Annotated in this window: 227 protein-coding genes, 4 tRNA genes and 1 other RNA gene (1 of these 232 only partly in view); 115 read left to right on the top strand and 117 right to left on the bottom strand. The window is 34.6% G+C overall.

Annotation, left to right across the window (positions count from 1 at the left end; all coding sequences use genetic code 11):
- Together ACZ1JT_RS02865 and aroQ are read right to left on the bottom strand one after the other, a co-directional pair.
- Positions 1-306 carry the 5' end (the start) of a DUF5686 and carboxypeptidase regulatory-like domain-containing protein gene (locus ACZ1JT_RS02865; protein ID WP_465094661.1) on the bottom strand. 2,178 nt of this gene lie to the left of the window's left edge, so only the first 306 of its 2,484 coding nucleotides appear in the window; it begins with the start codon at positions 304-306; its stop codon lies off the left edge, out of view.
- Between the two features lie 49 nt (positions 307-355).
- On the bottom strand, positions 356-769 hold the full coding sequence (gene aroQ, locus ACZ1JT_RS02860; protein WP_465094660.1) for a type II 3-dehydroquinate dehydratase: 414 nt from the start codon (positions 767-769) through the stop codon (positions 356-358).
- A gap of 340 nt (positions 770-1,109) precedes the next feature.
- On the opposite strand from aroQ, the gene ACZ1JT_RS02855 reads away from it, so the two are divergent.
- A complete protein-coding gene (locus tag ACZ1JT_RS02855) occupies positions 1,110-1,706 on the top strand; it encodes an outer membrane beta-barrel protein (RefSeq protein WP_465094659.1) in 597 nt (198 codons plus the stop codon).
- Between the two features lie 144 nt (positions 1,707-1,850).
- Entirely contained in the window at positions 1,851-2,447 is a 597-nt protein-coding gene (locus tag ACZ1JT_RS02850; RefSeq protein ID WP_465094659.1) for an outer membrane beta-barrel protein, read from the top strand.
- Between the two features lie 46 nt (positions 2,448-2,493).
- Here ACZ1JT_RS02850 and ACZ1JT_RS02845 read toward each other — a convergent pair whose 3' ends face one another.
- On the bottom strand, positions 2,494-3,090 hold the full coding sequence (locus ACZ1JT_RS02845; RefSeq protein ID WP_465094658.1) for a porin family protein: 597 nt from the start codon (positions 3,088-3,090) through the stop codon (positions 2,494-2,496).
- 87 nt (positions 3,091-3,177) lie between these two features.
- Between ACZ1JT_RS02845 and xerD the strand changes: the two genes are divergently transcribed.
- Positions 3,178-4,077, top strand: coding sequence for a site-specific tyrosine recombinase XerD (gene xerD / locus ACZ1JT_RS02840; protein WP_465094657.1), 900 nt, complete (start codon positions 3,178-3,180; stop codon positions 4,075-4,077).
- A gap of 105 nt (positions 4,078-4,182) precedes the next feature.
- Here xerD and rny read toward each other — a convergent pair whose 3' ends face one another.
- The 4 genes from rny to ACZ1JT_RS02820 all read right to left on the bottom strand — a co-directional run bounded on the left by rny (position 4,183) and on the right by ACZ1JT_RS02820 (position 6,546).
- Positions 4,183-5,745 carry a ribonuclease Y gene (gene rny / locus ACZ1JT_RS02835; protein WP_465094656.1) on the bottom strand — a complete coding sequence of 521 codons (1,563 nt, stop codon included), beginning with the start codon at positions 5,743-5,745 and terminating at the stop codon, positions 4,183-4,185.
- A 50-nt stretch (positions 5,746-5,795) separates the two neighbouring features.
- Positions 5,796-5,901, bottom strand: a non-coding RNA gene (ssrS, locus tag ACZ1JT_RS02830) — 6S RNA.
- Between the two features lie 53 nt (positions 5,902-5,954).
- Positions 5,955-6,248, bottom strand: a complete 294-nt coding sequence (locus tag ACZ1JT_RS02825; RefSeq protein ID WP_465094655.1) for a cell division protein ZapA — start codon at positions 6,246-6,248, stop codon at positions 5,955-5,957.
- A gap of 7 nt (positions 6,249-6,255) precedes the next feature.
- Positions 6,256-6,546: a hypothetical protein gene (locus tag ACZ1JT_RS02820; RefSeq protein WP_465094654.1), complete on the bottom strand. Its 291-nt coding sequence runs from the start codon at positions 6,544-6,546 to the stop codon at positions 6,256-6,258.
- 188 nt (positions 6,547-6,734) lie between these two features.
- On the opposite strand from ACZ1JT_RS02820, the gene ACZ1JT_RS02815 reads away from it, so the two are divergent.
- The 3 genes from ACZ1JT_RS02815 to ACZ1JT_RS02805 are packed head-to-tail and all read left to right on the top strand — an operon-like array spanning position 6,735 to position 11,666.
- Positions 6,735-8,426, top strand: a complete 1,692-nt coding sequence (locus tag ACZ1JT_RS02815) for a M23 family metallopeptidase (protein WP_465094653.1) — start codon at positions 6,735-6,737, stop codon at positions 8,424-8,426.
- 6 nt (positions 8,427-8,432) lie between these two features.
- Complete coding sequence (locus tag ACZ1JT_RS02810) at positions 8,433-10,901, top strand: TonB-dependent receptor (RefSeq protein WP_465094652.1); 2,469 nt, start codon at positions 8,433-8,435, stop codon at positions 10,899-10,901.
- 42 nt (positions 10,902-10,943) lie between these two features.
- Positions 10,944-11,666, top strand: a complete 723-nt coding sequence (locus tag ACZ1JT_RS02805; RefSeq protein WP_465094651.1) for a hypothetical protein — start codon at positions 10,944-10,946, stop codon at positions 11,664-11,666.
- Positions 11,667-11,672: 6 nt separating this feature from the next.
- Here the strand turns inward: ACZ1JT_RS02805 and ACZ1JT_RS02800 are convergent, their stop codons facing one another.
- The 5 genes from ACZ1JT_RS02800 to ACZ1JT_RS02780 are packed head-to-tail and all read right to left on the bottom strand — an operon-like array spanning position 11,673 to position 17,438.
- Positions 11,673-12,374, bottom strand: coding sequence for a hypothetical protein (locus ACZ1JT_RS02800; RefSeq protein ID WP_465094650.1), 702 nt, complete (start codon positions 12,372-12,374; stop codon positions 11,673-11,675).
- Entirely contained in the window at positions 12,375-14,204 is a 1,830-nt protein-coding gene (locus ACZ1JT_RS02795; RefSeq protein ID WP_465094649.1) for an ABC transporter ATP-binding protein, read from the bottom strand.
- Positions 14,204-15,931 carry a phospho-sugar mutase gene (locus tag ACZ1JT_RS02790; RefSeq protein WP_465094648.1) on the bottom strand — a complete coding sequence of 576 codons (1,728 nt, stop codon included), beginning with the start codon at positions 15,929-15,931 and terminating at the stop codon, positions 14,204-14,206. The genes ACZ1JT_RS02795 and ACZ1JT_RS02790 overlap by 1 nt, the downstream gene beginning before the upstream one ends.
- Before the next feature lie 12 nt (positions 15,932-15,943).
- Positions 15,944-16,900, bottom strand: a complete 957-nt coding sequence (locus ACZ1JT_RS02785) for a glycosyltransferase family 2 protein (RefSeq protein ID WP_465094647.1) — start codon at positions 16,898-16,900, stop codon at positions 15,944-15,946.
- 4 nt (positions 16,901-16,904) lie between these two features.
- Positions 16,905-17,438 carry a DUF4199 domain-containing protein gene (locus tag ACZ1JT_RS02780; protein ID WP_465094646.1) on the bottom strand — a complete coding sequence of 178 codons (534 nt, stop codon included), beginning with the start codon at positions 17,436-17,438 and terminating at the stop codon, positions 16,905-16,907.
- Between the two features lie 230 nt (positions 17,439-17,668).
- Here ACZ1JT_RS02780 and ACZ1JT_RS02775 point away from each other — a divergent pair, with 230 nt between their 5' ends.
- The 3 genes from ACZ1JT_RS02775 (at position 17,669) to mtaB (ending at position 20,676) form a co-directional block, all read left to right on the top strand.
- On the top strand, positions 17,669-17,920 hold the full coding sequence (locus ACZ1JT_RS02775; protein WP_237789255.1) for a type B 50S ribosomal protein L31: 252 nt from the start codon (positions 17,669-17,671) through the stop codon (positions 17,918-17,920).
- A 116-nt stretch (positions 17,921-18,036) separates the two neighbouring features.
- Positions 18,037-19,212 carry a GlmU family protein gene (locus ACZ1JT_RS02770; RefSeq protein ID WP_465094645.1) on the top strand — a complete coding sequence of 392 codons (1,176 nt, stop codon included), beginning with the start codon at positions 18,037-18,039 and terminating at the stop codon, positions 19,210-19,212.
- 135 nt (positions 19,213-19,347) lie between these two features.
- Complete coding sequence (mtaB, locus tag ACZ1JT_RS02765) at positions 19,348-20,676, top strand: tRNA (N(6)-L-threonylcarbamoyladenosine(37)-C(2))-methylthiotransferase MtaB (protein WP_465094644.1); 1,329 nt, start codon at positions 19,348-19,350, stop codon at positions 20,674-20,676.
- A 19-nt stretch (positions 20,677-20,695) separates the two neighbouring features.
- Here mtaB and ACZ1JT_RS02760 read toward each other — a convergent pair whose 3' ends face one another.
- Entirely contained in the window at positions 20,696-21,037 is a 342-nt protein-coding gene (locus ACZ1JT_RS02760; RefSeq protein ID WP_465094643.1) for a hypothetical protein, read from the bottom strand.
- A 66-nt stretch (positions 21,038-21,103) separates the two neighbouring features.
- Entirely contained in the window at positions 21,104-21,385 is a 282-nt protein-coding gene (locus ACZ1JT_RS02755) for an N-acetyltransferase (protein ID WP_465094642.1), read from the bottom strand.
- A gap of 139 nt (positions 21,386-21,524) precedes the next feature.
- Here ACZ1JT_RS02755 and ACZ1JT_RS02750 point away from each other — a divergent pair, with 139 nt between their 5' ends.
- Genes ACZ1JT_RS02750 through ACZ1JT_RS02740 form a run of 3 tightly spaced genes read left to right on the top strand, consistent with a single transcriptional unit; the run spans position 21,525 to position 23,456 of the window.
- Positions 21,525-22,181, top strand: a complete 657-nt coding sequence (locus tag ACZ1JT_RS02750; RefSeq protein WP_465094641.1) for an alpha/beta hydrolase — start codon at positions 21,525-21,527, stop codon at positions 22,179-22,181.
- A gap of 1 nt (position 22,182) precedes the next feature.
- Positions 22,183-23,082, top strand: a complete 900-nt coding sequence (locus ACZ1JT_RS02745; protein ID WP_465094640.1) for a lytic transglycosylase domain-containing protein — start codon at positions 22,183-22,185, stop codon at positions 23,080-23,082.
- 8 nt (positions 23,083-23,090) lie between these two features.
- Positions 23,091-23,456 (top strand): sulfite exporter TauE/SafE family protein, encoded by a 366-nt coding sequence (locus ACZ1JT_RS02740; RefSeq protein WP_465094639.1) that lies wholly within the window; start codon positions 23,091-23,093, stop codon positions 23,454-23,456.
- Between the two features lie 35 nt (positions 23,457-23,491).
- Here ACZ1JT_RS02740 and ACZ1JT_RS02735 read toward each other — a convergent pair whose 3' ends face one another.
- On the bottom strand, positions 23,492-24,007 hold the full coding sequence (locus ACZ1JT_RS02735) for a DUF2892 domain-containing protein (protein WP_465095267.1): 516 nt from the start codon (positions 24,005-24,007) through the stop codon (positions 23,492-23,494).
- A gap of 248 nt (positions 24,008-24,255) precedes the next feature.
- Here ACZ1JT_RS02735 and rpmH point away from each other — a divergent pair, with 248 nt between their 5' ends.
- From rpmH to ACZ1JT_RS02720, 3 genes are all read left to right on the top strand, one after another.
- Positions 24,256-24,417: a 50S ribosomal protein L34 gene (gene rpmH / locus ACZ1JT_RS02730; protein ID WP_008464848.1), complete on the top strand. Its 162-nt coding sequence runs from the start codon at positions 24,256-24,258 to the stop codon at positions 24,415-24,417.
- 100 nt (positions 24,418-24,517) lie between these two features.
- Positions 24,518-27,373, top strand: coding sequence for a carbamoyl-phosphate synthase large subunit (carB, locus tag ACZ1JT_RS02725; protein ID WP_465094638.1), 2,856 nt, complete (start codon positions 24,518-24,520; stop codon positions 27,371-27,373).
- Between the two features lie 81 nt (positions 27,374-27,454).
- Positions 27,455-28,411 (top strand): ion channel, encoded by a 957-nt coding sequence (locus ACZ1JT_RS02720; RefSeq protein WP_465094637.1) that lies wholly within the window; start codon positions 27,455-27,457, stop codon positions 28,409-28,411.
- 48 nt (positions 28,412-28,459) lie between these two features.
- On the opposite strand, the gene ACZ1JT_RS02715 is transcribed toward ACZ1JT_RS02720, so the two are convergent.
- Together ACZ1JT_RS02715 and ACZ1JT_RS02710 are read right to left on the bottom strand one after the other, a co-directional pair.
- Positions 28,460-29,002: a YceI family protein gene (locus tag ACZ1JT_RS02715; RefSeq protein ID WP_465094636.1), complete on the bottom strand. Its 543-nt coding sequence runs from the start codon at positions 29,000-29,002 to the stop codon at positions 28,460-28,462.
- 14 nt (positions 29,003-29,016) lie between these two features.
- The gene (locus tag ACZ1JT_RS02710; protein ID WP_465094635.1) at positions 29,017-29,376 is read right to left on the bottom strand and encodes a hypothetical protein; all 360 of its coding nucleotides are present in this window, start codon (positions 29,374-29,376) and stop codon (positions 29,017-29,019) included.
- Positions 29,377-29,495: 119 nt separating this feature from the next.
- Between ACZ1JT_RS02710 and ACZ1JT_RS02705 the strand changes: the two genes are divergently transcribed.
- Genes ACZ1JT_RS02705 through ACZ1JT_RS02690 form a run of 4 tightly spaced genes read left to right on the top strand, consistent with a single transcriptional unit; the run spans position 29,496 to position 32,059 of the window.
- Positions 29,496-29,891 (top strand): OB-fold protein, encoded by a 396-nt coding sequence (locus tag ACZ1JT_RS02705; protein ID WP_465094634.1) that lies wholly within the window; start codon positions 29,496-29,498, stop codon positions 29,889-29,891.
- A gap of 2 nt (positions 29,892-29,893) precedes the next feature.
- Positions 29,894-30,415, top strand: coding sequence for an ankyrin repeat domain-containing protein (locus tag ACZ1JT_RS02700; protein ID WP_465094633.1), 522 nt, complete (start codon positions 29,894-29,896; stop codon positions 30,413-30,415).
- 3 nt (positions 30,416-30,418) lie between these two features.
- Complete coding sequence (locus ACZ1JT_RS02695; protein WP_465094632.1) at positions 30,419-31,174, top strand: T9SS type A sorting domain-containing protein; 756 nt, start codon at positions 30,419-30,421, stop codon at positions 31,172-31,174.
- Between the two features lie 6 nt (positions 31,175-31,180).
- Positions 31,181-32,059: a DUF5777 family beta-barrel protein gene (locus ACZ1JT_RS02690; RefSeq protein ID WP_465094631.1), complete on the top strand. Its 879-nt coding sequence runs from the start codon at positions 31,181-31,183 to the stop codon at positions 32,057-32,059.
- A 39-nt stretch (positions 32,060-32,098) separates the two neighbouring features.
- Here the strand turns inward: ACZ1JT_RS02690 and htpG are convergent, their stop codons facing one another.
- Positions 32,099-33,985 (bottom strand): molecular chaperone HtpG, encoded by a 1,887-nt coding sequence (gene htpG, locus ACZ1JT_RS02685; RefSeq protein WP_465094630.1) that lies wholly within the window; start codon positions 33,983-33,985, stop codon positions 32,099-32,101.
- A gap of 161 nt (positions 33,986-34,146) precedes the next feature.
- On the opposite strand from htpG, the gene ACZ1JT_RS02680 reads away from it, so the two are divergent.
- The gene (locus tag ACZ1JT_RS02680) at positions 34,147-34,617 is read left to right on the top strand and encodes a lipocalin family protein (RefSeq protein WP_465094629.1); all 471 of its coding nucleotides are present in this window, start codon (positions 34,147-34,149) and stop codon (positions 34,615-34,617) included.
- An 11-nt stretch (positions 34,618-34,628) separates the two neighbouring features.
- The gene (locus ACZ1JT_RS02675; RefSeq protein WP_465094628.1) at positions 34,629-35,324 is read left to right on the top strand and encodes a YiaD family glycine zipper/OmpA-like lipoprotein; all 696 of its coding nucleotides are present in this window, start codon (positions 34,629-34,631) and stop codon (positions 35,322-35,324) included.
- A 74-nt stretch (positions 35,325-35,398) separates the two neighbouring features.
- Here ACZ1JT_RS02675 and ACZ1JT_RS02670 read toward each other — a convergent pair whose 3' ends face one another.
- Entirely contained in the window at positions 35,399-36,028 is a 630-nt protein-coding gene (locus ACZ1JT_RS02670; RefSeq protein WP_465094627.1) for a hypothetical protein, read from the bottom strand.
- Positions 36,029-36,162: 134 nt separating this feature from the next.
- On the opposite strand from ACZ1JT_RS02670, the gene ACZ1JT_RS02665 reads away from it, so the two are divergent.
- Both ACZ1JT_RS02665 and ACZ1JT_RS02660 read left to right on the top strand, forming a co-directional pair.
- A complete protein-coding gene (locus tag ACZ1JT_RS02665) occupies positions 36,163-37,110 on the top strand; it encodes an ABC transporter ATP-binding protein (protein ID WP_465094626.1) in 948 nt (315 codons plus the stop codon).
- Between the two features lie 90 nt (positions 37,111-37,200).
- Positions 37,201-38,208 (top strand): 3-oxoacyl-ACP synthase III family protein, encoded by a 1,008-nt coding sequence (locus ACZ1JT_RS02660; RefSeq protein WP_465094625.1) that lies wholly within the window; start codon positions 37,201-37,203, stop codon positions 38,206-38,208.
- A 228-nt stretch (positions 38,209-38,436) separates the two neighbouring features.
- Here the strand turns inward: ACZ1JT_RS02660 and ACZ1JT_RS02655 are convergent, their stop codons facing one another.
- Entirely contained in the window at positions 38,437-40,989 is a 2,553-nt protein-coding gene (locus ACZ1JT_RS02655) for a TonB-dependent receptor (RefSeq protein WP_465094624.1), read from the bottom strand.
- Between the two features lie 195 nt (positions 40,990-41,184).
- Between ACZ1JT_RS02655 and argS the strand changes: the two genes are divergently transcribed.
- The 13 genes from argS to ACZ1JT_RS02590 all read left to right on the top strand — a co-directional run bounded on the left by argS (position 41,185) and on the right by ACZ1JT_RS02590 (position 54,195).
- Positions 41,185-42,960: an arginine--tRNA ligase gene (gene argS / locus ACZ1JT_RS02650; protein ID WP_465094623.1), complete on the top strand. Its 1,776-nt coding sequence runs from the start codon at positions 41,185-41,187 to the stop codon at positions 42,958-42,960.
- Between the two features lie 104 nt (positions 42,961-43,064).
- On the top strand, positions 43,065-44,516 hold the full coding sequence (locus ACZ1JT_RS02645) for an SGNH/GDSL hydrolase family protein (RefSeq protein ID WP_465094622.1): 1,452 nt from the start codon (positions 43,065-43,067) through the stop codon (positions 44,514-44,516).
- Positions 44,506-45,924: a GDSL-type esterase/lipase family protein gene (locus ACZ1JT_RS02640; protein ID WP_465094621.1), complete on the top strand. Its 1,419-nt coding sequence runs from the start codon at positions 44,506-44,508 to the stop codon at positions 45,922-45,924. The genes ACZ1JT_RS02645 and ACZ1JT_RS02640 overlap by 11 nt, the downstream gene beginning before the upstream one ends.
- Before the next feature lies 1 nt (position 45,925).
- The gene (locus ACZ1JT_RS02635) at positions 45,926-47,605 is read left to right on the top strand and encodes an MBOAT family O-acyltransferase (RefSeq protein WP_465095266.1); all 1,680 of its coding nucleotides are present in this window, start codon (positions 45,926-45,928) and stop codon (positions 47,603-47,605) included.
- Positions 47,606-47,669: 64 nt separating this feature from the next.
- Positions 47,670-48,011: a hypothetical protein gene (locus ACZ1JT_RS02630; RefSeq protein ID WP_465094620.1), complete on the top strand. Its 342-nt coding sequence runs from the start codon at positions 47,670-47,672 to the stop codon at positions 48,009-48,011.
- Positions 48,012-48,075: 64 nt separating this feature from the next.
- Positions 48,076-48,264: a hypothetical protein gene (locus ACZ1JT_RS02625; protein ID WP_465094619.1), complete on the top strand. Its 189-nt coding sequence runs from the start codon at positions 48,076-48,078 to the stop codon at positions 48,262-48,264.
- A 99-nt stretch (positions 48,265-48,363) separates the two neighbouring features.
- Positions 48,364-48,831, top strand: coding sequence for a hypothetical protein (locus ACZ1JT_RS02620; protein ID WP_465094618.1), 468 nt, complete (start codon positions 48,364-48,366; stop codon positions 48,829-48,831).
- A 137-nt stretch (positions 48,832-48,968) separates the two neighbouring features.
- On the top strand, positions 48,969-50,309 hold the full coding sequence (ffh, locus tag ACZ1JT_RS02615; protein WP_465094617.1) for a signal recognition particle protein: 1,341 nt from the start codon (positions 48,969-48,971) through the stop codon (positions 50,307-50,309).
- A 67-nt stretch (positions 50,310-50,376) separates the two neighbouring features.
- On the top strand, positions 50,377-51,258 hold the full coding sequence (locus ACZ1JT_RS02610) for a bifunctional 5,10-methylenetetrahydrofolate dehydrogenase/5,10-methenyltetrahydrofolate cyclohydrolase (RefSeq protein WP_465094616.1): 882 nt from the start codon (positions 50,377-50,379) through the stop codon (positions 51,256-51,258).
- Positions 51,259-51,750, top strand: coding sequence for an N-acetyltransferase family protein (locus ACZ1JT_RS02605; RefSeq protein WP_465094615.1), 492 nt, complete (start codon positions 51,259-51,261; stop codon positions 51,748-51,750).
- Positions 51,751-51,844: 94 nt separating this feature from the next.
- Positions 51,845-52,459: a hypothetical protein gene (locus ACZ1JT_RS02600; RefSeq protein ID WP_465094614.1), complete on the top strand. Its 615-nt coding sequence runs from the start codon at positions 51,845-51,847 to the stop codon at positions 52,457-52,459.
- A gap of 4 nt (positions 52,460-52,463) precedes the next feature.
- Complete coding sequence (locus ACZ1JT_RS02595) at positions 52,464-52,760, top strand: winged helix-turn-helix domain-containing protein (RefSeq protein ID WP_465094613.1); 297 nt, start codon at positions 52,464-52,466, stop codon at positions 52,758-52,760.
- A 52-nt stretch (positions 52,761-52,812) separates the two neighbouring features.
- Positions 52,813-54,195: a DUF4153 domain-containing protein gene (locus ACZ1JT_RS02590; protein ID WP_465094612.1), complete on the top strand. Its 1,383-nt coding sequence runs from the start codon at positions 52,813-52,815 to the stop codon at positions 54,193-54,195.
- Positions 54,196-54,242: 47 nt separating this feature from the next.
- Here the strand turns inward: ACZ1JT_RS02590 and rluF are convergent, their stop codons facing one another.
- Positions 54,243-55,076 (bottom strand): 23S rRNA pseudouridine(2604) synthase RluF, encoded by an 834-nt coding sequence (gene rluF, locus ACZ1JT_RS02585; protein WP_465094611.1) that lies wholly within the window; start codon positions 55,074-55,076, stop codon positions 54,243-54,245.
- Positions 55,077-55,168: 92 nt separating this feature from the next.
- Here rluF and ACZ1JT_RS02580 point away from each other — a divergent pair, with 92 nt between their 5' ends.
- Positions 55,169-56,833 carry a S8/S53 family peptidase gene (locus tag ACZ1JT_RS02580; RefSeq protein WP_465094610.1) on the top strand — a complete coding sequence of 555 codons (1,665 nt, stop codon included), beginning with the start codon at positions 55,169-55,171 and terminating at the stop codon, positions 56,831-56,833.
- A 1-nt stretch (position 56,834) separates the two neighbouring features.
- Here ACZ1JT_RS02580 and ACZ1JT_RS02575 read toward each other — a convergent pair whose 3' ends face one another.
- The 3 genes from ACZ1JT_RS02575 to ACZ1JT_RS02565 are packed head-to-tail and all read right to left on the bottom strand — an operon-like array spanning position 56,835 to position 59,601.
- Complete coding sequence (locus ACZ1JT_RS02575) at positions 56,835-57,689, bottom strand: alpha/beta fold hydrolase (RefSeq protein WP_465094609.1); 855 nt, start codon at positions 57,687-57,689, stop codon at positions 56,835-56,837.
- A gap of 35 nt (positions 57,690-57,724) precedes the next feature.
- Positions 57,725-58,504, bottom strand: a complete 780-nt coding sequence (locus ACZ1JT_RS02570; protein WP_465094608.1) for a zinc ribbon domain-containing protein — start codon at positions 58,502-58,504, stop codon at positions 57,725-57,727.
- Between the two features lie 2 nt (positions 58,505-58,506).
- The gene (locus ACZ1JT_RS02565; protein ID WP_465094607.1) at positions 58,507-59,601 is read right to left on the bottom strand and encodes a Nif3-like dinuclear metal center hexameric protein; all 1,095 of its coding nucleotides are present in this window, start codon (positions 59,599-59,601) and stop codon (positions 58,507-58,509) included.
- A gap of 66 nt (positions 59,602-59,667) precedes the next feature.
- On the opposite strand from ACZ1JT_RS02565, the gene lpxK reads away from it, so the two are divergent.
- A complete protein-coding gene (lpxK, locus tag ACZ1JT_RS02560) occupies positions 59,668-60,693 on the top strand; it encodes a tetraacyldisaccharide 4'-kinase (protein ID WP_465094606.1) in 1,026 nt (341 codons plus the stop codon).
- On the top strand, positions 60,665-61,477 hold the full coding sequence (locus tag ACZ1JT_RS02555; protein WP_465094605.1) for a purine-nucleoside phosphorylase: 813 nt from the start codon (positions 60,665-60,667) through the stop codon (positions 61,475-61,477). The genes lpxK and ACZ1JT_RS02555 overlap by 29 nt, the downstream gene beginning before the upstream one ends.
- Here ACZ1JT_RS02555 and ACZ1JT_RS02550 read toward each other — a convergent pair.
- The 3 genes from ACZ1JT_RS02550 to lipA are packed head-to-tail and all read right to left on the bottom strand — an operon-like array spanning position 61,464 to position 65,589.
- Positions 61,464-63,653 carry a tetratricopeptide repeat-containing hybrid sensor histidine kinase/response regulator gene (locus ACZ1JT_RS02550; RefSeq protein WP_465094604.1) on the bottom strand — a complete coding sequence of 730 codons (2,190 nt, stop codon included), beginning with the start codon at positions 63,651-63,653 and terminating at the stop codon, positions 61,464-61,466. The genes ACZ1JT_RS02555 and ACZ1JT_RS02550 overlap by 14 nt on opposite strands.
- A 32-nt stretch (positions 63,654-63,685) precedes the next feature.
- The gene (gap, locus tag ACZ1JT_RS02545; RefSeq protein WP_465094603.1) at positions 63,686-64,687 is read right to left on the bottom strand and encodes a type I glyceraldehyde-3-phosphate dehydrogenase; all 1,002 of its coding nucleotides are present in this window, start codon (positions 64,685-64,687) and stop codon (positions 63,686-63,688) included.
- A 29-nt stretch (positions 64,688-64,716) separates the two neighbouring features.
- Positions 64,717-65,589, bottom strand: coding sequence for a lipoyl synthase (lipA, locus tag ACZ1JT_RS02540; RefSeq protein ID WP_465094602.1), 873 nt, complete (start codon positions 65,587-65,589; stop codon positions 64,717-64,719).
- Between the two features lie 157 nt (positions 65,590-65,746).
- Between lipA and nhaA the strand changes: the two genes are divergently transcribed.
- On the top strand, positions 65,747-66,895 hold the full coding sequence (gene nhaA, locus ACZ1JT_RS02535; RefSeq protein WP_465094601.1) for a Na+/H+ antiporter NhaA: 1,149 nt from the start codon (positions 65,747-65,749) through the stop codon (positions 66,893-66,895).
- 35 nt (positions 66,896-66,930) lie between these two features.
- On the opposite strand, the gene ACZ1JT_RS02530 is transcribed toward nhaA, so the two are convergent.
- The 7 genes from ACZ1JT_RS02530 to recF all read right to left on the bottom strand — a co-directional run bounded on the left by ACZ1JT_RS02530 (position 66,931) and on the right by recF (position 73,179).
- A complete protein-coding gene (locus tag ACZ1JT_RS02530) occupies positions 66,931-67,764 on the bottom strand; it encodes an energy transducer TonB (protein WP_465094600.1) in 834 nt (277 codons plus the stop codon).
- A gap of 147 nt (positions 67,765-67,911) precedes the next feature.
- The gene (locus ACZ1JT_RS02525) at positions 67,912-68,478 is read right to left on the bottom strand and encodes an RNA polymerase sigma factor (protein WP_465094599.1); all 567 of its coding nucleotides are present in this window, start codon (positions 68,476-68,478) and stop codon (positions 67,912-67,914) included.
- A complete protein-coding gene (locus ACZ1JT_RS02520) occupies positions 68,469-69,575 on the bottom strand; it encodes a glycosyltransferase (protein WP_465094598.1) in 1,107 nt (368 codons plus the stop codon). The genes ACZ1JT_RS02525 and ACZ1JT_RS02520 overlap by 10 nt, the downstream gene beginning before the upstream one ends.
- An 86-nt stretch (positions 69,576-69,661) precedes the next feature.
- Positions 69,662-70,276: an FMN-binding negative transcriptional regulator gene (locus ACZ1JT_RS02515; protein WP_465094597.1), complete on the bottom strand. Its 615-nt coding sequence runs from the start codon at positions 70,274-70,276 to the stop codon at positions 69,662-69,664.
- Positions 70,277-70,345: 69 nt separating this feature from the next.
- Positions 70,346-71,359, bottom strand: a complete 1,014-nt coding sequence (gene murB / locus ACZ1JT_RS02510; protein WP_465094596.1) for a UDP-N-acetylmuramate dehydrogenase — start codon at positions 71,357-71,359, stop codon at positions 70,346-70,348.
- A gap of 20 nt (positions 71,360-71,379) precedes the next feature.
- Positions 71,380-72,075, bottom strand: coding sequence for a thioredoxin domain-containing protein (locus tag ACZ1JT_RS02505; protein WP_465094595.1), 696 nt, complete (start codon positions 72,073-72,075; stop codon positions 71,380-71,382).
- 24 nt (positions 72,076-72,099) lie between these two features.
- Entirely contained in the window at positions 72,100-73,179 is a 1,080-nt protein-coding gene (gene recF, locus ACZ1JT_RS02500) for a DNA replication/repair protein RecF (protein WP_465094594.1), read from the bottom strand.
- A 114-nt stretch (positions 73,180-73,293) separates the two neighbouring features.
- On the opposite strand from recF, the gene ACZ1JT_RS02495 reads away from it, so the two are divergent.
- The 6 genes from ACZ1JT_RS02495 (at position 73,294) to ACZ1JT_RS02470 (ending at position 79,357) form a co-directional block, all read left to right on the top strand.
- Positions 73,294-74,085 carry a tetratricopeptide repeat protein gene (locus ACZ1JT_RS02495; protein ID WP_465094593.1) on the top strand — a complete coding sequence of 264 codons (792 nt, stop codon included), beginning with the start codon at positions 73,294-73,296 and terminating at the stop codon, positions 74,083-74,085.
- A 1-nt stretch (position 74,086) separates the two neighbouring features.
- On the top strand, positions 74,087-74,581 hold the full coding sequence (gene ribH, locus ACZ1JT_RS02490) for a 6,7-dimethyl-8-ribityllumazine synthase (RefSeq protein ID WP_465094592.1): 495 nt from the start codon (positions 74,087-74,089) through the stop codon (positions 74,579-74,581).
- 149 nt (positions 74,582-74,730) lie between these two features.
- The gene (gene mutL, locus ACZ1JT_RS02485) at positions 74,731-76,611 is read left to right on the top strand and encodes a DNA mismatch repair endonuclease MutL (protein WP_465094591.1); all 1,881 of its coding nucleotides are present in this window, start codon (positions 74,731-74,733) and stop codon (positions 76,609-76,611) included.
- Positions 76,608-77,420 (top strand): rhomboid family intramembrane serine protease, encoded by an 813-nt coding sequence (locus tag ACZ1JT_RS02480; protein ID WP_465094590.1) that lies wholly within the window; start codon positions 76,608-76,610, stop codon positions 77,418-77,420. Before mutL ends, ACZ1JT_RS02480 begins: the two co-directional genes overlap by 4 nt.
- Before the next feature lie 3 nt (positions 77,421-77,423).
- Positions 77,424-78,287, top strand: coding sequence for a rhomboid family intramembrane serine protease (locus tag ACZ1JT_RS02475; protein ID WP_465094589.1), 864 nt, complete (start codon positions 77,424-77,426; stop codon positions 78,285-78,287).
- A 29-nt stretch (positions 78,288-78,316) separates the two neighbouring features.
- Positions 78,317-79,357, top strand: a complete 1,041-nt coding sequence (locus ACZ1JT_RS02470; protein WP_465094588.1) for an endonuclease/exonuclease/phosphatase family protein — start codon at positions 78,317-78,319, stop codon at positions 79,355-79,357.
- Between the two features lie 2 nt (positions 79,358-79,359).
- Here the strand turns inward: ACZ1JT_RS02470 and ACZ1JT_RS02465 are convergent, their stop codons facing one another.
- The 13 genes from ACZ1JT_RS02465 to ACZ1JT_RS02405 all read right to left on the bottom strand — a co-directional run bounded on the left by ACZ1JT_RS02465 (position 79,360) and on the right by ACZ1JT_RS02405 (position 91,738).
- Entirely contained in the window at positions 79,360-79,971 is a 612-nt protein-coding gene (locus ACZ1JT_RS02465) for a WbqC family protein (RefSeq protein WP_465094587.1), read from the bottom strand.
- A gap of 4 nt (positions 79,972-79,975) precedes the next feature.
- Entirely contained in the window at positions 79,976-80,380 is a 405-nt protein-coding gene (locus ACZ1JT_RS02460) for a four helix bundle protein (protein WP_465094586.1), read from the bottom strand.
- 36 nt (positions 80,381-80,416) lie between these two features.
- Entirely contained in the window at positions 80,417-82,096 is a 1,680-nt protein-coding gene (lepB, locus tag ACZ1JT_RS02455; protein ID WP_465094585.1) for a signal peptidase I, read from the bottom strand.
- Between the two features lie 176 nt (positions 82,097-82,272).
- The gene (gene dapB, locus ACZ1JT_RS02450; protein WP_465094584.1) at positions 82,273-82,977 is read right to left on the bottom strand and encodes a 4-hydroxy-tetrahydrodipicolinate reductase; all 705 of its coding nucleotides are present in this window, start codon (positions 82,975-82,977) and stop codon (positions 82,273-82,275) included.
- A gap of 12 nt (positions 82,978-82,989) precedes the next feature.
- Entirely contained in the window at positions 82,990-83,556 is a 567-nt protein-coding gene (locus ACZ1JT_RS02445; RefSeq protein ID WP_465094583.1) for a DUF5683 domain-containing protein, read from the bottom strand.
- Positions 83,556-84,455, bottom strand: a complete 900-nt coding sequence (locus ACZ1JT_RS02440; RefSeq protein WP_465094582.1) for a ParB/RepB/Spo0J family partition protein — start codon at positions 84,453-84,455, stop codon at positions 83,556-83,558. Before ACZ1JT_RS02440 ends, ACZ1JT_RS02445 begins: the two co-directional genes overlap by 1 nt.
- Positions 84,456-84,462: 7 nt before the next feature.
- Complete coding sequence (locus ACZ1JT_RS02435; protein ID WP_465094581.1) at positions 84,463-85,230, bottom strand: ParA family protein; 768 nt, start codon at positions 85,228-85,230, stop codon at positions 84,463-84,465.
- A 336-nt stretch (positions 85,231-85,566) separates the two neighbouring features.
- A complete protein-coding gene (locus tag ACZ1JT_RS02430) occupies positions 85,567-86,448 on the bottom strand; it encodes an SDR family oxidoreductase (protein ID WP_465094580.1) in 882 nt (293 codons plus the stop codon).
- Between the two features lie 60 nt (positions 86,449-86,508).
- A complete protein-coding gene (locus tag ACZ1JT_RS02425; protein WP_465094579.1) occupies positions 86,509-87,018 on the bottom strand; it encodes an SRPBCC family protein in 510 nt (169 codons plus the stop codon).
- A 64-nt stretch (positions 87,019-87,082) separates the two neighbouring features.
- The gene (locus ACZ1JT_RS02420) at positions 87,083-88,210 is read right to left on the bottom strand and encodes a methionine aminotransferase (protein ID WP_465094578.1); all 1,128 of its coding nucleotides are present in this window, start codon (positions 88,208-88,210) and stop codon (positions 87,083-87,085) included.
- An 82-nt stretch (positions 88,211-88,292) separates the two neighbouring features.
- Positions 88,293-89,354 carry a T9SS type A sorting domain-containing protein gene (locus ACZ1JT_RS02415; protein WP_465094577.1) on the bottom strand — a complete coding sequence of 354 codons (1,062 nt, stop codon included), beginning with the start codon at positions 89,352-89,354 and terminating at the stop codon, positions 88,293-88,295.
- Between the two features lie 194 nt (positions 89,355-89,548).
- Positions 89,549-90,196: a LytR/AlgR family response regulator transcription factor gene (locus ACZ1JT_RS02410; protein ID WP_465094576.1), complete on the bottom strand. Its 648-nt coding sequence runs from the start codon at positions 90,194-90,196 to the stop codon at positions 89,549-89,551.
- Positions 90,197-90,199: 3 nt separating this feature from the next.
- Entirely contained in the window at positions 90,200-91,738 is a 1,539-nt protein-coding gene (locus ACZ1JT_RS02405; protein ID WP_465094575.1) for a histidine kinase dimerization/phosphoacceptor domain -containing protein, read from the bottom strand.
- A gap of 376 nt (positions 91,739-92,114) precedes the next feature.
- Here ACZ1JT_RS02405 and ACZ1JT_RS02400 point away from each other — a divergent pair, with 376 nt between their 5' ends.
- On the top strand, positions 92,115-92,630 hold the full coding sequence (locus tag ACZ1JT_RS02400) for a hypothetical protein (protein ID WP_465094574.1): 516 nt from the start codon (positions 92,115-92,117) through the stop codon (positions 92,628-92,630).
- Between the two features lie 33 nt (positions 92,631-92,663).
- Here the strand turns inward: ACZ1JT_RS02400 and scpA are convergent, their stop codons facing one another.
- The 5 genes from scpA to ACZ1JT_RS02375 all read right to left on the bottom strand — a co-directional run bounded on the left by scpA (position 92,664) and on the right by ACZ1JT_RS02375 (position 97,501).
- Positions 92,664-94,787 carry a methylmalonyl-CoA mutase gene (scpA, locus tag ACZ1JT_RS02395; protein ID WP_465094573.1) on the bottom strand — a complete coding sequence of 708 codons (2,124 nt, stop codon included), beginning with the start codon at positions 94,785-94,787 and terminating at the stop codon, positions 92,664-92,666.
- A 15-nt stretch (positions 94,788-94,802) separates the two neighbouring features.
- Positions 94,803-96,167, bottom strand: a complete 1,365-nt coding sequence (locus tag ACZ1JT_RS02390; RefSeq protein ID WP_465094572.1) for a methylmalonyl-CoA mutase subunit beta — start codon at positions 96,165-96,167, stop codon at positions 94,803-94,805.
- Positions 96,168-96,182: 15 nt separating this feature from the next.
- Entirely contained in the window at positions 96,183-96,524 is a 342-nt protein-coding gene (locus ACZ1JT_RS02385) for an FtsB family cell division protein (protein WP_465094571.1), read from the bottom strand.
- A 45-nt stretch (positions 96,525-96,569) separates the two neighbouring features.
- Complete coding sequence (gene udk, locus ACZ1JT_RS02380) at positions 96,570-97,178, bottom strand: uridine kinase (protein ID WP_465094570.1); 609 nt, start codon at positions 97,176-97,178, stop codon at positions 96,570-96,572.
- A gap of 248 nt (positions 97,179-97,426) precedes the next feature.
- Positions 97,427-97,501 (bottom strand) — tRNA-Pro (locus ACZ1JT_RS02375).
- A 162-nt stretch (positions 97,502-97,663) separates the two neighbouring features.
- Between ACZ1JT_RS02375 and trxB the strand changes: the two genes are divergently transcribed.
- A complete protein-coding gene (trxB, locus tag ACZ1JT_RS02370) occupies positions 97,664-98,614 on the top strand; it encodes a thioredoxin-disulfide reductase (protein ID WP_465094569.1) in 951 nt (316 codons plus the stop codon).
- A 47-nt stretch (positions 98,615-98,661) separates the two neighbouring features.
- Here trxB and ACZ1JT_RS02365 read toward each other — a convergent pair whose 3' ends face one another.
- From ACZ1JT_RS02365 to ACZ1JT_RS02340, 6 genes are all read right to left on the bottom strand, one after another.
- Positions 98,662-99,495: a GIN domain-containing protein gene (locus ACZ1JT_RS02365; RefSeq protein ID WP_465094568.1), complete on the bottom strand. Its 834-nt coding sequence runs from the start codon at positions 99,493-99,495 to the stop codon at positions 98,662-98,664.
- 80 nt (positions 99,496-99,575) lie between these two features.
- On the bottom strand, positions 99,576-100,316 hold the full coding sequence (locus tag ACZ1JT_RS02360; RefSeq protein ID WP_465094567.1) for a head GIN domain-containing protein: 741 nt from the start codon (positions 100,314-100,316) through the stop codon (positions 99,576-99,578).
- A gap of 21 nt (positions 100,317-100,337) precedes the next feature.
- Positions 100,338-101,411 carry a M23 family metallopeptidase gene (locus ACZ1JT_RS02355; protein ID WP_465094566.1) on the bottom strand — a complete coding sequence of 358 codons (1,074 nt, stop codon included), beginning with the start codon at positions 101,409-101,411 and terminating at the stop codon, positions 100,338-100,340.
- 5 nt (positions 101,412-101,416) lie between these two features.
- On the bottom strand, positions 101,417-103,138 hold the full coding sequence (locus tag ACZ1JT_RS02350) for a PspC domain-containing protein (RefSeq protein WP_465094565.1): 1,722 nt from the start codon (positions 103,136-103,138) through the stop codon (positions 101,417-101,419).
- A 5-nt stretch (positions 103,139-103,143) separates the two neighbouring features.
- Positions 103,144-103,473, bottom strand: coding sequence for a PadR family transcriptional regulator (locus tag ACZ1JT_RS02345; protein WP_465094564.1), 330 nt, complete (start codon positions 103,471-103,473; stop codon positions 103,144-103,146).
- Between the two features lie 130 nt (positions 103,474-103,603).
- Positions 103,604-104,056 (bottom strand): DUF4870 domain-containing protein, encoded by a 453-nt coding sequence (locus ACZ1JT_RS02340; RefSeq protein WP_465094563.1) that lies wholly within the window; start codon positions 104,054-104,056, stop codon positions 103,604-103,606.
- Between the two features lie 234 nt (positions 104,057-104,290).
- On the opposite strand from ACZ1JT_RS02340, the gene ACZ1JT_RS02335 reads away from it, so the two are divergent.
- Together ACZ1JT_RS02335 and ACZ1JT_RS02330 are read left to right on the top strand one after the other, a co-directional pair.
- Positions 104,291-104,743 (top strand): DUF4442 domain-containing protein, encoded by a 453-nt coding sequence (locus ACZ1JT_RS02335; protein WP_465094562.1) that lies wholly within the window; start codon positions 104,291-104,293, stop codon positions 104,741-104,743.
- An 81-nt stretch (positions 104,744-104,824) separates the two neighbouring features.
- Complete coding sequence (locus ACZ1JT_RS02330) at positions 104,825-105,730, top strand: TIGR01777 family oxidoreductase (protein ID WP_465094561.1); 906 nt, start codon at positions 104,825-104,827, stop codon at positions 105,728-105,730.
- 52 nt (positions 105,731-105,782) lie between these two features.
- Here the strand turns inward: ACZ1JT_RS02330 and ACZ1JT_RS02325 are convergent, their stop codons facing one another.
- Positions 105,783-106,442 carry a YceI family protein gene (locus ACZ1JT_RS02325; protein WP_465094560.1) on the bottom strand — a complete coding sequence of 220 codons (660 nt, stop codon included), beginning with the start codon at positions 106,440-106,442 and terminating at the stop codon, positions 105,783-105,785.
- A 189-nt stretch (positions 106,443-106,631) separates the two neighbouring features.
- Between ACZ1JT_RS02325 and ACZ1JT_RS02320 the strand changes: the two genes are divergently transcribed.
- From ACZ1JT_RS02320 to ACZ1JT_RS02280, 9 genes are all read left to right on the top strand, one after another.
- Positions 106,632-107,192, top strand: a complete 561-nt coding sequence (locus ACZ1JT_RS02320) for a nucleotide exchange factor GrpE (RefSeq protein WP_465094559.1) — start codon at positions 106,632-106,634, stop codon at positions 107,190-107,192.
- 21 nt (positions 107,193-107,213) lie between these two features.
- Positions 107,214-108,338, top strand: coding sequence for a molecular chaperone DnaJ (dnaJ, locus tag ACZ1JT_RS02315; RefSeq protein ID WP_465094558.1), 1,125 nt, complete (start codon positions 107,214-107,216; stop codon positions 108,336-108,338).
- Positions 108,339-108,444: 106 nt separating this feature from the next.
- Entirely contained in the window at positions 108,445-109,371 is a 927-nt protein-coding gene (locus tag ACZ1JT_RS02310; protein ID WP_465094557.1) for an ABC transporter ATP-binding protein, read from the top strand.
- A 79-nt stretch (positions 109,372-109,450) separates the two neighbouring features.
- Positions 109,451-110,749 carry an ABC transporter permease gene (locus ACZ1JT_RS02305; RefSeq protein ID WP_465094556.1) on the top strand — a complete coding sequence of 433 codons (1,299 nt, stop codon included), beginning with the start codon at positions 109,451-109,453 and terminating at the stop codon, positions 110,747-110,749.
- 11 nt (positions 110,750-110,760) lie between these two features.
- Complete coding sequence (locus ACZ1JT_RS02300; protein WP_465094555.1) at positions 110,761-111,585, top strand: mechanosensitive ion channel family protein; 825 nt, start codon at positions 110,761-110,763, stop codon at positions 111,583-111,585.
- Between the two features lie 21 nt (positions 111,586-111,606).
- On the top strand, positions 111,607-112,770 hold the full coding sequence (locus tag ACZ1JT_RS02295) for a sigma-54-dependent transcriptional regulator (protein WP_465094554.1): 1,164 nt from the start codon (positions 111,607-111,609) through the stop codon (positions 112,768-112,770).
- 90 nt (positions 112,771-112,860) lie between these two features.
- Positions 112,861-113,478 (top strand): DEAD/DEAH box helicase, encoded by a 618-nt coding sequence (locus ACZ1JT_RS02290; RefSeq protein ID WP_465094553.1) that lies wholly within the window; start codon positions 112,861-112,863, stop codon positions 113,476-113,478.
- A gap of 65 nt (positions 113,479-113,543) precedes the next feature.
- Entirely contained in the window at positions 113,544-113,996 is a 453-nt protein-coding gene (locus tag ACZ1JT_RS02285) for a hypothetical protein (protein ID WP_465094552.1), read from the top strand.
- A gap of 159 nt (positions 113,997-114,155) precedes the next feature.
- Positions 114,156-115,790: an ABC-F family ATP-binding cassette domain-containing protein gene (locus ACZ1JT_RS02280; RefSeq protein WP_465094551.1), complete on the top strand. Its 1,635-nt coding sequence runs from the start codon at positions 114,156-114,158 to the stop codon at positions 115,788-115,790.
- 52 nt (positions 115,791-115,842) lie between these two features.
- On the opposite strand, the gene ACZ1JT_RS02275 is transcribed toward ACZ1JT_RS02280, so the two are convergent.
- Positions 115,843-117,387, bottom strand: coding sequence for a vWA domain-containing protein (locus ACZ1JT_RS02275; RefSeq protein WP_465094550.1), 1,545 nt, complete (start codon positions 117,385-117,387; stop codon positions 115,843-115,845).
- A 37-nt stretch (positions 117,388-117,424) separates the two neighbouring features.
- On the bottom strand, positions 117,425-118,258 hold the full coding sequence (locus ACZ1JT_RS02270) for a DUF6929 family protein (protein WP_465094549.1): 834 nt from the start codon (positions 118,256-118,258) through the stop codon (positions 117,425-117,427).
- 137 nt (positions 118,259-118,395) lie between these two features.
- Here ACZ1JT_RS02270 and ACZ1JT_RS02265 point away from each other — a divergent pair, with 137 nt between their 5' ends.
- Together ACZ1JT_RS02265 and ACZ1JT_RS02260 are read left to right on the top strand one after the other, a co-directional pair.
- A complete protein-coding gene (locus tag ACZ1JT_RS02265; RefSeq protein ID WP_465094548.1) occupies positions 118,396-119,271 on the top strand; it encodes a PPK2 family polyphosphate kinase in 876 nt (291 codons plus the stop codon).
- A gap of 161 nt (positions 119,272-119,432) precedes the next feature.
- Complete coding sequence (locus ACZ1JT_RS02260) at positions 119,433-119,684, top strand: FUSC family protein (RefSeq protein WP_465094547.1); 252 nt, start codon at positions 119,433-119,435, stop codon at positions 119,682-119,684.
- A gap of 72 nt (positions 119,685-119,756) precedes the next feature.
- On the opposite strand, the gene ACZ1JT_RS02255 is transcribed toward ACZ1JT_RS02260, so the two are convergent.
- Entirely contained in the window at positions 119,757-120,257 is a 501-nt protein-coding gene (locus tag ACZ1JT_RS02255) for a hypothetical protein (RefSeq protein WP_465094546.1), read from the bottom strand.
- 214 nt (positions 120,258-120,471) lie between these two features.
- Between ACZ1JT_RS02255 and ACZ1JT_RS02250 the strand changes: the two genes are divergently transcribed.
- Both ACZ1JT_RS02250 and ACZ1JT_RS02245 read left to right on the top strand, forming a co-directional pair.
- Complete coding sequence (locus ACZ1JT_RS02250; protein ID WP_465094545.1) at positions 120,472-121,854, top strand: MATE family efflux transporter; 1,383 nt, start codon at positions 120,472-120,474, stop codon at positions 121,852-121,854.
- Positions 121,855-121,949: 95 nt separating this feature from the next.
- Positions 121,950-122,177 (top strand): hypothetical protein, encoded by a 228-nt coding sequence (locus ACZ1JT_RS02245; RefSeq protein ID WP_465094544.1) that lies wholly within the window; start codon positions 121,950-121,952, stop codon positions 122,175-122,177.
- Positions 122,178-122,277: 100 nt separating this feature from the next.
- Here ACZ1JT_RS02245 and meaB read toward each other — a convergent pair whose 3' ends face one another.
- Complete coding sequence (gene meaB, locus ACZ1JT_RS02240; protein ID WP_465094543.1) at positions 122,278-123,363, bottom strand: methylmalonyl Co-A mutase-associated GTPase MeaB; 1,086 nt, start codon at positions 123,361-123,363, stop codon at positions 122,278-122,280.
- 69 nt (positions 123,364-123,432) lie between these two features.
- Between meaB and ACZ1JT_RS02235 the strand changes: the two genes are divergently transcribed.
- Entirely contained in the window at positions 123,433-124,347 is a 915-nt protein-coding gene (locus tag ACZ1JT_RS02235) for an AEC family transporter (protein WP_465094542.1), read from the top strand.
- 18 nt (positions 124,348-124,365) lie between these two features.
- Here ACZ1JT_RS02235 and ACZ1JT_RS02230 read toward each other — a convergent pair whose 3' ends face one another.
- The 3 genes from ACZ1JT_RS02230 to ACZ1JT_RS02220 form a co-directional block, all read right to left on the bottom strand.
- Complete coding sequence (locus ACZ1JT_RS02230; protein WP_465094541.1) at positions 124,366-125,730, bottom strand: RCC1 domain-containing protein; 1,365 nt, start codon at positions 125,728-125,730, stop codon at positions 124,366-124,368.
- A 202-nt stretch (positions 125,731-125,932) separates the two neighbouring features.
- On the bottom strand, positions 125,933-126,745 hold the full coding sequence (locus tag ACZ1JT_RS02225; RefSeq protein ID WP_465094540.1) for a hypothetical protein: 813 nt from the start codon (positions 126,743-126,745) through the stop codon (positions 125,933-125,935).
- Positions 126,746-126,759: 14 nt separating this feature from the next.
- Positions 126,760-126,848, bottom strand: a tRNA-OTHER gene (locus ACZ1JT_RS02220).
- A 478-nt stretch (positions 126,849-127,326) separates the two neighbouring features.
- Between ACZ1JT_RS02220 and ACZ1JT_RS02215 the strand changes: the two genes are divergently transcribed.
- Positions 127,327-128,730 (top strand): FAD-binding oxidoreductase, encoded by a 1,404-nt coding sequence (locus ACZ1JT_RS02215; RefSeq protein ID WP_465094539.1) that lies wholly within the window; start codon positions 127,327-127,329, stop codon positions 128,728-128,730.
- A 49-nt stretch (positions 128,731-128,779) separates the two neighbouring features.
- On the opposite strand, the gene ACZ1JT_RS02210 is transcribed toward ACZ1JT_RS02215, so the two are convergent.
- The gene (locus ACZ1JT_RS02210) at positions 128,780-129,181 is read right to left on the bottom strand and encodes a hypothetical protein (protein WP_465094538.1); all 402 of its coding nucleotides are present in this window, start codon (positions 129,179-129,181) and stop codon (positions 128,780-128,782) included.
- Between the two features lie 134 nt (positions 129,182-129,315).
- Between ACZ1JT_RS02210 and ACZ1JT_RS02205 the strand changes: the two genes are divergently transcribed.
- The 3 genes from ACZ1JT_RS02205 to ACZ1JT_RS02195 all read left to right on the top strand — a co-directional run bounded on the left by ACZ1JT_RS02205 (position 129,316) and on the right by ACZ1JT_RS02195 (position 131,600).
- On the top strand, positions 129,316-129,690 hold the full coding sequence (locus tag ACZ1JT_RS02205) for a hypothetical protein (protein WP_465094537.1): 375 nt from the start codon (positions 129,316-129,318) through the stop codon (positions 129,688-129,690).
- Positions 129,691-129,788: 98 nt separating this feature from the next.
- Complete coding sequence (locus tag ACZ1JT_RS02200; protein ID WP_465094536.1) at positions 129,789-130,589, top strand: MbnP family protein; 801 nt, start codon at positions 129,789-129,791, stop codon at positions 130,587-130,589.
- Positions 130,590-130,643: 54 nt separating this feature from the next.
- Complete coding sequence (locus ACZ1JT_RS02195; RefSeq protein ID WP_465094535.1) at positions 130,644-131,600, top strand: transporter family protein; 957 nt, start codon at positions 130,644-130,646, stop codon at positions 131,598-131,600.
- 34 nt (positions 131,601-131,634) lie between these two features.
- Here ACZ1JT_RS02195 and ACZ1JT_RS02190 read toward each other — a convergent pair whose 3' ends face one another.
- The 7 genes from ACZ1JT_RS02190 to ACZ1JT_RS02160 form a co-directional block, all read right to left on the bottom strand.
- Entirely contained in the window at positions 131,635-132,210 is a 576-nt protein-coding gene (locus ACZ1JT_RS02190; RefSeq protein WP_465094534.1) for a hypothetical protein, read from the bottom strand.
- A 79-nt stretch (positions 132,211-132,289) separates the two neighbouring features.
- Positions 132,290-135,655, bottom strand: coding sequence for a preprotein translocase subunit SecA (gene secA / locus ACZ1JT_RS02185; RefSeq protein WP_465094533.1), 3,366 nt, complete (start codon positions 135,653-135,655; stop codon positions 132,290-132,292).
- A gap of 89 nt (positions 135,656-135,744) precedes the next feature.
- Entirely contained in the window at positions 135,745-135,966 is a 222-nt protein-coding gene (locus tag ACZ1JT_RS02180; protein ID WP_002986941.1) for a DUF2795 domain-containing protein, read from the bottom strand.
- A gap of 159 nt (positions 135,967-136,125) precedes the next feature.
- Complete coding sequence (locus ACZ1JT_RS02175; RefSeq protein ID WP_465094532.1) at positions 136,126-136,698, bottom strand: cob(I)yrinic acid a,c-diamide adenosyltransferase; 573 nt, start codon at positions 136,696-136,698, stop codon at positions 136,126-136,128.
- 153 nt (positions 136,699-136,851) lie between these two features.
- Complete coding sequence (locus ACZ1JT_RS02170; RefSeq protein ID WP_465094531.1) at positions 136,852-137,541, bottom strand: ABC transporter ATP-binding protein; 690 nt, start codon at positions 137,539-137,541, stop codon at positions 136,852-136,854.
- A gap of 228 nt (positions 137,542-137,769) precedes the next feature.
- Positions 137,770-138,399 (bottom strand): carbonic anhydrase, encoded by a 630-nt coding sequence (locus ACZ1JT_RS02165; RefSeq protein WP_465094530.1) that lies wholly within the window; start codon positions 138,397-138,399, stop codon positions 137,770-137,772.
- Between the two features lie 35 nt (positions 138,400-138,434).
- On the bottom strand, positions 138,435-139,214 hold the full coding sequence (locus ACZ1JT_RS02160) for an O-methyltransferase (RefSeq protein WP_465094529.1): 780 nt from the start codon (positions 139,212-139,214) through the stop codon (positions 138,435-138,437).
- Between the two features lie 147 nt (positions 139,215-139,361).
- Between ACZ1JT_RS02160 and ACZ1JT_RS02155 the strand changes: the two genes are divergently transcribed.
- A complete protein-coding gene (locus ACZ1JT_RS02155) occupies positions 139,362-140,912 on the top strand; it encodes an SDR family oxidoreductase (protein WP_465095265.1) in 1,551 nt (516 codons plus the stop codon).
- A gap of 70 nt (positions 140,913-140,982) precedes the next feature.
- On the opposite strand, the gene ACZ1JT_RS02150 is transcribed toward ACZ1JT_RS02155, so the two are convergent.
- Positions 140,983-142,842 carry an ABC-F family ATP-binding cassette domain-containing protein gene (locus ACZ1JT_RS02150; RefSeq protein WP_465094528.1) on the bottom strand — a complete coding sequence of 620 codons (1,860 nt, stop codon included), beginning with the start codon at positions 142,840-142,842 and terminating at the stop codon, positions 140,983-140,985.
- 91 nt (positions 142,843-142,933) lie between these two features.
- On the opposite strand from ACZ1JT_RS02150, the gene ACZ1JT_RS02145 reads away from it, so the two are divergent.
- From ACZ1JT_RS02145 to ftsY, 11 genes are all read left to right on the top strand, one after another.
- Positions 142,934-144,094 carry a glycosyltransferase family 2 protein gene (locus ACZ1JT_RS02145; protein ID WP_465094527.1) on the top strand — a complete coding sequence of 387 codons (1,161 nt, stop codon included), beginning with the start codon at positions 142,934-142,936 and terminating at the stop codon, positions 144,092-144,094.
- Between the two features lie 84 nt (positions 144,095-144,178).
- Positions 144,179-145,483, top strand: a complete 1,305-nt coding sequence (locus tag ACZ1JT_RS02140; RefSeq protein ID WP_465094526.1) for a dihydrolipoamide acetyltransferase family protein — start codon at positions 144,179-144,181, stop codon at positions 145,481-145,483.
- Positions 145,484-145,581: 98 nt separating this feature from the next.
- On the top strand, positions 145,582-146,352 hold the full coding sequence (locus ACZ1JT_RS02135; protein WP_465094525.1) for an exonuclease domain-containing protein: 771 nt from the start codon (positions 145,582-145,584) through the stop codon (positions 146,350-146,352).
- A 73-nt stretch (positions 146,353-146,425) separates the two neighbouring features.
- Positions 146,426-147,037, top strand: coding sequence for a fumarylacetoacetate hydrolase family protein (locus ACZ1JT_RS02130; RefSeq protein WP_465094524.1), 612 nt, complete (start codon positions 146,426-146,428; stop codon positions 147,035-147,037).
- Entirely contained in the window at positions 147,038-147,382 is a 345-nt protein-coding gene (locus ACZ1JT_RS02125; protein WP_465094523.1) for an Hpt domain-containing protein, read from the top strand.
- Between the two features lie 12 nt (positions 147,383-147,394).
- Positions 147,395-147,736: a hypothetical protein gene (locus tag ACZ1JT_RS02120; RefSeq protein WP_465094522.1), complete on the top strand. Its 342-nt coding sequence runs from the start codon at positions 147,395-147,397 to the stop codon at positions 147,734-147,736.
- A gap of 84 nt (positions 147,737-147,820) precedes the next feature.
- Positions 147,821-149,068, top strand: a complete 1,248-nt coding sequence (locus ACZ1JT_RS02115; protein WP_465094521.1) for a competence/damage-inducible protein A — start codon at positions 147,821-147,823, stop codon at positions 149,066-149,068.
- Between the two features lie 79 nt (positions 149,069-149,147).
- Positions 149,148-149,384 carry a 50S ribosomal protein L28 gene (gene rpmB, locus ACZ1JT_RS02110; RefSeq protein ID WP_237789827.1) on the top strand — a complete coding sequence of 79 codons (237 nt, stop codon included), beginning with the start codon at positions 149,148-149,150 and terminating at the stop codon, positions 149,382-149,384.
- 26 nt (positions 149,385-149,410) lie between these two features.
- On the top strand, positions 149,411-149,593 hold the full coding sequence (gene rpmG / locus ACZ1JT_RS02105; RefSeq protein ID WP_026981158.1) for a 50S ribosomal protein L33: 183 nt from the start codon (positions 149,411-149,413) through the stop codon (positions 149,591-149,593).
- 72 nt (positions 149,594-149,665) lie between these two features.
- Positions 149,666-149,818 carry a DUF4295 domain-containing protein gene (locus ACZ1JT_RS02100; RefSeq protein ID WP_465094520.1) on the top strand — a complete coding sequence of 51 codons (153 nt, stop codon included), beginning with the start codon at positions 149,666-149,668 and terminating at the stop codon, positions 149,816-149,818.
- Positions 149,819-150,134: 316 nt separating this feature from the next.
- Positions 150,135-151,088, top strand: a complete 954-nt coding sequence (ftsY, locus tag ACZ1JT_RS02095; protein ID WP_465094519.1) for a signal recognition particle-docking protein FtsY — start codon at positions 150,135-150,137, stop codon at positions 151,086-151,088.
- 10 nt (positions 151,089-151,098) lie between these two features.
- Here ftsY and ACZ1JT_RS02090 read toward each other — a convergent pair whose 3' ends face one another.
- Positions 151,099-152,175, bottom strand: a complete 1,077-nt coding sequence (locus ACZ1JT_RS02090) for a serine hydrolase domain-containing protein (RefSeq protein ID WP_465094518.1) — start codon at positions 152,173-152,175, stop codon at positions 151,099-151,101.
- Positions 152,176-152,281: 106 nt separating this feature from the next.
- On the opposite strand from ACZ1JT_RS02090, the gene ACZ1JT_RS02085 reads away from it, so the two are divergent.
- The 4 genes from ACZ1JT_RS02085 (at position 152,282) to ACZ1JT_RS02070 (ending at position 156,049) form a co-directional block, all read left to right on the top strand.
- Positions 152,282-152,701, top strand: a complete 420-nt coding sequence (locus ACZ1JT_RS02085; RefSeq protein ID WP_465094517.1) for a hypothetical protein — start codon at positions 152,282-152,284, stop codon at positions 152,699-152,701.
- Positions 152,701-152,997, top strand: a complete 297-nt coding sequence (locus ACZ1JT_RS02080; RefSeq protein ID WP_465094516.1) for a DciA family protein — start codon at positions 152,701-152,703, stop codon at positions 152,995-152,997. The genes ACZ1JT_RS02085 and ACZ1JT_RS02080 overlap by 1 nt, the downstream gene beginning before the upstream one ends.
- A gap of 103 nt (positions 152,998-153,100) precedes the next feature.
- Complete coding sequence (locus ACZ1JT_RS02075; protein WP_465094515.1) at positions 153,101-155,491, top strand: TonB-dependent siderophore receptor; 2,391 nt, start codon at positions 153,101-153,103, stop codon at positions 155,489-155,491.
- A gap of 3 nt (positions 155,492-155,494) precedes the next feature.
- A complete protein-coding gene (locus tag ACZ1JT_RS02070) occupies positions 155,495-156,049 on the top strand; it encodes a PepSY-associated TM helix domain-containing protein (RefSeq protein WP_465094514.1) in 555 nt (184 codons plus the stop codon).
- A gap of 67 nt (positions 156,050-156,116) precedes the next feature.
- On the opposite strand, the gene ACZ1JT_RS02065 is transcribed toward ACZ1JT_RS02070, so the two are convergent.
- From ACZ1JT_RS02065 to bshC, 3 genes are all read right to left on the bottom strand, one after another.
- On the bottom strand, positions 156,117-156,536 hold the full coding sequence (locus ACZ1JT_RS02065; RefSeq protein ID WP_465094513.1) for a nucleoside-diphosphate kinase: 420 nt from the start codon (positions 156,534-156,536) through the stop codon (positions 156,117-156,119).
- A gap of 68 nt (positions 156,537-156,604) precedes the next feature.
- A complete protein-coding gene (locus tag ACZ1JT_RS02060; RefSeq protein WP_465094512.1) occupies positions 156,605-157,438 on the bottom strand; it encodes a formylglycine-generating enzyme family protein in 834 nt (277 codons plus the stop codon).
- A gap of 137 nt (positions 157,439-157,575) precedes the next feature.
- Positions 157,576-159,168: a bacillithiol biosynthesis cysteine-adding enzyme BshC gene (gene bshC / locus ACZ1JT_RS02055; protein WP_465094511.1), complete on the bottom strand. Its 1,593-nt coding sequence runs from the start codon at positions 159,166-159,168 to the stop codon at positions 157,576-157,578.
- Between the two features lie 109 nt (positions 159,169-159,277).
- Between bshC and ACZ1JT_RS02050 the strand changes: the two genes are divergently transcribed.
- Positions 159,278-161,467, top strand: coding sequence for a B12-binding domain-containing radical SAM protein (locus ACZ1JT_RS02050; protein WP_465094510.1), 2,190 nt, complete (start codon positions 159,278-159,280; stop codon positions 161,465-161,467).
- A gap of 99 nt (positions 161,468-161,566) precedes the next feature.
- On the top strand, positions 161,567-163,678 hold the full coding sequence (locus ACZ1JT_RS02045) for a response regulator (RefSeq protein ID WP_465094509.1): 2,112 nt from the start codon (positions 161,567-161,569) through the stop codon (positions 163,676-163,678).
- Positions 163,679-163,736: 58 nt separating this feature from the next.
- Here ACZ1JT_RS02045 and ACZ1JT_RS02040 read toward each other — a convergent pair whose 3' ends face one another.
- Positions 163,737-164,276, bottom strand: a complete 540-nt coding sequence (locus ACZ1JT_RS02040; RefSeq protein ID WP_465094508.1) for a YfbU family protein — start codon at positions 164,274-164,276, stop codon at positions 163,737-163,739.
- A gap of 132 nt (positions 164,277-164,408) precedes the next feature.
- Between ACZ1JT_RS02040 and ACZ1JT_RS02035 the strand changes: the two genes are divergently transcribed.
- The 3 genes from ACZ1JT_RS02035 to ACZ1JT_RS02025 all read left to right on the top strand — a co-directional run bounded on the left by ACZ1JT_RS02035 (position 164,409) and on the right by ACZ1JT_RS02025 (position 167,974).
- Positions 164,409-164,894 carry an acyl-CoA carboxylase biotin carboxyl carrier protein subunit gene (locus ACZ1JT_RS02035; protein WP_465094507.1) on the top strand — a complete coding sequence of 162 codons (486 nt, stop codon included), beginning with the start codon at positions 164,409-164,411 and terminating at the stop codon, positions 164,892-164,894.
- A 5-nt stretch (positions 164,895-164,899) separates the two neighbouring features.
- Positions 164,900-166,345, top strand: a complete 1,446-nt coding sequence (gene accC, locus ACZ1JT_RS02030) for an acetyl-CoA carboxylase biotin carboxylase subunit (protein WP_465094506.1) — start codon at positions 164,900-164,902, stop codon at positions 166,343-166,345.
- Between the two features lie 84 nt (positions 166,346-166,429).
- Entirely contained in the window at positions 166,430-167,974 is a 1,545-nt protein-coding gene (locus tag ACZ1JT_RS02025) for an acyl-CoA carboxylase subunit beta (protein WP_465094505.1), read from the top strand.
- Between the two features lie 35 nt (positions 167,975-168,009).
- Here the strand turns inward: ACZ1JT_RS02025 and ACZ1JT_RS02020 are convergent, their stop codons facing one another.
- The 4 genes from ACZ1JT_RS02020 to ACZ1JT_RS02005 form a co-directional block, all read right to left on the bottom strand.
- Positions 168,010-168,486: a hypothetical protein gene (locus ACZ1JT_RS02020; protein ID WP_465094504.1), complete on the bottom strand. Its 477-nt coding sequence runs from the start codon at positions 168,484-168,486 to the stop codon at positions 168,010-168,012.
- Between the two features lie 35 nt (positions 168,487-168,521).
- A complete protein-coding gene (gene rimO / locus ACZ1JT_RS02015; protein ID WP_465094503.1) occupies positions 168,522-169,826 on the bottom strand; it encodes a 30S ribosomal protein S12 methylthiotransferase RimO in 1,305 nt (434 codons plus the stop codon).
- Between the two features lie 244 nt (positions 169,827-170,070).
- Positions 170,071-171,630 (bottom strand): OmpP1/FadL family transporter, encoded by a 1,560-nt coding sequence (locus ACZ1JT_RS02010; protein ID WP_465094502.1) that lies wholly within the window; start codon positions 171,628-171,630, stop codon positions 170,071-170,073.
- Positions 171,631-171,686: 56 nt separating this feature from the next.
- Positions 171,687-172,790 carry a hypothetical protein gene (locus ACZ1JT_RS02005; RefSeq protein WP_465094501.1) on the bottom strand — a complete coding sequence of 368 codons (1,104 nt, stop codon included), beginning with the start codon at positions 172,788-172,790 and terminating at the stop codon, positions 171,687-171,689.
- 101 nt (positions 172,791-172,891) lie between these two features.
- Here ACZ1JT_RS02005 and proS point away from each other — a divergent pair, with 101 nt between their 5' ends.
- The 5 genes from proS to typA all read left to right on the top strand — a co-directional run bounded on the left by proS (position 172,892) and on the right by typA (position 176,975).
- Positions 172,892-174,370: a proline--tRNA ligase gene (gene proS, locus ACZ1JT_RS02000; RefSeq protein ID WP_465094500.1), complete on the top strand. Its 1,479-nt coding sequence runs from the start codon at positions 172,892-172,894 to the stop codon at positions 174,368-174,370.
- Positions 174,371-174,450: 80 nt separating this feature from the next.
- Positions 174,451-174,522: transfer RNA gene (locus tag ACZ1JT_RS01995), tRNA-Glu, on the top strand.
- A 26-nt stretch (positions 174,523-174,548) separates the two neighbouring features.
- Positions 174,549-174,620 (top strand) — tRNA-Glu (locus tag ACZ1JT_RS01990).
- 157 nt (positions 174,621-174,777) lie between these two features.
- The gene (rpsT, locus tag ACZ1JT_RS01985; protein WP_465094499.1) at positions 174,778-175,029 is read left to right on the top strand and encodes a 30S ribosomal protein S20; all 252 of its coding nucleotides are present in this window, start codon (positions 174,778-174,780) and stop codon (positions 175,027-175,029) included.
- A gap of 146 nt (positions 175,030-175,175) precedes the next feature.
- On the top strand, positions 175,176-176,975 hold the full coding sequence (typA, locus tag ACZ1JT_RS01980; protein ID WP_465094498.1) for a translational GTPase TypA: 1,800 nt from the start codon (positions 175,176-175,178) through the stop codon (positions 176,973-176,975).
- Positions 176,976-177,025: 50 nt separating this feature from the next.
- Here typA and ACZ1JT_RS01975 read toward each other — a convergent pair whose 3' ends face one another.
- The 16 genes from ACZ1JT_RS01975 to ACZ1JT_RS01900 all read right to left on the bottom strand — a co-directional run bounded on the left by ACZ1JT_RS01975 (position 177,026) and on the right by ACZ1JT_RS01900 (position 192,557).
- Positions 177,026-177,274, bottom strand: coding sequence for a GlsB/YeaQ/YmgE family stress response membrane protein (locus ACZ1JT_RS01975; protein ID WP_465094497.1), 249 nt, complete (start codon positions 177,272-177,274; stop codon positions 177,026-177,028).
- 78 nt (positions 177,275-177,352) lie between these two features.
- Entirely contained in the window at positions 177,353-179,752 is a 2,400-nt protein-coding gene (locus tag ACZ1JT_RS01970) for a T9SS type B sorting domain-containing protein (protein WP_465094496.1), read from the bottom strand.
- A 36-nt stretch (positions 179,753-179,788) separates the two neighbouring features.
- A complete protein-coding gene (locus ACZ1JT_RS01965) occupies positions 179,789-182,107 on the bottom strand; it encodes a choice-of-anchor L domain-containing protein (protein WP_465094495.1) in 2,319 nt (772 codons plus the stop codon).
- Positions 182,108-182,123: 16 nt separating this feature from the next.
- Positions 182,124-182,960 carry an ABC transporter permease gene (locus tag ACZ1JT_RS01960; RefSeq protein WP_465094494.1) on the bottom strand — a complete coding sequence of 279 codons (837 nt, stop codon included), beginning with the start codon at positions 182,958-182,960 and terminating at the stop codon, positions 182,124-182,126.
- An 18-nt stretch (positions 182,961-182,978) separates the two neighbouring features.
- On the bottom strand, positions 182,979-183,875 hold the full coding sequence (locus tag ACZ1JT_RS01955; protein WP_465094493.1) for an ABC transporter ATP-binding protein: 897 nt from the start codon (positions 183,873-183,875) through the stop codon (positions 182,979-182,981).
- Positions 183,876-183,937: 62 nt separating this feature from the next.
- Positions 183,938-184,174 carry a hypothetical protein gene (locus ACZ1JT_RS01950; protein ID WP_465094492.1) on the bottom strand — a complete coding sequence of 79 codons (237 nt, stop codon included), beginning with the start codon at positions 184,172-184,174 and terminating at the stop codon, positions 183,938-183,940.
- Between the two features lie 188 nt (positions 184,175-184,362).
- Positions 184,363-185,757 (bottom strand): BamA/TamA family outer membrane protein, encoded by a 1,395-nt coding sequence (locus tag ACZ1JT_RS01945; RefSeq protein ID WP_465094491.1) that lies wholly within the window; start codon positions 185,755-185,757, stop codon positions 184,363-184,365.
- Between the two features lie 40 nt (positions 185,758-185,797).
- Positions 185,798-186,994: a cation:proton antiporter gene (locus ACZ1JT_RS01940; RefSeq protein ID WP_465094490.1), complete on the bottom strand. Its 1,197-nt coding sequence runs from the start codon at positions 186,992-186,994 to the stop codon at positions 185,798-185,800.
- A gap of 134 nt (positions 186,995-187,128) precedes the next feature.
- The gene (locus ACZ1JT_RS01935) at positions 187,129-188,187 is read right to left on the bottom strand and encodes a nucleoid-associated protein (RefSeq protein WP_465094489.1); all 1,059 of its coding nucleotides are present in this window, start codon (positions 188,185-188,187) and stop codon (positions 187,129-187,131) included.
- A gap of 46 nt (positions 188,188-188,233) precedes the next feature.
- A complete protein-coding gene (locus ACZ1JT_RS01930; RefSeq protein WP_465094488.1) occupies positions 188,234-188,593 on the bottom strand; it encodes a four helix bundle protein in 360 nt (119 codons plus the stop codon).
- A gap of 93 nt (positions 188,594-188,686) precedes the next feature.
- Positions 188,687-189,238: an IS1096 element passenger TnpR family protein gene (locus ACZ1JT_RS01925; protein WP_465094487.1), complete on the bottom strand. Its 552-nt coding sequence runs from the start codon at positions 189,236-189,238 to the stop codon at positions 188,687-188,689.
- 83 nt (positions 189,239-189,321) lie between these two features.
- Positions 189,322-189,711: an SMU1112c/YaeR family gloxylase I-like metalloprotein gene (gloA2, locus tag ACZ1JT_RS01920; RefSeq protein WP_465094486.1), complete on the bottom strand. Its 390-nt coding sequence runs from the start codon at positions 189,709-189,711 to the stop codon at positions 189,322-189,324.
- Positions 189,695-190,312 carry an HPP family protein gene (locus ACZ1JT_RS01915; protein WP_465094485.1) on the bottom strand — a complete coding sequence of 206 codons (618 nt, stop codon included), beginning with the start codon at positions 190,310-190,312 and terminating at the stop codon, positions 189,695-189,697. Before ACZ1JT_RS01915 ends, gloA2 begins: the two co-directional genes overlap by 17 nt.
- Before the next feature lie 5 nt (positions 190,313-190,317).
- Positions 190,318-191,598 carry a chloride channel protein gene (locus ACZ1JT_RS01910; protein ID WP_465094484.1) on the bottom strand — a complete coding sequence of 427 codons (1,281 nt, stop codon included), beginning with the start codon at positions 191,596-191,598 and terminating at the stop codon, positions 190,318-190,320.
- Between the two features lie 162 nt (positions 191,599-191,760).
- Entirely contained in the window at positions 191,761-192,105 is a 345-nt protein-coding gene (locus ACZ1JT_RS01905; protein WP_465094483.1) for an MmcQ/YjbR family DNA-binding protein, read from the bottom strand.
- Between the two features lie 2 nt (positions 192,106-192,107).
- Positions 192,108-192,557: a YciI family protein gene (locus ACZ1JT_RS01900; RefSeq protein WP_465094482.1), complete on the bottom strand. Its 450-nt coding sequence runs from the start codon at positions 192,555-192,557 to the stop codon at positions 192,108-192,110.
- Between the two features lie 138 nt (positions 192,558-192,695).
- Between ACZ1JT_RS01900 and ACZ1JT_RS01895 the strand changes: the two genes are divergently transcribed.
- The 8 genes from ACZ1JT_RS01895 (at position 192,696) to ACZ1JT_RS01860 (ending at position 200,075) form a co-directional block, all read left to right on the top strand.
- Positions 192,696-194,849: a TonB-dependent receptor gene (locus tag ACZ1JT_RS01895; RefSeq protein WP_465094481.1), complete on the top strand. Its 2,154-nt coding sequence runs from the start codon at positions 192,696-192,698 to the stop codon at positions 194,847-194,849.
- Between the two features lie 165 nt (positions 194,850-195,014).
- Positions 195,015-195,644: a tetratricopeptide repeat protein gene (locus ACZ1JT_RS01890; protein ID WP_465094480.1), complete on the top strand. Its 630-nt coding sequence runs from the start codon at positions 195,015-195,017 to the stop codon at positions 195,642-195,644.
- A gap of 20 nt (positions 195,645-195,664) precedes the next feature.
- A complete protein-coding gene (locus ACZ1JT_RS01885) occupies positions 195,665-195,820 on the top strand; it encodes a hypothetical protein (protein WP_465094479.1) in 156 nt (51 codons plus the stop codon).
- 10 nt (positions 195,821-195,830) lie between these two features.
- Complete coding sequence (locus ACZ1JT_RS01880) at positions 195,831-197,165, top strand: histidine kinase (RefSeq protein ID WP_465094478.1); 1,335 nt, start codon at positions 195,831-195,833, stop codon at positions 197,163-197,165.
- Between the two features lies 1 nt (position 197,166).
- Complete coding sequence (locus tag ACZ1JT_RS01875) at positions 197,167-197,472, top strand: 2TM domain-containing protein (RefSeq protein WP_465094477.1); 306 nt, start codon at positions 197,167-197,169, stop codon at positions 197,470-197,472.
- Positions 197,444-197,797, top strand: coding sequence for a 2TM domain-containing protein (locus tag ACZ1JT_RS01870; RefSeq protein ID WP_465094476.1), 354 nt, complete (start codon positions 197,444-197,446; stop codon positions 197,795-197,797). Before ACZ1JT_RS01875 ends, ACZ1JT_RS01870 begins: the two co-directional genes overlap by 29 nt.
- Before the next feature lie 20 nt (positions 197,798-197,817).
- On the top strand, positions 197,818-199,308 hold the full coding sequence (locus tag ACZ1JT_RS01865) for an ArnT family glycosyltransferase (protein WP_465094475.1): 1,491 nt from the start codon (positions 197,818-197,820) through the stop codon (positions 199,306-199,308).
- Positions 199,309-199,322: 14 nt separating this feature from the next.
- Positions 199,323-200,075 (top strand): LytR/AlgR family response regulator transcription factor, encoded by a 753-nt coding sequence (locus ACZ1JT_RS01860; protein WP_465094474.1) that lies wholly within the window; start codon positions 199,323-199,325, stop codon positions 200,073-200,075.
- Here ACZ1JT_RS01860 and ACZ1JT_RS01855 read toward each other — a convergent pair whose 3' ends face one another.
- From ACZ1JT_RS01855 to ACZ1JT_RS01845, 3 genes are all read right to left on the bottom strand, one after another.
- Entirely contained in the window at positions 200,076-201,080 is a 1,005-nt protein-coding gene (locus ACZ1JT_RS01855) for a COX15/CtaA family protein (RefSeq protein WP_465094473.1), read from the bottom strand.
- Between the two features lie 81 nt (positions 201,081-201,161).
- Positions 201,162-202,580 (bottom strand): CCA tRNA nucleotidyltransferase, encoded by a 1,419-nt coding sequence (locus ACZ1JT_RS01850; RefSeq protein WP_465094472.1) that lies wholly within the window; start codon positions 202,578-202,580, stop codon positions 201,162-201,164.
- Between the two features lie 101 nt (positions 202,581-202,681).
- On the bottom strand, positions 202,682-203,242 hold the full coding sequence (locus tag ACZ1JT_RS01845) for an L-threonylcarbamoyladenylate synthase (protein ID WP_465094471.1): 561 nt from the start codon (positions 203,240-203,242) through the stop codon (positions 202,682-202,684).
- A gap of 92 nt (positions 203,243-203,334) precedes the next feature.
- Between ACZ1JT_RS01845 and ACZ1JT_RS01840 the strand changes: the two genes are divergently transcribed.
- A complete protein-coding gene (locus ACZ1JT_RS01840; protein WP_465094470.1) occupies positions 203,335-204,483 on the top strand; it encodes a glycosyltransferase in 1,149 nt (382 codons plus the stop codon).
- The gene (locus ACZ1JT_RS01835) at positions 204,484-205,416 is read left to right on the top strand and encodes a hypothetical protein (RefSeq protein ID WP_465094469.1); all 933 of its coding nucleotides are present in this window, start codon (positions 204,484-204,486) and stop codon (positions 205,414-205,416) included. It begins immediately after the preceding gene.
- Here ACZ1JT_RS01835 and ACZ1JT_RS01830 read toward each other — a convergent pair.
- The 3 genes from ACZ1JT_RS01830 to ACZ1JT_RS01820 are packed head-to-tail and all read right to left on the bottom strand — an operon-like array spanning position 205,406 to position 207,954.
- A complete protein-coding gene (locus tag ACZ1JT_RS01830) occupies positions 205,406-206,347 on the bottom strand; it encodes a glycosyltransferase family 2 protein (RefSeq protein WP_465094468.1) in 942 nt (313 codons plus the stop codon). The genes ACZ1JT_RS01835 and ACZ1JT_RS01830 overlap by 11 nt on opposite strands.
- Positions 206,344-207,141: a glycosyltransferase family 2 protein gene (locus ACZ1JT_RS01825; protein WP_465094467.1), complete on the bottom strand. Its 798-nt coding sequence runs from the start codon at positions 207,139-207,141 to the stop codon at positions 206,344-206,346. Before ACZ1JT_RS01825 ends, ACZ1JT_RS01830 begins: the two co-directional genes overlap by 4 nt.
- Before the next feature lie 60 nt (positions 207,142-207,201).
- Positions 207,202-207,954, bottom strand: coding sequence for a glycosyltransferase family 2 protein (locus tag ACZ1JT_RS01820; RefSeq protein ID WP_465094466.1), 753 nt, complete (start codon positions 207,952-207,954; stop codon positions 207,202-207,204).
- Positions 207,955-208,033: 79 nt separating this feature from the next.
- Between ACZ1JT_RS01820 and ACZ1JT_RS01815 the strand changes: the two genes are divergently transcribed.
- The gene (locus ACZ1JT_RS01815) at positions 208,034-208,735 is read left to right on the top strand and encodes a polysaccharide deacetylase family protein (RefSeq protein WP_465094465.1); all 702 of its coding nucleotides are present in this window, start codon (positions 208,034-208,036) and stop codon (positions 208,733-208,735) included.
- Here ACZ1JT_RS01815 and ACZ1JT_RS01810 read toward each other — a convergent pair.
- A complete protein-coding gene (locus ACZ1JT_RS01810; protein ID WP_465094464.1) occupies positions 208,727-209,464 on the bottom strand; it encodes a glycosyltransferase family 2 protein in 738 nt (245 codons plus the stop codon). The genes ACZ1JT_RS01815 and ACZ1JT_RS01810 overlap by 9 nt on opposite strands.
- Before the next feature lie 54 nt (positions 209,465-209,518).
- On the opposite strand from ACZ1JT_RS01810, the gene ACZ1JT_RS01805 reads away from it, so the two are divergent.
- On the top strand, positions 209,519-210,334 hold the full coding sequence (locus tag ACZ1JT_RS01805; RefSeq protein WP_465094463.1) for a glycosyltransferase family 2 protein: 816 nt from the start codon (positions 209,519-209,521) through the stop codon (positions 210,332-210,334).
- Between the two features lie 48 nt (positions 210,335-210,382).
- Here the strand turns inward: ACZ1JT_RS01805 and ACZ1JT_RS01800 are convergent, their stop codons facing one another.
- A complete protein-coding gene (locus tag ACZ1JT_RS01800) occupies positions 210,383-211,444 on the bottom strand; it encodes a glycosyltransferase family 9 protein (RefSeq protein ID WP_465094462.1) in 1,062 nt (353 codons plus the stop codon).
- 64 nt (positions 211,445-211,508) lie between these two features.
- Here ACZ1JT_RS01800 and ACZ1JT_RS01795 point away from each other — a divergent pair, with 64 nt between their 5' ends.
- Positions 211,509-212,267: a lipopolysaccharide kinase InaA family protein gene (locus ACZ1JT_RS01795; RefSeq protein WP_465094461.1), complete on the top strand. Its 759-nt coding sequence runs from the start codon at positions 211,509-211,511 to the stop codon at positions 212,265-212,267.
- 65 nt (positions 212,268-212,332) lie between these two features.
- Here ACZ1JT_RS01795 and ACZ1JT_RS01790 read toward each other — a convergent pair whose 3' ends face one another.
- Complete coding sequence (locus ACZ1JT_RS01790; protein ID WP_465094460.1) at positions 212,333-213,148, bottom strand: 2,3,4,5-tetrahydropyridine-2,6-dicarboxylate N-succinyltransferase; 816 nt, start codon at positions 213,146-213,148, stop codon at positions 212,333-212,335.
- 54 nt (positions 213,149-213,202) lie between these two features.
- Complete coding sequence (locus tag ACZ1JT_RS01785; protein ID WP_465094459.1) at positions 213,203-214,090, bottom strand: glycosyltransferase family protein; 888 nt, start codon at positions 214,088-214,090, stop codon at positions 213,203-213,205.
- 74 nt (positions 214,091-214,164) lie between these two features.
- Here ACZ1JT_RS01785 and ruvX point away from each other — a divergent pair, with 74 nt between their 5' ends.
- From ruvX to ACZ1JT_RS01750, 7 genes are all read left to right on the top strand, one after another.
- Entirely contained in the window at positions 214,165-214,581 is a 417-nt protein-coding gene (gene ruvX / locus ACZ1JT_RS01780) for a Holliday junction resolvase RuvX (protein WP_465094458.1), read from the top strand.
- A gap of 105 nt (positions 214,582-214,686) precedes the next feature.
- Positions 214,687-216,198: a malate:quinone oxidoreductase gene (locus ACZ1JT_RS01775; protein WP_465094457.1), complete on the top strand. Its 1,512-nt coding sequence runs from the start codon at positions 214,687-214,689 to the stop codon at positions 216,196-216,198.
- A 67-nt stretch (positions 216,199-216,265) separates the two neighbouring features.
- Positions 216,266-216,853, top strand: a complete 588-nt coding sequence (def, locus tag ACZ1JT_RS01770) for a peptide deformylase (protein ID WP_465094456.1) — start codon at positions 216,266-216,268, stop codon at positions 216,851-216,853.
- 54 nt (positions 216,854-216,907) lie between these two features.
- Entirely contained in the window at positions 216,908-217,330 is a 423-nt protein-coding gene (locus ACZ1JT_RS01765) for a DUF5606 family protein (RefSeq protein WP_465094455.1), read from the top strand.
- Between the two features lie 74 nt (positions 217,331-217,404).
- Positions 217,405-218,178 carry a nucleoside triphosphate pyrophosphohydrolase gene (gene mazG, locus ACZ1JT_RS01760; RefSeq protein WP_465094454.1) on the top strand — a complete coding sequence of 258 codons (774 nt, stop codon included), beginning with the start codon at positions 217,405-217,407 and terminating at the stop codon, positions 218,176-218,178.
- 11 nt (positions 218,179-218,189) lie between these two features.
- The gene (locus ACZ1JT_RS01755) at positions 218,190-218,507 is read left to right on the top strand and encodes an antibiotic biosynthesis monooxygenase family protein (RefSeq protein WP_465094453.1); all 318 of its coding nucleotides are present in this window, start codon (positions 218,190-218,192) and stop codon (positions 218,505-218,507) included.
- Positions 218,507-219,655: a hypothetical protein gene (locus ACZ1JT_RS01750; RefSeq protein WP_465094452.1), complete on the top strand. Its 1,149-nt coding sequence runs from the start codon at positions 218,507-218,509 to the stop codon at positions 219,653-219,655. The genes ACZ1JT_RS01755 and ACZ1JT_RS01750 overlap by 1 nt, the downstream gene beginning before the upstream one ends.
- A gap of 34 nt (positions 219,656-219,689) precedes the next feature.
- On the opposite strand, the gene ACZ1JT_RS01745 is transcribed toward ACZ1JT_RS01750, so the two are convergent.
- Positions 219,690-221,576 (bottom strand): DUF349 domain-containing protein, encoded by a 1,887-nt coding sequence (locus ACZ1JT_RS01745; RefSeq protein WP_465094451.1) that lies wholly within the window; start codon positions 221,574-221,576, stop codon positions 219,690-219,692.
- A gap of 230 nt (positions 221,577-221,806) precedes the next feature.
- Between ACZ1JT_RS01745 and ACZ1JT_RS01740 the strand changes: the two genes are divergently transcribed.
- Positions 221,807-223,345, top strand: coding sequence for a SulP family inorganic anion transporter (locus ACZ1JT_RS01740; protein ID WP_465094450.1), 1,539 nt, complete (start codon positions 221,807-221,809; stop codon positions 223,343-223,345).
- A gap of 4 nt (positions 223,346-223,349) precedes the next feature.
- Here ACZ1JT_RS01740 and ACZ1JT_RS01735 read toward each other — a convergent pair whose 3' ends face one another.
- The 6 genes from ACZ1JT_RS01735 to ACZ1JT_RS01710 form a co-directional block, all read right to left on the bottom strand.
- Positions 223,350-224,096, bottom strand: coding sequence for a shikimate dehydrogenase family protein (locus ACZ1JT_RS01735; protein WP_465094449.1), 747 nt, complete (start codon positions 224,094-224,096; stop codon positions 223,350-223,352).
- Between the two features lie 67 nt (positions 224,097-224,163).
- The gene (locus ACZ1JT_RS01730; protein WP_465094448.1) at positions 224,164-225,567 is read right to left on the bottom strand and encodes a tetratricopeptide repeat protein; all 1,404 of its coding nucleotides are present in this window, start codon (positions 225,565-225,567) and stop codon (positions 224,164-224,166) included.
- Between the two features lie 89 nt (positions 225,568-225,656).
- Positions 225,657-226,862, bottom strand: a complete 1,206-nt coding sequence (locus ACZ1JT_RS01725; RefSeq protein ID WP_465094447.1) for an aspartate aminotransferase family protein — start codon at positions 226,860-226,862, stop codon at positions 225,657-225,659.
- 54 nt (positions 226,863-226,916) lie between these two features.
- On the bottom strand, positions 226,917-228,572 hold the full coding sequence (locus tag ACZ1JT_RS01720; protein WP_465094446.1) for an OstA-like protein: 1,656 nt from the start codon (positions 228,570-228,572) through the stop codon (positions 226,917-226,919).
- 166 nt (positions 228,573-228,738) lie between these two features.
- Entirely contained in the window at positions 228,739-229,335 is a 597-nt protein-coding gene (locus tag ACZ1JT_RS01715) for a hypothetical protein (protein WP_465094445.1), read from the bottom strand.
- Positions 229,336-229,407: 72 nt separating this feature from the next.
- On the bottom strand, positions 229,408-230,679 hold the full coding sequence (locus tag ACZ1JT_RS01710; RefSeq protein ID WP_465094444.1) for an adenylosuccinate synthase: 1,272 nt from the start codon (positions 230,677-230,679) through the stop codon (positions 229,408-229,410).
- Between the last annotated feature and the right edge of the window lie 7 nt (positions 230,680-230,686).

Genomic DNA, 230,686 nt, shown 5'->3' with positions numbered 1-230,686 from the left:
TTCCGCTAAAGTATAACTCTCATCTTCCAGAACTACATTTATGGTGTGTGGGAATTCATTAATAGCCGCTGTTATTTTTTTGGTTTTATAGCCTAACGATTGAAATACTACGGTGTAATTTCCTTTTTCTTTACAGTTTAATTCGTACTGCCCTTGGTCGTTTGCTGAAGTTCCGTTATAGGTGTTTTCAATTATTACGGTAGTGTAGGGAACAGGCTGTCCGGTCTTGTCGGTAATAGTTCCTTTTATTTGTGAAAAGGAAAATATTGTGGTGAATAAGGCAAAGAGTAAAAATGTTTTTTTCATGGATTGTTTTTCTATGATGACGATTTTAATTTAACAAAGGTTGTATGGGTTATAAAAAAGATTTGATAGCCAATTCATAGCTTTTTAATCCGAAGCCAATAATAACTCCGGCTGCATTAGGTGAAATGTAAGATTGATGGCGGAAGCTTTCTCTAGAAAATGTGTTCGAGATGTGAACTTCCACTACAGGTGTTTCAATCGCTTTTACTGCATCACCAATACCAATGGATGTGTGTGTGTAGGCTCCTGCATTTAGAATAATTCCGTTATAAGTAAATCCAGTCTCTTGAATTTTGGTGATTATTTCACCTTCTATATTACTTTGAAAATAGTGTAACTCTAAAGAGGTGTATTTTTGTTTTAACAACGTAAAGTAGTCTTCGAAACTTTCGTAGCCATAAATCTCAGGTTCTCTTTTACCAAGAAGATTAAGATTCGGGCCGTTTATTATGATAATTTTCATGATTGAATTATTTGTGTAAATGTAGTAAAAACCTCTAAAATCAACGTCTTTTTTGAGTGTTTTTTGAGTATGCTTTTATGAGTATTTCAGGTGGTGTAGTTCAAAATAAGAAGAAAATATCTTAAAATGTAAGTAAAAACTTTAGTTTTTAAATTGAATTATTTGAAAAAGGCAAAAATTTTATATTTTTTTAACATTATTTAATTTATTGTAAATCAGTTATTTGTGTTTTTTTTACTCGTGTTTTAAGTATTTTGTTGATAGTTTTTTTACGCTAAAATTTTTTTCGATGGGTTTTTTTATAGATTTGCCAAGTAAATTTTTAAAATTTAAACTAAACATGAAAAAAATTATTTTATCTGTAGCAGCAGTATTCGCTTTCGGATTTGCTAATGCTCAAGAAGAAGTTAAAGAAGCTGGAAACGGTGGTTTTGGTAAAGGAAGTATTTTTGCTTCAGGAGCTTTATCAATTGGTTCAGAAAAAACTGGAGATGTTAAATCTACAGGATTTGAAATCGAGCCAAGAGTAGGTTTCTTCGTTACTGAAAATATCGCTATCGGTGGTAAATTAGGATACGCTTCTTACAAAGCTGAGAACGGATTTGGAGATACTGCAGATCAAGCTACATTATCAGTTGGAGCATTCGGAAGATATTATATGACTCCTGCTAACCAATTTTCTTTATTTGGTCAATTAGGTGTTGATTATATGTCAACTGACTACAAATTAGCTGATTACAAAACTAACGGTTTTGGAATTGGTTTAGGATTAGGTATGAACTATTTCGTATCTCCTAACTTTGCTTTAGAAGCTACTTGGGCTGGTTTAGGATACAATACTTCAAAACCTGACTATGATGGTGCTGAATCAACTGATAACTTCGGATTAAACTTCGATATGAGATCAATTGGATTTGGTTTACTATACAAATTCTAATCTGAATTAAAGATTATAAAAAAAGGCCTCGCTTAGCGAGGCCTTTTTTGTTAATTAAAATGTTGATATCTTAAAGGTTTAATGGTGCTATTGTCAGTTACTTAAGTATAAATTTAATGTAATTAATTTATAAAACAATCGCTTATGAAAAAAATCATTTTATCTGTAGCAGCAGTATTCGCTTTCGGATTTGCTAATGCTCAAGAAGAAGTTAAAGAAGCTGGAAACGGTGGTTTTGGTAAAGGAAGTATTTTTGCTTCAGGAGCTTTATCAATTGGTTCAGAAAAAACTGGAGATGTTAAATCTACAGGATTTGAAATCGAGCCAAGAGTAGGTTTCTTCGTTACTGAAAATATCGCTATCGGTGGTAAATTAGGATACGCTTCTTACAAAGCTGAAAATGGATTTGGAGATACTGCAGATCAAGCTACATTATCAGTTGGAGCATTCGGAAGATATTATATGACTCCTGCTAACCAATTTTCTTTATTTGGTCAATTAGGTGTTGATTATATGTCAACTGACTACAAATTAGCTGATTACAAAACTAATGGTTTTGGAATTGGTTTAGGATTAGGTATGAACTATTTCGTATCTCCTAACTTTGCTTTAGAAGCTACTTGGGCTGGTTTAGGGTACAATACTTCAAAACCTGACTATGATGGTGCTGAATCAACTGATAACTTCGGATTAAACTTCGATATGAGATCAATAGGATTTGGTTTACTATACAAATTCTAATTTGTAATTGCTAAATTATAAAACCCCGCATTTGCGGGGTTTTTTATTAAAATTTAAATCCGAGTCCAGCTTGGAATACCTGATTTTTTGAACCGCTATCTTTTATTACTTCATTAAGACTTTGGGTGTATCGCCCAGTTATAAATAAACCACCCTTAAAGTTTATGGAGGCTCCTAGAGCTAATGCCGTATCAAAATCATTTACATCATTGGTCTCGGTTGAGCTATTTTCGTTTTCATATTTCTCGCCAATTTTCAATCCAAATTGAGGCCCGGCTTCAATGCTAAACGCTTTTCCTAAATATAATTTAGCAAGTACAGGAACATTAATGTAATCTAGTTTGTACTCGGTTTTGTAATTTATTCCCAAAATGGTTTGATTAACTTCAAAACCTTGTCTGGAATACAAAACTTCTGGTTGAATAGCGAATACTTCGTTAATTACAGGTATTTCGCCCACAAAACCTATATGGAAGCTTGTTCTTGGATCTGGACCTTCACTGAAATCGCCTTTTGTAATAGTGGAGTAGTTTAGTCCTCCTTTAATACCAAAGGACGAATTCGATGCTTTTTTCTCTTGTGCCTGAGAAATGGTTGTGCTTAATAAAACTAAACTTGCGAATAAAAAATGTGTAGTCTTCATATAAATAGATTTTAGTTTCTATATTTAAACCACAAATTGTACCACTTAGTATGCTGTTTTGGTAATTTTAGAATTTATTTAACGTAAATGCAATCATGGAATTCATACATAAAGGAATATAAAAACTACCTGAAATTGGAGCGTGGCTTGTCTCAAAATACCATAGATAGCTATGTTTTTGATATTGAAAAATTAACATCTTATTTGGAAGCAATAGCCTTAGATGAAAGTCCTATTATTATTTCTGAAGAGACTGTTCAGCAATTTATTTATGATATCTCCACAAAAGTTAATGCGCGTTCACAAGCGCGAATTATTTCGGGTTTAAAAAGTTTTTTTAATTATCTTATTTTTGAAGATTACCGTAAGTCGTCGCCACTTGAGCTTATTGAAGTGCCTAAAATGGGGAGAAAACTTCCGGATACGTTGTCCGTGCAAGAGATTGATTTGCTAATTGGCGCTATAGATTTATCTACTTCAGAAGGTGAACGAAATCGAGCAATGTTGGAGGTGTTGTACAGCTGCGGACTTAGGGTTTCGGAATTGGTGACTTTAAAAATATCCGATTTGTATTTTGATGAAGGTTTTATTAAAATCACAGGTAAAGGAAATAAACAGCGTTTTGTTCCTATTAGTCCGCTCACACAAAAGTATATTGTGTTGTATAAAGATCAAATTCGGAGTCATCTCGACATTCAGAAAGGCTTTGAAGATACTTTGTTTTTGAATCGTAGAGGCAAACAATTGACTCGTGCAATGGTTTTTACAATTATAAAAACTTTAGCTGTTAAAATCAATTTAAGAAAGACAATTAGTCCGCATACGTTCAGGCATTCATTTGCAACTCATTTGCTTGAAAATGGAGCCGATTTACGTTCTATACAAATGATGCTTGGTCACGAGTCGATTACCACTACAGAAGTATATATGCATTTAGACAGAAAATTTCTTTCAGAAGTGTTGAATAATTTTCATCCACGTAAATAGTCAACTGGTTCAGTTTTCAGTTCCAGAAGAATAATGTAAAAAAAAAGATGTTTCTATATAGAAACATCTTTTTTTTATGGGTCAACTGCAACCGTAAACTAAAGGCTACTTCGCAATATTAACTGCTCTGGTTTCTCTAATTACCGTGATTTTCACTTGACCTGGGTAAGTCATTTCTGTTTGAATTTTTTGTGAGATATCAAACGATAAGTTTCCAGCCATTTCATCACTTACTTTTTCGCTTTCAACAATTACACGTAATTCGCGTCCTGCTTGAATAGCATAAGCGTTTTTAACGCCGTTGAAACCGTATGCAATTTGCTCTAAATCTTTTAAACGTTGAATGTATGAATCCAATACCTGGCGTCTAGCCCCTGGACGTGCACCAGAAATTGCATCACAAACCTGAATGATAGGCGATATTAATGATTTCATTTCAATTTCATCGTGGTGCGCTCCAATAGCGTTGCAAACTTCTTCTTTTTCACCATATTTTTCAGCCCATTGCATACCTAAAATAGCATGTGGTAATTCACTTTCGGTTTCAGGAACTTTACCAATATCGTGAAGTAATCCAGCTCTTTTAGCAAGTTTTACATTCAGACCTAATTCTGCAGCCATAATACCGCAAAGTTTGGCAACTTCACGTGAGTGTTGAAGTAAGTTCTGACCGTAAGAAGAACGGTATTTCATACGTCCTACGATTTTGATTAATTCTGGGTGTAACCCGTGAATACCCAAATCGATAACAGTACGTTTACCAACTTCGATTATTTCTTCTTCAATTTGTTTTTGTGTTTTTGCAACAACTTCTTCAATACGTGCAGGGTGAATACGCCCGTCGGTTACTAATTTGTGTAAAGCCAAACGTGCAATTTCACGACGAACCGGGTCGAAGCATGAAAGAATAATTGCTTCCGGAGTATCGTCAACAATAATTTCAACTCCTGTTGCAGCTTCTAAAGCACGAATGTTTCGGCCTTCACGACCAATAATTCTACCTTTTACATCGTCAGATTCGATATTGAAAACAGAAACACAGTTTTCAACAGCTTCTTCTGTACCAACACGTTGAATAGTGTTGATGATTATTTTTTTAGCTTCTTGTTGTGCTGTAAGCTTAGCTTCCTCAATGGATTCTTGGATGTGAGCCATTGCATTGGTTTTAGCTTCAGCTTTTAAACTTTCTACCAATTGGTTTTTGGCATCTTCGGCAGATAAACCTGAAATTGCTTCCAACTGTTCAACCTGACTTTTGTGTAGACGATCAACTTCTTGTTGTTTCTTTTCTACGTGATCAATACGATTGTTGTAGTCGGTTAATTTATGTTCTATTTCGTCGTTTAGCTTTTTGTTTTTCGCTAATTCGTTTGAAATTTGTGATTCTTTATCGCGAGTTCTTTTTTCGGCTTCAGCTATTTTTTTGTCTTTTGCTAAAATTTCTTTTTCGTGTTCCGATTTTAATTCCAAAAACTTTTCTTTTGCTTGAAGGAGTTTATCTTTTTTGATTGACTCTGCTTCAACTTTAGCATCTTTTAAAATAGAAGAAGCTTCTTTTTTTGCATTCTTGATTAGATTGGAAACGTTGCTCTTTTCAAGAAATTTAGCGATACCAAATCCGCCTCCAATTCCTAGAACTAATCCAATTATTATACTTACTATATCCATATATGTGTTAAAAAAAATTATAAAAAAAGCCTACATTAGGGGTATTGCATAAACTCGTAAAGACAAGTTTTGAGTTAACTCGCTGTTCAAGGACCTGCTCAAGGCAGTTTGCTTTAGAAGCGACGATTCACTCATTTTAATTTGTTAGTGTTGAGTTTATCAAATAGGTACTAATGTAGGCAGTATCTTGATTTATGTAAAGAACGTATTTATTTAGAAAGAATTGTGCTCAATTTTTCATCCATTTGCTTCAGTCGATCGAAAGCATTTTCTAAATCGGTCGATTTGTCAATTTGTTTTTGCTCTAGTTTTGATGCAAATTGCAACGCACACATGGCTAAAACATCTTGTTTGTCCCGTACAGCGTAGTTTTCTTCAAATTGTTTAATCATTGCATCAATTTTTTTAGAAGCACTTCGTAAGCCTTCTTCTTGAGCCATATCTACAGTTAAGGGATATACTCGGTCTGCAATTGATATTTTAATTTTCAGTTTTTCACTCATTTTCGACTTAATCCGAAAGTTGCGCTATACAGTAATCGATTTCTCGTATTAATGAATTTATCTTGAGTTTTGTTTCTCTTTTATTTTCGTCACTGCCTAATAATGAATTGGCCGTTTTCAGAGTTTGATATTGCTCATGCAACACTTTTAATTCTGTATTTTGTTTATCAGCTAAAGCTTTTGATTTTAAGAGTTCATCGCGCAAATCTTGATTTGTTTTCTCTAAACTTTCCAGCTTCTGGTTTAGTTTTGAGAATTTAACTTCAAGAGCATCAATGATTTCATTAAGTCTGTTCATTAGCGAATAATCCAATTCATGATTTTACAAAGTTAGCATTCCATTTGTGAAATAACAATTTTTTCTTTTTAATTTTAAAAAAATAATGCATAATTTAAGTAATAAATTGAGGTATAATGGGTTATATTCGTAGGATAAGAATTCATTTTTTATAGGTTTTTTTTTATACATTAGCATAAATTTATCGTATGAGATTTTTAGTTTACTTAGTATTTGCCATTCCGTGTTTTAGTCAGAGCCCTTATTCAAAAGACTATTTTAGATCTCCTATGGATATTCCGCTGTACGCATCGGGATCGTTTGGGGAATTACGTGGAAATCATTTTCATTCGGGTTTGGATTTGAAAACCCAGCAAAAGGAAGGTTTATCGGTATACAGTGCCGCAGATGGATTCGTCTCTCGAATCAAAATTACAGAAGGGGGGTATGGCCGCGCTTTATACATTACGCATCCAAATGGCTACACTACAGTTTATGGCCATTTAAAGCAGTTTGAGGGTAAAATTGGAGAATATGTAAAGAAGCGTCAATATGCTTTGAAATCGTACGAGATTGAAGTTTTTCCACTAGCTTCCGAATTGCCTGTAACTAAAGGTGAAATTGTTGCATTATCTGGAAATTCTGGAAGTTCCGGCGGTCCTCATCTTCATTTTGAAATTCGAAATACTAAAACAGAACAAGTAATCAATCCATTTTTGTTTGGTTTTGATATTTTAATGCCCGATACCAAAGCACCGGTTATTAATGATTTAATTGCTTATGCTATTGGCGATAGTGCCGTAGTAAATGCTTCGCAACGCGCTATTCCAATTAATTTGTCCTTGCAAAAAGACGGAAGTTATCTAGCTAATAAAATTATGGCTAAAGGCACTATTGGTTTTGCTATAAACGCTTACGATCAATCGGATAACAATTGGAATTGGAACGGAATATACAAAGCCGAAACTTTTTTGAATGGTAGCAAGATTTTTGGTTATAATTTTGATATGTTTTCGTTCGATGAAACACGTTATATCAATAATTTTATTGATTATTACCGCTATAAAACCATAAAGCAAACGGTTCAAAAAATGTTTTATACAAAGAAATATCCTTTTTCGTTAATAAGCGGGAATTCTAAAAACGGTCAAGTTAATGTATTGCCCAATTCTACCTTCAATTACCGAATTGAAGTTTCAGATTTCCATGGGAATAAAAAAATGATTAATGTTCCAATTCAATACAGTGATGTGTCTGCATCGATACCAAAAGTGGAAGAAAAAACGCCATACTTTGTGAAGGTGAAAAACGATAATAATTACACCAAAGACAATGTTTCGGTTTTTATACCGGAAAATACGTTTTATGATGATTTTTATCTCAAATTTGATGTAAAGGATAATGTACTGTATCTACATGATGAAACAGTTCCGGTTCATAACAATATTACCATTACGTTCGACGTTTCTGAAATTCCGAATCTCAATCGCGATAAAACGTTTATTTCCAGAATGGACGGAACAAAAAAAGAATTTTTCACAACAGCTAAAAAAGGAAATTTATTTTCAGCAAGAACTAAAGACTTGGGTAAGTTTTTTTTAGAAGTTGATACGATTTCGCCAAAAATCTATCGTCTTAATTTTAAAGAAGGGCAGGATTTGGATAAATATGATTCTTTAAGTGTTCATATTAGCGACGATTTATCCGGGATAAAAGAATATAATGCTTTTCTAAACGGAAAATGGATTTTAATGCAATATGATTATAAAACAAAAACGTTGGTTCATTATTTTAGCGACGGGATATATGAAGACGGTAAAAATGAATTAAAAATTGTTGTTGCGGATAAAATGGGAAATTCTACTACCTTTGAAACTCATTTCTTTAAAACTAAAAAGTAATATCTTTTGAAACATATTATTAAATTAATTTCGGTTTTTATTTTTTGCATCGGTTTGACTGCTTTTTCTCAAACAGCTCGTGTAAAAGGTATTTTGCTGGATGAAAACAATAAGCCGATAGAAAATGCCACAATTAAGGTAGAAGAAGTAACCGAAAAATCTAATGCCAATGGTTTTTTCATCATAACAATTCCGGCAAATAAAAAAGTTACCATTGAAATTTCGCATGTTTCATATAAGAAATCGATAGTTAGCATTGAGTTAAAACCCAATGAAGACTATGAGTTGAATGTGGTTTTAAATCAAAAAGCAGAACAGTTAGGTGTTGTGGTGATTTCAACGGCAGGAAGAAAACGTGTTGAAGGTGTAACGACTATCGAACCTCAAATTATTCGTTTGATTCCCGGGGCAAATGCAGGTGTAGAAAATATTTTAAAAACTTTGCCTGGCGTATATTCAAACAACGAATTGAGTACACAATATGCGGTGCGTGGTGGTAATTACGATGAGAATTTAGTTTATGTTAATGAAATTGAGGTGTATCGCCCTTTTTTAATTCGTTCGGGACAACAAGAAGGATTGAGTTTTACAAATACCGAAATGGTTTCTAATGTGGATTTTTCTGCCGGAGGATTTCAGGCGAAGTACGGAGATAAATTATCATCGGTTTTAGATATTACGTACAGACATCCAACTAAGTTTCAAGCAGCATTGGACGCTAGTCTTTTGGGTGGAAGTGCTACTGTAGATTTAGTCTCTAAAAATCAGAAATGGTCTAACATTACCGGGATTCGATACCGAAATAACAGTCTTTTAGTTAACAGTCAACAAACACAGTCTAATTACAAGCCTACTTTTGCCGATATTCAAACGCAAATTAATTTTGATGCATCGGCTAAATGGCAGTGGAGTTTTTTAGGAAACATTTCTCAAAATAAATACCATTATCAGCCCTTATCACGTCAAACGAATTTTGGAACAATAGACGATCCAATTGCACTTTTGGTTTTGTATGATGGTCAGGAAAAGGACGAATATTTAACTTATTTCGGAGCAATAAAATCGACATATCAAGTAAACGATGATTTTAAACTGAAATTCATTGGTTCGGCTTATCATACCCAAGAGCAAGAGTATTTTGATATTTTAGCGCAATATCGTTTGGGTGAGATTGATACCAATATTGGGTCGGATACTTTTGGAGATGTAGTCTATTCTAGAGGTGTAGGTTCGCAACTTACTCATGCCAGAAACAATCTGGATGCTTTAATTTTTAACGCTGAAGTAAAAGGATTCCATGATATTAAAACAAAAAATTCGCAAGTAGAATGGGGTTTTAAATACACTCGAGAAGATATTCGTGATCGTATTGTGGAGTGGGAAGTTGTTGACTCTGCCGGTTTTTCGCTTCCAAACCCAATACTTGATATCCCTAATGAGCAACCGTATAATCCATACTACGGACCTTTAGCACCATATCATAATATACGAGCTACAAATTTTGTAAAAATTAACCGTCTTTCGGGTTATGCACAATGGAATTATAGAGGGACTTTAGGAACAAATCAAATTTGGATTAATGCCGGTGCAAGAGCGCATCAATGGCAAGTAACTGGTGATAATTTTGAAGGCAAAAGCCAGATAGTATTTAGTCCGCGTGCTCAATTTGCTATCAAACCCAGCTGGAATAAAGATATGGTTTTTCGTTTATCGGGAGGAATGTACTATCAACCACCGTTTTATCGAGAGCTGAGAGATAATAGTGGAACCGTGCATCCTGATGTGAAAGCACAGCAATCCATACATGTAGTTTTAAGTAACGATTACAGTTTTAAAATTTGGGATAGACCCTTTAAGTTAGTTTCTGAGGCGTATTACAAGAATTTATCGGATGTGAATACCTACACTATAGATAATGTTCGTATTCGTTATCGAGCTAACAATGATGCGGTGGCTTATGTATATGGAGCTGATTTCCGTTTGAATGGAGAATTTGTTCCGGGAACCGAATCTTGGTTTAGCTTTGGTTATCTTAAAACCGAAGAAAATCAAAATGATAGAGGGTATATTGCCAGACCAACCGATCAACGTTTGAAATTCGGCTTATTGTTCCAGGATTATATGCCGAACATTCCTAATGTAAAAATGTATTTGAATTTGGTCTATAATACCGGACTTCCGGGAGGTTCGCCTTCCTATGCAGATCCATACGCTTATCAATTGCGTTTGAATGATTACCGTCGAGCTGATGCTGGATTTTCGTATGTTTTTAAAGATGCAACTATTAAATCAAACCGTAATTGGTTAAAGCATTTTAAAGAAATGGCAATCGGACTTGAAATTTATAATATGTTCAACAATCAGAATGCAATTACCAATACTTGGGTGCGAGACGTATATACGAAAAGCCAATACGGTATTCCGAATTACATGACAACACGAACTTTCAATGTCAAGTTAAATATTCGATTATAGTTGTTTTAAAAGTTTTATATTTGATAGACCAATTTGTTTGCTATGAAAAACTTCTCAAAATATATTTTAATTGCTGCACTAGGGCTTATGGCGAGCTGTAAGAAAGAAGTAGAAAAGCCTAAGGTAATTTACGCTACGCCAAAGAATGCGGAAAGTAATAGTGCTGTAAAAAGAGATTCATCGCAAATAAAAATTGCCGATTTGCCTATCCATATGGAAGGAACTAAATATCTTATTCATGCAATTGGTGATGTTCGAGTTTCGGCAGAACGTGGAAGCTATGGCTCGAGTAAAACTAATGCGGTGAGCTACGCATTGTCGAATTATAACCGCTTTGAATTAACCGGTTATTTTGAGAATTTGAAGTTTCAGCACATCGATTCAACAGCCCTACATCCACTTACCGATAAAGTAGTTCAAATTCAAACGGCAACATATTTAAATACGATTGCCGAAAAAACTAAAAAGCAGTTTTTAGTATATATGCTGGTAGATTCGGATACAAATCTTGATAATAAAATAGATTCTAACGATATCAAGTCGTTATACATCAGTAATTTTAATGGTACGAATTTCACTAAATTATCTACCGATTTACAGGAACTTATCGATTGGAGTGTGATTGAAGCGCAAAACAGACTGTATTTTAGAACTATTGAGGATAACAACAAAAACGGAGCTTTTGATAAGAGCGATAAGGTTCATTATTATTATGTAGATCTTTTGGCTAAAGAATGGAAAGCTGAAGAATATAAGCCTATTTAAGCGTTTTTATATAAGAATATCGCTTTCCAAATCTGATTTTTCAATAGTGAAATTGAATCCCAATTTACTTACCACTTCAATCACTAATTTTTTATACCAGTTTTCACTTTTAGGGTGAATGTAAATCTTTTCAATTAACTGGTTAATGTCGACGTTAATTTTTAATCCATCATTAATGGATAAACGTTGCGAGGTTACATCCGAAATTATTCGTATTTCATTTTCGTATTGAAAACTTTTTCGTTTGAATAAAAATGGAAAAAAGGCATCATCAAAAGGAATTAATTCTTTTTTGTAATCAATGTAATTAACCTCTCCGATATATTGTTCAAAATTACGCTCTAATGCCAAGGCTTCTTTTAGTTTTCCAATGGTAGATTGTATGGCGAGTCCTTCATGGTTCTTGGTGAAAACTTGCCACATTGCGAAACTTTCATATTCATTGGTATGCCAACTGCTAATGACTACATTTTCACGATGCGATTTGTAATAATCCAAGAATTTCGGATTGTTGACAGAGATCTTCTTTATTTCTTCAAAAGTAGGTTCGCTAAATGTGCCTTCATATTGATCTTCGAATTTATCAGATCGAGACATAAACATTTTTCCCGAAATTAAAAGGTCTAAGAATTTAGACAAATCCATGTATTTCCAAATAATAGTATCCGGATTATCAGGAATTTTAATATTAGGGTTGTTTATATACATTTATTCAAACGATTGCATCATCACAAGTTTGGAATACATTCCGTTTTTAGCCAGTAGTTCATCATGGGTTCCTTCTTCGGCAATTTCTCCTTTCTGCATTACAACAATTTTATCTGCTTTTTGAATGGTGGATAGGCGGTGTGCAATTACAATAGATGTTCTGTTTTCCATCATTTTTTCCAAAGCTTGTTGTACTAAACGTTCGCTTTCGGTATCAAGTGCTGAAGTAGCTTCGTCCAATATCATAATAGGAGGATTTTTAAGTACAGCTCTTGCGATAGACAAACGTTGTTTTTGTCCGCCGGATAATTTATTTCCAGCATCCCCAATATTGGTATTTATACCGTTTGGAAGGTCTTTTACAAATTCGTAAGCGTTAGCTATTTTTAATGCGTCAATAATTTCCTCATCGGAAGCATTTTCTTTTCCTAGAAGAATATTGTTTTTAATAGTGTCGTTGAAAAGTATGCTGTCTTGTGTAACTAAGCCCATCAAATGTCTTAAGGAATGCATAGACATATCGCGTATGTCTGTTTGGTCAATAGTGATGCTTCCTTCTTGAACATCATAAAATCGGGTTAATAAATTAGCAATTGTACTTTTTCCACTACCGGATTGCCCAACCAAAGCAACGGTTTTGCCTTTAGGGATTTCAAGCGAAAAGTTCTTCAAGACATTTTCGTCTTCATATTTGAAGTTGATGTTTTGAAGTGAAATGTTAGTTTCAAAATTTTTCTTCTCTACAGCATTCGGTTTGTCTGTAATGGTGTTTTCAACTTCTAAAATTTCAAAAACACGTTCTGCTGCTGCAAGACCATTCTTTACTTGATAAGAAGCTTTCGAAATGGTTTTTGCAGGAGTTAGAATGTTGTAAGCAAGTCCCATATAGGTTAGGAAAACCGCGCCATTAAGTGTTTTTTCAATTAGTACTAAGTTTCCACCGTACCATAAAAGAATGGCGATGGTTATAATGCCAAGGAATTCACTTAAAGGTGAAGCTAAATTATTCTTGTTTCCGATGCTATTGTTTAATTTAAGTAAGCGAAGATCGGATGCATCAAATAAACTTCTGAATTTTTTTTCGGCATTGTACCCTTTAACAACTTTTAATCCGCCAAGACTTTCTTCAACAATTGAAATTAAATATCCTTTTTCTTTTTGAACTCGGGTTGATTTAGATTTTAAACTTTTTCCTATTTGTGAAATAATGAATCCAGAAATTGGAATAAAAATGAATACAAAAATGGTCAGTTTTGCACTGATATTGAACATTGCAATAATTGTAAAAACAATAGTAAGTGGTTCTTTAATAATTAATTCTAAAATCGAAAAAAACGAATTTTGCACTTCGTTTACGTCTCCCAAAATACGAGCCATTACATCCCCTTTTCTTTTTTCGGAGTAGTAGGAGATAGGAAGGTTTACAATCTTCTCATACATGTTTTTTCTTAAATCACTTAATACACCATTTTTAATGTGTAGTAAATGATAGGATGCTAGGTAATTGAAGAGGTTTTTTAGTAAAAAAGTTATGATTATTAATGCTACAACCAGTAGAAGAGCATATTGAGCTCCTCTGTTTTCGGTTAATTGAGTAATTTGGTAGTACAAATAATCTTTACCGAATTTAGTAATGTTCCAAATGCCATTATAGATTGGTTTTTCGGTTACTTTTTCAGCATCATCAAATAAAACCTGCATCATTGGGATAAGGGCAATAAATGAGAGTGTGCTAAATAAAGCAAACAAAATGTTGTAAATAACGTTCCAAACGATATGAAATTTATATCGCATGGCATACGGAATGATTTTTATTAAATTTTTATCCATTAGTTTAATTGCATCTCAGCAATAATGTTTTTAATTTTTGTGTCCAGAAAAACTTCTGCTTCCGGAATATCTGCAATCGAATCTACAGTACAATTCACGCTAAAATAGAATTTTATTTTAGGCTCAGTTCCGCTTGGGCGTGCACAAATTTTGCTTCCGTCTTCTAGATAATAGATTAGAACATTCGATTTTGGAATTGCTATCGAAAATTCTTCATTGTTCATAAAGTCTTTTCCTTTAGACGTTTGGTAGTCTTCAATGCAAACTATGCGTTCACCATTAATTTCTTTTAGTGGGTTTTCACGTAAATCAATCATCATTTGTTTGATTTCGTTGGCGCCATCCATTCCTTTTTTGGTAATCGATATTAAATGTTCTTTGTAAAATCCGAAGTCAACATACATTTGTAATAACTCTTGATACAACGAACTTCCTTTTTCTTTGGCTTGAGCAGCAATTTCGCATACCAATAAAATGGCAGCGATAGCATCTTTGTCGCGAACGGCATCTCCAACCATAAATCCGAAACTTTCTTCACCACCTCCAATAAATTTTTGGTTTGGAAAATCTTTTATGAATTTAGCAATCCATTTGAATCCAGTTAAACCAACTTTGCATTCTACATCAAATCCGGAAGCCAATTCCAACATCATAGGAGTGGAAACGATTGTTGAGCCAACAAATTCTGTTCCAGTTAGTTTTCCTTGGTTTTTCCATTGTTGAAGCAGAAAATGTGTCATGACAACCATGGTTTGATTTCCATTTAATAAAATCATTTTACCATTAGTGTCACGCACTGCAACTCCCAAACGATCCGAATCTGGGTCGGTTCCTAGTACAATGTCCGCATTAATTTTATCTGCCAGTTCCATAGCCATGTTTAAAGCTTCTGGCTCTTCAGGGTTTGGCGAAACAACAGTTGGGAAGTTTCCGTTTGGTTCGGCCTGTTCTTTTACAATATTTACATCGGTATATCCTGCTTTTTCCAAAACACCGGGTAAAGCTTTAATTGAGGTTCCATGTAAAGAAGTATAAACAATTTTTAGATTTTCTTTAGCCGACTTTGACGTGTTGAAACTTGCATTCGCAATAGTAGAGTCGCGAAAAGCTTCATCTATAGCAATGTCAATATATTCGATTAGATTTTCGTTAGCAGTGAAATTAACATCGGAATATTCTAAACTTTCAATCTCTTTGATAATTTCTCCGTCTTGAGGAGGTACAATTTGACCACCATCTTGCCAATATACTTTATAACCGTTGTATTCAGGTGGGTTGTGCGAAGCAGTTAATACAATACCGGCATGACATTTTAAATGACGTACCGTGAACGATAACTCTGGAGTTGGACGCATATCTGAAAAAAGATACACTTTTATTCCGTTTGCTGAAAAAACATCAGCAACAAGTTTAGCTAGCGTATTACTATTATGACGACAATCGTAAGCAATTGCAACTTTGATTTCCTCGTTTGGAAAACATGTTTTCAGGTAATTAGAAAGTCCTTGTGTGTTTTTACCTAAAGTGTATTTGTTGATACGATTGGTTCCAACGCCCATGATGCCGCGCATACCACCGGTTCCGAATTCTAAGTCCTTATAGAAGCTGTCTTCTAGTTCTTTAGGAGCAGAGGTCATCATTTCACGGATGCTATTATGTGTGGCTGAGTCGAATGTTGGAGAAAGCCAAATATTTACTTTGTCTAAAATTGTAGTATCGATATGCATTGTAATTCTGTTTTACAGATTTAACTCTTTTGAAATTTTATAACGTTCTTCGTTGTTTTTGGTTCTCAATATTATTTCGCCTAAAAAGCCGGCTAGAAAAAGTTGTGTTCCAATAATCATTGTGGTTAGGGCAATGTAAAACCAGGGGTTGTTGGTTACTAAAATTGCAGCTTCATGACTGTAAATTTTGTAAAGTTTCATAATACCAATATATCCGGCTGATAAAAAACCGATTAGAAACATTACAACACCCAAAGCGCCAAATAAGTGCATTGGTCGTTTTCCAAATTTAGACAAAAACCAAATAGTAATCAAGTCTAGGAAGCCATTAATAAATCGGCTCATTCCAAATTTAGAACTACCGTATTTACGAGCTTGATGGATAACAACCTTTTCGCCAATATTGCCAAAGCCGGCATTTTTCGCCAAAACAGGAATATATCGGTGCATTTCACCTGAAACCTCTACGTTTTTTACTACGATATTTTTGTAGGCTTTTAGTCCGCAGTTAAAATCGTTTAATGTTACGCCAGAAGTTTTTCTCGCTGCCCAATTGAATAATTTCGACGGTAAATTTTTAGCAACAACCGAATCGTAGCGTTTCTTCTTCCAGCCCGATACCAAATCGTAATTGTCTTTGGTGATCATGGTGTAAAGTTCAGGGATTTCATCGGGACTATCTTGTAAATCGGCATCCATAGTGATGATAACATCGCCTTGAGCTTTGGCAAAACCAGCGTGTAAAGCTTGTGATTTACCGTAATTGCGTAAAAAACGAATTCCTTTTACATTCGAATCGATTTCCGAAAGCGTTTCTATTGTTTTCCATGAATCATCGGTACTGCCATCGTCGATGAAAATAACTTCGTATGAGAAATCATGGGCAACCATGACTCTGGCAATCCAAGAATGGAGTTCAGGCAACGATTCCTGTTCGTTGAGTAAAGGAATTATAATGGATAAATTCATTAATTTATTCTAAGGTGTTCGATGATTTATTTCTGAAAATTAAAGCTAAAATTGCTCCAAATACAGCTGAAAAGATAAAGTTGAAAATCAAACCTTTTGACAAATTTGCAATGGAGTAATTGTCTGTTTCCTGTAATATTTTTGCTTGTTTGGTTATTTCTTCAGCAGGGGCTCCAAATTTTTGCATCATTTTTACAGTTGTTTCGACTGCAAGTTGGTTTAATTCGGCTTTAGCATCAGTGTCGAAAAAATTAAAAAGTAACATATTGAAAATCACAGACATCGTAGCTCCAATTACTGCAGCAATAAAATATACAGTGAAAGCCTCCTTAAAAGTAATAAAACCATTAAGTTGTTTTTTGGTTTTAGAAACAAGCATAACTCCAATGATGATGAAAATTGCAATAATAGAAAGGCCTAGCCACATGTTTACAAATAGATTTAAATTTGTGGCGTAAATCCCTGCAGTAATTAAAATGGAGATAGTTCCAATAGCAATTCCGTAATTAATTCCGTTTTGTTTGATAATTGGATTCATAAAAGTTTCTGTTTTTGGTTTAATTAATTTACAAATATAACAATTAAGTAGTATCTGTAGTTAGTAGGTTGTGTTTAAAAAAAGTTACAGAACATATTTGATATTTAAAATATAGTTGTAAATTTGCAGCCTGAAATAAAAAGTTTATAAACAAAAAGTTACAGTTCGTTTATACCTTTTAGAGAATAAAAGCATCAGAATCACTGTAGCCATTAATAAAAAGATTTACCATGAAAAAAGGAATTCACCCGGAAAATTACAGATTAGTAGCATTCAAAGATATGTCGAATGAAGATGTATTTATTACTAAATCTACAGTAGAAACTAAAGAAACTATCACTGTTGACGGTGTAGAGTATCCAGTATACAAAATGGAGATTTCAAGAACATCTCACCCTTTCTATACAGGTAAATCGAAACTTATCGATACTGCAGGACGTATTGATAAATTCAAAAACAAATACGCTAAATTCAGTAAATAATCACTGTTTTACGATAATAAAGAGCCTCTCAATTTTTGAGAGGCTTTTTTTATTTATCTGAAAGAAAACTTTGTAACTTTGGTTTTCGGTTAACCAAATCAACAAACAAACAGAAAATGAACTATATACTTTTTGATGGAACGGTTCGCAATGCATTGCTTCCATTTACATTCACTCGCCCAGTTGCCGATATTCGTGTTGGAATTTTAACGATTCGTGAGAAATGGGAAAAATACCTAGGATACACCACAACTACGTTAACCGAGGAATATTTAATGGAGAAGTTTCCAATGGTGGAAATGGAAGAAAATGTAATGATTAACGCTTCTTTTTTGCCAAACGAAGTTTTAGTGGAAATGGTTTTAAATCTGGAAAAAAACCAAGCTATTATTGCAGGTGAAGAAATTATTGCATTTTATACCAATGATACTCAAGAAGGTGTTGATTTTGACGAATATGAATTAATTGATTACGACGAAGAATTTATCCGAATAGAAAATACTTGGGATATTTTTTCTAAAAATGATGTTGCTATTCGTGAAGATTTCGAACTAATCACTAGCGGAAGATCATCACAACCCATTCCTAAAAGTGTAAATGTAATTGCTTCAGAAAATATTTTTATTGAAGAAGGGGCTAAGTTGGAGTTTGTAACCTTAAATGCATCAACTGGACCTATTTACATTGGTAGAAATTCTGAAATTATGGAGGGTTCTGTTATTCGCGGACCATTTGCTTTGTGTGAAGAATCGCAGGTAAAGTTGGCTACTAAAGTTTATGGGGCTACAACTGTAGGGCCGCATTCCAGAATTGGTGGAGAAGTAAACAACTCGGTGTTGTTTGGGTATTCAAACAAAGGACACGATGGGTTTTTAGGGAATTCAGTTCTTGGGGAATGGTGTAATATTGGAGCAGATAGTAATAATTCTAATTTGAAAAATAATTACGAAGAAGTTAAACTTTGGAGCTATGAAACCGAAGGATTTGCAAAAACCGGACTCCAATTTTGTGGTTTGATGATGGGCGATCATAGTAAATGCGGTATAAACACCATGTTCAATACCGGAACTGTGGTTGGTGTAAGTGCTAATATTTTTGGCAGTGGGTTTCCGCGTAATTTTGTGCCAAGTTTTTCTTGGGGCGGCGCTTCAGGTTTTACTACATATTTGACCAAAAAAGCCTTTGAAACGGCTAAAATAGTAATGTCACGCAGGCATATGGAATTTACAGAGCAAGATGCTAATATATTAGAACACGTGTTTGAAGAAACAAAAAAATTCAGAAAAGAATAATTGTCTATAATTTGATAGTGAGTTAATTGAATTTGATATTTAATTAACTCATTTTCAAATTGCTTTAAATTTCAAAATACATTACCTTTGCACTCCTCAATTTTTTGACAACGATTTCATTAATTGAGAGTTACTATGGAAAATAAGAAAAAAGTAGCCTTTTATACTTTAGGCTGTAAATTGAACTTCTCTGAAACTTCTACAATTGCCCGTAATTTTCAAGATGAAGGATTCGAACGGGTAGATTTCGAAGAAGTAGCCGATATGTATGTGATTAACACATGTTCGGTTACCGAAAACGCCGATAAACAATTCAAACAAATCGTAAAAAAAGCCTTAAAGCTTAATGAAAAAGCTTTTGTTGCTGCCGTAGGGTGTTATGCCCAATTGAAACCGGAAGAACTGGCTGCGGTAGATGGTGTGGATTTGGTTTTGGGAGCTACTGAAAAATTTAAAATCACCGATTATATAAACGACTTGTCTAAAAACGACATGGGTGAAGTGCATTCTTGCGAAATTGAAGAAGCCGATTTTTATGTTGGAAGTTATTCATTTGGCGATAGAACCCGTGCGTTTTTAAAAGTTCAAGACGGTTGCGATTATAAATGTACGTATTGTACCATTCCATTAGCGCGTGGAATTTCTCGAAGTGATACCATGGAAGGTGTTTTGAAAAACGCTAAAGAAATTTCGGCTAAAGGAATTAAAGAAATCGTTTTAACAGGTGTAAATATTGGTGATTACGGAAAAGGAGAGTTCGGGAATAAAAAACACGAGCACACTTTTTTAGATTTAGTGACCGAACTGGATAAGGTTGAAGGGATTGAACGTCTAAGAATTTCGTCTATCGAACCTAATTTGCTGAAAAACGAAACTATCGATTTGGTCTCTAAATCAAGAGCTTTTGTACCGCATTTTCATATTCCGTTGCAATCGGGATCTAATGATATTCTGAAGAAAATGAAGCGTCGTTATTTGCGTGAATTATATGCTGATAGAGTAGCTAAAATTCGCGAAGTAATGCCGCATGCTTGTATTGGTGTCGATGTAATTGTAGGCTTTCCTGGTGAAACTGATGAGCATTTTTTGGAAACCTATAACTTTTTAAACGAGTTAGAGATATCGTATTTGCATGTGTTTACGTATTCAGAACGCGACAATACAGAAGCTGCTGTAATGGAAGGTGTAGTACCTATGAATGTTCGAAGTAAACGTAGCAAAATGTTACGCGGTTTATCGGTTAAAAAACGACGTGCCTTTTACGAAAGTCAAATTGGAACAACTAGAACCGTGCTATTTGAAGGGGAAAATAAAGAAGGATATATTTACGGATTTACAGAAAATTACGTAAAAGTTAAAACGCCATGGAACCCGGAGTTGGTCAACACGTTGCATGAAGTTAATTTGACTAAAATAGACGAAGAAGGTTCAGTTCGAATGGAGTTTGTGAATGTTACAGTGTAATTTACTGGAATTTTAGTTGTTAATATTTATAGTGGAATCGTAATTTGGTTACACGATAAACATTTTCGCCAAGTTGTTCAATAAATTCGAATTTATTTCGTCCCGGTTGGGTGAACGAAATGATGGAACCAGCAGCAATTTCATAATACATTCCAATGCCTTCCATCATAAAGCGGTCACCGTTTTTTCGATATGCCGAACGAATCAATTCAAATTCGAAAAGATTCCATGTAGATAAATCGGCGTCAAAACTCATTTGTGAAGTACAAATACCTTCGGTTATATCGGCTTTACTACCGTAGTACTTATCGATATTCTCAAAAAAATGAATGATGTCGGTGTAAAATTCTTCGGGACTCATGAATTAAAAGTAAACTATTTTTGTTGAAAATAAAAAAGTCATTCAGGTTTTGAATGACTTTTTAGTTTAAATTTTAATTCCTGGAGGGAGAAGTTCTTTGTAAAGCGGATTTTTTTTGAAAAAACTAATGATTTTCGCATGTGTCGGAACAACCTTGCATTTTTTCTCAACAGCTATTTCCATAATATTCTTCAAAAACTCATCAACCGTATCGGGGTCTAATGTCTCATCGTGATTTAACTTGGTTAAAAAAAGTTTTCGTTCCTGAAGTGAATATTCCAAAGCTAATAAACCTTTATCGGTCTGATTTTCAAACTGTCGAAGTAATTCGTTGTTTTTAATTTCCATAATTGATGTTCCTTTCTTGAAATTTAATACTAAATTAAGAGGAGGTTACGTTGTGAATTCCTTTATAATGAATTATTTTTATGCAAATTTCGGTAAAATCTATCAGATTTCCTGATAATGAAGCGTTAAAACCTTTTCCATGCAAAAAATCCATGTTTATTTTATGCCGGGTTTGGCAGCGAGTCCAAAGATATTTGAGCGAATACTGTTGCCTTCAGAACAATTCGAAATGCATTATTTGGAATGGTTTTTGCCTAATAAAAATGAAACGCTATCGGAATATGCCTTGCGTATGACTAAAAACATCAAACATGAAAATCCGGTTTTAATTGGAGTTTCCTTTGGTGGTATTTTGGTTCAGGAGATGGCTGAAATTATAAAGGTGCATAAAACGATAATTATTTCGAGTGTTAAGTCGAAAGACGAGTTTCCACTCCGATTAAAATTAGCGAAAAACACCAAAATGTATAAACTGATTCCAACGAGTTTGTTTTCGCATGTAGAAGTGTTGATGAAGTTTGGAACAACCGAAAAAGTAAAAGAGCGTTTGGAGTTGTATAAAACGTATCTTTCGGTTAACGATAAAAAATACCTGGATTGGGCCATTGAGCATGTGTTAATCTGGGATAGAAAAAAAATAAACGAAAAAGTAATTCATATCCATGGTGATAACGATGATGTTTTTCCTATAAAGAATATTTCAAATTGTATTCCAGTTAAAGGGGGAACACACGCTATGATTTTGTTTAAATACAAATGGATGAATGAAAACTTGCCTAAAATAATATTAGAATAAAATGATGGATGTATTAAAGAGAATTGCAGCAGCAGGTTTAGTGGTAGTGCTTAGTGGAGTGTTGATTTATGCTACTTCAAATAAAAGTGCTTTGAAAAGAGATTATGAGTTTACGGCTGTACCTACAACTATTGATTTTGCGGGTGAAAAAGCTCCATTAACCGTAACCGATGTTCGTGAACGTTTTGATCGCGAATTAACAGTAAATGCTAATTTGCACGCTACTACAGAATTAGTAATTAAGCGTGCTAACAGGGTTTTTCCGGTTATTGAGCCTATTTTAAAACAGTATGGGATTCCAGATGATTTTAAATATTTGGCCGTAATTGAAAGTGGGTTAATTAATGTAACATCACCGTCAGGCGCAAAAGGTGTTTGGCAGTTTATGCCGTTAACTGCAAAAGAAATGGGTATGGAGGTTAATGATGTCGTTGATGAACGCTACCATTTGGTTAAATCTACCGAAACAGCATGTAAGTATCTGTTGAAAGCTAAAGAAAAAGCAGGTTCTTGGACGTTGGCAGCGGCTTCATATAATGGTGGAACCAATGGGGTTTTGCGTCAAATGGAAGCTCAAAAAATGAACGATTACTACGATTTGTTGCTTAATGATGAAACATCTCGTTATGTTTTCAGAATTTTAGCTTTGAAAGAAATTATGCAATGTCCGTCTAAATATGGTTTTGATTTGCCGAAAGATATTTTATATCAGCCAATACCAACACGTAAAGTTGAAGTTTCAGCTACCATAGATGATTTGGCTCAGTTTGCCATAGATCAAGGAATCAATTATAAAATATTGAAAATTCACAATCCGTGGTTACGCGACACCAAATTGGTGGTTCAATCCAATAAAGTTTATCAAATCGAAATTCCTTTAGAAGGGTATTCTAAATCCTAATGAAAAAAATGACTTTATCTTTAGTTATTGCTTTAATGGTCGTAGGACTGTTGGCAGGTATTTTAAGCGGCTTGATTGGTGTTGGAGGCGGAATCATTATTGTGCCTCTATTGGTTGTGCTAGGGTTTTCTCAACATCAGGCTCAAGGCACAAGTTTGGCTGCATTATTGCCGCCGGTAACATTGTTGGCGGTTCTGAATTATTATAAAGAAGGCTATATCGACTGGAAATACGCAATCATTATCTCGGCAGTGTTTATTGTAGGAGGCTTCCTAGGAAGTAAATTAGCAATAAGTATTGATGAGAAGGTATTGAAAAAGATTTTTGGAGTGATTTTGCTGCTTATTGCAGGTAAGATGATTTTGAGTAAATAGTTGAAATAAAAAAGCGCCTTTATGGGCGCTTTTTGTTATATCTTCTTCAATTGATCTTTCATCATTTTTACTTGGTCTTTTAGCATGTTTTGTTTGTCTAGCTTTTTAACCTCGTTTAATAAATTGGTTGCTTCCACTTTTCTTCGTTTAGTCATTGCAATTCCTGCTAATTGTAGTTTGGCTAGAGCTAAATCCTGATCCATGTTTAATCCTAATTCAATTGCTTTTTTGAAATATTTTTCAGCAGCCGATAAATTAGTTTGCGAATTCATGATTCCGTGCAAGTAATTGAAATAACCTTGTTGTTTTCTAACCAAAGAAGCTTCAGGATTTTTAATGTAATTCAACCATTTTTTTGCGCCATCAAAGTCTTGTTTGCGTAAATGAAAGAACGCTAGTAGTATGAATTCATTTTTAAAATACAATAGTATAAAAATAGAAGAAAGCAGTAATAAGAAAATTCCATTACCAATATTACTTTCAGTAAATTGCCATATTCCCAAAGCAATGATTAAGCCGGCTAGTATTAATTTGATATTTTTGTGAAACATAAGATTGTTTAGTTTAAGGATTGCAAATGTAGTAAATTGAAACGAGTCGTCAAATTTGTTTTTTGAAACTGCTAATGCCTTTTTTATAGCGGCAGACAAAGTAATTGGGATAGATAAATTCAAAAAATGAAATATTTTTATAAAAGAACTTGTCAGAAATAAAAGTCTTTGTATATTTGCACTCGGTTTTGAAGCGAGGTATTTTCAAAGCTGAACCAATTTAAAATCACGATTTAAAGATAAAAGCAATGAGTAAGAGAACGTTTCAACCATCGAAAAGAAAAAGAAGAAACAAACACGGTTTCATGGATAGAATGGCTTCTGCTAACGGAAGAAAAGTATTAGCACGCAGAAGAGCTAAAGGAAGACATAAGTTAACGGTTTCATCTGAGCCAAGACACAAAAAATAATGGTTTTTTAAATCATAAATAGAGCGTTACTTTCAATCGGTAACGCTTTTTTTGTACCTTTTTCATAAATTTTTTACGCAACATACAACAACACAACACAATGCCTAAAGACACTTCAATAAAATCGGTTTTAATTATTGGTTCCGGTCCAATTGTTATCGGACAAGCCTGTGAGTTTGATTATTCAGGATCTCAATCTGCACGTTCTTTACGTGAAGAAGGAATTGAAGTTATTCTGATTAACTCTAATCCTGCAACCATCATGACCGACCCTTCCATGGCCGATCATGTGTATTTAAAGCCACTTACTACAAAATCTATAATCGAAATTCTTAAAGCACACCCGCAAATCGATGCGGTATTGCCAACAATGGGTGGTCAAACGGCTTTAAATTTATGTTTGGAAGCTGATGAAAAAGGAATTTGGCAAGATTTCGGAGTGCGATTAATCGGAGTAGATGTAAATGCTATTAATGTTACTGAAGATCGTGAGCAGTTCAAACAATTATTGGCTAAAATCGAAATTCCAGTTGCACCTGCAAAAACAGCCAACTCTTTCTTAAAAGGTAAAGAAATTGCTCAAGAATTCGGATTCCCATTGGTAATTCGCCCTTCGTTTACTTTAGGGGGAACTGGAGCGGCTTTCGTACACAAGAAAGAAGATTTCGACGATTTATTAACTCGTGGTTTAGAGGCTTCTCCAATCCATGAAGTACTTATTGACAAAGCACTTTTAGGCTGGAAAGAATACGAATTAGAATTATTACGCGATAAAAACGACAACGTTGTCATCATCTGTACTATCGAGAATATGGATCCTATGGGAATCCATACTGGTGATAGTATCACAGTGGCGCCAGCCATGACGCTTTCCGATAGAACGTTCCAAAGAATGCGTGACATGGCGATTTTAATGATGCGTAGTATTGGTAATTTTGCAGGCGGATGTAACGTACAGTTTGCGGTTTCTCCAGATGAAAAAGAAGATATTGTTGCCATTGAAATCAATCCGCGTGTATCGCGTTCTTCTGCATTAGCATCAAAAGCAACAGGATATCCAATTGCTAAGATTGCTACTAAATTGGCGTTAGGGTATTCGCTAGATGAGTTGCAAAATCAAATTACAAAATCAACTTCAGCATTATTCGAACCAACTTTGGATTACGTGATTGTAAAAATCCCACGTTGGAACTTCGATAAATTTGAAGGTGCCGACAGAACTTTAGGATTGCAAATGAAATCGGTAGGTGAAGTTATGGGAATTGGCCGTTCATTTCAAGAGGCCTTACACAAAGCGACACAATCTTTGGAAATCAAACGTAATGGTTTGGGTGCTGATGGAAAAGGATATAAGAACTACGATCAGATTATCGAAAAACTTACCTATGCAAGTTGGGACCGCGTTTTCGTAATTTACGATGCAATTGCGATGGGGATTCCGTTGTCAAGAATTCACGAAATCACGAAAATTGATATGTGGTTCTTGAAGCAATACGAAGAATTATACGCTTTAGAAAAAGAAATTTCTAGCTTTAAAATAGATACATTACCTAAAGAATTGCTTTTAGAAGCTAAACAAAAAGGATATGGTGATCGTCAGATTGCTCATATGTTAGGATGTTTGGAAAGTCAGGTGCATAAACTACGTGATGAAATGGGTGTGAAACGTGTGTATAAATTGGTAGATACTTGTGCGGCTGAATTTAAAGCGCAAACACCTTACTACTATTCAACGTTCGAAGCCGAAATTGAAAGACCAGACGGAACACGTTATGTAGACAATGAAAGTGTGGTAACCGATAAGAAAAAAGTTGTGGTTTTAGGTTCTGGACCCAACCGAATCGGGCAAGGAATTGAGTTTGATTACTCATGTGTTCACGGTGTTTTAGCAGCTGCGGAATGTGGTTATGAAACCATTATGATTAACTGTAATCCAGAAACAGTTTCAACCGATTTTGATACAGCACATAAGTTGTATTTTGAACCAGTGTTTTGGGAACATATTTACGATATCATACAACATGAAAAACCGGAAGGTGTAATTGTACAGTTGGGTGGTCAGACAGCGCTTAAATTGGCAGAAAAATTGAACAAATACGGAATTAAAATTCTTGGTACTAGCTTCGATGCTTTGGATTTAGCCGAAGACAGAGGGCGTTTTTCAGAATTGTTAACCGAATTGAATATTCCGTTCCCGAAATTCGGAGTGGCGGAAAGCGCCGAAGAAGCTTCTAAATTAGCCGATACGTTAGATTTTCCATTGTTGGTGCGTCCTTCGTATGTATTAGGAGGTCAGGGTATGAAAATCGTAATCAACAAACAAGAGTTAGAAGAGCATGTAATTGATTTGTTGAAATCGATTCCGGGTAATAAATTGTTGTTGGATCATTATTTAGATGGTGCTATCGAAGCAGAAGCAGATGCTATTTGCGATGCTGATGGTAATGTGTATATTATCGGAATTATGGAGCATATTGAGCCTTGTGGTGTGCATTCTGGCGATAGTAATGCAACATTGCCACCTTTTAACTTGGGTGAGTTTGTAATGCAACAGATTAAAGAGCATACAAATAAAATTGCGAGAGCTTTAAAAACAGTTGGATTAATCAATATTCAATTTGCGATTAAAGATGATACGGTTTATATCATTGAGGCAAATCCAAGGGCTTCGCGTACCGTGCCGTTTATTGCTAAAGCGTATGGGGAACCGTATGTAAATTATGCAACTAAAGTAATGTTAGGACATAATAAAGTAACCGACTTTACTTTTAATCCGCAATTAAAAGGATACGCTATCAAACAGCCAGTATTTTCATTCAGTAAGTTTAAAAATGTAAATAAAGCTTTAGGACCTGAGATGAAATCAACGGGAGAAAGTATTTTGTTCATTGACGACTTGAAAGACGATCAGTTCTACGAATTGTATTCAAGACGTAAAATGTACTTGAGTAAATAAAATAAAAAAAGCTTCTCTAAAGAAGCTTTTTTTATTTTGATCAAATTAATAGCTTTACTTCTTATTTTATAGAATTAAATTATGGTATTACTCAGACGAATCAATTCGAGGGCTAAAACCGAATCCAATACTGGTTTTGGAACAAATGCTTCTAGCTATGGCGGTCGTTTTATTGATAAAGACGGAAATGCTAATGTAAAAAAAGAAGGAATCGGCTTCATGGAAAGTATCAGTTGGTATCATGCTATGCTTGTGGTGCCACGTTGGAAGTTCCTGTTTGTAATTTTCTTTTTTTACTTATTGGTGAACCTTTTTTTTGCGACTTTATATTGTGTTATTGGGGTTGAAAATTTACATGGAATAACAGCATCTACACCCATGGAAAAGTTTGGTCAAGCCTTCTTTTTTAGCGTGCAAACTTATACAACAGTAGGGTATGGGCATATTAGTCCGTCGGGTTTTTGGGCTAGTTTTTTGGCTTCTATAGAGGCGTTGTTTGGGTTGTTGAGTTTTGCAATAGCAACAGGTTTATTTTATGGACGTTTTAGCAAACCAAAAGCCTATATACGATTTTCGGAAAATGCTATTATCGCTCCTTATGAAGAAATTACAGCACTTATGCTTCGAATGACACCCTATAAAAACACCAATCTTACAGATGCTGAAGCGCGATTGACTTTAGGAATGAGTGTGGAAGAAGATGGGAAGTTGGTGAATAAATTTTATTCGTTGGATTTGGAAATGGAGCGTATCAATGCTTTAACATTGAGCTGGACGTTGGTGCATCCAATTACTGAAGAAAGTCCGTTATTTAATTTGGGAAAAGATGACTTTGATAAAATTAGAGGTGAACTTGTAGTGTTTATTAAAGTTTTTGATGATATGTTTAGTACTTCAGTGGTAAAACGAACCTCATATACTTTTGATGAAATTGTTTTTGGAGCGAAGTTCTTACCTATGTTTTCAAGAAGTAATTCTAGTGATAAAACTATTCTTTTTATCGATAAGTTAAACCATCATGAACGAATTGAATTATAAAAAAAAGACTTTCAAATTAATGAAAGTCTTTATGAACTATAACTAACTTTATTTAAGGACACAGTTTAAACTGATGTTTACTTTTTTTGCGACTTTATTGCTTACGACTTTCGGGATTTGAATGTTGTAGTCGTCGGTCATAACACTGAAATTTGTTTTTAATTCTATTCCGTTGCTAGTTTTCTTGATTTTCGCAGGAATGGTAATTTGTTTTGATTCTCCATGAAGTTCTAGAGTTCCTTTTATGTTGAAATCTTTAAAATCATCTGTGAGTTTAGAGGCATCAAAGTCCGAAACTTTTCCTTTAAAAGTGGCTTTAGGATATCGATTGCTTTCCATGTAATTTTCGTTGAAATGTTCTTCCATTAAAGCAATTTTAAATCGAAAACTTTTAATTAAAACCAAAGCGGCAATTTCACCACTTTCACTATTAAGTATAACCGTTGTGGTATTGCTATTTGCGGCGACTTCTTCAAATGACGGAACCGAAGCTTCAAAATGAATTTCACCGGTTTTGGTAATTTTTTTTGACTGTGCGAATAAAACACCGCTACATAAAATACAACTTAAAAAAAATAGAATTCGTTTCATAAAACTGGAATTAATTATTCTGGGAAACCTGCATTTTTCCATGCGATAATCTGGTCAATTTGCGGTTGAGGTAAACGCGTACCACCAAACGGCATTAAGAAATCGGGATCAAAACTGGAAATTCTGTTAATTAAACCACGGTTAATAACGGCATCTTTTACCAAATCGTATGATAATAAGGCCATTGGAGCGCCATTTTGCGTGGGTTGTGTGTGACAAATGATGCAGTTGCTATCGACAATTGATTTTACAGTGGTGTTGTATGTTACTGCATCGGTTGGTTTGTAATTGTACAAATCTGATTCTGAATCGTTTGAACAACTCGTTATTATCAAGGGAAACACCGCTAAGCAAATAATCTTTTTGTTAATCATGGTTTAATTAATTGCATATTATCGATTAATTTATAGAATATGTCTTAAAGTTACTATTAAAAATGTAAAAATAAAATAATATTTCGTTAAATTTGTGAGAAATAATTTATTTCTATTGTATGAAGAAAATTGGATATCTATTAATTGGAGGTATTGTAGGACTTCTTGCACTTTCGGTGTATTTCTATTTGTATAAATCACATAGAGATATTTCTTCGGAAAAAGAAAGTTATAAAATTACGGCCGATTCAATTCATAAAGAATTTATGACCAATGAAGAAATGGCAAATGCTAAGTTCTTAGACAAAACAATAGAAGTATATGGAAAGGTTTCGGCATTAGACACAAAAGAAAACACTTTGGTTTTAGATGATAAAATGTTTGTTTCCTTTCAAGGTAAAATTCCCGACGATGTTAGAGTGTCTTCGGTAATTCATGTTAAAGGACGTTTTTTAGGGTATGATAATTTACTGGAAGAGATGAAAATGGATCAAAGTAGCACTGTAAACGATTAGTTATGAAAAAATTTATTACGCTAGTATTTTGCTTTTTTGTAGTTCTTGTGGGTTATGCACAGAAGGATGTTTTTGATATAGCCCGTTCAGGAACTGTTGAGGAACTAAAAGTTGTTTTAAAAGAAAACCCAACAGCAATAAATTCCGTAAATAATGATGGTTATAATTTGCTAACATTGGCAACCTACAGAGGTAATAATGCAGTTGCTGCATTTTTAATACGTAACGGTGCAAACATTGATGGGAAAAGTAACTATGGATCACCGCTTATGGCGGCTGTGGTAAAAGGAAATACCGAAATTGCAAAATTACTAATTGAGGCAGGTGCCGATTTAAATGTTTCAGATGCTAGTGGTAATACTGCTTTAATCTATGCAACTATTTTCAAAAAATATGATATCGCAGAAATGCTTGTAAAGGCTTCGGCTATTATAGATTTAAAAGATATACGAGGGAATTCGGCATTAGATTATGCAAAAATAACCAACGATGAAAAATTAATCAATCTCTTCAAAAAACAATAAATTATGAAAAAAACTACGCTCACTTTGTTTGGTTTGCTGTTGGCGACTCTTGCCATGGCACAAACCTATTCAACAGGAACAGTTACTTTTTTTAGTGATTATTCCGGAAAAATAGACGTAACCAGTTCTACAGTTACGCTAACGCTAATTGGCCCTTCAACAAGTTGGCTTGGGGTTGGATTTGATGCAACATCTATGGATGATGTTGGAAGCGATGCTGTTATTTTTGATGGAACATCTATGACCGATAGAACTTTTAACGGAGTAGGGATAATTCCTCCTTTAGACGCTACGCAAAACTGGTCGGTTTCTTCTAATACAGTAGTTACTGGAGTTCGAACGGTAGTAGCAACAAGAGCAAGAAATACGGGTGATAGTAATGATTATGTTTTTCCATTGGCTGCTCAGCCTATCAATATTATATTCGCTAGAAGAGTAGGTTCTACTACTATTGGGTATCATGGTGGTGGTAATTGTGGGGCAACTACAGTTAATCTGGTGTTAGGAACTGATAGTTTTAACATGGAGGCGTTTAAAATTTATCCCAATCCTGCAAAATCGTTTGTTACTATAGATTTACCACAATTGGTTACTGAAGCTAATGTGATATTATACGATTTGCAAGGAAAAAAAGTTTTGGAAAGCAAAGTTAACACCGAAAACAATCGTCTTGACACCTCAATGCTAAATTCGGGTTCTTATTTATTGACCATAAAAACGAGTGAAGGCGAAGGAACCAAAACATTAGTAATTAACTAATTTTCTATGAGGAAATATATACTAGCATTGTTGCTTATTCCTTTTCTAGGAAATGCACAAGATGATTTATTGTCTGAAATAGACACGGTTAAAGTTGATACCAAGGTAGAATCGGCTTTTAAATCTTTGAAAATAGTTAATCTGGAATCAACAAAATTAGCTGCCAGAAAAGATTTTTACTTTATTGTAGCACATCGTTTTGATTATTTGAAGCACGGGTTCGATGATTTTTTTGGTCTAGATAACGCCAATACACAACTTAAATTTGTTTATGGTTTAACCGATTGGCTAACGGTGCATGTTTCACGAAGTGGTTTTCAAGAAACGTACGATATGGCTGCCAAGTATAGATTGGTTCAGCAAACAACTGATGGTTCGCTGTTTACAATTGTAGGTTTTAATAGTATTGCAATTAATACCGAAATGAAGAAAAAAAATTATCCGGAAATGGATTTTAATAATAGGTTGAGTTATGTAACGCAATTGCTCATTTCAAGAAAGTTTAATGAAAAAATTTCTTTAGAATTGGCACCTACTTTTTTCCATGAAAACACGGTTCGCGATACTTTTGATGATACCGGAAGTGTGATTTTACCAAATCCTCAAAGCAATAGCCAATTTGCAATTGGAATGGGAGGACGATACAAATTAACACATCGATGGTCTGTAAACATGGATTATGCGGCTCATTTAAACCGAGCTTCAGAATCGTTGTACCGAAACCCACTTTCTGTTGGTGTGGATTTAGAAACCGGAGGGCATGTTTTTCAAATGCATTTTACCAATTCCAGGGCTATGCATGAAACCGGCTTCTTAGGACAAACTGCCGGAAGTTGGAGTAAAGGAGAAATTTGCTTCGGATTTAATTTGGTTCGTGTTTTTTAAAAAAATAAGCCTGTACATCGTACAGGCTTTTATATAAGATTACTTTAAGGTTTCAAAACTTCGTTTAACAAACGCGGTCAATGCTTCTCCTTTTAAAAGACCTTGCGATAGTTTTGCCAAATCCAGCGCTTGATTTACTAAATTTGTTTTCACTGCTTCATTTTCGGTATTTAAGATGGTAGCAGCTAAATTGGAATTGGTATTTACAACCAAGTTATACATGTCAGGGAAGTTACCCATTCCAAACATTCCGCCACCGCCACTCTGACTCATTTCTTTCATACGTCTCATGAATTCCGGTTGTGTTATTATAAAAGGCGAAGCCGAACTGTCTAAAGCTTCCATTTGAACGGTATAATTTTCTTTAGGAACTATAGTTTCTAGTGTAGCTTTTAGTTTTTCAGTTTCCTCTTCAGATAATTTTGAATGTTGTGTGTCTTCTTTCTGAATCAACTTATCAATATGATCAGCATCAACACGAACAAATGTTACGTTTTCGTTATCTGCTTCCAATTTCTGAATTAAATGCGATACAATTGGCGAATCCAATAAAACTACTTTATATCCTTTTTCTTTGGCAATATCAATATAACTGTGTTGCGCATCAATATTAGAGGCATATAAAACTACGAGTTTATTGTTTTTGTCAGTTTGATTGTCCTTTAATGTTTCTTTTAATTCCTCTAAAGTATAATAGTTTTGGTCTGTAGTAGGATACAGCATAAAAGAACCGGCTTTTTCGTAGAATTTAGGTTCCGATAGCATTCCGTACTCTAAAACAATTTTGATGTCATTCCATTTGGCTTCAAAATCTTCACGGTTTTCGGTAAATAACGATTTTAGCTTGTCTGAAACTTTACGCGTGATATAGTTGGAGATTTTCTTAACATTACCATCAGCTTGAAGATAAGAACGTGAAACATTCAGCGGAATATCTGGTGAATCAATTACTCCTTTCAGCATAGTTAAAAATTCAGGTACAATTCCTTCTACATTATCAGTTACAAAAACTTGATTTTGATAAAGTTGAATTTTATCCTTTTGAATTTGAAGATTGGCATCCAATTTTGGAAAATATAATATTCCGGTAAGGTTAAATGGATAGTCTACATTCAAATGGATATTGAATAAAGGTTCGTCAAATTGCATAGGATACAATTCGCGATAAAAGTTTTTATAATCATCGTCACTTAAATCTGTTGGTTGTTTGGTCCAAGCCGGATTCGGATTGTTTATAATGTTATCAACCTCTTGATATTCCGGTTTGTAATCGTCTCCTGCATTTTCAGGTTTAGGTAATGCTTCTTGTTTGGTTCCGAATTTAATTGGAACCGGCATGAATTTATTATACTTGGTTAAGAGTTCTTTAATGCGAAACTCTTCCAAAAACTCTAAAGAATCCTCAGCGATATGTAAAATAATTTCGGTTCCACGTTCTGTTTTGGTGTGTGGCTCTAAAGTGAATTCAGGGCTGCCATCACATATCCAATGCGCAGCAGGTTCGTCTTTAAACGATTTAGTGATGATTTCAACTTTTTCAGCAACCATAAAAGCGGAATAAAATCCTAATCCGAAATGTCCTATAATTCCTGAATCTTTGGCAGAATCTTTATACTTGTTCAAGAATTCTTCTGCTCCGGAAAAAGCAACCTGATTGATGTATTTCTCTACTTCTTCGGCAGTCATACCCAATCCTTGATCGATGATGTGAAGTTTTTTACCTTCTTTGTCGATTTTTACTTCAATAATTGGATTTCCGTATTCGGTTTTAGCTTCTCCAATGCTGGTTAAATGTTTTAATTTTAAAGTAGCATCAGTGGCATTGGAAACCAATTCACGAAGAAAAATTTCATGGTCACTGTATAGAAATTTCTTGATTAACGGGAAGATGTTTTCAACCGAAACATTAATTTTTCCTGTAGTCATAGTGTATTAATTTTTAAATGTTTCTTGATGGTTGTCAAAAAAAATACCAAAGCGTAAAATGTGACAAAATGACCGAATTGGGTTGAATTAATTTTTTGTTAATATGAGATGTTAAAGAATATTTGTGTTAAATTTGTAAGAACATTCAAATTAAAAAAACTATGAAGCGATTAATTTTATTGATGCTGATTTCAATTTTTGCAGTTGGTTGTAAGAGCAATCCGGCTACAAAATTGGATATGAAATCGGAAGTTGGATTAAAAGGAAATTGGAAGATTACATCAGTTAACTATACCGGTTCCGAATACTTTAAAGTAACTTCATTTAATATTGCCGACTCTAAGTGTTTTGTAGGAAGTAATTGGAAATTTGTATCCAATAATAATACGGGAGAAATGGCACTTACAAGTTCAAATTGCGTTTCTTATGCAAGTAAAATAACTTGGTTTATTAATAAGGAAGGTAATATTGTAATGAAGTTCTTGACAGAAGGTGTTAAAGCAAAACACACTACATCTGGATATGTATTACGTGTGGCAAATCAAACTGGCAATGCTTTTCAATTGATTGATAAAGTAAATGTTGGAGGTAATACATCGGATATTGTTTATCAATTTGAAAAAACTAACTAAAAGTATAAAAGATGAAAAAAATAAGTATATGTGTTCTGGCATTATCAATTACTTTAGGTGCTAGTTTTACAAGTTGTGAATCGGTAAAAAACACAAATAAAACACAAAGAGGTGCGGCTATCGGAGCTGTTGGTGGAGCTGTTATTGGTGGAATTCTAGGGAATAACATTGGAAAAGGAGGAAAAGGTGCTTTAGGAGCTGTTATTGGTGGTGTTGTTGGTGGTGTTGCCGGTGGTTTAATCGGAAACAAAATGGATAAGCAAGCTCGTCAAATACAAGAGGCTTTACCTGGCGTTGAAGTAGAGCGTGTAGGAGAAGGTATCAAATTGGTTTTGGGTGAGAATTCGGTAAATTTCGATTTCAACAAAGCTACATTAACTGCTACTGCAAAACAAAATTTAGACAAATTGGTGCCTGTTTTTAAAGAGTATCCAGATACTGACATTCAAATTTTTGGATATACTGATAGTAAAGGTTCTGATGAGTATAACTTAAACCTTTCAAATCAACGTGCGGCGGCTGTAATGAATTATTTGAGTTCAAAAGGTTTAGTTTCATCTCGTTTTAAAACAGTTGGAATGGGAGAGGCAGATCCTATTGCTGATAACGAAACCGATGCAGGAAGAGCTAAAAACCGTCGTGTAGAATTTGCTATCACAGCAAATGAAAAAATGGTTCAAGACGCTAAACAACAAGCGGGACAATAATCATAAAATTGTTAGAAATAAAAAAAACCAATATCATTCGATATTGGTTTTTTTATTTTAGAAACAGTAAGTTTTTATTCGCTACCAAACGTATATGAAAGTCCTACTGTGAAATTGTATATAAATGTTGAAGTTGCATTTGGTGAACCATGAAACTCAGGGCTGGTATAGGTGTAATTACCATCAAACCAATAATGTTGCGAAAGATGTATAATACCAGTAGCATCTACACCAACAGCTAAATTATCAGTAATTGAAAATTGAGGGTTAATTCCAAAAATAATATTTCCAATCTCGTCAGTTCCACCTTGGGGTATGGTAACCGATTTGATCATTGAATATCCAACTCCGGCATGAGTTAATACATTAAATGTTTGATTGTAAAAATAACTTCTTTGATCCAATAAGTTTGTTAAGTTACAAACAGCTTGAATCGAAATTCGAGACACATCAACTCCTTTTTCTTTTGGGGTTTCTTGTGTTCTGAACTTATCCATACCATAATCAAGTTTAACACCCCATGTGTCTCCAAGCATATATCGCAAACCGAAATCTAAGTGAGATAAATCATGTAAACCTGGGTCTTTTACTCCAGAAATACCATAATTGGCATCAATGGAAAAGTTGTTGTAAACTCTTTGGCTAAAAGTTACAGAAGAAATCAAAAGGAATATGATTGTCAGTTTTTTAGCTGAAAAAATCATTTTTAGTAGGTTAAAAATTTCATGCAATATTAGGCATAAACTTTCAATTATCGAAAAAAGTTGATTTAAAAAACAGATAAACATTGTGTTAGCCAAATAATAACCCTTTACTTTTGTAGTGAAAATTAAGTTAGATGTTAGAGTTAAAGTCCGTTTCTTTTGGATATACAGACCAAAAAATAATTAATGAAATATCTTTTCAGTTAAAGGAAGGTGATAACATTGCCATAATTGGAGAAAGTGGTTGTGGGAAAAGTACGTTACTAAAACTGATTTATGGCTTACACGATGTAGATGAAGGCACTATTTTTTGGAAAGATGAACAAGTATTGGGGCCAAAATTCAATTTGGTACCAGGGATGCCTTATATGAAGTATTTGGCTCAAGATTTTGATTTAATGCCTTATATAACTGTAGCCGAAAATGTTGGAAAATACCTTTCTAATTTTTTTCCAAATGAAAAAAAAGAACGTATTGCCGAACTTTTAGAAGTTGTGGAAATGACGGAATATGCTAACGTGAAAGCAAAATTTTTAAGTGGCGGACAGCAACAGCGTGTCGCTTTAGCAAGGGTTTTAGCACTTGAACCTGAACTTCTGCTTTTAGATGAACCTTTCAGTCATATTGATAATTTTAGAAAAAACGCATTGCGAAGAAATTTGTTCGCCTATTTAAAGTCGAAAGGAATTTCGGTACTTATTGCCACTCACGATAGTGTTGATGCGCTTTCCTTTTCCGATGAAACAATAATACTAAAAGAAGGCAGCATACTCGATAAAAGAAAATCATTTGATGTTTACAATACACCATTGTCAAAATATGGAGCTTCGTTGTTTGGCGAAGTAAACGAAATAAACCTTTCAGAATTGCTAATAGATGAGTCGGATGATAAAATAGTTTATTTATACCCACATCAGTTAAAGGTAGTTGAAAACGGTATTTTTAAAGTAAGTGTCCGACAGTCCTATTTTAAAGGCAATCACTATTTAATCAAAGCTGCCCGAAATAACAAAGCTATTTTTTTCGAGCACACAACCGAACTGAATAAAAACGATGAGGTTATACTTGGGTTAGCTAGATAGAATCTGTTCTCTTGTTATAAAACCTTTTTAGTTAGGTGTTTTAGTTAGGAATTGTTAAATTAGTAGTTCAATTTTTATAAAAATAAAGAAATGTATCATTCAAAAATTTCAGGATTAGGTTATTACGTTCCAGAGAATGTTGTTACCAATGATGATTTGTCTAAAATAATGGATACCAATGACGAATGGATCCAAGAAAGAACGGGAATTAAAGAAAGACGACATATTATACGCGGTGAAGATACGACCACTTCAATGGGCGTAAAAGCTGCTAAAATTGCTATTGAGCGCTCTGGAGTTGCTAAAGAAGATATCGATTTTGTAATCTTTGCAACATTGAGTCCGGATTATTATTTTCCAGGTCCGGGCGTTTTAGTGCAACGTGATTTAGGATTGAAAACGGTTGGTGCACTCGATGTTCGTAACCAATGTTCTGGATTTGTTTATGCTGTTTCCGTTGCCGATCAATTTATTAAAACCGGAATGTATAAGAATGTTTTGGTTATTGGTTCCGAATTGCATTCTACAGGTTTAGACATGACTACACGTGGTCGCGGAGTTTCTGTGATTTTTGGAGATGGAGCTGGAGCTGCCGTTTTAAGTCGAACGGAAGATACTACAAAAGGGATTTTATCAACTCATTTGCATTCTGAAGGACAGCATGCCGAAGAATTAGCTTTAATTGCTCCGGGAATGGGGAAACGATGGATTACTGATGTGATACAAGATAATGATCCTAACGACGAGAGTTATTATCCGTACATGAACGGACAATTTGTATTTAAAAATGCAGTAGTTCGTTTTAGTGAAGTGATTATGGAAGGACTTCAGGCAAATGATTTACAAGTTTCTGATATTAATATGCTTATTCCACATCAAGCAAATCTTAGAATTTCACAATTCATTCAACAGAAATTTAAACTGCAAGATGACCAAGTGTACAACAACATCCAAAAATATGGAAACACTACTGCTGCGTCTATTCCAATTGCTCTAACAGAAGCTTGGGAACAAGGAAAGATTAAAGAAGGAGACTTGGTGGTATTAGCCGCATTTGGTTCCGGATTTACTTGGGGTAGCGTAATTATTCGATGGTAAATTCTTGTGAATTTTTTCTAAATTCTCAATTTTTTAATTGTTGGTTATAAACTTAATTATCGACAGCATATTTTTTGGATAAGGTTTTTAATACCGCATTCGATTTAAAAAAATATAGAGATGATCTGGTAGTGAAATCTTTAAAGTTTTATAAATAATAAAAAACCTCGAAGTTTAAAAGCCTCGAGGTTTTTTGTAAATATAAAATCGAAAAATAAAAACTCTAAATTAGAACATACCACCACTACCTTGGGTTTCGTTTTGGTCACGTTGCTTGCGTTGTAAAGCTCTGTTTTTTCCACCACCAAACATGTAGTTGAAACCTATGTAGAATGTTTGATTTTCCCAATAGAAAGCACCATACTGTCTGTAAGGAATGTTTCCGTCGAAAGCAAAACGCATGTTGTTGAAAACATCATTAAATCGTCCGGTTATGGTTCCTTTTCCTTTTAAAACATTGTATGTTGCTCCAATATCAGCTTTGTACATTTCTTTTCTTGCAAATTGTAAACTTAAATCACGTCCGCGATACATTCCAAACAATTGAAAACGCAAGTTTTTTGTAGCTGTGAATGTATTGTTGATTCTAGTATTGAATGTGGTAACATCTACGGATGCATTTTCTAATTCATTAGTAGTTGCATTTTGAATGGTTCCGCGAACGGTTTTAAAATACGCATCAGAACTAGCATTTACAGCCCACCATTTTGTGAATTTTAAATTTGCAGAAGCTTCAATACCATAAGCATTATTATCACTAAAGTTATTGTATGATAAAATTTTACGGTTGTTTGAAGGATCGTTAGGGTCGTTAAACACAACTCTTGAAATTTCATCATGAATTCTTCTATAAAAAACGCCAGTAGTAAACGAACCTAATTTTGAATTTCGGGTATAATTTACTTCAAATGAATTGGTAAACTGAGGTTTTAATGACGGATTACCTCTTGATTCCATTAAAGGGGTTGTCCATTCTCTAATCGGACTAATTTGTCCAATGCTTGGCCTGTCTACTCTTCTTGAATAATTAAAGTTAATAGTGTTTTTGTCGTTCATCGCATAGGTTAAAAATGCCGAAGGATAAACAGTGAAAATATCATCCGTAACACGATCTTTCAAGTTCTCTGAAGAAGTTTGTGGTGTTAAATCCGATTGGAAACGAGTTTGGTTGCGTTCAAAATCACCAGTAATGTTGTAATATTCTACCCGTAAACCAATTTGCGAACTCCATTTGCTAGTCCATTCTGTTCCGAAATTAGCATACACCGCACTAATATCTCTGTTGAATTTGAAATTATAATCCGAATTGCTTGAAAAAGTATATGGCGTAACATATTCGTTACCGTTTTCAGTAGCAATGAAATTGTTTTTTGTTGTCTGAATTCTCGTTTCAGCACCCAATTCTAATTTGTTTTTTTCTGTAATTGGATTGGTATAATCGATGTTAACCTGAGTGTAATCTGTAACACCATCAATTAAGTTTCTTGAATTAGAATAACGGTACAGATTGCCCGATGATTCGTGTTCGTCATTTAGATACGATGTGTCTTCTGTATTTTTGGTTTTTGAATGATTTAATTGAAATTCGATTTTCTTATCCTTTTTCTCAAAATCATGTTTATAAGCCAAGTCATACGTCTGATTGTTGTTTTCTGTTTCGCTTCTATTGGATTGATTAGTGTCATTGTTCACTGAAGCATTATAGTTAATGGCAGTGTTTCCGTCACCATCACTATGTGTAATGTTTTGGTTTGTGTAAAACGACAATGTATTTTTTTCATTTATGTAATAATCCATACCTACTTTAATTAAGTGTGAATTATTTCGGTTTCTAAATTCAAAATTCTGCAAATTTTCACGTCCGGGATTAGCACTGTTTACATATCCGTGATTAGCATTAATACCGTGATTGTACCCATAATTGGTATAAAAATTTACTTTTCCAACTTTGTAATTCAGATTTAAAGCCGAGTTGGTTTTTGGAGTTTTACCAAAAGTAACTCCGGTATTGATAGAGCCATTAAAACCGTTGTTGGTATTTTTATGTAAAATAATGTTGATAATACCACTCATTCCTTCTGGGTTGTATTTAGCCGAAGGGTTGGTAATAAGTTCTACTTGTTTGATGGATGACGATGGGATTTGTTGTAGCAATTGCGCTGCTTCAATATTAGAGGGTTTGCCATCAATTAAAACACGAACGTTGCTGTTTCCACGTAAACTAAGTTCTTTCGTTTGTGGGTCAATGCTAACTGTAGGAACGTTGTTTAATATTTCTGAAGCAGTTGTACCCGAAGCGATTAAATCTTTTCCAACGTTAATTACTTTTCTGTCAATTTTTTGAACCATACTCGAGCGTTCGGCAACAACTTGAACGCCTTCTAATTGTGTAGCTTCAGCTTCAATACCTATGGTTCCCATATTTACCGATTTGTTATCGCTGCTTAAAGTTACTTTTTTGGTGTAGTTTTTATATCCAATAAATTGAATTTCAATGGTGTATGTTTTTAATTCAAGATTTGGAATAACAAAGTTTCCATTGTCTTGAGAAATAGCTCCTGTAACCACTTTATCTCCATCTTTAACAGAAACAGAAGCGTAACCAATAGGTTCTCCAGTGATTTTGTCTATAATTTTTCCTGAAATACTTCCAGGGTTCCCTGCGGCACTCATAGCTCCCTGAGCAAATAATGAGCTTATTGACGCAAAAAAACAAACGAGTAATAATTTGATTTTCATGTGATTGATTTGATTGATGATTTTTGTTTTTTTCTGTAGCATAACAGTTTGAGGCAATTATTTTTTACTGTAAAATAGACTGCGAAACTACAACTTTGTTACACTATTTTTGAAAAAAATCTTTATTTGAATAAAATATCCGATAAAAAGCCTTTTTTGAAGCCTTATTTTTGTGAATTTCTAATTTCTAAATTATGGAATTAAGCGTATCTTTGCACGCTTAAAAAACAGATAGCTATGGTACTTCAACAAATTCTTACGGAAAAAATCCAGAAAGCAGTTCAGGATTTATTTGATGTTACACTTGAAAAGGTAGAGTTTCAGGCAACCCGTAGGGAATTTGAGGGCGACATAACCGTAGTTATTTTTCCACTTTTAAAGTTGGTAAAAAGTAATCCTGTTGAGTTAGGAAATAAAATTGGAGATTATTTGGTTCAATATGTGGCCGAAGTAAATCGTTTTAATGTGGTTTCCGGCTTTTTGAATATTGTGATTTCGGATAGTTATTATTCGAATTTCTTCAATACCATAAAAGATGATTCTCATTTTGGGTTTGTTCAACCTCATGAAGGCGATAAAGCTGTTATGGTAGAATATTCTTCGCCTAACACCAACAAACCATTGCATTTAGGTCACATTCGAAACAATCTTTTAGGGTATTCGGTGGCAGAAATTTTAAAAGCTTCGGGTAAAAAAGTATATAAAACACAAATTATCAACGATCGCGGAATCCACATTTGTAAATCGATGTTGGCTTGGCAGAAATTTGGTAATGGAGAAACGCCTCAAACTTCTGGATTAAAAGGCGATAAATTGGTTGGGAAATACTATGTGGAGTTTGATAAGGCATATAAAACTCAAATTAACGATTTAATTGCTCAAGGTAAATCGGAAGATGAAGCTAAAAAGCAAGCACCAATAATTATTGAAGCACAACAAATGCTTTTGGATTGGGAAGCGGGTAAACCTGAAATTATCGAACTTTGGAAAACCATGAACCAATGGGTGTATGATGGTTTTGGCGAGACCTATAAAAATCTTGGTGTAGATTTCGATTCGTATTACTACGAGAGCAATACCTATCTGTTAGGAAAAGAAGTGGTACAATTTGGTTTAGAAAAAGGCATTTTCGAAAAAGATCCGGACGGTTCGGTTTGGATAGATTTGACTGCCGAAGGGTTAGACCGAAAAATTGTGTTGCGTTCAGACGGAACAGCCGTTTACATGACACAAGATATTGGAACTGCTATTCAACGTGTAAAAGACAACCCAGATGTTGGAGGAATGGTGTACACTGTGGGTAACGAGCAGGATTATCATTTTAAAGTATTGTTTCTGATTTTGAAAAAACTTGGCTTCGAATGGGCCGAAGATTTATATCACTTGTCTTATGGAATGGTAGAGTTGCCTTCCGGGAAAATGAAATCGCGTGAAGGAACCGTTGTGGATGCCGATGATTTGATGGAAGAAATGACGGCTACGGCTCAATCGATTTCTGAAGAATTAGGAAAATTAGACGGCTATTCGGATGCAGAAAAAGCCGAATTATATAAAGTTATCGGTCTTGGGGCGTTGAAATATTTCATGCTAAAAGTGGATCCGAAGAAAAACATGATGTTCAACCCGGAAGAATCGGTTGATTTTGCTGGAAATACTGGGCCATTCATTCAGTATACCTATGCAAGAATTCAGTCGATATTAAGAAAGGCTGAATTTAATTTAGATGCCAACATTGTGGTAGAATTACACGAAAAAGAAAAGGAGTTGTTGAAACAAATTGCTCTTTTTTCAGGTGTTATTCAAGATGCGGCTAAAAATCACAGTCCAGCCTTAATAGCAAATTACACTTACGATTTGGTAAAAGAATATAATTCATTCTATCAGTCGGTTTCGATTTTGGGTGAAGAGGATGAAAACAAAAAAATCTTCCGTGTACAATTATCGAAAAAAGTAGGCGAAGTAATTAAATCAGCTTTTGGATTATTGGGAATCAATGTTCCTGAAAGAATGTAAAAAATAAAGCGACAAGTAAAAAGGGAAAAGGAAAAAGTACTTTCTGAGTGAACAGTTTTTGCTTATCTCTTATCCCTTTCAACTTCTCCCTTAAAAACAAAAAAGTGAACCAAAATAAACCATATTTTCTTCAGTCACTAGCCATTTTTGCGGTTTCCATAGCTGCATTTTTGGTGTTTAAATCATTTTTACCAAAGAAAATATTTTCTGAAAGTACTGTAAACGCTAAAAACGTTGTGATTGACAGTTTGCTTTTAGAAGCAATCGAAGAAGATAAAACAGCAGAAGAAGGCGATACACTTTCCAATCAGCCTATCGAATTTCAAGCGGTAAATGGAATTACGTTTCCAGACGAGACCTTTGGCGATTATAAAGGATATCAGCATTTGGTTCAGTTTTATGAAAAATTATATCAATTGGAAACTTCCCATCAAGGCAATGTGCGAATTGCTTATTTTGGGGATTCAATGACCGATGGTGATATGATTGTTCAGGATTTTAGAACGAATTTCCAAAATCAATTTGGAGGTCAAGGTGTTGGATTTGTTAATATTACTTCCGAATCGGCTGCGTCAAGAAATTCTATTAAGCATGAATTCTCCACCAACTGGAAAACGCAATCGTATTTAAATGTAAAAAAACCACGTAGCCCATTTGGGGTTAACGGACATGTTTTCTTCGCGAACGATACGGCTCATGTAGAATGGGTTAAATACAAAGCGAGCAACCTAAAAAACCTAACCGAATTATATAACCCAACGCTGTTTTACGGGAAATCGAGTAATAAAAGTGGAAAAATCGGATTCAGTATTGGCAAGGATACGGTCTATAAAAAGTTAACACCTCAAAAACTTGTCAATACCCTTGTTGTTGGAAATACTGTTAAAAATTTAAAAGTCGATTTTATAAAAGCCGATTCTATTCCTATTTATGGCTTTAATTTTGATGATGGTAAAGGGGTGCATGTGGATAATTTCTCAAATCGTGGAAATTCAGGATTACCAATCGGAACATTTAATACCGAAGTAATGCGCCAATTTCAAGATAAATTGGGATACGATTTAATTGTATTGCATTATGGTACTAATGTGTTAAATTACGGTTCATTGAATTACAGTTGGTATGAAAAACGAATGAAAAACGTTGTTAATCATTTGAAAGAGTGTTTTCCGGGTGTAACGATATTGATTGTTTCTACAGCAGACAAAGCCACGAAATACGATTTAGAAATGAAAACCGATTCGGCAGTCGTACCATTAACTTTAGCCCAAAAAAAATATGCAATTCAGTCGCAAGCGGGGTATGTTAATTTGTACACGTTAATGGGAGGTGATGGTTCGATGGTTAAATGGGTGGACGAAGTACCTTCATCGGCAAATAAAGATTATACGCATTTCAATTACCGTGGTGCGAAAAAAATATCGGCTATGATTTACAATCAAATTTTCGAAGGGTATCAACAGTACAAGAAGTTGAGAGCAAATCGTAAAACCAATTTGCCAGCCAAAAAAAAGGATAGTGTAGTAACTCAAAAAGATAGCCTACGTGAAGAGTAAGTTTTTAATGGTATTGTTTGGTGTTTTTACACTTTCGCTATCGGCTCAAGTAACCGATTCTACTTTCGTGGAAGAAGATACTTTGGGTATGGAAGAAAAATTGAGTTACGGTGAAAATGGAATTTCAAATGTAAAGGCCTTAGATCGTTTTTTTGAGAAACTATATCTGCTAGATACTAAAAAATTGGGTAAGGTTCGAATTGTCCATATGGGTGATTCTCATATTCAAGCGGATTTATTTACGGGTGTTATAAGGAAAAATCTTCAGAATAGATTTGGTAATGGCGGATTGGGTTTTTCGTTTCCTCATAATTTAGCGCGAACCAATGGAAGTTACTTTATTCGTTATTCATCTAATGAATCATGGAGTAATCATCGTTTAACCAAAGAGAAAAACGGAAGTCCAATTGGGCTGAGTGGAATTTCCTTGACAACAAATTCTGATGATTTTGCAGTAGAAATAAATGTAAGGGATACCGCTTATTTGTTTAATTCGTTGAAAATTCTTTCACCTGGAAATCAAAATATGTTTGAATTGGCTACTTCGAAGAAAACCATTACGTTAGAATCGAATGTGCCTAAAAAAATAACGCACAAAATTAAAAAAGGTGAAGCTATTTCAATTATAGCCGATAAGTATAATGTTTCTATTGCCGAGTTGAAAAGAGTGAATCATTTAAAATCGAATGCTATTCAAGCGGGTAAAACATTGAAAATCCCAACAAGTGAAATGCAAAAACGAAGTATAAGTCGCTCAGAATTCATTCCGTTAGGGATTAATACAGAGGTAAACACGCATTCGTTTTACGCTGAAAAGCCAATGGATAAAATCTATTTGATAGCGAATAAAACCGCACAAACATTTGCTCTTAATGGTTTAATTTTTGAAAATAACGAACCGGGTATAACTTATAGTACCATTGGTGTAAACGGTGCGAAAGCTTCCGATTATAATAAATATCCGTTGTTTTTTGAACAAACTCCAGCCTTAGAAGCCGATTTAATTGTAGTGTCTTTGGGTACGAATGAAACGTTTGATAAGATGCAAGTGAGTGATTATATGGCTCAATTGAATCAGTTTGTAGCTAATATCAAGCAAAAAAATCCAAACGTAGAGATTTTAGTGATGTCACCTCCACCATCGTTGTTGTATCGTCGTTCTTTAAATCGTTTTGCTGATGATTATGCAAAAGCGATAAATGCACAGGCAAGTGTTGAAAATTTTGCAGCTTACGATTTATTTGCTGTCATGGGAGGGATGTATGGCGTAAATAAAAATTATAAAAACGGATTAATGTCTGGTGATAAAGTGCATTACACAAAAGCGGGCTATGAAAAGCAAGGCACACTTTTTAGTGAAGCACTTTTAAATGCTTACGAGAATTTTAAAGCAAACAAGAAGAATTAATATGCAGGATTGGTTTACCCAAAATTTTGTCTCTCTTTTTACAGATATAACAGCCGAAACTGTAAAAAATTGGTTTGTTTATAATCCTAAAGAACCAATTTTATTTAATACAGCCTTGTTTTTAGGCTTGTTTTTGTTTTTCTATAGTGGGTATATAGCCTTAAAAAACACGTTTTATCCGCGGTTGGTTTATGTGATTGCTTTTTCCTTGTTTTTCTACTATAAATCAAGTGGAATATTCTTTTTGCTTTTGCTCGGTTCTTCAATAGTTGATTATAATCTGGGGAATTTAGTCTATCGAACTCAAAGCGTTTTAAACAAAAAACTTTGTTTGGCTTTTAGTGTGGTTTTAAATCTTGGATTCTTAGGGTATTTTAAATATACCAACTTTATTATTGATACTTATAATAGTGTATCTGGAGCTAATTTTGCATTTCAGAAAATTATTCTGCCAGTAGGAATTTCATTTTACACGTTTCAGTCTATTAGTTATATCATTGAAATTTATCGCAAAGAAATAGAGCCTACTAAAAACTATGTAGATTATCTGTTTTTTGTTTCGTTTTTCCCGCAATTAGTGGCTGGGCCTATTGTTAGGGCTAAAGACTTTTTACCTCAAATTTATCAGAAATTAAATGTAACTCAAGACGATATTAATCGTGCTTTTCTTTTGATTATTGGAGGATTGATTAAAAAAACGGTTATTTCCGATTATATCTCGATTAACTTCGTAGATCGTGTATTCGATGCGCCTTCGAGTTATACCGCTTTTGAGAATTTGATGGCTTCATACGGTTATGCGATTCAGATTTATTGCGATTTCTCTGGATATTCCGATATGGCTATCGGTGTAGCTTTATTGCTTGGGTTTAAATTGCCAACCAATTTCCGAACGCCTTATCAATCGGCTTCAATAACCGAGTTCTGGAGAAGATGGCATATATCGTTGTCTACCTGGTTAAAAGACTTTTTATACATTTCTGTTGGAGGAAACCGCAACGGAACATTTGCCGGATTTTTATTCCCTACGTTATTTTTTTTCGGACTAATTGTTTGGGGAATTACTTACGCGCCTGCTAATCCTATACCAATGATTATAGCTGTGGCATCTACTGTAATTTTTTCACTTACGTTTTTACTATCGAAAGAGAAGGAAAGAACCATGTTTACGAATGTGAACTTAATGACTACAATGTTGTTGGGAGGTTTATGGCATGGAGCAAGTTTACGTTTTATTATTTGGGGAGCACTTCACGGTTTGGCTTTAGCAGTACATAAAATTTTCATGGAATATTTTCCATCGAAAGAAAATAACAACATCTTCAGTAAAATATGGAAATTTTGCGCTATTGTTTTCACCTTTCATTTTGTGACCTTTTGTTGGATTTTCTTTAGAGCGAAAGATTTTGATACGGCTTTACAGGTAATTTCAAATATTGGTAAAGTAACTTTCGATTGGCATCAGTGGGTTGTTATAGGGGAAGGTTATAAAAATGTTTTCTTATTAATGGCAATTGGTTTTATCTGGCATTTTTTACCGGAAAAGCTTGTGAATGCTATGCAATTGGTATTTAAAAAGTTACCAATAGCTGGGAAAGCAATTATTTTAGGATTGGTGTATTGGTTGGTTTATGCTATGGCTTCAGCAGGTCCGCAACCATTTATTTATTTTCAGTTTTAATTTTAATAAAATATTAAGTTTTTAAAAAATTTCATAATTCATTTTTTTTTCTACATTTGAAGTAATGAAGTTTTTAACAGCAATAGTATCAGTTTATTTGGTGGTTCTTTTAGGGTTGCCAACAGTGCGTATTGTAAAAGCTCATTTTTCTACACAATGTTCGGAAATGACAAAAAGTTGTGGCGGATGTTGCCAAAACGATGAAATGGAAGAAGGTTGTCAAAAGCAAAAATGTATTTTAAACATTAACTTCTCAACGGGACAGTTTTTAGTGGAGCAAATTCAAAATATCTCTTTTCCAACTGTTTTTGAAACAGAAAAAAAAGAAAAGTTGATGTACGAACAAAATTTAATTCCGAATTATTACCATACTTTTTGGCATCCTCCGGAAGTAGCAAACTCCTAAATCAAAAATCATTAATCAAATAGAAACAACAAATAATTTAATAAAACATAAACAAATTTTAAAGATGAAAAATATCGTAGCAATTTTAGCAGTAGCATTATTTACAGTATCAATGAATGTAAATGCACAAGAGAAAAAAGTAAGTACAGCTACTAAAAAAGAAGCAACTACTAAAAAAGAATGTAGTAAAGATGAGAAAAAAGAGTGTGCTTCTGGTGAGAAAAAAGCTTGTTGCGCACACAAAAAAGCATAATTTTTGCAAATAATTTTGAACGCCTTGTGTTTTACAAGGCGTTTTTTATTTTGTTAAATTACATGATTTTCGTACTTTTAATAATTAAAAAAAATAAAGATGAAAAAGATACTTTTAAGCTTATTTGTCATAGCATCGATGTTTATGGGTGCTAGTTGTAGTAGCGATAGTAGTAGTGATAATACTCCGTCAAATAATAGCCAATTAATAGCAGCAATTAAAACAACTGTTGTTTCTGGGACATGGAGAGTAACTTATTTTTACGATAACGACACCGATGAAACAACTAACTTTTCTGGTTTCGGCTTCATATTTGCTTCGAATGGAGCATTAACTGCTTCCGATGGTATTAGTACTTATACGGGTACTTGGTCTGTAACAGATAGTAATAGTAATGATGATAATCCAAGTGATGTTCATTTTAATGTTGGATTTTCCTCTCCTGCTAATTTTGTTGACCTTACTGATGATTGGGAAGTTATTAGTAGAACAAATACCAAAATTCAGTTAAAAGATGTAAGCGGTGGCGGTGGCGGTACCGATTATTTAACTTTCGAGAAAAATTAATCATTTTCAATTTGATACTCAAAAACCAGCTTTTATAGCTGGTTTTTTATTTGTAGACTTTGTAAAACTTTGCGGCACTGTCACTTTGCAACTTTCCTACTTTATAGTATCTTTGCACCTCATTAAACACCAATATCATGTTTGATAATTTAAGCGACAAGCTCGATAAAGCCTTCCATATATTAAAAGGACACGGAAAAATTACTGAAGTAAACGTAGCCGATACGTTGAAAGAAGTACGCCGCGCCTTATTAGATGCCGATGTTAACTTTAAAATTGCTAAAGATTTTACCACTCGTGTAAAAGATAAAGCAATCGGTCAGGATGTATTAACAACATTACAACCTGGACAATTAATGATTAAAATCGTAAAAGATGAATTAACCGAATTAATGGGAGGTGATGCTGCCGGTGTTAATCTTTCTGGAAATCCGTCTATCATTTTAATGTCTGGTTTACAAGGTTCGGGTAAAACCACTTTCTCTGGTAAATTGGCAAATTTCCTTAAAACCAAAAAAGGGAAAAAACCACTTTTGGTTGCCTGTGATATTTACCGTCCAGCTGCGATCAATCAGTTGCATGTTGTTGGAGAACAAATTGGTGTTGAAGTTTATTCGGAACCTGAAAATAAAAATGCTGTTTCCATAGCCGAAAATGCTATCAAGCATGCTAAATCAAACGGATTCAATGTTGTTATCGTCGATACGGCCGGTCGTTTGGCTGTAGATGAGGAAATGATGACGGAAATTGCCAACGTTCACAAAGCAATACAACCGCAAGAAACTTTGTTCGTGGTTGATTCCATGACAGGTCAGGATGCTGTAAATACAGCAAAAGCATTTAACGACCGTTTGAATTTTGATGGGGTTGTTTTAACGAAATTAGATGGTGATACTCGAGGTGGAGCTGCTATTTCTATTAAATCGGTTGTAAATAAACCAATTAAATTCATCGGTACTGGTGAGAAGATGGAAGCAATTGACGTGTTCTATCCGAACCGTATGGCTGACAGAATCTTAGGGATGGGAGACGTTGTTTCCTTAGTAGAAAGAGCCCAAGAGCAATATGATGAAGAAGAAGCGCGTAAACTACAAAAGAAGATTGCTAAAAATGAATTTGGTTTCGACGATTTCTTAACACAAATCCAACAGGTAAAGAAAATGGGTAACATGAAAGACCTAGTTGGAATGATTCCTGGTGCTGGAAAAGCATTAAAAGATGTTGAGATTGAAGACGATGCTTTTAAACATATTGAAGCTATTATTTATTCTATGACACCTGCAGAACGTAGCAAACCTACATTGTTAGACGCAAAACGTAAAACAAGAATCGCAAAAGGGTCAGGGACAAATATTCAGCAAGTAAATCAGTTGTTGAAGCAATTCGACCAAATGAGTAAAATGATGAAGATGATGCAAGGTGCAGGAGGAAAGAACCTAATGCGCATGATGGGAGGAATGAAAGGTATGAGACCATAACTATAAAGACGCGACTATTCGCGTCTTCTTTTTTTATATATAACAACACACAAACAATACAAAAAGAATGCAACTACTAGACGGAAAAAAAGTTTCGGAAGACATTAAAAATGAAATTGCTGCAGAAGTTCAGCACATGCGTGATAATGGTGAAAAAGTGCCTCATCTTGCTGCCATTATTGTTGGTAACGACGGTGCCAGTTTAACCTATGTTGGAAGTAAAGTTAAAGCTTGTGAAAGAGTTGGTTTTGAATCGACATTGATTAAAATGCCAAGTACAACTTCTGAAACAGAACTACTAAAAAAAATTAAAGAGTTAAACGAAGACGATAATATTGATGGTTTCATCGTGCAGTTGCCTTTACCGGACCAAATCGATACACAAGAGGTTTTAATGGCTATCGATCCAAGTAAAGATGTTGATGGGTTTCACCCGGAAAATTTCGGAAAAATGGCACTAGATATGAGTACATTTATTCCAGCTACACCTTTCGGAATTTTAGAATTGCTAGAGCGTTACAATGTTGAAACCAAAGGGAAACATACTGTTGTAATTGGACGTAGTCATATCGTTGGGCGCCCCATGAGTATTTTAATGGGACGTAAAGGTTTTCCTGGAAATTCAACCGTAACCTTAACTCATAGTCATACTAAAAACATCAATCAGATAACCTCACAGGCCGATATTATTATTACAGCTTTAGGGGTGCCTAATTATTTAAAAGCCGAAATGGTTAAAGATGATGTGGTTATTATAGATGTGGGTATCACGCGTGTAAACGATGAGTCTCATCCAAAAGGTTATGTAATTACCGGTGATGTGGATTTTGATAATGTTGCCAAAAAAGCATCATACATTACTCCGGTTCCTGGAGGAGTTGGACCAATGACAATTGCCATGTTGCTTAAAAATACCCTTTTAGCACGTGAAAATCGTAAAATAAAATAAATGCAAATAAGTAAAGCAAATCATAGTCAACTTCATATTATTCGCGATTTAGCCTATACAATATGGCCGGATGCTTACGGTCAAATTTTATCAGAAGCACAATTGGATTATATGTTGGAAAACTTCTATTCGCTGCATTCATTAGAAGAACAACTGGATAAAGGTCATGTTTTTCTTTTAGCGTTCGAAAACGATAAGTACTATGGTTTTGCTTCCTATGAAATAAATTGTCACGATTCACACAAAACAAAACTTCATAAAATTTATATTTTGCCCGAAGTACAAGGTAAAGGGGTTGGGAAGTTGCTTTTAGCAGATGTTGAACAAGCCGCTGCATTGGCCCAAAACACTCATGTTTTTCTTAATGTGAATCGGTATAATATTGCGCAGGAATTTTATAAGCGATTGGGTTTTGAAATCGTTCATGAAGAAAATATTGATATTGGTCAAGGTTATTTCATGGAAGACTTTATCATGGAAAAGAGTATTTAATCTGACAATAATCATTTTTTAAATAAAAGATTTTTCATTTTTAGTTTGTTAATTTAAAATATATTTTAACTTTGTATTTCAAAGTACTTTAATTATGATTGAGAAGCATCAAGAAGATTTATCGCATATTCGTTCCATGATGGAGCGTTCTTCACGTTTTATATCATTAAGCGGCCTTTCGGGTGTTTTTGCGGGTTTGGCAGCATTGTTTGGAGGCTTGTATGCATGGTATATCTTCGAAAAGCAAGGAGTTTTATATTTTGATGGAACTGAAAAAACTTATAGTGATGATTTGGTTACCCAATTGTTTATCATTGCTGTCATTGTATTGGTTTTAGCTTTATTCTTTGGGATCTTCTTTACAATTAGAAAAAGTAGAAAACTTAACTTACCCGTTTGGACAACCGCTACCAAACAAATGTTGTTTAATTTAAGTATTCCATTGTTTGTTGGTGGAGTATTTTGTTTGGCTCTTTTTTATTATCAGTTATTTGGATTGATTGCTCCAGCAACTTTACTTTTTTACGGATTGGCTCTTATTAATGCTGAAAAATATACTTTCTCTGATGTTAAATATTTAGGTTTTTCTGAAGTGTTATTAGGCTGTATTTCTCTTTTTTGGCTTGGAAAAGGACTGGTTTTCTGGATTATTGGATTTGGTATCTTACATATTCTATATGGATTGATTATGTTTAAAAAATACAAATAGATCCATGGGAATCATTGATAAATTAAATAAGGATTTCGAAAGTCGTGTGCGATTGGGTATTATGTCAATACTAATGGTAAACGATTGGGTGGATTTTTCCGAAATGAAGTCGTTATTAAATATTACGGACGGTAATTTGGCTAGTCATTCCTCTGCGCTTGAAAAATCGGAATACATTGTTGTTAAGAAAGAATTTGTGGGTAAAAAACCTCGAACATCTTATCAAGTAACTGAAAGTGGACGTAGGGCTTTTATTGAGCATCTGAATAGTCTTGAAAAATTGATGAAATCGAATAAATAAAAATTTTTTAATCTTAAACTTTGAAATACAAAGTACTTTTAAATTTAAAACTATGAAAAAACACCATTTAATTTTGATTTGCAGTTTAATTTTTACACTGCTTTTTTACAAAGAATCGCTTGGCGTGAATCTTTCCCTTTTCGGATTATGTATTACGGGATTGATTTGTTATTTTTTTAAAGATAAATTCAAAGATACTTCCAATTGGATATTAGTATCAACTTCTGTTTTATCATGCTTGGCATTTGCTTGGTATGGTGATTTTGTTTCATTTGCAGCAGTAGTATTTTCATTGCTTTTTCTCCGATTTAGAACGCAAGATTCTAAATTAAAAATTATTCAAATGTTTCCATTGGCATTTATCAATCAGTTCACTTCTATTGTTCGTATATTTTACTTTAATCAATGGCTGCCCGAATGGAAATCGGATAATAATTTCGTTAAAAAGCTCATTGCATATTTTGTTATTCCGTTACTATTTCTGGTTGTTTTTTATATAGTATATTCTTTTGGGAGTGACCATTTTTCTGGTTTGTTTTTTAATTATACATTAGATTTAAACCTAGTTGAAGTTGTTTTAATTAGTGCTTTAGGTTTCTATATTTCATTTACTTTCTGGAATTATTGGGTGCCTCAGTACGCTTACGATAACAATGCCAAACTCGATAATGATTTTAGTTTAGATAAACGAAACGAGCATAAGCCAACGTTTTCTTTTCTCGACCTTGATTTTGAAAGAAATAGTGGAGTTATCTCTTTGTTCCTTTTGAACTGTATGTTGATAGTATTTATTTTGACGTACAATTACGAGCAGTTTTTTCAAACACAAAATGTTAGTTCTTTAAGTTATGCCACACACGAAAGGGTGAATGCAGTTATCTTTTCAATTATTATGGCAGTGGGAGTAATGCTGTTTTATTTTAAAAGCGGTTTCAATTTTGATGAAAAAGCTAACAGTCTTAAAATATTATCTAAAATTTGGATTGCTTTAAATGGTTTACTGATTTTGAGTACCTTACTTAAAAACTCCGAATATGTCGCTTTTTATGGTTTAACCTATAAAAGGTTAGGTGTTTATGCCTTTTTAATTTTAGCTTTAATTGGCTTAGTGGTTACATTTATTAAAATTTCAAAACGCAAAACCAATGCTTTTTTGTTTAATCAAATGGTTTGGTATTTTTATGGAACCGTACTACTTTGTAGTTATATAAATTGGGGAAGTATAATTACATCGTATAATATTATGGTAAACAAGGGTGTAGATGTTTTCTTCTTAGGGAACTTAAATTTTAATGAAAACCAATGCTTTGAGTTCTTTTCAGATAAACCCGAAGAAATCGAAAATCTTGGATTTGTGAAATATAAGATTGAAAGTCGAAAAAAAGAAAATTTTCTTTCTAAAGCACTTTATTATGAGACTGTTACTGTAAAGTAAATAAATAAAAACCCAAGATGTACTCTTGGGTTTTTTGTTGTATCGAATTAATTTTTCCTTCTGAAATTGGATCGATTATTTTTTTGATATGAATTTCCTTTTGGAACGATTTTTTTTGTTGTGGGTGTTGCATTAGCTGGAACTTTTGGCAAACTTGCTTCTTCTGTTTTACTAGAAGGTTCTATAAGACTATTAAGTTCCTGAATTTCTTTATTGGTTAATTCTCGATAGCGTCCAACAGGAACATCTAACGAAATATTGATGATTCGAATTCGTTTTAGCGCAGTCACTTCGTAATCTAGATATTCACACATTCTACGAATTTGACGGTTTAACCCTTGAGTTAAAATGATTCTAAAAACAAATTTACTGATTTGCTCCACTTTACATTCTCGAGTAACCGTATCCAAAATAGGAACTCCATTGCCCATTCGTTGAATAAATCGGTCGGTTATGGGTTTGTTTACCGTAACGATATATTCTTTTTCGTGGTTGTTACGCGCACGAAGAATTTTATTTACAATGTCCCCATCATCTGTCATGAAAATTAAACCTTCACTGGCTTTATCCAATCGTCCAATCGGAAAAATACGCTTCGGATAATTAATGTAATCCACGATATTATTTCTAACACTTTGGTTGGTTGTACACTCAATTCCAACAGGTTTGTGAAATGCTAAATATATAGGTTTAGATGTTTTTTCACGAATTAGTTTTCCGTTAACGCGAATTTCGTCTTCCGAAGATACTTTTGTGCCTAATTCCGGAATTTTGCCATTAATGGTAATTCTGCCTTCTTCTAAAAGACGGTCGGCTTCTCTACGGGAACAATATCCGGTTTCAGACAGGAATTTATTTATTCGGGTTTTATTCTCTTCCATAGTGCAAAAATACTACTTATTTGATTAAAACAAGCCTAGCACGATTTTAAGACTTACTTTTTTATATCTTTGAGCATTAATTTGTTAGCCTTTTGAAACGAATTGCTATTTTGTTTTTATTTCTGAGTTTCAATCTTTTTGCTCAAAGTAGAAAGGGTGATTTTCATTTGGCTCCAAATTCCAATTCACATGATCTTTATGTGGCTTTTACTTCCGATATACATTTTACTTCTAATGATTATGCCAATATATTGATTGGTAAAATACCTGATATTCAATCGTTAGTAGAAATGTATGGGATTCAATTTCAAAAAGGAATTTCAATTTCAGAAGATAAATTATCCAATATGTCCGAAGAAGCAATTCGAATTTCAAAATCGGATGCATCGGTTCAAAAACTGAAAAATATTTTGAAAGTGGTAATCGATTCGCCAACCAACGAGCGATTGTTCGATTTAGCAGGGAAACTAGAATCTTTTACAGAAGTTGAATATTGTTCGCTAATGTCTAAAACACCCATTGCACCTCCGTCGGATATTCCTCCAACAACAAATAACTATGAAGGAAATCAAACGTATTTAGCATCAAATCCTGGAGTTAATATGAATTACGCTTGGGGTTTAGGTCTTTCCGGTAGCGGAATTCGGGTTCGTGATGTGGAATATGGTTTTAATCCGAATCATGAAGATTTAAACGAAGTTAATGTTTCTATTGCCTCTGGGATGACAATTAACAGCTCGGCAACTACAACTTATACAGAACACGGAACACCGGTTTTTGGGTTAATCATGGCCGATAAAGGGAGTTACGGCATTTCGGGTATGGCGTACGGAGCGCAAGAAATGATATTGTATCCAGAATGGCAACAAACGGGATATGATCGCGTATATGCTGTTACACAGGCTATTGCAAATTCGCAAGCGGGTGATGTAATTTTGTTTGAAATGCAAGCTTATGGACAAAGCAGCAATTATGTTCCTGCAGAGTTTGATTCCGTTGTTTGGGATTTAACAAAAGCTGCAACCGATGCCGGAATTGTTATAGTTGAAGCCGCTGCCAATGGAAATCAAAATTTAGATTCTAGTTATTATTCGTCTTATATGGCGCGTGGTAATTCGGGTGCAATAATAGTAGGAGGGGGAAAGGCTAATTCGGCACATAATAGGATTTCATACAGTACTTACGGTTCAAGAGTTGATGTTCAAGGTTGGGCTGAAAACGTATTTGCTTGTGGTTATGGTGATGTAATTCAGGTTGGAGGAGATTTTAATCAAGGATATACCAATTTTTCAGGAACAAGCTCGGCCACGCCAATGGTAGCGGCTTGTGTTATTGTTTTACAATCGTACTATTTCGGATTGACAGGAACATACATGACGCCTCAACAAATGCGAACATTGTTACAAACAACCGGAATTCCACAAGGAACAGGCGTTAGCGGACATATTGGTCCGTTGCCAAATATGCAAGCTGCCATACTACAGATAGATGCTAATTTAGCGGTTGAATCACCTAGTGTGTTGCCTGTATCATTTTATCCTAATCCCATGCGTAATAAACTTACCATTACGGTGGCGGATACTACTTCAGACTCAATTAGTTTAGAGATATTTGATGCTTTGGGTAGAAACGTATTGGAGCAAAAGAATATAGCTGCAACCGCCGAAATCGATATTTCTAATTTACCTGCGGGAATTTATTTTGCTAAAGTCTTTTCTGGGGCAAAAGCAACCATGAAAAAATTACTTAAAGAATAGTTTATTCTTCTAAAAGGAAGTCGCAAATTTGCTGATATAAGTGTGTGTCGTGCATGCTGTGTCCTAAGCCTTTGGTTTCTATGAATGTGGCCGATTTCCAGGCTTCTGCAATTTTTTTTCCTTCAGAAAAGGAAACTACCGTATCATCTATGTCGTGTGCAATTAGCCCTTTTATGGTAAAAGCTGATGCGAATTTTTTTCCCGAAAAATCAGTTGGATGAATATCGAATCGCTCTTCAATTTTTTTGATAAGACTATGAAATACTCGACCATTTAAACTAATGGTTTTTTTGTAATTGTGTAATAGTTTAACAAACTCACTTGGAGCTCCCAGGATGACCATTTTTTTAAGAAGCGGATTGTTGTATTTGTATTGGTAATACAAGCAGGTTGCGCCTCCCATAGAATGGCCAATTAAATACTGTGGTTGAAATTTTTGAATAAGCGCATCAACAAAACGGGCATATTGCGGGATGTTAAATTCGGTACCACTGGATAAACCTTGAGCCGGTCCATCTAATGCAATTATAGTACTACCTGTTTTTTGAAGTTGTGGTATAATGAGTTCCCATCGTGAGGCATTACTTTCCCAACCGTGAATTAAAAGGATTTTATTTTCATTTCCATTCCAAACGTAAGTTTGAATTTTACCTTCTTCGATGTTTAGCGTTTGTTGCTCCGATTCACGTAGAATTTTTGGGATTGCATTCGGACTCAATTTGCCTTCGCGGGGTTCTGTAAAGTACTTGTAAGCTATTTTTGTTGCCGTTTGCGGATGAACATAACTAATCGCATTGATATATAAGCCAATGGACTTTGTGAGAACATAATAAGAAATACGGTTAAGATATTCCATAAAAAAATCCCGATGTTTATCGGGATTTAAGTTACTTATATTTTTGCAAATAATTGGTGCATTTTCTCTTTTTCTTCATCAGCTAACAAGTTGTCAACCAAGATTCTTCCACTGTGCTCATCAGTTAAAATTTTCTTACGAGAAGCAATTTCCATTTGAGTTTGTGGTGGAATGGTGAAGAATGAACCAGCAGATGCTCCTCTTTCAATAGAAACAACAGCTAAACCGTTTCTAACACTTCCTCTAATTCTGTCGTAAGCCATTAACAAACGATCTTCAATTTGTCCTCTGAATTCTTCAGATTTTCCTAATAAGAAGTTTTCTTCTTTTTCAGTTTCAGACATGATATCGCTTAATTCAGCTTTTTTGTGTTTTAAATGCGTTTGTTTAGCATCTAAACGATCTTTAGTTTCACCTAAAACCACTTTTTTGTGCTCGATAGAAGCTTTCATTTCTTTAATGTGCTTCTCAGCTAACTGAATTTCTAATTCTTGAAACTCAACTTCTTTAGTTAAAGCGTTGAATTCACGATTGTTACGAACTTCTTTTTGTTGAGTGTTGTATTTTTTGATGGATTCTTTGTGACCATCAATTGCATTTTTTTTGTCTTTGATTTGTTCTTCAATAGACTCCAAATCAGTTTTCAATTTCTCTAAACGAGTGCTTAATCCGGCAACTTCATCCTCTAAATCTTCCACTTCAAGAGGAAGTTCACCTCTTACGTTTCTGATTTCATCAATTCGTGAATCTATTAACTGTAAGTCATAAAGAGCTCTTAACTTTTCTTCTACACTTAATTCTTTAACGTTTGCCATATTTAAAAGTACTTAACTGGATTTGTATTTTCTTCCGATAAAATGATTGCAAAATTACTAATTTTTTTCGTAAGATAATCAACTATATAATTTTTTGTAAATCTTTCACTTTCATAATGCCCAATATCGGCTAAAAGGAGTTTGTTTTCGGCTTCATAAAACTGATGGTATTTTAAGTCGGCCGTAAGAAAAGCATCAGCTCCGGCACTTATAGCGTTCTTAATGGCAAAACTTCCGGAACCTCCTAAAACAGCAACTTTTTTAACGGGTTTGTTTAGAAATTGGCTGTGACGAATACCACCGGTTTTCATTTTTTCGGAAACCATTTTTAAAAAATCAATTTCAGTTAGTGCGGTTTCCAATTCACCAATCATCCCTAAACCTATATTTTGATGTACGTTCTGCAAATCGTAGATTTCGTAGGCTACTTCTTCATAAACATGATTGGAGAATAGTGCTTTTAGTATTTTGCTTTGCAATTGTTTCTCGAATGTGACCTCTATTTTAATTTCTTCGGCTTCAACAAATTCGAAACGTTCGCCAATTTCGGGATTGCTATTTTCGTTACCCATATAAGTTCCAATTCCTTTGGTGTTGAAACTACAATCGTCGTAATTGCCAATCTTTCCGGCACCAGCATCAAACAAAGCATTGCGAACTTGTTCTACATTTTCTGGTATGGTGTACGTAACTAGTTTTTGAATAAAATTTTGTTTAGGTACTAATATTTTAGTGTTACTTAATCCCAAAGCATCACAGAAAATTTTATTTACACCATGTTGATGGTTGTCTAATGCAGTATGAACCGCATAAATAGCAATGTCGTTTTTTATGGCTTTAATTACCGCGCGCTCTACGTAATTCTTTCCAGTGATTTTTTTTAAACCGGAAAACAAAATAGGATGGAAGCAAACAATTAAATTACATTTTTTAGCGATTGCTTCTTCTATAACCGATTCTAACGCGTCATGGCAAACTAAAACACCAGAAACTTCCGCTGTTATGTCGCCTACCAGAAGTCCGACGTTGTCAAAATCTTCAGCATAAGCTAATGGTGCCATTTCTTCAAGAATGGAAATAATTTCTTTGATTTTCATGAGAATATTTTCTGTAAAACAAAGTAACGAATTTATACTAAAGATAAAAAATGTTACATTCGTACTATGATTTTTTTCAGAAAGTTACTCTTTCCGTTTGCGGTTTTATACGGTTTTATAACCTCAGTTCGTAATTTTTTATACGATAAAGGTATTTTTAAATCGTATTCTTTTGATTTACCCATACTTGCCGTAGGAAACTTAAGTGTTGGAGGCACCGGAAAAACACCTCAAATTGAATATTTAATTCGTTTGCTTCAGGATCGATTTCAGATTGCTACCTTGAGTAGGGGATATAAGCGAAAATCGGAAGGTTTTGTTTTGGCTGATGAAACCTCTAATGCGCTGGTTTTGGGCGATGAGCCGTATCAGTTTTATCAAAAATTTCCGAGAATCCAAGTGGCAGTCGATGCGAATCGGGTAAATGGTATTACACAATTGCTTGCTCAGAAAGAAAAGCCGGAAGTGATTTTGTTAGATGATGCTTTTCAGCACAGAAAAGTGAAAGCTGGTTTTTATATCATGCTTAGTGCATATAATGATTTGTATTGTAATGATTTGATTTTACCTGCCGGAAACTTAAGAGAAAGCAGGGCTGGAGCACAACGTGCCGATGTGATAATCGTTACCAAATGCCCGCCGCAAATGGCTGTTGCTGAGCAAAAAGAACTTCGTAGCCGATTGAAAATACAATCTCATCAGAAATTATTTTTCACAAGTATTGCCTACGATGAATATGTGTTTTCGGAAGAAAAGCAGATTTTGGTTACTGATATTGCTTCAGTTGATAAAATACTTTTAGCAGGAATTGCAAAACCGGAATCTTTTTTTGCATATTTGCAGGCTGCCAAAGAAGCAACGATGGTTTTTCCAGATCATCACGATTTTACGCAGCAGGATATTGAAAATATTAAGCAAAAAGCTGGAAATAGAATAATAATTACAACCGAGAAAGATTTCGTACGTTTAAAAGGAAAGTTGCCTGCAGCGCAGTTGTTTTACCTGCCAATTAGAACTTCTTTCCTCTCCGATGAATCTGATTTCGATAAAACTATTTTGAATTATGTGGGAACAAGTACAGGAAACCGTTAATTATATTAAAGCAAAAACTAATTTTATACCCGATTACGGAGTTATATTAGGTTCTGGGTTAGGTGGTTTTACAGACGATATCAATATTGAGTTTACATTGCCGTATAATGAAATTCCAAATTTTCCAGTTTCTACAGTAGAAGGACACAAAGGTGCTTTGGTTTTTGGAACAATAGGAACAAAAAAAGTAGTTGCTATGCAAGGAAGATTTCATTATTATGAAGGCTATTCCATGAAAGAAGTGACTTTTCCGGTTCGTGTTATGAAGTGCTTAGGTGTTCAAAAATTAATTGTTTCTAACGCTTCAGGAGGTGTTAATCCGAGTTATAAGGTTGGATCTATAGTAATTATTAAAGATCATATTAACTTCATGCCAGAGCATCCGCTTCGAGGGAAAAATGATTTGAGATTCGGACCTCGTTTTGTTAATATGAGTGCTCCATATAGTCGTAAAATGATTGCAAAAGCCAAAGAACTTGCTTCAGAATTAGATATTGAAGTGCGTGATGGTGTATATCTTGGTTTACAAGGCCCGACTTTTGAAACGCTTTCGGAATATAGAATGGTGAAAATTTTAGGTGCAGATTGCGTGGGAATGTCTACTGTTCCAGAAGTTATTGTTGCAGCTCATATGAGTTTGGAAACATTCGGGATTTCTGTGATTACCGATATGGGTAATGAAGAAAGTATTGATACGATTACGCATGAAGAAGTTTTGGAAGCAGCTAAAGAAGCAGAACCAAAAGTTCGTAATCTAATTAAAAACTTGATTATCCAATATTAATTTTTGCAGCTATAGTTGCGGCAATTACTTCATAAAATTTATCGGGATCAAACGGTTTGGTTATTACATCGTTCATGCCGAATGATAAGAGCATTTCCCTGTTTTCATTTAATGATATGGCGGTTAATGCTACTATTGGGGTATCGGTGTCAAATTTCCGAATTTGCTCGGTAGCCGTTGTTCCATTAATACCAGGAAGGTGAACATCCATAAGTACTAAGTCGTATGTTTTGTTGTCTCTAATATGAGTAACGGCATCTTCTCCGTTCTCAATAATATCGCATAACATATTTTTACGCTCAAGCATTTTTTTGGTAATCATCTGATTGATTTTGTTGTCTTCAACCAATAAAATGCGTTTACCATTTAAGAATTCGTCGGAATAATTAAATTGGATTTTCTTTTCGATAACTTTTTCAGTTTTCTTAAAGGTCAATTCGAAGAAAAATTTACAACCCTTATCAACATCACTTTCAAGGTTTATTTTTCCGCCAAGCAAATGAACTAAGCGTTTTACAATAGCTAAACCTAGCCCTGTTCCGCCGTATTTTCTGTTAATTTCTACTGAACCTTGGGTGAAACTGTCGAAAATAGTTGCTTGTTTGTCTTTTGGAATACCGATTCCACTATCTTTTACTTCAAAATAAATTTTAACCGATTTATCCTTGTCTTTCGTTTGGCTAACACTAATCCAAACATCACCTTTTTTAGTGAATTTAATCGCGTTATTAATTAAATTGATGAAAATTTGTGATAGCTTAGTTGGGTCGCCAATTAGTGTTGCCGGTATTTTTTCATCAATTTGTAGATGGTAAACGGTTTTGTTTTTGTTGGCAATTTCTGTAAACGAATTCAAAATATTTTCGAGTAATTCTCGTAAATCAAATGGTATTTTTTCAACTTCAACGACATCCGATTCTACACGATTAATTTCTAAGATATCGTTAATGAAAGTTAGGAGGTAATTTCCTGAAAACTTAAGTGAATTTAAGTATTGTTTTTGTTCTGGTTTTGGATTGTCTTCAATTAAAATATGCGTGATACCATTAATTGCATTCAATGGTGTTCGTAGTTCATGGCTTACTGTAGATAAGAATTCTGCACGTGCTTTTGAGGCTCTTTCGGCTTTCTCTTTAGCGGCTTCAAGCTCTGAATTTTTCTCTTTTAATAATTGATAGGTTTTGGTACGAATGATATTGTTTTTGTATAGCGATAAACTTAATAACGATAAAATTGAAATCAATGCAATACTCAAAATACTGATGAGTTTTGAAAATTTTACAGATCGTTCCTGTGATTTAGATTCTTTTCCAAGTTTGTCGATGTTTCTGAATTGATCTTCAATACTCAGTTTTTCGAATGAGCTTTGTCCGATATTATGATTTTTTTTCGCGAAAATGGAGTCGTGTAGCGATACAAATTCCTCTAGGTACTTAAGTGCTTGTTTTTGATTGTTGTTTTCTTCAGAAAGTTTTGCAAGACGTTTTAAAATTTTTGTAGTTTGCCTGCTGTTTGAGTTTTCTTTTGCAATTTGTAAGGCTGTTTGCAAACTTTTTATGGCAAGACTTTTATTTTGTTGTATTTCCGATAACTGATAGTACGCTTCAGCTTTTGTGTCAAAAACATCATTTATATCGCTTTTTCGAATGATGGTATTGAAGCTTTTTTGAGCGTTTTCAATGTCGCCTTTTTGTTTGAAAACAATTCCTTTTTGTAACGAAATGAGGTTTTTAGCTTCTTGAATATGCATGGATTCATATTCGTTTTCAGCTTTGTTAAAATAGCTTTCGGCAAGATTTACATTTCCTTTTTTTAGATAACTTATTCCTAACGAGTAGTAGCAATAAGCTCTATTTGATGAAGCTCCGAAAGTATTGTAAAGGGTTAAGGCCCGAATGAAATTCTCTATAGCTTCATTGTTTCGGTTTATCTCGTAATATACAGTGCCTACTGAAAGATAGGCATCTGCTAACCCCTTTTTATCGTTCGATTTTTCGGCAAATTTTATTGCTTTTTCGGCAAATGAAAACGCTTTGTCAAATGCTAAATTATTTTTGTGGAAATTGGACAATTCAATATAATACGATACACTATCCTTGTCGGTTCCAGCATTTTCATTTTGTGAAAATCCTGTAAAATAGAATAATATGTATATAATAAGTAAAAAATATCTCATCGTTTGCGAATAACCCGTATAAATGTAAGGAATTATTTCTTAGAAATGAAATCAATTAAATTTATTATGCGAGACGAGTATCCTATTTCATTGTCGTACCAACCAACAACTTTCACCATTTGGTCGATAACAGAAGTAAGTTGTGCATCGAATAAACAGGAGTTGGTATTTCCTAAAATATCAACTGAAACGATCGGGTCTTCGGTATAAGCAAGAATACCTTTAAGTTCGCTTTCGGCTTTTTCTTTGAAGGCTCTATTGATTTCTTCAATAGATACAGGTCTTTTAACATTGAAGGTGATATCGGTTAATGACCCGTCAGGTACTGGAACTCGAATTCCGCAGCCTCCAATTTTCCCTTCCAATTCCGGGAAAATTTTGGTTATGGCTTTAGCAGCTCCTGTTGTTGTAGGAACAATAGATTGTGATGCGGCACGAGCTCTACGTAAATCTTTGTGTGGTTGATCGTGCAGACTTTGGTCGGTTGTGTATGAATGTACCGTTGTAATGTAGGCTTGTTCAATTCCGCATAAATCCTGTATGATTTTAATCATAGGAGCGGCATTGTTTGTGGTACAACTTGCGTTGGATATAATAAGTTCGCTACCATCTAAAATTTGTTCATTAACACCTAAAACAACAGTTTTTATAGTGTCATCTGCTGGTGGTGCTGAAAGAATTACTTTTTTTGCTCCAGCAGTAATGTGCTTTTCTGCTGCAGAATAATTTAAGAATTTACCGGTAGATTCTACGACAATATCAATGTCTAATGATTTCCAATCGAGAGAACTTATTTCTTTTTCGCTAAAGTATAAAAAGGATTTTTCTTCTACTGAAATCGAATGGGATGTAGTGCAGATATTTTGATGTAAAACGCCATGAATACTATCGTATTTTAGTAAATGTGCCATGGTTTTGATATCGGAAATATCATTAATGGCAACAACTTCAATAGTTGGATTGTTAAGTAATAGTCGAAATAAATTTCGTCCAATTCTTCCGAATCCATTAATAGCAATTCTTGTTTTTTTCAATGTTCAACCAGTTTTGAGTTCGTTGCGGTTTATAGAATGTGTTTTTGTGCATGATAAGACGAACGAACCAATGCACCACTTTCAACATGTCTGAAACCTAATTCTTTACCTATTTTTTCATATTTCTCGAATTGCTCAGGAGTGATGAACTCTTTAACAGGTAAGTGCTTTTTGCTGGGTTGTAAATATTGACCGATAGTAACAATATCAACATTGGCCTCGCGTAAATCCTTCATGGTTTGGATTACTTCTTCTTCTGTTTCGCCTAATCCAAGCATAATACCTGATTTTGTTCTGCGGATGCCTTGGTCTTTTAAATATTTTAAAACCGCTAAACTACGGTCGTATTTGGCTTGAATACGCACTTCTCGGGTTAAACGTCTGACTGTTTCCATATTATGTGAAACAACTTCAGGGCTAACTTCAACGATACGGTCTAAATTTCGTTCCACACCTTGAAAGTCCGGTATAAGGGTTTCTAGGGTCGTTTCAGGATTCATTCGACGAATCGCTTTTACGGTTTCAGCCCAAATGATTGACCCCATGTCTTTTATGTCGTCACGGTCTACACTTGTAATAACTGCATGCTTGATATTCATAATTTTAATAGAACGCGCCACTTTTTCAGGTTCATCCCAATCAACAGTTTCCGGTCTTCCGGTTTTTACCCCACAAAAACCACAAGAACGCGTACAAACGTTTCCAAGAATCATGAATGTTGCTGTTCCTTCTCCCCAACATTCCCCCATGTTAGGGCAGCTTCCGGAAGTACAAATAGTGTTTAACTTGTATTTGTCTACCAAGCCACGAAGTTCAGTATATTTTTGGCCAGTAGGGAGTTTTACTCTAAGCCATTTCGGTTTCCCTTTAGGTAGTATGTTGGAGTCTAGTACGCTTTCCATAAGTTTAAAATATTCAGCAAAGATACTAATTGTTGTGTATATGAATGTCTGTTTAACGCTTTTTTAAAGGTTCTAATAGGTAAAATATACTAAAAGATTCGTCTAAAATTAGTATTTTTGTTTTTCTTATTAAAATGCCAAAATCACTTTATAACATATGAAAGCAACTAAGCTGTTTACTGAGTTTTTTGAAAATGAAAAAGCTTCAGGTATTGTATTGATTGTATGTACCTTATTGTCTCTTTTTCTTGCAAATTCTATTTATCAGGAAAGTTATGAAAGTATATGGCATTATCAAATTGGAAACCATTCATTTGAACATTGGATTAACGATGGGTTAATGACTATTTTCTTTTTGTTAATTGGTTTGGAGTTAGAACGAGAGGTGTATATTGGTGAGCTTTCGAGTTTAAAAAATGCTTTGTTGCCAATATTAGCTGCTTTAGGAGGGATGTTGGTTCCTGCCGGATTGTATATGATGTTGAATAACGGAACGCCTACTCAAGCGGGAGCGGGTATACCTATGGCTACAGATATAGCTTTTGCACTAGGAGTGTTGTCTTTATTAGGAAGTCGAGTGCCTACATCGTTAAAAGTTTTTTTAACTGCCCTTGCTGTTATTGATGATTTGGGTGCGATTTTAGTGATTGCTATTTTTTATACAGATCATCTTTCTATTTTTAATTTAACCATTGCCTTGGCTATAATGGCTGTTCTGTTTGTTTTAAATAGAATGAAAGTGAACATTTGGATACCTTATGTAATTGGTGGTTTCGGAATGTGGTATTTTATGATGAATTCTGGAATACATGCAACTATAGCGGGAGTTTTGTTGGCTTTTGTAATTCCTTTTGGAGATGGGGGTGATACGACTATTTCTACACGAATGCAGCATTTTTTACACAAACCGGTCGCTTTTGTTATTCTGCCTTTGTTTGCATTGGCTAACACCGCGATTATTGTTGGGGATAATTGGGTTGAAGGTTTATCACATACTAATAGTTTAGGTGTTTTTTTAGGATTGATACTAGGAAAACCTTTGGGTGTTTTTATGTTTAGTTTTGTTTTTTGCACATTTGGAGTTTGTAAACTTCCTGAAGACTTAAATTGGAAACAAATTCTTGCGACAGGATTCTTGGCGGGGATTGGATTTACAATGTCAATATTTATTACTTTGTTAGCCTTTAAAGGTCAGCCAGACGATGTGACGATTTCAAAAATTGCAATTTTATTGTCTTCACTGATAGCGGGTGTTATAGGGTTTTTATTTTTGAAATTTAATTTAAGAAATAACCATGTAGAATAAATAATAAAAAGCAGAAGTAAACCTTCTGCTTTTTATTATTTAACTTCAATCATAATTGGGAGATTGAAAGCGGTTCGTACGGGTTGTCCGTTTTTATAACCAGGTGACCATTTGGTTTTCATTTTGTTTAAAACTCGAGTGGCTTCTTTTCCTAAATTATATCCTGGGTCTCTTGTTACTCTTATGTTTGATAAAGAACCGTCTTTTTCAATTACAAAATAGACCATTACTTTTAAGGTGTTAGATTCTTCATTTTCAATTTTAGGAGTGTCGAATTTTTTTCCAACCTCTTTAAGAAAAGCTGCTATTCCACCTGGATATTCTGGTTGTTTTTCTAATGTAACCGGTAACTCAACTACATTGCCATTTGTTTCAATATGTTCTTCTCCGCCATTCCCTTTTACAGGTGTTACTGTTGTGTGGTTGTCTGTAGGGCCACCTTCATTAGTGTCTGAACCAATTACAGCGTTTGTTAATTCTTCATTGGTAGCAACATCTTCATTTGAAGGCTTGTCAGAAGCTTTCATTTTAATATATTTTACCATTTTCTCATTAGTCAATTCTTTTGAACCTACTGGACCAAGGTCTTCAAATTTTGGTTTTGGTTTGTTGAAAAGATTGGCATCGACCAAAACAACAATATCGTTATTTGGCTTTTTGATAACTGCTGCAACTTTTTCTTCTGACCACAAATAGTTGTATAGGGCAGGTATTAAAGCAATGCAGGCGAATAATGACAAAGTGATAAATAATGCTCGTAAAGTTGTTTTAGGGTTTTCGGTTCTTAATTGATAGGCACCATAGGCTTTGTTTCGTCCTTCGAAAACCATGTCTAGCCAGCGGGTTTCGTAAATGTTGATTTTAGACATAATAGATAGTTTTTGAGGTTAATTAAATTATTTATTTAAGTTAATAACGAAAACTATGCTATTCTAGTATTTTAATTGTTAATTCTTTTATAATTATTTTAACAATTAACAAAATATGTAGTGATTTATTGTTTTTGAAGTAAAGTGTTAGCTGTTCTTTTGAATGATTTCAGCGAGTAGTTTTTTTGCCCTTAGGAGTTTAATTTTGATATTGTTTAAAGGTTCTTCCAGTTGATCTGCAATTTCCTGATAACTCATTTCTTGAAAATAACGCAATTGTATCACTTCTTGGTATGCAGGTTTCAATTCTTTTATCAACAAAAGCAATCGGGCAAGATTTTGTTCTTTAATAATTTCGTCTTCAATGGAAGGGCTTGTGTCGGCAACATTGTAGGCATGTTGGTCTTCTTCATCGTTTATTTCTACAAATAATGAAGACTTTTTTTTGCGTAACATGTCAATATGAACATTTTTCGCAATTGCAATCAACCAAGTATTGAAGCCGTATTCGGGGTTGTAGGTAGCTATTTTATCAAATGCTTTAGCAAAGGTTTCAATGGCAATGTCTTCAGTATCGGTTTCGTTTTCAGTGCGTTTAAGCATAAACCCATAGACTTCATTCCAGAAAAAATCCAATAGAAAAGTGAAAGCTACTTGGTCGCCCGTTTTAGCTTTTTCAATATTTTTTTGAATAATTTCTGAAGTTATTTCCAATGTACTGGTTTTGAAACTAAATTGGTGAAAAACACATTCAATTGAGTGAAGATAAGAATTATTTCAATGATTGGAAACCAGTAGATAATATCTTTTTCGTGCAGTTTTCCGGCTGCATATCCTAAAGTAGTCCAAGCAAAAATATATCTAAAAACCACAAGTCCGCCAACAATCATCCATTGAAATTGAAAACTTAATAATAAAACCGCTAAAAGAACAAATAGCAACTGTGAGGTGAAATAAAGTCCGAGTTGGAATTTATCAAAACCTTTGTAAAGTTTTGCGGTGGATACATGGCGTCTTTTTTGATTGAACCATGCTTTCCATGTTTTTTTAGGTTCAGAAATAGTAAAACTTTCCGGAGTGTAGCAAACCGTTGTATTTCCACTTGTAGCCGCTTGATTGATGAATAAATCATCATCTCCAGAGCGAATACTCATGTGGTCAATGAACCCATTAACTCGGAAAAATTCCTCGCGCTTATACGCTAAATTTCGGCCAACCCCCATGTAAGGTCGCCCTATTTTAGCCCATGCAAAGTATTGGGTTGCGGTTAAAAGAGTTTCAAATCGTATAATTTTATTTAGAAATGAGCCTTTAATTTTTTCATAAGCGCCATAGCCTAAAACAATGGTTTTGTGCATGGTGAATTGCGCACTCATATTTAAAATCCAATCGTTGGATGTAGGGTAACAATCGGCATCGGTAAAAAGCAGGTATTCTTTAGAAGCCGCTTTAATACCTAGGGTTAAGGCGAATTTTTTATTACCCCAAAAAGCTTCGTTGTTTTGTACTTTAACTAGTTTAATGTTGCTGTATTGTTTTTCGAAAGCTTCAAATAGTTCTAAAGTTTCATCACTGGAAGCGTCATCGATTAATACAATTTCGTAGTCGGGATAATTTTGTGAAGCCAATAGAGGAATAAAACGTTGTACATTTTCTTCTTCATTTTTAGCGCAAACGATTACCGAAATTGGGATTCGTTTTGGAGTGATTTGTTGTTTTTTAGCAAAGGCAAATTTTCCAAATATTACAATGTAGTAAATGAATTGAATGGCAATTATTCCGATAAAAACATAAAGTAAAATTAACAACATAGTGACCCCTGAAAAATGTTAAATTCTGCGCAAATTTAGTGAAAAGAGTTTACTAAAGAAGAATTAGTTTTTAACAAATAGAGTAATTATTTTCGTTGTTTTTTCATGGCTTCTGCAATGGCATGCGAATTACTATCGTTTCTGTCTTTTAACTCCGAAATGATAGCAGAATGGTTGGCTGAATCTCGATTTTGAGAAAGTTTTGCAACACCTTGTATTTCGGTTATTTCAATTTCAAAAGCAACAATACCATTAACTTGATTCATGGTTTTAGCTGAAAGATTTTCTATTTTAATTGGGTTTTTAGAAAAAGCTTCATGTTTATTGACCAATTTTTTCATGGCAAACATCATTTCTTCGCCTTCAATAATTTTCACTTTGCCATAAACATGAACCGCAATATAATTCCAGGTTGGAACATTTTCATGGTCATACCACGAGGAGGAAATATAGGCGTGTGGACCGTTGAAAATTGCCAGTACATTATTGTTGTTTTCGAAACCTTTCCATTGCGGATTTTCTTTAGAAATATGTCCGAACAAAACTTCTTTTCCATGAAGATTCGTTTCTAGTTCTAACGGGATATGTGTTCCCCAAAGTTTTTCATCAGTAGTGTTTACTAAAATCCCAAAGCTGTTATTTCGAATAAAACTTTTGATTTCTTCACCGTTTTCGGTTTTATAAAGTTCGGGAATATACATGGGAGATTGTATTTAGAAAACCTTTTTCTCTTTTACTGATAAGTAGTTACTATAAAAAGTAACCTTAAATTATATAATATTAACTTCAGCTTCTATATGAATTCCGAATTTATCGTAAACTGTTTTTTGGATGTTTCTGGAAAGTTCTAAAATTTCTTGACCTGTTGCATTGCCATAATTTACAAGAACTAAAGCTTGTAAGTTGTGAACTCCGGCGTCACCAAAACGTTTGCCTTTAAAACCGGCTTGCTCAATAAGCCATCCTGCAGGTACTTTAACTTCGTTTTCAGATACAGTATAATGTGGCATTTCAGGATATTGCATGTGTGCCTTTTCGTATACGCTTTTTGGAACAATAGGATTTTTGAAAAAACTGCCGCTGTTTCCTAATACTGCCGGATCGGGTAGTTTGCTTTGGCGAATCGAAATCACAGCATTACTCACCTCTTTAATAGTAGGATTTGTGATTCCGTTTTTTGCTAATTCTCCATCTATTGCACCATAAGAGGTGTTAATAGTGTGATTGTTTTTAGTTAGTTTAAATGTTACCGAAGTAATAATGTATTGATTTTTAGCTTCATTTTTGAAGATACTTTCTCGATACCCAAATTTACACTCTTTATTGTTGAAAGTTACTATTTCTTGAGTGTTGATATTCATTGCTTGGCACGAAACAAAAGTGTCTTTTATTTCTGCTCCATACGCGCCAATGTTTTGTATAGGAGTTGTGCCAACATTTCCAGGAATCAAAGACATGTTTTCAATGCCTCCGAAGTTTTGCTCCAGATTCCATAACACAAATTCATGCCAATTTTCACCAGCTTTGCCTTCTACCCAAACAAAATTATCATCTTCTTTAATGATTTCTTTTCCTTTTAGATTGATGTAAATGACCAAGGCGTCAATGTCTTTGGTTAATAACATGTTGCTGCCTCCACCAAGTATAAATAAATTCTCGTTATGATGTTTTTGTAATATATCTGCTAATTCTGCAGTAGAAGTAACTTCAACGAACGATTTGGCTTTCGCTTCAATTCCAAAAGTGTTGTATTGCTTTAAAGAAAAATTATGTTGAATTTGCATTAGGGTAAGTGGCGATTAAATTAATTTAATTGGGCTTTTAATTCTTCTTCAGAAACAAAACCATTCTTTTTCCATACTTCTTTTCCGTTTTTGAAAACAAGAACCACAGGCAGTTCTTGATAGCCAAGGCCATTGAATAATGATTTGTTTTTATCGGCATCAATACGAATAATTTTAGCTTTCCCTTCATACTCTTTTTCCATTTTAGCTAGATATGGAGCCATTTTTTTACAAGGTCCGCACCATTCAGCATAGAAATCGATTACGACTGTTTTATCTGAAGCAATCAGTTTTTCGTAATCTGCCTTACTCATCCCAGAATCAGCTTTTTTTGTTGCAGACGGATGCTCAGCGCTCCATTTCATATAACCACCAGCCATGTCGTATACTTGCGCAAACCCTAAATCGTGAAGTTTGTTGGCAGCTTTTTTACTTCGACCACCAGCCAAACAATACACAAAAACGGGTTTAGATTTGTCTAATTTGTTGACTTCTGTTTCAAAACTAGTTCCGTTCCAGTCGATGTTTTTGGCATTATTAAGTGCTCCTTCATTGTATTCTCCTGGGGTTCTTACATCTAGAAGTTGGGCATTTGGGGTGGATTTTAGTTTGGTTTCGAATTCGGATACTGAAATAGTTTCGATATTCTGACTCTTACTACAGCTGCTAAATAATAGTGTAGATAATAATGCTAAAAAAATGGAGTATGTTTTCATTTTGTGTGCTTTAGTGGTGTAAAATTACAAATTAAATAGTTTGTACGACTGGTGTGTTGATTTTACAATATTTTCTGTTCTTTCGGGATGCGTATCTGAAATAAAAAGCTGTCCAAAGGCTTCATCGTTAACCATTTCTACAATTTTTTCAACCCGTGTTTCATCTAGTTTGTCAAAAATATCATCAAAAAGCAAGATAGGCAATACGCCCGATTGTTTTTTTATGAATTCAAATTGAGCAAGTTTTAATGCTATTAAAAAGGATTTTTGTTGTCCTTGTGAACCAAACTTTTTTATAGGAAACTGATCAATTTGAAACAGCAAGTCGTCTTTGTGAATTCCGACACTGGTGTATTGTAAAACGCGATCTTTTGCTAACGATTCGTTTAATAGTTCCAGAAGCGGTTTTTCGGAAAGCTGACTATCATATACAATTTGAACAGTTTCGGCCGAATTGGTTATTTTTTGATGATGCGTATTGAAAATCGGAATAAAATCCTGTAAAAACTGTTTCCTTGTATGATGTATTTTAGAGCCTAAATCGTTTAATTGGTCGTTATATATGGATAAGGTTTCGTTATCGAAAGTTTTGTTTAAGGCGAAATATTTTAATAAAGCGTTACGTTGCGCTATAATTTTTTGATAGTGTATAAGTTGCTGTAGGTATTGGTTGTTAAGTTGCGAAATAACATTGTCAATGAATTTTCGTCGGGTTTCACTGCCTTCAATAATTAAATCTTGATCGGAAGGAGAGATAATCACTAACGGAATAAAACCGATATGTTCCGAAAAACGTTCGTAGGGTTTGTTGTTTCGCTTTAAAACTTTTTTCTGCCCTTTTTTTAAACTGCAAACTATTTGTTCTTCGCGGTTTTCTTTTTCAAAAACACCGTCAATCACAAAAAAATCTTCACCGTGTTTTATGTTTTGAACGGCTAGCGGATTAAAATAACTTTTGCCATTAGATAAATGGTAAATGGCATCCAAAATGTTGGTTTTTCCAATGCCGTTTTTCCCTACGAAACAATTTATTTTCGCATCAAAATCAAAGGATTGCTCGGCAATATTTTTGTAATTAAATAGGGAAAGTTTCTTAAGATGCACGTGAAATTAAATTAATTTTCAAATGAGGGTGCAAATTATTGAAAAATATCAACAAAAAGGATTTTCATATATGAATAAATATTTTATTTTTGCCGTTCATTAAATTAAAAATAGATGGCAACATATAACAAAAGAGGTTATAAGCAACCAAAACCGAAAGACGAAGCAATTGAAAACCAAGTTGAAGTTGATGCATTAGATAACATCAATGAAGAAAATAGCGCCACGGCTGAGGTATTTAACAAATTAGACGAAAGTGCTAATAAACTAGAAGACTGGGTTGCTGAAAATCAAAAATACATTTTTGGTTTTGTGGGTGCAATTGCATTAATCGCTGTAGGTTATTTGTTGTATAATAAATTTATTGTAGAGCCTAAAGAAACTGAAGCTGCTAACGAAATGTTCCAAGCACAACAGTATTTCCAACAAGCTGTAGATGGTCAAACCGCTAACGATTCATTGTATAACTTAGCATTAAAAGGTGGTGAAGGTAAATTAGGATTCTTAGGGATTTCTGAGCAATTTTCGGGTACTAAAGCTGCTAATTTAGCTCATTATTATGCAGGGATGTCGTATTTAAATACTGGAAAATTCAAAGAAGCTGTTGAGCAATTAGAGCAATTCAAATCGAAAGATATGTTCTTAAAAGCAATTGCAGTTGGTGCTATTGGTGATGCTTTTTCTGAATTAGGTCAAAAAGAAGACGCTTTAACATATTACAAAAATGCAGCAGATGCTAACGTTAACGATTTTACAACACCACGATACATGTACAAAGCTGCTTTGGTAGCGATGGACTTAGGTAAAAAAGGTGAAGCTTTGAAATTGTTTACCGATATTAAAGAAAGATTCGAAACTTCTCAAGAAGCTCAAAATATTGATGCAATGATTGCAATGGCTGAATAACATGGCAACAGCAAATAAAAATTTATCCAATTACGATAAAAACACAATCCCAAACGCGAAAGATTTTCGGTTTGGGATTGTTGTTTCAGAATGGAACGATAAAATCACCGAAGGACTATATTCGGGTGCAGAAGCGGCTTTGTTAGATTGTGGTGCATTGCCTGAAAATATAATTCGTTGGAATGTGCCGGGTAGTTTTGAACTTGTATATGGTGCACAACGTATGATTGTTACACAAGAAGTAGATTGTGTTATAACAATTGGTTGTGTAATAAAAGGAGAAACAATGCATTTCGAATTTGTTTGTGAAGGGGTTACACAAGGTATCAAAGACCTTAACGTGCAAACCGATGTGCCTGTTATCTTTTGTTTGTTAACCGATAATAACGAACAGCAATCTATAGACAGAAGTGGAGGTAAGCACGGGAATAAAGGAACGGAAGCTGCTATTGCTGCTATCAAAATGGCCGATTTGAGAAAAAATACTGCAGTTTAAAATCGAATGATTTATACACATATTCAAAAACCTATTCGAAAGAGTAGGTTTTTTGTTTTTTATGATTTTATAAAAGATAAAACACCACAGAAATTCTTTAAATTTGTGAACTTGGGTTTTCCCAATTTTAATCCGAAACCAAAACCATAATGTCAAGCATCATTCAATTACTTCCTGATCATGTTGCCAATCAAATTGCCGCAGGTGAAGTTGTTCAGCGACCTGCATCTGTAGTAAAAGAATTGGTAGAAAATGCTGTCGATGCTGGTGCTACCGAAATCAAACTTATTGTTAAAGATGCAGGTAAAACCTTAATTCAGGTAATTGATAATGGTAAAGGAATGTCGGTTACCGATGCACGACTTTGTTTTGAACGTCATGCTACATCCAAAATTAGACATGCTGAAGATTTGTTCTCACTTCACACGAAAGGTTTTAGGGGGGAAGCATTAGCATCTATTGCGGCTATTGCTCATGTTGAATTGAAAACCAAACAAGACCAAGACGAATTAGGAACGCATTTGATTGTTGAAGGTAGTAAATTTGTTTCGCAAGATGTGGCTGTGTTACCTAAAGGGACATCGTTTTCGGTTAAAAACCTTTTTTTTAATATTCCTGCCCGACGTAATTTTTTAAAATCAGATACAGTTGAATTTCGTCATATTGTAGATGATTTCGAGCGAATTGCGCTAGCGCATCCATCTATCCATTTTGTTTTGATGCACAACGGTAGTGAAATGTTTAATTTGCCTATTTCCAATGCAAGACAGCGTATTGTAAATGTGTTTGGAGGAAAGACAAACGAGAAATTGGTTCCTGTTGCAGAGAATACTGAAATAGTTGAAATTCAAGGTTTTGTTGGGAAGCCGGAATTTGCTAAAAAGAATCGTGGTGAGCAATTTTTCTTTGTTAACAATAGATTTATAAAGAGCCCTTATTTACATCATGCAATAATGGCGGCTTATGAAGGACTCCTGAAAGATGGAAGTCAACCTAGCTATTTTTTGTTTTTAGATGTTCCACCACATACTATTGATATCAATATTCATCCAACCAAAACCGAAATTAAGTTTGATGACGATCAGTCGATGTACGCAATTATTCGTTCTTCCGTAAAACATAGTTTAGGACAATTTAATGTTGCTCCGGTTTTAGATTTTGAACGTGATGCATCTTTAGATATACCGTATGATTATAAAGATAAGGAAAGCGAAACACCATTAATCCAGGTAGATTCGAACTTTAATCCGTTTGATGATGAAAAACCAAGTAGGACATTTTCGTCGTCTATAAGTAGTAGTTCAAGTTATGGAGGTAGCTATAAAAGAAAGGAGTCTGTTGGAAATTGGGATAGTCTTTACGTAGGATTAACTCATGCTTCAGATGAAATTGAAACGAAAGAAATTCAGTTTGAAAGCGAAGAAGTAACCGGTTCATTATTTGAAGAAACTACAACGGAAACAGCTTCTAACAAAACATATCAATTACAGAAAAAATACATTGTGAGTCCCATTAAGTCGGGAATGTTGGTAATCAATCAAAAAAGAGCACATCAACGTATATTATATGAACAATATCTGACGAATATAACTATACAACATGCCGCTAGCCAGCAATTGTTATTTCCTTTGGAATTGCATTTTTCGCCTTCGGAGATTGTCATGCTACAAGAATTAAAATCTTCTTTGGAAAATACCGGTTTTGTTTTTGATAAGCTAATTTCAGAAGTTGTGGTAATATCGGGAATGCCGGTTAATGTTAAAGAAAGCGAAGTACGGCAACTATTTGAAGAACTATTACATGATTTGCATGGTGAAATTCCTGAAAGCAGTTTTAGCCAGAGTGACCGTATTGCCAAATCGATGGCGCGAAGTATATCGGTGAAAACCGGAACATATTTAACCGAAAAAGAACAGGAAAACTTAGTGAATTCGTTGTTTGCTTGTAAGGAGCCAAATGTTTCACCTTTTAATAAACCAACTTTCATTACTTTAGGAGTGGAAGATTTAGATAAACGATTCGAGGTATGATGAACATGACCGAAACTGTTAAACAGTTAATAATTATCAATGTAATCTTTTTTATAGGCTCACAAATTATTGGTGAACCGGTTTATGATTTTTTGTCGCTGTATTATTTTGAAAATGATAACTTTAAAATATGGCAGCCTTTAACGCATATGTTTATGCATGCACCATTTCCCAACTTGATGCATATATTTTTCAATATGTTCGCGTTGTATTCTTTTGGTAGTGCATTGGAACATTTTTGGGGTGGTAAGAAATTCTTATTTTTCTATGTTTCTTGCGGATTGGGGGCAGCATTGTTGCATACTGGTGTGAATTATGTTGAGATTCATTCGTTGTTAGATAAAGTATCAAGTTTGAATTTATCTGAAAAAGATATGAATCTTGTTTTAAACATGGATTATCGATCTCTATTCGATAGCAATGGGCAAATGGTGGCTGGGCAAATAAAGACTATTCTTGATAATGCTCATTGTACACAAGAGCAATTTAATATCTTAAGTCAAGCTTCAATGGTTTATCAATCTACTGCGGTAGGGGCTTCTGGTGCAATTTATGGGTTACTGGTTGCTTTTGCCTTTATGTTTCCAAATGCAGAACTGGCTTTAATGTTTGTTCCAATTCCAATCAAAGCTAAATATTTTGTTCCGGGATTACTTCTTTTGGATTTGTATTTAGGTGTTTCGGGAAGATCTATTTTTGGAGGAAGTAGTGGTGTTGCCCATTTTGCTCACTTAGGAGGTGCTGTTGTTGGTTTTGTTATGATGTGGTATTGGAAGAAAAATCAGTTTAACAAGAATCGTTGGAATTAGAGTATGAATATTTTAGACGATTTAAAATTGCAATATAGAACAGGAGGAGTTACGCAACAATTCATTTTTTGGAATGTTGGGATTGCAATTCCATTGTTTATTTTGAGTAGCTATTTTGGTAACTGGTATCAAATGATACTAGATTGGTCGGCATTATCATCTAATTATCATCAATTTGTAATTAAGCCTTGGACTTTCGTTACCTATAGTTTTTTACATGCCGGAATAGGACATTTGCTATTTAATATGCTTATGTTGTTTTTTGCTGGCCGACTATTTTTGACCTATTTTACTCAAAAACAATTTGTTGGTGTTTATGTTTTAGGGGCTATATTTTCTGGTTTAGCTTTTGTTTTATCCAATATGATTTTAGGGACTAGTGGCACTTTGGTTGGAGCGTCTGGTGCTATAATGGCAATACTTTTTGGAGCAGTGTGTTATTCACCACTGTCTGAAATTCAATTGTTGTTGATTGGTAGAGTAAAACTATGGCATATTGGATTGTTTTTGTTGGTTTTCGATTTAATTCAAATTCCATTGTCTAACACAGGTGGGCATATTGCTCATTTAGGAGGGACTTTGTTAGGATACATTTTTATTTTAATGTTGAAGAATGGGACAGATTTAAGTAAAATTGTGACAAACGTTATAGATTATTTTGTTTCTTTGTTCAGCCCAAAAAAATCTACGCCTTTTAAAAAAGTTCATAAAAATATGAACACCACTTCAAGGCCAAGTCAACCGAAACCGCAAAAGGACTTTACCCAGCAACAAATTGATGATATTTTAGATAAGATTAGTAAATCCGGATACGATAGCTTATCTAAAGAAGAAAAAGATTTTTTGTTTAAAGCAGGGAAAGAATAGGTATAGTACGTAAAGCTATCAGATGGCCGATGAAGAATTTATCGTTGTTTAATAAGATTATCTTTTTCTTTAATATCGTACTGACGATACTAACGATAGTGGCTTATATTCTGCCATTTTTAGCACCTAAAATGTTTCCTTTTTTATCGGTATTAACATTGGTTTTGCCCTTGATGTTAATTCTTAATTTACTGTTTTTGTTTTATTGGTTAATTCAGTTTAAGCGACAAGTACTTTTGTCGGCTGTGGTTTTTTTAATTGGGATTACTTTTTTTAATAAATTTTATAAGTTTTCTGGAAAAGACACAGTTAAGGAAGATGCTGATTTTACAGTAATGAGCTATAATGTTCGGTTGTTTAATGTTTTTGAATGGATGAGCAAGCAAAATATTCCGGAAGATATAATCGATTTTATTGGTGCTCATGATCCGGATGTTTTGTGTATACAAGAGTATTCTACATCTGCAGATGTTACTTTATCGGCCTATAAATACAAATACATTTTAATGCAAGGGAATAACATACGCACCGGGCAAGCAATATTTTCTAAATTCCCAATTGTAAACAAAGGCGAAATCGAGTTTCCGAACTCTAATAATAATGTGATTTTTGCAGATATCAAATTGCGTAGAGATACGATAAGAGTGTATAGCATTCATTTGCAATCGACTAAAATTAGTCCTGATATTAAAGAAGAAATTGACGAAGCGAAGTCTAAAAAAATATTCCGAAGAATGAGTGAAGCTTTTGCCGAACAGCAAGAACAATCAGAACTCATTAAATTGCATAAAGAAGAATGCTTGTATCCTAAAATTATTTGTGGTGATATGAATAACAGCGCTTTTTCATACGTGTATCGAAATATTAAAGGAAGCATGAAAGATGCTTTCGAAGAAGCCGGAGAAGGTTTTGGTAAAACGTATGACTTCGAATTTTATCCGGCTCGTATCGACTATATATTGGTTGATAAAGCTTTCGATGTTAAGCAGTTTAAAACGTATGATACGTTTGTTAATTCAGATCACTTCCCAATTCTAACGCGAATCGAATTAAAAGACACTACTGAATAGATCTACAGTTCTTGGTTTTTTAAATAATCTACAGCGTATCTCCCTTCATTAAACAACAAATCTAAAATACTTAAGTTGTTTAAAAAGCCATGTTTTTCCTCAAAAACCTGAGTGTAGGGTTCGAACTGTAATGTGTCTTTTTTACCGTTTACTAAATGACGAAAATCAGATTTATCAGTAACACTGCGAAAATATTCTTCAGTTTTAGAATAGTCCAAATTAATACCCAAGCAATCTGTAACAATTTCAATGGTTTTAAAGTTTAAATCCATCATGAAATCGTGTTTTTTTTCAAAAAGAGGGCGGATATCATCTTCAAAATACTCGAAAAAAGGTGAAGTTCTGTAAGCTGCTTCTAACGATTTAAAATGATTTTTTTGCCAATTAAAATCGTTTTCAATGCGTACATCTTTAAACTTTTGATGGATTTCATTTGAATGTTTTACGGGTATATTCAGCATTTGAATACCGTTTGGAGAATAAATATACATCCTGTTTCTGTTGGTTTGTTTTTGGAAATTATCTTCCATTTCAAATACAATAGAATCGGCCTTAACCATAGCCGTAAAGTGGCTAATAGAAGGAAAGTATGTGGGGTGTATAAGAATGTCCATTTGTTTATTTGTGAATTTGATTATTTGAAGAATTTGTTACTGTTGATGATTTCTCGATTTGATAATTTCGTAATGAATTCAGTTTGTTTGTAATGCTTTCTAAATTCATTCGCAAATCAAAATATTCCTTTTCAGTAATAAATTTTAATTCGTAGCAAATAATTAATTGGTTTAAAACTTCTACAGCTGATGCAAATGCGATTGTTGTAAAATGAATTTTTTCTTTAAATGTATTTCTTGCAGAACCTTCGGCAATATTTGAACATATTGAGACGGAGGCTCTTCTTAATTGAGTGATTAACCCAAATTTTTCTGTTTCTGGAAGCTTTGACGTTGTCAAATAAATTGCTTTTGAAAACTCTTTAGCTTCAATCCAAACGTCTAACTTCTCAAATGAAAAAATATACATTGCCAGCTTTGATCACCAAATTAACAAAAAACCAAATTAATTCGCTTTAGCTTTTTTCTTTTTATAAAAGTTAAATCCAAAGTACCCTAACAAAGCAAGTAAGAAATATTTAAAGTATGATATTGGTTCACCATCACCACCAACAGTAGTGAATAACCTTTCCCAACGAATTTTATCAATAGCTTTACTCCAAGGAATATTTTGATCTAAACTCATCCAAATGAAAACGGGTTTTCCTACAACGTGATCTTCTGGAACATAACCCCAATATCTTGAATCTTCAGAACGTTGACGGTTGTCTCCCATCATCCAATAATAATTTTGCTTAAAAGTATATTCTGTTGCGGGTTTTCCATTAATAAGAATTTCGTTTCCGTTAACTTTAATGTCATTATGTTCGTACTCTTTAATGGCATATTCATAGAACGGAAGTGTTTCTTTATTTAATGCAACAGTTTTCCCGGCTTCTGGAATGTAAATAGGGCCGTAGTTATCAATGCTCCAATCTTTGGTATGAGGAAAAACATCTTTAGTTGTCTCTGCAATATATTTTTTAACAGCAGCTATTCTAGAATCGGATTTTAATTTTTCACCTACTTCTTCTGTTCCATTAAAGTTTATGATAGTACGAGAAACATCCATTTGTAACTTATCAAACGCTTCACGATTTATATAGCCATCAACAGTTACCAATGTACTATCGCTAGCAATCTCTTTTAAATTTCCAGATTCTTTAATGAATTGTTGAATAACCGGATTGGTCCAAAGTTCTTTTTTAATAGTGTAAAAAGGCTGGTACTCGTTTATTTTATAATCATTCATCACACTTTCAAGGTTATTGTCCTTTACAGTAACCGTAAAATAATGCTGAATATGTTGTCTGTCTTGAAAAGGTAATTGTTTTCCATTAACAAAAACAACTCCGTCTTTAATAGAAAGACTGTCCCCAGGAATTGCTAAACATCGTTTAACATAGTTTGATTTTTTGTCAATAGGCTTTTCAGCTCTACCCATTTTTTTATCAAAAAACTGATAGACAGTATCCATAGGCCAGTTAAAAACCACGATGTCATTGCGTTGAATTTTTTGAAAACCAGGAAAACGGAATGAAGGAATTTGTGGCCAACTGGTATAAGATTTTGTTTTTAAAATTGGAATAGTATCATGTGCAATTACTGGAACAGAAACCGCAGTCATTGGTGTTCTTGCGCCGTAATGAAATTTACTAACAAAAAGGAAATCACCAATTAATAACGATTTCTCTAACGAAGAAGATGGAATCGTAAACGGTTGCATAACGTATGTGTGAACCAATGTAGCAACTACTAATGCAAAAATTAAGGAGCTAACCGTGTTTTCTTTGGTTACAGCATTTTTATTCGGAATGTAGGTTGCATCCTGAGTATAATTGATGTAATATATGTAGAATCCAAAAGTTACAATACCAAGAATAGTATCTGCTGTAGATTTTTTTCCAAAAGCACGTAACGTTTCTACCCAAACCACTGGAAACATCATTAAGTTAACCACAGGGATAAAAAGTAAAGCTGTCCACCAAGTTGGGCGGTCTATGATTTTCATTAAAACGATAGCGTTATAAACAGGAATAGCTGCTTCCCATGATTTTCTACCTGCTTTTTCATAAAGTTTCCATGTTCCTACATAGTGAACAATTTGAACAGCTAGAAAAAATATAAACCATTGTAATAGTGTCATAATTGAAAATGTTAGACTTCTTAGATTGTTAGATTTTCCGTATGGGTAGATTTCTTAATCTTTTTGAAGTGTGTTATATTTTGTTTTATTTTTTATTGTGCTATCTTATTCTCTTGTTTGGCTTAAATTCAATTATAGAACATTTAAACTGTCTAATAATTAATGGTCAAACGAGTCTAACGATCTATATTTAAAACGTCTTTCATTGTGAAAATGCCTTTTTTTCCTATTATCCATTCGGCAGCCACAACAGCTCCTAAAGCAAAACCTTCTCTGCTATGTGCTGTGTGTTTTATTTCAATTTGATCAACATCAGAATTATAAAAAACACTATGTGTGCCGGGAACATTTTCTATTCTTTTTGCATCAATATGGATTTCGTTGGCGGCGGCATTGTCTAACGTCCATTTTGTGTAATCCGTATTTTCAATAATTCCGTTTGCTAATGAAATAGCTGTACCACTTGGAGCATCTAGTTTTTGAGTATGATGTATTTCCTCCATGGAAACCTGATATTGTTTTAGGTTTGCCATCATTTTAGCAAGGTAATTGTTCAATTCAAAAAAAATATTTACTCCCAAGCTAAAGTTTGAGCCATAAATAAAGGCACCATTTTTTATTTTACATAGCTCAGTCATTTCGGTATATTGGTCTAGCCAACCTGTTGTTCCCGAAACTACTGGGATATTAGTAGTAAAACATTCGGAAATGTTACTAACTGCCGCAGAAGGAATGCTGAAATCGATTGCAACATCGGCATTTTCAAGTCCGTTAAATGAACTGTCATGGTCTTTTCTAAGCACGATTTCGTGACCTCTTTCTAAAGCAATTCGTTCAATTACTTTTCCCATTTTTCCATAACCCAAAAGTGCTATTTTCATTTTGCAGTAGTGTTAGAATTGATAACTGAGTGTTAACCCTAAGTTGCGTTTGTAATCGATATCGTTTTGGTTGTAATCAGGACGTAAGGTAAGGTTTTCGTTTACGTTAAATTGCATCAAATGTGCATCTACATTGGCGTCAACAACATTTAATATGTATATGGCTGCAGTGATTAATGCTGATAGATCTCTATTTTTTTGATAAAATTTCTGTCCGTCGATTAATCTGCTATTGTCAAGATTTCCAAAATAAGGGTCGTTCGGATCGGCAGTTCCATTTAATCGTTTTTTGTATTCATCACGGAAACTGTGGTATTTTTTGTTGTTGTTGGCGTAAAAATAAATTCCAACCCCAAGACCTGCATATACTATGGGAACTTTCCAATATTTTTTATTGTAAACTTGCCCAAGTCCTGGAACAACGGCCGAGTAAAAAGCAGCTTTTGAGGGCGCTAAAACATTAGCCTTTTTTGGGGCAACCGTGTCGTTAGCAATTAAAAGAGGCTTTTCAGTTTGTGAATGGACAACTGACGATGTTAAAAACAACGCAACAATGCATATGAGGAGTAACCGATTCACTATCCGTTGATTAACTTAATGATTCTGTTGAAATCTTCTTCAGAGTGAAAAGGAATTGTAATTTTACCTTTTCCGTTACCAGCAACTTTTACGTCTACTTTTGTTCCAAAGAAGTCGGTTATTGCTTTTTTCTTGTCAGAACTTACATCAAACGAAGCACTTTTCCCAGTTTTAACCGGTGTAGGTTTTAAACTTTCATGATAGTTTTTAACCAAAGCTTCGGTTTCACGAACCGATAAATTTTGACTTACTATTTTTTGATAAATATCCGTTTGAATATCGTGGTCTTCAATGTTGATGATTGCACGACCATGACCCATTGAAATAAAACCATCACGAATTCCGGTTTGAATAATTGGGTCTAATTTTAGTAAACGAAGATAGTTCGCAATGGTAGAGCGTTTTTTTCCAACACGCTCACTCATTTGTTCTTGAGTTAACTGAATTTCATCAATTAAACGTTGGTATGATAATGCAATTTCTATAGGATCTAAATCATGACGTTGAATGTTTTCCACCAAAGCCATAACTAACGAATCATTGTCGTTTGCCAAGCGTATGTATGCTGGAACCGTAGTTAGTCCGATTAGTTTTGAAGCGCGTAAACGACGTTCTCCTGAAATTAACTGGTATTTGTTGAAATCGGTTTTACGAACGGTAATGGGTTGAATAACACCTAATTCACGAATAGACGACGCTAATTCTTGAAGCGATTCTTCATTGAAATTGGTTCTGGGTTGAAACGGATTAATTTCAATAGCTTCAATTTCCAATTCAATGATATTTCCAACAACTTTATCCGCATTTTTATCTTCTACCGATTTAATATCGTTATCTGGATCTTTTAAAAGTGCCGATAATCCTCTTCCTAATGCCTGTTTTTTTATCGCTTTTGTCATACAATGATTAATTGCTGTTTTTCTTGATAATTTCTTCTGCTAAGTTTAAATAATTTGAAGCGCCTTTACTTGTAGCATCATAGTTAATAATGCTTTCACCAAAACTTGGTGCTTCACTTAGCTTGATATTGCGTTGTATGATGGTTTCGAAAACCATATTGTTAAAATGTTTTTGAACTTCTTCAACTACCTGATTTGATAAACGTAAACGTGAATCGTACATGGTTAATAGTAAACCTTCGATATCTAATTCTGGATTGTGGATTTTTTGAACACTTTTTATGGTATTCAATAATTTACCAAGACCTTCCAAAGCGAAATATTCACACTGAATCGGGATTACTACAGAATCAGCAGCCGTTAAAGCATTTAATGTAAGTAATCCTAAAGAAGGAGCACAGTCGATAATGATGTAATCGTATTTATCTTTAATACTAGCTAAAGCTTGTTTTAGCATGTATTCACGGTTTTCTTTATCTACAAGTTCAATTTCGATAGCAACCAAGTCAATATGAGCTGGAATAACTGATACATTCGGAGCCGAACAGCCTATAGTCGCTTCATCGGGTGTATTGCTATGTTCTAGAATTTGATAGGTGCCGATTTCTACACTTTCCACATCAATCCCTAACCCTGAAGAAGCATTCGCTTGTGGGTCAGCATCAATAAGAAGCACTTTTTTTTCTAAAACACCCAAAGATGCTGCTAAATTTACTGAAGTAGTAGTTTTTCCAACACCGCCTTTTTGATTGGCAATAGCAATGATTTTACCCATTTTGTCTTTACAAATTTTGAAGCGTAAAAATACAATTTATTATCGTTTCTGAAAATGTTATTTGTTAACAATCTCTCAAAGTTTATCCTAGCAGTTTGAAGCCGTAGTTTATAGTCACAGTTTTCAGTATCTTTATTATTTTGTGATATTTTAAAATAAGAAAATATGTGCTTGACTTCTTTGATATGGCAAATTTGTTTCTGAAGTGTTTTACTGAAAACTGCGACTGCGACTGAAAACTGTTTTTGATATTTTATTTTAATAAAAAAGTTAGCCCGAATTTCTTCAAACTAACCTCTGTTTTTTAAGTCTGTAAACTGTGACTGCTACAGAAAACTATTTATTTCCTTTCGATTTAATCATCATTTCTAACATGTCCCATAATTCTTTTGGTACTTGTTCTAACAAATTGAATTGTCCAGCGCCTTGAAGCCATTCACCGCCATCTATCGTTACAACTTCACCATTGATATATGCTGAAAAATCGGAAACTAAGTAGGCTGCTAAATTGGCTAACTCTTGGTGATCTCCAACACGTTTAAGAGGCACTTTTTTGGCCAAATCGAATTTTTCTTTTAAATCGCCAGGTAAAAGTCTGTCCCATGCCCCTTTTGTAGGGAATGGCCCTGGAGCAATAGCATTCATGCGTATACCATATTTAGCCCATTCTACTGCCAAACTTCTTGTCATAGCTAAAACTCCGGCTTTCGCTGTAGCAGAAGGAACTACAAACGCCGAACCTGTCCATGCATAGGTAGTCACTATATTTAAAACGTTGCAATTGGTTTGTTTGGCATCAATCCAATGTTTACCAAAAGCAAGAGTACAGTTTTTTGAACCTTTTAAAACGATGTCGATAATCGTATCCCAGGCATTAGCAGATAATCTCTCTGTTGGAGAGATAAAGTTTCCGGCAGCGTTATTTAACAAAACATCAACTCTACCAAAAGTTTCTAACGTTTTAGCTAACATAGCTTCCACTTGGTCGTAATGGCGTACATCGCACTGGATAGCTAAACATTGTCCACCAGTTTCGGCTTCTAACTCTTTAGCTGTGGTTTGTAATTTTTCTAAATCTCTTGATGTAATAGCTACTTTCGCACCTAATTCAAGGAAATATTTTGTCATGGCTTTTCCCAGCCCACTTCCGCCTCCAGTAACAACAATTACTTTGTCTGCAAGCGCATTATCGCGTAGCATTTTTGCTGAAAAATTCATAATGTTATTTTTTTAGAAACGTAAAGATAAGTAATTATACTATGCTTGCATAATATTTGATTAGTTTTTGAGCAGATAATCCTCTAAGCGATCCAAGGTTCCTTTAAAGCTTAATTCCATGTTTTCGTGGTTTTCGCTAAAGGTTTTCATTTCTGCATCGGATGCATTGTATGGTGCTATAATAAACGTTAATACTGTGATGCCGTTATTTTCTTCAACAGTAATAATGTTGAACATTTCTAAAGGCCATGTTTCGTTAAAGGGAGCTCGAATTATACCCGCATTTTCATCAGAAAAGCAATTGAGGAATTCTATTTTTTTGTTGGGGAGTATCTCTTTAAATACAAATCGTCCCCACATTTTAATCCCATCGGGTGATTCTATGCAATAATGACAAATGCCATCCGGACGAAAATCAAAAGTAAGAGCGCTGGTAGTGAAACCCTCAGGCCCCCACCATTTTTCGAATCTGTCGACTTCTGATAAGGCTTTAAAGACTAGGTTTTTTGGGGCTTTAAAATCTCTTGATATGACAAGCTTGTTGTCAATATACAGATTGTGCTGCGACATAGTTATAAAAATTTGCTTTTCCTAAAGATAATAAAAAAATATTACAAATTGTTATTTTTTTAAATCAAATTGAGCTAAGTTTTTTTGCAGCTTCTATAAGTGTTTCTGTTGTTTTGGCAAAGCAAAAACGAAGCATGTGTTTGTCGGTTGCATCTTCATAAAAAACCGAGATTGGAATAGCTGCTACTCCATGTTCGGTAATTAATTTTCTGGCGAAATCTACGTCGTTTTCTTTAGAAATAGCACTGTAATTAACGACTTGAAAATAGGTGCCATCACAGGGTAGTATTTCAAATCTGCTGTCTTTTATCAAATTTTGGAACAAATCACGTTTTTCCAAATACATTTTTGAAATCGCACTGAAATCTACCACATCTAAATATTCAGCAATGGCATGTTGGGAAAAACTATTGACACTGAATACTAAAAATTGGTGTACTTTTTTCATTTCGTACATCAAATGTTCAGGTGCAATTAAATAACCAACTTTCCAGCCGGTAACGTGTAACGATTTTCCAAATGAAGAAGCAATAATGGTTCTGTGTTTTAATTTTTCTCTCGTATTAAATGAGATATGTGGCTGAGTAAATGTAATGTATTCGTATACTTCATCGCCCAAGACTAAAATTTGAGGATGTTTTTCCAAAATGGTTTCTAAGCTTTCAAAATCTTGTACTGTCCATATACGCCCTGTTGGATTGTGCGGATTATTCACCACAATCATTTTGGTTTTTGGTGTAATCGCAGCTTCAATTGTATTGAAATTTGGCGTGTAATCTAAATTCAACGAAACACGAACAGGTTTTCCACCCGCTACTAAAACCGAAGGTTCGTAACTGTCATAACTTGGATCTAAAATCAATACTTCATCGCCTTGATTAACAAAGGTGTTAATTGCTGTATAGATGCCTTGAGTTGCTCCAGCAGTGATTAGTATTTCGGATGTAATATCTACTTTTCTATTGTATTGTTTTTGTGTTTGAGAAGCAATCTTTTCTAACAACAAAGGCAAGCCCGCCATCGGGGTATATTGGTGTATGTTTTTACGAATGATACGTTCTGAAATTTCTAACAAACGTTCATCTTCTGGAAAATTAGGGAAACCTTGCGATAAATTGATTGCGCCGTGTTTGTTCGCTAATTGCGACATCACAGAGAAGATGCTGGTGGTAATATTGGGTAGTTTTGACATGATGTAAAAATAAAAAAGGTTGGTAAACTTGCCAACCTTTTTTCTCAAACTAAAAACCACAACTCTAATTGAAAAAAACTACTTATTTTTTAATCACACGAAGGGTAGTAGTACCTTCTTGGCTTGTTATTTTAAACAAATACACGCCAGTTTGCAAGTTTTCGATATTTATAGTGTTTGTGTTTAGTAAATTTTGTGTTTGTAATACACGTCCGTTAATATCCATTATTTGTAATGAAGCATTGGTTAGTTCGTTAGCTTCAATGGTTACTTGGTTTTGTGTTGGGTTGGGGTATAGTTTTAATTTATTAGCTATATCGAAACTATTAGTTGCTAAAGTTGTTACAGTAATACAGTTAGAATAATAACCACAACCTGCGGGCTCTTCTATATACACCATATAATCGCCAACTACTGTTGGTGTATACGATTGTTGTGTTGCTCCAGGAATATCATCATCGGTACAAGTACGCCATTGATAACTTACTCCAGTAGCTTGTGTAGCTGTTAATACACCGTTATTTTCTGTAATAGTATTGTCTGGAGGTGGTGGTGATGTAATGGTTACACTTTTTGTAATAGAATTACTTGCCGCATCTGTAGCAACACAAGTGTAAGTGCCTGGTGTAAATGGATAAACATTGGTTGCTCCTGTTTCTCCACTTGGCGACCACAGATACGTATATGGTGGTGTACCACCAGTAGGTGTCATAGTTGCAGAACCATTCTCTGCAGTGGAACAGCTTAAGTTGGTTTGCGTGATTGTAGCGTTTAGGTTTGTGGTGCTAGGACCATTTACTTGTGTTACATTACAAGGACCAAAGGTAGTTGTCCAGTTCGCAATAGTGAAATCTGGTGGGTTTGGACTTGTATTAGTCGAGCTATGAAAATTTACTGAGTTTCCATTAATTTTCCCATCAATATGCCATTGAGATAATGGGCCATACCAAAATATATCTAAGTAATTATTAAAATCTTGATAAACACTATATGCATTTTTTCCTCCAAAACCACCTGTTCCAGCATAAGACAATGTGTAAACAGTAGGATTACAATTAAATTGTATATTTACTTGGGCTTTAGTGGTATTTGCAATAAATAGTAATATAGTACTAAGTACTATGTTTTTGTAAAAATATTTCATATTTAAATGTTTAAGATTTTTTTATTGATTTTATTTATTATTTAAAGGAGAATATTCTTTATATTAATACCAAATGTAAATCGATACAAAATACAAACCCCAAATCTGTTGCAGACAACCATTTTTTGTTGTGAATGGACTTTATATAATAAAAATGCCCCGACAAAGTCGGGGCATTTTAGTATTGAGCAAACCTAAAAACTATCTTTAAACGATCTTGAAACCGGAATTTCTATTTTATCAATAAAAACAGAATTGGTTGTTTTGTAAGTTATCTGATTTGTATTAATAATATACGAACGATGCACCCTAATAAACGTGTCGTCTAGCTGTTCTAAAAAATCTTTTAAATTAATGCGTTTGGTATAACGGTTGGTTGTGGTAACAATGTCGGTATAGGAACCGTTGGCTTCACAATATAAAATGTCTTCTAAAAAAACTTCTACGTCTTTAGCTACATTTTCAAATACTAATTTAGGTTTTAAATTCTGTTTTATCTTGATAAGTTCTAAAGCCGCAATAATATCAGTATTTTTAAAAGGTTTGGAGATATAAGTGACCGGATTTGTTTTTACGGCTTCTTTAAGCGTTGTAATTTCGGTATTGGCAGTAATATATATAAATGGAATGTTTTGCTCGTTTAATATTTTACCAAAGTCGATGCCGTTACTGTCGTTTTTTAACTGAATGTCTAAAAATGCAAAATTAGGATTCAATTTTAAAGCTTTGGTGGCTTCATCAATAGTTTGAGCAATAGCAATAACAGTGCAGTTGTTTTTTTCTAAAATATCTTCTAATTGTTCGGCAATTAAAAGTTCGTCTTCTACCAATAATACTTTCATTGTTTATACTTTAATTTTTGCATTGTAATGGAAACCATTCTCTTTTTCCGTTGTAAAATTGGCTTCAATTTGTTTCGATAATGTATTAATTAATTTTACTTTTTTATCTGTTGTAATACCAATTCCATTGTCGTAATAATCGATTTCGATATGTTTTTTAAAATTTGAAATCGTAAGTTTAACACGCTTGTCTTCTTGAGCTGGAAAAGCATGCTTAATGGAGTTAATTATCAGTTCATTGATGATTAATCCTATATATAAAGACGTGTTTGATTCGATTTCAATATTGTCAATCTCTCTTTCAATAATGATGTTGTTTTGTTTTAAAAAGGGATATATGGTATTGATAATTTCATCAATATATTGTTTTAGATATACTGTTTTTAATTCTTCATTGAGATAAAGCTGTTTGTGCAAGGAAGCAATCGATTCTATTTTAGAGGCCAAATTGGTTAAACCGGTCATTTCAGAATTATCGGTTTTATTGGTTTCTCTGGTGGTAAGGGAAACGATTAATTGTAAATTGTTTTTAATGCGATGATTTAATTCGGTCATTAAAAAATTGTTTTTGTCTAATAGTTTGTTAAGTTTTTGGTTTTTATTACGAATATAAATCACAAACGGAATAGCCAGTAAAAGCAATGCGGCTAAACCCGTAATTAAGTAGAGTAACGATTTACTTTCGGTTTCTTTCTTCGCAAGCAATTCGTCTTTTTCTTTGGTTTGGTATTTTATTAATAAATCGTTGTATTGTGTATCAGCATTCAAATTTTCATTTTTTATTGTTTCATCTCGATGATGAAATAAATATTTATAATAATTAATACTATCTCCTAGTGATTTGTGATTTTGAGCCAATATGTCGTAGATGTAAACTTTTTTATCAAACCATTTTGTAGTGTCTATTTGTGCTAAATTATCTTTAAGCATTTGATTAGATTCCTTGTATCTTTTTAATAATGCAAAACATCTTGCTTTGTTTAAATAGGTATTGCTATAGGTTCTTAAGTCATTTTTACTTAAATTCAAGACATTGTCATAATATTTTATAGCTAATGGAAAGTTTCTTTGTCGTTCGTAGGAATACCCAATTTCGTTATAAAGAGTAACTAAATCTGGTGTTGAATTTAGTTCTTTTGCTAATTGAATACCTTTGGTAGCATTCGCAATTGCCGAATCCATTTTTACAACTTGATTATAATAGAAAGCTTTTCGGTGATAATAATACAAATGTGTTTTTTTGGGATAAGATTTATTTGGGTATTTCTTCAGAAAAAATGCACCTGCCAAATCATTTTCGCCTTTCATTAAATGCATATTTGCTATAGCAATTTCAGTCTTAAATTCTAAAACTTTGTAATTTAACTTTTTGGATAAATTAAGTGCTTGTGTAAATGTTGCAAAAGCGTCAGTGTATTTTAGTTTTCCTTGCTCATCTTTAGCTTTTTTAAGTAGATTTTCAATAGCAATACTGTCTTGTTTAGTTTGTGAAAAACCAATAGTGAAGCTGAACAAAAAGAAAAAGAGACCAATGTTTTTCATGTTAAATTTCGAAGGGGACTATTGAGTTACAAACGTAAAGAAGATTCAGATTGAAAACATTAATCTGTTGTGAATGGTTGTTTTTTGTTGTGAATGGATTTCTTTATGAAAAATTTTTAAGAGTATTGACCAAAGTTTATATTCCAAATATAAGAAAAGTCTTTTTTAATCTTTAGGATTATAATTTCTAAAGGAAATTTTATACTTGTTATTGCTGTTATTTCTATTCTGAAAAAGAGGAGGCATTACCAGTTATGTTTGGTGACTAAAACGATAAATTTATTATAAAGTCACATCTTTTGTGACTAAATTTTATTTTTATAAAAAAAGGCACAATAATTGTAACTGCTTGTAAAAAAACAAAAATAAGTAACAAATGATAAAGCGCCCAGAAATTAAAAATATATTAGGAGTAACACAGGAAGAAATGGCCATGCTGTTGCGAATATCTCTAAGCCAGTGGAAAATGTTTAAATCCAGAAAACGTGATATACCTCTTAATGCAATGGAGCAATTAGCATTTTTGATGCAGGGAGCTACGGAAAGAAAGCAGCCGTCTAAAGAAGTATTGCAGTTAGTGATTGCAGAACAGCAAAAAGCAAAAGATAAAATCAAAAACGATTATCTAAAGGTGAAAGGCAAACAGTACCGGATAGAAAAAGAAATAGAATCTGTTGAAAAGCATCGCAAGGAAAGTATTGCTGCGCTTGAGTTGGTTGTGTTTTTAGAAAATCAACAGGAGGTAACCATTGAACCTGAGTTGTTACATAGTATTAGAACCCGAGCCCTAAAAGCATTGCATAGGCATAGTTTGTATAAACTCGAACAGTTGCAGCTTCAAAAAGAAAATTTGGAGTGGTTATCCCATAAATTGAAAGAAAAAAAATCATAAATAAAAAGAGCGGTACTTGCCGCTCTTTTTATTTTAGTCTTCCAATAAAACGTCTAAAATTGTAATAGCCGCTTCACTGATTTTGGTTCCAGGACCAAAAACAGCTACAGCACCTGCGTCAAATAAATATTGATAATCCTGTGCTGGGATTACGCCACCCACAATCACCATAATATCTTCACGACCGTATTTTTTCAGTTCTTCAATAACTTGTGGCACCAACGTTTTGTGTCCGGCAGCTAAAGAGGAAACCCCTAATATATGCACGTCGTTTTCCACCGCTTGCTTGGCTGCTTCGGCTGGGGTTTGGAATAGTGGTCCAATGTCCACGTCAAAACCTACGTCGGCATAACCGGTAGCGACAACTTTTGCGCCACGGTCGTGTCCATCTTGACCCATTTTGGCAATCATAATACGCGGTCGACGGCCTTCTTTTTTGGCGAAGGCGTCGGCTAATTGTTTTGCTTTTTCAAAACTTTCGTCGTTTTTAATCTCTTTGCTATACACGCCGCTAAACGATTTGATTTGTGCTTTGTAACGTCCGAAAACAGTTTCTAAGGCATCGCTGATTTCCCCTAACGTGGCTCTGTTGCGCGCTGCATCTACTGCTAAATCTAATAAGTTGCCCGGTTCACCTTTGGCACAAGCCGTTAGTTTGGCTAAACATTCCTGTACTTTGGCATTGTCGCGGGTCGCTTTAATATGGTCTAAACGCTCGATTTGTTGTTTTCGAACGGTTTGGTTGTCTACTTCTAAAATGTGTAAAGGATCTTCTTTCTCCAGACGGTATTTGTTTACGCCAACGATTATATCCTGTCCGCTGTCAATACGGGCTTGTTTTCTTGCCGCCGCTTCTTCAATGCGTAGTTTCGGAATACCGGCTTCAATCGCTTTGGTCATGCCGCCTAATTCTTCCACTTCTTCAATCAATGCCCAAGCTTTGTCCGCGATTTCCTTAGTTAATGATTCTACGTAATAACTTCCTGCCCAAGGATCTACGGTTTTACAGATTTTAGTTTCTTCCTGTAAAAAGATTTGGGTGTTTCGGGCGATACGTGCCGAGAAATCCGTTGGTAAAGCGATGGCTTCATCTAAAGCATTCGTGTGTAACGACTGGGTTCCTCCAAAAGCCGCTGCTGCTGCTTCAATTGCGGTACGGGCTACGTTGTTGAAAGGATCCTGTTCGGTTAAACTCCAACCCGATGTTTGGCAGTGGGTTCGTAACGCTAACGATTTATCGTCTTTCGGATTAAATTGCTTCAGAAGTTTTGCCCACAACATACGTCCAGCTCTCATTTTGGCTATCTCCATAAAATGGTTCATTCCAATTGCCCAGAAGAACGATAAACGTGGTGCGAAAGTATCAATGTCCATGCCTGCTGCCAATCCGGTTCGGATGTATTCCAAACCATCGGCTAGGGTATAGGCCAACTCAATGTCTGCGGTAGCTCCGGCTTCCTGCATGTGGTAACCCGAAATCGAAATCGAGTTAAACTTCGGCATATTGTTACTGGTATATTCGAAAATATCCGCAATAATTTTCATGGATGGTGTAGGCGGGTAGATGTAGGTATTACGCACCATAAACTCTTTCAAAATATCATTCTGAATGGTTCCGGATAATAATTTCGCATCAACACCTTGTTCTTCAGCGGCTACAATATAAAATGCCATAATCGGCAATACCGCTCCGTTCATGGTCATCGAAACCGACATTTCTCCCAAAGGAATCTGGTCGAACAAGATTTTCATGTCTTCCACCGAGTCGATGGCTACACCTGCTTTTCCAACGTCTCCCACAACTCTTTCGTGGTCGGAATCGTAACCGCGGTGTGTGGCTAAGTCGAAAGCAACGGATAGTCCTTTTTGTCCGGCTGCTAAGTTTCTGCGGTAAAACGCGTTACTTTCTTCGGCAGTGGAAAATCCTGCGTATTGACGGATGGTCCAAGGTCTGCGCACGTACATGGTCGCGTACGGTCCGCGTAAGTTAGGTGCAAATCCGGCTCCGAATTCCAAATGCTCCAGATTCGCTAAATCGGCTTCGGAATAATTGGATTTTACCTCGATGCCTTCAGCGGTTGTAAAGGATTTGTCTTGTGACTTTTCACTTTTTCCTTCTGCCTTATCTAATTGTATATGTTGAATGTCTTTTCTCATTGCTGTGGCAATTACTTATTGCTTTTCAGTTTCCAAACGTTCCTGTTCCATTTTTTCCGCCAAGCGCTTTTCGATAATTGGTGTAATCAACGTTTTTCGCGGATTGGTTTTTACAAACGGGAACAATTCCAAATCATGGCTCATACGGTCTTCTTTATTCGGGTATTTGTTGGTTCCCAATAAGATTTCCTTACCACTGTCGAACAATTCCTGTTCTTTGTCGGCACTTTCTTTGATTTTGCGTTGAATGGTGCCTTCAATCAATTGTGTGATGAAACCACCGTTCGCTTCTATGTCTTTAAACAACGTCAAGGCTTTCTCAGCTAGTTGTTGGGTTAAATTCTCAATATAATACGCTCCGTCAGACGGGTTGTTTACGATGTCAAAATAACTTTCGTGTTTTAAAACCAACAACTGGTTACGCGAAATTCTATCCCCAAATTCGTTGTCTTTGTGGTAAATAGCGTCGTAAGCTAAATTGGCTACAGCATCGGCTCCGCCTAAAATCGCACTCATGCACTCTGTCGTCGTACGCAACATGTTTACATTGTAATCGTATAAGGTTTTGTTGCGTTTAGTGGGTGTTGCCAGAATATGACAATCGAATGTATGGTTGTATTCTTTGGCTAAAGTGTTGAATAACAATCGAAGTGCGCGAAGTTTAGCAATTTCAAAAAAGTAATTCGTTCCAACGGCTACTTTAAGAGTAATCGGTTTGCTGATGTTCGCAACTCTGTTGAAGTATTCGTTTGCATGAGCTAAAGTATACGCTAATTGCTGCACGATATTGGCGCCGGCATTTTGATATAAAGCGGTGTCAATGCTCAAGAAAGTAATGTTTTGACAAGATTGACTCAAATCGTTTAACACGGTAAAATCGGAATCTACGTTTATAAACAGATTTCCGTCTTTGGCTAATTGTCCGATTGGGTCAACTTCTACAAAAACAGTAGCGTTGCGTTTGGTAGCAATACTGTCAATTTTTTTGATGAAATCGATGTTTAAAAATTCGAAATGAAAGTATACAGCAACATTTGTTGGAATACTATTTAGTAATCTTTCAATGTCAACTTGATCGTTTTCTAAAGTGAATCGAATACTTTCAGCACCTCTGTTTAAAGTTTCGTTGGCTCTAGTAATGGATTTTTCTAAATCGTGAACGAAAATATTTTGTACAATTTTAAAACTTTCTGATAAAGTTGGAATTGGTAATGGCTTTTCGGCTTCATCAATATGATAAAAAGGTTTAACCTTAATACCTTCAAGGCTCTCCCATACAAGAGTTTCGTTGTAATCGGCACCTTTCAGTTCGTATTGAATTTGATTTTTCCATTGTTTGGAATTTACTTTTTCAAATTCAGTAAACAGCTTTTCGCTCATAATATTTTTTTTGAGTTATTCTGCACCATTGGTAGGTACATCTTCTTCAAATTCAATGATATATATGTCTTCGTTGTCGCGTTTCATATAATATTTTTCGCGCGCATATTTTTCAGTTTGACTCGGATTTTTTAGTTTTTTGATATTCTCATTATCTTTTCTGATTTCTTCCTGATAGTATTTTTTATTGTCTTCCAGTTCATCGATTTCTTTATTCAAGATTCGATGTTCTAAATACGAGTAGTTATCCAAAAATAACATCCAGATTGAAAAGAAAATAAGCACCAATACATATCGGTTTCCTAAAAATTTCAGGAAAGGGTATTTGGTAATTAACTTTTCGAGTGCTTTTTTCATTAACGATACTATTGTGAGGCTTTAGAAAATCAAATATACTGAAAATTAAGCTATTCGTTGGTTGATAACGGCGCGTACTACATCAATGGCAACGGTGTTGTACTTGTCGTTAGGGATAATAATGTCTGCAAAAGCTTTGGTTGGTTCGATAAACTGTTCGTGCATGGGTTTTAACGTAGTTTGGTAACGGTTTAAAACTTCTTCCATGTCACGACCGCGTTCTGCAATATCTCGTTTTAAGCGACGGATTAAACGCTCATCAGAATCGGCATGAACGAAAATTTTGATATCGAACAATTCACGTAATTCTGGGTTGGTTAGAATTAAGATTCCTTCCACAATCATTACTTTTCGAGGTAAAGTATGAATGGTGTCACCGGTTCTGTTATGCTGTACAAATGAATAAACAGGTTGGTCTATGGCTTTACCTTCTTTTAAATCTTTTAAGTGTTGGGTTAACAACTCAAAATCGATTGCTCTTGGATGGTCAAAATTAATTTTTGAACGTTCTTCTAGACTTAAATCGTGAGTTTCTTTATAATAATGGTCTTGAGAAATGATTCCTACTTCTGTTTCGGGTAATTCATTCATGATTTGATGAACCACTGTTGTTTTTCCACTTCCAGTACCGCCTGCAATTCCAATAATTAGCATAAAATGTTGTGTTAATTTATCTTGACAAAAATAGGAATTTCTAGGTTTAAAAAAAGTGTATTGGAAAGGATTTGTTGTTCTCGTGCAGGATTACTTCGTGATCCTGCTTGAAGGTATGTTGCTAAACGAATTCCTTTCAAGATTGCTTTGCAATCTTTGGTCTTTTTTGTTTCCGGAAAAATTCCAAGCGAGCTTGAATTTTCCTGGAAACAAAAAATCCCTTCAGCAAAGCTGAAAGGATTTGTTTGTCGGGGTGGCAGGATTCGAACCTGCGACCTCCTGGTCCCAAACCAGGCGCGATGACCGGGCTACGCTACACCCCGTGTAAATGTGGGTGCAAATATAGAACTTAAATTTTATTTGCAAAAAGATTTTTTAAATAAATCGTTTTTATTTTTCAATAGTTAAATCTGATATCTTTTTTGGAAAACTTTTTCAATTAAAACTTACATTTGTGGACTTCAAAATAAATAATTAAGATACATATGTCTGATACTATAGAACACGTAAAATGCCTTATAATAGGTTCTGGTCCTGCGGGATATACGGCTGCAATTTATGCCGCTAGAGCGAATATGTTTCCTGTTTTATATCAAGGAACACAACCTGGAGGTCAGTTGACCACAACTAACGAAGTTGAAAATTTTCCTGGATATCCTGATGGAATTACAGGACCTGAAATGATGGTTGAATTGCAAAATCAAGCGCAACGATTTGGAACTGATGTTCGTGATGGTTGGGTTACAAAAGTTGATTTTACAGGACCGGTTCATAAAATTTGGGTTAATGATGTTAAAGAAATTCATTGTGATACGGTAATTATTTCAACTGGTGCGTCAGCTAAGTATTTAGGATTACCTTCGGAACAGCATTATTTGCAAATGGGTGGAGGCGTTTCTGCTTGTGCTGTTTGTGATGGTTTTTTCTACAGAAATCAGGAAGTAATTATTGTTGGAGCAGGGGATAGTGCTTGTGAAGAGGCACATTATTTGTCGAAATTGTGTAAAAAAGTAACGATGTTGGTTCGTAGTGAAGTTTTTAGAGCTTCAAAAATTATGGAACAACGCGTTCGAAATACTGAAAACATCGAAATTTTATTGCATACTGAAACCGAAGAAGTATTGGGAGATGGTAATGTAGTGACAGGAGTACGTGTTAAAAACAACACAACTGGAGAAGTAAAAGAAATTCCGGCTACAGGATTTTTCGTTGCGATAGGTCACAAACCAAATACGGATATTTTTAAAGATTTCTTGAAATTGGATGAAACCGGTTATATCATTAACGTGCCTGGAACTTCAAAAACAAATGTTCCTGGGGTTTTTGTGGGTGGTGATGCTGCAGATCATGTATACCGTCAGGCTGTTACAGCGGCTGGAACAGGTTGTATGGCTGCGTTAGATGCTGAACGTTATTTGGCTGCTCAAGGACATTAATAAAAATAGAAATAGATAAAAAAAACCAGCCTTAGGCTGGTTTTTTGTTAGAACATCTTCTTGTATAAAGTTGCGGTATCAGTGAATTTAATCATTTCGATTTTCGCTTCTCCGTATAATTGAATTTCTGTTTTTCCCGTTGCTGTAATGCTAATGTTTTTGGAGACATTGACACTAACATTAGAATACGATTCGGCCACAAGTTCCAAATCGGCAGCAGTTAATTTTTTAGCTGTAAGATTAGTGTTGTTATCCAATCGTATTTTTGCCTGAGCTGCATCTCCTTCAATAGTAGCTTCTGCTTTTTGGTATAAATCTGATTTTAAATTTTGAGTAGCTACTAGTGCTTTTAATTCGGCATTTTTACTTAACTCTAATGTAACCGACTCTGATTTTGCATTCAATTCGGCTTTCGATTTGTCGTTCATGATAAGCGTGAAATGTGTTGCTTTCACATTTAAGTACGATTTAGAATAATCGTAGTTTTTCACGGTAATATTGTCGCCTTGTAAATCAGCTAGTGAGTTTAATTGTGCTTCATTTCTAACGGTAACCAATTTTAAATCGTCGGTATACGTTACTCGAATACTAAATTTTTTGGCACCACTAACATCTTTGGTTGTACTTAAACGCAGTGAACTTCCTACCATTTCGTATTTTAGTACGTCATGAAGGTTGTCATCGGCTTCAATTTCTAAGCTTTGCTTATCACCCTTAATAATGAAAATTTCGAGGTTGTCATCAATTTCTAAATTTTGAAAAGGTTCCACTTCTTTTTGTGTAACCGTAACAATTTTAGAACCTTTTATTTTTTCTTTTTTCTGAGCAAATGCAGTCGAGCAAATAACTAATGCAAATAGTAGTAAGTACAACTTTTTCATTTGGGTATTGTCTTTTAGTTTTCACAAATATAAAAAAAAACACCAGCTAAAGCTGATGTTTTTAAATTTTGATTGGATGTTTAATTTTTTGAAATACTACCTCCAGAATGTTCTTTTTTATTAATGGTTTTTGGATCCCCAAGATAAGAGATCGAGCTACCACTAGAAGCTTCTGCATTTAATGATTCGGTTAGCTGTAGTGCAATGCTACTTCCGCTCGATGAATTGGCTGTTGCATTTTTACTGTTTAAATTTTCTGCATCAATTGAACTTCCGCTGGAAGAATCGGTTTTAATGTTTTCCGCTTTTCCGCTTAATTTGATTTCACTACCACTACTGCTTTCGCAAGTTACTGTTTCTGCATTAACTACCAGATTGATTTCACTTCCGCTATTTGAAGTAATAGCCATGTTTTTACTTTCTAAAACACCTTGATTGGATGCCGATGCACCGCTAGAAGTTTCTAATTTTTTAAGTTCTGGTAATACAACATACACTTTGATTGCTTTGGCATTACGAAAATTAGCATCAGAATAAATAACTAGTTCTCCGTTTTTTACTTCGGTTTTAATGTGTGAAATCAAATTGTCATCGGCTTCAACATTTACACTTGTATTTTCTCCTTGTTTGATAATCGCTTCTATACCGTTGCTGACTGAAATTTCTGAAAAACTTTCTCCAAATTTTCGGTTTTCCGAAGTTACTTTTCCGTTTCCTTCTACTTTTTGTAGTGAAACACCATTGAAATTACATGAGCTAACTAATATAGCTGTAGTTATTGCTATTGCAATTTTTGCTAAATGAATAATTACTTTTACCATTGTGTTTGTTTTTTCGATTGATTATAGTTTTGATTGAATAATGTCGCCAGTTGCTATAGTTCCTATTTTGATTACTTTCTTTTCGGAACCTAAATATTGATAGAAATTGCTAAAATACGATGGAAGCCCTTCAGAATCATGATGTAACCCATTTCGTACTTCGAAGTGAAGGTGTGGGAAAAAAGAACTTCCAGATGCGCCTATTTGACCAATTGCCTGCCCTTTTTTAACGTTATCTCCAACTTTATATTGTTTTGAACTACCTTTTTTAAGATGCCCATACATGCTGTACGTTCCATTATTGTGTTTTACTACAACGTAGTTGCCATATAACGCTAAAGGATTGCTTTTAAGAGCTGGAACATTGAATGATTTGTCATCATTTTGACCGAATTCTAGCGCTACAATTTTACCTTCAGCAACTGCAAAAACATCATTACCAAATCCGTACCAGTCTTCAATGTCTTCTCCGTTGGTTTTATATTGTTTTCCTTCAGGATTTAGTACCACAAAATCGTATGCATAGCGCATAAAATTACTAGTAAACCCTAATTGTTTAATCGGGGGAAATTCATAATCGAATCTTCTGTGATGTGAGTTTAAATCGTGCCCGTCATACAAGAGTAATTTCGACTTTAAAGGCAATTCAAACGCGATAGTTTGTTCGAATGCAATCGGATTTACTTTGTCGATAATTTCAATGGAATCATTAAAAGTAAACGTGTACTCTAATCGTTTGGTTGCTGCATAAACTTCTGGAAAAGGGTTGAAAAGTATTTTTGTTGAAACACCATTCCATTCGGTATCCGGGATAGTTTTAATGCTTGGTGCCGTACCATTATTGTCTAAGAACTTTTGCTGAAGTAATTGGTTGTTTTTATCGTAAAGCCGTACTTCAAGTCGTGTTAATTGTAAAGAATCTTTTGTGTTGTTATTGATGATGAAGTCAAAGTTTAACACATTATTGTTTTGATTTTTCTCAAGTAAAGGCTGCTCAGGATGATGTTTGATTAGGACAGCGTCCTGAGCATTTGAAAACCATGTGCCTAAACCTAAAATAATAATCGAAAAAAAAGTTTTGATTGATGATTGCATGTTTATTATTTTGTGGAAATGATTACTTTATCGTCGGTGATTTCAACACCTTTCACTTCCTTAGTGGTTACTTTTTTACTTTCTTTAATTTGAAGCCCGTTTTCGTCTACCGTTACAGTTGTTGTTTTACTTTCGTCATCCGATTCATCGTTGTTATCGTCTTGATCTTCGTTTGGACAATTCAAACATTTTAACTCGGTATTTTCTACTTTGTACATATAGCCTTCTGGACCATAGAAGTAATCGAAATCGGCATTATGAGAATCTAAGTAATGCGTTACGTTTTTCTCAGGAGCGTAAACAATTCCGTTTGGTAAATACAAATACACTTCAACGTTTTGATTGCGTAATCTGTTTTTAACATCGGTTAGTAAATAGTTGTCTAAAACCAATGTGTTTCCAATTATTTTAAAACCATACTGTATTTTTTCAGCACGCTCATTAGCTTCGGTAAACGATTTTCCATGTGCAATTTTTTCTATATGAATGTATGGAAATTGTTTGTCGGTCGATTTTAAATGTAAACTCACATTGTTGGAATAAATAACTTCATTACCGGCAGTATCTTGTTTGATTTTGATGTCGAAACGATCGTCTATGTTTTTAGAAAAGAAATCGTTATTAGCAAATTTCACATGTAAGGTATCTGTGCTTGTAAGTGGAATGTTTACCTTTTGAACCACTTTGCCTTCCATTGCCATTTGACTGGCTTCTTTAATACCAATTGCAATTAAAGCTGCAGTTGCTATTAACCAAATACCTAATAAAGTGTATTTGAATGCATTTCCGATAGATTTAAGGTTTGTGAACAATAATTTCAATCCTAAAATCAAAAGGAAAAAGAATGGAATTCCAAAAACAAATAGAAACAATATTCCTTGAATCCAGAATGGCGTTTCAATACCTAATGGAGTGCTAATAAACTCTAATGCAGCATTATCTGGTAATGATGAAGAAAAAATCATGATAACCGAAGCAATGATGATTCCGATTAATGAAAATCCGGCACCAATAGTAATGAAAGCTCCTAGAATTTTAGCGAAAACTTTAAAAATGCTTAAAAAAACATCTTCTAGCGAACCGGCTACTTTTTTAGCACCATCTTTAGCACCACTAGCAATTTTTTGATGATCTATATTAGAGATGGTTTCTGAAATTTCACCGAATCCTTCCTTTACTTTTTTCTCAATATTTGAAATCGTAATAGGCTGTCCGGTCATTTCTAATTTTTCGGCAGTAGTTTTGGCTTCAGGAACTAAAATCCAGAATATGATGTACGGAATAATACCAATTCCCCAACTGAACAATAGAATAACCATAATGATGCGCAACCAAAGCGGGTCAACCCCAAAATAATGTCCGAAACCAGCTATCACACCACCTAACATGCCTTTTTCCTTGTCACGATACAGTTTTTTGGAACCAGTTGGGTTATAGGTTGTATATGTAGTTTGTGTGTTTTCGTCTTCGATACGATAATCTTCCGGCTGTCCCATCACAGCAATAACTTGGTCAATTTCAGTTAACCCGATTACTTGTTTTTCATTCGAAAGTTTTTCAGATAATAATTCTGCTATTCTACTTTCAATGTCGTTCATGATTTCGTCTCTTCCGTCTGGCGAAAGTGAACGCTTGATAGCATCAAAATAACGACTTAACTTTTGATAGGCGTCTTCGTCAATATTGAATGGAAAACCTCCTAAATTTATGCTTACTGTTTTATTCATGACTATTAGTTTTGGCTAGTTATTGTGTTTACGGCTCCGGCTAATTCGTTCCAAGTGCCATTTAATTCTTTTAAAAATTCTTTTCCTTCATCGGTTAGACCGTAATATTTTCTAGGTGGTCCAGATGTTGATTCTTCCCAACGGTAATTTAATAAGCCGTCGTTTTTTAATCGTGTAAGTAAAGGGTATACCGTGCCTTCCACAACTAGTAGTTTTGCGTTTTTTAGAGTGTCTAAGATTTCTGAAGTATAGGCATCTTTTTCTTTTAATACCGAAAGGATACAGAACTCTAAAACTCCTTTACGCATCTGAGCTTTGGTGTTCTCAATGTTCATAGATTTTCTTTTTTAATGATTAAACTGTTCATTTTTTGATTGATGTGATGATGTGATGATTGATTGATTGATTGATTGATTGATTGATTGATTGATTGATTGATTGATTGATTGATTGATTGAAACTCTTTTATTTTAAAAATGCTATGCTAAAAGGATATTTGAAATTTTCTCCGTAACTGGCTTTAACTGCTGCATATATGATTAAGAAAAATTCAACTAATTTTAATGTGCAAAAAATAAAAGCGGCGGATAGTGCAACTAATATTATTCCTGTGCTGTTGCTGTTTGCTATTTGTTCTATTTCAAAATGATTGTTTCCAAATTCCATTACGTTCACATTGTGAAATACTGCATATAAAATAGCTGGAATTGCAATTATTAGAAGGATACACGAATACAATAACATACTTAACTGGAAATTAAGTGCCTGTTTTCCGTTGCAATCCACAAATTGTGATTTGTCTTTTTTAAATGCCCATAAAAGAGTAGGGAATAAATAGTTTCCTAATGGAATAAAATACTGTGTTAGTGCACTTAAGTGAACTAAGGTAGCGGTGTTTTTTTCGGTTACTGTTGTCATACTGTTTTGTTTTTGATTTTACCGTTGCTTTTTAATTACTTTAGAATGCTTCGGATGATGATTGTTTTTAAAATTATATAATACTTTCTATAGCTTATTAATTTCTTATACAAAGATAAGGTCAAAAGAAGATACCTTGCAATACAAAGTACTAATAATTAACATTTTTTTAACATATTAAAAATATTATGAGTGCATACTATTTTTTTGTACATTAGCGTAAAATATAGCCTTATGGAGTTTACACCCTCAAAACTGAATACTTTTTTGTTTTTTAAATTGCCTTCTGCATTTTGGAGCGGAGTGCGTGTAAAACAAATTTCTACAGATAAATGTACAGTAACTGTAAAACACCGTTGGATCAATCAAAACCCATTTAATTCAATGTATTTTGCGGTACAGGCCATGGCAGCAGAACTAACTACTGGTGCATTAGTTATGTATCAAATTAAAAAAAGTGGTAAAAACATATCGATGTTAGTTGCTAATAATAAAGGTAACTTTAGCAAAAAAGCAAAAGGGAGAATAACATTTACCTGTAGTGACGGACACTTATTGGAGGAAGCCATTCGAAAAGCTATTGATACAAATGAAGGACAAACATTTTGGATGAAATCTATTGGTGTTGATGAGAAAGGTGACCAAGTATCTGAAATGGATTTTGAATGGAGTATTAAAGTAAAGTAAATTCCTCATAAAAGTTAAACCTACCTTAATTAACATTATTTTTTATAACTTGGCTTTTAAATTTGTAATAAAAAGCTGATTATGAAAGTTTTAGTTACTGGAGCAACTGGGTTGATTGGAAAAGAGCTGGTGTCGTTGCTACTGCAAAATGGTGTTGTAATTCACTATTTAACTACATCAAAAAAGAAAATAGAAGGAGAGCCTAACTATCAAGGTTTTTTTTGGGATCCCCAAGCAGGAATCATCGATGAGAATTGTTTGTTGGGGGTAGATGCTATTGTTCATTTAGCAGGGGCTAATATTGCCAAACGCTGGACTAATTCGTATAAACAAGAAATTATTGAAAGCCGAATTTTAACTTCCGATTTGCTTTTCAACGCTTTAAAAAATAATCCCAATCAAGTTAAACATATTGTTTCTGCTTCTGCTATTGGAATTTACCCTAGCAGTCTAACTACGGTATATACCGAAGAGAATACACAAATAAATCCCACTTTTTTAGGAACTGTAACCGAAAAATGGGAGGATTCGGTAGAGAAATTCAAACGTTTGGATATAGCAGTTTGTAGGCTCCGTATCGGATTGGTTTTAGCCAAAGATGGTGGAGCGCTGCCTCAAATGGTAAAACCCATTAAATTGGGCTTTGGTTCTGCTTTTGGTTCTGGAAAACAAATGCAGTCTTGGATTCATATTCACGATTTAGCAGCAATGTTTTTTTATGCTCTAACAAACCGTTGGAATGGAATATACAATGCAGTAGCTCCTCATCCAGTTACGAATTCGGAACTTATTCAAGGAATTGCAAAAGTTTTGGACAAAGACATTTATTTGCCAAATGTTCCAAAGTTGGTTTTGAAATTAATGTTAGGAGAAATGCATGTTTTGCTTATTGATAGTCAAAATGTAAGTGCTCAAAAAGCACTAAATGAAGGATTTCGATACAAATATAAAATCCTAGAAAAAGCATTAGATAGCCTGTTAGAATAAAAAAGCACCCAAAAATGGGTGCTTCAAATTATAACGTAAGATGAATTAATAATTATTTAGTTGCTTTAATAGTTATTTTAACTTCTACTTCATCGTTGATGAATTTGTCTTTTAAATCACCAAAAATAGACTTAGAGGCGTAATTAATTTTCCAATAGGTACGGTTAATCATTAAAGGCTCACTTTCAATAGTAACTAAAGAATCGGTTACCGATACTTTTGCTGGAAAATTAACTGCTTTGGTAACACCTTTAATAGATAAGTTTCCAAATACAATTGTTTTTCCATTTTCTTCAGCAACATTAATGACGGTGAAATCTCCAGTTGGATACTTTTTTACATTAAAAAAATGATCTTGCCCTTCTTTATCTCCAGTTCCTTTTAAGTGTGCTTCCAAATCTTCTTTGCCATCACCAGGTTTTAAATCGGTAACAGTTATAGAATTCATGTTTAAAGTAAATTTACCAGCTACAATCTGACTGTCTTTTACGGTTAATTGACCTTCTTTTAAAAGAATAGTCCCTGTATGTTTTCCGGTTGGCTTAAAACCTGTCCAATCAATTACAGAAGCTGTAGTGTCGGCTTTAAAAATAGTACCAGAATCATTTGCTGCAGGTAAAGTAACATCTGTGGTTTCAGTAGTTTGTTCTTTTTTACAAGAAACTAGCACTACAGAAGAAATAAGAAATAAGCTAAGGAAAATTTTTTTCATAAAATTTCAGTGTTGTTTGTTGTTCTTAACTACAAATCTATCCATTTTGAAATTAAATTCTTCTTAAAAAAGTATTAAAATAATTTTAGTAGAGAATAATATTTTAAAATTTATAAAAAAAGAGAATGACAAATTGACATTTTTAAAGAAATGGCAATACTTTTGCAATCTCAATTTTGGAACACATTTATGTTTAAAAAAAGAAATAAAAATATGACTAAAGAAAGTACTGAAAATATCGAAAAAGAGCCTTTGCAAAATGAGAATGTTTCAGAAAATCAAGAAATCACAAATGCAGAACTAACTGTTGAAGAAAAGCTTCAGGAAGATTTAGCAAAAGAAAAAGATAAATTTTTGCGTTTGTTTGCCGAATTTGAAAACTATAAAAAGCGAACAACTAAAGAACGTGTAGAATTATTTAAAACAGCCGGACAAGAAGTTTTACAAGCTATGTTGCCGGTAATGGATGATTTTGACCGCGCACTTACGCAAATTTCAAAGTCGGAAGACGAAGCTTTGGTTAAAGGTGTAGAATTGATTTACGATAAGCTAAAATCAACTTTAATTTCAAAAGGTTTGGAAGAAGTTGAGGTGAAATCTGGTGATGATTTTAATGCCGATTTTGCTGAAGCCATAACCCAAATTCCTGCCGGTGATGAAATGAAAGGTAAGGTGGTAGATGTTGTGGAAAAAGGATATAAATTGGGCGAAAAAATTATTCGTTTCCCTAAAGTAGTGATTGGGGCCTAAATCCCTAAAATTGAACTGTCAATGAAAAAAAGAGACTTATACGAAGTACTTGGTGTAGATAAAAACGCTACGGCTGAACAAATTAAAAAAGCGTATCGTAAAAAAGCCATTGAGTTTCATCCAGATAAAAATCCGGGTGACAAAGTTGCTGAAGATAAATTTAAAGAGGCAGCCGAAGCCTATGAGATTTTAGGAGATGCTGACAAAAAAGCACGTTACGATCAATACGGTCATGCTGCTTTTGATGGTGCTGGTGGTTTCGGAGGTGGTGGTCATCACATGAATATGGATGATATTTTCAGCCAATTTGGAGACATCTTCGGTGGTGCTTTTGGTGGCGGCTTTGGTGGTTTCGGCGGAGGCGGCGGTCAACGCAGAATGAAAGGGAGCAACTTGCGAATTAAAGTAAAACTTAATTTGGAAGAAATTGCCAATGGCGTTGAGAAAAAAGTAAAAGTAAAACGTAAAGTTCAAGCCAAAGGAGTTACTTACAGAACGTGTCCAACCTGTCATGGTTCCGGACAAGTAACTCGTGTAACCAATACCATTTTAGGGAGAATGCAAACAGCCTCTCCATGTAATGCTTGTGGCGGAACGGGTCAAATGATAGATAGTAAACCTGCAGGAGCCGATGCGCACGGAATGGTTTTAGAAGACGAAACAGTTTCAATCAAAATTCCTGCTGGTGTAGTAGATGGCATGCAGTTAAAAGTTGCTGGAAAAGGTAATGATGCTCCAGGCTCTAATGGTATACCAGGTGATTTAATTGTTGCTATCGAAGAAGTAGAACACGAATTCTTAAAACGCGAAGGTGAAAATTTGCATTACGATTTATACATCAGTTTTGCTGAAGCTGCCCTAGGAACATCTAAAGATATTGAAGCAGTAGGAGGTAAAGTCCGCATTAAATTGGAAGAAGGTATTCAATCGGGTAAAATTTTACGCTTAAAAGGAAAAGGAATTCCAAGTTTAAATAGTTATGGAAGTGGTGACTTGTTGGTTCATGTTAATGTTTGGACACCAAAAACTCTAAACAAAGAACAGAAGCAGTTTTTTGAGAAAATGATAGACGATCCAAATTTCACTCCGAAACCTGAAAAATCAGATAAATCTTTCTTTGAAAAAGTCAAAGATATGTTTTCATAATATCAAGTAGTTATATCTAAAACCCGTTTACAGACGGGTTTTTTTATGTAACAAATTCAGCTATTTCGTTACAAATACGTATTTTTACAAAAAACATACTAAATTCATGAGTTCAATTCTTGAAGTGAATAATGTTGTCAAGCAATATGGCGACTATACCGCATTAAACAGTGTTTCGCTTAAAGTTCCAAAAGGAAGTATTTATGGTCTGCTAGGGCCAAATGGAGCTGGAAAAACCTCGTTAATTCGAATTATCAACCAAATAACCATGCCCGATAGTGGCGAGGTTATTCTTGATGGCGAAAAATTAGCGCCTCATCATGTGCAATATATTGGGTATATGCCCGAAGAAAGAGGTTTGTATAAAACCATGAAGGTTGGGGAACAGTGTTTGTATTTAGCCCAACTTAAAGGGTTGTCACACGCCGAAGCCAAAAAACAATTAAAATATTGGTTTGAAAAATTTGAGATTCAAGGATGGTGGGATAAAAAAATCCAAGAACTTTCTAAAGGAATGGCTCAAAAAATTCAATTTGTGGTAACCGTTTTGCATCAACCGAAACTACTTATTTTCGATGAGCCGTTTTCAGGGTTTGACCCGGTAAATGCCAATCTTATAAAAGATGAAATTATCGAATTAAAAAAGAAAGGATCAACTATAATTTTTTCTACGCATCGTATGGAAAGTGTGGAAGAAATGTGCGATGATATTGCCTTAATCCATAAATCGAATAAATTAATCGAAGGAAAACTTATCGATGTCAAAAAAGAACATCGAACCAATGCCTACGAAGTTGGAATTCTTTCGGGTAATGTAGAGCGATTAATGTATGATTTAACACAGAAATTCAAATTGCAATCAACCGATTTTAAATCGCTTAACGACGAATTAAAGTTAGAAGTGCAATTGGATAAGGCTACACCAAACGAGCTACTGAATATTTTAACGCAAAACGGGCAAGTAACTCATTTTGTTGAAAAAATTCCTAGTATCAACGATATTTTCATTCAAACGGTAACAAATAAAAACTAATAAATTCTTAGAGCTAAATTTCAAATTCATTGTTTGAAAATTGGAGTTTTATTTTTAGGGATTTTGAATTTTAAAAAATATGAGTGTATTAAGTTTAATCATAAAAAGAGAGTTTATTGCCAAAGTACGCAATAAGTCATTTATTGTAATGACTTTCTTAGGGCCATTACTTATAGTAGGTATGACGGTTTTAATTGCGTATTTATCAAATATCAACGAAGGCGAAATAAAAAAGATAGCGGTTCACGACGAAGCTGGAGTTTTCGTGAAAGATTTTAAAGATTCTGAAGGAATTAAGTACATCGACTTGTCTAAAATGCCATTTCAAGTAGCTAAAAACACGGCAAGCAAGAGTTACGAAGGTATGATTTATGTGCCTAAAGTGGCTAACCTGTCCGATTTGGCTACTAAAACGCAATATATTTCAGATGACAGCCCAAGAATCGAGTTTATCATGGGTCTTGAAAGCGTTATAAATACTAAATTAAGTAACGATAGCCTTCAAAAACTTGGTTTTGATACTAAGAAAATTGAAGAAGCTAAAGTGAAATCAGATATTCATGTTACTAAGTTTTCGGGAGAAGAAGGACTGAAATACTTAAACGAAATAAAAATCGGAATTGGTTTTGCTTTCGGTTATTTGATTATGATGTTCATTATCATCTATGGTAACATGGTTATGCGAAGTGTAATTGAAGAAAAAACAAATCGAATTATCGAAATTATTATTTCTTCGGTTAAACCCTTTAAGCTCATGATGGGTAAAATTATCGGTACTTCATTAGCCGGTATTTTGCAGTTTTTGGTATGGATTATTTTAGGTTTTGTATTGTTGATTGTACTAACCATGTTTATGGGCGGTCAAGCCGATATGACATCTACAACTCAATTATCTGCCGAACAAATGCAAGTTGCTACAAGTTTTGCAGGAAAAATTCAGTTGTATCTTAATGAAATTCCAACCTTAACCATAGTTGTGTTTTTTGTAATTTATTTCATCGGAGGATACTTTTTATACAGCTCGCTTTATGCCGCTATTGGTGCTGCCGTTGATAGTGAAACCGATTCGCAACAGTTTTTATTGCCAATTATTATGCCTTTAATGTTAGGGGTCTATGTAGGGTTTTTTACTGTAATGAACGACCCTCACGGTACAGTTGCTACAGTATTTTCCATGATACCATTTACCTCGCCAATAGTAATGCTAATGCGTATTCCTTTTGGAGTGCCTTGGTGGCAAATTGCAATCTCAATTGCGTTGTTATTCGGGACTTTTATTGGAGTAGTTTGGTTTGCCTCTAAAATTTATAGAGTGGGAATTTTAATGTATGGTAAAAAACCAACATGGAAAGAACTTTTCAAATGGTTGAAATATTAAACCAATAAGCAATGTTAGAACACATAGGTAGCATATTGAAATATCAATTAATCAATACTAAAACTATTGATTTTACCGTAGCCGATTTAATTATTTTGGTTATGGTATTAATCATGACTACTGTTGTTCTAAGATTAGCAAGAAAAATTATTACCAGAAATTTACCTGATGAAGACAAAAACAAATTCATTAGCGTATTTCAATTCATCAAGTATGTAGTTTATGTACTGGTTTTTATGTTCACACTGCATTCGTGTGGAGTAAATATGAATGTTTTTTTAACAGCGTCAGCAGCTTTGTTTGTTGGTGTTGGATTTGCCTTGCAAACATTCTTTCAGGATATTATTTCGGGAATCTTAATAATATTAGATCAATCGTTGCATGTAGGAGATATTATTGAAGTAGACGGAAAAGTAGGCGAAGTAAAAGAAATAAAACTACGTACAACACGTATGGTTACTAGAAACGATAGGGTTATGATTATTCCAAACCATAAATTTATGGTAGAAACTCTTTTCAATTGGACACAAAACAATAGAACAAATCGGGAACAAGTAATAGTAGGTGTAGCCTATGGGAGTGATGTGCAGTTGGTGAGGCAGTTACTTATTAACGCTGCAAAAACAACCGAAGGTGTATTGACAACCGAAAATATTATTGTTCTATTTGAAGATTTTGCCGATTCGTCACTTAATTTTTCAGTGAATTTTTTCGTCGAAAATGGTATGCGAAGTCCGAGAATTCAAAGCGAAATTCGTTTTAAAATTGACGATTCCTTCCGTAGAAACAATATTTCAATTCCTTTCCCGCAACGAGAGGTTCGAATGATCAATTAATCAAATTAGTAAGTAAAAGAAATGTCAAAAATATTAATCATAGAAGATGAAGCGGCAATTCGAAGAGTTTTAACCAAAATTCTATCGGAAGAAAATGATACATATAAAGTAGAGGAAGCCGAAGATGGTTTGGAAGGCTTAGAAAAAATCAAAAATGAAGATTATGATTTAGTGCTTTGTGATATCAAAATGCCAAAAATGGATGGGGAAGAAGTATTAGAAGCCGCAAAAAAAATAAAACCCGAAATTCCAATCGTGATGATTTCAGGTCACGGCGATTTGGAAACGGCTGTTAATACAATGCGATTAGGCGCTTTTGATTATATTTCGAAACCACCCGATTTAAACCGATTGCTTAATACAGTTCGTAATGCTTTAGATCGAAAACAATTGGTGGTTGAAAATAAAATTCTGAAGAAGAAAGTTTCTAAAAACTACGAAATGGTTGGTGAAAGCGAACCTATTAACCATATCAAGGAAATGGTTGATAAAGTTGCACCAACAGAAGCAAGAGTTTTAATAACCGGGCCTAATGGAACAGGTAAAGAACTAGTAGCACATCAGTTGCATGAAAAAAGCGAGCGTTCGGCTGCGCCTTTAATTGAAGTAAACTGTGCTGCAATACCATCCGAGCTTATAGAAAGCGAATTGTTCGGTCATGTGAAAGGAGCCTTTACTTCGGCAGTAAAAGACAGAGCTGGTAAATTTGAAGCAGCCAATGGAGGAACTATTTTTTTAGATGAAATTGGTGATATGAGTTTGCCTGCACAAGCCAAAGTATTACGTGCATTGCAGGAAAATTTAATTCAACGTGTAGGAGCAGATAAAGACATAAAAATTGATGTTCGTGTTGTGGCTGCTACCAATAAAGATTTAAAAAAGGAAATCGCTGAAGGTAGATTCCGTGAAGATTTGTACCATCGTTTGGCAGTTATTTTAATTAAAGTTCCGGCATTAAACGACAGACGTGATGATATTCCGTTATTAATAGGACATTTTACCGATAAAATCGCTTCAGAGCAAGGAACAGCCGTTAAGAAATTTTCGCCAGGCGCAATAAAATTACTTCAAGAATACGACTGGACCGGTAATATCCGAGAGTTACGTAATGTGGTAGAACGCCTTATTATTTTAGGTGGGAATGAAATTTCAGAAAATGATGTAAAACTCTTCGCGAGCAAATAAATTTAAGTAATAAGGGATAAGTAACAAGGTAAAAGTTGTAAATTAAAAATAACTTTTCCCTTACCCCTTTTAACTTTTCACTTACTAGTTATGCAATTAAAAAAAATAAACCCGAACCTTCAAAAAGCACTTATTGAATTTGATTTAATCGAAGCCAATGAAATGCAACAAGAAACATTTTCTACAATTAAAAGTGGAGCTGATGCTGTAATACAGTCGATTGGAGGAAGTGGAAAAACAACCACAATAGTTTTGAATGTTATTCAGCGATTGGAGAAAGCGCATATGATTTCTCCTCGCGCACTTATCGTTGTGGAAACCAAAGAAAAAGTGCTTGAAATGATGGATATGTTTTCAGTTTTGGGGAAATATACCGATTTGAGAATATACGGAACTCACGATAAAAGCGATTTGGATTACGATAAAAACCAAATATCGGTTGGTATCGATGTGCTAATTGGAACACCCAATCGGTTAAACGATATGTTTGCTACTGCAGGATACGATGTAAATCAATTAAAAATGTTTGTGGTAGATGATGCCGATGTACTTTTTAAGAACCGAATGGATCCTAAAATTATTCGAATTTCCGACAGTATCACAAAAACACAGCGCATTTTCTTTTGCACAGAAATTACAGAAAAGATAGAAATTATGGCCGATAGAGTTATGATTGAGCCTTTGTTTTTCGAAATGGACGATGAATAAAAGTGAATGATTTTTTTAAGTTTTTAATGAAATTTAGTAACTTTAAGAACTAAAATATTTTAACTATGAGAGCATTACTTTTATTTTTACTGATAAGTTTTTCATCTTTTGCACAAGACAGCAAGCAAATATATGTGCCATCGGAAGTGACTATGGCATTTAATAAAAAATATTCCAATGCAAACGACGTAATGTGGAATATGACCTATAGAGGTGATAACGGAACTTCGCAACGATATGAAGCCACTTTCTTAAATAATAAAGTTAAATATTTGGTGAGTTACGATAAAGAAGGGCATGAAAAAGCAGTAGAAAAAGCAATTAAAATCAATCGCCTTTCCACATCAGTTAAAAATTATCTAAAAGCGAATTATCCAACATTTAAAGTACTTGAAGCATCAGAGGTAAGTATGGACAACGGAGATAAAAATGTTGAAGTAGGGTTAAATAATGATGACAAGTTTTTAGTAGCGGTATTTAATGTAAAAGGAGATTTCCTTTTTATGAAAGAAGAGTAATTTTATAAAATTATAGTTCAAAAGGCAGCAGTAGCTGCCTTTTTTTATTGCAACAAGTTGTTTTTAACTGATTTTCAAATTGGCGCATTATCAAATTCAATTATCTTTGCACCTTCAAAATTCGGAGAACCAATTAACCGAATCAACAAATTAACAAATATGATTACAGTAAACGATATCGCAGTAGAGTTTGGAGGGACAACATTGTTCAGTGACATCACTTTTGCTATTAATGAAAATGATAAAATTGCCTTAATGGGTAAGAATGGTGCCGGAAAATCGACACTGTTAAAAATTGTAGCCGGTGAAAACAAACCAACTCGTGGTGGAATTTCTGCGCCAAGCGATGCTGTAATCGCGTATTTGCCACAGCATTTACTTACTGCTGACGATTGCACGGTAATGGAAGAAACATCGAAAGCTTTTGCAGAGGTGTTGAACATGAAGAAAGAAATTGATGATATCAACGAGCAATTAACCATTCGTACCGATTACGAAAGTGACGAGTATATGAAATTAATCGAACGTGTTTCGGAACTTTCTGAAAAATATTATTCGATTGAAGAAGTAAATTATGAAGCTGAGGTTGAAAAAGTACTGAAAGGTTTAGGTTTCGAAAGAGAAGATTTTACGCGATCAACTTCTGAGTTTTCAGGAGGATGGAGAATGCGTATTGAACTAGCGAAAATCCTTTTGAAAAAACCGGATTTGATTTTGTTGGATGAGCCGACGAATCACTTAGATATGGAAAGTATTCAGTGGTTGGAAGAGTTTTTAATCAATCAAGCCAAAGCGGTAATGGTAATTTCTCACGACCGTGCGTTTGTAGACAATATTACCAATCGTACCATCGAAGTAACCATGGGACGTATTTACGATTACAAAGCAAAATACTCTGATTATTTAGTTTTACGTCAAGATCGACGTATACACCAGCAAAAAGCGTACGATGAGCAACAAAAGTTCATTGCCGAAAATCAAGCGTTCATTGAGCGTTTCCGAGGTACTTTCTCTAAAACCGAGCAAGTACAATCTCGAGTTCGTATGTTAGAAAAGTTAGTGCTTGTTGAGGTAGATGAGGTGGATACATCGGCTTTGAAATTAAAATTCCCACCATCACCACGTTCAGGACAATATCCTGTGGTTGTAGCAGAATTGACAAAAAAATACGGCGACCATGTAGTTTTCAATAACGCAAGTATGGTTATCGAGCGCGGACAGAAAGTCGCTTTCGTAGGTAAAAACGGTGAAGGAAAGTCAACCATGATTAAAGCCATCATGAAAGAAATCGATCATGACGGTGGAAAACTGGAAATCGGGCATAATGTTCAAATTGGTTATTTTGCACAAAATCAAGCAGCTTTATTGGATGGCGAATTGTCTATTTTCGATACTATCGATCAAATTGCAGTAGGCGATGTGCGTACCAAAATTAAAGATTTATTAGGAGCATTTATGTTTAAGGGTGATGACATCCAAAAGAAAGTAAAAGTGCTTTCTGGTGGTGAAAAAACCCGCTTAGCCATGATTAAATTGTTGTTGGAACCCGTAAACGTTTTAATTCTGGATGAGCCTACCAACCACTTAGATATGAAAACCAAAGATATCATTAAAGATGCTCTACGTGATTTCGACGGAACCTTGATATTAGTATCCCACGACCGTGATTTCTTAGACGGTTTAGCCGAAAAAGTTTTCGAATTCGGACACAAACGCGTGAAAGAACATTTCGAAGATATTAAAGGTTTCTTGGCTCACAAGAAAATGGAAAGCTTGAAAGAGATTGAGAAATAAAAATAAAAAACCCTGAAAGAATATTTCAGGGTTTTTTTGTTGTAAGTAATTGTTAATTTACAGCTTCCACCAAGCGAATGAATTCTGATTTGTAACCTTCATCATCGTTATATAAACCTTGTTTGGCAAGAGTTAGAATATGATTTGAATCTTTATCTGAAATAAATTTTGATTCTCTTAGTTTCAACCCAAACCAAGCAACAGCCGAAGCAAATTTAAAATCTTTAGAGACTTCCTTCAAAGAAGTAGTTTTTTTGGCAATAGTTTCAACTATTTCAATGCTTTTTTCACCATCTGGTTTTTTATATCGAAACTTAACAGTGGCTAATTCATTACTGTTGTTGCCAGATTCATTGTTTACAGATGTGTATTTTAATTTTGGAAGGCTGTAGTCACTTTCTATACCGATAGGTATGATTTCATACAAAGCAGTAACAGTGTGTCCGCTCCCCAGTTCTCCTGCATCAACGGCATCGTTTTTAAAGTCTTCTGTTTTTAGTTTTCTATTTTCGTAGCCAATTAATCTATAGGCCTGAACATATTTTGGGTTAAATTCTATCTGTATTTTTACATCCTTAGCAATTGCAAACATATTGCCTTTAAATTCTTTACCTAAAAAACGGTTGGCTTCTTGCATGTTGTCTATGTATGCATAGTTACCATTACCTTTATCAGCTAATATTTCCATTTTGCTATCTTTGTAGTTGCCCATTCCATAGCCCAAACAAGTTAAGAAAACACCCGATTTTCGTTTCTCTTCAATTAATTTTTCCATGTCTTGATCCGAAGCTCCTCCTACATTAAAATCGCCATCCGTTGCTAATACAATTCTGTTGTTTCCTCCTTTAATAAAGTTTTCTTCAGCAATTTTATATGCTAATGTAATCCCGGCTCCTCCAGCTGTACTACCTCCAGCAGATAACTCGTCGAATGCATCCATGATTTTGTTTTTTTCATCACCAGATGTTGGTGGTAAAACCAAACCTGCAGCACCAGCATAAACAACAATAGAAACCTTGTCTATTGGTCTAAGTTCTTTAACCATTCGTTTCATAGATTCTTTTAAAAGCGGAAGTTTGTTGTCATCTGACATTGAGCCCGAAACGTCAATTAGAAATACAATGTTAGAAGCTGGAAGATTATCCATTTCAATATTTCGTCCTTGTATTCCAATTTTCAAAAGTTGGTGCTTTTTATTCCACGGACAATCACTATATTCCGTGTTAATTGAAAACGGATGTTGGTTTGTAGGTTGTGGATAGCTATATTTGAAAAAATTCATCATTTCTTCAACGCGTACAGCTTCTTTTGGGACTTTTTGACCGTTATTGATAAAACGACGTATGTTGGTATAGGAAGCATTGTCTACATCTATTGAAAAAGTAGATAATGGGCTTTGTTGTGGACTTTCGAAGGGGTTTTCTTCTAGTGCAGCATAACTTTCTTGGTTTTCAGGTTCGGGGAGCAAAAAATCACCGGATTCAATTACAATTTCTTCTGTGGTTTCATTTGCATCATAAACTTCGGGTTTAGCTTCTCTGCAACTAAATTGGGTAAGCAATACTGTGCTGCTCAAGATAATGAAAGTCTTTTTCATCGTTTTCTTTTGTGGTTAAGCGTTAATTTTTACAGAATTATTTTTTCAGATTTAGTTGAAAGATATTAGCTTTTAATACCTCAGTATCGTTGTCCTCACAAAGTAAAAAGCTAATTTCACTATCTGTTTCTTGATATAACGCTAAACCTTCAAATTTATGCGTGTCGGTAATTTTTTTTGTAAAATCGATTTTCATAGTACTTGTATCAATACGCCCAATAATGCTTCCTAAAACTTCACCATCACTGTAGGTAGAAGTTGTGTTTTCGGCCGTAGCTAAAAAATAGATTTTTTTGCCCACCAAAATGGCATCGGTAAAACCGGTGCGAACACCTTTAATTTTAGGGAGTTTGTATTCGTTGGTAATGATATTAAATTCTTCTGTGAGGTTTTTACCTTGAACCGTAAAAATTATGTTTTTTCCTTTGCTGCCATTACCGCGATTAAAGAAAAACCATTCATCGGTATTTCGTACTACACCTTCAATATTTAAATCACCTTCGGGCAATTCGGCAAAGGTTTGCATAGAAAGGTACAAATCGCTTAAGTCGGAAGTGGCTTCAACGGTTTTTGTTTTAGCATCCAATTGTACCATTTTGGTACGTTTTTCGGTAGAGCCGGAGCCAAAAACATAAATTTTCCCATCAAACTCGGTGATGGCTTCAAAATCTGGTTTTTCTTTTTTGGCTATATTTTCTGTTGGGTTTTCCGTAAGCGGATGGCGATCCAGTGTTTTATTTTCAATGTTGTATTCGTATAAATAACTACTATTGTCGCCTACAACCAATACCTGATTGTCTTTAAAGATAAGTCCGGAAGCCGAACCAATTCCGATAATTTGAAATAAAATTTCTAAAGTGAATTTGTGCATACTTGTGGTTTATGGTTTTAGCCCCGATAGCAGCGACATCCTTTTTTTTGCTTTGAAAAATGGCAAAAAAAGATACAGCGGATAGCGGGAACGAGCTTCTAAAATTACTTATATTTACGAATATAAACCCAAAGAATATGGCAGTATTTAATCCGGATGATTTTAAAATTACCAAGCCGTTTGCATTGCAAAACTTCCCAACGGAGTTGCAAACTCATTTGAATGATAACGATAAAGAGGAAAAGCTGGATAAAGTTCAGGCCAAACTTAGTGAGCTGCAAGATGTAATGTATGCGCACAACCGTTATGGGGTTTTAATTTGTTTGCAGGGAATGGATACTTCGGGAAAAGACAGTTTGATTCGGGAGGTTTTCAAAGAATTTAATCCGCGTGGGGTAGTGGTGCACAGTTTTAAAACGCCAAATTCCACCGAGTTGGAACATGATTATTTGTGGCGTCATTATCTTGCCTTACCCGAAAAAGGGAAATTTGCGGTTTTTAACAGAACCCATTATGAAAATGTATTGGTAACCCGTGTGCATCCGGAATATATTCTGAATGAAAATTTACCAGGCATTGAAAAAGTAGAAGATATCAAACCCGAATTTTGGGAAAATCGTTTTGAACAGATTAATAATTTTGAAAAACATATAACCCAAAACGGAACAATAGTGCTAAAGTTTTACTTTCATATGAGCAAAGAAGAGCAGCGTAAAAGGTTACTACGTCGTTTGGAAGAAGAACAGCATCATTGGAAATTTTCACCCGGCGATTTGAAAGAACGAGAGCGTTGGGACGATTATATGAAGTATTATGAAGAAGCCATTAATAAAACGTCTAAACCTCATGCACCTTGGTACATCATTCCTTCAGATGATAAAGAAATGGCGCGTTATATGGTTGCCAAAATCATTTGGGAAGAAATGCAAAAGTATACCGACATTAAAGAGCCAGAACTCGATGCGAAAATTAAAGCCGATTTCGAATTGTATCGCAATCAGTTAAGTAAGTAATAAAAAACGCCTTCTGTATTTAGAAGGCGTTTTTGTTTTATACCAGATGTGTGAGCTGAATAAGCCCGTCTTTTTCTGCAATGTAATATTTTTCCCTATTTTTTGTTTGATATGAAAAAAGACTTAATATTTTTGTGAAATAATCATCAACAAAATAAATAATGAAAGAAAAAAATCTATCTGAATTAACAGATCAAGAATTGCTACAAGAAGCCAAGAAAAGAAAGTCTAATGTATTATTAAACGCACTTTTAATAGGGTTTTGTATTGGAATTGTGTTTTACAGTATAGTTAAAAACACACTTGGATTACTAACATTAATTCCTTTATTTTTTGCATACAAGTTGCTTAATAAGGACAAGTATAATAATCAGGAGTTGGATGCTATTTTAAAAGAACGAAATTTAAAATAAGTAATAATAATAAACCGCAGATTCACAGCTATTAAAGACTTTAATTCATGAAGCTGCGGTTATTTTTTTGTTTTATAATTTAAACCCATAGGCTAAACGAAGCGAAACCTGTCCGGTATCATAATCGTTGTAGTTTTCGTAGCGTAAACTCACATCAATGTGCTTGGTAGCAATTCCAATTCCGGGTGCCCATAAAACCGAATTACCAAGCTCTTTAGTAGTTCCAAAAGCGCCACCAGCTTCTCCTAAAACATAAAATTGATTGCCTAAAAATGCTTTAAATCCTAATTTAGCAGGTATAAATCCGGCATCGGTTCCCGAACTAAATAAATGAGTATAGCCCGTTGTGGCAGCCAATGAGGTTTTGGTAGATAAATCGTATTGCAAGCGAGCATCTCCTCCTAAACTAAAACTATACGACTCTTTTACAGGTACACCACCGTTCAGTCCGAAGCCTAATCGCCAAACATGTAAGTATTTAGGTTGCTCAGTTTCTTGAGCGAATCCTTCTCCAGAAATAAATAGTGCCGATACAAATAATGTAATTGCCGAAATAAATTTTGCATGTCTCATGGGTAAAATAATTTAGTATTGAATTAGTATAAAAACTGCCGTTTTCAGGATTTGTTTTGCATAAAAAGATAAACTTCTGTTAAAAAAGCTTAATGTTTCTTAAAGAGGACGCCTATATGCTTAGTAGTCAAATTGTTATCATGTATGTCATTTTTTAAGAAATAGATACAATTCTCGAAAATCTACTTCTTACCTTTGCGCAAAATTTTTAACCATGCGTTGGGCTAACTATACAAAAGAGTTTTCGTCAAATTTAAAACTGGCATACCCAATTATCTTAGGAATGCTCGGGCATACCTTGGTGAGTATTGTCGATAATGTTATGGTTGGAAAATTAGGACCAACCGAATTAGCAGCGGCCTCTTTGGCTAATAGTTTTGTGTTTATAGCCATGTCTATTGGTTTGGGTTTTTCTACCGCCATTACGCCATTGGTTGCAGAAGCAGATGGAGAAAAGAATGTGGATAAAGAACGTACCATTTTTCATCACGGACTTATTTTATGTACAATCCTAGGAATTAGTTTATTTTCAATAATCTATTTTTCTAAGCCCTTAATAGAATTAATGGGCCAGCCGGCAGCTGTCGTTAAATTGGCAAAGCCTTTTTTGGATATTGTGGCGTTTTCACTAATTCCGCTTATTATTTTTCAAGGATATAAGCAGTTTGCCGATGGGAAATCGGAGACCAAAGTAGCCATGTGGGCTAACTTACTATGTAATGTGGTGCATTTCTTCTTGAATGTAGTTTTGATTTATGGCCTGTGGTTCTTCCCAAAATTAGGAATGTTGGGTGCCGCATACGGAACCGTTATTTCTCGTTTTGTAATGCTAATTTTCATTCATTTTTCTTTAAAAAATAAAGCGCGATTTAAAACCTATTTCGATGGGTTTTCATTCAAAGAATTGCAAAAGGATATTGTTCAAAAAATCATCAATTTAGGATTGCCGTCTTCCATGCAAATGTTTTTTGAAGTTGCCTTGTTTACAGGAGCCATTTGGCTTTCGGGTAGACTTGGTACAGCTTCGCAAGCAGCCAACCAAATTGCTTTAAGTTTAGCAACGTTTACTTTTATGTTTGTGTCTGGTTTAGGCGTGGCAGGTATGGTTCGTGTCGGAAATTGCAAAGGAGCGCAAGACTTTAAAATGCTACAAACAGTAGCACGTTCCTTGTTTTTATTAGCCATTATCATTCAAGGTATTTTTGCTGTTATTTTTGTGATATTGCATCCGTACTTACCAGAATTGTTCATGAATGCCGAAAATGTTTCAACATTGGCGAATAGTGCCGAGGTGATTTCCATTGCGGCTCATTTAATTATAATTGCGGCTATTTTTCAAATTTCCGATGGAATTCAGGTAGTGGTTTTAGGAGCACTTCGCGGATTACAAGATGTTAAAGTACCCATGTACATAACCTTTATTGCGTATTGGATTATTGGTTTTCCAATTTCCATTTATCTGGGATTGTACACCGAACTAAAAGCGATTGGTATTTGGATCGGATTACTATCCGGACTAACAGCTGCAGCAGTATTTTTGTATCTTCGCTTTAATTATTTAAGCAATAAGTTGATAGTGGAAAGTGATAAGAGATAAGAGAAAAGAGAAAAGGAAGTAAATGATTTGCAATCTTTTTACTCATCCCTTATCCCTCTTAATATATAGTTTTAAACTCATAATTCATAATTTGTATGGAATTACCAAAATTCGTTTTAGCAGACAACACCGATTTTCCAGATGATATTTTCATTATTCATTTAGAATTTCCACGTTTTTTAATCAATTTAAAAGATGATTCAGTTGAATTTTTAGAAGAAATCGATGAAGAAGACGAACAAGAAATGGAATCTGAAATGGAACATTTAATCACGTTGGCGGGTGAGTTTTACGATCGCGAAATGGAACGCTACGAGGACTAACGTTTAGTCGCAGTTTTCAGTCGCAGGAGTAGTTTTTTTAGTGATTAGTTGTTAGTAATTAGTTGTTAGTTAGCAATCACTAATTCCTATTTCCTAACTCCTAATGACCTAAATACTTATTCAAAAGCAACTGAGCGGCGGCAAACGGTGAAATTTCATTGTTTTGTACCGCTTTTTTATTTTCCTCTAGTAATTTCTGAATTTCAGGGTGGTTATAGAAATTTTGTTTTAACTGCTCGTTTATGGTTTCAATTAACCAATACTGGTTTTGTTCCTTACGTTTTTGCTCAAAAAAATGGTTTTCTTTGGTTAAGTTGAAATAGTCGGTTATCGTTTCCCAAACATCAGCAATCCCATCGTTGTGTAATGCGCTGCATGTGGTAACTTTTGGGGACCAACCCGAATTTTTCATTGGAAATAGATGTAACGCACGGTTGTATTCGGTTTTGGCCAATCGGGCGCGTTTGACGTTGTCGCCGTCGGCTTTGTTGATTACGATTAAATCGGCCATTTCCATAATTCCGCGTTTGATGCCTTGTAATTCATCACCGGCACCGGCTAAATTCAGTAACAAAAAGAAATCAACCATGCTGTGTACGGCGGTTTCGCTTTGTCCTACACCCACAGTTTCAATTAAAATGGTATCAAACCCACAAGCTTCACATAAAATAATAGATTCTCGCGTTTTTCGGGCCACACCACCCAAACTTTCACCGGAAGCGCTAGGTCGTATATAAGCGTTTTCATCTTTTACGAGCTCTTCCATACGGGTTTTATCGCCTAAAATACTACCATGTGAAATCGAACTGCTCGGGTCGACAGCTAACACAGCTACTTTTTTGCCTAATGATGTCAAAAACTTCCCAAAAGCCTCAATGAAAGTCGATTTTCCAACACCAGGAACACCGGTAATCCCAATTCGAACCGATTTATTAGCATGTGGTAAACAGCCTTTAATGATTTCATTAGCTTTTTCCAGGTGTTTTTCGCTGGTGCTTTCCACTAAAGTAATAGCACGACTTAAAGCGGTTTTGTCGCCTTTTAAAATGTTGGCAATCAGTTCTTCGGCGGTAGGTTGTGCTCTTCTAAACTTTTGGATTTGTTCCACAGAAGCCGCACTAATGATTTCCGGTTGTTCGATACCGTCATTTTCTTTTAAGGCCGATTTTTTATGCGAAGAATTCAAAACAAAGCTTTTCGTAAAAGTAGTAAATAGATTTCAAATTAATAATATCTTTGTTAGTCAACCGCTGTTATGGACAACATTCTACTCATTTTTGTTTGTATGCTTTTGGGTTTTTTGCTCAAACGCTCCGCCGCATTTCCTCCGTTAAGTTATAAAACACTCAATCAGTTTGTCATTCATATTTCGCTTCCGGCAGTAGCCTTGTATTATATTCCAAAGTTGGAAATTAGTACGAAGTTGTTGTTCCCATTAGGGGTAGCATGGTTGGGTTTTGCGTTGTCGTACGTGTTCTTTAGTGTTTTTTCCAAAATCTTCGGATGGTCAAAACGGCTTACGGGCTGTTTAATCATTGTGGCAGGTTTAGGCAATACCTCGTTTGTTGGTTTTCCGGTAATAGAAGCCGTGTACGGCAAGAAAGCTTTAGAAACCGCCGTTATTGTAGATCAACCGGGGTCGTTTGTCGTGGTTTCTACCTTAGCTATTTTAGTGGCAACGCTGTATTCCAGACATTCGAACAATTCGTTAAACGCTATTTTTAGAAAAATACTGTTTTTCCCGCCTTTTGTGGCGTTTGTTATTGCCGTAGGGTTAAATGTATGTCAACTCGATTTTCCAGAAATGCTGCAATCGGTTTTTCAGCGCTTGGGGAGTACAGTTACCCCAATTGCTTTGGTTGCGGTAGGCATGCAACTGGAATTCGATTGGAAAAGCAAACACTGGAAGTTTTTATCTCTAGGGTTACTGTTTAAGCTTTTTGTCACTCCGGCTTTCTTTTATCTGTTCTATGTACTTGTTCTAAAAGCACACGGACTCGAAGTTCAGGTTTCGGTGCTGGAATCGGCTATGGCGCCTATGATTACCGGAGCCATTGTAGCGGTAAATTACGGTTTGAAACCCAAACTGGCTAATATGATGATTGGCTTTGGGATTCCACTTTCGTTTTTAACCTTGGTGTTTTGGTGGTGGGTCTTGAAGGGGGTGTAAACCGCTTGTTGGGAATGACTATTTTTTGATAATTTTTTTAACAATAATGTTTTTATTCGAGTATATGACTAAAGTATAAACCCCATTGTTAATATTAGTTAATGAATATATGTTTTGTTTTACAGACCAAAATTGTATCATTCTACCTGTTAAATCATAAAGTTCAACTTTACTATAGAAATCTGTCATAGCAATTTCGAAAGTGTCCGTTGTAGGATTAGGTAAAATCGTTACAGAATTATTTTGAACATCAAAATCTACAGTATCTAAATTGGTACAATTAATTTGATATGGAGATGATAAATTTATTGTATTACCGTTTGCAAGTTGTCCAATGTTATTAGCACCCCAGCTGTAAATTTCAGAATTAGTTTTTAAAGCAAGTGTATGTGCTTGTCCAGAGAAAATTCCCGACCAATTACTGTCTATACCAATTTGAGTTGGTATTAATTTGTTAGTAAAAGTACCATCCCCTATATTGCCTTGAGAATTTTCACCCCAACACCACAATGTTCCATCAGCTTTAATAGCTTTTGAGCTTAAATAGCTTGCATCAATATACTGCCAATCATTGTTAGAGCCTATTTGAGAAGGTGTAGTTGCAGTTGTAGTAGTGTTGTTTCCAAGTTCTCCATATGCATTTCTACCCCATGCCCATAATGTATTATCACTCTTTAGCGCAAGGGTATGATTTAAACCGCTCGATACAGAAAGCCAATTATTATCAGTTCCTACTTGAGTAGGAATGTTTTGGGTAGCGTAATTACCCAAACCTAAATAACCATAAGTGTTTGTTCCCCAAGCCCAAAGCGTTCCATCATTTTTAATAGCTAACGCAAAATTATTTTTAGCAGCATTAATTTTTGACCAATTCGTATCGTTCCCCACTTGAACTGGTACAATTTGATTTACCGTAGTGCCAATTCCTAATTGTCCACTCTGATTGTTACCCCAAGCCCATAATGAACCGTCGTTTTTTATTGCTAATGAAAAATTTTGACCTGCCGAAATAGCTACCCAATTATTTTCTAGGCCAATCTGGATTGGAATATTTTTGTTTGTTAAGCTATTATCTCCTAACTGTCCTTCACCATTCCATCCCATAGCCCATAAAGTACCATTTGATTTTAATAGTAAAACATGACGATTCCCTCCGTCTATCTTAGCCCAATTTTCATCAATCCCTATTTGTGTTACATTAGTTTGCATACCAGAAGAGGTATTCAAATCAAAATCTAATGTTGAACCCCATCCATATAATTTGTTATCAAGTCCTATTGCTAATGAAGCCGCATTTAATGTAGTAACTTCTTTAAATACACATTGGCTACTAATATTTTGTAAGTTAAAAAGTATTATAATTATTAGTATTCTTATTTTCATCTGTTTTGTATTTTATTGAAATTACTTTCAACGTCCCGCCGACTTTGTGAAGGCGTGGATTTTTGTTACTGGTGTTTACAAAAATACCGAAAAGTTTGAAAGAAAAAACTTGATTTCGGAGAAGAAAGTTGGAGCACAGCTCTTTCCATTAAACACTGTTCCTCGCTTATATAAAACCGCTGTTGGCAGTAGTTATGGCTTGTTAAAATTTTTCAATTAGCGTAGTAACAACATCTTCTTGAATTTCTGTTACACCAGCGACATTTTGAAGTAAAACCCTAATATACTTTTTTTGCTTTTCTTCGGTAAATGATTTTAGTCTTTGTAAACTAGATGGAACATCTTTAAAATATTTTTCGAGAAAGTCAGATAAATATTTTTCCATATTAAGTTCAGCTAGCGCATATTCATCTATAGCGCTCACAAAGTCCTGAGTAGCCTTGATTAGTGCAGCTGTTTCTTTGAAAGTAAAATCCCCTTTTGATTCCCATGTTTTTTTCAACATTGAAATTTCCAACCCTGAAAATCGATTTTTAAGTTCTTCAGAATTTGTAATCAGATATTGTAAACTTGAATCTCTTATTTCATTATCGATGTCATAATGAAAAGTATAATTACGCCAAGTTATTAAAACCTCCATTAAGGCAATTAACATTGGGTCTACTTTTATTTCATCAGCTATATAAATTGTTTTTTTGTAAATAGACTGTCCAGCTCTAGAAAATAATTCTGTAAACTTTTCTGATTCCAATAATTTTGGTTTTCTATTTAGCTCTGTCATGTACATCTCAAGCGATTCAACCGCCCATGCTAAAAAAGATTTTAGAACAAAAATGCGAGAACGATTCGCTGATTTTTTTGGGTCTTTTGGCTCCCAAGTTGTGCTAAAGCTATCAGGCTTTTTAGTTATCATTCCACTTTGAATAGCATCAATTCCAACAAGTGCAGTAATCAAAAAATGATTTGCTTGACCAAATCTTTCTTTGAATTCTTTTTTTGCAGGGCTTTTTGTCATTTTTCCTTTTTTTGTGCATCTGGCAGGAGTTGAACCTGCTCTCTTCCTTTCAGAAGACTCCATTTAGGAGTGTTTAAGGGAAGCGCCCCGCGGCCTCAGATGCGAATAATTACCACTAACTAGTAGATATGTATGAAAGAAACATTTCTACACTGAGATATTTTCCAAACTTACCCATAAAAAACATACTGCACAATCACTAAATTTAGTGATATTTCAAACTTTTTTTGCTGTGGCAAATAAGTCAAACAAAAAAACCTGCCACGAATTTGTGGCAAAAAAACCGTGGCAAAAATGTTGCCACAGAAAAAATGCCACAAAATCAAAATCAACAACCAAATCAAAGCACCTTCAACCTGGTTTTTATCCTAAAAACTTTCCCCATAATTACGCCGTACTTAAGCCGTATATACCCCGTATATAAGCCGAGTAAACCCGAATAAAAAAAACATCGCAAATTGGGTAATTTTAACCAAGGATTTTGGAGCAGCGAAAGTCGTTTAAAAGGAACTGCCATGACACAGTAAAATCTCTTTTAAAAGAAAAAGAAAAACAACTAAATTTGTTTGAAAATAAGTACCATGGCAATCACACCCGAAATACTACAAAAATTACAAGCAATTGTAGGTTCATCGTATGTTTTTACCGACAGCGAAACCCGCAACCATTACGGTCATGACGAAACTGAAGATTATATGTTTCCGCCTACGGTTGTCGTGAAACCGGCTTCGGCACTGGAAATAGCAGAAATCATTAAACTGGCCAATCAATATAAAATTCCAACGGTACCCATTGGGGGCAGAACCGGCTTAAGTGGTGGGGCGCTTAGTATTTATGAAGGTATTGCATTGGCTACAGACCGACTAAATTCCATCATCGAAATAGACGAGAAAAACCTTCAAGTTACCACCGAGCCTGCTGTAATTACTCAAGTATTGCAGGAAACGCTTTTAGAAAAAGGTTTGTTTTATCCGGTAGACCCAAGCAGTCGTGGTAGTTGTTTTATTGGCGGAAATGTAGCCGAAAACGCAGGTGGGGCAAGAGCTGTTAAGTACGGTGTCACCAAAGATTATGTCATTAACCTAGAAGTGGTTTTGCCTTCCGGAGAAATCATCTGGACGGGAGCTAATACACTAAAAAACTCTACGGGCTATAATCTTACCCAATTGATGGTGGGAAGCGAAGGAACGCTCGGGATTATCACCAAAATTGTTTTAAAACTGCTTCCTAAAAACTCGCATAACGTTTTAATGTTGGTTCCGTTTTACAAGGCCGAACAAGCTTGCGAAGCCGTTTCTGCTATTTTTAGAGCTGGAGTAGTGCCTAGTGCTTTAGAATTCATGGAGCGCGATGCAATCGATTGGGCTATCAAATACATAGACGGGGTAAATGTGGCGATAAAAGAGAACATTCAGGCACATTTGCTTATTGAAGTGGATGGCAATTATCCTGATATTTTAATGCAGGAAGCCGAAAAAATTATGGGTGTTGTTGAGCAATTTGAGATCGATCAGATTTTGTTTGCCGATACCGAAGATCAAAAAAATGCCTTATGGCGCATGCGTCGTGGTGTAGCTGAAGCGGTAAAATCCAATTCGGTGTATAAGGAAGAAGATACGGTTGTCCCGCGTTACGAATTGCCAGCGCTTTTAAAAGGGATTAAAACCATAGGGGATAAGTACGGATTTAAATCGGTTTGTTACGGCCATGCCGGCGATGGGAACCTGCACGTCAACATCATCAAAGCCGATATGACCGATGAGAATTGGAAAACCGAAGTACCTAAAGGTATACGAGAAATTTTTGAACTAACGGTGGCTTTAAAAGGAACGCTATCGGGCGAACACGGTATAGGCTTGGTTCAAAAAAACTACATGGATATAGCATTTACCAAAGTACACTTGGAGCTAATGGAACGCATTAAAGCCGTATTCGACCCCAACAATATATTAAATCCCGGAAAAATATTTCCAGACGAAATGTAAAACACAAAAAGGATGTACGTAAGGTATGTCCTTTTTTATTTCTGCTACTTTATTTGGAATTCCTAAAAGCTACCAAAGTAGCATCGGGATTTTGAAAGGTAGGTGGCTGTTCGGTAATCGAAGCTACTCGTTTTTTGTTTAGTTTCAAGGTGTAATCAGCCTCTGTAGTAAACAATAAAAGCCATAGAAACGGATTGTTGATGTAAGGCGTAAGTTCGGCTTCTACGTCATTTAATTCAACAATTTTATCAATTTCCTGCAAGCCTTCTTTGTAGCTTTTAAACGTTACATTGGCTTTTAAGGTGTCGTCCACAACAATGGTTCTCACATAAATATTCAGCAATTCGGGTTTGCCTACCGTTTTGGTAAGGGTTAATTTAGCAAAAGTACCCTCGGCTATACTGGATAATACTTGGTTAAAAAAGGCGCTGTATACTATGGTGTTCGACATTGTTTTTTTGATAAAAGTAGCATTAACATTATTGCTCGATACAAAATTACCCTTTTGTTCCTGATACTGGTATTTTCTTTTAAAAAATATCTTTTGGAGAAGAAAAATTTCAATTTGAGTCGTACTTTTGCCCCGTGAAAAAAGCCATAGTACTTATCGTATTTTTATTTGTTTTAAAGCCCGTTCTTCCGGTTTTAGAATATGTTTTTAATTACGATTACATTGTAAAAGAACTATGTGAAAATAAAGCAAAACCTCAATTGAAATGTAACGGTAAATGTCATTTGATGAAAGAAATGGCTAAAAATGCCGAAACAGACACGCCTTTGTCTTCCGATAAAAAAGCATCCCATCAAGAATTGGAAGTATTATTTATCGAGAACGGAATTTCGTATACGTTTTCAACTCCAAACTATTTCGTTTCAAAAGAAGTAAATTCAAGATACACGAATACCTACAACTACACCTCTCAAACGGCAGTATTTCATCCGCCTTCGTATTTAATTTAAACTGGTTTTATTCTTTTTGATTCTGTTCAACAATAGCATTAAGAAGGTTTTTGTATTCGGATTTTTCCGAATGAATTACTAATGTTTTAAATTAAAAAATGAAAAATACACTTAAAAACACGATTGCTGCATTAGCAATGGTTACTACTTTGGCATCTTGTACCAACGATAATGCAAACGATATTTCTGGAAAAGGAAGTTTAGCCATTGAATTTGATAATATTTTTAACGGAGCGGATTTAATTTTAGATACGCAAGCCAATACCACTTCGCAAGATGAGGTTCTGAAAATAAGTAAGGTAAAATATATCGTAAGTAATATTGAGCTTACGAAAGAAGATGGTACCACTGTGGTTTACCCGAAATCGGAAAGCTATTTTATAGTGAATGAAGCCGATGAAAACACTCATGTATTAGAACTTTCTAATATTCCGGCGGGTAATTATACGGCAATTAAATTCGGAATTGGTGTAGATCATGCACAATACGATTTAGGTGAAACCGCACAAGGGAATTTGATTGCATTGGCAGAAACAGAAGCAATGATTTCGTCGTGGGCAGCTGGCTATAAATTTGTTGCTTTCGAAGGGGTGTTCACATCGCCTACGGTTAGTACAGAAACGTCATTTATGGTGCATACGGGTAAAACAGGAACCGATTACAACTACACCGAAATAACATTAAATTTCCCAGACAAAGCGTTGGTTAGAACGACAATTACTCCAGAAGTACACATTATGGCCGATGTGGCTAAATTTATTGACGGAGTAAATAAAATAAAGCTTTCGGATAACAACACTAGCGGTACTGGAACTACAATTACAAGCGGATCTAATTTGTCGTTAATTACAGCAAATCTTCAAGGGATGTTTTCTGTAAATCATGTGCATAATGATTAAAACATAGTGCACACGAATGCATTTGTTTTGTTTCACTTTTCAGAATTCAATTTTATGAGAAAATATATAGGTTGTTTGCTGCTGTTTTGTTTTTCCGTTTCGGGAGCTACTGTTCACGACAGTTTACCGGTAATGAATGAATTTAAAAGGCAAATGCTTTTGTTGGAAGACGATTGCGATGCTTGCGGTTGTTCTGCCAGTGGAGGGAGTATGGGTTTTGCCTCAATGCTAAATTCTAATTTCATTGGGTTACGCTATTTTAATCAGTTATACCGCAGCAACGATATGCTGTACACCAATTCGAAATGGAATAACGAAAACTTTAATACTATACAGCTCTGGGGCCGAATTCCAGTAACGCAAAATATTCAAATCTCGGCCTTATTACCATACCATTTTAACACGCGAGAAACCGATAGTGGTAACCAGTCTATTTCGGGAATAGGTGATATGACCGTTTTAGGAATGTACCGCGTATATCAAACGCATCGGGATAGTACTTTTTTTGTACATACCTTGCAAATGGGTGGTGGGGTTAAAATGCCAATTGGCAAATACGATGCGGCTAACAATGGGAGTGTGAATCCGAGCTTTCAATTGGGAACCGGGAGCTGGGATTATTTGCTGGTTTCGGAATACACAATTAAACACAAATCGATTGGTTTAAATACAATGGTAAATTATATTGTAAAAACTGAGAATCAAAAGCATTATCAGTTTGGCAATCAATTGAATTATGCCGGAACGTTCTTTTATCTTATGGAAAATGAAGTCTTTTCTTTTGCACCTCAATTTGGACTTGCAGGCGAAGTGTACGAATCTAATAAGCAATACGGAGAAAAAGTTCGAAATACTGCTGGGAATGTTGTGTTTGGTAAATTGGGTTTAGAAGCTGGGAAAGGCAAATATTCTTTGGGTACCAATGTGATGTTGCCTATAAGTCAGAATTTAACAGGAGGAAGGGTAGAAGCCCAATACCGTTGGAGCATTAATTTTAATTATAGTTTATAAAAAAAAACGCCTCTGTATGCAGAGGCGTTTTTTTTTATAATCCTAGTTGTTTTCGAGTATCGCTAGTAATAATTCGATCAAGAAAATCTACTTGTTGGCTGTCGTAGTTTAGAAATCGCCATTGTTTGTTTGTTGTTTCATCAAAAACGGCAATAAGCATATCGTTACCTTCTAATAGAAAACTGTTGCGTTCTTTTTCGTAGGTGATTTTTTTATCGTTCATGCTTTCTTTGAAGGCAGCAATCATTGCAGCTACAGTTTCATCGTCTAAGGGTTCTTCAAATTTCATACGCATAGCATTATCGTATGTAATGATGCAAAACTTCTGCTTTCCAATAGTTTTTATCTCAGAATACTTAAATTTCGGATTTGGATAAACAAAGCGAATGCTAAATTCCTCATTTTGAAAGGTTTTGTCGAGCGTTTCATACATGGTTTTACGGTCTACTATTTCAAATACTTTCGGATACGTATAATCTAAAATAGTATTAAAATCCATATTGTAGGTTGCTTCGTAAACTTTTAGCGTTGCAGTTTTTAGATTGTTTAAGGATTGAGACCAACTTTGCAAGCTCAATAGTAAAACCAATAAAAATAAGCGTTGTTTCATAATATATGTTTGCATAAATGTAATAAAAAAATCCCTAAATACAGTGTAATTAGGGATTTGCTTTATTGTTTTGGAAAAACTATTCGTTAACGATAATCCATTCTCCAGAAGCTAATAGCGATTCTGCTTTTTTGAATTTCATAGTTTCTGTTTTACCACTCATTACATGTTTAATGGTAACATTGTCGTTACGATTAATTTTTGGAGCATCACGAACAATCGTTTCGGTTACATGCTGTTGTGCTTGGTGTTGCGCTTGAGCTGCTTCACGATTTCTGGCTGCCATTTCATCGGTATTTAAAACTTCTTCTTTAGAAGTAGTATACTCTTCACGTTGTTGTGCAACTTCTTCGGCTTCTTGAATGTTGTTAGGGTTTTGTGAAGGTAAATCACCTTTGAATAAGAATGAAATAACTTCTTTATTAACACCGTCTAACATGTTTTTGAACAAGTTAAATGCTTCAAATTTATAAATCAACAATGGGTCTTTTTGCTCATGAACGGCTAATTGTACCGATTGTTTTAATTCGTCCATTTTGCGTAAATGCTTTTTCCAAGCTTCATCTACAATGGCTAATGTGATATTCTTTTCGAAATCGGCTAATAACGATTTTCCTTCCGATGTGTAAGCTTTCTCTAAGTCGGTTACTACATTTAACGATTTGATACCGTCTGTGAAAGGAACAACAATGCGTTCAAACTGACCGTTGTTGTTTTCATATACATTTTTAATAACAGCGTAAGCTTCTTTAGCGTTTCGGTTTTGTTTATCCGTATAAGCTTCCATAGCCGCTTTATACACTTTACCTGATATTTCAATTTCGGTTAATTTGTTGAAATCGCTTTCTGAAACCGGAGACTCGATTGCGAAATAACGAATCAATTCGAATTCGAAATTTTTGAAATCTTTAGCGGTTTTGTTGTTTTCAACAATTAATTCTGCCAAATCATACATCATGTTGGCAATATCAACTTTTAAGCGTTCTCCGTGTAAAGCGTGACGACGACGTTTGTAAACTACTTCACGTTGAGCATTCATTACATCGTCATATTCTAATAAACGTTTACGAACACCAAAGTTGTTTTCTTCTACTTTTTTCTGAGCTCTTTCGATAGACTTGGTCATCATAGAATGTTGAATCACTTCTCCTTCTTTGATTCCCATACGGTCCATTAGTTTTGCAACTCGCTCAGAACCAAATAAACGCATTAAGTTGTCTTCTAATGAAACATAGAATTGTGAACTTCCTGGATCTCCTTGACGACCTGCACGACCACGTAACTGACGGTCTACACGACGCGAATCGTGACGTTCTGTACCGATAATAGCTAAACCACCAGCCGCTTTTACTTCGTCGGTTAATTTAATGTCGGTACCACGACCTGCCATATTGGTAGCAATAGTTACAACTCCAGGTTTACCAGCTTCAGCTACAATTTGAGCTTCTTGCTTGTGTAATTTTGCATTCAATACGTTGTGTTCTACACCACGCATTTTTAACATACGACTTAATAACTCAGAAATCTCAACCGAAGTTGTACCAATAAGTACTGGACGACCAGAAGCAGCAATTTGCTGAACATCTTCTGCAACGGCGTTGAATTTTTCACGAACAGTACGGTAAATTAAATCTTCTTTATCTTTTCGAGCAATTCCACGATTGGTTGGAATTTCTACAACGTCTAATTTGTAAATTTCCCAAAACTCTCCCGCTTCAGTTACAGCAGTACCGGTCATACCCGATAATTTTTTGTACATACGGAAATAGTTCTGAAGGGTAATGGTAGCAAACGTTTGAGTAGCAGCTTCAATAGTTACATTTTCTTTTGCCTCAATAGCTTGGTGTAATCCGTCAGAATAACGACGACCATCCATGATACGACCTGTTTGTTCATCAACAATCAAAATCTTGTTGTCCATGATTACATATTCCGTATCTTTTTCAAATAAAGTATAGGCTTTAAGTAATTGCGTTAACGTGTGAATACGCTCGCTTTTTACACCAAAATCCTGAAACAATGTTTCTTTGGCTTGCGCTTCTTCTTCTTTTGATAATTTTTGTCTTTCAATATTGGCAATTTCAGTACCAATGTCCGGTAAAATAAAGAAATCGTCAGATGTGTCTTTAGAAAGGAATTTGATACCGTTATCGGTTAATTCCACCTGATTGTTTTTCTCTTCAATTACAAAATACAACGCTTCGTCCACAATTGGCATTTTGCGGTTGTTATCTTGCATGTATTCGTTTTCTGTTTTCTGAAGAATTTGTTTTACACCTTCTTCCGATAAGAATTTGATTAACGCTTTGTTTTTTGGTAAAGAACGGTAAGCACGTAATAACTGGAATCCTCCATCTTTCGTGTTTCCTTCTTTGATAAGTTTTTTAGCTTCGGTTAAGAAACCGTTAGCCAACTGACGTTGAAGGTTGTATAAGTTTTCGATTTTAGGTTTTAATTCGTTAAATTCATGACGATCACCTTGTGGAACCGGTCCTGAAATGATTAACGGCGTTCTAGCATCGTCAATTAATACCGAGTCAACCTCGTCGACAATGGCGTAATTGTGTTTACGTTGTACTAACTCTCCTGGAGTATGCGACATGTTGTCACGTAAATAATCGAAACCAAATTCGTTGTTGGTACCATAAGTAATGTCTGCATTATATGCGCGACGTCTTGCATCGGTATTAGGTTGGTGATTGTCAATACAGTCTACCGTCATACCATGGAACTCGAACAATGGTGCTTTCCAGGTGCTGTCACGTTTAGCAAGGTAGTCGTTCACGGTAACCAAATGTACACCATTACCGGTTAAAGCATTTAAATACAAAGGTAATGTTGCTACTAGGGTTTTACCTTCACCGGTTTGCATTTCGGCAATTTTACCTTGATGTAAAACAGTACCACCAATTAACTGAACATCATAGTGAATCATGTCCCAAGTAATGGCTTTTCCGGCAGCATCCCATGAATTAGACCATATAGCATTGTCACCTTCGATGTTAATATATGCTTTAGTAGCTGATAATTCACGATCTTTTGGAGTTGCTGTAACTGTTATTTGTGTATTGTCTTTAAAACGACGTGCTGTTTCTTTTACCACAGCAAAAGCTTCTGGAAGTATGTCGTTTAAAACTTTTTCAGAAATTTCATAAGCTTCACCTTCTAAAACATCAATAGCAGCATATAAATCTTCTCTTTTGTCGATGTCTTCAGTAGCCTCTGCTTCCAATTTTAAAGCTTCAATTTTAGCATCTTTTTCAGCTCTAGCATTTTTAATTTGCTCTTTGAAAAAAGTTGTTTTAGCTCTTAACTCATCGTTAGTTAGTGCAGCAAGAGCACCTTCAAACGATTTAACTTTAGTTATAAGGGGTTGTATTGCTTTTACGTCTTTTTGAGATTTATCTCCCACAAAGGCTTTTAATATGCTATTTATGAAACTCATAATTTTGTTTGTTTGTTTTCTATATAATGTGTGCAAATTTACACAAAAAAAAAGCCTCATTTGAGACTTTTTCGCTGTGTGTTTATTTTTTAATATTCATCCTCGTTCCAAAGATAATCTTCGTCTGTTGGATAATCCGGCCAAATCTCCTCCATCGACTCGTAGATCTCGCCTTCATCTTCTATAGACTGAAGGTTTTCAACAACTTCCAGTGGAGCTCCGGTTCTAATCGCATAGTCGATAAGCTCATCTTTAGTAGCTGGCCAAGGGGCATCGCTTAAATAAGATGCTAATTCTAATGTCCAATACATCTTTAATGTGGATTTATAGTTTTATGCAAAAATAAATTTTATACTGAAAAAATCAAGTAATTTTTTTTTTATTTTAAAAAAAGTTAAGAACGTTGGTTTTTTGGAGTTTAATTTTTAGATGAAATCACCTGTTTTTTTGTGGTTAAACACCAGAACTGATTACTGTTTTCTGGGAATCCATTTCACTTCGTCAGCCTGCAGGTCAAAAGACAACTTTCGTGCCAAGACAAAAAGGTAGTCAGAAAGTCGGTTTAAGTAGGTTAAAACCAGTCCGTCTATCACTTCAATTTCGTTTAAGTGTGTGGCTAAACGTTCGGCGCGACGGCATACACAGCGCGCAATATGACAATATGACACGGTGGTGTGTCCTCCGGGAAGTACAAAGTGTGTCATAGGGGGTAATTTCTCCTCCATTTGGTCAATTTCATTCTCTAGGAGTGTGATGTCTTCATCGGAAATTCGGTTTATATTTAAACGTTGTTGTCCGTTTTTAAGAACTTCTTTTTCTGGGGGAGTTGCTAGTATGGCACCAACAGTAAACAATCGGTCTTGAATTTCGATTAGAATATTTTTATATAACGGATTGATGTCCTGATCGCGAATTAATCCGATATAGGAGTTTAATTCATCTACGGTTCCATAACTTTCAATACGGATGTGATGTTTTGGAACGCGCGTTCCTCCAAATAAAACCGTTGTTCCTTTATCGCCGGTTTTGGTATATACTTTCATTTTTTGTGAGTTGCTAAGTGTCGAAGTCGCTAAGTTACTGAGTTTTTAGTTTACAGTTATTACGAATGAATGTTTTAGATTGTTTAAACCAAAACTAAATAGTAATAATTGAAATTGTTAGGTAGTGTTGCAGCTTAAAACTGTGAGTGAATACTACCTGTTTGGATTGTCACTTTCTATTACACCATCTTTTAAACGGATGATTCGATGCGCGTGCTTAGCAATATCTTCTTCGTGTGTAACTAAAATAACAGTGTTTCCGTTAGCGTGAATTTCATCAAAAAGATTCATGATTTCTACCGATGTTTTACTGTCAAGATTTCCTGTTGGTTCATCGGCTAAAATAATTGACGGATGGTTTACTAAAGCTCTTGCTACAGCAACACGTTGACGTTGACCTCCAGATAATTGATTGGGTTTGTGATCCATACGATCGGATAAACCAACCTGGGTTAAAACGGTTGTAGCTCTTTTGTTACGACTTTCTTTATTGTGTCCGGCATAAATCATGGGCAAGGCAACATTGTCTAAAGCTGTAGTTCTAGGCATCAAGTTAAAGGTTTGAAAAACGAAACCAATTTCGGTATTACGTATTGCAGCCAATTCATCATCCTCCATTTTGCTGACATCTTTTCCGTTAAGAATGTAACTCCCAGATGTAGGTGTATCTAGACAACCCAATAAATTCATTAAAGTTGACTTCCCAGAACCTGATGGTCCCATTAATGCTACATATTCACCTTTGTTGATTTGTAAATCGATTCCTTTAAGGACATATACGGTTTCGTTTCCTAAAGGGAAATTACGTGTAATCCCTTTGATGTCGATTATTGGCTGTGACATTTTAATTTATTTTGCGGTTTAAAAATAGTAAAACGAAATATGATATGCACATAAGTAGCTAAAATTGGGTATTTGTTACAAAATAAAACTCCTTGTTCATCTACAACAAGGAGTCTTAAAAAAAGTATGATGTGCGATGAGCTACTGCTCATCTGCCGATGGGCTATAACTCAATGTAAAGTTATTGATTATAAGTTGATTATATTTGTTTTTGATGTTATATGTTTGTTAAAAATCAATTTTGTAAATTTCTGAGATTCCTTTAAGTATTTCAGAGAAATCGATTTGTAAATCAATTAGTTTTCCAGTATGGATGTCGAAAATCCAGCCGTAAACTCGTAAACCTCTTTCTTGAAATGCGCGTTGTACTTCGGCAGTTTTTATAACATTAATGCATTGTTCTTGAACATTTAGTTCGGTAAGTCTTTGATAGCGTTTCTCTTCATCTTCAATAGCATTCAATTCTTTTTTATGAATACGATAGACATCTCGTATGTTTCGTAACCAAGGATTTAAAATTCCTAAATCTGCTTGCTGCATTGCTGCTTTAACACCACCACAACCATAATGGCCACAAACCACAATGTGATTTACTTTTAGATGTACAACGGCATAGTTGATAACGGACATCGAATTCAAATCGGTGTTAGGAACCATGTTGGCAATGTTTCTGTGAACAAAAACCTGACCGGGTGCTAAGCCCATTAATTCTTCAGCAGTTACGCGGCTGTCAGAACAACCAATGTATAAGAATTCTGGCGTTTGTCCTTCAGAAAGTTTATCAAAATATTGAGAATCTGCTTGTAATTGCTTTGTAATCCAGTCTTTATTGTTCTCAAAGATTTGCTCAATATTCATATGCGTTGTTTTAGAGTTTTAAAAGTACAAAAAAGCTAAATACGTATGGTAAAATGTTCTTTTTCCTGCTCGTAACGGAAAAAAACAAAGCCCCATTGAAAGGTGTCTATTGTAACTGTTACGCTTGGATGGTTTTTGATGATTTCCCATGCAGATTCCATATCTTCAGACCAGTGAATGTCGTCAAAAATCCAAACTGTATCATTGGTAATGGTGGGAAGTAAAAGTTCGAAATAGTCTAGCGTCGCTTTTTTGGAATGGTTGCCATCAAAATAGATTAGTTGATAGTGTTCAACATTCTGTTGGTAGTTTTTTAAGTAGTCTGTAAATTCAGCGACAACAGGCGTAATGTTATTGAGTTGAAATGTGTGAAACTGCTTTTGAGCAATACTGGATGTTTCCGGACAACCTTCCAAAGTAGTGATTTTTCCCTTCGGGCTTCCCAAAGACAGGGCAGACGTAGCCAACCCAAGTGAAGTGCCGATTTCCAAAATCGATTCCGGCTTAAAATAATTTGTTATTCTGTACAGTAATTCAGCTCGTTTTGGTGTAATTCCTGCGGTTTGGGCAATTTTTGAAATTTGTCTGATATTTGATTTAAACACTCGCGAACCCGCTCCAAAATCAGTGACTTCAATGGTGTTTTTATTCTTTAAAAGTGAATTTCTGTATTCTTTTAAAACGGAGTATTCAGGTTTCGATTTTTTATCATAAAAACACTTTGTTACCAAAGAATAGACAAACGGCGAATGAACTCCGTGTTGGTTTTTGGAATGCCAAAGAAAATTAAGATAGGCTTTTATTTGAAACAGCATAGTCGAGTACAAGGTTTTACAAACAGAGGGCGAAGATACAAAGTCATTTTAAAGCATGGAATCGTTTGCCGTAAAAAGTTGAAACCAGATTTAAAAACTATATTTGCATCCTTAGCAGTTCTGCCAAGAACAATATCTTGATTTATGATGACGAAAGATGAAATAGAAATTCCCAATGCCATAACTTCGGAAGAAATTGACAAATGCATTGCACTCTTAACTCAGTTAAACACCAATACCGACCAAATATTTGAGATTCCTAAAGAACAGCGAACAGCCTTGATAAAAGCGGCAGGGCAATTTTCCAGACCCAACCGCGATGAACTTTCCCGCAGAAAAAAAGACGGGAAATTAGTAGCCAAACGCAAAAAGGAAAATGCCGACAAAACCGCACGAAAGGAAACCGGAATTCGGACTGCCCGCGAAGCAAGTGTGTTTGTGGCACCAAAATTATTAGCCGCCGCAGATCTTGCCAGCAAAGAGCAATTGGAATTGGAAACACCCAGAAATTGTTACGTCTGTAAAACGCCTTTTACGAAACTCCATCATTTTTACGATACGATGTGTACCGATTGTGGTGATTTTAATTATGCCAAACGCTTTCAAACGGCCAATGTAAAACGGCAAATCGCCGTGGTGACAGGCTCTCGTTTAAAAATCGGGTATCATATTACGTTGATGCTTTTACGGGGTGGCGCAACGGTGGTTGCAACTACTCGTTTTCCTGTAGATTCCGCTTTGCGTTTTGCTCAGGAAGCCGATTTTATGGAATGGGGACACCGCTTAAAAATTCACGGATTAGATTTAAGACATATTCCCAGCGTAGAGATTTTTTGCAATTTTATCGAGCAAAAATACGGTCGCTTAGACATTCTGATTAACAACGCTGCACAAACCGTAAGACGTCCGGCAGGATTTTATGCGCACTTAATGGAAAATGAAGAACGTCCGGTTGGTTCTTTACCGAAACAAGTTCAGGACTTATTGTTTGATCACACCGATTGTTTGCAGGAATTGAAACTATTAACTTCTGGTGCATCTTCCAATGAGAATATGCCGGTAACCTGGCATGGACCGGAACCGGGAATTGGGTTGCGGGCTTCAGCGCAGTTGTCGCAAATTCCGTATTCTTTTGATAATGCACTGGTGGCCAACGAAGTTTTTCCGGAAGGAGCATTGGATGCCGATTTACAGCAAGTCGATTTACGAAAAACCAACAGCTGGCGTTTAAAATTAGGACAAATTGAAACTACCGAAATGCTTGAAGTGCAATTGGTAAATTCGGTGGCGCCTTTTGTGTTGTGTAATCGTCTTGCGGAAGTCATGAAGAAGGATAAAACGGGGCAAAAGCACATCATCAATGTTTCTGCGATGGAAGGCAAGTTCTATTACGGTTATAAAGATGCCCGTCATCCGCACACCAACATGGCTAAAGCAGCATTGAATATGTTAACGCACACGGCTGCAGGCGAATTGGCTAAAGAGGGGATTTTTATGAATGCGGTAGATACGGGTTGGGTTACCGATGAAGATCCTGCTGAAATGGCAAAAAGAAAGCAGGAGGAAGAAGATTTTCAACCGCCTCTTGATATCGTTGATGGAGCCGCAAGAGTTATGGATCCGTTGTTTGATGGTATTAATACAGGCAAGCATTGGAGCGGCAAATTCTTGAAAGATTATGTGCCGATAGCTTGGTAAAGGCCTTTTTTAAATAAAAAACCACAACAGAATTAATTCTGTTGTGGTTTTATTTTTTCAAGCTATTTCGTTATCCTTCCATTTTAGACGAAAGTTCAAACCAGCGTTCTTCTTTTTCTTCTATTTTTTTGATGATATTCTGCAATTCGTTGGCTTTCTTTTCGATATCAGCATCGGCTACTTTTCCGTCTGAAAACAATTGTTCGATTTCCTTTTTCTTCTGTTCCAAATCTTTGATTTCGCGCTCAATTTTCTGAAACTCTTTCTGCTCGTTAAACGATAAACCTGATGAAACCGGATTGCTCTGTTTCCAGTTCACCTTTTCTTTTGGTTCGTCTTTTACAGGTTCCACGCTGTCTTCGTAGGCTCTAAAATCAGAATAATTTCCAGGGAAGTTTTCAATCTCACCTTGTCCTCTGAATACAAACAAATGATCCACAATTTTATCCATGAAATAACGGTCGTGGGATACTACTAATAAACATCCCGGATAATCCAAAAGGAAACTTTCAAGAACGTTCAATGTCACGATATCCAAATCATTCGTTGGCTCATCCAGAATCAAAAAGTTCGGATTCTGAATCAAAACAGTACACAAGTACAAACGTTTTAATTCGCCACCACTTAATTTTTCAACGTAATCGTATTGTTTTTTGGCATCGAATAAAAAGCGTTCTAACAACTGTGAAGCCGAAATAATTCTTCCTTTCGCCAATGGGATGTATTCGCCGTATTCTTTGATAATGTCAATGACACGCTGTCCCGGTTTGGGGTTGATGCCGCTTTGGGTGTAGTAGCCAATTTTGATGGTATCGCCAACGACAACTTTCCCACCGTCAAGCGGAAGCGTTCCGGTTAATAAGTTCAGAAACGTGGATTTTCCTGTTCCGTTTTTTCCGATGATACCGATTCGGGCACCGCGTTGAAAATCGAAACTGAAATCATTCAAAATAACTTTTTCGCCGAATTTTTTGGAGATTTTGTGAAGCTCGATAATCTTACTTCCCATGCGCTCCATATTAATTTCCAGCTCGACTACATTTTCTTTTCTGCGGCTTTCAGCTACTTCTTTAATTTTATAGAAATCGTCTTGGCGTGATTTCGATTTCGTCGTACGCGCTTTAGGCTGACGGCGCATCCAAGCCAATTCTTTAACGAAAAGGTTTTGCGCTTTATCAATCGTTGCATTTTCCGAAGCGATTCGCTCTTCTTTTTTCTCTAAATAATAGGAGTAATTTCCTTTGTATTGGTATAGTTTTCCGTTGTCCAATTCGATGATTTCGTTACAAACACGCTCCAAAAAGAAACGGTCGTGCGTAACCATGAACAACGTGATGTTTTCTTTAGCGAAGTAGCTTTCCAACCATTCAATCATTTCCAAATCCAAGTGATTGGTGGGCTCATCCAGAATTAATAAATCCGGACGGTTGATTAAAATAATGGCTAGCGACAAGCGTTTTTTCTGTCCACCGGAAAGATTTTTTACTTTCAGTTTGAAATCTTCTAATTTCAGCTTGAATAAAATCTGTTTGAACTGGGTTTCAAAATCCCAAGCGTTGTGACGGTCCATGTCGTCGAAGGCTTTTTGATAGGCTTCTTCGTCTTCCGGGTGCTCCAATGCTTTTTCGTAGCGTTCAATTACCTTTAAAATTTCGTTGTCCGAGGCGAAAATGCTTTCTTCAATTGTTAATTCGTCCTGTAAATTGTGATCCTGTGATAAAAAAGCCATTTTGATGTCTTTACGCACTACCACTTGACCTGTATCGGGTTCGTCTTCGCCATTGATGATTTTCATGATGCAGGTTTTTCCCGAACCGTTTTTGGCAATGAAGGCAATTTTTTGGTCCTTGTTAATTCCGAAAGAGATGTCTTTGAATAAGGTTCTTTCACCAAATGATTTGGAAATATTTTCGACTGATAAGTAATTCACAATAATAAATTTCTGCAAAAGTAAGCTATTTCAAACGCAATCAAAATTTTCAAATTTTCAAATTGATTAATTTTCACATTATATTTGTCTGATGCAACTATCTGTAATTATTCTCAACTATAATGTCCGCTATTTCTTGGAACAATGTGTTTTTAGTGTTCAAAAAGCACTTTCAACCATTGAAAGCGAAATTATTGTAGTCGATAATTGTTCAGCAGATGATAGTTGCGAAATGATGAAACTACGCTTCCCTAATGTAAAACTCATTGAGAACAAAGCTAATCTTGGGTTTCCTAAAGGGAATAATATTGGTGTAGCTGAAGCAAAAGGCGAATACATTTGTATTTTAAATCCTGATACTGTAGTTGCGGAAGATACATTTGAAAAGGTATTAGCTTTCGCAAAATCAAAAACCGATGTTGGAATAGTAGGCTGCAAGCTAATTGACGGGACCGGAAATTTTTTGCCCGAATGCAAACGTGGTGTGCCAACGCCATGGGTGGCATTTACCAAAATCTTTGGCTTGTATAAAATCTTTCCAAAATCTACTTTATTCAATAAATATTATGCACAACAGTTGTTGGAAAACCAAACTGGTAAAGTTGATATACTGGTAGGTGCTTTTATGGTAATGCAACGTGATTTGTATTTAAAGGTAGGCGGTTTCGACGAAGACTGTTTTATGTATTCCGATGATATCGATTTGAGTTATATGGTTTTAAAATCGGGGAAATCCAATTATTATTTTCATGAAACTTCGGTGATACATTATAAAGGAGAAAGTACGGTGCGTGACGGAATGTATATGAAACGCTTTCGGGAGGCGATGCGGTTTTTCTATAAAAAACATTTTGGTGGTTCTGTAGTATTTGATGTTTTGATGCAAATTGGCGCGTTTGCTTTTTCGCTGTTGAAGAAATCTCAGCAAAAAAAAGTTGTTTATGCTGTAGATGAATACATTTTGTTTTCTACGGTTGAATCGCTGAAAAGCAAATTGGAAAAACAACTACAAAAAATGATAACATGCATTACTAATATTAAGGAAAATGATTTATTTTCGCAAGCAAATACTCCAGATAAACATGTAGAAGTTCTTTTGGACGGCACTAGTTTTTCATTCAAAGAAATCATTGCTTTTATGGAGAAAAATAAGAACAGAGGATTTACCTTTAAAATCATTCCTGAAAACAATAGTTTTATGATTGGAAGTAATAGTAGTAATGATAGAGGTGAAATAATCGAAATTGAGTAAAAAAATGCATATTGTGAAATTATAAATCGAAATAATTAGTAATTTTGCAATCCAAATACGAAAACACAACTTTAGTTTAAAGATATGGCAAAGTTTGAATTGAAATTGCCCAAAATGGGAGAAAGTGTTGCTGAGGCAACAGTAACCAACTGGTTGAAAAAAGTTGGAGATAGAATTGAAATGGACGAAGCAGTACTTGAAATTGCTACCGATAAAGTAGATAGCGAGGTGCCTTCAGAAGTTGCTGGAACCCTTGTGGAAATTCTTTTCAATACAGACGATGTGGTTCAGGTAGGACAAACGATTGCTATTATCGAAACAGAAGGTGGTGCAGTTGCAGCAGAAGCTCCAAAAGCAGAAGTGGTTGCGGCTCCGGTTGCAGAAGTAGTAAAAACTGTTGAAACAGCTAAAGAAATGGCTGCTCCTGCAGATTTTTCAGCATCAGATAAATTCTTCTCGCCATTGGTTAAAAACATTGCTAAAGAAGAAGGAATCTCTTTAACAGAACTAGAATCAATTCAAGGTTCAGGAAAAGATGGAAGAGTTAATAAAGAAGATATTCTAAATTATATCAAAAACAGAGGAAGTCAGCCAGTTGCGGCAGCTCCTGTGGCAGCAGCTCCGGTAGCAGCGGCACCAGTTGCGGAAGTAGCTAAAGCGGCACCGGTATCTGTAAATGGTGGCGATGAAATCGTGGAAATGGACAGAATGCGTAAGCTAATTTCCAAATACATGGTGGAATCGGTACAAACTTCGGCGCACGTTCAGTCATTCATCGAAGTAGATGTAACCAACATCGTGAAATGGAGAGACAAAGTGAAAAACGCTTTCGAAAAGAGAGAAGGTGAGAAATTGACGTTCACGCCAATCTTCATGGAAGCAGTTGCAAAAGCTTTGAAAGATTTTCCAGGAATGAACATTTCAGTTGATGGTGAATACATCATCAAACGTAAAAATATCAACTTAGGTATGGCTGCGGCTTTACCAAACGGAAACTTAATCGTGCCGGTAATTAAAAATGCAGACCAACTAAACTTGGTTGGTATGGCCAAAGCGGTTAACGATTTAGGAAACAGAGCAAAAGCAGGTAAATTAAAACCAGACGATACACAAGGTGGTACTTACACGGTAACCAATGTGGGTACTTTTGGATCTGTTTTCGGAACGCCAATCATCAACCAGCCGCAAGTGGGAATTTTAGCTTTAGGGGCTATCCGTAAAGTGCCTGCGGTTATTGAAACTCCAGAAGGTGATTTCATTGGTATCCGTCAGAAAATGTTCTTATCGCACTCTTACGACCACCGTGTTGTAGATGGAGCGTTAGGAGGAAGCTTTGTAAAACGTGTTGCGGATTACTTAGAAGCTTGGGATATCAACAGAGATATTTAATACAGAATAATAGATATAAAACCCGTCACTTACTTGGCGGGTTTTTCTTTTGAATTGATTTTGATTCGACTATATTTGTAAATACATAATAAAGAATAATGGAGTTAAAACTAAACAGACCTATTTGCTTTTTCGATTTGGAAACTACCGGAATAGATGTGGCTCGCGACAGAATTGTAGAAATTGCAATAGTTAAAATATATCCCAACGGAAATAAAGAAAGTAAAACTTGGTTGGTAAATCCGACTATTCCGATACCACCTCAGTCAACTGCTGTACACGGAATCACAAATGAGAAAGTAGCGAATGAACCGACTTTTAAGGAATTGGCTTCTCAGGTTCACAACATGATTAAAGATTCGGATTTGGCAGGATTTAATTCCGATCGCTTCGATATACCGTTGTTGGCAGAAGAATTGTTACGTGCCGAAGTCGATTTTGATATGAAAAACCGAGTTTCGGTAGATGTACAAACAATCTTTCACAAGATGGAAGAACGTACGTTGAGTGCAGCGTATAAGTTTTATTGCGGACAAACGCTAGATAATGCGCACAGCGCGGAAGCCGATACCATGGCAACCTATGAAATATTAAAAGCCCAATTGGAACGTTATCCGGAATTGGAAAACGATATGAAAACCTTGTCGGAATTTACAACACGTAAAAAATCTGTTGATTTTGCCGGATTCATTGCCTTGAATGCTGAAGGGCAGGAGATTTTTACCTTTGGAAAACACAAAGGTGCTTTGGTGGATGAGGTGTTGGAAAAAGAACCTGGGTATTTTGGATGGATCCAAAACGCCGACTTCCCATTATATACCAAAAAAGTACTTACTGGAATCAAATTAAGAAAACTGAATACTAAGTAGTAATGACTAAGTCACAGTGGACAGTTGCAGTAAGCAGGCTGAAAACTGAGACTGAAAACTGAGACTGAAAACTATGAAGATTATCTGCATCGGTCGCAATTACGCCGACCATATTTCAGAATTAAATAACGAACGTCCGTCAGAACCGGTTATCTTTATGAAGCCGGATACTGCCATTTTGCCAAAACAATTTCCTTTTGTGATTCCAGAATTTACCAATGAAGTACATCATGAAGTAGAGGTTTTGGTAAAAATCAATAAAGTAGGAAAATATATAGATTCTAAATTTGCTCATAAATATTATGATGAAATTGGTCTTGGAATCGATTTTACAGCTCGAGATTTACAAGCCGAATTAAAAAGTAAAGGACTTCCGTGGGAAAAAGCAAAGGCATTTGACCATTCAGCGATAATAAGTGACTTTTTATCGAAAAAAAACTTCAGTTCACTTGAAAATATTAACTTTGAATTGCTGAACAACGGAGCGGTCGTTCAACGTGGAAATACAAGTCATATGTTGTGGAAAATTGACGAGCTGATTGCCTATGTTTCTCAGTTTTTTACACTTCGAACAGGTGACATAATTTTTACAGGAACACCGGCCGGAGTAGGCAAAGTGCAACCGAATGATGTTTTGGAAGGTTATATGGAAGGACAACAACTTTTTAGAATTCAGGTAAAGTAAATGGCGATACATTATAATTTATCAAAAGTCTATGAAATTTCGGATAACGATACGGAATTCGCACAGCAAATTATTAACCTTTTTATAGAGGAAGTTCCGGTAGAATTAAAATCTATTAAGGAAGGAATCGAAGAGAAAGATTATACGAAAACTTACGCTTCATCCCATAAAATCAAACCTACTTTGGATTTATTGGGAATGGATTTGGCCTACGAAGAAAACCTTCAGGTAATGGAGTGGACCAAAGCTAAAGGAAAGCGAAAAGAAATAAAAGAAGTGTTTAAAAGTTTAAGAGAACACATCGAAAATGCCCTGAAAGAAGTAAAAAAAGATTACAATTTATAGCTTTCAGTTACAATGTCAAATACCATTAAATTAAAGAACCACTTTAAAGTGGATGTGCAGTTGTTTGATGCTGCATTTTTTGAAGATGAATTAGTGAAAAAAGGAGTTAGTTACCATGTAGAAACTGGTGCAGATGCTTCGGTAAATCGTGTAACTTATTCTATTTTAGATAAAGACCGAAAAATTGTTGAGGAATCTTTACAGGAAAAAGGAATTCATTATACCTTCGATACATTTCAATTTTTAAATAACTTTGAAGAAAAGAAAATTATTGGGTTATACCTGAAATTTGTTTCAGTTTTCGCTGTTTTAATGGTGGGGCTGAAAGTGATGCAGCTTTTTATTAAGCCATAATCTTCAGTTTTACTTTAAAAAATTTCTATTTATAGGGTTGCTTAGGTGCTACTTTTTTACCTTTGTTTCATATACTAAATTATAATGAAAGCAACCATTGTGACTATTGGTGATGAAATTCTCATCGGACAAATAGTAGATACGAATTCTGCTTACATAGCAAAAGCATTGGATAAAATAGGAGTAGGTGTATATGAAATGTTATCAATAACCGATAGCAAAGAACATATTTTAGAAACACTATCTTTTTTACAAAACGATTCAGATGTTGTGGTGATAACTGGAGGTCTTGGGCCTACTAAAGATGATATTACCAAAAAAACATTGTGCGAATACCTTAATGATGAATTGGTTTACGATGAGACGGTTTTAGCTCATGTAACCCAATTAATCGAAGGTTTTTTTAAACGACCAATTACTCAAATTAATAAAGATCAGGCTCTTGTTCCGTCTAAATCTCAGGTGTTGTTCAATAAAGTTGGTACGGCTCCTGGAATGTGGATGGAAAAAGAAAATACGGTATTTATATCGCTTCCAGGGGTTCCGTTTGAAATGAAATACCTTATGGAAAACGAAGTAATTACTAGATTAGTTGCTAAATACAACAGACCGTATATTATTCATAGGACCATTAGAACTTATGGGATAGGTGAAAGTCTTTTGGCTGAGCAAATCGAAAATTGGGAAAATGCACTTCCAGGATTTATAAAACTAGCCTATTTGCCAAGTCCGGGTCAAGTGCGCTTGCGTTTGTCTGCTCGAGGTGAAGATGAAAACAAGTTGCTTGTCGAGTTGGATAATCAAGTTGAAAAATTACATCAAATTATTGGAGATGCCATTGTTGGATTCGACGATGGAGAAGCTATAGAGGTGGTTTTAGGTAAATTACTTGCAGAAAAAAAATTAACCTTGGCAACTGCAGAAAGTTGCACAGGAGGAAAGATTGCTGCTACAGTAACATCAGTATCGGGTTCTTCCAGTTATTTTAAAGGTAGTGTGGTAAGTTATGCTACAGAAACAAAAATAAATGTATTGGGAATTTCGAAGGAATTAATTGAAAAACATACTGTTGTGAGTGTGGAAGTTGCTGAAGCCATGGCTTTAGGAGTACAGCGATTAATGAAAACAGATTATGCGTTGGCGACAACTGGAAATGCAGGGCCAAACAAAGGTGATTCTGATGCGGAAGTTGGAACCGTTGTGGTTGCATTAGCTACTCCAAAAGGAGTTTATGCAGAGGAATTTAACTTCGGACAACCCCGAGAGAAAGTCATTGATAGGGCAGTAACAAAGGCGTTGGAGAAAATTTATAAAGAAATTTTAAAAAACTAATCAGAATAGTTTGTGTATTAGGTTTCTTTTTTGTTACTTTGCACCCTGATTTTGAATAACGAATATAAAGATAAGTATAATGTCAAGAGTTTGTGAACTTACAGGTAAGAGAGCAATGGTTGGAAACAATGTTTCTCACGCTATGAACAAAACTAAAAGAAAATTTAGTGTAAACTTAGTTAAGAAACGTTTCTACATTCCTGAAGAAGACAGATGGGTAACCTTAAAAATTTCTACATCTGCATTGAAAACTATTAATAAAAACGGTATTGCTGCAGTTTTAAAACAAGCTAAAGCTAACGGATTAGTAAAATAATTCGAACCTAATAATATATATCAAAGATGGCAAAGAAAGGTAATAGAATCCAGGTTATTTTAGAGTGTACTGAGCACAAAGCTTCTGGTGTTCCAGGAACGTCTCGTTACATCACTACAAAAAATAAAAAAAATACTCCAGACAGATTAGAGATTAAAAAATTCAATCCAATTTTGAAGAGAGTAACTGTTCATAAAGAAATTAAATAATTAGAGATTTGAAACAAATCTCAAATGATTTCATTGGAGATTTTTTTAAGTTCAAATAAAACATAAAGAGTCATGGCAAAGAAAACCGTAGCAACTTTACAGACAGCTTCAAAAAGATTGACTAAAGCAATCAAAATGGTAAAATCACCTAAAAGCGGTGCTTACACATTCGTTGAAGCAGTAATGTCTCCTGAAGAAGTGGATGAATTCTTGAAAAAGAAATAATTCCGTTATACAATATATAGAAAAGCTACTTTCATTAGAAAGTGGCTTTTTTGTTTTTATGTTTTCTTGTTTAATATTTGGTTAAACAAGAAAAGAGCTCGTAAAAAATTTATATTTTTGATGGAAATTAAAATCGTTTGATTTAGAATGTTCATTTGAAGTCAAACGCTAGGATGTTTTTAAATGTATTTCCTGCTGTTCGCTATATCTTTTTAATGGTTTAGACCATTAAAAAGGATGCCGCTTCCATCAGGACTAGAGAATAACTAGAGGGATTTAAAAACATAATTTATAACGCTAATTCATAATTAAAAAAATGAATTTTTTTAAAAAAATATTTTCTTCCGAAAAGAAAGAGACCTTAGATAAAGGTCTTGAAAAATCAAGCTCCTCCTTTTTATCCAAACTTACTAAAGCAGTTGCCGGTAAATCGAAAGTTGACGATGATGTTTTAGATAATTTAGAAGAAGTTTTAGTGTCTTCCGATGTTGGAGTAAATACTACTTTAAAAATCATTGAGCGTATTGAAGAACGTGTTTCTAAAGACAAGTATCTTGGTACCGATGAATTGAATGGTATTTTGCGGGAAGAAATAGCGGGACTTCTTTCTGAAACCAATTCGGGAGAAGCAACTGAATTTGAAATACCAGCCAACAAAAAACCATATGTTATCATGGTGGTTGGTGTTAATGGTGTGGGTAAAACCACGACAATTGGTAAATTAGCCTATCAGTTTAAAAAAGCAGGTCATAGTGTTGTTTTAGGCGCTGCAGATACTTTCCGTGCAGCCGCGATAGATCAGTTGAAAATTTGGGCGGATAGAGTAGGTGTGCCTATCGTTCGTCAGCAAATGGGAAGTGATCCTGCTTCTGTCGCTTTCGATACCTTACAATCAGCCGTAGCACAAAATGCCGATATTGTTATTATTGATACTGCAGGACGTTTGCACAATAAAGTTGGTTTAATGAACGAGCTTACGAAAGTGAAACGTGTAATGCAAAAAGTTGTTGAAGATGCGCCACACGATGTTTTGTTGGTGTTGGATGGTTCAACGGGTCAAAATGCATTTGAACAAGCAAAACAATTTACTGCCGCAACAGAGGTTTCTTGTCTAGCGGTTACAAAACTAGACGGAACAGCTAAAGGCGGGGTTGTAATCGGTATTTCAGACCAATTCCAAATTCCGGTGAAGTATATAGGAGTAGGCGAAGGAATTGAAGATTTACAAGTCTTTAATAAATATGAATTTGTAGATTCATTTTTTAAATAATAAAAAAGCGCTATTCGTATAGCGCTTTTATTTTTTGCCAAAGGACTTCATCAAAATCGGAAAGTGCAAAATTACTTCCGTCAGCCATATCTCCCATGCGGATTACCACCATTTTTTTACTCGGAATAACATAAATCTTTTGATCGTTTTTCCCTAAAGCACAATACATATCATTAGGAGCCGATGGAATTAAACTTCCTGAAAATTGAAGTTGTGTTTGGGGTAAATGATAACTCGTTTTACCATTGAGCCACCATAGATACCCATAAGCTAAATTTATATTTTGCGAAGTGGTTGTGGCTTCGTTGTGATAATTGGAATTGATGATTTGTGTGCCATTCCAATTACCATTGTTCAGTGCCATTAAGCCAAATCGCGCCATGCTTCTAGTAGTGCTCCAATACACGCTTAAATCGCCGTTAGCAATCCAAGTACCATTCATGCCAATTTTATCTCTCAATTTTGTATTGAAATAATTGTTCCACGTTTGTCCTGTAGCTTCAGCAACAACATCTTGTAATTTAACATAAACATTGTGATAGGCCCATCGGATTCCAGCATCTGCTATGTATTGTAAATTTGCTGGTGAAACATCATCTCCTAAGCTATCATCCAAACCTGAGGTCATAGTTAAAAGATGCTTACAGGTTATTAAATTTTCTTGGGTTGGTGTGGAGCTGGTCCATCCATCGCCAAGATAATCCGAAACGGGGTTGTTGATGTTTATATAACCTTCCTGTTGTGCTATTCCTGTTACAGTTGCAGTTAATGTTTTTCCAGCGCTTGCCCAATACCAATTTGAGGTAGCTGTATGTCCATTGAAATAATTCTCCAGTACAATACGTCCATTTACCAATACTATAAAACCTTTGGTGTGTTTTTCTTCCAAGTAGCTTAATAAAGGTGCTACAGCATTTGTGTTCCAACCTAATGATGAAACCGATTTTGTTTCCCAAGTTGTTCCTGATATCGGAGGAAAATACATAGCTTCAGGATTTGGCTGCGGATTTTGAACCGCATCTGACTCAGAACTGCATCCAGTGCAAATCGTTGCTAAAAGAAGAATAGAGCGGAATAGCTTTTTCATTGTTTGTTTTATACTTTGACACTAAAAGTACAAAATAGTTTAACGGTATTTATTTTTCCAGATTGGATTTTCAGAGTACATTTGTGAAACCGAAATCCAAATCACGATGAAAAAACTTGTTTTATTTTTGCTTTTAGGGATATTGACTATCGCTTGTAAGAAAGAAATATCTGAAAATGAACTGGTAAATTTAAACGGGTATTGGGAAATTGAAAAAGCTGAAATGCCTGATGGAACCAAGAAAGAATATGGCATTAACACCACTATAGATTTTTTTGAAATTAAAAATAAAGCTGGAATTCGAAAAAAAGTCATGCCTCAAATAGACGGACACTATTTAGTAAACGATTTGGCTGAAAAAATAATGATAATCAAAAAAAACGGCGATTTCGAACTACATTATACAACTCCGTATGCCAAATGGAAGGAAGAGATACTAGAGCTTTCTAACGAACATATGGTACTTAAGAACGAACACGATATCGTCTATTACTACAAACGACCAACTCCTTTTTCTCTAAAATAATGGCAAAACGCTTCAACGAAGAAAGTCCAATAGGCGATGTACTAAAACAATTTATTCAAGATAATAAATTGCAAAGCGGTATGGACCGAATTAATGTTCAAGAAGCGTGGAAGAATTTAATGGGTAGTGGCGTAAATAATTATACTTCTGAAGTTCTTCTTAAAGGTTCTACACTGTATGTAGCTATTTCTTCAGCTGTTTTGCGTGAAGAATTAAGCTACGGAAAAGAAAAAATTATAGCCATGATAAATGAAGAACTAAAAAATGATATTGTAAAAGAATTGGTTCTCAGATAATTACAAATATTATTTTTATTTATTCTAAATAAACTTGTTTTTTTTTATTTGCTTGCATAGTTTTGCACTCAAATTATAATTAATCTAAATAAGTTTAAATAGAATGAAAAGCCCAATCAACTATTTATTAGCAATTTTTTTCTTCGTTTTCCAAATTAATGCACAATCTAATGCTGTAGTAAAAGGTAAAGTAGTCTCAATAACGAATTTACCAATTGAAAAAGTTAGTGTAACTTCTAAAAACGCTTCTTTTCATACAGTTACAAATGCTCAAGGGGAATTTGTGCTAAACCATATAATCCCTGGAAAATATCATTTGATGTTTTCTCATGTTGGTTATACTAGTGTAACTTCACATGTTGTTGTAAAAGACAACAATTCGGTTGTTGAAATCGAAATTGTTATGGACGAAGTTTCGAATGAACTTGCCGAAGTAGTTATCTCAGGGAGTATCATCAAAAAAAGTTTTGTTTCCGGAAAAAGTGGTGTAAAATCATTCGATTTGCCTCAGAGCGTACAAGTTGTTGATCATAAAACATTGGAGCAACAACAAACAATTCGTTTAAGCGATGTGATTAAGAATGTGAATGGAGTTTATGTTGGCTCGGCTCGTGGTGGTTCGCAAGAATCGTTTTGGTCTAGAGGTTACGATATGAGCGCTAATAATATGTTTAAAAACGGATTTAGAATTAGCTCTGGCTCTATGCCTGAAGTTGCATCTTTAGAGCAGGTAGAATCGTTAAAAGGAAGTTCTGCTTTATTGTATGGTAATGTTGCGCCTGGCGGAATTATTAATATGGTGACCAAAACGCCATCGTTTACTAAAGGTGGAAGTATTTCCTTTCAAGCGGGAAGTTATGCGTACTACAAGCCTTCATTTGACTTTTACGGACCATTAAATAAATCAATTGCTTATCGCGTAATTGGATCGTATGAGAACTCGGAGAGTTATAGAGATGTGGTAACTAGAGAGCGCTATTATATTAATCCATCTTTTTTGTTTAAAATAAGCAACAGAACTACTGTTTTATTGCAAGGAGATTATTTACGTGATTACTGGACTCCCGATTTTGGAACGGGTGCAATTGGAAGAGAAATTGCCGATGTGCCTCGTAACGCGTATCTTGGTGCGAAATGGTCCAATGGTTTAACTACACAAACGTCTGTTTCAGGATTAATTACACATAAATTCAATAATAACTGGCGTTTTAGTTCAAATACATCATTACAAGATTACGGAAGAATGTTTGAAGGAACTCAGCGTATTCAACCACAAGCAGATGGAACATGGGATAGACCATTGGGTAAAAATAACAACACCGAGCTTATTTTAGCACAACAATTTAATTTTCAAGGAACATTTAATACAGGAAAAATTAAACATCAATTATCTACGGGTATTGATACTGATTATTCGTTTGCTCAAGCATATACGTACACATATAGTCCAACTACTTACGATCAGATTAATATTTTTGATCCTGCATCCTACGAAAATGAACCTGGATTTAGAGATGGAACAAATTCTAAAATTGTAAAAACTGATACCAATCGATTTGGAATCTATGCGCAAGATATGATTTCATTTACGAATCAAATTAAATTGCTAGCAGGTATTCGTTGGTCTTGGCAAGAATCTTTTGCGACGACCTATCTTGATCAGGGCGATGGTAATCCAAATAATGATGCAAATCCAACGGAAGATCCGAAACGTATTGATAAGGCCTTTTCTCCAAAAGTAGGATTGGTGTATCAACCAGTGAAAACAATTTCATTATTTGCAAGTTATGCTAATTCGTTCGCACCAAATACAGGATTAGATATTAATAACAATACAATTAAACCTTCTATTATTGATCAGTTTGAAGCTGGAATTAAAAATGAATTTTGGAATGGTGTTTTAACAACCAATGTAACCGCTTATCATATTGTTAATAATAATCTGGCTCAAATGGCGCAGTTTTTAGCAGATGGTTCGTTGAATAATAATTCAAATATCAAAACATTATCAGGTCAAACCACAAGTAAAGGTGTCGAGTTTGATGTTAATATAAAGCCTATTGATGGAATGAATATTTTAATGGGGTATAGTTATAATGATATGCGTTATACCAAAACCAGCGGTTTGACAGGTAGCTTTATTGAAGGTGATAGATTGGTTAGAACGCCATCAAATACAGCTAATTTAAGTTTGTTTTACACCGTTCCTTCTGGGGTTTTAAAAGGTTTTTCAGTTGGAAGTATGGCTAGCTACATTGGAAAGCGATTAGGGGGATGGAATAATACTAATGGTCAAACTATTCCTGATAGAACGATTCCTGTGGATGCATATACAACTATTGATGTTTCGGCGGGTTATACTTGGAAACAATTTTCGTTACTTTGCAAACTGTCTAATATTACCAACGAGTTGAATTATACGGTTCATGAAAATTACAGTGTGAATCCAATTGCGCCTCGTCAAGTAATGGCAACATTAAAATATAAATTCTAATTCATGAAAAAAAGAGACAAAAATCTTAGAGTAATTCACCGAGACCTAGGTTATTTCTATATCGGATTGATTATTTCTTTTGCTACTTCTGGTATTCTAATGAATCATAGAGATAGTTGGCATGCTGAGAAATACACAGTTGAAACAAGAAGTGTTGAAGTTAAACTTCCTTCAGAAGATAAAATCGATGAAAAGTTTGCTGAAAATCTTGGGAAAGAAATAGGCGTTGAAGATAAATTCAGAAGACATAATGTCAAGAAAGGGGAATTACGACTTTCTTTTGAAAACACCGATGTGGAAATTGATATGGAAACAGGTAAAGGTGAAGTAACTTCGTTTCGAAAAACACCAATTATCAGTCAGATGATGAAGTTGCATAAAAATACTTCAAATTGGTGGATTTATTATTCGGATATTTTTGGATTATCTTTAATTACTATAGCTGTTACTGGGGCAATGATGATTTCAGTTGGTAAAAATACTTTTAAACGAAGAGGGTGGAAATTGGCTTTGGCCGGAATTTTATTTCCATTGTTGTTCTTGTTTTTACTAGCTTAGTTTAGTTTATATATAAAAAAATCCCGATTCATTGAATCGGGATTTTTTTATATTAAGTTCTGAATTATTAGAACTGCTCTCTTCCAGCAAAATGGAAAGCACCTTCGATAGCTGCATTCTCATCACTGTCTGATCCGTGAACTGCATTTTCTCCAATTGAAGTTGCATATTTTTTACGGATTGTTCCTTCAGCAGCATCAGCAGGGTTTGTAGCACCAATTAATGTTCTGAATGAATCAACAGCATTGTCTTTCTCTAAAATTGCAGCAACAATAGGACCTCTTGTCATGAATTCAACTAACTCACCAAAGAATGGTCTTTCGCTATGAACAGCATAAAATTTCTGAGCATCAGCTACTGTTAATTGTGTCAATTTCATTGAAACGATTCTGAAACCAGCTTCAGTAATCATATTTAAAATTCCTCCGATGTGTCCGTTTTCAACCGCATCAGGTTTAATCATTGTAAATGTTCTGTTCGTTGCCATTTTTTAATTTTTAAATTCGGCGCAAAAGTACTGCTTTCTAATTGAAAAACAATTCAGTTAACGTAAAATTATTTTACAGTACGAACAACTCTAAATCCAAAAAACTCATTAGTTGTACTTGGATTCCAGTTTAATTGGTTAGTAGTAGGATTTAAATAATCCAATTTGCTACTATCCCAAGAACCACCACGAATACATCTTTTATCACCACGGTCTGGTCCAGATGGATTTGTTCTTTTTTCAACTTTATGATAAATAGGACTGTAGTAATCCCAACACCATTCCCAAACATTTCCACTCATATCATAGATACCAAGTTCGTTAGCTAATTTTGTACCAATTTCTTTTGGCGCTTTTTCACTGTTTGAAGCATACCAAGCAATCATATCTAAATCATTTCCACCAGCATAAGTGAAGTTTTTAGATTTATTACCTCCTCTTGCTGCAAATTCCCATTCAGCATCTGTTGGTAAACGATATCCGTCTGCATTTAAATCACAAGTATATTTATCTCCTTTTTTGCTGTAAGCAGGTTTTAAATTGTTTACTTTACTTAACCAGTTACAGTAGTTAATAGCATCTTTCCAAGTGATATTGGTAATTGGAAAATCATCATGCCACCCCCAAGTTGGTCTGTTAGGCATAACAATTTTGCTAGATGTAGTATAAGCTTTCCAATCGGCTACGGTTACTTCGTATTGTGCCATTTCAAAAGAAGAAACTGTTACATCGTAAGCTACTTTCTTCTTAGTTTTAGGATCAATAGAATTATCTCTTGGAGACATTTTAAATGTTCCTCCTTCAACTAAAACCATTTTAGGCTTTGTATTACTTAGCTGATAAAAAGAGCATAAAAAAAGTGCCAAAGCACCCAAACCAATCTTAACGTAATTTTTCATCATATAAAATTTTAACTTTCCATTAATTTAATGTTGCGAAAGTAACATTTTTTGGTTACTAACCTAATTTTTAGTCCAAAATGTTAGACGAAGTGCTTGAAAAAATCGACAAAATGCACTATTTTGAAAAAATAAAGCATTTAAGATGTGATAATAATCGAAAACTTAAAGTCAAGTGGATTAAGGTTTTGGAGTAATTTTATTTGAAAATCGGAACCCATTTCCAAATAAAATTCTGAAAAATTTGCAAAACGTTCCTGCAAACTTTGATGGGGAAATAATTCGTTTTGTAAATGAGTAATACTGGAAATTTGATTTTGATATACTTTTTTCTCAGCTTTTAATAATCTTTTTTCCAAATTATCTAAACCATTTAGCTGCTTTTTTTGTTGTGCATTAACTGCACCTATAAAAGAAGCGTCGGTTTTTTTTGCTATTTCGACAAGTTGGTCAAATTGCTGTTTTAAAAATGCTTTTTGTTCTGAAAAGTCGATTGTGAACTCGGAAAACTCATTGGTTTTTGTATCAATTAATTTTGATTGTTTCTGAAACAAATCATTCCAAGATAAGTTTAGTTTTTCTGCTTTGGCATACTCCTTAGGGTTTACAAGCAAGACCGAATTACGTAATACTACTATTGGAAATGTGATCGATTGGTTTTCAAACATTCTTTTTAACTGAAGCCAATAAGCAATCTCACCGCCACCACCTACATAGCAAAGATTTGGAAGAACAATCTCTTGATACAAAGGTCTTAAAATTACATTCGGACTAAATTTTTCCGGAAAACGATTCACTTCGTCAAGTATCTCCGATTCCGAAAACTGAATATTTGTATTTAAAACGGAGTATATTCCGTTATCGAAAACAATGCGTTCTCTCAAGTGGGTTTCAATATAAAATAAATTAATTTCCCTCGGAGTAACCTGAATAGTGTATTTATCGAGTTTCTTGTTGGTTTCATTTACATCGTTAAAAGATGTTTTCTGAATAATTTCCTTCTGGCAATATGGAGCAAAAAGTGTTTTTAGTTCTTTGTCATCACCATCAAGAATTACAAGTCCTTCATTTTTAAATAATTCGTTAACAAGAAATCGTGTTGCTTGTGCTAAATTAGAATGCTCTAAATATGATTTTTGGAATAACGTTTTAAGCTTTTCGGCATGGTTTCCTAAGCCTAATTCATTTGCAAAAACTTTAAAAATATTCTCCAAACCTTCAGTAGATAGCCTTCCCACTGGACCGGAACTTTTTTTATTCCAGTGAATTTGTTTTCCTTTAAAATTGAAATGATTTATTTCTTCAAAATCATGATCCTCTGTAGCCATCCAATACACTGGCACAAAATTATGGCTGGGATATTTGTTTTTTAATTCTTTGCAAAGATTAATAACAGATGCAATTTTGTAATGAAAGTATAATGGTCCGGTAAATAAATTCAGTTGATGCCCGGTTGTAATAGTAAAAGTCTCGGAATGTTCTAAAAGCGAAATGTTTTTTTGAGTAACCTCCGAAATTTCGAAACCATTATATTGCTCTTTTAAAGCATCAACAAGGATTTTACGATTTTCAAAAGGGTAGTTTTTTCCCTTTTCCTCCATTTGAAGTTTAAAGTTTTCCAGAGTAGGAAACCTATGGTAAAGCGGCTGTACGTTTGAGTCCTGATTCAAATAATCAACAATAAGTTTTGAAAAATATCCTGAATTTTGGTAGCTAATACAGTCGCTTGGCATAATACTTCTTTATTTCTGCTAAATTAACAAAAATAAATGTAGGTAAAATCGGTTTAACACCGACTTATGATTTAAAATATTAAACTTATTTTTGCAAAAACAATTCGCTTTGCAAGACATCCTGCTTATCACACCTCCTTTTACTCAACTGAATACACCGTATCCGGCAACAGCTTATTTGAAAGGGTTTCTGAACACGAAAAACATTACCTCTTTTCAAATGGATTTGGGTATCGAAGTGATTTTAGAATTGTTTTCAAAAGAAGGGTTGATGCAACTTTTTAAGTATTCAGAAGCTAATGCAAGTAGCCTTTCTGATAATGCACAGCGTATTTTTGCACTTCAAAACGACTATATAAAAACCATTGATTCGGTTGTTACTTTTCTGCAAGGGAATAATCTAACCTTGGCGCGACAAATCTGTTTGGATGGTTTTTTACCCGAAGCGTCCCGTTTTTCACAACTGGAAAACATGGATTGGGCGTTCGGTTCCATGGGATTACAGGACAAAGCCAAGCATTTAGCAACTTTGTATTTGGAAGATGTGTCCGATTTTATCGTAGAATGCATCGATGAAAATTTCGGTTTCAGTCGCTATGCCGAACGTTTGGGCAGAAGCGCCAATTCTTTTGATGAATTGTATGAATACCTCCAATCGGAACCTACGTATATTGATAGAATTACGCTGGAAATATTAGCGAAGCGACTAGAAGAAGTTCATCCAAAATTAGTTTGTTTGTCTGTTCCGTTTCCTGGAAATCTGTACAGTGCCTTTCGTTGTGCCCAGTTCATCAAAGCCAATTATCCGACGATAAAAGTGTCGATGGGTGGTGGTTTTCCCAATACAGAATTACGCGAACTAAAAGACCAACGCGTTTTTGAGTTTTTTGATTTCATCACGTTAGACGATGGCGAATTACCGGTAGAGTTGTTGCATACGCATATCAATAATCCGGAACACCACGAGTTCAAAAGAACGTTTCTTGTTGAGAATAGTGAATTAGTATATAAAAACAACACCTTGCGTCACGATTACAAGCAAAGTGAAGTAGGAACACCCGATTATACAGATTTACCTTTAGAAAAGTATATTTCAGTAATCGAAATCGCTAATCCGATGCATAGCCTTTGGAGTGATGGTCGATGGAATAAACTCACCATGGCGCATGGATGTTATTGGGGGAAATGTACTTTCTGTGATATTTCGTTAGATTATATCAAAATTTACGAACCGATTGCAGCCAAAACCTTGGTGGATCGAATGGAGGAACTCATTGCTCAAACTGGTCACAACGGATTTCATTTCGTAGATGAAGCCGCGCCACCTGCTTTAATGCGTGAAGTAGCTTTGGAAATTCTGCGCCGTAATGTAACAGTTACCTGGTGGACAAATATTCGATTTGAGAAAAGTTTTACTTCCGATTTGTGTGTTTTACTGAAAGCATCGGGTTGTATTGCCGTTTCCGGTGGTTTGGAAGTTGCTTCCGACCGATTGTTGGAATTGATTAAGAAAGGCGTTACCGTAGAACAAGTGGCCAAAGTAACCCGAAATTTCACCGAAGCGGGTATCATGGTTCATTCGTATTTAATGTACGGCTATCCAACACAAACAATCCAGGAAACTGTAGATAGTTTGGAAATGGTGCGTCAGATGTTTGAATTAGGAATTTTGCAATCTGGTTTTTGGCACCAATTTGCCATGACAGCACACAGCCCGGTAGGAATGTTTCCTGAAGAGTTTGGGGTGATACCGGAACTTAATGATATTACTTTCGCCAATAACGATATTCAGTTTAAAGATAAAACAGGGATCAATCATGATAAATTCAGTTTCGGACTGAAGAAGTCATTATTCAATTACATGCACGGCATTTGTTTTGATTATCCGTTGCAAGATTGGTTTGATTTCAAAATTCCTAATACCAAAGTCGAATCTGATTTTATATATAATTGCCTTCAAGAAGAAAATGATTTTAAAATAAAACCTAATGCTAAAGTGGTTTGGCTAGGTGGATACCCAATTGTAGATTATTTTACAAAGAGTAAAAAAGGCAATACTTGGCAAATGATGCAACTTATGTTTCATACCAAACAAGATGCATTTGAGATTCAATTGGAAAAAGAAAACGGCGAATGGTTGCTCGAAATACTTTCTAAAATTTCAGTTACAAACGAAACGCTATATACTTTATCGGCTCTAAAAGCTGATTATGAGTCTTTTGGGTTGTTTGATTTTGAATTATTTTGGTTTTCAAAACCAATTATGAAACTTCAAGACATGGGGTTGTTGGTCTTGTAGTTTTATTCTTCTTATTTGTAAAAATTTCACATTTTTTCGTAAAAATGTGTTGGATTTGGATAAAACTTTCTAAATTTAATATATCATCCGAAAACAAAAATGCTGAAATCATTCTTCAAAAAGTATAAATATTCTACCTATTCTAAGGTTATAACGTTGCTTTCAATAGTTACGTTGTGCTTACTTTTACTAGTGCTCTCGCTTTATTTTTACATGAGGGTACAGGAAAAACAAATTTTTAAATCCAGTAACGAATTATATAACAATGAAATTGAATCGTTGTTAAAATTGAATTCAGAATCGTATGTTTCGGTGATTTCAGATGCTACCTATTGGGATGAATTTGTCACTTTTACCAAAACAAAAGATGTAAATTGGTTTAATCAATCGGTTGCTAATATTATTGATACTTATAAAGTAGAATACTTATGTTCCTACGATCTTGAGGGGAATTTTATTACCAAAGTTTCAACACTAAAAATTAAAACCCGAGAATTTATTCCAAAGGAAGCACTACAGAGGGTTTATGATAAGAAAATTGATAAATTTTATTTAAAAATCCCGGAAGGCGTTGTAGAGGTGTATGGTGCGACCATTAATCCTTCGGATGATCCCTATAAAAACAAGCACAAGCCATCCGGATATTTCTTCATGGTTCGATTATTAGACTCGGATTATTTTGCCAATATTGAAGAAATTTGCAGCTCTAAAATTAAGTTTTACACTGGAAAGGAAACTGCGAAAAAAACCGTGTTTCATATTGTTCCTCTTAAAGATTATAAAAATGAGACAGTAGCCAGTTTGTATTTTAAAAGAGCCTACGATATTGATTTTTCGATTACGAAGCGAATCTTATTAATTACGGCTTTAGCGTTAATTTTAACTTGGCTTGTTTATTGTTACTATGCTAATATATGGGCTAAATTGCCTATTAGTTTTATTAAAAAAATATTGGTAAATCAAGATCAAAACGCCATTAATTCCTTGAAAAACATTAAAGGTGAATTTAGATATATTGGAAAACTCTTCGAGGAAAATAAAATAAAAACTCAGCAACTTAATGCAGCGAAACTTAAAGCGGAAGAAAGCGATAAACTCAAATCGTCTTTTTTAATGAACCTTTCGCATGAGATTCGTACCCCAATGAATGCTATTCTTGGCTTTACGGATTTACTTTCTAATCCGGAACTTTCAGATGAAGAGAGAAAGGAGTATATCGACATCATCCAATTGAGCGGTAAAAATTTAATTGAAATAATAGACGATTTGGTAGAAATGTCTAAAATCGATTCGAATATTATAAAACCTAATTTGTACTCGGTTGATTTAGATGAATTGGTTGTAGGGACATTCAATTCTTGTAAAGGACTTTCGCTTCAAAAAAGTATCGATTTTAAGTTGACTGCTCCAAAAAAAGCATTGACTAAAAATATTGTTACTGACGGCACCAAGCTTAAAGAAGTATTGATCAATCTAATAAATAATGCATTTAAATTTACAGAAGAAGGTTTTGTATATGTGGATTATGAAATTGATGAAGAAAACAGCAAGATTCAGTTTAATGTAAAAGATTCAGGTATTGGAATACCGGAAGAATTTCATAAAAATATTTTTAAACGTTTTAGTAAAATTAATGCCAAAGGAATTTCCGCTAATGAAGGGTTAGGGCTTGGTCTGGCAATATCACAAGCTTATGTTTCTATGCTTGGAGGCACTATCGATTTTCAATCGCAATTGGGTGTAGGAACCGTTTTTTCTTTTTCAATAGATTTGGTTTACGATGAAAATCAAACTGCAAACGAGCCCAAAGTAATTCAGTTGGTAACACCTATAGATGTTGGGGAAGAGAAAATAATTCTAGTTGCCGAAGACGATAATATTAATTTTTTACTGATTGAAAAACTTCTTAAGGTTCACAATTTTAAAATACTAAGGGCTAAAGATGGTCTGGAAGCTGTTGAAATTTGTAAATCAAATAATGAAATTGATTTGATATTTATGGATATAAAAATGCCCAATTTAAATGGGTATGAAGCTTACCAAAAGATTAGGGAATTTAATAAGTCTATTCCAATTATTGCACAAACATCATTTTCTTTCTCCGAAGAAATTGATCGTATTAAAGAAATTGGTTTTGATGACTTTGTTTCTAAACCGTTGAAAAAAGAAATAATTAACGAATTGCTAAAAAAGTATTTCGATGAAACTTAAAAAAATCCGGCATAAGCCGGATTTTTTCTAACAAAACAACTAATCTAAATGGCGTGTATCACTTTACCATCTGTAAAGCTTCTTTTTCTATAATAGCAACTAATTTTTTTAAGTCGGTTTTTGTTATTTCATATTGATCATTATCCAATAAGAAATTTTGATAATCTAGCATTTTTCTATATTTATGTAGCGGCATTCTACTATTAGAATCTAAATAATCATTGCGGTATTCTCGCCATAGATTCATTTTTTCAATCATAAAAGTCATATAATGATAATGTAGTTCGCGGCGTGCGTCAAAACCTACAAACGCTATTTTATGTAAAGGAATTTCCGTTTTTTCAACATCAGATAATTGTTTAATACAGTTGTTAATACGTCTGTACATGTTTAAAATCTGACTTGTTTCTTCACAAACTTCTAATGGAATTTCTTCAGTATTTACATCAAAAATTTCATAATACTGTTCTGTAAAACCATTTTCCAAAATTTCTATTTTAGTTGCATAATCGTTAACATCGCTTTCCATTTTTGAAAGGATACGAAACTGGTTCACTAAAATTTGACGTTCTACAATAGATAAGCTTTCCGGTATCATACTGTTAGGTTTTAAATTGATATTGCAATATTAAATAGAGTTTGAAAAATTGAATTGTGGTTTTTCCGCAATAATTGTTAAAATAAAGTTTGAGAATATTTGTCTAAATTTACGACCGATAAATTCTAACCAATGAGTAAAACGTATAAACTTACCGTAAATAAAACGGTTACTGTTGAGTTATCTGAAAACGAATTGGACACTTTTGATGCCATTTCAACAGGGGCTTCAACGTATCATGTTTTAAAGAACAATTCACCGTATACTGCAGAAGTTGTGTCTGCCGATTTTAATGCTAAAAAATACTCCGTTCAAATAAACAACACGGTGTATGATGTGGATATCGCTAATCAGCTTGACCAATTAATAAAAGAAATGGGATTTGCAATCGGAGCGACAAAGCAAGTAAACTCGATTAAAGCACCAATGCCAGGCTTAATTCTTGAAATTAATGTTGAAGTGGGTCAGGAAGTTAAAGAAAACGATCCTATCCTAATTCTTGGAGCAATGAAAATGGAAAATAGTTTCCTTTCGCCAAGAGATGGAGTAATTAAAGCTATTGCTGTTACGAAAGATCAAGCGGTAGATAAAGGTCAATTGTTAATCGAATTCGAATAAGTAGTATGAAGAAGATATTAGTAGCCAATCGTGGGGAAATAGCCCTTCGCGTGATGAAAACGGCTCGTAAAATGGGAATTAAAACAGTAGCGGTGTATTCCGTTGCCGATAGAAATGCGCCTCATGTAAAATTTGCAGATGAAGCCGTTTGTATTGGAGAAGCACCATCAAATCAATCGTATTTGTTAGGGGATAAAATTATTGAAGTTTGTAAAGAGCTTGGAGTAGATGGTATTCACCCAGGATACGGTTTCTTGAGTGAAAATGCCGATTTCGCCGAATTAGCCGAGAAAAACGGAATCACATTTATCGGACCGAAATCCAAAGCGATTCACATCATGGGAAGTAAATTAGCAGCCAAAGATGCTGTAAAAGCCTATGATATTCCAATGGTTCCAGGAGTGGATAAAGCAATTACCGATATCGAAGAAGCGAAACAGGTTGCAAAGCAAATCGGTTTTCCAATCTTGATTAAAGCGTCTGCTGGGGGTGGAGGTAAAGGAATGCGTGTGGTAGAAAACGAAGGAGAATTCGAATCGCAAATGAATCGCGCTATCAGTGAGGCGGTTTCTGCTTTCGGAGACGGTTCGGTTTTCATCGAAAAATATGTTGGATCACCGCGTCACATCGAAATTCAAGTAATGGCAGATAGTCACGGAAATATTCTTTATTTATTTGAAAGAGAATGTTCTATCCAACGTCGCCACCAAAAAGTTGTAGAAGAAGCGCCTTCATCAGTGTTAACACCGGAAATCCGTAAAGCAATGGGAGAAGCAGCTGTGAAAGTTGCTCAATCTTGCGATTATTTAGGAGCGGGAACGGTGGAATTCCTTTTGGATGAAAACAAAAACTTCTACTTCCTAGAAATGAATACGCGTTTGCAAGTAGAACATCCAGTAACCGAAATGATTACCGGCATGGACTTGGTAGAAATGCAAATTCGTGTAGCAAGAGGTGAGGCCTTAAGCATCAAACAGGAAGATTTGAAAATCAACGGGCATGCTATGGAATTGCGCGTTTATTGTGAAGATCCGTTAAACGATTTCCTTCCAAACGTTGGAACATTAGATGTTTATAAAGTGCCACAAGGCGAAGGCATTCGTGTAGACGACGGTTTCGAAGAAGGAATGGAAGTGCCGATTTATTACGATCCGATGCTTTCCAAATTGATTACTTACGGAAAAACGCGTGAAGAATCTATCCAGAAAATGATTGAAGCTATTAAAGCATATAAAATTGAGGGGGTTCACACAACATTACCGTTTGGTACTTTCGTAATGGAACACGAAGCTTTTCGTTCGGGTGATTTCGATACGCATTTTGTTAAGAAATATTACGACAGCGAAGTATTGAAAGTTCAAATGGACAAAGAAGCTGAAATTGCAGCTTATGTAGCCTTGAAACAGTATTTAGCCGATCAGAAAATCTTACGCTTACCAACACAATTGTAGTTTAAAGGGGAAAGTGAAAAGTGAAAAGGGAACTGAACTGAACTGAACACTGAACACTGTAAACTGATTACTAAAAATTAAATTATGGAATCAAATAAATTCGAAATATTAAATAAGAAAATTGCCGAATCCAAACTAGGAGGCGGTGAAAAAAGAATAGCAACGCAACATGCCAAAAAGAAATTAACGGCGCGTGAGCGTATCGAATATTTCTTTGACGAAGGCTCGTTCGAAGAAATTGGAGCTTTTGTAACACATCGTACCAAAGATTTCGGTATGGACAAAGAGCATTATCTAGGCGATGGTGTTATCACCGGTTACGGAACGGTTAATGGTCGTTTGGTGTATGCCTTCGCTCAGGATTTTACCGTTTTTGGAGGCGCTTTATCGGAAACACATGCGGAGAAAATCTGTAAAGTGATGGATATGGCTTTGAAAGTGGGTGCGCCAATGATTGGTTTAAACGATTCCGGTGGTGCGCGTATTCAGGAAGGTGTTCGTTCGTTAGGTGGTTATGCGGATATTTTCTATAGAAATGTTCAATCTTCTGGGGTAATTCCGCAAATTTCTGCTATTATGGGACCTTGTGCCGGCGGAGCGGTGTATTCTCCTGCAATGACCGATTTTACCATGATGGTGGAAAATACTTCGTATATGTTCGTAACTGGACCTAACGTAGTAAAAACGGTTACCAATGAAGAAGTAACTTCCGAAGAATTAGGAGGTGCATCTACACACTCAACAAAATCGGGTGTGGCGCATACAACTTCTGCGAACGATGTAGAATGTTTGGAAGACGTGAAACGCTTGTTAAGCTATATTCCACAGAACAATACCGAAACCGTTGAAGATTTGCCGTATGAATTAGGAGAAGAACTTCGCGAGCAGTTGAACAATATCGTTCCGGACAACCCGAACAAACCGTACGACATGCACGATGTGGTTAATGCGATCATCGACGAGGAAAGTTTCTTCGAAATCCATAAAAATTACGCCGAAAACATCATTGTTGGTTTTGCAAGAATCGGAGGGAAAAGCATTGGTGTAGTGGCCAATAATCCTATGTTCTTAGCCGGATGTTTGGATGTGAACAGTTCGATTAAAGCGGCACGTTTTACTCGTTTTTGTGATGCGTTCAACATTCCGTTGTTGGTGTTGGTGGATGTGCCGGGCTTTTTACCGGGAACCGACCAAGAATGGAACGGAATTATCGTTCACGGAGCAAAATTATTGTATGCCTTAAGCGAAGCAACAGTTCCGAAAGTAACGGTAATTACCAGAAAAGCTTATGGTGGTGCATATGACGTTATGAACTCAAAACACATCGGTGCCGATATGAACTTTGCATGGCCGGGAGCAGAAATCGCGGTTATGGGAGCTAAAGGTGCTTCGGAAATTATCTTCAAAAAAGAAATTGCTGAAGCGGCCGATCCAGCGGCTAAATTGCTTGAAAAAGAAGCAGATTATGCAGAGAAATTTGCAAATCCATACAGAGCAGCACAACGTGGTTTTATCGATGAAGTTATCTTCCCGCAAGACACCCGTCGTAAATTGATTAAAGCGTTCAAAATGTTAGAAAACAAAGTTGTGGATACACCAAAACGTAAACACGGAAACATTCCGTTGTAGTTATAAATAAAAAACCGCCTATTCTGGCGGTTTTTTTATCTCATATTTTTTAGCGTTTCCAGTTTTATGGTTCGTTCTTTAATTATAGTGTCAAATTTTACTTTTTGATCTTTATTTAAAAAACTAATAATCTCTCGATCAGTATTAGCTAATAATGCTTCCATTTCAACAATTTTGTTTTCCTCTGAAGCATTACTTGATGCAATTCCGGCTTGCTTTTTTTGGTTTTCGGTAATAACTTTCGTAATTACTATAACTTGCAACTCATCCAATTGTAATTCACGTTTAAGTTTTGCGATGGTTTTGGTAACTGTTTCAGCTCGAATGTCATCTTGTTCGTTTTTTGAAAGCTTCGAAATATCACGCATTGGCATATTTCGCCTTCTTCCGTAACCTGTAACTCCTGCTTTACTGTTAGCTCCATAAGGATCTTCATAACCTTCTTGTGCATAGGTGCCAGAGAAAGTGATTAAACACAGAAAAACGAATAAGATTGTTGAATTGAATTTCATAGAATCAGATTATAATACCCGATAAAATTACATTTTTAAACAGTTGGTTCACCATAAAGGTCGAATTCTGTAGCATCGGTAATCGTAACATTTACAAAATCACCTGTTTTTAAATAGAATTTAGCAGCATCAATCAATACTTCATTATCTACATCTGGGCTGTCAAATTCGGTTCTTCCTATAAAATATTGTCCTTCTTTTCTATCAATGATACATTTGAATGTCTGACCAATTTTCTCTTGATTCAAATCCCAAGAAATCTGTGCCTGAATATCCATAATTTCAGCAGCACGTGCTTGTTTTACTTCATCCGGAACATCATCTACTAAACTGTACGCATGTGTGTTTTCCTCGTGAGAATAGGTAAAACAACCTAAACGCTCGAAACGCATTTCCTCTACCCAATTTTTAAGGATTTGGAAATCTTCTTCGGTTTCTCCAGGATATCCTACGATTAAAGTGGTACGAATAGCCATTTCTGGAACTGCAGCACGGAATTCTTTCAATAATTTCGTGGTTTTTTCATAGGTCGTTCCGCGACGCATCGATTTCAACACGTTATCGGCAATATGCTGCAACGGAATATCAATATAGTTACAGATTTTCGGCTCACGCTTCATTAAATCCAAAACTTCCATCGGGAAACCGGTAGGGAAGGCGTAATGCAAACGAATCCACTCGATGCCTTCCACTTTTACCAAAGCTTCTAAAAGCTCAGCTAAGTTTCTCTTTTTGTATAAATCTAAACCGTAATAGGTTAAATCCTGAGCGATAAGAATTAATTCTTTTACGCCGTTTTTCGCTAATTTTTCGGCTTCAATTACCAGATTTTCAATTGGAGTCGAAACATGTTTTCCACGCATTAATGGAATCGCACAAAAACTACACGGACGGTCACAGCCTTCCGAAATTTTTAAATACGCATAGTTTTTAGGAGTAGTCGTTAAACGTTCTCCAATTAACTCGTGTTTGTAATCTGCGCCTAAAGCTTTTAATAATAAAGGCAATTCCGTAGTTCCGAAATATTGATCTACATTCGGAATTTCTTTTTCTAAGTCTGGACGGTAACGCTCGCTCAAACAACCTGTAACGAAAACTTTATCTACCAAGCCTTGCTCTTTTTTATCGGCATATTCTAAAATCGTATTTACCGATTCCTCTTTGGCATTGTCGATAAAACCACAAGTGTTAATCACCACGATGTTTCCTTCTTGCTCGTGCACAACTTCTTTTCCGTTGGCTTTCAACTGTCCCATTAAAACTTCGCTATCGTAGGTGTTTTTAGAACAACCTAAAGTGATAACATTGATTTTATTTTTCTTTAACGACTTGGTTCTCATATATTTACAAAATTATTTTAGTAAAGTGGGCAAAATTACACTTTTTATAATTAGCAGCACTATCGTTTGGGATTTTTTTAAGGGTTTGTTCCCGCCATTCGTTATATCTTTTCAGAACAAAGATTTTGAATGTCTCTATAGTTGTTCTGAAAAGGATGTCACTGCTGTCGGGGCTAAAACAAACATTTGGTAATAAAAAAGTCGCTTGAATTCAAGCGACTTTATTTTTGATTTTATAGTTTTTTTAAAAATCGATTGTATATGATAATGTGATGTTGTTGTTTTTAACATTCACACGAGCTGCATCGGTCATTCCAGACGAAACAAATGGTAAGTCCATTTCGCGTTTCGAAAAAGCATACGCTAAGTCTAAACGTGAGCCGTTAAAGTTATATCCTAAGCCAGTAGAATAGCCTGTTAAATCTCCCATTGTTTTGCCATTTTTATACGGACTTTCCTCAAATCGATATCCGGCACGAAGACTTAATTGTTTGATTTTGTATTCACCTCCTAAACGGAATTCGTTAGCGGCAGTCAAGTTGTTAGACATTGTATTATTCAACCTGCTGAAAGTTTTATCTCTTTCTGGTTTGAATGTGGTAGATGAATAATCTTTTAATCCATAATCAAAACTAATGAAACCTTTGTTTCCAAAAATGTAAGCCAAACTACCAGTTAATTTTCCTGGAGTTTGTAATCTGTAAGGTGCATAAACGTTAGTGACTTGTGGGTATACAGTATCGGTAAAAGTGTCGGTTCCATCGGTACTTACACCAACCAGTCCTTGGGTAAGTTCATCATTCATTCTGTACCAAGTTGGTGATTCGTAGGCGATACCAAGTCTGAATTCAGGTGATATTTTAGCAATAGCTCCCAAATTAAATGAGAAACCATTTCCATAAGTGTACAAATCGTTTTCAAATTGCATTCTTTGAACGCCAAGCGATGGGTTGTTGCTGTTGCTTTCGTATACAATTGATGATTTGCGATAATCTGTGAAATGCGCATTCAGATTAAATCCTAAATACAATTTGTCTTTGTATTGTGTTGCAAAATTTCCAGTAAATTTACTGTTATAGCCAGTAGTTGAAATAGTATTTTCCTGATAAAAACTTCCTGGAGCTACATTGGAAACATAAGTATTTCCAGTACTATCGTAATCATATAAAAATGCTTGATATCCTAAAAATGCTTGTTGGGCTCCAAAACCAGAAATGTTTGGATATGTAGCATTAGGAAGAGTAGCCAAATAACTGTATAGATCAGCTATAGTTTCGCCAGATTGTAATTCTACTAACTCAACAGGAATGCTATTACCGCTATTAGCTGAATTGGCAAAATTCAAAAAGTAATTACTGATTGAGGAATTTGGATTTGTACCTTGGGCATAAAAATTATTGTCGAAATTATTTGTGATTTCATAATTCAGCGCAATAGTAAATTTTTTCCAATCGCTTTTTCCTTTGTCGTTAAAAACAAAAACGCCACCTAGTTGATTTATATCTAATATACTTTTATTATCGGATGCATTTGTTCCAAAGTATGAGGCATTATTTTTTGTGTTATAATTTGTAGCCGAACCAGTAGCAGAATTGAAATTAAAAATTGCTGAACCTGCAGGATTGACGTTAATTGAGGATAAGTCGCCTCCAACGGCACCAAAAGCGCCGCTAATTGCTCTATATCGAGCTGTTCCAGTGATATCATCAATTGCATAACGCAAAGCGTCTGAAGGAGTGGTTTCTTGCGCATAGCTACCACCAATTGATAAAACTGTAAGTATGAAAGGTATGTGTAGTTTCATAATTAATAGAGTATTATGTATTAATAATCCCAAGCGGTTAAGCTTGGGAAATTGTTTTATCTTCTACCGCCGCCGCCTGAACGACCGCCACCGCCGCCAAATCCGCCGCCGCCAAAGCTTCCGCCTCCACCGCCACCAAATGAGCCTCCAGAGCTTCTAGGATTCGAAAAGCCTCCCGAACGTGGTTCACTGCTACGTGGTGATGAACTTCTTGGTTCGCTGTATTGTCTTGGCGATGAGCTTCTTGGTTCACTGTATGTTCTTGGTGAATTAGCTTGATTGCCAGAGTTCGATCTTGGATTTGAAAATGTATTTCTTGGGCGAGGATTATTCGCGTCTTGTACGTTTCCAGTACCTCTTGGATTACTGAAAGAACTTCTAGGGTTTGCAAAAGAGCTTCTTGGATTTGCAAAAGAACTTCTAGGGCTAACACCATTATTGGTAACACTGTTTCTTCTTCCGTTATAACCGGTAGAATATCCGTTTCCATAACCAGAACGACCTCTATATCCACTATTGTAGGCTACGTTTCGGTAATATCCACCGTGGTAGTATGGATTTCCGTACCAGCCATTCCATCCGCCCCATCCAGGACCATAATATCCGTATGAGTATGGGTAACCCCATCCCCAGCCATAGTAAGGAGAATTCCATCCCCAACCTATATTCCAGTAGCTTCCATAGTATGAATTCCATCCCCAATTCCATCCTGGAGAGTACCAAGAACTGTAACCATAATATGGAGAATTCCATCCCCAGCCATAATTACCGTACCATGGAGAGTTGTTGTAGTAGTTAATAGTAACATTGTCGGAATTGTTTCCCCATCCTGCATAATTTTGTTTGGATGTGGTATTTTGTATAGAATCGTTTTGTCGTGATGAATAACTATCTACATCTGTGAAAACTTCATTAGAGTTGTCGGGATATTCCTCTCTATAAGAACCAAATAGTTCTTTGTATTTGTTTGCTTGAGCGACATTTTCTTCGCTGTACTTGTTTTCAGTTTCGTAACGTGGTCTATCAGAGTTTCCATAAACGCCATCGTTATCATAATACGACGAGTTCTGATAAGAACCACAAGAAGAAGCCAAAAGTCCTACTAGTCCAAATACTGCGTAAATGGATAATTTTCGGCCAGATAAGTAATTAGTTTTCATATCACTGGTTTTTTTATTGTTGGACATAACAAAAATAGTTAGTTTTGTCGAACTATTTTATCAAAGATAAGTTAAACAATATTTGTGCCAAAGTATTAAAAATGAGTAAGAACTTAACAAAAAGAGCAGAAGATTATTCCAAATGGTATAATGAACTGGTTGTGAAAGCAGATTTAGCAGAGAATTCAGGTGTGCGTGGTTGTATGGTAATCAAGCCGTATGGTTATGCAATCTGGGAAAAAATGCAAAAAGAATTAGACCGTATGTTTAAAGAAACAGGTCATAGCAACGCATATTTTCCTCTTTTTGTTCCCAAAAGCATGTTTGAAGCTGAAGAGAAAAATGCAGAAGGATTTGCTAAAGAATGTGCCATTGTTACTCATTATCGTTTAAAAACCGATGAAGAAAACAAAGGAAAACTTATTGTTGACCCAAATGCAAAATTAGAAGAAGAGTTAATTGTGCGTCCAACGAGTGAGGCTATTATATGGTCTACCTATAAAGGATGGGTACAGTCTTATAGAGATTTGCCATTGTTGATTAATCAGTGGGCAAACGTAGTGCGTTGGGAAATGCGTACCCGTTTGTTCTTGCGTACGGCTGAGTTTTTATGGCAAGAAGGTCATACGGCTCATGCTACCAAACAAGAAGCGATTGAAGAATCAATCCAAATGATGAATGTTTACGCCGATTTCGCGGAGAATTTCATGGCGATTCCAGTAGTAAAAGGAGTGAAAACTGAAACAGAACGTTTTGCTGGAGCAGAAGAAACCTATTGTATAGAGGCTTTGATGCAAGATGGTAAAGCACTTCAGGCAGGAACATCACACTTTTTAGGACAAAACTTTGCAAAAGCTTTCGATGTGAAGTTTGCGAACAAAGAGGGGAAACAAGAACATGTTTGGGGAACGTCTTGGGGAGTTTCTACGCGTTTGATGGGAGCTTTGGTTATGACGCATTCTGATGACAATGGTTTGGTATTGCCTCCAAATTTAGCGCCAATTCAAGTGGTGATTGTTCCAATTCATAGAACCGATGAGCAATTAGAAGCTATTTCTACGCAGGTTAATGATTTGATGAAAGAATTGCGTAAAGTGGGTATTTCTGTGAAGTATGACGATAGAGATACGCAAAAGCCAGGATTTAAATTTGCTGAATACGAATTAAAAGGTGTGCCAGTTCGTTTGGCTATCGGTCCGAATGATTTGGAAAACGGAACGTATGAAGTAGCTCGTCGCGATACTTTAACAAAAGAAACGGTTTCTAAAGATGGAATTGTAGCCTATCTTCAAAATTTATTGGAGCAAATCCAGAACGATTTATTCACTAAAGCTTTGAATTACAGAAATTCTCATATTACTGAAGTGAATTCTTTTGAGGAGTTTAAAGATGTTCTTGAAAACAAAGGAGGTTTTGTTGCTGCACATTGGGATGGTACTGCAGAAACCGAAGAAAAAATAAAAGAGCTAACAAAAGCGACGATTCGTTGTATTGCTTTAGATAGAAAAGATGAGGCTGGAAGCTGCGTGTTTACTGGGAAACCATCGGTTGGGCGTGTGCTTTTTGCTAAAGCATATTAAAAAAATATATTTTTTTTGAATTTAGACTTGCAAGAATAAAAATTAGTTGTATTTTTGCAACCGCAATAAAGAAAAAAGACGGCCCGTTCGTCTATCGGTTAGGACGCCAGGTTTTCATCCTGGTAAGAGGGGTTCGATTCCCCTACGGGCTACAACTTTTTTCTTTATTGTTTTTACTGGCCCGTTCGTCTATCGGTTAGGACGCCAGGTTTTCATCCTGGTAAGAGGGGTTCGATTCCCCTACGGGCTACAAAATTAGTTGTGAAATAGTTTTATAAAATAAAACTTTAGTGTCTCAAAGTCTTATTTTATTAGTTAAAACCAAAGTGATTGCTAATGTAATTGTGGGAGGTTTTTCTTTTTTAACTAGTAGTTTAAACAATTATTACAATTAAAAAAAGAACAAAATGGCAAATCATAAATCTGCTTTAAAGAGAATTAGAAGTAACGAGAAGAAAAGAGTATTAAACAGATACCAACACAAAACTACTCGTAACGCTATCAAAGCTATTCGTTTAGCTACAGATAAAGCTGAGGCTTCTGCGAAATTAGCATCTGTAATTTCTATGATTGACAAATTAGCTAAGAAAAATATCATTCACGCTAATAAAGCTTCAAACTTAAAATCAAAATTAACTAGACACGTTGCTGCTTTATAAGTAGTCCGTTTCTAACGAAAATAATCAAGCTCTCATACTCTGAGAGCTTTTTTTATAGTATTAAATGATTAATCTTCCTAACTACTTCATAATTAGTAGTTTTAATCCAAAAAATAGTTGTACTTTTGCACCTTCAAAATTAGTATATGACTTCAATTAGAAACATCGCAATTATTGCCCACGTTGACCACGGTAAAACTACGTTGGTTGACAAAATCATGTATCATTGCCAATTGTTCCGTGATAACGAGAACACAGGTGATTTAATATTAGACAACAACGACCTTGAAAGAGAGCGTGGAATTACAATTGTTTCCAAAAACGTTTCTGTAACGTACAAAGGGACTAAAATCAATATTATTGATACTCCTGGTCACGCCGATTTTGGTGGTGAAGTAGAGCGTGTGTTAAACATGGCTGATGGTGTTTTATTGTTGGTAGATGCTTTTGAAGGACCAATGCCACAAACGCGTTTCGTATTGCAAAAAGCAATCGATTTAGGATTGAAACCATGTGTTGTGGTTAATAAAGTGGACAAAGAAAACTGTACTCCGGAAGAAGTTCATGAAAAAGTTTTCGATTTAATGTTCGAATTAGGTGCTGAAGAATGGCAGTTGGATTTCCCAACGGTTTACGGTTCGGCAAAAAACAACTGGATGTCTACAGATTTCAGAAATCAAACTGAAAACATCGAGCCGTTGTTGGATATGGTATTGGAACACATTCCTGCGCCAAAAGTATCTGAAGGAACGCCTCAAATGTTGATTACATCTCTAGATTTCTCTTCATTTACAGGTCGTATCGCCATCGGTCGTTTGCAAAGAGGTGAATTAAAAGAAAACCAAAATGTTTCTCTTGTGAAACGTGATGGTAAAATCATCAAAACTAAAATAAAAGAGTTACATGTTTTTGACGGTTTAGGTCGTAAAAAAGTAGAAAGTGTAACTGCAGGTGATATTTGTGCTATTGTTGGATTAGAAGGTTTTGAAATTGGTGATACTGTTGCTGATTTTGAAAATCCTGAAGCATTGGCAACTATTGCTATTGATGAGCCAACAATGAGTATGTTGTTTACTATTAACGATTCTCCTTTCTTTGGAAAAGAAGGTAAATTTGTTACTTCTCGTCACGTAAAAGATCGTTTAACTAAAGAGTTAGAGAAAAACCTAGCTTTACGTGTAAACGAAACAGATTCTGCTGATAAATTCATGGTGTTTGGTCGTGGTGTATTGCACTTATCGGTTTTGATTGAAACGATGCGTCGTGAAGGATATGAGTTGCAAATTGGTCAGCCACAAGTAATTATCAAGGAAATTGATGGGGTTAAATGTGAGCCGGTTGAGGAATTAACTATCGATTTGCCAGAGAACGTTTCGGGTAGAGCAGTTGAATTTGTAACTGTTCGTAAAGGTGAAATGTTGAGCATGGAGCCAAGAGGTGAGCGTATGATTATCAAATTTAATATTCCATCTCGTGGAATTATTGGTTTGAGAAATCAGTTGTTAACAGCAACAGCAGGTGAAGCTATTATGTCACACCGTTTCTTGGAATATCAACCATATAAAGGGGAAATTGCTGGTCGTATCAACGGTTCATTGATTTCTATGGAAAATGGTAAAGCAATTCCGTATTCAATTAATAAATTACAAGATCGAGGTAAATTCTTTGTTGATCCTAATGAAGATATTTATGAAGGTCAAGTAGTTGGTGAAAACTCTCGTGGAGACGATATGGTTATCAACATTACTAAAACTAAGCAGTTGACGAATTTCCGTTCTGCTGGTGCTGATGATAAAACACGTATTGTTCCTGCAATTAAGTTTTCATTAGAAGAAGCATTAGAGTATATTCAAAAAGACGAATATGTAGAAGTAACGCCAAAATCAATACGTTTACGTAAAATCTATTTGAATGAAAACGATAGAAAACGTTTTAAAATTGATTAATTTCAATTTGTAGAATAATAAAGAAAAACCACTCTTACAGAGTGGTTTTTTTATTTTCCTTTGAATATTAAATTGATTAAGGCTAATATCACAATTGCGCCTACGGCTCCTGTTAGAATAGCGCCTAAAATGCCATCTCCAAGATTAATGCCTAATTTTCCGAGTAGCCAGTAACCCACAAAACTGCCTAAGATACCTACAACAATGTTTCCTAGTAAACCTAAACTACTACCTCTGAAGATTTGACTTCCTAGCCAACCCGCCACAGCTCCAATAATTAATGTGATGATAATTTCCATAAGTATTGATTTTTAATGTGATAACTATAAAGTTACGATTATTTATTCAATAGTTTAGGGAATTTTATTTTGTATAGGTTAACGCTTCAGTGAAAAGTGACCTTTAACTGTTCGGCCATCTTCAAGTTCAATAACATACCAATAATCTGATGCAGGAACTTGTTGGCCATTGAAAATACCGTTCCAGCCATCTCCAGCAGGATTCATTTGTTTTAGTAATTTGCCGTATCGGTCGAAAATGTAAATGATACTATTTTTATAATGTCCTTTTTCCATTCCTGTTATTTTCCATGTATCATTTATTCCATCGGCATTTGGAGTAAAGAAATTAGGGATATCCAGAACAGAAACTTCATATTTAATTGTTCCACAACCGTCTTTGTCAGTTATGTATACGTTGTGTAGCCCAGGAGTAACATCGTAGAAATAATTGCTGTCTTGGAAAGGACCGTTTGGTAAATCAAGACTATAACTGTAATCGTTTTCATCGCCGTCAACAAAAATCGTAATCGAATTCACATCGCTTAAGTCAACAATTGATACATTTTCCACTATAGCTAAATCAGAGCCTTTTACTACAATGGTTCTTGTCTTCGAGCAATTGTTTGAATTGGTAACAGTAACCGTATAGGTACCGGGCGCATAAACGTCTATAGTTGGGGTGGTTTCTCCATCCGGTGTCCAACTAAAAGTAAAATTATTTGGATTTTGGCTGCCTAATCCTGCATTTAAAGTAACAGGGACTGTTGGTGTGTTAAAACAATAAACGGCATTGTCATCAGTGACAATATTAGGAAGCTTGTCAACAATTAAATCGATAATGTTTATTCCAATACAATCATTTCCATTTTCAATTCGGGCAAAAACACGTTGTGAATTAATCTGTGTATTAGTAAAAATTGGTGTAAGAGGATTGTTTTCTAACAAGGCATCTGCGCTCGACTGATAGTAAGTAATAGTATTCCCTCCAGTTTGATAACCAGCGTTGTCTAAATTAAAGGAAACGAATCCATCTTCTGTGCCATCATCATCACAATGACGAAGAGGTGTTGTTATGGTTGGGTTTACATTTACATTTAAAGTTAATGTGGTAATACTATAACAACCTGTAACTGTATCAGTAACACGAACACCAAGTGTTTGAGGGTTTTGTGTGTTGGTAAAAGTATTATTTAATACGCCAGTATTTGACGATGCATCTGCTGTGTTTAAATAAAAAGCAGTGGTGTAATTCTGATTCCCTCCAGTTATGGCTGAATTTGCCTGTGTTAAATTAAATGTAGTAAATCCATCAGGGTTTAATTGAAAATCACATTGAGTTAATTGGCTTGATGTAACAGTTGGTGGACTTAAAACAATTAAATCGAATGATTTAAATGCATAACAACCCGATGCTGTATTTGTTATTTTTGCCCATACAGTTTCATTGGTAAAAGCAATTTGATTGGTATAGTTGTTAGGAAGTACAATAGGACTATTTGCCGCTGGATGATAGGAAATAACAAGATCTGGATTTCCACCTGTTAATACAGAATCATTATCGTTTAAATGAAATACAGTAAAACCATCATTGTCTAGATCACATTCTTCAATAGTAACTGGCGAGTTGGTTTGATATGGAGTTACTGTTAATGTAAAAGATTCTGTAACAAAACAACCAGTTATTGAATTGGTAAGACGTATATAAATAGATTGTGGATTACTAGTATTTGAAAATGATGAGGGATTCACTATTGGATTAGAATTAGTTACAGCATCATTTATTGAAGTGTGGAAAGAGGCATTGATGTCAGTTTGAGTACCAATTGCTAAATTGGTATTTTGTGATAAATCGAAAGCTGTAGAGTTATCTTGAATGTTGTCTGAATCACATTTACTTAGGTTTAAAGTAGCTCCACCAGTGGTGTTATTTACAACAGGAGGGACGCTAAAAGTAGCTGTTCCTGTCCAGTTTAATGAAAAATTACTAGTTCCTATTGGCCGATCAATAACAATAAAATAAGTTTCACCTGCTTGAACATCTAACCAACGAACATAGCTGTTACCTTCTCTACCTGGGCCTTCACTTGTATCGGTTTCAGAACCATTAAGTCCGGTGTGATTATTTCTTTGACCTGCAGCTTCTGGGTTTGTCGTTGAACATCGAATAGCAGTACCCAAGCTTCCACAAGTAGCATTAGGTCCAAAAACAAAAAAATCGAAGTCTATAGTAATATTACTACTGTCGGGAATAAGGTCAAAGCCTAGTGTACCACCGTTAGCTATAGTTACTTTTAACCATAATGAATTGTTTTCTTCACTACTACAGTTGTTTGATCCAGGAAATAATTCTTGAAATCCTGACCCTGTTGCTGATAATCCACTAAAACTACTATTACCACATACTACAATAGCATCAACGCAATCGTTTTGTGAGAAACAAAGTTGAGTAAAAAACAATATGATAAAAGCAATTCTTTTAGGTGATAACAAAAACATGGGGACAAAATTTTGAGCAAAAGTAATTAAAATCCTTTAGCGTTTTAAAGAAAAATGGCCTTTAATTGTTCTTCCGTTGTCAAGTTGCAATAAAAACCAATAGTCGTCTGAAGGTAATGGCTGATTGTTATATTGCCCATTCCAACCATTTCCGTTAGGAGCGATTTGCTTTAATAATTTTCCGAATCGATCAAAAACGTAAAGTTGTGAATTTGGGTACTGACTATCTAAATTCTTTATTTGCCAGTAATCGTTGTATCCATCACCATTTGGAGTAAAGAAATTGGGATAATCTAAAACGTAAACTGGGTATGAAGCAACGCTTCCGCAACCGTTTTTGTCTCGAACATATACAATGTATTCTCCCGCTTGAACCCCAATAAAAACATTACTGTCTTGAAAAACAGCATTGTCTAGCGAATATTCATAATCTCCTGTTCCTGTAACCAAAACTGTAATGGAGTTGCCATTGTTGGAAAAACTAACAACATCAATATTCGTAATTGTTGGCGGTCCAGAAGTTACAACCGTAAATTTTTTTGAAGCTTGGCAATTATCTGAATTTGTAATGGTAACAGTATAAGTTCCATCATTAGTAGCATTTATGGTTTGTGTAGTTTGAACAGGGTTTGTGTTCCAACTATATGATGTGTAACCATTACCTGCATCTAGAATTACTGAAGTATTTTCACAGATTGGGACCAATTCATCTGTAACATCTGCTTGTGCAAAAGCGCTAACAGACAATGAAACCGCTAGTGGATTGTAACAATCAGTAGTGTTAGTAACTTGGGCATAAATTGTTTGAGTGTATGGATTTGTATTAAAATATGGATTAGGTAATAGATTTTGAGAATTTACTGCGTCTTGTAATGTGCTATAGTATTGAATAACAGAACCGGCTGGAAGCGTGTTGTTAGTTTGTATGGTTTGTGTAATATTATTTAAGTTGAATTGGTATAAACCATCCTGCATCTGATCTAAATCACAAGTTTTTACCGTGTTGATTGGGTTCAATGAAACATTGTTTTTTACACTTAAAGTAATGGTAGCGTAACCAATGCACCCAAAAGTATTTTGAACGCGTGCTATTACAGTATTACCATCGGTATTTGAATAAGTTTGAGGATTTGCAATAGCCGATTGTTGGTTTTGAGCTTCAATTATGCTGTGATAAAATCCAGTAACAGTCATTTGAGGATCATTTGCTGTAATAGCGCTATTAGCAGTAGTTAGGTTGAAAGTAGCATTATTGTTTGCACCACATTTAACTAAAGTAGTGTTGTTTGCTGTAACGGGAGCATATTCAACATTAATATAGCCTTTAACAGTACAAGTGCCAACATCAGCTATTAAGGTGTATACACCAGCGGAACTAATAGTGTAAGTTGGAGAGCTAACATTAGTATAACCTGGAATCGGAACATCATTCTTAAACCACGAATAACTTAACGTTCCTGGAACTTGATAATCGGGTGTTACCGTTAAAGTTTCTCCGGGACAAAGCGGATTCCCATCTGCAATTAACCGATCATCGCCCATGACAAAATCGTTGCTAAAGCTTTGACCGCCGATAAATATTGCAGAATCGTATAAGTTGTTACCTTGATCGGCAATAACCATTTTGATATGATAGGATGCACCAGGAGTAATATCGGCTTCTACAGCAAGCACTTTTGTTTGTCCGTTAAAGTTAGTAGGATGTTCACTACCATTAAATCCACCGAAATATTGCTCATTAGCTGGTGGGCAAACGGTTCCAGAACCTCTAACAGTTGTTACTTTTACTGGAATATTTGTTCCAGGAACTACAGCTAAGTTCTGATATGAAGAGCCGCTATTTTGTTTTAAAAGAAAGGCAAAACCATCAGAATAATTACATTGATTTTGACTCGGATTTGTTAAATATTGCTCGGAGGAAAAAATGTAATTAAACGACATGTAGTTGGTAACTGCCACAAAATCAAATTCTACAACTGTAGCGTTAATAGTATTGTTTTCGTTTATCGCATTTTCTAAGTCGCTATCACCTGGCCACGATGTAGGGCCTTCACTCAACAAGGAAGTATTTGGTCCAATTGCAGATGATGCTCTACCGGTAGATATTATTAATCCAGAAGAAAGCGGAAATCCTGATGAATTACTATAAAATGCGGCGTAACTTTTTTCGCCATTTCCAAAATCGTAACCGTTAATCGTAATGTTTGTAGGCTGTAAACAAGTTCCTGCGGGGAATAAGTTTTGAACCAATTGATCTGGGGTTTGACCATTATCAATAGCAATATATTGTCCGAAAACAAACGTAGTGAACAGTACTGAAACCAGTAGGTAAAGTCTATTTATTAATGCACGCATAGTATCGACAAAGATACTATAAATCTCTTTTCATAAGAATTTTATACGATAATAAGATAAATATGACCGTCCAAATAATTACAATGGTTATGGAAGAAAAATGTACGCTGTAATCTTTGATGTTTTCTACACCTATTTGCGTTTCAATTGTTTTGATAAACGAAAGTCGTGTAAAAGGTTCTATTATTAAATTCCACATCGATTCTAATGGGAAGAATTGATATACTTTGTCAACCATAGGATTTTTATCAAACACATTGTATTTTAAGTATCCATATGAGAATTTTTCAACAATGAACCAAATACATAAAAATCCCAAAGCAAAGGCTGAACGTTTGATTAATATTCCTAAAAACAAGCAAAAACTAAAAAATCCAATCAGTTTCACAAAGTAGGCTGCTAAATATTCTAAATCACTAAATACAATTGAAAATTCGGTATAAGATGAAAAACTATATCCTAAAAGCAAGGACATGATGAACACGAAAACAGTTGAAATTCCCGCTAAAAAAACAACAGTTAAAAACTTCGATAGGATGAATTCTTTTTTACTCATTCCGTCAATTAAGTTTTGTTTTAGCGTACCATAGCTATATTCATTGGCCATCATTGAAACAATTACAACACCAAGAAATATTTTTAAAAGTGCAGCAATAAAGGTGTTGAAATGCCATATAAAAGGAAAATTAAAAATACCAGTTTCGGCAATGTCAATATGTATCGGACCAATATCAAATTTTATGGAGGCAATTAACGCAATAAATGAAAGCAAAACAAAATATGTAATTATTAGTATTTTGCTGGATCTGTTTTTCCAAAGCTTTTGTAATTCTATATCTAAAAGACGTTTCATGTCGTAGGTGTTATTTGATTATTGATGATTGGTAAGTTGTAAAAATTGCTCTTCAAGGCTGTGTTTTCTTTTTACTAAATGTTTTAAAACAATATTGTTCTGAAATAAATAGCGGTTCAATTCATCGGCTTCTAGAGGTGATTTTAAATACATGACAATCTTGTCGTTGTCTTCTTCAATTTTTTCGACAGCCGGATGTTGTAACAAAATAGGTTTCAGTGCCATATTATCATGAGCTTGAAGTTCGAAAAAGCCTTCATTGGCAATAATTCCATCAACAGAACCCGAAAACAAAACTTCTCCTTTGCGAAGTACTACAACATGAGTACATACTTTTTCAACTTCATCCAAAAGATGAGAAGCTAATAATATTGTTGTGCCTAATGAAGCAATGTGTTTGATTATATCTCGAATTTGACGAATTCCTTGTGGATCTAATCCGTTTGTTGGTTCATCTAAAATTAAAATCTCTGGATCGTTTAACAGGGCAGAAGCAATTGCTAACCGTTGTTTCATACCCAATGAAAATGTTTTAAACTTACTGTCTTTTCGGTCTATAAGGCCAACCAACTCTAATTTTTCAGTTACCTTGTCAAAATGAATGCCTTTAATTTTACAGACTAACTTTAAGTTTTCTTCGGCAGTCATGTACGGATAAAAATTAGGACGTTCAATTATTGCACCTACTTTTTTCAGTGCTTGATGCGTGTCTAACTTTCCGTCAAACCAATAATATTCGCCAGAAGTTCGGTTTACAACATTAAGAATAATGCCCAAAGTGGTTGATTTTCCACTTCCGTTTGGTCCTAATATACCATAAACATTTCCTTTTTGGATTTCGAAAGAAACATTATTCACAGCATGGATAGCACCATATTTTTTATTTAAACGGTCAATTTTAAGAATCGTTTCCAAGATATTTGCATTTTGATTGATAAAGGTAAGACGAAAGATAATCGGTTTTGTTACGTAACTTTTTACTCGTACGGAGTGATATATGGTCTTCCTGTTTGAAAATCAGGTAATTGTAAGTCGCTATTTTTAAAAGTATTTGTTTTTATGATGTTGTTTCCATCACCAGGGATACTCGGGTAATAGGCCAATGATATTTGAAATCTATTGAAAACCAAATAATCGTTACTAATCATAAATCCTAATCCAAATTTCGAATACAATCTACTGCCTAATAATTTTTGATTTTCATCGGAAAGCATCCCAAAGGTAGCATTGAAAAAAGGGCTTAATCGAAATCCGTTCCAACTTCCGGGAACATACGATTGTGTTTGTAATGTGATTAATAGTTTTTTACTTCCGTAAACTTGATTGTTAAAACCTTGAATACCATTGGGTTCATTTAAACTTATGAGGTCATTTTTTATAGGAATCCTGTTGCTTCCAACGGTTAATTGAGGTTTGATGAACTGTCGGAATTTCCAATTTCTAATAAGTCCGAGAAATATAACGTTTCCAGTCGAATTGTAGTTTGTTCCGACACTCCATTGTTGATGAAAGTTCCGGCTTCAATGTTGGTACTAAAATAGCCCCAAGGATAAAAACCACCTAAGGCAAATCTTCCCCCGAAATAACTCCGTTTAGAATCATTTTTATCCATAAATCCGGAAGTTATCGAATAGGTTTTTCCAATTTGTACGTATTCTGTAATTCCGTTATTGAAAATATAATGGTTAGCCGAGAATTTCCGTGAATTAACTCCTAAGCTCATTAGAAATAGCCTCGAATTGCTAAAGTATCTGTAGGGGTCATAGGTAATATCTGGATGTTCAATGTATTTCTGATTTTCGAATCGTAGGGTAGTAGCTAAATTTGAAATTCTATCGTTTTCCGTAGCACCTTTAAAAATTTGAAAAGCATGTCCGCCCCATACATCTATAGTTTCATGTTTGAAATTGAGTTTAGCTTTTTCATTTATACTATTGGTTAGCGAGTCCCTATAAAACCGTTGCTGAAATCCAACACCACCAGCCCATCTAGTGTAAGGTGAGAAAAACGATCGATTTACGGTAACGCTTTTTAAATAATTATTGTCAAAATCTACATCGTATAAAAAAGTTGAATTAATGAAAGTGTTTTTAAAGTTGGGTATGCTGTATCGCATGGAATAAGCACTTTCACTATCTGTAAAACGTTGTCGGATTGTGTTTTCAAATTCATGACCAATGCCTAAAAAATTACGTTCTGTAATTTCTAAATTCCCTTGAGAAGACGATAAATAACCAGTCGGAATTAAACTCCAGGAATCTAATACGCGAACCGAAATATCCACAGAGTCTTTCGAATTTGGTATAGGTACTGGTCTAATTATTACGTTACGAACAAAGCGTAATTGTTGAACCAGACGTTCCGATTCTTTAATGAGCAACGAATCTAAAGGTTCATTTTTTTTGAAAAGCAAGTAATTGCGAATGGTCCATTTTTGAGTTTTGACATGTATGGTATTACCCGCTTTTTCAATCCATTTTTTAGGAAGTTTGTTTTTATTTTCTACAGAATATCCAAAAGGATCTAAAGTTTCAATGTCTATATTTCTGATAATTTTACAGTCGTAGCCTTTAAAAACGGATGCTACAGCGTGAGTAGGTTTTTTTTTGTGTTTGGTATTTGCTTTCTCGGTAGGTTTAAAAATTAATCGGTGTATAAATTTGGTGAAATTTCTTTTTTTCGAATAATTTTCAATGGTTTTATACACTTTTACCGAATCTTTTTTTATAGGCTTATCCTGAGCCAGAACCAACTGACTACAAGCAATAAGCAATATAAGTAAAGATTTTTTCAGCATACTTCATACCAATTATTTTAAAGGCAATTGAATACTAAAATTAAGCGTCTGTTTCAGATAAATTTTCCTTTTTCGGAGTTTTATTTGTCATTAAGCCAACCATCATAACCAAACTGGTTAATATGATTACTTGTATAATTAACGACTTATTGACCAAATTTGTTGTTTGTTCTATAGGAATTGAAAGGAAAATTAAAATCGTAATTAATCCACGAGGTGCAATAAACAATAAAGGTCTTATAGATAATTTAAGCATTTTAAGGAAAATGTAACGCAGTATAAAAAGTCCGAGTGTTATTCCAACAGCCCAAAAAATCGTTTCAGAATTTAGAAGTTCACGGGTTTCAATTAGGTAGCCAAATAGTAAAAAGAATAAGGCTCTAATTAAAAATGAAATTTCGGTTGTTAGTTCTTTAAACTTATGCGATTCTTTGTTTAAAATTTCAGGTTGTAGTTTTTGAATGAATTTATATTGTTTGAATTCATCCAAATTACCAAGAAAAATACCGAAGAGTAAAATGAAAACCAAAGCCGGTAAATGATAAATCTTTGAAATATCATAGATTAAAACTACCATTAGAATGATTGGAGCAAATTTTACATGGTGCTTAATTTTACTTAAAAGGTAAGCAAGTCCCAATGAAGCAATAAACGAAACCACTAAAATAAGTAGCAAGTCCATGAAAAATCGGATGAAAGAATAGACTACAATTTCTTCGTTTCGAAGTATGAAATTAAAGAAAATAACCCCAAAAATATCGGATAAACCACTTTCATAAGTGATAAATTCTTTGTTTCGAAAAATAAGGTTCTGAGCACTCGGAATTGCAATTGCACTACTAATTACCGCAAAAGGAATGGCATTGGCCAATGCGTGTTTGTATGTAATTTCATAATCGAAATAATAAAACGCATAGGCTAATAATAAACTCATAATAAGCATTGGGAAAAACGCCATTACGGATGATTTACCTATGAAAACAAGTTTTCGGTGGTTGAGTTCTAATTCTAATGAACCTTCAAGTACAATTAATACTAATCCAATGGTACCTAAAATGGGCAAAATAGGAGTTAGATCGGGAATTTCAATTTTAAAAAATGTAGAACCTTGTTTAACGGCCCATCCTAGAAAGAGTAATAAAATGACGCTAGGTATTTTAGTCCTTGAGGAACTTATATCGAAAATATAAGCCAAAAGCAACAGAATACATATGGTTATTATAATTGAAGCCGACATTAAGTTTGGTTTTGCTGAGCGCCAAATTACTAAAAATATGTCAGATTTATTCTGCTATTACTTGTAAAGTTTTTCATTTAATAAAAAAACCTCGCACAATTTTGTACGAGGCTTTTATTGAATATGAATTTTGATTAGCTTTTTTGCTCTTTATTGAAATATACAAGGTAATAGTACATTTGTTTTTCTTCGTCCCAGCCTTTTTCTACAAATTTCTCAGCACTTTCTGGATTGATGAAATCCAATTTAATTTGAATGTTTGTGTCTAATTCAATAACATTTTTCATTTTACGACGCGCGTCAGAAACCGCAGCATTAGCAATAGGGAAAGAAGTTAAATCTTCGATACTGTATTTTTCGCCTTTGTCTACTTTGTAGTTTTTGAATTCCGAGATCAAATCTGGGTTGTCAATTACTTCGTTCAAAAACATCGATTCTTCAAAATTGTCATTTTTAGCAAAGTGATTTACCGCTCGGTTCATAAACATTACTTCTTCTTTTTTGTCTTCGGCAGGTAAAACTACTTCTTTGGCAAAATCTTGACAGAATTTCAAATATTTTTTAGTGATAAAATTTTCATCTTGAAACGCATCTACCGAAAGGAAATGCTCCAACCAGTAGCGTGCATCATAGCGATTACTGTCTACAGTTAAAATTTTATACCCTTCTTCTTTTTTGTAATTGAAAATTAAACACCCTTTGTCTAGTTTGTTTAAGTTAATTCCTTGTTGAAGAATCATTTCCAAATTGGCTTCTTTCTCTTCAAATTGAAGAAAATCGGCTTTTAATTCACTTTTAAAAACACCAATAGCATCAACTACATTATTATCTATAGAAACGTTAGTAAGGTACGTAACATAAACTTCCCCATTTTTAATATGCGGATGATTTGATTGCTCGAAAAGGTGTTTTGTTATTTTTTTTGATACTTCATGAATACTACCCGGATTAGTGAAAATTTCATTAGCGAAATTGTACATTTCGTTGTAATCCAAATCCACATCATGCGCAAATTGAAAATAGTTTTCTTCTTTATCGCGAAAAGGTTTAAAGAAAAATTCTTTTAAAAGAGGCATAATCTCATCGTTTAGATTATAGGGCTGTTCAGACAGGAAAATAGCCTCGTTTCGACTTTTGTTTCCAACACGGTGGATGGATAAGTTGTCGATGTGGGTGTTGAATAAATTAATCATAGTTTATTAAAAGTTCTTAGGAACTAAGACGCTAAGGAGTTAAGGTTTAGCTTCGTTTTTCAATTTTATCGATAAAGGAAACTAACATTCGCTCTACCTCGCGGCTTTTTTCATATATGTTGTTAAATTCTAATTCGGTAAGGTAATCAATATTATAAGCAATTTCTATTTGTGTCTGATATTCGAATAATGATGATAAAGAAATATTCAGAAACTTTAAATAGTCATTTTTGCCGTTTCTACCATAACCTTCAGCAATATTACTCGGAATTGAGATTACGCTTCTTCTTATTTGTGATGTTAAACCAAAGAGTTCTTCTTTAGGGAATTTTTTTGTGGTTTTATAGCATTCTGTGACAAGGTTCATTCCTTTTTGCCAAATTAAAAGGTCTCTGAAAGTACTCATTTTTTGTATTTTTAAAAGATACAAAAATAATAAAATCCTTACACAAAATCCTTAATTGCTTAGCACCTCAGAACCTTAGTATCTCAAAAAAAACTAGTTCCAGTTTTCTTCGTAACCAAAATCTTCAAAAGTGTCATCGTCACTAAACATGTCGAAATCTTCATCGTCCATGTCGTCTTCAAAATCACCATAAATATCATCGTTGGTTAAATCACCACCTCTGAAACCGCTACTAGCTGCTTCTGCGGGTAGTTCACCATGTGAAAATAATAAGGCTGGGTACGTTTCACCATCTTCTTTTTCTTCAATAGCGGCTAATTCTAAAAAGAAGGTCCACATACTGAAGAAATCGTATACATAAACCATTTTTGTACTGTCACGGTGCAATAAGTCGTTTAGTTTAAAATCGACCATGGTTTTCATTTCACCTGGAACATCGCCGGTATCAAACAATGGAATTTCGTCTTCTTCATTCCAAGTCCAATCGTCTTCACAAGTGAAAAACGACCCTGTCTCGGTACCATCAAAACCAAATGCATTTACAATAGCGTTGTGTAAATCTTCTAAACTGTCTTCTTCAAGAATGGCAATATCACGAAAAATGTCTTCTTCAGCGTCTAATATCACTCTAAATTTATAAACCATGATTCAATATTTTGTAAAGGTCAAAGGTAAAATTTAATTGCGAATTATGAATTGAGAAAAGCTAATTGTTGATAAGATTTTAATTAACTCTCGTAGAATTCTATAGGTAAATCATCTGGGTCTGAAATAAAGAAAAAACGTTTGTGCGTATATTCGTCTATTCTTATTTCTTCTGCTAAAATGTTGTTTTGGGTTAAATGCTTTCGTATTTCTTCAATATTGTTTACTTCAAAAGCCAAGTGTCTTAATCCAGATGCTTCGGGTCGTGAAACACGTTTGGGTGGGTTCGGAAATGAAAATAATTCGATGCAATACTGTCCGTTTATTGCCAAGTCAAGTTTGTACGATTGGCGTTCTTCTCGATACACTTCTTGCACAATTTCCAAACCAAGAATTTGTGTGTAAAAGTGTTTTGATAGTTCATAATCAGAACAAATTATAGCAACATGATGTATTTTATTGAGTTGAATCATTTTGGGTAATGCTGATTTTACTTGTAAATTTCTTTTTGAATTTTGTAAACTTTTTATTGGTAGGGTATTGTCGGTTCGCGGTCATGTTATTGAAAATTAATGCAACAATCAATAAAATAAGAGCACCACTTAAAACGGGAGAAAGTACATACCAGTATCCTAATTTTAGTATCGTTGGAGAACCGGTAACGGCTATTAATGCAGTTGCTCCTCCAGGTGGATGTAATGTTTTAGTAATTTGCATTACAACAATTGCTGAAGCCACAGCTACTGAAGAAGCAAGCCACATGGTGTCCGGAAAAAGTTTTGCAGCGGTAACACCAACTATTGCAGAAATTACATGTCCGCCAATAAGATTACGCGGTTGTGCTAAAGGACTTTGTATTACCCCATAAACCAATACGCATGAGGCACCAAAAGAACCAATTAAAAAAACAAAATCTTCTTTTGGGAACATATTATACTGTAAGTAGGCAATAATTCCAATACCTACAAAAGCACCAACAAACGCCCAAAAATGTTCTCTAAAATCGACTAAGGTTTCTTTATAAAGTACATATTTGGCTTTTCGGTAATTGCGTTTGATTTTTTCTGTAGGCATGGTTTTTAGATTGTTGGGTTTGGCTGATAAGTATATACAGTATATGGATAAATAAGTTTAGCAGTTGTTTTAGAAACCATACAAACAATTAATAAAGGAAAAAACAAGGTATAGTCATTTATTAACCCGCAGATTAAAAACAAGGCAGTAAAAGGAGCGTGAATACTAGCGCTTAGCATAGCAGCCATTCCAATAATTATAAAATTGAGAGGAATTATTTCAGCATCAAAAAAGGTGTTTAAAATTGTAGCCACTAACAATCCAAGAAAAGCACCAATAAACATGCTTGGCGCAAATACACCTCCATCGCCACCAGACGCTAAAGTAATAGAGGTGATGATAGGTTTTAAAAATAGAATTCCTATAGTAGTCAATAAGAATGAGGTTGTTAATATGATAGATTCAGGATTTATAAACAATTTTTTTACTGCATGATAGCCTTCACCATATAATTCTGGAAAAATAAATAATGAAGCACTTATAAGTACAGAACCGAAAATAATTTTTGAAGATTGATTGTTTATTTTAGAAAATTGTTTTTTTATGTACAATACACATTTAGTAAGATAAATAGAATTTAATCCTGATATTACTCCTAACAATAAAAAATACGGCATCGCATAAAGATTCCATGTTTCTACTCTGACCTGAAACAGCGGTTTTTCATCTAAAACAAGAATAAACGAATAAGCAATAATAACGGCAATACTTGTAGTTAGTGCAAAGGTTTTGGAAACTTTTCTGGAGATAACCTCATAAGAAAATAGAATACCTGCCAACGGACTGCTAAATAAGGCAGTAATTCCGGCAGCGACTCCTGCACATATCAATTCAGTTTTATGGCGCTTAAAGACGTTTTCTTTTTGTTGCGCAACTGAACCAATAGCGGCAGATGCAACTACAGTAGAGACTTCAATGCCTGTTGATCCTCCAAATGCTACTGTCAGTAATCCGTTAAAAAAATGCGACGGGATTTTATAAATAGCGAGTTTTTTTGTTGGAGAATCAGTACTTTCAAAAATTTCTTTTATTCCTTTGTTTTCTTTCTTTTTGAATAAATAATATCTTAAAAAGTAAATTGCAGACAATCCTATTATAGGGAAAACGATAAAAAATGACGAATTTAGAGTTGCTTTATCGAATAAAATACTTTCATAATGTTCCGTCAAGTGTTTTAGCGAAACCGCAAGAAATGAACAAAGAAATCCTATTATTACCGAAACGATGCTAAGTTTTTGAAGCGTAATGCGTTTGTGGTTTTTGCGAAGGTGAGTGGTTTTATTCATTGAAAATGGAAATTCAAATTAATTTTCAACTACAAAAATAAGTAATGAAAAAACAAAAGAGCTGCTCTAAACGTTAAAGTTTATGGTTGAACGATTCATAATTATTCGAATAACAATCATGAATTCATCTGAATAGACATTCGTTATTGTTAACCCTGAAAATTAAATTAATTGCTTTTTAATTTTTACCGGAAGTTTTTCTTTTACAAGGTTATACGATTGTGTAACATAATGTTTCCATTCGCTTGCCGATAAAGTTGTAATATCTTCTACTAAAACCCATTTGTAACGCGCTACATATGGAGCAGGAATAAAGCCTTTTCGTGTGGATAATTCTTCAAATTCGTCATCTAAAACTTTAAATGAAGCTGTTGTTGGCGATTGACTTAGTCCCACCACACAAAACATTTTCCCACCGATACAAAAACACAAATCGCTGCCCCATTTTACATCTTCGGTTACATGTGGCAGTGATTTACAAAGTTGTTGGAGTTCTTCGATATTCATGACTAAATTTTAGTTTTTGAAATTTTTTCATGAAGGTTTGAAACTTCCATTAAAGCTGCAGAACTATACCAAGGTATTAGTTCTACTTCAAATATTTTAGCTTTTACTGCTGGATCGGTGTCTACTAATTTCTGTGCTTCTTCAACGGTAGAACAATTAAAAATGAAAATCCCTCGATAGTTACGATCGTTTTTCATGAATGGCCCTGCAACAACTAATTTGCCTTCTTTGGCTAAACGGTTAATATTAGCCATATGTCCTTCAAAATATTTTTGTCTTTCTTCGGCTGTGGCAGTAGTATTGCTTCCGGTTTTTAAAATGCAAAAAACATAATTTTTCATTCCGTATTCATCTGCACCTAGTTCTTTGGCTAGTTTTTCATCATACGTATTTTTCGTTTCCTGCGAATATATTGATGTCCAGCATAAAAGAAATAAAAGAATGTATTTCATAATATGATTGTTGATGTATCTTCAAAAGTACAAATTTTTTTTGCGGTACGGTTCATCCATAAAAAATAACAATTCAGGATGTTTTTTTAGAGTATCTTGTGTTTCTAATGGAAATTTGTTCCATTAAAAAGTAATACAATGTATAAAGTTATTTCATTTTTGTTTTTGTTGTGTCAATTCCAGATGATGGCTCAAACAACAATTTCAGGTACAATCATCGATAAAAAAGGAAAGCCTTTAGCTGGAGCAAATGTTTTTATTGAAGGCGCTTACGATGGTAGTACATCAGATAGTAATGGTAATTTTTCGTTCGAAACCCATGAAAAAGGAAACCAAATTTTAGTGGTTACTTTTTTGAGTTTTGATACTTTTAGAATGCCAATTGTTGTAGAAACTTACCAGACACAAACTTTAAAACTTAAAGAAAGCGAAAATGTACTCGATGCAGTTGTAATTTCTGCTGGTTCATTTAAAGCGGGTGACAATTCGAAAGTTTCCGCCCTCAAGCCTTTGGATATCGTTACTACGGCAGGAGCTGCCGGAAATATTATTGGAGCATTGCAAACGTTACCAGGAGCTCAAATTGTTGGCGAAAGTGGTCGTTTGTTTGTGCGTGGTGGGGAGTCTGATGAAACTCAAACGTATGTAGATGGTATTCGAGTGGCACAGCCCTATGGTGCTTCAGCAAATAATTTGCCAACTCGCGGCCGTTTTTCGCCATTTCTTTTTAGTGGAATGACATTTTCTACGGGAGGTTATTCTGCCGAGTTTGGTGATGCTTTATCAAGTGTTTTATTGCTTAACACCAAAGATGAAGCCGAACAAAATCAAACCGATTTGTCGTTTATGACGGTAGGTTTAGGTCTGGGAAATACTCAAAAATGGAAGAAAGCATCGTTGACATTTAATTTGTCTTATATCAATTTAGAACCGTATCAAAAAGTAATTAAACAAAATGTAGATTGGAATAAACCATATCAGTCGTTGTCGGGAGAAACAGTTTTTCGACGTCATTTTGATAACGGATTGTTTAAATTTTATGCGGCTTTCGATTATGCTACTTTCGATTTAAATCAGAAAGACATTAATTATGCTGAGCCATTACGAGTTGATACTCAAAACAATAATTTTTATTTGAATTCTTCTTATAAAGGTAATTTTGGTTCAGGTTGGAGCGTGCAAACCGGAATGAGCTTCGGGTATAGTCAGAATAAAATGGGACTCAATTTGAACCAACTTTACAATCGTGAAAATGCATCTCATCTAAAACTGAAATTCACCAAAAAAATATCCACAGCTTTTAATCTTACGTTTGGTGGAGATTATTTTATTACCGATTTCGATGAAAATTATTCCGATTATGCTACTGGGACTTATTTCAGCGGATTTAGAAATGATATTGGAGCAATTTATGCCGAATCGGATATATTCTTTTCAAGAAAATTTGCAGCTAAAGTGGGGGTTCGCGCTATGAATAGCGATTTACTTCAAAAAAGTATTGTAGACCCGAGAATTTCTATTGCCTATAAAACCAGTAAAAAAGGACAGTTGTCTTTTGCATATGGCGATTTCCACCAAAACCCGAAGCAGGATTATTTAAAATATCATTCCAATTTCGATTACGAAAAAACAGCACATTATATTCTTAATTATTTATACAGTAATAATGGAAAAACGCTACGTGCAGAGCTTTTTTTTAAAGATTATTCCAATTTGGTGAAATATGATTCCAACTCGCCAATGTTTTCGAGTAATTATACCAATGATGGTTTCGGTTATGCAAAAGGACTGGATGTGTTTTGGCGCGATAATAAGTCGGTTAAGTATTTAGATTACTGGATTTCGTACTCATTTATTGATAGTAAAAGAGATTATAAAAACTATACTGCCGAAGTTACGCCAAGTTTTGTAGCGCGTCACACCTTATCGTTAGTAGGGAAATATTGGATAAACGATTGGAAATCGCAATTAAGTGTTACCAATACATTTGCTACGGGAAGGCCCTATAACAATCCGAATAAAACGGAATTCATGAATGGGAAAACAAAACAATACAATAGTTTGAGTATGAGTTGGGCGTATTTGCTTTCGCCTCAAAAGATTTTGTACTTTTCGGTGTCTAATGTTTTAGGAAGAGACAATGTTTTTGGGTATCAGTATGCTAATTCAGCCGATTTAAGTGGGCAATTTCAGCGTCAAGCAATTACACAGCCGGCCGATCGCTTTTTTTTCATTGGCTTCTTTTGGACAATCAGTCAGGATAAAGCCAAAAATCAATTGGATAACTTGTAGTTTTCAAAGCATGAGGACTACTTTGCAACTCTCAAAAAAACAGTTCATCCTTAAAAAATAACAATTCGGTAAACTTAAGTTTTATAGGAATGCAATCTGAAATACATTTGAACTATAATTAATTACAAAAACATTAAAAATATAAAACAACTTAAACTTTTAATTATGACACGAGTTATCACATCTTTAGTTTTATTCATTTGCAGTTTAACTTTCGCGCAATCACCTACTCAATACGAACAAGGTATGGAAAAAGCTTTAAAATTGTGGAAAGAAGGGAAATCGACAGAAGCTGCAGCAATTTTCGAAAGAATAGCCTCAGTTGAGAAAAACAATTGGTTGCCAAATTATTATGTAGCATTCATTAATACTATTGAAGCTTTTAAATCGCAAGATAAAAGTAAAAATCCAGCGTATTTAGAAAAAGCACAAACCGCATTAGATGATGCGGCAATGGTAAGCGCAAATAATCCAGAGATAATGGTGGTTCAGGCGATGATTTATACAGCATGGATTATTCAGGATCCAATGGCTAACGGAATGAAGTACTCTTCTAAGGCAATGGAACAATATTATAAAGCTCAGGCTATTGCTCCAGAAAATCCTAGAGTTGTTTTTTCTAAAGCGGAATTTGAAATTGGAGGAGCTAAATATTGGGGTAAAGATACGAAGCCAATGTGTGCAGAAGTTGAGCGTTCTATCGGACTTTTCGCTAAATTTAAACCCGAAACTCCTTTTCATCCAAGCTGGGGATTAGAACGTGCTAATGAAGTTTTATCAAACTGTGGTAAATAATTATCTTAAAAATTTAAATCATGGAAAATAGAAATAGAGTTGCAAGCGGTGTGTTTATTGGATGTATGTTTTTAGGCATAGGTTTAGGAATGTATTTCGATAAAATGACAGTTGGTGTGCTTATCGGAATGGGAATAGGGTTTATTGCATCGGCTTATTTAAAAGCTAAATTATAGTTCATATACAATGAATAAATATCTAAAAGAATTTTTAAGAGGAATTGGTATTGGAATTGCCATTTTTATGGTGATAACTTTCTTGAGTTGGCTAACCGGAAGTACAATTGCATGGAATCATGCTTTGTTAATGAACTTTCAATACACCTTACTGTATACCGTTTGTTTGTATATGGTTAATTATTCGGTATTTGTTTTTTTAGATAGAATTTTCACCAACGATAGATTTACCCTAAAGCGAATTTTTATAGGCTTTGCAAGTTCGTTTGTCGTTTCAATTGGTACTATTTTTTTGTTGCGTCTTTTTGAAGTTGTGGTGATTGAAAAAGCAACATTAGACGAGTTTTTTAGTCATGAAAAAGCGTCAAATTATATAGTATCATCTATAATTACATTGGTTCTTACCTTACTAGCGCATACCATATTTTTTTACAGAGCTTATCAGGAAAACCGAGTAAAGCAACAAAAAATTATTGCAGGAACGGCTTCGGCGCAGTTTGAAAGTTTAAAAAATCAAATCGATCCGCATTTTTTGTTTAACAGTTTAAATGTATTGAGCTCGCTTATTGAAGAAAATCCGGATAGTGCCCAAAAGTTTACGGCCTCACTTTCTAAAATTTACCGCTACGTTTTAGAACAGCGGGATAAAGAATTGGTAAGTGTGGAAGAAGAATTAGCTTTTGCAAAAACCTATATGAACTTGTTAAAAATGCGTTTCGAAAACAGTATTTTTTATGAACTACCAGAAAAAATAAGCAATCCAGAAGCGAAAGTTGTTCCGTTGTCGCTGCAATTGTTGTTGGAAAATGCCGTAAAACATAATGTCGTAAGCGAACAGAAACCACTTTACATCCGAATTTTTGAACGCAACGGTAATTTAATTGTTCAAAACGATTTACAAAAGAAGGAAGTACTCAGCGATAGAAAAGGCGTAGGCTTACAAAACATTATCAGTCGATATGCTTTAGTAACCAATAGGAAGGTTATGGTTTATCAAAATGAAAAAGAATTTACTGTAGAATTACCACTATTAACCAAACAAGTAGGAGTAATGGAAATTAAAAAGGAAACTACTGATGATACGGCTTATTATAGAGCTAAGAAAAAGGTAGAAGCGCTTAAAGGTTTTTACGGAAGTTTAATGTCGTATTGTATTGTGATTCCAATATTAATAGTAATCAATTTAAAAACATCCGATTTCCAATGGTTTTGGTTTCCAATGCTAGGTTGGGGAAGTGGTTTGGTAATACATGCCTTCGGAGTATTTGGGTATGGTTCACACTGGGAAGAACGAAAAATCAAAGAAATCATGAATAAAAACAACTCTAAAACAAACTGGAAATAATATGAATGCAAATTTTAATGAACAAGAGCAGTATGAAAGAGCTAAAAAAAGAGTTCATGAAATAAAAGGTTTTTACGGACATCTTTCAGCGTATATCATAGTTAATATTTTTTTTATTGTAGTAAACATTATGACATCGCCTAACGATATTTGGTTTTATTGGCCTTTGTTAGGTTGGGGCATAGGGTTGTTAATGCATGGATTACGTGTATTTAATTTGCTTCCCTTTTTAGGAAAAGACTGGGAAGAAAATAAGATTAAAGAATTAATGGAAGAAGATGAACGAAGAAAAAATGACTGGAAATAACATGGAAAACACAAACGATTCTTTTGAAGAACGCTATAAACATGCCGAGAAAAGAGTTCGAAGACTCAAAGGATTTTACTCACACTTAACGGCTTACATTTTGGTTAATGTTTTGATTGTTTTTTTAAACATCAGTAATTTGAAACCTGGAGAAAGTTATTTTAAATTTGAAAACTTCTTCACAGCCTTTTTTTGGGGGATTGGATTGCTTTCACACGCTGTTAGTGTATTTGGACACAATTTAATTTTTAATAGCAATTGGGAACAACGAAAAATTAAAGAGTTTATGGAGAAAGAAAATGCAAATCAGAATAAATGGGAATAATATAATCCAATCAAAAACAAATGAAAAAATACTTGCCAATTATACTGCTGCTATCCGCTGTTAAACTGATAATACAACTTTTTGGAAATATAAATTACGGGTTTCATCGTGATGAGTTACTTCATTTGTCTGTTAGCGAACACATGGCTTGGGGGTATATGGAATTTCCTCCGTTTATTGCTGTAATTGGAAAAATTGCTCATTTTCTTTTTGGGTATTCATTAGCGGGGGTACGTTTATTTCCAACTTTGGCAGGTGTCGCAATATTAATTTTATGTTGTTTGATGGCAAAAGAACTCGGAGGCAAAAGAAATTCAGTTTTCTTAGCAGGTATTTCGGTGTTGGCTTTTGTACCATTTTTTAGAAATCATACTTTATTTCAGCCAGTAGCTTTCGATCAGTTTTTCTGGACTTTAGGTTTTTATTTTTTAATAAAATACATCAATACTAAAAACGTTAAGTTTTTGGTTTATTTAGGAATTGCTTCAGGGATAGGTTTGTTAAACAAATATACTTTTTTGGTATTCGGTTTTGGTGTGGCAATAGGCTTGCTATTTTATGAAAAAGGCGCGCTTTTTAAAAACAAATGGATTTATATTTCGGGAGTTCTTGCCTTACTTTTAATGTTGCCAAATATTTATTGGCAATTCGAGCACCATTTTCCCCTTTTTACTCATTTGCAGAAATTAAAAGAATCACAACTAGATGAATTAGGGCCTTTTGATTTTGCACTAGAACAGCTTAAATCACCTTTTACTTTAGCCATAAGTTTAATTGGTTTATTCGCTTCGTTTTTTGCTTCAGAACTTAAAAAATATAAAAGTATAGGGGTAGCAGTGTTGGTTGTTTTCTTAACTATGTGGGCATTGCAGTCTAAAGGCTATTATTTCTTTATAGTTTATCCTGTTTTGTTTGCTTTAGGTGCTGTTGCTATTGAAAAGATATTTCAAAGAAAACCATATTGGAATTACATTGTAGGGGCAATACTTTTGCTTCCTGCGGTTTATTTTATTCCTAAAGCTACACCAGTTTTACCTATTGATACTTATGTAAAGTATGCAAAACTTAAGCCTGAAAGTGATGGACGAATCATACTAACAAACGATTATGCAGATATGTTCGGGTGGGACGAACAAGTAAAATTGGTCGATAGTTTATACCAGTCGTTGCCTAAAACTGAAAGAGCCAAATGTGTTATTTTAGCCGAAAACTATGGAGAAGCAGGAGCTATAAAAATTCTCGGAGACACCTATAATTTACCAGATCCGGTTTGCGCACACGGCAGTTTTTGGACTTGGGGTCCGGGTAATATGGATGGTGAAGTATTTATAAGTATTGGAAATGAAGATGAAGTAATTTATAGTTTGTTTGATGAGCACATTTTGGTAAAAAAAATACATCACAAATATGCCATAGATGAAGAGAATAACATTCCGGTTTATGTATGCAGAAAACCAAAAATAAATCTGAAGCAAAAGTGGCCTGATTTAGAAAAATATATATTCGATTAAATTCATAGTACAAAATGAATATTATAGTTATTGAAGACGAAAAACCAGCAGCAAGACTGCTTCAGCGAAAAGTTGAAAAATTAGGTTTCGAAATTAAAACCATGTTGCATTCTGTAGAAGAATCGCTGCAGTATTTCGCGAGCAATCCGCATCCTGATTTGATTTTTTTAGACATACAATTGTCTGACGGTTTATCGTTTGAAATTTTTGAGCAAATCGATATTAAAAGCGCAATCATTTTTACTACTGCCTACGATGAGTACGCACTGCGCGCTTTCAAATTAAACAGCATTGATTATTTGTTAAAACCCATAGATGAAGATGATTTATTGGTAGCTTTAAACAAGTTCAAAGAAAGGAGTCAACCTCAGAATTTGGCTTTAGACTTTGAAACCATCAAGAAAATGTTGGTCAATCCAATTGATAAATCCTATAAAAAACGATTTACCGTTAAAATTGGCTCACAACTAAAGCTAATAAACATAGAAGAAGTTGAATGTTTCTTCAGTCAGGATAAAGGTACTTATTTGCATACTTACGATAACAGAGATTATCTTTTAGAAGGTACTTTGGAGCAAATTGAGGCAGAGCTAGATCCGAAAGAGTATTATCGTGTTAATCGTAAATTCATTATTGCTTTAAAAGCCATAAAAGAAATTCAAATGCACAGTAATTCAAGGCTAAAAGTAATCTTACCATCCTATCATGATGATGAGGTTATTGTAGCCCGTGAAAGAGTAAACGACTTTAAAGATTGGATAGGCTAGTTATTTTTTGTTCGATTCCAATAACATATAGAATTGTACTCCAAACAATATAGAAGCCATAACCAAGTGAATCGTTTGGCTGCCAAAAGGGAAATGTAAATAATACATGGCAATTCCAGATGCGACTTCAGCCAAAATAAGCAGCATAACCCAGTTTATTTTATTGAAACCTAAGTTTAAACGTTTGTTTCTGAGGTATAAGAACAAATTGGAAAACAATACGATAAATGAAAATGTTCTATGGAAATAAAACGTAACCTCAGGATTGCTTAGCCATAAGGTTTCATTTCCAATTCCCGATTTTATTTGTTCGTCTACAAATTGACGGACTTGCGTTCCTAAAGCCACTTGGATTAGCGTTAAAAAGATAGAAATCCATAATACATTTCTAAAAGCAGCATTAAATATTTTTGGATTTTCAGATGGTTTTGCTAAACGAATAATATATAGAATGACTGCTACTACCAGTAAAGCCATTATCATGTGTAATGTTATTTTTATAGGGTTCAATACGCTGTAAACCACAGTAGCACCAAGCCATCCTTGAAACCCCATCATGAAAACAACGAGCCAAGAAAGCAAAGTGATTTTTTTGCTTTTTTCCCATTGCCAAAATGAAGCTACAGCCATAGTGAAACACGCAATTCCAGCCAAAGCACCAAACAAACGGTTAATATATTCTACCCATGTATGAGTAGGGTTGAAAAGTGCATAATCATGTTTGGTGTATTTCTCCCAATTTTCGGGATTGTAAGTTGCTCCTGTTTTAAAATTGGTTTTTGCAACCCAAAGCGCCTCATCTTTTATAATCACTTGTCCTTTTTTGAATTCGTGATTTTCTTCCCATGTTAATTCTTTTACATCGGTTGGCGGAATATAATATCCAAAGCATTTGGGCCAATCGGGGCAACCCATGCCAGAACCAGTCATACGAACAAGTGCTCCTGCTATAATTACGAGATAAACTAAAACTAAAGCGGTTTTGGCAATTTTATTAAAGTTCATAGTGCTTCTACTTTATGAGTGCAAATGTTGTTTGTTTTATTTTGAAAGAATATGATAAATGTTAGTTTTATCATATTCAATTTATGAATTTGGTTTTAGACCCATTTTTTCAGCTCGATTTAATACAAAATCATAGGCTGCTTGATATTCGTTTGGAATTTCACCTTCTAAAATCGCTTCTTTTACAGCTTCTTTTAAAACACCAATTTCACGTGAAGGCTTTAAATTAAAGAGTTGCATGATTTCTTCACCGGTAATTGGTGGCTGAAAATTACGAACCTGATCTCTTTCTTCTACTTCAACTATTTTCTGACGAACAATTTTAAAATTGTTATGGTATTTCTGAAATTTTTTAGGATTTTTGGTGGTAATGTCTGCTTCACATAAAGTCATTAAGTTTTCTACATCATTGCCTGCATCAAATACCAAACGACGCACTGCAGAATCGGTTACAATATCTTGAGCTAATACAATTGGTCGCGAGCTCATCATAACCATTTTTTGAACAAACTTCATTTTTTGGTTAAGCGGCATATGAAGACGTTCAAAAATAGATTTGACCATTTTTCCGCCTAAAAATTCATGACCGTGAAAGGTCCAACCTTGTTTTTTATTAAATTTTTTAGTGGGCGCTTTACCAATATCATGTAATAGGGCAGCCCAACGTAGCCAAACATCATCGGTATTCGGACAAATATTATCAACTACTTCCAATGTATGGTAGAAATTGTTTTTATGCGTATGACCTTCAATTTCTTCCACCTGATTTAAAGCGGTAAGTTCCGGTAAAATAATATCTAATAATCCGGTTTGGTATAAAAGCAAGAATCCTATCGAAGGCTTATCGGAGATTAAAATTTTATTCAATTCATCTACTATACGTTCCCCCGAAATAATAGTAATACGATCTTTATTTCTGGAAATTGCTTCAAAAGATTCAATTTCTATCTCAAATTTTAATTGCGAGGCAAATCGAATCGCACGCATCATTCGTAACGGATCGTCAGAATAGGTGATGTCGGGATTTAAAGGCGTTCTAATAATTTTATTCTCTAAATCGGTTAACCCATTGAATGGATCAATTAAGTCGCCAAAATTGGATTGGTTTAGTGAAATAGCCAAGGCATTAATAGTGAAATCACGTCGGTCCTGATCATCTTCTAAAGTACCGTTTTCGACTACTGGATTTCTACTTTCAAACTGATAACTTTCTTTTCTGGCACCAACAAATTCGATATCCATATCCTGATAACGAAGCATGGCGGTTCCATAGTTTTTAAAAACTTGAACTTTCGGGTTGTGGGGTATTAACTCAGAAACTTTTAAAGCCAAATCGATTCCACTACCTACTGCAACAACATCGATGTCTTTTTTATGGTTTCTTTTTAAAATTAAATCACGTACAAATCCGCCAATAACGTAGGTTTCAATGTTAAGTTCCTGTGCGGCTTGAGCTATGATTTCGAATATTTTATCTTGTAAAGCTTCTTTGTAATTCATTGGGCTATTTAAAGCATAAATGTTTAGTATTTAAGCTTTTGGCTGTAAATCGTAAACTATAAACTGTGATTTACTCGGCAGTTGTTAACTAATAAAGCAAACTATTTTCGAATAATTTTCACTTGACTGTCACCACTTAACTTGATTATGGTTGAGGGTTTGTCGCAAATTTTATCGTGGTGCAAATTTACCACATAGTCTACACCTTTTAAAATTTCAGGACTTATTTCTTTGAAAGATTTTGGAGTAGGTTGTCCGGAAATATTTGCTGAGGTTGAAACCAAAGGCTTTTTCATTCGTTCCATGAGTTTAAAGCAAAAAGGTTCTTTAACCAACCTAACGCCCAATGTTTTATCTTCTGCAACGATATTGTCTGCTACATTTCTCGGATTGTCCAGAATAAGCGTAGTAGGCTTTTCCGATAAATCTAAAATCTGCCAAGCAACTTCAGGGATAGTTGAAAAAACATTGTGCATCATCCGCTCACCATTCATTAATACAATCATACTTTTGCTTTCTTCCCGCTGTTTTAAAGCATAAATTTTCTTAACTGCTTCAGGATTGGTGGCATCACAACCTATTCCCCATACTGTATCTGTGGGGTATAAAATAATGCCTCCGTTTTTTATGATTTCGTACGCATTGTGTACTTCAGTATTCATGATGAAAATTATTATACATTTGTAAAAAACAAAATTACATTAAATTCAAGAATAATTGTTTGTTGCTTGAATTTGGTAATAAAATAATATTCATGCGTGTCCTTTATTTCTATCCCGATTATCCGTTGCATGTAAGTCAAGGTAACAATGCCAGAGCACTTGCCCTTTTGAAGTATTTTGAAGATAGAAAAATTGAGGTTGATTTTGTTTCTGAGCACTCCAAAACCATGACTGAAGATACTCTACAAGTTATGAAGGACAGAAATATAATTAAGAATGGTTTCTTATTGAATAGACTAAGTATTCGAAATAACAGATTAAAGTATTTGCTTTTGCATTCTATTCCGAGAAAATTTTTTGGGGGACTAAAAGATTTTGATCGAACGAAATACAAACAAAAAGAAGCGTTTGCAACTATTGTTCAGTCAAATTCTTATGATTTTGTAATCATTTCGTATGCTTGTTGGGCACCGTTGTTGGATAAATTGCCTAAAAATATAAAATCTACGTTTATAGTTGATACTCATGATTTTTTAACATCTCAATTTAAAATTCTTAAACGATTTAAATTAGGTGCTTATTTCGAAGAAGAAATGCGGTTGTTAAATAGATTCGATAGAGTATGGGTAATTTCAAATGAAGAAAAATACCTGTTTTCACAATTTGTAAATGCTAAAATTGATTTGGTTCCTCATAGTTTGCCAAATCATTTCAACAATAGATTGCACCCAAAAACAATTGATATTTTATATGTGGCCAGTGATAATAGTCATAACGTCAATTCTGCAAATTGGTTTTTCGAAAATGTTTATCCAAAATTACCTAAAGAATATAATATTACTATAATTGGTAGTATCACAAAGCATATACCTAATTTTGATAATATTGAAATGGTTTCGTATGTGGAGGATTTATCAGATTTTTATAAAAGAAGTAAGATTACGATTTGTCCGATGTTGTCAGGAACCGGTTTAAAAATTAAAGTAGTAGAGTCGTTATCGTTTGGAGTTCCTGTAGTTTGTACCGAGAAAGGTGTTGATGGACTACCGAACAAAACCAATAACGGTTGTTTGTATTCTGACGATGTACAAATATTTGCATCGAATATAGCTAAATTACTTTCGGATACTGTATTTTACAAGGAAATCGAAAACCAGGCAAAAACATTTTTCACGGATTTTTTTGATATTCAAACCAACTATAAAAAACTAGATACAGTTTTTTTAAATACTGATGCTTAAATGAAAAAAATTAAAATAGAGTTACGAAAATTCTGGTACAGACAATTTAATAAGAAAAAATATTTCGAATATAAAATCTCGCTTAAGGCACAAAAGTATCTCGATAAATTTAATCCAGATTTACAATCGAAATACAATGCAATTTGGGAAGCTGTTGAAAATGAAAAGGTATTAAACTTCAAACATTCGGGACATTTAGGGGATATACTATACGCATTGCCTGTTATAAAAGAACTTTCAAAAACACATACTTGTAATTTGTTTTTGCATACCAATCAGTCTGAAGGGGGAGATTATTTTAAGCATCCCTCAGGCAATATTATGCTTTCAAACCGTTCTGCACAAATGTTACTTCCGTTGTTACAGGAACAATCGTATTTGAATACTGTTGGAGTGTTTAACGATGAAGAAGTGCATGTAAACCTAGATTTGTTTAGGAAGTTACCTATCTCGCATGCTTTTCATTCAGAACGTTGGTATTTTCATTTAACTGGAGTCCATGCGAATATGTCTAATTCATATTTAGATGTTGCTGCACACCCTACAATTAAAAATAAAATTGTTGTAGTAAGGACATTCAGATCGCGAAATCCATTTGTTGATTACAGTTTTCTTAACTCCTATACTGATGTATTGTTTCTAGGAACTAAAGATGAATATGCCGATTTTAAAATTGGAGTTCCTAATAGCGAATTTTATGATGTGAAAGATTTTATGGAAATGGCTAGTATTATTAAATCTTCTCGTTTTGTAATTGCTAATCAAACTTTTGCATACGCTATTGCCGAAGGATTGAAACATCCACGATTGCTAGAGGCAAATCCGGATAATCCAGTGGTTTTTCCTGTTGGTAATACACCAGGTTACGATTTCTATTTTCAAACGCACTTCGAAAAATTGGTTCGAAAAATGAATAATTTACCTATAAATTAGGTTGTATTTTTTGCTTGGTTTTTAAGGAATCACTTAAGGAAGCACCTTTAAATAAGACTTTAAATAAAGGCCAATATTTTGGTTTGAATAGGCTCTTAAAGAAATATTGTACTTGTAGGTAGTGTAATAAAAAGCAATGCCAAATGAAGCCATAATGCTTTCGGATGATATATAAAAATGAAATTTTTAATTCAGTTTTTATTAAAATTGAACTTGGTGTGCTTACTCCGTGGTAGTGGATAAATTGCGCTTCAGGAATTAAAAAAGCCTTTTTTCCTATTTTCAGTAAACGTTTGCATAAATCGGTTTCTTCGTAATAAAGAAAAATATTGGTATCAAAACCTCCCACTGCGTTAAAATCAGCTGCGCGTAATATCATAAAACTTCCAGACACAAATTCAGCTTGTTGTGGAATAGTATATTGTTTTTTTCGGTTTGGATATCTTTTCGGATTAATCTTTTCAAGAAATTTTCTACCCAATACTTCTTTTAAAGGTGATGCAAAATGATCGATTGTTGGCAGCAAGGTCATGTCTTCTTTAAAGCACAAAGGACCACATATTCCATAATCAGAATTATTTTGCATGGTTTTCACCAGTATAGAAAGACAGTCATTTAAAAAGATAGAATCATTATTCACAAAAGCATAATATTCTGAATTGGCATAATGAACTCCCATCATGTTTCCACCACCAAACCCAGTATTGATATTACTTCGGGTTAATGTTAGGTTTGGTAAATTAGTGGTATTGCAAAAGTTTTGTACTTTGAGAAAGTCTGTTGTTTCTGATGCATTATCAACAACAATAATCTGATACGAAAGTGATGTGTCTGTTTTTTCAACAATTTTTCGGATACAGTTTATGGTGAAATCACTAGAATTGTAATTAATTAGAATTACTGCAACCGTATATTTCGAATTTGAACTCATAAATATTGGTTTATTCCTTTTTCAATTGTTGTTAACTTCTTTTCGGTGGTTTCTTGCTCAATTAAATTATTGATTTCAATATGACTTTTCGACTGTTCTTTATGATAAATATGATAAGCAAGTCCGGCAAACTTTAATCTTTTTCCTTTAATCCCGATATTGTGAAGTCGTTGAATCATTTCGGAATCATCAATTCCCCAGCCTACTAAGGTTTCATTAAAACCGTTTACTTTTATAAAATCCGATTTCCAAAACGACATGTTGCAGCCTCTTAATTTTTGAGAGCGTTCGGAGTAGGTTTTTGCAAAATGCATCAAAAAAGGGATGTGTAATGTTCGACCTCGTTTTTTAATCCCTTTTGAAAAATAATTGAAGGAAACGATTTTTTGGTTAAAAATTGTTTGTAGAATGCTTTGTTGAATATTAACACGAGAACCAAAAAGATAAAAACCTTTTTCGGCATAAGTAAGATGGTCTTTTACAAAATCTTTGTGCATGATAATATCGCCATCAATCTCAACAATATAATCGTATTTTGCTTTTGCAATGGCTTTGTTCATGATTTTCGGCTTTTGATTGCCGTTATCTTCATGCCATATATGAATCAATGGAACCGGGAAATCTTTTTGAAATTTTTCGATTAACTCTTTTGTTTCTTGTCTTGAACCGTCGTCTGCAATTATCACTTCATTAGGCATAACACTTTGTTTTGTAATGCTAAGTAGCAATAACTCTAGAGCATCAGGCCAGTTATATGTTGGTGTTACCAAGGTGCAAGTTGGTAGGTTTTTCATACGATGCAAATTATACTCAAAAGTAAATGAAAATAATGAGTAAGTCAATTTAAAGGTAGGTTATTCAATTTTTCGGTACATCATCCACAATTGGAGGTATCTTTTAAATACCGAAAATGCGTGAACATATGCCAAAATAAAACCCTCTTTTCCATCCAAAAAGCCTAGTCTGTATATGTATTGCCAGAAGAATCTATATTTTGGTCGAATAAAGAAATGATAAGCATTTGGGCGTTTGTTTTTTACATACAAACTTTCCGCCTGTAGTTTACTATATAAATTAAGTTTACTATTGTAATTGTCGAAATTTTTATAGCTATAATGATTAACACGTTCTTTAACATATCCTACTTTTCCAATACTTTTTATGGTTTCATGAACCAACCCATCATAATGGCAAAACTTTTTATTGAAGATTCGAATAGCTTTATCAGACTGCCAACCGCCATATTTTATTTTTTTTCCTAAAAAATGGAAGTTTCGTTTTACGTAATAAGCAACAAATTCTGATGCAGAGTGGGTTACATAAATTATTTCAGCTTCTAATTGAGGTGTAACGATTTCATCAAGATCAAAAAAAACAATCCAATCATTTTTGGCTTGTGAAATGGCATAATTGCGTTGGCTGGAAAAATTATCAAATTCCCTTTGATACACTGTAACGCCCATGCTTTTAGCAAGTTCTACAGTATTGTCTGTACTAAATGAATCTACAAAAATAATTTCATCAGCAAAAGATAAACTGTCAACATAACGTTTTACGTTTTCTTCTTCATTTAAAGTAATTGCTAAAGCAGTAATCTTGGGTTTCAAATTATTTTTGGCTTCAAATTAGTAACGGTACCGACAAATGTAATAATTTTACACATATTTACTAATTTTTGATAACGAAATGGCAAGATTACCTATACTAATGTATCATAATGTTTCTGAAAATTACTCGAAAGGGCTTACCATTTCAGAACAATTGCTTGAAGCTCATTTTCGTTATTTGAGTGAGAATAACTATACAACGTTCCATATGTTTGAGTTGGAACAAAAAACCCAATTACCACCAAAAAGTGTTGTAATCACTTTTGATGATGTAACAGTTAATCAATTTAAAGCGGTTGATTTACTTCAGAAATACAATCTTAAAGCTACTTTTTTTGTTCCGTTTGCGTATATCGGTAAATCTGATGAATGGAATAAAGGAGATGAGGCAATTATGACTCTTGATCAGCTTAAAAACTTACCGGATACTATCGAACTAGGATTTCATTCTTTTCACCATAACAAGTATTCAGAGATGAGTCAAGACGATATTTATTCCGATTTTGAAAAATGCTTTGATATAATTGAAAAATCTAATTTATCAGTACATCATTCTGTTGCATTTCCTTATGGAAATTATCCTAAGAAAGAACCTAAAAAATCAGCTTTTCATTCGGTTTTAAAAGCAAATAAAATGGTTTTTGGTTTGCGAATTGGAAATCGAGTAAACCGTTTTCCATTTAAAAACCCTTTTGAAATTTATAGAATAGATATAAAAGGAGAGGATAAACTGTTTAAATTCAGATGGAAATTGTTGTTTGGGAAAACGAAATTATTTTGATCCTTTTTGAATTAAAAGCATTTTAACATATCTTGAAAATACACCATAGGCATTAATACTGGCTAGTGCTAATCCAGGAACACCGTCCATAAAACCTCTCTTTAATATATAAGAAGAGAAAAAACGGTAAAATGGTTTAAAAAACAAATGAAAATAAGTTACTCGTTTTCCTTTTTTTATTGATGTATTGGCCTGAAACCATGCATACGAATCCTTTTTTTGTAAAAGATGGAATAAGCCTTTATAGGTATAGTGAATCATAAAGTTTTTCAAAATACCAATACTTCCATTAACATGTAGTTTTTCATGAACGTCACCCGTAAAATGAACATTTTGATTTTTCACTAAACGAATTACTTTGTCTACTTTATGGTATAAAAAGCGATTCATATAAAAATGGGGGAAGCATATTTTATAGCCGGCATGATTTCCTTTTTGGATAACGTCTATAATTTCGAATTTAAGTTTTTGAGTTACACGCTCATCTGCATCTAAAAACAATATCCAATCGCCAGAAGCACTTGCAATCGCATGATTTTTTTGGCTTGAAAAATTATCGAATTTACGTTCTAAAACCGTACACCCTAACGCAATGGCTTTTTCTTTGGTTCCGTCTGTACTGAAAGAGTCTATAACAATAATTTCGTCAGCAAAATCTACCGATTTAATAGCATCTTCAATATAATTTGATTCGTTATAAGTAGGAATGATAACCGAAAGCCTATTCATTATTTCATTTTATGAAAAACAAATTTAACAAAATTAGGTTACCTTTGCAGCATTATGCAAAAGAATATTTCTATTGTTATCAGTACATACAATTCACCCGAATGGCTTAAAAAAGTAATTTGGGGGTATAACACGCAAACCTATCGAAATTTCGAAATGGTTATTGCGGATGATGGCTCTCGGCAGGATACTTTTGATTTAATCGAGCAAATGAAAAAAGAGGTTTTTTACCCAATTATTCATGTTTGGCATGAAGATAACGGGTTTCAGAAGTCTCAAATTTTGAATAAAGCCATTGTAGCTTGTACTACCGATTATATTATGATGTCCGATGGCGATTGTATTCCGCGTCCGGATTTTGTAGAGCAGCATATTAAATTTCGCGAAGAAGGATACTTTTTATCCGGAGGATATCATAAGCTTCCTATGGAATTGTCTAAAAGTATCACCCAAGAAGATATTTATTCCGGAAAATGTTTTGAAATCGAATGGTTGAAAAATAACGGAATGAAAGCTTCGTTTAAAAATAACAAAGTAGATGCTGAAGGTATAAAAAGCTGGCTTCTTAATTTAATAACGCCTACAACACCTAGTTGGAATGGTCACAATGCTTCGGGTTGGAAGAAAGATATTTTGGCAATCAACGGATTCGATGAGCGCATGCAATATGGTGGTCAGGATCGAGAATTGGGAGAACGATTGGTAAATTTTGGTATTAAGCCGAAACAAATTCGTTACAGTACCGTTTGTTTGCACTTGGATCACCCACGTGGATATGCTACTCCAGAATCAATCAATAAAAATCTTGCAATTCGAAAAGAAACAAAAGATAAAAAGAAAAAATGGACCGATTTTGGAATCATTAAATAATGGTTGTTTATAAAATAAAAAGCTCCACTTTAAGTGGAGCTTTTTATTTTATAAATTATTTTTAAGGAATTTTTCAAGTTCAGGTATAATTAATTCAGGAGTGAGCTGTTTGTATAATTCGTCTGGGTTAGCTTCAATTTTTTTTCTTTCTTCAAAAGTAAAACTATCAAACAAATCTGGTTTCATCTCCAGTAAATGAACAGAATGATGGAATTTCCCATCTTCAAAACTTGCCCAGTGATCTTTGTTTACATAGGGTGAGAAAATGGTAAACGTAGGCTTGTTTAGTGCTTTTGCTATATGTACTGTTCCGCCTTCATTAGAAACCAAAGCGTCACAATTTGACATTAGCTTTACAAAATCCCTAATACTTGGCGCATATATATCTATAATAATGTTGTCCTTTTTTTGACACATCTCATAGATTTTCATGGCTTCGTTTTTTTGATGTGGTGCATAATTGAACAATAGATTTACATCGTATTTTTCAGTAATAAAATCAATTAGTTTAGCAACATAGTCATAAGGCATCGATTTTTGTGGTGTGCTTCCTAAAACGCCTAATACAATCACTTTTTTAGTAGCATATTTGCCTAGCCAATCTTCTTTTTTTTCGGATTCTGATAAATAGATTCTGGGTTCATAATCGATTGGTTCAAAATCTCCTGCTTGGTTAAGTAGATGGATGCGATCTTCGATGGCTTTACCACAGATTTGGGTTTTTTCTTTTGAAATTTCTACCGGATTTGTGTAATATCCCCAGTTTCCAAGTTTTTTGCGACTTTTATGTCCAATTGTTTTTTTGGCTCCTGAGAACTTACAAATTAACCGACTTTGGGTCTTAGAATACGGATCAAAAATTATATCGTACTTTTCTTTTCGAATTTGACGGATCAATCGAAGTAAAACTGAAAGTTTTTTTAGTTCTTTATCATTGATAGAAATGATTTTGTCAATATTCGGATTGTTGATTATTACACCATGTGTGAAATCATAGGCTAAAAAATGAATTTCACTGTCAGGATATTTTGCTTTAAAATTGTTAGCAATTACCGAGCTGATTAAAACATCACCGATGCGCTTGTTCTGAATGATTAAAATCTTCTTCATAAAACTAAAAGTTGTCGCAAAGTACTATTTTTTATACTTTTAAACCAAAATATTATTTAACGCTGTGCGAATTATCACCCATTCGAAATATAAGGAACATGAAAAGGCTTTGCTTCAATTAGTTAAATCTTTTTTTAATGAAGGAAGTCTGATTGTAAAAGGTTCAAGAAACATTATTAAATCGAATGTTTTAGGTGACGAAAGAGTTAATATAAAATACTTTAAGAAACCAGGAGCTTTTAAATCGGTAATCTATTCTTTTTTTAGAAGTACAAAAGCCAAACGCTCGTTTGATTATGCAAACTATTTATTGAAGCATACTATTCCAACTCCTTTTCCAATTGCATATCTGGAAGAACGAAATAGTTTAGGTTTTTTAGGTGATAGTTATTACGTCTGTGAGCAATTGGATTACGATTTTACCATTCGAGAATTAATCCATGATCCGTTATTTCCAGAGCGAAATATAATTTTAGAGCAATTTGCCGAGTTTACTTATAAAATGCATCAAGCCAATGTTAACTTTTTGGATCACTCGCCTGGGAATACATTAATTGTTAAAAAAACTCCGGGTGAATACGATTTTTATTTAATTGATTTAAATCGTATGAAATTTGAAAAAATGAGTATTGAAGCACGTATGGATAATTTCAAAAAAATGTGGTTATCCCGTACAATGGTAAAAGTAATTGCAAAAAAATATGCTGAGCTTATTGGTGAACCCGAAGAAAAATTACAAATCTTATTGTTGCAAAAAACAATAGAATTTAAACGGAAAATAACCAAAAAGAAATGGTTGAAACGAAAACTGAAACGAAAATAAATAAAAACTCCAGCTTTTAAAGCTGGAGTTTTTTTATTTGTAACGGATACTGAAAATGACCTTGATTAAACTGCCACATCATATTCGCGTAACGCATTGTTTAAGGATGTTTTCAAATCGGTTGACGGTTTACGTTTTCCAATGATTAAAGCGCACGGTACTTGATATTCACCAGCAGCAAATTTTTTGGTATAACTTCCCGGAATTACCACCGAACGTGCCGGAACAACACCCTTCATTTCAACAGGAGTATCACCGGTAACATCAATTATTTTTGTAGAAGCCGTTAAACAAACATTTGCTCCTAAAACCGCTTCAGTTTCTACACGAACACCTTCCACTACAATACAACGTGATCCAATAAAAGCGCCATCTTCAATGATAACTGGAGCAGCTTGTAAAGGCTCTAAAACGCCACCAATTCCAACACCACCACTTAAGTGTACATTTTTGCCAATTTGTGCACAGCTTCCTACGGTTGCCCATGTATCTACCATAGTGCCTTCATCTACATAAGCACCAATATTAACATAACTTGGCATTAAAATTACGCCGCTCGAAATATAAGCACCATGACGCGCAACAGCATTAGGAACTACACGAATTCCTTTTTCTGCATAATTGCGTTTCAAAGGCATTTTGTCATGGTATTCAAAAATTCCAGCTTCTAAAGTCTCCATTTTCTGAATTGGGAAATACATCACTACGGCTTTTTTAACCCATTCGTTTACTTGCCAACCACCGCTTATGGGTTCGGCAACTCTAAGTTTTCCAGAATCTAAAAGTTCAATTACTTCTCGAATGGCTTTGGTTGTATTTTCTTCTTGCAATAAAGCGCGGTTTTCCCATGCTTTTTCTATAATTGTTTGTAGTGCTTCCATGATTTAATTATTTGGGAACAAATATAATTATTGTCTGTTTGATGTGCTAATTTACTACAATTGATATTTTGGCATTTTCCATTTATAACCTTTGATAATCTTGTGAAAAGTTTTTTGGAAAAAGGTTTTCTTTTTATAATCCAGTTTGGGTTGGGCTAAAATTTCGGGATCAATTTTAGAGCTTTCTAGTATTAATTCGTCTAATGTTTTGGATTGATTTACTTCGAAAAAATCTGCAAGAACATTTCGAAATTCTTTAAAATACCAGTAATGGAGAATATAACTTTCAGTAGCTTCTAGTTTGTTTGTTTTCTCAAAAAAATAGCCAAGTGCTAATTGTTCTACAATGAATACCTTATTTATTTCGAAAAGTTGATCCAATAATTCAATAGCCAAATTTAGCATATTGTCATACTGCTTATTTAATCCAATTACTCCAGAATTCCATACTTTATAGGACTTTTCAAAAACAATTTTTTCTGAGTTTGAAAGCGTGAAAATATTTTTTTTACGAAACATTTTTCTGGCTTTTTTAGCGATACCCCCTTTTTTACCTTCTAATAAACCTTCACATTGATCTAAGAGCAAATGATTTTGTTCAATTTTAAGAAAAAGATCATCAATGTTTTTTCGAAATACAGTATCGGTATCAACAAAAAGAAAATTTCCAGAGTGGTTTGCCAAAACATCTTGAAGGACTTTAATTTTAATGCGATACACATATTTTTCTGGCCCTTTCCAATCTTCTATTTCGGATGTTGTAATCAACCGGGTCGTAAAATTTGGATTGGTTATTTTACCAAAATACTCCGGAGAATCAGTGTAAACAATTACTTTTATATTGGAATTTGGGTGGAATTTATAAAAGGTAAGTAGCGAAAACAGTGCTTCATTCAGATAATCTGTTGCGCCAACTGCTAGAAGTATTAAATAACGATTCAATATAATCAGAATAAAATCAAATATACGATTTTAGAAATACTTTCCATAAATAACGTATTTTTACCTAAAAAAGAATGCCAAGAATACTCGCCATAGACTACGGACAAAAACGAACCGGTATTGCTGTTACCGATGAAATGCAAATAATAGCATCGGGGCTAACTACGGTAGCATCTGAAACGGTTTTTAGTTTTTTAACGGATTACTTTAGTAAAGAAAAAGTTGAAAAGGTTTTGATAGGTGAGCCCAAGCAAATGAATGGTGAACCATCTGAAAGTGCTCCTATAATTGAAGCTTTTGTAGAAAAGTTTAAATCTACTTTTCCAACGATGATTTTAGAGCGTGTTGATGAGCGTTTTACTTCCAAAATGGCGTTTCAAACTATGATTGATAGCGGACTTAAAAAGAAGCAACGTCAAAATAAAGCACTGATTGATGAAATTTCCGCAACAATTATGTTGCAAGATTACTTATCCCGAAAAATGTTCTAAAAATCATTTTCATTTTCTTAAAAATCATTTTCATGCGCTAAAGTGTTGAAAATTAAGAGAATTTTAGCATTGATAAGCCGTAAATTTGTGCTTTAATTCAATACAATGACAACAACACACAAAATTGAAGCAGATGTAGTTTTAATTGGTGCCGGAATTATGAGCGCTACATTAGGATTACTTCTCAAAGAACTACAACCTAATTTAAAAATTGAAATTTTTGAACGTCTAGATGTGGCTGCAGCCGAAAGTTCTGATGCCTGGAATAATGCAGGAACAGGTCATGCTGCATTTTGCGAATTGAACTACACGCCCGAAAAACAAGATGGAACTATAGATACTTCTAAAGCAGTTAAAATTGTTGAAGCTTTTGAGGTTTCCAGACAATTTTGGTCGTATTTGGTTGAAAAAGATATTCTTAAAAATCCTGAAAATTTTATCAAAAGTGTTCCTCATATGAGCTTTGTTTGGGGCGATAAAAATGTAAAATATTTAAAGAAACGTTTTGAAGCTTTGCAACAGTTTCATTTGTTTCAGGATATGGAATTTACAGAGGATGCCGAAACAATTGAAAAGTGGGCTCCTCTTATTATGGAAGGAAGAAATGGTGCCGAAAAATTAGCGGCAACTTCTATGAAATATGGTACCGATGTTAACTTTGGTGCATTAACACGTAGTATTTTTAAATATTTAGAAACACAAGACGGCGTTACTTTACACTTCAATCACGAAGTGCGTAATTTGAAAAAATATGATGATGGTCGCTGGAAGGTTAAGGTAAAAGATATAGAATCGGGTAACAAGAAAAGAGTAAAAGCAAAGTTTGTTTTTATTGGTGCTGGAGGTGGTTCACTTTTACTTCTTGAAAAAGCAAATATTCCTGAAGGAGAAGGGTATGGTGGTTTTCCAGTAAGCGGTCAGTGGTTAAAATGTACAAACGAAGAACTAATCGCCAAACACAAAGCAAAGGTTTACGGAAAGGCAGCTGTTGGCGCTCCGCCTATGTCCGTTCCTCACATCGATACTCGTATGATTGATGGTAAGAAAGCTTTATTGTTTGGTCCTTATGCCGGTTTTTCAACTAAGTTTTTAAAGAACGGTTCGTACTTCGATTTAGCAAAATCCATTCAATTGGATAATATTAAACCGATGCTTTCAGCAGGAATTAATAATATACCACTTACCAAATATCTTATTGAACAAGTGTTTCAGTCTACGGAAGATCGAATGGAAGCTTTAAAAGAATATCTTCCAAATGCTAAGGCGGAAGATTGGACTTTGGAAAATGCAGGTCAGCGTGTGCAAGTGATTAAGAAAGATAAAAACGGAAAAGGAATTTTAGAGTTTGGTACCGAAATAGTAAATTGTAAAGATGGTTCGTTAGCGGTATTATTAGGAGCGTCTCCAGGAGCTTCAACTGCGGTGTCTATAATGTTGGACTTAATTGGACGTTGTTTTAATGAAGAATTAGTCACAACTGCATGGCAAGATAAATTAAAAGAAATGATTCCGTCGTACGGACAAAAGTTAAATGATAATCCGGTTTTAGCAGATGAAATCCGTGAAAAAACAGGAACTGTTTTGAAATTGAAGACTTTAGCCGTGAATGCAAACTAACTGTTTTTTTGTTACTTTTGCATGATTTTCGGCTGGAACGAGATTCAAGAATTCAAATTATAAGAAAATGATTTTACCAATTATAGGATACGGAGATCCGGTTTTGCGCAAAGTAGGAGAGGAAGTTTCTAAAGAATATCCCAATCTTAACGATGTGATTGCCAATATGTACGAGACCATGTATAATGCTCATGGAGTTGGTTTGGCAGCGCCACAGGTAGGTTTGCCTATCCGAATTTTTATTGTGGATTGCGAGCCGTTTAGCGATAGCGACGATTTGTCAAAAGAAGAAGAAGAACAATTGAAAAACTTCAAAAAAACCTTTATTAATGCCAAAATTCTAAAAGAAGAAGGTGAAGAATGGGGTTTTAACGAAGGTTGTTTGAGTATTCCAGATGTGCGTGAAGATGTTTTCCGTCATGAGAAAATTACCATCGAATATTTTGATGAAAACTTTACGAAACATACCGATGTTTACGACGGTTTGATTGCTCGTGTAATTCAGCATGAATACGATCATATTGAAGGAATTTTATTCACCGATAGAATATCGTCACTAAAAAAGCGTTTAATCTCTAAGAAATTGCAGAATATTATGGAAGGGAAAGCCCGTCCGGATTATAAAATGAAATTTGCAGCCAAAAAAGGAAGATAATTTTGTTTTTCTGCATAAAGATTAGATATTTGTCACCCTTAAAAATAATACACAATGAGCATAGAAAGAATATTAGCCATTTCAGGTAAACCAGGATTATACGATTTAAAATTACAAACCCGTACAGGATTTATTGCCGAGTCGTTACTTGACGGTAAGAAAATAACTGTAGGAATGAGAAGCAATGTAAGTTTGCTTTCTGAAATTTCAATTTATACGTACGGAGAAGAAATTCGTTTGTCTGAAATTTTTAGAAAAATTGCTGAAAAAGAAAACAATGGTGCTGCAATTTCGCACAAAGAAGACAACGCTAAATTAGAAACTTATTTTAGAGAAGTTTTACCAGAATACGATGAAGATAGAGTCTATGCTTCAGATATTAAAAAAGTATTAAACTGGTATAACATTCTTCAAGCAAAAGGGTTGGTGTCTAAAGATGCTCCGGTTGAAGTAGAAGCTGATAAAACGGAAGAATAATCTCCTGTTAAAAGATATTTTAAATAAATCCTGCCTTCGGGCGGGATTTCTTATTTTTGTACAAATTCTATACTATGAACACACGTCAGCAACAACTCGATGCGTTTAACCGTCTTTTGGATATTATGGATGATTTGCGGGCTAAATGTCCGTGGGACAAAAAGCAAACGCTCGAGAGTCTACGCCATTTAACCATTGAAGAAGTATACGAACTGGGTGATGCAATTTTAGATAACGACTTAGATGAGATTAAAAAAGAATTAGGTGATGTTTTATTGCACATTGTTTTTTATGCCAAAATAGGAAGTGAGAAAAAAGCGTTCGATATTGCTGATGTAGCTAATTCTATTTGTGATAAGTTAATAGACAGACATCCACATATTTACGGTGATGTAGTAGTGGAGAATGAAGAACAAGTCAAACAAAATTGGGAAAAACTAAAACTAAAAGAAGGTAAAAAATCGGTATTAGAAGGTGTACCAAAAAGTTTACCGGCTTTAGTAAAAGCAAGTAGAATTCAGGATAAAGTAAAAGGAGTTGGTTTCGATTGGGAAGAACCCGAACAAGTTTGGGAAAAGGTTCAGGAAGAATTATCTGAGCTGCAACATGAAGTAACCAATGCCAATGCCGATAAAATTGAAGCCGAATTTGGCGATGTTTTGTTTTCTATGATAAATTATGCACGGTTTTTGAATGTTAACCCAGAAGATGCTTTAGAACGAACCAATAAGAAGTTTATCAAGCGTTTCCAATATCTAGAAACTAAAGCAGGAGAAATTGGAAAACCACTTTCGGAAATGACATTAGCAGAGATGGATGTGTTTTGGGAGGAAGCAAAGAAATTATAAGAACAGTTAAGATGATTGCAAAAACACCAGAGCCACCGTATTACGCTGTGATTTTTACTTCGGTAAAAACCGATATTGAAGCTGGATATTCTCAAACAGCCAAAAGAATGATGGAATTAGCCGAAGTACAGCCTGGTTTTTTAGGTGTTGAATCGGCTAGAAATGAAGTAGGAATTACCGTTTCGTATTGGAAGGATTTAGAAGCAATTAAAAACTGGAAATTGAATGCAGAACATACTATAGCGCGCGAAACCGGTAGAAGCGATTGGTATCAGTCTTTTAAAGTTCGCATTGCTTTAGTTGAACGCGATTACGACTTTACAAAATAATGAATTTAACGATGAAACAATTGACATTGTTGTTCCTGTTAGTGGCAAACAACATCATAGCTCAAAAAACCGTAAAAGTAACTGAGCAGACCATAAAAATTAAACCCAATACTACCGAAGAATTGTTGTTTGGGTTTGCTGATGGCGACCGAATTATATTGACTTTTATCGAAACAAACGGAAAGAATATTGATGAGTTATCGGTTTCGGAATATCCACAAGCAGTAAAATTCAAAGTTGTAGATGTTAAAAAAGTGAAGAAACAAGAAATTCTGGTGAATCATAAATCGGTTTACAAATTTCAGTTTAAAAACGACAGCAATGAAGTGCTATTAGGGAAACTTTTAATTCAGAGAAAATCAGCCGATGAAAAAGTGGCTAACTTTAACACATCTGTGAAATGGGTTACAGAAGTAGATACGGCATGGAATTCGGTAACTCGTGATGTGCCAATAGGCTATGATACTTTAAAAACGCAAAAAACGCGAAAAGTGGCTTATTATGAGAAGAAATATGAAGAAATGATATTCGATAAAAGCCAACGCGTGAATGCTAAAACCTCATTTGGTTCAAGTAGCAGCACAGTTCAATTTACATTGCCTAAAAATCAAATTACAGACGAGGAAAGCAAAAAAGTAATTGCTTGGGCTTATTGGGTAGGTGTTGGAAAAGAAAGTAACGAATATTGGAATCAAAACAGAAAAATGATTGTTGGGGCTGTTCAAGGGGTTGCATCATATTTTACGACACCTTTAGGCGGAATTGCTGCTGGAGCAATAACAAATTTAGCAATGCCTTCTAACGGTGAAGATGTGGAATATGCATTGGTCAACGAAGAAAATAAAAAAATGTTTCTTGATGAAAAAGCATTTAAATCGCTAGATGAAGGAAAAGGGATTGCAACCTATAAAAGGTTTACCGAGGCAAATTCGTTGCAAGGAACGTATTTTATAATGCTTAAAAACGATAATTATGTTCAGCCTATAGATGTTAATGTAAAAGTTGCTGCGATTATGGAACATAAAAAGTATAAAACGGAAACGTATATGGATGTACAGATTACCCAAAAATATGGTAAACAAATCATCACAGAACCTACACTTTCCGTACGAACCTTTCCGGTAACATTTGATTATAAAAAGAAATAAAAAAAATCCCAACGCAAGTTGGGATTTTTTTATACTATTCTTGTTTCAAACTTCTAATTTGTTTCAGCTTTTCTTTCCAAAGTTTTAATTCTTCTTTCTGGCGGTCAATGTTTTTATTGACTTCTTTCAAGAATGGATTATCGGCTTTGGCGTTGGTAATAAACTGAATGTTATTTTCCAATTGAAAAATTTCGTTCTGAACTTCGTCAATTTTACGAATAATGAAAAGTTGTTCGTTTTGTAACTGACGTTCGTCGCCATCGGCTAGTTGTTCCAAACGATTGCTAAATTTAGCCATTTCAGCATCTTTTTTAGAAAGACTCAACTTGTCGAATAACGCATCTAGAATTTTATTGAATTTCCCTTCAATATGACGTTTGTTATGAGCAACCTTACCAATTGCTTTCCAATTTTCAATATGCTTTTTAATAGCGTCTAAATCGGTTTTATGTTCACCCGTTAATTGAAATTCTTTCAATGCATCCAAATAGTTTTTCTTTTGTTCAAATGCTTCGTTTTCTTCAGCGTTTGATTCGTTTCTTTTGGCGTGCATTCTATCAAAATAATGATTGCAGGCGCTTTTGAAATCTTTCCAAACCGAATCGGAATATTTTCTTGGCACATGCCCAATTTTTTTCCACTCTTCCTGAATTTGCTTCATGATAGGAGTAGTAGCATTAAAATCGTCATTATCTTTTAACGCATTAGCTTTTTCAACCAAAGCTAATTTTTTATTCAGATTGACTTGTTGGTCTTTTTTAATGTCTTTGTAAAACGCATTTTTTTGCGAATTGAAATGGCGAACGGCATCTTTAAAAGCAGTCCAGGTTTCTTCATTCACTTCGATGGGAACTTTACCTGCGTTGAAAAAGTTGGTTCTAAGCGCTTCAATTTTTTCGATTTGTTCTTGCCAACCGTTGTGAGAAGCAACTTCTTCGCCAGCAATTGCGTTTATTTTAGCAATTATTTCTTTCTTTTTGGCAAGATTTTCGGTTTCAAGTTCTTTAGCTTTTGCGTAAATAGCTTCGCGTTTATCGTGTAACTGTTTCGTTAAATCACTAAAGGTATTCCATAATTCTTCGCGATGTTCTTTAGATACGGGTCCGATTTCTTCTTTCCAGATTTTATGCAACGATTGCAATTCACGAAATGCTTTTAAAACATCTTGTTCTTGCAATAATTCTTCAACACGAGCAATTATTTTTTGTTTTTGCTCCAGGTTGTGTTTAAAGTCTAAATCACGAGCTTCGCGATCCAAATGTAAATGATCGTAAAAGCGCTCGATATGGAAATGGAAATTGTTCCAAACATGGTTGTATTTATCACGCGGAATAGCGCCCGCTTTTTTCCAACGCTCTCTAATGTCGTTTACGTGTTTTAGGGCGTCAGAAATATTTTCTTCAGAATTATCAACCAAATTTTTCAATTCTTCAATTATAGCCAATCTGTTGTTCAGATTGTTTTTTAAGTTGCTTTGAAGTTGTTTGTAATATTGGTTTTTTTGATCTCTATAACTGTTGTATATGGAGTCGAATTTGCTTTTTAATGGAAAATGATAGTAAAAACCTGAAGTGTCACCGTTGTTATCATGACTGTATTCATCTCGTTTTTCATCTATAAAATGATGGTATTTTGAGGTGAACTCTTTTCGAATTTCTTCCACATGATTTTGGATAGCCATAACTTTTTCATTGGAAACTAATCGGTCCAATTCGTCAGTTAACGCTTCCATGGAAAGGCTTTCGTAATTCAGGAACGGAATTTCATGCGATTCGGTAATCGATTCGTCTTCATTTTCTTCGGCATTTGAACTTTCAATGGCTTCAATGGCATTGGTGTTCTCGTTTTTTAAAGTTTCCTCTTGAATCACATCTTCATGTCCTTCTGCAGCTTGCAGGTTATCATTCTTTTCTTCTAACATTGTAATTAATGCTTAAGTTTAACAAAATTGAGCCGAAAGATAATAAAGCACAAGGATAATTCAAAAGAAATGGGGTTAAATAAACCGTTTTTTCTGTTGAACTGTATGAATTGTTTTTAAGGTATTCATATTTTGCTTTGCTGTAACTGAAAGTGTACCTTTGCACCTTTCTGAATATAACACTAACTTGACTTTCTTTCCTGAATTTCAAGCCTCGAAATGACTTCGTAATGAAAAAAGTTTTCAACCTATTCGATTTTTCAAAAGAAATAGATTACCGTATCGAAATATTAGCGGGATTAACTGTTGCAATGACCATGATACCGGAATCGCTTTCTTTTGCAATATTGGCTGGATTTCCGCCATTAGTTGGGCTTTATGGTGCGTTTATCATGGGATTGGTTACGGCGGTTTTTGGAGGTCGCCCCGGATTAATATCTGGTGGTGCTGGAGCAACGGTAATAGTGTTAATTGCGTTGATGAAATCGCACGGACTTGAATTTGTTTTTGGTGCTATTGCTCTTGCAGGAATACTTCAAATTAGTATCGGACTCCTAAAACTTGGAAAATTCATACGATTGGTTCCGCAACCTGTTATGTTTGGATTTGTAAACGGATTGGCAATCGTTATTTTTCTATCACAACTTGAACAATTTAAAACCGTTGTGAATGGTCAGGTAGAATGGCTTAGTGGTACGCCTTTTTTAATCATGATGGCATTGGTAGCGTTAACTATTGGGATTGTCTTGGTAGTGCCCAAAATAACTAAGGTAATACCGTCTTCATTGGTGGCTATTCTTATTGTATTTGCTTTAGTTTTCTTTTTAAATATTGATACCAAACAGGTTAAAGATATTGCTTCAATAAGTGGAAGTTTACCACCTTTTCATATTCCTCAAATTGCTTTAACGTTCGAAAACTTAAAAATTATCTTTCCGTATGCTATGGTAATGGCAGCTGTTGGACTTACCGAAGGTTTATTAACGCTAAATTTGGTGGATGAAATTACAGCCTCTAAAGGGAATAGTAATAGGGAATGTCTAGCGCAAGGAAGTGCTAATTTGCTAAATGGTTTTTTCTTTGGAATGGGAGGCTGTCCTATGATTGCTCAAACATTGGTCAATTTATCGGCTGGTTCTAGAGCGAGATTATCTGGAATAATTGCATCGTTAACAATACTCTTAATTATTTTAATTGGTGCCCCAGTTATTGAAAAAGTACCTATTGCGGCTTTAACTGGCGTGATGATTATGGTGGCTATTGGAACTTTTGAGTGGGCTAGTTTGCGTATTTTCAGACGTATGCCTAAATCGGATATTATTGTAATGCTTATAGTAATGCTAATTACCGTTTTTCTTCATAATCTGGCTTTGGCCGTTTTAATAGGAGTAATAATATCGGCTTTGGTTTTCGCATGGGATAATGCCAAACGAATTCGCGCTCGAAAACATATTGATGAAAAAGGTATTAAACATTATGAAATATACGGACCACTATTTTTTGGTTCCATAACTGCTTTTAATGAAAAGTTCGATGTGCAGAACGATCCCAATGAAATTATAATTGATTTTAATGAGAGTAGAGTAGTGGATATGTCGGCAATTGAAGCTTTAAATGCTTTAACAGGAAGATATCATAAGAATGGAAAAAAAGTACATCTTCGTTATTTAAGTCAGGATTGTATTAACCTGCTTAAAAATGCTGAAGCTATTATTGATGTTAATATAATGGAAGACCCGAACTATATGGTCATGACAAACGAAAAATAATAGTTTATTCGTTCCAAATTTCCCAAGCTTTTTCGGCTTGAAATACCAACATATCATAGCCGTTTTTAATTTTAGCACCGTGTTGTTTGGCTAACGCTAAAAATTTTGATTGCTCCGGATTGTATACCAAATCAAAAGCAATATGTTTTTCTGTGAAGTACGAATACTCTAGTGTTGGACATTCATCTGTATTAGGAAAAGTGCCTGTTGGTGTTGTGTTAATTATAATCGTGTAATCATCAAATACTTCTTTCGATAATTCATCGTATGAGAATTCATATTCAGAGGGTGTTCTTGATACAAAATCGAATTCAATATTTAATTTTCGTAAGGCAAAAGCAACGGCTTTACTAGCGCCTCCTGTTCCTAAAATAAGTGCTTTGGTATGGTGTTTTTTAAGCAAGGGCTTAAGCGCTTTTTTAAAACCGTAAAAGTCTGTGTTGTAACCTTTTAAATTTCCTTTTTTTGATATTTTAATAACATTAACTGCGCCAATACGTTCGGCATTTTTAGACAGTTTGTTCAGATAAGGAATAATAGCTTCTTTATAAGGAATGGTTACGTTTAATCCTTTGAGATTTTTTTTGGTACATATATTTCGAAATTCATCAATGGTTTCAATATCGAAATTTTCATAAGAATAATGATCAAACCCAATATTTTCGAACTTCTCGGAAAAGTATTTTTTAGAAAATGAATAACTAATATTCCTTCCGAGTAAGCCAAATTTCTTTTTTTTGAGTTTTTGCATAAAAAAATACGGTTAGTTAAAAAGTAACTAACCGTAAATTTAATAGTAAAATGTGGTATTTGGTTTACTATTCGTCAACTTTTTTATGTTTTTTTATGGCATTTTGCACAGAAATTTTATTCCAAATTGCCGGAAACAGTTCTTCTAGAAGCGATTTGTTTTCAAAATTCAATCGTAAACCGTTTGCCAAATGAAATTGGCCTTTGGTTTCGTCATGCAGCATGAAATATAAACCTGCCAAACGATATTCCACTTCGTATTCTTCAGGGAAATATTCAGAAGCTTGTAATAAAGTTTTAACGGCGCTTTCAAATTCGCCTAAAAATTGTAAAATATCCACCCAAAACAACCAAGTGTCTAATTCGTAATCGCCATATTCAACGGCTTTACGATAGCCATATTCGGCTTCTTCGTAGAAATTTAAGGCCTTATTAATAGTAGCATATCGTTTCCAATATAGTTTATTTTCATTGTCAATTCCAATAGCTTTATTGGCATAATAAAGAGCTTTTTGGAAGTTTTTTTGACGGATGTAAAAATCAGTTATTGAAATCCATGCTTTGTCTAACAACGGGTCTTCGTGTACAGTTTTAAGATAAAATTGAAGTGCAAGTTCAGAATTCCCTAATTTTTCATGGCATTTTCCTACTCGTAGTAATGCAAACGATGTTGCATCGTCCAATTCCATTGTTATGCTGTAGCAATCAATAGCTTCTTGATATTTTTTTAATTTCTCTAATGACTTTGCTTTTTCAAGATAGGCACCAAGAAAATTTTCATCGATTAACGTTGCGTAATCAAATGCGCGAACTGCTTGGTCATAATCTTTTATAGTGTAATACTGGCGCCCTAATTGATGCCATGCTACTTCACTATATGGATTTTTATCGATGAAGTTGTTTAGAAACAATATTGCTTCGTTAAACTGATCTAAAAAATCAAAACAGTATACTACGTTATATAAAGCCGAATGGTCTTCCATATCTTCATCCAAACATTTGATGAAGTTTTCTTTGGCTAGTTCCAATTCGTCCATAAACAAATACTCCATACCAATAAGATTGTATACATCGGCATTGTCGTCGGTATATTTTAATGCTGTTTTAAGCATTTCTACCGCTTTGTCGTGCTCATCTCTTTTTGAATGGATATTGGCTTTCTGGATGTAAACTTCTTCGTTGGTGGGTTCTATGGCAAACAATTCGTTGCATAGTTTTTCAGCGATGTCGAGCTTATCTTCATACACTAAAAGTTCAACTTGAACTAACTTCAAACCGGTAGATTTGGGATGTTGTTCTAAACCTAATTTTAAAGCCTTTTTGGCTAAGTTTATTCTCCCCGTGTCAAGATAATGAAGAATGATATCTTCAAACTCTTCAGAGTCAAAGAAGAATACCTTGTTGGTTTTCAACATGGATTCAAACTTCGATAAGGATAAACTATTCTCTTCTTCCTCGTTACTCAAATACATACTCCAATTGTTTAAAATTATCCTTATTAAAATTACTAAGACTTTTCAGCCTTTTTATGATGAACGTAAGTAGGTTGTAAACAATATTATTAACAATCTTGTTCCATAGCTTGTTCGGCCATCACTTCATTCATAGCTTCAATAATGATGCCACAACCTTTTTCAATTTCTTCGTTAGAAAGTGTTAATGGTGGGGTTATACGAATGGCACAGCCTTCAAAGAGCAGCCAGAATAGAATAAGTCCTTTTTCCTGACATTTAAAAATGATTTTATTAGTGATTTCAGGACTTTCTGTCATAGGAGCCAGCATTAAGCCTTCACCGCGAATTTCTTTGATTAATGGATGTACAAGTAATTTACGGATTATTTTTTCTTTTTCAAGAGCTTGAGCCATTAAATCCGTTTCTAATAATTCTTGTAATGTAGCCAAACAAGCAGCCGCAATTACCGGATGACCTCCAAAGGTTGTAATGTGCCCTAATTTTGGATCATGACTTAATAAATCCATATATGCCGATTTAGCCATAAAAGCACCAACAGGCATTCCGCCGCCCATGCCTTTTCCCATTACAACTACATCGGGAACGATATCGTAATTTTGAAACCCGAATAGTTTTCCGGTACGACCAAATCCGGGTTGAATTTCATCTAATATTAGTAAAGCGCCAACTTCATCACAACGTTGGCGGACTTTCTTTAGAAAATCGTTATGAGGTTGAATAAAACCAGCACCACCTTGAATGGTTTCCAAAATAATTCCGGCTGTTTTATCAGTGATTTTTAGTAAATCTTCTTCGTTATTAAAAGTGATGAAATCAACATCGGGAATTAATGGGCGGAAAACTTGTTTGCGTTCTTCAAAGCCCATTACACTCATAGAACCCATGGTGTTGCCGTGGTAAGCATTATAACAAGAAATAAGCTGACTTCTTCCTGTAACACGACGGGCAAGTTTTAAAGCGCCTTCTGTTGCTTCGGTTCCAGAGTTAACCAAGTACACTTTGTCTAAAGGTTCTGGAGTGTTTTCAACTAAAAGTTTACATAAATCTACTGCAGGATCCTGCGCATATTCGCCATAAACCATGACGTGAGCATATTTGTCAAGCTGATTTACAATAGCTTCCCTCACACGTGGATGTTGATGGCCCAATGTACAAGCGGAAACCCCAGCTACAAAGTCTAGGTATGCTTTTCCGTTGGTATCATATATATAGGAGCCTTTGGCATGAGAAACCTCCATTCCGAGTGGGTAAGGTGAGGTTTGCGCCTGATATTTATAGAAATCTTTTAACATTATCGGTAATTTGGTGTTGGGTAATCCGTTTTATTTGAAAGTCAGGAATGAAGACTATTTCTTCTTCTCGACTTTCGACTTTTTACTTTCGACTTTCTTAGGTTTTCCGTATTCTAATGTTTCTTTTTTGATTTCCATTGGTTTTTCATCTTCTAGAGCGTCGATTTTGCTTTGTGATTGAATTTTAGCATCCAGTGCTAATTCTTCTTTAGGAAAAATATCTTCCAAACGTGTAATTTCTTCATCACCACGCCAAATGAAGCCTTTCAGCTTTCTGGCATTTTCTGGGAAATCTTTTTCAGGATAAATTTGACCTTCAGGATTTACTAACTTAGTAACACTTTGTATTTGGTTGTCTTCTAATTCTAAGTGAATTGAACTACAAACACCTTTATCGATGCCTACGAGTTCTTGGTCGTCGTTATACATATAGTAAATCATCTCGGAATTTTTAACAACATCTACACTGTATAGTTTGTTGTCTTTAAATTTTCCGTAAAGATTCATTCCTTTTACCTGATTAAAACCATTCCCAATGGTGTCTTTTTGAACAATAAAAGCATTGTTTATTACCTTTAATGAGTCTAGTTTTTCGGTTTTGTTATTGCCAATAAGATGCATGATATCACCAGTTAATTGGCTTTTTTGACTCCATAAAACAGGTCTGCCAATAAGTTGTGTTAAGCCTTTATTTTGGTCGGAATGAATAGAATCACATTTTCCACTCATGTCGGATTTGAAAATACGGGCATTTTTAAAACCTCTTACAATACGTTCGCCTTGTTTGCCTGTAACTAATATTTTTTCGGCGTGAATGTATACCGAATCATTTTCTACAAAACTGGCAATTAATGCTTTTTTAGTAATAAACATAGAATCTTTAGCACGGTGCATTTCGGCATAATGACCTGTAACAACCATACGATTTATGGAGTCGGTTATTTTTACGTTATTCGTAGCCGATGAGAAATTCCGTTTACCGTCGTAATATATTTTCTCTCCCTTAATTTTCCTGTTTTCATAGGTGATGGTGGAATTTTTGGAGAGGTTTGAAGTTTGATTTTTGGTATCGTAAAAACCGTTTTCCGTATAAATGATATTTCCTTTGTTGTTAATGGTAGAAGGACCAAATACATAAGCATGTCCAGATTCTTCATAGTAATCCAAATGATTGGTTTTGATGGTGGATTCTGGATTGGTAACGGTTACTGCGGTTGTAAACTGGTATTTTTTTTCATTAACAAAATAACGACCTGACTTACTACGCAAGGTATTTTCTTTATTGATAATGGTTCCGTATGTATTGTAATAGGCTTGCTGAATACCTCTGTCGAAATTAATAGTATCTGTAGTCAATGTGGATTCTGGAGAACGTAAAACTACATTTCCGGTAGCAAAGGCAAATTTTTCATTTCCGTTGTATTCGGCATATTTGCTGGTCATGGTAATAGTGTCTCCTTGATTCAAACGCACATTACCAAAGACTTTTACATAGTTTTCATCTTTAAAATGATAAGCTTTGTTACAGCTAATTAAAACGCCATCGTGTTCCACCTGAACATTTCCAGTAAACAATATTGCTCCTGGAATTTCGGTTTGATTCATATCAATGAAATCGGAATGTAGAATTTTAATAACTTTCTTTTCCTGTGCCGATAATGACAATCCAATGAAAAGACAGTAAATTATGTATAGAAAATAGTTTCTCAATGTCTGAAATTTTGCCCAAATTTAACTAAAATCTGCGAATGACGATTTTCGTTAAGAATTATTTATGTGTTAAGTAGCAAGTGAAAAGTGAAAAGCAGAAAGAATGGGAAAAGAGAATAAGATTGAAATAGGGTTAAAAAAAATGCTTTCCTAAGAAAGCATTTTGTTATTTATAAAGAATTACAAACCAACAAGCATTATTGGGATTAAATAATCCTAAGCCGGGTGTGTAAAGTAAAAAACCTACTTTGGCATTATTGTTTGTGTAATTGTTAGTTATTTCAAGATTTTTTACAGCATTCCAAATGGCTTGGTAGTCAAAATCTGTATTTTGTCCTTCATAACCAAGATCGTTAGCTGTAGGAGTGAAATATTCTGCAGTAGAGAGATTAACTAGTGCATCAGTTGTAGTTGTGGAGTAATGATTTGAGGCATTTTCAACAGGGTAATTATAATCACCGCCCAACCAAATAATAGGTCCATCGAAAACGGTTGTGTCGGTAGGAGAGTAGTTCAGCGAATAATAACTTCCAAAATCAGAAGGAGGAACTAAGGTTTCCTCAAACGGAATAGTTTCTGTCATCGGAACATCTTCAAAATGATATTCTGTACCCCCAAGGAACGTATTTGTTTGAAAATCTACTTTTAAGAAGACTAAATCTCTTGATGTATTGGGAGTTACGGGAACTGTAATAGTATCGTCTTGATCGGTACATGACAAAAACGTTACCAAAATTAGTAGTCCTGAAAATATTTTCTTCATTGTATTGTGTGTTTTAAAGTATGCAATTTACTAAAAAAAAATGCTTTCCTAAGAAAGCATTTTTTTTAACTATTATTTTACTATCGTTTGTGTTCTGTCTGGTCCAACCGAGATTACTCGAATTGGTACACCAACTTCACTTTCAATAAATTCTACATATTCTTTCAATTCTGCAGGAAGTTCGTCGTATTTAGTCATGCCTGTTAAATCGGCTTTCCATCCTTTTTTCTCCACATAAACCGGTGTAACATTTTCTTCTTCGATATTGTAAGGTAAATGGTTGATTATTTCGCCATTGTATTTATAACCGGTACAAACTTTCAGGGTGTCGAATCCAGAAAGAACATCGCCTTTCATCATGTACAATTCGGTTACACCATTTACTTGAACAGCATATTTTAGTGCTACTAAATCCAACCAACCGCAACGGCGCGCGCGCCCAGTTACCGAGCCGAACTCGTTACCTACTTTAGCAATGGTTTGACCAATTTCGTCAAACAATTCCGTAGGGAAAGGACCACTTCCAACACGTGTAGTGTAGGCTTTAAAAATACCAAATACTTCTTTTACACGATTAGGTGCAATTCCTAAACCGGTACAAGCTCCAGCAGCTGTAGTGTTTGAAGAAGTTACAAAAGGATAGGTTCCAAAATCAATATCCAATAACGAACCTTGAGCACCTTCAGCTAAAATCGATTTTCCTTCTTTAAGTGCGTTGTTTAAAAATTCTTCGCTATCAATAAATTGAAGTGTTTTTAAAACTTCAATTGAAGCAAAAAACTCATCTTCCATTTCTTTTAAATTGTACTGCATGTCAACATCGTAGAACGCAATCATAGCTTCGTGTTTATCCGCTAAATTTCTGTATCGTTCTTTGAAATCGGCTAATTCTATATCTCCTACACGGATTCCGTTTCTGCCGGTTTTGTCCATATAGGTTGGGCCAATACCTTTAAGCGTAGATCCAATTTTTGCTTTTCCTTTAGACGCTTCAGAAGCAGCATCTAGTAATCGGTGGGTAGGTAAGATAAGATGTGCTTTTCTGGAAATCAATAATTTAGATTTAAGATCCATGTTGAATTTTTCAAGACCTTCTAATTCTTTTTGAAAAACCACAGGGTCGATAACGACACCATTTCCAATAATATTGATAGAATTTTTGTGGAAAATACCCGATGGAATGGTTCTTAAAACATGTTTTATTCCGTCGAATTCTAAAGTGTGTCCGGCATTTGGTCCGCCTTGAAAACGAGCGATAATGTCGTATTTAGAGGTAAGTACATCAACGATTTTTCCTTTTCCTTCGTCGCCCCATTGTAGGCCTAGCAGCAAATCTACTGTCATTGTGTTG

Source organism: Flavobacterium sp. IC2-16 (assembly GCF_055521455.1).
This window is presented reverse-complemented; position numbering and strand designations above follow the sequence as displayed.

Excerpts from the sequence above, each read along its gene's own strand:
- aroQ (WP_465094660.1), bottom strand. The coding sequence starts at position 769 with ATGAAAATTATCATAATAAACGGCCCGAATCTTAATCTTCTTGGTAAA.
- ACZ1JT_RS02855 (WP_465094659.1), top strand. The coding sequence starts at position 1,110 with ATGAAAAAAATTATTTTATCTGTAGCAGCAGTATTCGCTTTCGGATTT.
- ACZ1JT_RS02850 (WP_465094659.1), top strand. The coding sequence starts at position 1,851 with ATGAAAAAAATCATTTTATCTGTAGCAGCAGTATTCGCTTTCGGATTT.
- ACZ1JT_RS02845 (WP_465094658.1), bottom strand. The coding sequence starts at position 3,090 with ATGAAGACTACACATTTTTTATTCGCAAGTTTAGTTTTATTAAGCACA.
- xerD (WP_465094657.1), top strand. The coding sequence starts at position 3,178 with ATGCAATCATGGAATTCATACATAAAGGAATATAAAAACTACCTGAAA.
- rny (WP_465094656.1), bottom strand. The coding sequence starts at position 5,745 with ATGGATATAGTAAGTATAATAATTGGATTAGTTCTAGGAATTGGAGGC.
- ACZ1JT_RS02825 (WP_465094655.1), bottom strand. The coding sequence starts at position 6,248 with ATGAGTGAAAAACTGAAAATTAAAATATCAATTGCAGACCGAGTATAT.
- ACZ1JT_RS02820 (WP_465094654.1), bottom strand. The coding sequence starts at position 6,546 with ATGAACAGACTTAATGAAATCATTGATGCTCTTGAAGTTAAATTCTCA.
- ACZ1JT_RS02815 (WP_465094653.1), top strand. The coding sequence starts at position 6,735 with ATGAGATTTTTAGTTTACTTAGTATTTGCCATTCCGTGTTTTAGTCAG.
- ACZ1JT_RS02805 (WP_465094651.1), top strand. The coding sequence starts at position 10,944 with ATGAAAAACTTCTCAAAATATATTTTAATTGCTGCACTAGGGCTTATG.
- ACZ1JT_RS02800 (WP_465094650.1), bottom strand. The coding sequence starts at position 12,374 with ATGTATATAAACAACCCTAATATTAAAATTCCTGATAATCCGGATACT.
- ACZ1JT_RS02795 (WP_465094649.1), bottom strand. The coding sequence starts at position 14,204 with ATGGATAAAAATTTAATAAAAATCATTCCGTATGCCATGCGATATAAA.
- ACZ1JT_RS02790 (WP_465094648.1), bottom strand. The coding sequence starts at position 15,931 with ATGCATATCGATACTACAATTTTAGACAAAGTAAATATTTGGCTTTCT.
- ACZ1JT_RS02785 (WP_465094647.1), bottom strand. The coding sequence starts at position 16,900 with ATGAATTTATCCATTATAATTCCTTTACTCAACGAACAGGAATCGTTG.
- ACZ1JT_RS02780 (WP_465094646.1), bottom strand. The coding sequence starts at position 17,438 with ATGAATCCAATTATCAAACAAAACGGAATTAATTACGGAATTGCTATT.
- ACZ1JT_RS02775 (WP_237789255.1), top strand. The coding sequence starts at position 17,669 with ATGAAAAAAGGAATTCACCCGGAAAATTACAGATTAGTAGCATTCAAA.
- ACZ1JT_RS02770 (WP_465094645.1), top strand. The coding sequence starts at position 18,037 with ATGAACTATATACTTTTTGATGGAACGGTTCGCAATGCATTGCTTCCA.
- mtaB (WP_465094644.1), top strand. The coding sequence starts at position 19,348 with ATGGAAAATAAGAAAAAAGTAGCCTTTTATACTTTAGGCTGTAAATTG.
- ACZ1JT_RS02760 (WP_465094643.1), bottom strand. The coding sequence starts at position 21,037 with ATGAGTCCCGAAGAATTTTACACCGACATCATTCATTTTTTTGAGAAT.
- ACZ1JT_RS02755 (WP_465094642.1), bottom strand. The coding sequence starts at position 21,385 with ATGGAAATTAAAAACAACGAATTACTTCGACAGTTTGAAAATCAGACC.
- ACZ1JT_RS02750 (WP_465094641.1), top strand. The coding sequence starts at position 21,525 with ATGCAAAAAATCCATGTTTATTTTATGCCGGGTTTGGCAGCGAGTCCA.
- ACZ1JT_RS02745 (WP_465094640.1), top strand. The coding sequence starts at position 22,183 with ATGATGGATGTATTAAAGAGAATTGCAGCAGCAGGTTTAGTGGTAGTG.
- ACZ1JT_RS02740 (WP_465094639.1), top strand. The coding sequence starts at position 23,091 with ATGACTTTATCTTTAGTTATTGCTTTAATGGTCGTAGGACTGTTGGCA.
- ACZ1JT_RS02735 (WP_465095267.1), bottom strand. The coding sequence starts at position 24,007 with ATGTTTCACAAAAATATCAAATTAATACTAGCCGGCTTAATCATTGCT.
- rpmH (WP_008464848.1), top strand. The coding sequence starts at position 24,256 with ATGAGTAAGAGAACGTTTCAACCATCGAAAAGAAAAAGAAGAAACAAA.
- carB (WP_465094638.1), top strand. The coding sequence starts at position 24,518 with ATGCCTAAAGACACTTCAATAAAATCGGTTTTAATTATTGGTTCCGGT.
- ACZ1JT_RS02720 (WP_465094637.1), top strand. The coding sequence starts at position 27,455 with ATGGTATTACTCAGACGAATCAATTCGAGGGCTAAAACCGAATCCAAT.
- ACZ1JT_RS02715 (WP_465094636.1), bottom strand. The coding sequence starts at position 29,002 with ATGAAACGAATTCTATTTTTTTTAAGTTGTATTTTATGTAGCGGTGTT.
- ACZ1JT_RS02710 (WP_465094635.1), bottom strand. The coding sequence starts at position 29,376 with ATGATTAACAAAAAGATTATTTGCTTAGCGGTGTTTCCCTTGATAATA.
- ACZ1JT_RS02705 (WP_465094634.1), top strand. The coding sequence starts at position 29,496 with ATGAAGAAAATTGGATATCTATTAATTGGAGGTATTGTAGGACTTCTT.
- ACZ1JT_RS02700 (WP_465094633.1), top strand. The coding sequence starts at position 29,894 with ATGAAAAAATTTATTACGCTAGTATTTTGCTTTTTTGTAGTTCTTGTG.
- ACZ1JT_RS02695 (WP_465094632.1), top strand. The coding sequence starts at position 30,419 with ATGAAAAAAACTACGCTCACTTTGTTTGGTTTGCTGTTGGCGACTCTT.
- ACZ1JT_RS02690 (WP_465094631.1), top strand. The coding sequence starts at position 31,181 with ATGAGGAAATATATACTAGCATTGTTGCTTATTCCTTTTCTAGGAAAT.
- htpG (WP_465094630.1), bottom strand. The coding sequence starts at position 33,985 with ATGACTACAGGAAAAATTAATGTTTCGGTTGAAAACATCTTCCCGTTA.
- ACZ1JT_RS02680 (WP_465094629.1), top strand. The coding sequence starts at position 34,147 with ATGAAGCGATTAATTTTATTGATGCTGATTTCAATTTTTGCAGTTGGT.
- ACZ1JT_RS02675 (WP_465094628.1), top strand. The coding sequence starts at position 34,629 with ATGAAAAAAATAAGTATATGTGTTCTGGCATTATCAATTACTTTAGGT.
- ACZ1JT_RS02670 (WP_465094627.1), bottom strand. The coding sequence starts at position 36,028 with ATGATTTTTTCAGCTAAAAAACTGACAATCATATTCCTTTTGATTTCT.
- ACZ1JT_RS02665 (WP_465094626.1), top strand. The coding sequence starts at position 36,163 with ATGTTAGAGTTAAAGTCCGTTTCTTTTGGATATACAGACCAAAAAATA.
- ACZ1JT_RS02660 (WP_465094625.1), top strand. The coding sequence starts at position 37,201 with ATGTATCATTCAAAAATTTCAGGATTAGGTTATTACGTTCCAGAGAAT.
- ACZ1JT_RS02655 (WP_465094624.1), bottom strand. The coding sequence starts at position 40,989 with ATGCTACAGAAAAAAACAAAAATCATCAATCAAATCAATCACATGAAA.
- argS (WP_465094623.1), top strand. The coding sequence starts at position 41,185 with ATGGTACTTCAACAAATTCTTACGGAAAAAATCCAGAAAGCAGTTCAG.
- ACZ1JT_RS02635 (WP_465095266.1), top strand. The coding sequence starts at position 45,926 with ATGCAGGATTGGTTTACCCAAAATTTTGTCTCTCTTTTTACAGATATA.
- ACZ1JT_RS02630 (WP_465094620.1), top strand. The coding sequence starts at position 47,670 with ATGAAGTTTTTAACAGCAATAGTATCAGTTTATTTGGTGGTTCTTTTA.
- ACZ1JT_RS02625 (WP_465094619.1), top strand. The coding sequence starts at position 48,076 with ATGAAAAATATCGTAGCAATTTTAGCAGTAGCATTATTTACAGTATCA.
- ACZ1JT_RS02620 (WP_465094618.1), top strand. The coding sequence starts at position 48,364 with ATGAAAAAGATACTTTTAAGCTTATTTGTCATAGCATCGATGTTTATG.
- ffh (WP_465094617.1), top strand. The coding sequence starts at position 48,969 with ATGTTTGATAATTTAAGCGACAAGCTCGATAAAGCCTTCCATATATTA.
- ACZ1JT_RS02610 (WP_465094616.1), top strand. The coding sequence starts at position 50,377 with ATGCAACTACTAGACGGAAAAAAAGTTTCGGAAGACATTAAAAATGAA.
- ACZ1JT_RS02605 (WP_465094615.1), top strand. The coding sequence starts at position 51,259 with ATGCAAATAAGTAAAGCAAATCATAGTCAACTTCATATTATTCGCGAT.
- ACZ1JT_RS02600 (WP_465094614.1), top strand. The coding sequence starts at position 51,845 with ATGATTGAGAAGCATCAAGAAGATTTATCGCATATTCGTTCCATGATG.
- ACZ1JT_RS02595 (WP_465094613.1), top strand. The coding sequence starts at position 52,464 with ATGGGAATCATTGATAAATTAAATAAGGATTTCGAAAGTCGTGTGCGA.
- ACZ1JT_RS02590 (WP_465094612.1), top strand. The coding sequence starts at position 52,813 with ATGAAAAAACACCATTTAATTTTGATTTGCAGTTTAATTTTTACACTG.
- rluF (WP_465094611.1), bottom strand. The coding sequence starts at position 55,076 with ATGGAAGAGAATAAAACCCGAATAAATAAATTCCTGTCTGAAACCGGA.
- ACZ1JT_RS02575 (WP_465094609.1), bottom strand. The coding sequence starts at position 57,689 with ATGGAATATCTTAACCGTATTTCTTATTATGTTCTCACAAAGTCCATT.
- ACZ1JT_RS02570 (WP_465094608.1), bottom strand. The coding sequence starts at position 58,504 with ATGGCAAACGTTAAAGAATTAAGTGTAGAAGAAAAGTTAAGAGCTCTT.
- ACZ1JT_RS02565 (WP_465094607.1), bottom strand. The coding sequence starts at position 59,601 with ATGAAAATCAAAGAAATTATTTCCATTCTTGAAGAAATGGCACCATTA.
- lpxK (WP_465094606.1), top strand. The coding sequence starts at position 59,668 with ATGATTTTTTTCAGAAAGTTACTCTTTCCGTTTGCGGTTTTATACGGT.
- ACZ1JT_RS02555 (WP_465094605.1), top strand. The coding sequence starts at position 60,665 with ATGTGGGAACAAGTACAGGAAACCGTTAATTATATTAAAGCAAAAACT.
- ACZ1JT_RS02550 (WP_465094604.1), bottom strand. The coding sequence starts at position 63,653 with ATGAGATATTTTTTACTTATTATATACATATTATTCTATTTTACAGGA.
- lipA (WP_465094602.1), bottom strand. The coding sequence starts at position 65,589 with ATGGAAAGCGTACTAGACTCCAACATACTACCTAAAGGGAAACCGAAA.
- nhaA (WP_465094601.1), top strand. The coding sequence starts at position 65,747 with ATGAAAGCAACTAAGCTGTTTACTGAGTTTTTTGAAAATGAAAAAGCT.
- ACZ1JT_RS02530 (WP_465094600.1), bottom strand. The coding sequence starts at position 67,764 with ATGTCTAAAATCAACATTTACGAAACCCGCTGGCTAGACATGGTTTTC.
- ACZ1JT_RS02520 (WP_465094598.1), bottom strand. The coding sequence starts at position 69,575 with ATGTTGTTAATTTTACTTTATGTTTTTATCGGAATAATTGCCATTCAA.
- ACZ1JT_RS02515 (WP_465094597.1), bottom strand. The coding sequence starts at position 70,276 with ATGTATATTCCCGAACTTTATAAAACCGAAAACGGTGAAGAAATCAAA.
- murB (WP_465094596.1), bottom strand. The coding sequence starts at position 71,359 with ATGCAAATTCAACATAATTTTTCTTTAAAGCAATACAACACTTTTGGA.
- ACZ1JT_RS02505 (WP_465094595.1), bottom strand. The coding sequence starts at position 72,075 with ATGAAAACATACTCCATTTTTTTAGCATTATTATCTACACTATTATTT.
- ACZ1JT_RS02495 (WP_465094593.1), top strand. The coding sequence starts at position 73,294 with ATGGCAACATATAACAAAAGAGGTTATAAGCAACCAAAACCGAAAGAC.
- ribH (WP_465094592.1), top strand. The coding sequence starts at position 74,087 with ATGGCAACAGCAAATAAAAATTTATCCAATTACGATAAAAACACAATC.
- mutL (WP_465094591.1), top strand. The coding sequence starts at position 74,731 with ATGTCAAGCATCATTCAATTACTTCCTGATCATGTTGCCAATCAAATT.
- ACZ1JT_RS02480 (WP_465094590.1), top strand. The coding sequence starts at position 76,608 with ATGATGAACATGACCGAAACTGTTAAACAGTTAATAATTATCAATGTA.
- ACZ1JT_RS02475 (WP_465094589.1), top strand. The coding sequence starts at position 77,424 with ATGAATATTTTAGACGATTTAAAATTGCAATATAGAACAGGAGGAGTT.
- ACZ1JT_RS02470 (WP_465094588.1), top strand. The coding sequence starts at position 78,317 with ATGAAGAATTTATCGTTGTTTAATAAGATTATCTTTTTCTTTAATATC.
- ACZ1JT_RS02465 (WP_465094587.1), bottom strand. The coding sequence starts at position 79,971 with ATGGACATTCTTATACACCCCACATACTTTCCTTCTATTAGCCACTTT.
- ACZ1JT_RS02460 (WP_465094586.1), bottom strand. The coding sequence starts at position 80,380 with ATGTATATTTTTTCATTTGAGAAGTTAGACGTTTGGATTGAAGCTAAA.
- lepB (WP_465094585.1), bottom strand. The coding sequence starts at position 82,096 with ATGACACTATTACAATGGTTTATATTTTTTCTAGCTGTTCAAATTGTT.
- dapB (WP_465094584.1), bottom strand. The coding sequence starts at position 82,977 with ATGAAAATAGCACTTTTGGGTTATGGAAAAATGGGAAAAGTAATTGAA.
- ACZ1JT_RS02440 (WP_465094582.1), bottom strand. The coding sequence starts at position 84,455 with ATGACAAAAGCGATAAAAAAACAGGCATTAGGAAGAGGATTATCGGCA.
- ACZ1JT_RS02435 (WP_465094581.1), bottom strand. The coding sequence starts at position 85,230 with ATGGGTAAAATCATTGCTATTGCCAATCAAAAAGGCGGTGTTGGAAAA.
- ACZ1JT_RS02430 (WP_465094580.1), bottom strand. The coding sequence starts at position 86,448 with ATGAATTTTTCAGCAAAAATGCTACGCGATAATGCGCTTGCAGACAAA.
- ACZ1JT_RS02425 (WP_465094579.1), bottom strand. The coding sequence starts at position 87,018 with ATGTCGCAGCACAATCTGTATATTGACAACAAGCTTGTCATATCAAGA.
- ACZ1JT_RS02420 (WP_465094578.1), bottom strand. The coding sequence starts at position 88,210 with ATGTCAAAACTACCCAATATTACCACCAGCATCTTCTCTGTGATGTCG.
- ACZ1JT_RS02415 (WP_465094577.1), bottom strand. The coding sequence starts at position 89,354 with ATGAAATATTTTTACAAAAACATAGTACTTAGTACTATATTACTATTT.
- ACZ1JT_RS02410 (WP_465094576.1), bottom strand. The coding sequence starts at position 90,196 with ATGAAAGTATTATTGGTAGAAGACGAACTTTTAATTGCCGAACAATTA.
- ACZ1JT_RS02405 (WP_465094575.1), bottom strand. The coding sequence starts at position 91,738 with ATGAAAAACATTGGTCTCTTTTTCTTTTTGTTCAGCTTCACTATTGGT.
- ACZ1JT_RS02400 (WP_465094574.1), top strand. The coding sequence starts at position 92,115 with ATGATAAAGCGCCCAGAAATTAAAAATATATTAGGAGTAACACAGGAA.
- scpA (WP_465094573.1), bottom strand. The coding sequence starts at position 94,787 with ATGAGAAAAGACATTCAACATATACAATTAGATAAGGCAGAAGGAAAA.
- ACZ1JT_RS02390 (WP_465094572.1), bottom strand. The coding sequence starts at position 96,167 with ATGAGCGAAAAGCTGTTTACTGAATTTGAAAAAGTAAATTCCAAACAA.
- ACZ1JT_RS02385 (WP_465094571.1), bottom strand. The coding sequence starts at position 96,524 with ATGAAAAAAGCACTCGAAAAGTTAATTACCAAATACCCTTTCCTGAAA.
- udk (WP_465094570.1), bottom strand. The coding sequence starts at position 97,178 with ATGCTAATTATTGGAATTGCAGGCGGTACTGGAAGTGGAAAAACAACA.
- trxB (WP_465094569.1), top strand. The coding sequence starts at position 97,664 with ATGTCTGATACTATAGAACACGTAAAATGCCTTATAATAGGTTCTGGT.
- ACZ1JT_RS02365 (WP_465094568.1), bottom strand. The coding sequence starts at position 99,495 with ATGAAAAAGTTGTACTTACTACTATTTGCATTAGTTATTTGCTCGACT.
- ACZ1JT_RS02360 (WP_465094567.1), bottom strand. The coding sequence starts at position 100,316 with ATGGTAAAAGTAATTATTCATTTAGCAAAAATTGCAATAGCAATAACT.
- ACZ1JT_RS02355 (WP_465094566.1), bottom strand. The coding sequence starts at position 101,411 with ATGCAATCATCAATCAAAACTTTTTTTTCGATTATTATTTTAGGTTTA.
- ACZ1JT_RS02350 (WP_465094565.1), bottom strand. The coding sequence starts at position 103,138 with ATGAATAAAACAGTAAGCATAAATTTAGGAGGTTTTCCATTCAATATT.
- ACZ1JT_RS02345 (WP_465094564.1), bottom strand. The coding sequence starts at position 103,473 with ATGAACATTGAGAACACCAAAGCTCAGATGCGTAAAGGAGTTTTAGAG.
- ACZ1JT_RS02340 (WP_465094563.1), bottom strand. The coding sequence starts at position 104,056 with ATGACAACAGTAACCGAAAAAAACACCGCTACCTTAGTTCACTTAAGT.
- ACZ1JT_RS02335 (WP_465094562.1), top strand. The coding sequence starts at position 104,291 with ATGGAGTTTACACCCTCAAAACTGAATACTTTTTTGTTTTTTAAATTG.
- ACZ1JT_RS02330 (WP_465094561.1), top strand. The coding sequence starts at position 104,825 with ATGAAAGTTTTAGTTACTGGAGCAACTGGGTTGATTGGAAAAGAGCTG.
- ACZ1JT_RS02325 (WP_465094560.1), bottom strand. The coding sequence starts at position 106,442 with ATGAAAAAAATTTTCCTTAGCTTATTTCTTATTTCTTCTGTAGTGCTA.
- ACZ1JT_RS02320 (WP_465094559.1), top strand. The coding sequence starts at position 106,632 with ATGTTTAAAAAAAGAAATAAAAATATGACTAAAGAAAGTACTGAAAAT.
- dnaJ (WP_465094558.1), top strand. The coding sequence starts at position 107,214 with ATGAAAAAAAGAGACTTATACGAAGTACTTGGTGTAGATAAAAACGCT.
- ACZ1JT_RS02310 (WP_465094557.1), top strand. The coding sequence starts at position 108,445 with ATGAGTTCAATTCTTGAAGTGAATAATGTTGTCAAGCAATATGGCGAC.
- ACZ1JT_RS02305 (WP_465094556.1), top strand. The coding sequence starts at position 109,451 with ATGAGTGTATTAAGTTTAATCATAAAAAGAGAGTTTATTGCCAAAGTA.
- ACZ1JT_RS02300 (WP_465094555.1), top strand. The coding sequence starts at position 110,761 with ATGTTAGAACACATAGGTAGCATATTGAAATATCAATTAATCAATACT.
- ACZ1JT_RS02295 (WP_465094554.1), top strand. The coding sequence starts at position 111,607 with ATGTCAAAAATATTAATCATAGAAGATGAAGCGGCAATTCGAAGAGTT.
- ACZ1JT_RS02290 (WP_465094553.1), top strand. The coding sequence starts at position 112,861 with ATGCAATTAAAAAAAATAAACCCGAACCTTCAAAAAGCACTTATTGAA.
- ACZ1JT_RS02285 (WP_465094552.1), top strand. The coding sequence starts at position 113,544 with ATGAGAGCATTACTTTTATTTTTACTGATAAGTTTTTCATCTTTTGCA.
- ACZ1JT_RS02280 (WP_465094551.1), top strand. The coding sequence starts at position 114,156 with ATGATTACAGTAAACGATATCGCAGTAGAGTTTGGAGGGACAACATTG.
- ACZ1JT_RS02275 (WP_465094550.1), bottom strand. The coding sequence starts at position 117,387 with ATGAAAAAGACTTTCATTATCTTGAGCAGCACAGTATTGCTTACCCAA.
- ACZ1JT_RS02270 (WP_465094549.1), bottom strand. The coding sequence starts at position 118,258 with ATGCACAAATTCACTTTAGAAATTTTATTTCAAATTATCGGAATTGGT.
- ACZ1JT_RS02265 (WP_465094548.1), top strand. The coding sequence starts at position 118,396 with ATGGCAGTATTTAATCCGGATGATTTTAAAATTACCAAGCCGTTTGCA.
- ACZ1JT_RS02260 (WP_465094547.1), top strand. The coding sequence starts at position 119,433 with ATGAAAGAAAAAAATCTATCTGAATTAACAGATCAAGAATTGCTACAA.
- ACZ1JT_RS02255 (WP_465094546.1), bottom strand. The coding sequence starts at position 120,257 with ATGAGACATGCAAAATTTATTTCGGCAATTACATTATTTGTATCGGCA.
- ACZ1JT_RS02250 (WP_465094545.1), top strand. The coding sequence starts at position 120,472 with ATGCGTTGGGCTAACTATACAAAAGAGTTTTCGTCAAATTTAAAACTG.
- ACZ1JT_RS02245 (WP_465094544.1), top strand. The coding sequence starts at position 121,950 with ATGGAATTACCAAAATTCGTTTTAGCAGACAACACCGATTTTCCAGAT.
- ACZ1JT_RS02235 (WP_465094542.1), top strand. The coding sequence starts at position 123,433 with ATGGACAACATTCTACTCATTTTTGTTTGTATGCTTTTGGGTTTTTTG.
- ACZ1JT_RS02230 (WP_465094541.1), bottom strand. The coding sequence starts at position 125,730 with ATGAAAATAAGAATACTAATAATTATAATACTTTTTAACTTACAAAAT.
- ACZ1JT_RS02225 (WP_465094540.1), bottom strand. The coding sequence starts at position 126,745 with ATGACAAAAAGCCCTGCAAAAAAAGAATTCAAAGAAAGATTTGGTCAA.
- ACZ1JT_RS02215 (WP_465094539.1), top strand. The coding sequence starts at position 127,327 with ATGGCAATCACACCCGAAATACTACAAAAATTACAAGCAATTGTAGGT.
- ACZ1JT_RS02210 (WP_465094538.1), bottom strand. The coding sequence starts at position 129,181 with ATGTCGAACACCATAGTATACAGCGCCTTTTTTAACCAAGTATTATCC.
- ACZ1JT_RS02200 (WP_465094536.1), top strand. The coding sequence starts at position 129,789 with ATGAAAAATACACTTAAAAACACGATTGCTGCATTAGCAATGGTTACT.
- ACZ1JT_RS02195 (WP_465094535.1), top strand. The coding sequence starts at position 130,644 with ATGAGAAAATATATAGGTTGTTTGCTGCTGTTTTGTTTTTCCGTTTCG.
- ACZ1JT_RS02190 (WP_465094534.1), bottom strand. The coding sequence starts at position 132,210 with ATGAAACAACGCTTATTTTTATTGGTTTTACTATTGAGCTTGCAAAGT.
- secA (WP_465094533.1), bottom strand. The coding sequence starts at position 135,655 with ATGAGTTTCATAAATAGCATATTAAAAGCCTTTGTGGGAGATAAATCT.
- ACZ1JT_RS02180 (WP_002986941.1), bottom strand. The coding sequence starts at position 135,966 with ATGTATTGGACATTAGAATTAGCATCTTATTTAAGCGATGCCCCTTGG.
- ACZ1JT_RS02175 (WP_465094532.1), bottom strand. The coding sequence starts at position 136,698 with ATGAAAGTATATACCAAAACCGGCGATAAAGGAACAACGGTTTTATTT.
- ACZ1JT_RS02170 (WP_465094531.1), bottom strand. The coding sequence starts at position 137,541 with ATGTCACAGCCAATAATCGACATCAAAGGGATTACACGTAATTTCCCT.
- ACZ1JT_RS02165 (WP_465094530.1), bottom strand. The coding sequence starts at position 138,399 with ATGAATATTGAGCAAATCTTTGAGAACAATAAAGACTGGATTACAAAG.
- ACZ1JT_RS02160 (WP_465094529.1), bottom strand. The coding sequence starts at position 139,214 with ATGCTGTTTCAAATAAAAGCCTATCTTAATTTTCTTTGGCATTCCAAA.
- ACZ1JT_RS02155 (WP_465095265.1), top strand. The coding sequence starts at position 139,362 with ATGACGAAAGATGAAATAGAAATTCCCAATGCCATAACTTCGGAAGAA.
- ACZ1JT_RS02145 (WP_465094527.1), top strand. The coding sequence starts at position 142,934 with ATGCAACTATCTGTAATTATTCTCAACTATAATGTCCGCTATTTCTTG.
- ACZ1JT_RS02140 (WP_465094526.1), top strand. The coding sequence starts at position 144,179 with ATGGCAAAGTTTGAATTGAAATTGCCCAAAATGGGAGAAAGTGTTGCT.
- ACZ1JT_RS02135 (WP_465094525.1), top strand. The coding sequence starts at position 145,582 with ATGGAGTTAAAACTAAACAGACCTATTTGCTTTTTCGATTTGGAAACT.
- ACZ1JT_RS02130 (WP_465094524.1), top strand. The coding sequence starts at position 146,426 with ATGAAGATTATCTGCATCGGTCGCAATTACGCCGACCATATTTCAGAA.
- ACZ1JT_RS02125 (WP_465094523.1), top strand. The coding sequence starts at position 147,038 with ATGGCGATACATTATAATTTATCAAAAGTCTATGAAATTTCGGATAAC.
- ACZ1JT_RS02120 (WP_465094522.1), top strand. The coding sequence starts at position 147,395 with ATGTCAAATACCATTAAATTAAAGAACCACTTTAAAGTGGATGTGCAG.
- ACZ1JT_RS02115 (WP_465094521.1), top strand. The coding sequence starts at position 147,821 with ATGAAAGCAACCATTGTGACTATTGGTGATGAAATTCTCATCGGACAA.
- rpmB (WP_237789827.1), top strand. The coding sequence starts at position 149,148 with ATGTCAAGAGTTTGTGAACTTACAGGTAAGAGAGCAATGGTTGGAAAC.
- rpmG (WP_026981158.1), top strand. The coding sequence starts at position 149,411 with ATGGCAAAGAAAGGTAATAGAATCCAGGTTATTTTAGAGTGTACTGAG.
- ACZ1JT_RS02100 (WP_465094520.1), top strand. The coding sequence starts at position 149,666 with ATGGCAAAGAAAACCGTAGCAACTTTACAGACAGCTTCAAAAAGATTG.
- ftsY (WP_465094519.1), top strand. The coding sequence starts at position 150,135 with ATGAATTTTTTTAAAAAAATATTTTCTTCCGAAAAGAAAGAGACCTTA.
- ACZ1JT_RS02090 (WP_465094518.1), bottom strand. The coding sequence starts at position 152,175 with ATGAAAAAGCTATTCCGCTCTATTCTTCTTTTAGCAACGATTTGCACT.
- ACZ1JT_RS02085 (WP_465094517.1), top strand. The coding sequence starts at position 152,282 with ATGAAAAAACTTGTTTTATTTTTGCTTTTAGGGATATTGACTATCGCT.
- ACZ1JT_RS02080 (WP_465094516.1), top strand. The coding sequence starts at position 152,701 with ATGGCAAAACGCTTCAACGAAGAAAGTCCAATAGGCGATGTACTAAAA.
- ACZ1JT_RS02075 (WP_465094515.1), top strand. The coding sequence starts at position 153,101 with ATGAAAAGCCCAATCAACTATTTATTAGCAATTTTTTTCTTCGTTTTC.
- ACZ1JT_RS02070 (WP_465094514.1), top strand. The coding sequence starts at position 155,495 with ATGAAAAAAAGAGACAAAAATCTTAGAGTAATTCACCGAGACCTAGGT.
- ACZ1JT_RS02065 (WP_465094513.1), bottom strand. The coding sequence starts at position 156,536 with ATGGCAACGAACAGAACATTTACAATGATTAAACCTGATGCGGTTGAA.
- ACZ1JT_RS02060 (WP_465094512.1), bottom strand. The coding sequence starts at position 157,438 with ATGATGAAAAATTACGTTAAGATTGGTTTGGGTGCTTTGGCACTTTTT.
- bshC (WP_465094511.1), bottom strand. The coding sequence starts at position 159,168 with ATGCCAAGCGACTGTATTAGCTACCAAAATTCAGGATATTTTTCAAAA.
- ACZ1JT_RS02045 (WP_465094509.1), top strand. The coding sequence starts at position 161,567 with ATGCTGAAATCATTCTTCAAAAAGTATAAATATTCTACCTATTCTAAG.
- ACZ1JT_RS02040 (WP_465094508.1), bottom strand. The coding sequence starts at position 164,276 with ATGATACCGGAAAGCTTATCTATTGTAGAACGTCAAATTTTAGTGAAC.
- ACZ1JT_RS02035 (WP_465094507.1), top strand. The coding sequence starts at position 164,409 with ATGAGTAAAACGTATAAACTTACCGTAAATAAAACGGTTACTGTTGAG.
- accC (WP_465094506.1), top strand. The coding sequence starts at position 164,900 with ATGAAGAAGATATTAGTAGCCAATCGTGGGGAAATAGCCCTTCGCGTG.
- ACZ1JT_RS02025 (WP_465094505.1), top strand. The coding sequence starts at position 166,430 with ATGGAATCAAATAAATTCGAAATATTAAATAAGAAAATTGCCGAATCC.
- ACZ1JT_RS02020 (WP_465094504.1), bottom strand. The coding sequence starts at position 168,486 with ATGAAATTCAATTCAACAATCTTATTCGTTTTTCTGTGTTTAATCACT.
- rimO (WP_465094503.1), bottom strand. The coding sequence starts at position 169,826 with ATGAGAACCAAGTCGTTAAAGAAAAATAAAATCAATGTTATCACTTTA.
- ACZ1JT_RS02010 (WP_465094502.1), bottom strand. The coding sequence starts at position 171,630 with ATGAAACTACACATACCTTTCATACTTACAGTTTTATCAATTGGTGGT.
- ACZ1JT_RS02005 (WP_465094501.1), bottom strand. The coding sequence starts at position 172,790 with ATGAAAACTAATTACTTATCTGGCCGAAAATTATCCATTTACGCAGTA.
- proS (WP_465094500.1), top strand. The coding sequence starts at position 172,892 with ATGAGTAAGAACTTAACAAAAAGAGCAGAAGATTATTCCAAATGGTAT.
- rpsT (WP_465094499.1), top strand. The coding sequence starts at position 174,778 with ATGGCAAATCATAAATCTGCTTTAAAGAGAATTAGAAGTAACGAGAAG.
- typA (WP_465094498.1), top strand. The coding sequence starts at position 175,176 with ATGACTTCAATTAGAAACATCGCAATTATTGCCCACGTTGACCACGGT.
- ACZ1JT_RS01975 (WP_465094497.1), bottom strand. The coding sequence starts at position 177,274 with ATGGAAATTATCATCACATTAATTATTGGAGCTGTGGCGGGTTGGCTA.
- ACZ1JT_RS01970 (WP_465094496.1), bottom strand. The coding sequence starts at position 179,752 with ATGTTTTTGTTATCACCTAAAAGAATTGCTTTTATCATATTGTTTTTT.
- ACZ1JT_RS01965 (WP_465094495.1), bottom strand. The coding sequence starts at position 182,107 with ATGCGTGCATTAATAAATAGACTTTACCTACTGGTTTCAGTACTGTTC.
- ACZ1JT_RS01960 (WP_465094494.1), bottom strand. The coding sequence starts at position 182,960 with ATGAAACGTCTTTTAGATATAGAATTACAAAAGCTTTGGAAAAACAGA.
- ACZ1JT_RS01950 (WP_465094492.1), bottom strand. The coding sequence starts at position 184,174 with ATGCTTTCCGATGAAAATCAAAAATTATTAGGCAGTAGATTGTATTCG.
- ACZ1JT_RS01945 (WP_465094491.1), bottom strand. The coding sequence starts at position 185,757 with ATGCTGAAAAAATCTTTACTTATATTGCTTATTGCTTGTAGTCAGTTG.
- ACZ1JT_RS01940 (WP_465094490.1), bottom strand. The coding sequence starts at position 186,994 with ATGTCGGCTTCAATTATAATAACCATATGTATTCTGTTGCTTTTGGCT.
- ACZ1JT_RS01935 (WP_465094489.1), bottom strand. The coding sequence starts at position 188,187 with ATGATTAATTTATTCAACACCCACATCGACAACTTATCCATCCACCGT.
- ACZ1JT_RS01930 (WP_465094488.1), bottom strand. The coding sequence starts at position 188,593 with ATGAGTACTTTCAGAGACCTTTTAATTTGGCAAAAAGGAATGAACCTT.
- ACZ1JT_RS01925 (WP_465094487.1), bottom strand. The coding sequence starts at position 189,238 with ATGGTTTATAAATTTAGAGTGATATTAGACGCTGAAGAAGACATTTTT.
- gloA2 (WP_465094486.1), bottom strand. The coding sequence starts at position 189,711 with ATGATTCAACTCAATAAAATACATCATGTTGCTATAATTTGTTCTGAT.
- ACZ1JT_RS01915 (WP_465094485.1), bottom strand. The coding sequence starts at position 190,312 with ATGCCTACAGAAAAAATCAAACGCAATTACCGAAAAGCCAAATATGTA.
- ACZ1JT_RS01910 (WP_465094484.1), bottom strand. The coding sequence starts at position 191,598 with ATGAATAAAACCACTCACCTTCGCAAAAACCACAAACGCATTACGCTT.
- ACZ1JT_RS01905 (WP_465094483.1), bottom strand. The coding sequence starts at position 192,105 with ATGAATATCGAAGAACTCCAACAACTTTGTAAATCACTGCCACATGTA.
- ACZ1JT_RS01900 (WP_465094482.1), bottom strand. The coding sequence starts at position 192,557 with ATGAAATACATTCTTTTATTTCTTTTATGCTGGACATCAATATATTCG.
- ACZ1JT_RS01895 (WP_465094481.1), top strand. The coding sequence starts at position 192,696 with ATGTATAAAGTTATTTCATTTTTGTTTTTGTTGTGTCAATTCCAGATG.
- ACZ1JT_RS01890 (WP_465094480.1), top strand. The coding sequence starts at position 195,015 with ATGACACGAGTTATCACATCTTTAGTTTTATTCATTTGCAGTTTAACT.
- ACZ1JT_RS01885 (WP_465094479.1), top strand. The coding sequence starts at position 195,665 with ATGGAAAATAGAAATAGAGTTGCAAGCGGTGTGTTTATTGGATGTATG.
- ACZ1JT_RS01880 (WP_465094478.1), top strand. The coding sequence starts at position 195,831 with ATGAATAAATATCTAAAAGAATTTTTAAGAGGAATTGGTATTGGAATT.
- ACZ1JT_RS01875 (WP_465094477.1), top strand. The coding sequence starts at position 197,167 with ATGAATGCAAATTTTAATGAACAAGAGCAGTATGAAAGAGCTAAAAAA.
- ACZ1JT_RS01870 (WP_465094476.1), top strand. The coding sequence starts at position 197,444 with ATGAACGAAGAAAAAATGACTGGAAATAACATGGAAAACACAAACGAT.
- ACZ1JT_RS01865 (WP_465094475.1), top strand. The coding sequence starts at position 197,818 with ATGAAAAAATACTTGCCAATTATACTGCTGCTATCCGCTGTTAAACTG.
- ACZ1JT_RS01860 (WP_465094474.1), top strand. The coding sequence starts at position 199,323 with ATGAATATTATAGTTATTGAAGACGAAAAACCAGCAGCAAGACTGCTT.
- ACZ1JT_RS01855 (WP_465094473.1), bottom strand. The coding sequence starts at position 201,080 with ATGAACTTTAATAAAATTGCCAAAACCGCTTTAGTTTTAGTTTATCTC.
- ACZ1JT_RS01850 (WP_465094472.1), bottom strand. The coding sequence starts at position 202,580 with ATGAATTACAAAGAAGCTTTACAAGATAAAATATTCGAAATCATAGCT.
- ACZ1JT_RS01845 (WP_465094471.1), bottom strand. The coding sequence starts at position 203,242 with ATGAATACTGAAGTACACAATGCGTACGAAATCATAAAAAACGGAGGC.
- ACZ1JT_RS01840 (WP_465094470.1), top strand. The coding sequence starts at position 203,335 with ATGCGTGTCCTTTATTTCTATCCCGATTATCCGTTGCATGTAAGTCAA.
- ACZ1JT_RS01835 (WP_465094469.1), top strand. The coding sequence starts at position 204,484 with ATGAAAAAAATTAAAATAGAGTTACGAAAATTCTGGTACAGACAATTT.
- ACZ1JT_RS01830 (WP_465094468.1), bottom strand. The coding sequence starts at position 206,347 with ATGAGTTCAAATTCGAAATATACGGTTGCAGTAATTCTAATTAATTAC.
- ACZ1JT_RS01825 (WP_465094467.1), bottom strand. The coding sequence starts at position 207,141 with ATGAAAAACCTACCAACTTGCACCTTGGTAACACCAACATATAACTGG.
- ACZ1JT_RS01815 (WP_465094465.1), top strand. The coding sequence starts at position 208,034 with ATGGCAAGATTACCTATACTAATGTATCATAATGTTTCTGAAAATTAC.
- ACZ1JT_RS01810 (WP_465094464.1), bottom strand. The coding sequence starts at position 209,464 with ATGAATAGGCTTTCGGTTATCATTCCTACTTATAACGAATCAAATTAT.
- ACZ1JT_RS01805 (WP_465094463.1), top strand. The coding sequence starts at position 209,519 with ATGCAAAAGAATATTTCTATTGTTATCAGTACATACAATTCACCCGAA.
- ACZ1JT_RS01800 (WP_465094462.1), bottom strand. The coding sequence starts at position 211,444 with ATGAAGAAGATTTTAATCATTCAGAACAAGCGCATCGGTGATGTTTTA.
- ACZ1JT_RS01790 (WP_465094460.1), bottom strand. The coding sequence starts at position 213,148 with ATGGAAGCACTACAAACAATTATAGAAAAAGCATGGGAAAACCGCGCT.
- ruvX (WP_465094458.1), top strand. The coding sequence starts at position 214,165 with ATGCCAAGAATACTCGCCATAGACTACGGACAAAAACGAACCGGTATT.
- ACZ1JT_RS01775 (WP_465094457.1), top strand. The coding sequence starts at position 214,687 with ATGACAACAACACACAAAATTGAAGCAGATGTAGTTTTAATTGGTGCC.
- def (WP_465094456.1), top strand. The coding sequence starts at position 216,266 with ATGATTTTACCAATTATAGGATACGGAGATCCGGTTTTGCGCAAAGTA.
- ACZ1JT_RS01765 (WP_465094455.1), top strand. The coding sequence starts at position 216,908 with ATGAGCATAGAAAGAATATTAGCCATTTCAGGTAAACCAGGATTATAC.
- mazG (WP_465094454.1), top strand. The coding sequence starts at position 217,405 with ATGAACACACGTCAGCAACAACTCGATGCGTTTAACCGTCTTTTGGAT.
- ACZ1JT_RS01755 (WP_465094453.1), top strand. The coding sequence starts at position 218,190 with ATGATTGCAAAAACACCAGAGCCACCGTATTACGCTGTGATTTTTACT.
- ACZ1JT_RS01750 (WP_465094452.1), top strand. The coding sequence starts at position 218,507 with ATGAATTTAACGATGAAACAATTGACATTGTTGTTCCTGTTAGTGGCA.
- ACZ1JT_RS01745 (WP_465094451.1), bottom strand. The coding sequence starts at position 221,576 with ATGTTAGAAGAAAAGAATGATAACCTGCAAGCTGCAGAAGGACATGAA.
- ACZ1JT_RS01740 (WP_465094450.1), top strand. The coding sequence starts at position 221,807 with ATGAAAAAAGTTTTCAACCTATTCGATTTTTCAAAAGAAATAGATTAC.
- ACZ1JT_RS01735 (WP_465094449.1), bottom strand. The coding sequence starts at position 224,096 with ATGCAAAAACTCAAAAAAAAGAAATTTGGCTTACTCGGAAGGAATATT.
- ACZ1JT_RS01730 (WP_465094448.1), bottom strand. The coding sequence starts at position 225,567 with ATGTATTTGAGTAACGAGGAAGAAGAGAATAGTTTATCCTTATCGAAG.
- ACZ1JT_RS01725 (WP_465094447.1), bottom strand. The coding sequence starts at position 226,862 with ATGTTAAAAGATTTCTATAAATATCAGGCGCAAACCTCACCTTACCCA.
- ACZ1JT_RS01715 (WP_465094445.1), bottom strand. The coding sequence starts at position 229,335 with ATGAAGAAAATATTTTCAGGACTACTAATTTTGGTAACGTTTTTGTCA.
- ACZ1JT_RS01710 (WP_465094444.1), bottom strand. The coding sequence starts at position 230,679 with ATGACAGTAGATTTGCTGCTAGGCCTACAATGGGGCGACGAAGGAAAA.